Origin of the sequence: Kosakonia sp. AG348, from assembly GCF_003337365.1 — a bacterium.
Classification (GTDB): Bacteria; Pseudomonadota; Gammaproteobacteria; order Enterobacterales; family Enterobacteriaceae; genus Kosakonia.
The window spans coordinates 113,266-343,951 of record NZ_QPJR01000001.1; the positions used below are offsets into that span (position 1 = coordinate 113,266).

Consider the following 230,686-nt stretch of genomic DNA (forward strand, 5'->3'; position numbering starts at 1 on the left):
TGTTCCAGTCAGTATTAAAGTTCTGCAAATTCGGGAATTGGTGCCATGCCGCGGGATTCGAGGAAATCCAGCAGACGACGCGGCGAGACATTCAAAATACGATCTTCCGGGAAACCGACGTCATCCAGCACCTTACGGCACTCACTGAAATCGCCCAGCGTAAACGCGGTGTGAGAATCCGATCCCAGCGCCACCCAGCCGCCGGCATCACGCACGGCGGCAGCCACGGCGCGGCAATTCGCCTCGCTGCCTTTGCGCGAATGGACAAACGATGAATTGTTAATTTCAAGCGCGACGCCATATTTCGCGGCGGCAGCGGCAACGGCCGGAATATCAATGTCAAATTTCGGGTTACCGGGATGGCTAATAATATGGACATTGCCGCTGGCGATAGTCGCAATCATGGCCTGAGTGTGGGTGGCTTTATCCTGCGGCGGAAACACCGGCTCATGGAAACCTGCAATGATCAGATCCAGCGATGTCAACATCGGTCCGGTGCAGTCGATTTCACCCTCGGTGTTTTTAATATTGGCTTCGATACCTCGCAAAATACCCACGCCATCGACCAGCCGCGGCCAGATGCGCATATTCACAAAGTGCCAGTAGTGCGGCGCATCCGCCATATCCGGCCCGTGGTCGGTAATGGCAAAGAGCTTAATCCCTTTGCGTTTTGCCTCGGCAATATAATCGTGAAGCGTACTGTAAGCGTGGGTGCTGGCGACGGTATGCATATGCAGGTCAACGGGATACATGACTCACTCCTGTAGTTATTTCTGCAAAGGATAGCAGTTATCGTTCGCGAGTTTAATGACAAAACCCGGCGATGCCGGGCGTCTGTCAATAACCACGCGCTCTGTCTACCCGCCCGCTCACCGCTTCGCCCCGCTCAATAGCCTGAATAGCCTGCGCAATAAAAGCCACGGCTTCACTGCGGCGTGTCGTCGCCGCCATATGCGGCGTCATCGCCACACGTGGATGCGCCCACAACGGATTATCAGATGGGAGCGGCTCCTGACTAAAGACATCGAGCATGGCGCCTTTCAGCTTGCCGCTCTCCAAAGCAGCAAGCAAATCACGCTCGACAACATGCACACCGCGCGCAAGATTTATTACATAGCTGCTGTCAGCCAGTTGATTGAGCAACGCAGTGTTAATAATGCCAGCCGTTTCCGGGGTGTTCGGCAGCAGATTGATCAACACTCGTGTGCCATGAAGAAAGTCGGGCAACTCCTCGCCACCCGCAAAGCTGGTCACGCCGGGCATGTTTTTACGGCTGCGACTCCAGCTACGCAGCGGGAACCCCCACTGGAGCAGACTTTCGGCCACTTTTGTGCCGAGCACACCCGCGCCGAGGATGCCAATAGTGAAGTCTTCACGTTCGTATTCATCCAGCGGTTGCCATTTCGCCTGCAGTTTTAGCGCCTGGTAATCATCAAAGCGCCTGAACCAGTGCAGCACCTGGCTCACGGCATACTCCTGCATTTGCAGCCCCATGCCGGTATCCTCCAGGCGATACAGTGGAATAGACTCGGGAAGCATCTCAGGATGAGCCTGCAACTGGCTAAGAATCGAGTCAACTCCCGCCCCCAGTGCAAACACGCCTTTTAATTGTCGGCCTTTGAGCATCGCAACCGGTGGATGCCAGACCAGCGCATAATCGGCATGGGCATTATCGCCCGGCGTCCACGCACGGATATTTGCCTGCGGCAGCGCCTGCCGCAATGCGCGGATCCAGTCATTGTTATTGAATGAGGGGTGATAAAAGATAATTTCCATATCAACTCCAGAACCTGATGTGATGTATCCGGTTATTTTCCGGAACAATTATGCTTTTTCGCGAAGGCCGCTCAGCATAACAAATTTCTCTCATACCTCGCGGAGAAAGTGCCGTGCCGAGAAAAAAAGCGATTTCAGAACGTTTAAGAAGCAGGTTGTTTGAAGTTTGTCTAAACGCGCTAATTTATTGAAAAAGAGGATTGACGGCGTTCCGGGTTTTCCCTACATTAGCGCCCGTCCCGGTAACACCGGGAAGACAATGTGGTGAGGTGTCCGAGTGGCTGAAGGAGCACGCCTGGAAAGTGTGTATACGGCAACGTATCGGGGGTTCGAATCCCCCCCTCACCGCCATCATTCGAAGAAGAGCTCGCATGCAAATGCGGGCTTTTTTTCGCCTGTCGCACTCCACCAGGGGGGTGAGAAGCCCCGACCGGGGGTCGACAACTGGCGCAGCCAGTTGGACAGACCATGAACGCCGTGAATGGGCTACCCGTAGGGTGAGCGCAGCGAATCAATCCCCCCCTCACCGCCATCATTCAAAGAAGAGCTCGCATGCAAATGCGGGCTTTTTTTTTCGCATATCGCACTCCCCAGGGGGGATGAGAAGCCCCGACCAGGGGGCGACAACTGGCGCAGCCAGCTGGACAGACTATGAACGCCGTGAATGGGCTGCCCGTAGGGTGAGCGCAGCGAATCAATCCCCCCCTCACCGCCATCATTCAAAGAAGAGCTCGCAGGCAAATGCGGGCTTTTCTTTCGCCTGTCGCACTCCACAAGGGGGGATGAGAAGCCCTGACCGGGGGTCGACAACTGGCGCAGCCAGTTGGACAGACTATGAACGCCGTGAATGGGCTGCCCGTAGGGTGAGCACAGCGAATCAATCCCCCCTCACCGCCATCATTCAAAGAAGAGCTCGCAGGCAGATGCGGGCTTTTTTTTCGCCTGTCGCACTCCACCAGGGGGTGAGAAGCCCCGACCGGGCGCAGCCAGTTGGACAGATGACGAGCCCGCGAGAAACCTGCCCGCACAAAAAAACGGCAACGTTTGGGAACAACCGCTAGTCAAATATCCTCGCCCTTACATTGTCATTCCCTATCCAGTAGCCCTCTTTCGTTAAGCGCATCATATTTCAGGATTTCGGCGGTCATTCGTTGCTGCCATCGGGTGATAAATGCCCGGGTGTGGGGAGCGGCCAGATGCGCGGTCAGCGCATCCTGATCTTTCCAGCGTTCCAATATGAGCACGTTTCCCGCCAGGTGATCCTCTACGGCCACGTCATACGAGAGGTTTCCTGCACGTTTTCGCACGGTTTGAGCAAGCACTTTCATATCGGCCATAAAAAGCGATAAATCAGAGGGGTTGATCTTCACATAGCCACAAATGATGAGCATATCGTCGCCTTTTATCTGCTATTCCCGATCGCCATGGCTGGCCGATCGAGGATCGTTATTATCAAAAGTTTGTCAGCACAATTTTGCCCTGAATCCTTCCCATTGCTGCGCGCTGGTGGGCAGCAGATGCCATTGCGAGCGGATAGGTGCTATCAATCACCACCCGAACCACACCTTCTTCCAGAAGACGGCCTGCTTGCGCTAATTGCGCACCGCTGGAGCGCACTTGCGTGGATGACACCGTCACCGCTTTTTGCGCGGCCTCATGTTGTGCGGAAAAGCCCAAAGGATTAACCAGAAAGAGTGCGCCGCCAGGTCTGATACAACGCAGAAAGCGCGCCATAGTTGCGCCGCCCACCGCATCAAAAACGAGATCAACATTTTTTACTGCGTTCTCGGCTGCGGTTTTGGTGTAGTCGATAAACTCGTCTGCCCCCAGCTCGCGTAAAAGCGCTTCATTGTGGGAGGAAGCCACGGCGATGACCTGCGCACCTTTCCAGCGGGCAAGCTGAACAGCAAGGTGTCCCACGCCGCCGCCGGCACCATTGACCAACACGGTTCGCCCTTTTAATGGAACGGCTTTATGTGGAAAAGACTGGAAAGGATTCGGCGCGTCATGCCCGGTTTCGATAAGAAACTGCCAGGCCGTGAGCAGTGACATCGGGGCGCCGGCAGCCTGAACATGCCCAACTCCCTGCGGTTTCAGCGCCAGTTCTGACGAAGGAACACTGACATATTCTGCATAAGCGCCACTGCCCTCCATCACCTTTTCAGGAAAACGCACCATCGAATAGACCTCATCCCCGATGCTGAACCCGGTAACATATTTACCGACCGCCGCGACAACACCTGAGATGTCCGTTCCCAAAATAAGCGGAAAAGTGGGTTCGGGCCACCATTCACGCGGAAGTGCCCGATACCCGTCACGCAGATACCAGTCTGGCGGGTTAAGGCTGGCCGCTTGCACATGAACCAGAACCTCGTCGTTTCCCACCCGGGGCCGGGGAACGTCTTCATAAAGCAGGTTATCTGGCCCACCAAATGCATGTAGCTGTACAGCTTTCATCATCTCAGTCATTACCGTCTCACGCTAAAAAACACTCAGGTGACAGAGCATACGGCTAATATTCACGATTGATAATGTGGCTGTATTTCGCTTTAATTGTGCCATGAAGGAACAAATCGGTTTTGAAAGACTCACGGGTCTCATCGCATTCGCTCGTGCCGGCGCTCTGGGCAGTTACAGTGCCGCTGCCCGTGCGCTCTCCGTTTCACCTTCCGCCATCAGCAAAAGTATTCAACGGCTGGAGAAGCATCTCGGCGTCACGTTATTCACCCGAACGACACGCTCGCTCGTGTTAACGGCCGAAGGCCGCGAGCTGCATGAACGGGCGTTGCGATTGCTACGTGATGCCGAGGAGATCGAGCAGATAGCAAAACGCGCGCGCGCGGAACCGGCAGGTACATTGCGGATTGCGGCATCGTTACCGGTGGGTATCCACATGATCGCCCCCGTGCTTGCGCAATTTTGCGCGCTTCACCCAAAAGTGACGATTGATTTACGGTTAAGCGACCAGGTGGTAAACATCGTTGATGAGAATATTGATATTGCCATTCGGATTGGCGATCTCGCGGATTCAAACCTGCTGGCGCGTCGCCTCCCGCCGTATCAGATAGGATGCTATGCCTCGCCTGAATATTTAGCCGGTTGCGCTCCACCGCAACATCCTGATGACTTAATCAGCCACCAAACGATTAATCTGCGTTACCAAAATACAGGACAACTTTTTCGCTGGCCGTTCCGTGTCGGTGAGCGGGAGATTGAAATTGTGCCTTCGTCAACGGTGATTGTTGATGCCAGCGAAGCCGTCATAGCCGCAATGACTGCCGGGGCCGGAATAGGTATGGCGTCGAATTTTATGGTGGCATCCCTGGTCAGGGATAAAAAGTTAGTTCCCGTACTCGCAGATTTTACGGTAGCGCGGCGTAATATTTCGGCTGTCTGGCACGAAAGTCGCCGTTCCAATCCGGCGGTACGCGCGTTTCTGGATCACATGCTTAAACATTTTTAAATTAGCTGCCAGCGGTGATAATCAACGCGGCATGAACCGCGCTATCCCACTTTGGTTCGTAGGAAATGCTCAGGACGAAATCCGTGCCAGTCTGGTTTTACGGCCCCAGAGCGCACTAGTTCGCAATGATGAAAAAATGGACAGGATATCGAAAATGAAAGCAGTGGAATTTTTGCTATACACTCTCAAACCCGGCACCGGGAAAGAGTTTCACCGGATCATGACCGAGGAGAGTGCCCCGCTTCATCGTTCAGCAGGTATGGATATCGTTTCTTTCGGTCTTTCAGCCCATGACGATGATGCTTACTATCTAATCAGAGCTTATGACAGCCTCTCCCACCTGGAATCCTCTCAGGAATCTTTTTATAACAGTGAAGCGTGGCGGCTTGGCCCCCGGCAGGCCATTATTGACAGAATAAGCGTCAGCGTTAAATCGGTGCTCACGCTCAGCGACAGTGCAATTGAAAATTTACGATCCAGCTGATTGCGCAACCAGATATGATTATAACGCCGCGCCAGCGGCATTTTTTTCACCAGCCCTTAACGTCGCGCTTCACCACCAGTCTCTTCAACGCCAACTCACTGTCTCAGCGCCTGCAGAATTGTTCAGTGAACGCCCCCCCCCATTCTTAAGCCATCTGGTCAGCGATCAGATCCATCTGAACGGCAGCAATGCGCGAGGAGCAGACATTCTGCCTTCTGAAAAGGTTCACAGTAATGACATTTCTGACAAATTGAGGTCGCGGGTATTTACATGCGATTTCTGCCTACCTGCCCAGATATTCCGTCACCTGCTGCCGTTGAGGTGGCCGTCTTCATGTCCCTACGTTGTTGATATAAGCCTGTAAGCCTGCTGCGAGAATATCGAACACCGTTTTACAGGCCTTACTGTGCCGCAAGTCCTCATGCATCACCAGCCAGGTGTCGAGATGAAACGCAAAGAAATCAGGCATCAACCTCTCTAACGGAACAGGGAAACCGGCCAGTTGAACCTGACACATCCCTATGCCCGCGCCTGCGCGGATAAGGTGCAGTTGCGCGACATCACTGTCAGTGCGCACGGTAAAGCGTTCACGATTTAACTGAGGAAAGTGTTTCAGTGCCTGTAAAATAAAGGGCGTCGTTTTATCAAAGCCCACAAGCGTATGGGTGAACAACTCGTCAATACTTTCCGGTGCGGCGTGGTGTGCCAGATAGGACGGCGAGGCATGCAGACCAATTTCAATACTGCCCAACCGACGCGCAATCAGTTGTTCCTGCACCGGTGTGCTCATGCGTACCGCAATATCCGCTTCCCGGTTCAATAAATCCTGTATTCGGTTAGACAGTACCAGTTCAATGGTAAGTTGAGGATAATCTTCTTTAATTTGTGCAATCAGGGGGGGCAGTACTTCGGTGCCGATAATTTCGCTCGCAGATACGCGAACCACGCCATGTAACCCCGCGGAGTGGGCACTGAAGCTGGCAGCCGAACGCTCAATCATACTGGCTGTGTTTTCCATCGCTTGCGCATGTCCCTGAATCGCTACCGCCGCATCCGTGGCCTGCAGGCCAGTCTGAGAACGTGTAAACAAAACCAGACCAAGGGCGGATTCCAGTGCCGCTACGTGACGCCCCGCTGTGGGCTGGGTGATGGAAAGCATGCGTGCCGCTCCCGACAGGGAACCTTCCTTCATCACTGCCAGGAAGGTTCGATACCATTCCCATGGAATATTTATGTTCATACAAAAATGCATACCTGCTATCTGATGCCATGCAATTACATTTAGCTTGCACAGGCACTACGATGTCAACAGATATCCGGAAGAGGTAAGACAATGAACAGCAATAACAAGGTACTCATACTGGGCGCAACAGGTGGAATCGGTGGTGAAATCGCCCGTAAACTCATCCGCGAAAAATGGGACGTTCATGCGTTGCGCCGCAATGCCCCGCAGAATGAAGATCACGAGAGTATGACGTGGATAAAGGGTGATGCGCTGAATGCTGAGCAGGTTGCGAGTGCCGCGTCAGAGTGTGATGTGATTGTTCATGCTGTTAATCCACCAGGTTATCGAAACTGGGAACAACTGGTTTTGCCCATGCTACAGAACACAATCAATGCCGCAGAGCGAAATGGTGCATTAATCGTTCTCCCGGGCACCGTTTATAACTACGGCCCGGACGCCTTTCCACTCCTGCGCGAAGACTCTCCCCAAAATCCTGTCACCAGAAAAGGGGCAATACGGACGCAAATGGAGAAGGCTTTGTTCGCTTACGCACAGCGTGGCGGAAAGGTGCTGATTCTGCGGGCCGGTGACTTCTTTGGCCCTGACGCAGGCAACAACTGGTTTTCGCAGGGATTGATTAAACCGGGGCACCTCCCGCGGATAATTAAAAACCCAGGCAAAGCCGGGACAGGCCATCAGTGGGCCTACTTGCCGGATGTCGCCGACACTCTGGCTGCGCTGTTGGCACGTCGGGATCAACTCGACCCTTTTGCCTGCTTTCATATGCGGGGACACTGGGACGCCGATGGTACGGCGATGACCGGAGCCATACAGCGTGTCGCGCAGCTTGCGGGGGTTAACGCGAAGGAAAAATCATTTCCCTGGTGGCTCATCACGGCGATGGCACCTTTCAACACCACACTGTATGAAATGCTGGAGATGCGCTATTTATGGGAACAGGCAATACAGATGGACAATGCAAAACTGATCGCTTTCTTAGGCCACGAACCTCATACCCCGCTTATTGAGGCTGTGCGTACCACTTTAATCGGCCAGGGCTGCGTTAATCACACATTGTTCACGCATTCGTGAGTGGATCTAAGTATCGTTTCTGGCACGAAGCGGCAAACCAAGGCATAGCCATGTCTGCTCCGAGCGAGGAGCGGAAGCTCGTCCTCAGTCATACCGCAGAGGATCTCTAAAAGGGAATGGTTGGGATAAACGGGAGGCTTCCCCCTAAGGTATGGAGTCATAATGCGCGTGGCTCAGTGATTGGAAAAAACAAAAAGTTAACCCAGTAGACCTCTAAGTTACCGAAGACAAAAGCAGTAACATGGTTTATAAATCACTCCCGATCGTTATCATCGAAAGGAATCAAATGAAAATTCTTGAGAAGAAAACCAAACATCATTACGTATGGGCTCATTACCTTCAGGATTGGACAGTTGATGGAACCAACATTTGCTACATCACAAAGAAATCTAACATTGCATCTGACAGTATCAGAGGTCTGGGACTTGAAAAAGATTTCTACAAAATGGGTATGTTGAAGGAAAGTGACAAAGAACTCATAGCTCTCTTCACAAACAAATGCAATGAGTCATTAAAAGAACTTCATTGGAATTTTGTGAATATGATTTTCGAAACACAGAAAACGGTCTCTTTATTATCACCTGCTCTAAATGCAAAACTTGGAATAAACTTACAAGATATTATACAGAGCAATGCTTTCGAAAATTATTTGTCCGAGCAAGAATCGAACGCCATAAAAATTTTAAGTGAATTAAAAACAGGAAACTTGCTGCCCTTAGATGACAAAGGTACTTACTATGAGTTTTGTTATTTCTTAGGGCATCAGTTTTCCAGAACACAGAAAATGAAGCAATTATTAATTCTGTCACTAGATAAGATCCCTGGCCAAACACATATCCGGGATCGTCTAAGGGATTTTTACAATAGAAACTGGTGGTTTATGTGTTCATTTATGGCAACAAACCTTTCTTATGACATGTCCTTGAACAGCAGCCGAAAAGTTATTCTGCTTGAGAACAAATCCAGTATTGACTTCATTACATCTGATCAACCAGTAATAAATCTGAATCCAGAAGGAAGTGAAGGTGAATTTGTTGATTATTATTACCCTATATCCCCCAGTAAGGCACTATTAATAAATACCAGTGGGGTTAAATATTTTTCGAGCAATAGTCTACGTTACGACGAAGTACACATGCTCAATACTAAAGTAGCCCGTTCCTCTTGCAAAACTATATTTTCGAGAAACAAAGAAACCGTTAGATTATATAAGAAGGACTTCAATCAACGAAATTATTTAGCTTTTACATTACAGACTGCAGACCGAACAAATTGTAACTGAGAGGGCGTACAATTAAGCATCACCCGCTGGTGATGATGGCGGGCGACAACTTTTGATAACTCACTCCCTTCATTTACTGATTGAGCTGCTTGCGGCTGATTAACATATTGTGATGTAGCAACATCCGCTGCTGGCACAGCGCTGCCGTTGGTCATTACCTGCACAACTGAAATATGACTACTGAATCTGTGGTGATTAACTGTTGAGTAAAAATAGAGTAGCGCGAAGGGATTTTTAGAACGAGGGAAATGCGAAGTGGGCTCTGGCGGAAAGGCTAAGTGACAGGCACAAAAGATAAGAAAGCCGACTCTGCCGAGTCGGCTATTTTGGATGTCAGAGCTTGAAGCTGCCAACCACGTTTTCGAGCTGGACGGTTTGTTCTTCCATGGACTGCGCGGCCGCCGCCACCTCTTCCACCAGCGCCGCATTCTGCTGCGTTGCGCTATCGAGCTGGTTGATGGCGATGTTGATCTGCGCAATTCCACGACTTTGTTCATCGCTGGAAGAGCTGATTTCTGAGATCAGCACGCCCACGCTTTCGACTTTCTCCATCAGGCCGTCCATCGTGGTACCCGCCTGACGAACCAGTCCGCTGCCCTGCTCAATGCTGCTCACCGACTCTTCAATCAGTTTTTTGATCTCCTGAGCTGAGCGGGCACTGCGCTGCGCCAGCGAACGAACTTCACCGGCCACCACAGCGAACCCACGCCCGTGCTCGCCCGCCCTTGCCGCCTCCACTGCTGCGTTAAGCGCGAGAATATTGGTCTGGAAGGCGATGCCGTCAATCACACTGATGATTTCCACCACTTTAGAGGAGGACTCATTGATGCTATTCATTGTGGAGACAACGTTGTTAACCACACTGGCTCCTTGTTTCGCCACCGCCGAAGCCTCTTCCGCCAGCTTGTTCGCCTGTAACGCGTTCTCTGCGTTAAGGCGCACGGTGCTGGTCAGTTCTTCCATGGACGCTGCTGTTTCCACGATCGAGGCCGATTGATCTTCGGTGCGCGAAGAAAGGTTCAGGTTACCGCTGGCAATCTGGCGCGAAGCCGATGAGATCGCCATCGAGCTATTCCCTACCTGCTGCATCAGCTCATTAAGGAACGAAATAAACTTATTGAAGTTGTTGATAATGGCGTTGAATTCCGGGCTCTTACTTTGCGCAAGACGCTGCGTTAAATCCGCGCCGCCGCTGGATAACGCTTCAATATTACGATTGAGCAACGTCACATTATGGAAAATATTGCGCACAATAATCATCATGATAAAGACGATAAGGATGCCGATAATCGCCTGTACGATGGTGAGCTTGGTCATGATGGCGTCAGACATACTCACCAGGTGGCTGCTCGGAATATCAACCGCCATGAACCATGGGCTACCGCTGATGGGCAGAACGAACAGGGAATGCGCGCCATCTTCACCGTCATAGCTCCCGCGCACTTCCGTTGTTTTACCCTGGCCTAACAGGCCTATTAACGGTGCCGCCGCCGGAATACCGAGATCGCGAACGTTTGACAGCGCGGGTTTATCCTGTACGGAAGAGCCGTTACCGACGATTTTGCCGTCCGCTTCTACAATCAGTACGCTGCCGTTTACCGCTTTACCCATCTCAACAGCCAGCTGGTTAAAGAAGCCCAGCGTCACGTCGATGGTCGCCACGCCCCAGGCTTTACCGTCTTTCCAGATCGCCATAGCACAGTTCGTTCGGGGCTGCGGGCTGGCCGCATCCTGATAAGCTTTCGCCCACGCACACTCGCCTTTCGGCGCATTCATGCCGTCTTTATACCAGGGTTGTTCCCAGTATTTTGCCGATTCCGGCTGGTTCCATACGGTGTTGACCTGCAGGTTGCCGCTTGCGTCGCGGGCATAGAAGGTACTGAATTTGTCCCGAGCCGGATCTCGCTGGCCGGGAAGAGGCCAAATCCCACCGCCGAATACGTTTAAATCGCCATATTGGTTAACCAGACGCGGTAATAATGCGTCGATTTGCTCACTTTGCAGACCGACAACCAGTTCAGTGATGGAGCGTTGCTGAGCCTTAACACGGTTCATCTGCTCTTTAATCGCGTTACTTTGTAATTCAACCGTCGCCTGAATATTTTTGGTCTCGGTTTCAATAATCTGCGGGGAAACGAATTGTTTGATAACAATATAGGTAACTATCAATAAGATAACGAAAAAGCTTATAAGTAACAGGCCTATTCGGCCCTGAGTATTTTTCCATGTCATAATAGCAGCACCCGTTCTGGTTGAATTAGGTGTAATAACGACATTTATTTGAAATTCTTTAATTTAAATGGTGCCATGGTTTCATATAAACGCGCATTTCATTGGTCAAAATGAGGTTTTAGAAAAAAACGTTCTGTTGTTCACATTTTTTAATGTCCCCACTTGTTTCTATAAAAGATAATATCAACATCATGCGTTATTTCCCGTAGAGGAAATTATTTTGATGATATCTATATTATTTTCATCAAGATGCGTACATTCTGATGAAACTGAACGGTACGGACAGCAACATGTTCATTCGTACTTTTTTATCAGGCACGGTGGCAAGATACATAGGGCATGAAGCTGAAGGACAGACATGACGGCATATTCAAACTCTGATGCGGCAAAGGACTTACGCTCGGCCTTAGACAAGGCACCCGCTGGCGCTGTCAACGGTGAATGGATCTTTATCACGGAGCAGGCTGGAGTCGCCTCGCAAACTGGAGGCTACAGGTATGCCGACGGAAGTCACATTACTGCAGGTGACCACGCCTTTCAGAGGGTCCGCAACGTTCGGCTGAGTAACTGCCTGTTATTCATGTTTTTCTTCAAGAGATTCAGCAGCGTAAAAGAAATTGAAAAGCGGATGTGAAACACCGGTGGTCTTTTTATCAGCCTCATCCGCTTTCAAAAAATATTCCAGTAAGGTTTTTGGCGTTTTTGCCAGGTTCTCGAACAAATTTACGGGATGCTGCACCACTTTCCCGCCTTCCAGACGAAAGCCATGTTTCAGTCCGGTTGCGGTTACAAAGAACTTACCATTTATACTGCCAAAATCAGGCTCCGGCGTTTTCAACGTCACTTCACTGGCCGCCTCAACAATAAAGTTTTGATTCCCTTTTTGCTGATAAACCGAAAACTGCGCGTCGGAAACCTGCTCCATGCCAGCGGCATTTTTGCCGGACTGATTGACGATGCTTTCAATAAAGTTAAAGTTTGCCAAATGCGTCGGAGAGTATCCCGGGTCCAGTTCATAGCGTAAAAAACCTTCATCCAGCGCGGAGCCAGATAGTTTCCCCCCGTTGAGGATACGTGAGGCTGTTGCCTCATCTTCTGCAATAAATTTGTAAGTCAGTACGTGCCCGCCGGTGTCATACATATTCCCGTCATTAAGGTTTGCCATCACGCCATTAAACATACGGTAATCCCCTAAATCGCGGGCGAGATCGTCCACATAGCGCAGATCCGTTCCCTGTTGCTTTGCCTGCGCATACAACCCGGCCAGCGTATTGCGGTCATTATTTGTCAGAAAATTAACCGAAGACATGCCCATCGTGTCTTTCGTCAGTTGAGTTTGTACAGGCGGGTTGCTGTCCGTATCGCCGAACAGACGGGACATCAGCAGCCCCATACCGCTGAGAGTCGTTTGCCCTGATGCCGCCGGCGTCTTCGCTGACGTCTGTACAGGCTGAGAGAGAGTGGTTTTTGAAATATCCTCAGAGGTGCTTTGCGTCTGTGTGTATTTCGCTGTGGATGTCGTGATAATCATAAAATCCATTTCCCCAAGACCTGAGATGTAAAGTGGATCCCCGGTGAGTCCATACCGCTTTTTTCCGTAGTACCCCACAATCCGGAACACGGCGGAATAGATACGCTGCGCTTATTGATGTGAAATCGTACATCGATATAACTAACGGCATAAGACCGGATAACTTGAGCGTTTTTCCCGCCAGGAACGATGCACCAGGTTGACGCCTGACCGCCATTAACATCCCCATCATCACCAGCCCGGCACCCGCTGAAGAGATCAGCGCCCAGCTATGCGTGATCTCCCAAACCCAGGCGGCAGCCAGTGAACCGCCTGCTCCGCCCAGAAACATGATGCTCATAAAGAGTGTATTAAGACGGTTTCTGGCATCCGGGCGCAAAGCATAAATTGTGTGCTGGTTCGCTATCAGTACACATTGCTCACCCGCATCCAGTAGTAAAATGCCCACCACCAAACCCGCCATGCTGTTCCAGGCCCAGAGAGCACCCCAGGCAAACAGCATGAGTAACACACCCAAAACCACCATCCGGAATGGTCCCTGACGATCGCTGAAACTGCCTGCCAGAGGCGCACACAAAATACCGATTAATCCCAGAGCGGCCAGGGTTCCGGTTACCCCTGCCCCATAACCGTAGCGATGCGCTAACCAGAAAGGGAGCACGGTCCACAGCATGCTGAAAGAGGCAAACAGCATGGCTTGTGTCAGTGTTGCATCTCGCACCGGCGGCTCGCTTTTCCACAGTTCACCTAATGAACGTAACACCGCCGGATAGTGAAACGTGGGTGTCGGCAATGACTGAGAAGGCAAAACGCGCGCGATGAAAAATAGCACCAGCAATGTCATGACCGCGCCGGAAAAAAAGACGCCACGCCAGCCGAAATACTGACCGATAAGGCCTCCGATAGCCCGGCCAGCCAGAATGCCAGCGAGAACACCGCTCATCACGGTGCCTACCGTTTTTCCCCGCGAAGACACTTTCGACAGAGAGGCAGCAAGCGGCACGATTTGTTGGGCAACGGTTGCCGCCATCCCCGTCAGGAAAGAGAAGCACACCAGCACAGTCGCCGTTGGGGCTAACATCATGCCGATCAGCGCGAGGAAGAGCACCTGCGCCTGACGCAGGATAAGCCGCTGGCGCTCAATATAATCACCTAATGAGATCAGCAGGAATAAACCCGCCGCATAACCTAACTGGGTGGCCATGGGGATCAACGAAACAGCAGCCCATTCATGGGGAAAGGTCGCCGCAATGAGGTTCAGGACAGATTGATTAAAATAAATATTCGCGACCACCATGCAGCAAATAATCGCCAGCATCAGAATTCTGGCTGATGAAAGCGCCTGGTTCTCCGTACGCACTGACTACACCTCGCTCTACATTCACGCTTTTTTGCAGCATAAGCAGAGGCGGCGCCCAACGCTTGGCGCGTTTTTTTCAGACATCTGAATTATGTGGCACAAGCGTCTGAGATCGGGATGAGTTAGTAATGGTTCTCATGTTGTTAACGGTGCTGAGTGTGAGGAGTAACAAAATGGATTTAAAACTGACAGGTAAAGTGGCTCTGGTAACCGGAGCGCGAACCGGGATTGGTTTCAGTATTTGTGAGGAGCTGGCTGCAAATGGTGTGCATGTCGTTATGGTTTCCAGACAAGAACCGGAACTTATCCTGGCGGCGAAAAAGATCGCCGATAAGTATGGTGTTTCGGCGCTGCCGGTTGCCGGGGATGTGACCGATCCCGGCCTGCCCTCGCGGGTCGTTGAACAAGCGGAAAAGGGTTTTGGGCACGTTGATCTGCTGGTGAATAATGCCGGAAAAGCACATGCAGGCACGCTGTTAACCACCACCGAAGAGGACTGGCAGTTAATGACCGAAACCAAATTCTCCGCCATGCGACGCTTTTGCAAAGCTGTGTTACCCGGGATGCAAAAACGAAACTGGGGGCGAATTGTCACTATTTCCTCTATTGGCGGCATCTACCCAAACCCGCAACTTACCGTCTCACATGCACTGAGCGCCGCTATCAACAACCTGACCCGAAGCCTTGCTCTGAGCGTGGCGGCGGATGGCATTCTGGTTAACGCGATTGGTGTGGGTGCTGTCGCGACGGATAACTGGGCGCAGAATATGCTGCCGAATGTCCGCCATCGCCGCCCTGAACTGGCTGATAAAACTGACGACTACGTCATGGCATTACTGGGAAAAGAGAAAACGCCGGTAGGCCGCTTTGGGCTGCCTGAAGATATCGCGGCAATTGCCGCCTTCCTGCTCTCCGAAAGGAATCAGTTTGTTACCGGGCAGACCATTGAAGCATCAGGTGGCGCAGACAGATTTATGTGAATATTCCCCCTCAAAAGAAGATGTGAGAGGGGTTAATCTGAACCCGCTGATCAGCATGCCTGGGCCAGCGGAATAAACAGCGCTGACGCCCATTGCCAGGGCAATAATCCCGTGCGCCTTGTGCAGAAGGAGGATTCCTGGCTGCGGGAGAGCCGGTGACAGCAAGAGCGGCTTGCCATCACAGTCGGTGTCATATGCAAGCGTGCCGATGAACTGAACGAAGCGTCACCGGCCGCGCGGAGACTGCGGTTATGTTCGCGGCAGCAGGCCATCCTGTTTATCAGGATACAGGGGGATTAACCTCCCCCTTGTTTAAGGGGCGCGTTGCCTCTATCCATGAACTCACGGACCTGAAACCCGGCGCGTTAAAGCCCGGTGCCTTCAACCAGTACAAACGTTCCGCTGGCAGCCCCTGAACGTAGTGATCTTGCGGCCTGGTATTCCGGACTTTCATAAAAGCGTTTAGCTTCCGCAAAAGAATCGAACTCAAAAACGACATGCCGTTCATGCGACTCTCCTTCAAGATTTTCGTACTGCCCGGACCAGGCAATGATCTTCGGATCGAAATTCTGCATGGCCGCCGCCGCCACTCGGGCATATTCAGCGTAGGCAACGGGGTCTGAAACGGTTACATGGGCGATGAGATAACCTTTATTCATGGGTTTTATCCTTCGTTAGCGGCTGGATATGCCAGCGTAAGTACATAGACAGGTGAGAACGTAAAAGCCTTTTCAGGGGATGATTGATCTTCAATGCATCCAGACAGCGTTGTGCGATTACGCGGTGTGAAAGCAGTCTATTAAGGATTAACATGGCCATAAATAGCGGAAAAAATAACGTACTGTTACCCAAAAGGTGAACAATGAAAAATCTGGAGCCACTGATCATTTTTGCGCGCGTGGCGGAAATGAAGAGTTTTACCCAGGCAGCCGAAAGTCTGGGCATCCAGAAAGGACGCGCTTCACTGGTGATCCGTGAACTCGAGCAGGAAATTGGCGCTACGCTACTGCACCGTACAACGCGGACGGTACAGTTGACTGAAGACGGGCGGGTTTTTTATTCGCGCGCCCGCGACTTTCTCTCGGAGGCTGAGGAACTGAAATCCATGTTCTCTCACGGCGATCAGTCATTAAGGGGGAGGATTCGCGTTGATATGCCAGCGGTACTGGCACAAAGCGTGGTGATCCCTGCTCTGCCACAGCTGCTGGAAGCACATCCTGAACTGGAAATCGAGCTGTCGAGTACTGACCGCCGTGTCGATCTGGTTCAGGAAGGATTTGACTGCGTTGTACGCCTCGGCCCCGTTGTTGATGAAACGCTTATTGCACGGCCATTGGGGCATCTGCGCATGATCAACGCAGCCAGTCCGCGCTATCTTGATCGCTTCGGTGTTCCGCAGACGATTGATGATCTTCTCAGTCAGGGACACAGGATGGTTCACTATATGCGCAACTTTGGTTCGAAACCTGACGGATGGGAATATCCGGCAGGCGATGGTTACCACTCAGTGATGTTACCAGGCACCATAAGAGTCAACAGCGTACCGGCTTATCATGAGGCGGGGCTGGCGGGGTTAGGTTTAATTCAGGGAGGCTATTCCTCACTTTTACCCCACATCAAAAGCGGTGCACTGGTTGAAGTGTTGCCCCAGTTTCGCCCCGCGCCGCTTACTGCGTTTTTTGTTGTCGCGCACCGGCGCAACTTGTCGCAGCGTGTAAGAGCGTTTATGAACTGGACAGAAGAAATGTTAAAACCTTACTTTGACTGATACCGGCATTCATAATTGGTTGTTATTGCACTTCCCCGTCGCAGCCCGGTTAAAACTCGCCGGGCGTTGTCCCCATCACTGAACGGAACGCCGCAGAAAACGCCGCCGGGCATGAGAAACCGAGCTGGTAGGCGATCTGTTTCACAGGGATGTTATCAGCGAGGAGATCTAAGGATGCGTATATTCTGGCTCGCTGTTTCCATGTCCGGAAGCTGAAACCGGTGTCCCGTAAAAACTGGCGAGAAAAAGTCCGTTCCGACATGTTCGCAATGTCAGCCAGGTCAATCAGTGACGCGCTCCAGCGATGACTGAACACCAGCTCTCTTGCGGCACGAAATAAACGCGCATCACGCGGCATAGGAAGTTCCGCGCCCCCGGAGGGGGTCTCGCTGAGGATCTCCAGCAGTAAAAGCGCCATTTTTCGCTTTATCGGCGCGTTATATTCACCCATAAAAAGGCCATTTATGAGTTCTTTCACCAGTGGCGTCGCGCTAATGGTATGAACCTGGCTGTTCCTGCTGAAATTTGTACACGCCGCAATCAGGCTACTGCTGACATAGACCGCCCGTAATTCCGTATCTGACAGAACGCTATAAGAGTGAACCATAAACGGGGGGATCCAGAGGGCGCGCTGCGGGGGAATAACCCACTGTCTGTCAGCGGCTTCAACCAGCATTACCCCTCTGGTAGCAAATAATAGCTGCCCTTCAAGATGGTAATGCGGGGGATCGACCTCTCCACGGCGGTAAGAAATGGCCGTGCCTGACCATCCCGTCGCCTCATCATGTCTTGGCTTTTTATCAATGCTGACTGGCATTTCAGATGAGAACCTCTTGTTTACCATGACCTGGCTGATCTTACCCGCGCGATAGTGTTGGCGGGTAACGTGCGCTTAATTAACTTTATGACCCGTATTACAGGAGCATACATCTGTGCGAGTACATTTCATTGTTCATGAACGTTTCGAAGCGCCCGGCGCTTACGAAACCTGGGCTACGCATCGCGGCCATCAGATCACCTTTTCCCGCGTTTATGCCGGTCAAAAACTTCCCGCAGATGCACGGGACATCGATCTGCTGGTGGTCATGGGCGGCCCCCAGGATCCCTCCGTCAGTGTGGAAGAGTGCGCGCATTTTGACTCTCACGCTGAGCAGGCGCTGATTGCCTCGGCGGTGAATGCAGGTAAAGCCGTCATCGGTGTCTGCCTGGGCGCTCAACTGATTGGCGAAGCATTGGGCGCCCCTTTTGCTCACAGTCCGGAAAAAGAGATTGGCACGTTTCCCATTTTTATGACTGAGAAGGGAGCGATGAACGAGATGTTCTCTCACTTCGGCAATACCCTTAACGTAGGTCACTGGCATAACGATATGCCGGGGCTTACGCCTGAGGCGGTAATTATCGCCTGGAGCGAGGGATGTCCACGCCAGATCGTCGCGTATTCTGATCGGGTTTACGGGTTTCAGTGCCATATGGAACTGACACCGGAGATCGTCGAATTGTTGATTGCTCATTCCGAAAACGATTTACGCCGGGCCGCTGAATATCGTTTCGTTCAGTCAGCAGACGAACTACGGGCGACGGATTACAGCGAAATGAACAGAAACTTATTCATCTTTCTCGACAAACTTGCGTCGCGTTACGCTCAGTCAAACGCATGACGACATTCACCTCAACGGAACCGGCTCCTGATGTTAATGAACATCTGGCGTTATCTTTGCGTTGAGAAAAAGCCCCTGGCTACCACAGTATCCGGGGGCTTAGCGACAAATTTACAGACCCAGTTCCGACAACCCCGGATGATCATCCGGACGACGTCCCAGCGGCCAGTGGAATTTGCGTTCACTCTCTTTGATAGGCATGTCATTGATACAGGCGAAGCGGCGTTTCATCAGGCCATCGGCTTCAAATTCCCAGTTTTCGTTGCCGTAAGAGCGGAACCAGTTGCCTGAGTCATCACGCCATTCGTAAGCGTACCGGACCGCGATACGGTTGCCGTCAAACGCCCATAACTCTTTAATGAGACGATACTCAAGTTCCTTTTTCCATTTACGGGCCAGGAATGCTTTGGCCTCTTCACGATTATTGGCAAACTCGGCGCGGTTACGCCATTTGGTATCCAGTGAGTACGCCAGTGAAACTTTTTCAGCATCGCGGCTGTTCCAGCCATCTTCAGCGAGACGCACTTTTTCAATCGCTGACTCGCGAGTGAAAGGCGGAAGTGGCGGGCGGGTTTGCGTTTCGGACATGGTGAAGCCTCCTGTAAATTCGGATATATGAGTAGAAATCATTTTTTGATACGCAGGCGTTATGAAGAGGCCTGTTCCAGCAAGATTTTCGCCACGTCTTTTGCGCTATCGGCGGCGCTGCAATCGCCCATTACGTACGACATGGTGATAGCGCCCTCCAGCAGAATCAGTAGCTGTCTGGCCAGCGCGACAGGTTGCCCGATATTTAATTGCTCAGTGAGTTCGAGCGTGTAATCCAGCAATTTTTGTTTATGCAGCTTTGCTATCTGGCGAACGGGATCGTCAGGGTTCCCCACTTCTCCGGCTGTGTTGATAAATGCACAACCACGAAAGCCTTCTGATTCAAACCAGCCCCTGAGGACAGTGAACATATTCAAAATGCGTTCCTGAGGGGTATCGCCTTTATCAGATTCGGTTCTGAACCAGTGCATCCAGCGTTCATCACGCTCATTCAACGCGGCGGCTGCCACGTCATCCTTGGTCGCGAAATAGCGATAAATACTTTTCCTTGCTACGCCTGAGGTCTTGACCAGAAGATCCATGCCGGTGGCATGGATACCGTTTTGATAGATCAATTGCTCTGCGGTAGACAGGATTTTTTCTCGGGTATCGGTCGTTTTCTTGTTCATGCGATAAAGGTAGAACGATCGTTCTACCTCGTCAACCCTTTTCTCAGAAAGAACTTTCGAAAAAGAAAAAAGCCGTCCGTGAGTGATAACGAACCACTAGCTGTTTTTAAAGCGCAGATGAGCTGGAGGCGCGCTCTACGGGCACGCAGACGTCGAACGCGTCGGATTGAAAGCCTGGCATAAGTGGGGAGCGGATATTAATCGTGCGTTTTATCATTCCCGGGAATCATCTTCAACGGACTGTTTTCTCTGTTTAACTGGCAGAAATTCCCGCGCTGAATGTCCTACCATTTTACTCAATATTTGCCTCTTTTATTTATGTCATGAATAGCTAATATCACAACGTCTGAACAGACGTGCTGATTCAAATTCGTCGTAATGGCGCTTTATGACATCGGAATAATAAACAGAGAGTGACTCAACAATTTCAAAAGGAGAGATAGGTATGAAGCGTCCCAACTGGTTTCAGGTTTCTGCTGAAGGTGGAAAGGCTATCGGAGCGCTCCATCATTACGCTACTACCGGGACAAATTTACCCGCTGATCTTATTCACTTAATTTTTTTAAGCGTTTCACAGATTAACGGTTGTGCGCACTGCATTGATATACATACTCGCGACCTTATCAAGGCTGGTATGTCCATCGAAAAGATAGTCCTGGTGCCTGTCTGGCGCGAAGCGACCTATTTATTCTCGGAAAAAGAGCAAGCGGCGCTCGCATGGGCAGAAGAAATTACCCGTATCAGTGAAACACACGCTTGCGATAAAGCCTATTCCGCCGCGCTTTCTGTATTCGGTGAAAAAGATCTGGTTGAACTGACCATTGTTATTGCCACTATGAATGCCATTAATCGTATGGGCATCAGTTTTCGCATGAAGCCGCTCGCTAAAGCCTGAAATGCGGTGCCGACGAAGCAAGGTTATACATAATCTTCTGAATTTTATGCTGAAATAATTATCGGGGGATGCACCTCTTTAAAGATAAAACACCCCTCATACTGATTTTTGGGTGTGACGGTTTCACGTTCGAAAGCATGATGCCAGGCAGTGCTGACATCCGGTATTTGTTGCGCTGTAAGCAAAGTGTATGCCGCCGCACCGGATAAAAGTTCGACCGAGAGTGGATCGGTAATTTGAAAATTAAATAGCGTTAAATCATTGTGTAAAGCACTACCGCGTTGGGCAAGCTGAGCAATAGAATGACTTTGCAAGGGAAATGCATCCTCAAAATATTCTCGGACGGATTTTAACTGTAATTCTGCCTTCTCAAGGCTACCGCGCCGTTTTATATGAAGATTGTGAAGCATAATTAACATCCGGTGTTCTGGATACGCTGAAGTGAAGTTGATCAAATTTTCAGCCATGCGGAAGTCACGCCATGCAAAAAAGTGTCTTCCCGATCGGGCCCTGAAATATTCATCCCTTTCTCGTTGTTGAATGGGTTGCCATTCCGGGGGGAAGGCAGTTACAGGTCGACGAGGAATAACGTCAATTCCAAGACAAGGAATTTGCCTTGATATTGCCCATGTCAGTAAATTTAAGGTTTCCTGCGTACGTAATATCCTGGGGAAGTTTTGAAGTCGGCAAATGGCAGATTCATTATATTGATGCGAAAATAACATCCCTTTACTATCCGCTTCAAAAATTAATACAGCCGAATTTTTAAAATAGCGCTCCGCTATATCCTTTCTTAATTGAGCATATTCCGCCACACCATGTATGGATTCGCCCAGAAAAATAAAACGCTTGTCGCGAAAAAGCGGTTGCTCTTTAAGAACATAATCCGTAGTTCTACGCATCAGAATTATGGCCGCAAGTGATAATTACATGCTATTACATTAACGTTATATGGCAACTCCAAACAAGTGATTTGCAGTCACTGAAGCATCTCTACTTTACATAAACGGCCTTTAGTGAACGGTGGCCGTTCTGTTTAGCATCAGCGGGCTCAGCCCCGACTACTAAGATCTTCGCGCGTTGTCCCCTGAAAGTAGATGCTACTGATATGGCAACTGCGCGGTTGAGTCAGCACAAAACGAATCGTTTCCCAGATCGATCGCCCAGTCAGTAAACGTTCCCCCATTGCGGAGTGATTGTCGACAACCGTATCTAAAGCGCTAAGTTCAAAATCCGGTGGGTACAGCCCGGTTACGCGTATATTTTCTTCAGATAACTGCTGTGACAGTTTCGTTGTAAACCCGCTAAGCCCATGCTTACTGGCAAAAAAAGCGGGATGCGCAATTGAATCCGTAAAATGCGGGATCGCGCATGAAGATATAATGGAGACGATATCAGCACTGTCTGAACGTCTTAATCCAGGCAGCAATGCCTGCGTCAGTAAAATCGACCCCGTAAGTCCTGAACTGATGGTAGTGATAATTTCTGTGTCAGGCTGATCGTCTAACGTCCCTGACAACCACTGGGCGGCATTGAGAATTAAAATGTCGATGGGCTTGTCTGAAGTTAATAACGGTGAAGAAAACGAAGAAAGGGACTCAGGCCGGGTTAAATCACAGATATACCCTTTTGCAATGCCGCCTTCGGCAGTAATGATGCTGCAGGTTTTTTGCATATCATCAGCCCGCCGCGCGCAAAAATTCACCTCGACGCCCTCTCGCGCCAGCCACACGCACAGCGCCCGGCCAAATCCCCCGCCGCCACCGGTAATAACCGCTCTCTTACCTCTCAGCATCTTCATGCCTCCTTTTCTTAATGGATATGTGTGATGGAGGTATACATGAGGAGACTGAATGACATCTTTCCGTTAGTGCAATTTTTAATAAATAAACGGCGCGACAAACAGGTGAAGAGTACAAGGGGATTAGCGACTTTCGCCTCTGGCACAAGGCCGCCCACGAAAATATCATCGTACGGCGATTTGCCCGAAGTTGTAATTTGGGTTCAGGTAATCCTGTATTTACAACTTGACGGTATAGCGGACAAAATTATCCAGCACGGCAAGCTTATCATACAGTGCCCGGGCCGGATTGGACTCTCTGGTAACCCAATAGACTTTCGACCATGACTTCGTCCGGGCTTCCTCACATATCGCCTCAATCAGCGCTTTTCCCGCGCCAAGGCCGCGCATAGTTTCATCAACAAAAAGATCTTCAAGGTAACAATGAGGCTGTGTTACCCATGTTCCCTCATGCAACACGCACATCGCAAAACCAACCACGCCCTGTTCGGCTTCCGCAAGCCGGCAGATGACATCAGAGTCTGGAGACAGCACCCGACGCCAGGTCGATGAGGTAACGTCATCGCTCAGCGTACTGCCAGAAAATTGCAAATATCCGTTCCAGAGCCTTAACCATGCATCGTAATCCTTAGCGTTAGCTTCACGTACCTTAAACGACATGTCATATACCTTGATGAGTAAGTGTTAATTCCATAATAACAAAGCTGATTTTGGGCCCTGGCGCTGCTTTCAGGCTTAAAAGTCCCGGATCGCTAATATCCGTTTCTGCCACGAAGCGGGCAGCGCCGGAAGAGATGATATGCGCTCTGAGTGAAAAACGGGAGTTCGCCGTTTATCCCACCGTTGCTGGCGCATGTTAATCATTGAGGAGCATCAGTAATCATTCGGGGTGTTCCGGGCGAGCTTGCCGGCCGCGAACCATCCAGTTGGCGATGGGATAATGTGGATGGAGTGAGCTGGTTGATACGCTTTATGCAGGCGCTTTACCTGACGTATAACATCCGTAACGTATATTTTTGTACGACTGGGCTTTAGTGCCCAATGATGAAATAAGTTTCGGCGATTCTGGCAACCTCCCCCAGCAGGAAGTTTATGATATGCACACAGATAAAAAATTTCGGTTATATCGCCCCCTGAAAGGCATTACGCATACTTTTGGCGACGAGTGGTTTGCGTTGAAAGCAGAAGCGTTCGCTCGTTTTTTCGGTACGCCGATATTTCTGATTGGACAGACTATCGTTGTGATCGTGTGGATTATTCTGAACGTGGCGGGTGTCGTGAAGTTTGATCCCTATCCTTTTATTCTCCTCAATCTTGCGTTCAGCATTCAGGCTGCTTATGCCGCGCCGCTGATCCTGCTGGCGCAAACCCGGCAGGCGGAGCGAGATCAGGCCCATGCGCTGGTGGATGCACAACACCGCGAAGATCTGGACGACGCAATGACGAAACGCCAGATCCTCGCCGAGGAGCAGTCGGCACAACTGCTGGAATTGCTAAAACAAAATACTCAGTTGACCGAAATGACCCGGGAAATGGCCGAGCGTATCGAAACAATCACCTTACAGCTTGCACAGCGTGAGCTTCACAAACAGCAGCAGTAAATATCTCGTAGTGACTGGTGCCACCGTGAGATCTGCTGGCAGACGTCGGGCGTTATGGCAGCGATGCGCTCTCTTCTCCAGTATCACGAAAATGCCCCGCTAAGCCTGCTCCCTGAGCAGGCATGACAGGCCGTATTTAGCGAGGAGCGGATATTCGGCGACTTTTTGTCGTTACGAAAATACTGCATATTGCACAATCCACTTTCATTATTAGGATATTGGAAAATTTACGTACTGTTTCTTCCCGTATGAAGATAGATACACTCACTCTTAATAATTTCGTTCGCTACCAGGAAGATTCCTGGCCTATACACTTGATTAATTTATAGAAAAATCTTAGGCTACCGGAAAAACATTATTCATTATTGGTGACTAAAGGCTAAAAATGAAAAAAACAACTCCAGAATATACAAATGTCGACCTATCTCGTTGGGCAAGGAAGGAGCATTTTGAGGCATTTCAGACCTTTGCTCAGTGTACATTTAGTCAAACTGTACAATTAGATATTACCGCGTTGTTAAAACATATAAAGGCGGTTGGCTGGAAAATTTATCCTACTTTAATTTTCCTCATTGCTAAAATAGTAAACAAGCATACAGAATTTCGTATGGCTATAAAAGACAATGAGCTTGTCATCTGGAATGATATTCACCCATGCTATACGATTTTCCATGATGAAACAGAGACTTTTTCGTCTTTATGGAGTCACTACGATGGTAATATTCATCACTTCCTGGATATTTATTCAGAAGACGTCGCACGCTATGGCAATAACCTCTCCTATCTGCCTAAAGAAGAGTCTCGGGAAAACGTATTTTTTGTATCTGCAAACCCCTGGGTAAGTTTTACCGGCTTTAATATTAATATTGCAAATATGCAGAACTTTTTCGCCCCCATGTTCACGATTGGAAAATATTACCAACAAGGTGAAAAAGTACTGTTACCTCTCGCCGTCCAGGTACATCATGCCGTTTGCGATGGTTTCCATGTATCAAGACTAATCAATGAGTTACAAACCATGTGCGATGACTTATTGCGACATTCAGGGGAACCCGAAGCGTAATGCGCCAGAACACGGGTAAATATCCTTTTACCTGGGGCATACAGCACGACGTCGGCGCTAAAGCTGAAACGGAGAGAGCTTTGGCATGTTTGAATTATCCTTTTGACTCTTTATTATTCCTTGCAAGCGCAAGTAACTCTTCGATATTATTTTTGTCCTCCTGCTTAAAATAAACGTCAAAATCATGCCATTTTATCCTCTTTCCAGGATAAAATGGCATGATTAAGAATATCGAGATAAATCACTTTCTCCTCATCAGGTAACTCGGGGATTTTCTCATGAATGATGGCTATTTTTTACTATCAATCCAGCTAAAATCACATAAACAATCGTTTAATGCATCCCAGTTGAATCCAAAATATCCGGGAAACCACAGCAAATAATAAAAGCTTTTGAGTAATTCCGAACTCAGTCGTATTTCGGGATCGATTCGCGCGCAAAAGACCTGAGAAATATCTAAAGATGGGTATTTTTCATAGAATTTAAAAGACATTAAATTTTATCCTTTACTTCCTGGAGGGAAGGCTTACGGCCCACTATATCCCGGATCTCACTATCTTAACCCATAATCATTAATTTCAGCGATAGAATATGAGTATCCGTTCCTGGAACCGAGATCCTCTATTTAATCGCGTGATGGTTTCCAACGTACGTTTCAGGCACCAGGCAGTCGGCCATGAGCAGGCATCTCCGCTCATCACCAGAAGCGGAGGTTCGCAGTGGTTCCCCTCCTGACGAAGGTATTACGCAATTTGCGGTGTGTTAATCACTGTGGCGCAAGTCATACAATCCGGGGCACTTCACGGTAGTGCTGAGTGAGACGCGAGTGTCGTGCTAGCACGTTTTATCGCCGCCAGCCCAGCGCTTAATATCACTTATCTTTGGCGAGCGGATGCCCGCGCTCAGGAGATTTTTGGTGGTGTAGAGGCTGATCTGCGTGTTGTCGCCATTCCGGCTTTCGATCTCAATTAACGTGTTATTAATCAATAACCCTTGTGAAAGGAGCTTTTGATTGATCTCCCCTTTTTTGCGCTCAACGTCAAACTCGCTTAATACGATAACCGGATTTCCTGAATATGCCTCATATTCGAGGCACTGCCTTGCCATGTGCCTGATGGTTCGATAGGCATCAGAAGCCCCTGCGTGGCTTATGAAACTGCCGTCAAAAGAGGACTGGCTGCTTTTAAGTTCGCTGACGGTTATGGCGCACCCACTGAGTGCGAGGGAGCACAACAGGCCTGCCAGGGCAACGTATTTCACTTTTAACTCCATGGTTCAGGTAGATGCCCTCCGCCGGGTCGGGATCAGCGTTGCGCTTTCGTTCAGGCGGACTTGTGGTGTGGGAAATCAACCGTAACCATCAGTCCGCCTTCTGCAGACGTAGTGAGACTTACGCTGCTGTTGTGTTGCTGCGCAACCGCTTTGACGATGGCAAGCCCCAGCCCACTCCCGCTTTGCATCTGATTAGGATCACGAAAAAACCGGTCAAACACGCGCTCGCGCAATTCAACGGGAATTCCGGGCCCGGCATCTGAAACACGTAACTGCGTGGATTTTTCTAAGGATCGCAACTCCACCTCGACCCGCCCGCCCTCAGGACTGTACTTCACGGCATTTTCAATAAGGTTATCGATAAGCGACATTAACCGTTCGCGGACACCTGTTATCCAGATTTCATCTTCAGCGTAGAATTCAAGCTCAATCCTGCGCTCAGCCGCGAGCGGCGCCAGCCCGGCCATTCGCTCTTGTATAAGTGTCGTCAGCGGCACAGGCTCCATAACCGTGTCAATGCGCGCTTCGCTGTGCATCATCAGCAGCAACTGATTGACGAGACGAGCCGCACGGCTATTGCTGCGAATAATCCCTGCCAGTAACTCTTTTTGACTGTCACTGCTGACATAGGACTGCAAAGCCTCAACATTGATTCGCATTGCAGCCAGCGGGGTACGCAGCTCGTGGGCGGCATCGGCAATGAAAACGCGTTCCCGTTCCGTACTTTCCCGCACCCTGGCAAGAAATCCGTTCACAGCGTCGACCATCTGGCGAAGCTCCCTGTGCTTTGGCACGGCTTTTAAGGGCGAGAGATCGTCCGGCGTGCGTAGGGAAATTTCATTGACCACCCGATTCCACGGGCGCATCGCAATGCGGATGGACAACCACGCGGGAAACAAAAGAAAAGGAATGCATACCAGTAGCGGCATGACGTAGTAGCCACGCGAATTCAGGTAGATAAAGAAGTTCCAGCCTCCGGCAGGGGTGATGAGTGTGACCTCCGTGTCGGAGTTCGCGGACGTCAGGGTACGGCTGGTCCAGGCGCGCCCTTCGCTCTGAACTCGCTCAATTTTCCCATCGCGGGTGTTTGTCACCCCGGTCGGTGCGCCATCAGAGGCATAAATTCTCGCTTTGTTCTTGCGCACGATAAGGCTGATGGAGAGTTCTGGATCTTCACCGCCACCGTAATCTTCCCGCACCGCTTTACTGAGCGCAGCCAGCACATGCGTTCGCTCCTGCGGGCGATCCTCCATACTCTCAACGACAGTAAAAATGGTTTCGTAAGTCTTGCTGCCCGTTAATATCGGCGGGCTACGCAAGTCCTCCCACAAAACGTAAGTCAGAAAAAGACACCAGAGCAGTGTGAGCAGTAGCATTTGAGCTACCATAATACGCCGTACGAACGTTGGGGTTCTCAGATGGCGCCAAAAATTTCGCATCAACCTGCCCCCTTCTCGATCGGAACGGTATCAATGACATACCCAACGCCCCTCACCGTTCGCACATAGCCGTCGCCGATTTTGCGACGCAAATTCCCCATATGCACATCGAGCGCATTACTCATATTTTCTTTTGCGCCAAAGATCCTTTCTTCCAGAAAACTGCGGGTCAGCACGCGATCGCTGCGCAACATCAACGTTTCAAGCAGCGCGTATTCACTTGCCGTCAACTCAACATGCCGTGCATTCACGGTCACGCGTCGCGTCGGCACATGAAGCGATAAGCCGCGAATCTCTATCGCCTCGTTCTCAAAACCGTAACTGCGGCGCGCAAGCGCTCTCACTCTGGCCAACAGCTCGGCGAGAACAAACGGTTTGACAAGATAGTCGTCGGCACCGGCGTCCAGCCCGGAGAGGAGATCGTGCAGTGTGCCGCGCGCCGTCAGGATGATGATGGGGATGCCCTTGAGCTGCTGACGCAAGCGCGCCATCAGGCTCATGCCATCACCGTCGGGTAAGCCGAGGTCGAGTAACACAAGTTCAGGCACGCAGGCATCAAGCTGATGCAGCGCATCCTCTTTTCGGCGAACCCATATGACATCAAATCCTTGATCTGCAAGAGCAATACGCACGCCATTGCCGAGATCCAGGTCGTCTTCGATTAGGAGAATTTTCACAATGGTTACGGTATCAACAGTGAATGAAGAACGTCTGAAGAAAAAAACGGTAGCAGGAAATCTATCAGCTTTGCAGCACCTGTACTTGCTTCATCCTTTCTTCATTTTTGGCTCACGAGAACTTTAGGGGGCGCATGCAAAATGAGCGTTCTGGCGTTTAACACCCGCTTGTATCGTAATCATTTGAATCCACAAGGACTTCTTTAATGAGAAACATCAAACTGCGTCATAAGTTCCCCCTTCCACTTTCGGGGCGCAGCCTGAAAAAAATGTTGCCGGGCGCGGTCCTGGCGTTACTGGCCACCCCGATACTGGCGGCAGAACAGGATCCGGGCAATGCGTTGACCCTGGGAGGCGGCGCGAATGTTACGCCACGCTATTCTGGCGCGGATAAAAGCCGCGTCACAACGGCCCTGGTGCTTGATTACACAATGGCAAATGGTTTCTTCGTCAGCACCACGCGGGGCATCGGCTACGGCAACAACCTCGGCAAGTTCGATTACAACGCGGCGCTGAGCTATCGCGCAGGCCGCAAGGATCGCGATGCGGACAGCGACTCGCTAAGCGACGGCAGCGACTACCTGCGCGGAATGGGCGACGTCAAAGGCTCGGCTCTTGGTGTGCTTGGCGTGGGGTACGGGGTGACCAACTGGCTTAATGTGCAATTGCAGGCCGAGGTGCCGGTTTCGCAGCGAAGCAATGGTGCGGCCCTGCATTTCGGCATCAATAGCCCGCTCTATGTCTCATCGAGCAACTCCGTGACGCTGGCGCTGACCGGCAGTTGGGGAACGGAAAAGTACATGCAGACTTACTACGGGGTCAGTGCATCCCAGTCGGCCGCCTCGGGGTTTACTCAATATGATGCCGGATCGGGAATTTATGCCTGGTCAACGAATCTTACCTGGACCCACAAATTCAACCAGGACTGGAGCGTGGTTGCCGCAGCAGGCGTAACGCAGTTGACGGGTGATGCGCGCAATAGCCCGATTGTGCAACGAAACACATCGCCCACAGGAAGCCTGCTGGTGACATATCGTTTCTGATCGTTGTTCAACGTGCGCTTCCCGCCCGCTTATGGCTCCGCACAGCCAATAAACAGGCATTCGTTCCGCCCCGGTTCAGCGAACGGGGCGGCACTCAATACAGTGAAGATCCAAAAGCATCTGCCCCAGGCCCGGATAAAACCGGTTAGCTGGCGCATCAGCAGAAGAGCAGGCTCACGTTGCGGACGGGGCGGGATCCGCCAGCAAGGCATCGACGATATCCAGCATGACCCGCAGGCGATCCATATGGCGCAGATCATAGTGATACCCCACCCAGATATCTTTGGATGGCGGCGGTTCCGGCATGCGAATGCTCTGCAATCCGGGGATGGCATCGCCAAGAGGCCGTGGCAAAACAGCAATTCCCATTCCCCGCTGGCACATCTGCGCCTGAACGGCACGGCTGGTGCTGGTAAATACACGCCGCGACTGCGGAAATCTGTCGAGCAGCCAGGCAACGTCAGAAAAGTGGGATTGTGCCGTATTCATAAGAATAAGCCCCACAGCAGCCGGGTCGTGCTCCGCGAGATGCGCGATTTCCGGCGTGCCATACAGCGCATAGGGCATACTCATCAGCCGGCGCTGAACAATATCCGGTTCGGTAAAGGGAACGATGCGAAATGCGATGTCGGCATCACGGCGCGACAGGTTAAGTAAGCGGTAGCTGGCGATAATTTCCGGCACAATCGCTGGATGGCGGCGCGTCAGTTCAACCAGCACAGGGGCCAGAACATAATTAGCAAACCACTCGGCTGAGCGAATAACCAGCGGAGTCGCCAGCCAGTTGAGGCGTCGTTACTTCACGCATCCACGCCTGGTACGCGCCGCGCGGCTTCTTTTCCGGGATCAAAAAGCCAATTGTCGCTGCCAGACAAAACACCCTCGCCAGCCTGATACGCGGCGAAGAGATGGAAAACGGCAGCCATCGCACTTTGCTAAAGCTCAGAGGGGAATATCCCCTCTTTGATCGTCTTTACCACTCCCGTTCCCGTTCGCAGTCGTTAGTAAGTGAAGGGTGAGCGATGCTGTGCCTCTTTCAGCATCATTTGGGCATCTTCACCCGCCGCAGTATAGAGCGGCGCACTGGCATCCCGCGCAACTGCAAGAATGGCATTCGCGACATCATCCGCATGCGTCACGGGCGAGTTGCTATCGCCCACACGCTGGATAAACTCCTGCACCATTTGCCCATAGGCGGGATCATCGATGCCTGCAAAATAGGCGCGCGCATTCTCGCCAAACTTCGTTTCCGGGGAGCGCCCCGGTAACACCACGTGAACACGAATACCAAAAGGCCTGGCTTCAATGGCGAGTGACTCGCTCCATGCATTCAGCGCCGCTTTACTGGCGCGATAAAGGCCAATCAGCGGCATCGCCCGGGTCGTTACGGATGAAGAGACGTTAATGATCACCCCTGATTTTTTCTCTCTCATCAGCGGCAGAAACGCCTGGGTTAATGACAGCGTCCCCAGCACATTGGTGTTCATTAACTGCTGCGCGGTGGCAACCGGCGTAAGTTCGACCGGTACAGGTGCGCCAAAACCCGCATTGTTCACCAGAACATCAATCGCGCCCGCCGCTTTAACGACATGGTTAATACTCTGCGCGGAAGTAATATCGAGCGGTAGGATCGTCAGTTTGTCGCTTGCAGGCAAACAGGTCGGGTCAGGCGTTCTCATGGTGGCAATCACTTCCCAGCCCTGCTGTAAAAAAAGTTTTGCTGCGGCAAGACCAAAACCTGAAGAGCAACCGGTAATCAGTACAGTAGACATATGTGATCCTCTTTGATGGCAAGAGCAGCGATCATAGCGGCCACCAGCCGGACAATATATAATCAAACGTCCCGTAAACTTTAGAGATCGTCCAATGTCAGATCCGTTGACCGATATTGTTGCCCTGCTCAACCCCAGGCCATCGCATTCAAAACTCGTTGAAGGGCGCGGTCAGTGGCGTATTGTTCGGGAATCTGGCGGAGAGGCCTTTTACTGCGCCGTGCTGGAAGGCGAATGCCTGATCACTGTTAACGGCAAAGGTCCAACGTTGCTGGTTGCCGGTGATTTTATTCTGATACCCGCCGCGTACGTTTTCGAGAACACCAACGCGAGCGGAGCTGGCTCAACTGACATCACAACACCAACGATTATCAGCGAAGGACATGTGCGGATTGGCGCAACCAGCGGACCCGCCGATCTGATCATGACTGTCGGCCACTGTGAATTCGATACGCCGGATAAGCAACTCATCGTCTCTTTGCTGCCAAATGAGATCCTGATTAAAGGGCAACGGCGTTTCGCCACCTTGCTTGAACTTCTGCTGGATGAAAGCCGGGCCCGGCGACCAGGGCGCGACGGGGTATTAATGCGGCTTTTACAGCTGCTGCTGGTCGAGTCGTTACGCAGTAATGATGATCTGCCGAAAACGGCGGGCATCCTGAAAGGGCTGCAACATGAAAAGATCGCCGTCGCGCTGCATCTGATCCATGAAAAACCGGGCGTTGAGTGGCAAATCGCCCAGCTCGCCCGCCACGCCGCCATGTCCCGCTCAGCTTTTTTTGCCGCTTTCAGTGAGACAGTCGGGATGCCGCCGGGGCAATATCTTCTCTTCTGGCGCATGTCGTTAGCGAAAAAAGCGCTGGTCAGCAGCAAAGATAAAATCGAACAAATTGCCTTTCACGTCGGCTATCAGTCTGCGAGCGCCTTTAACGTGGCATTCACGCACTATGTGGGCGTTCCACCAGGCGTTTTCAGACGCCAGAATGAGATCCCGCAAACGCGTTCCCCGGCGTTAAGCAAGGAGCAGGCTTTTCCTTAAGCCCACGCCCGCGTGCCAGAAGGGTATTTTATTGCGCGGCAAGTGCCGTCACGACGTCGCGGTAAGTATGCAGCGGGCGGCCAAGAAGCGTGACCAGTCGTTCTCTGTCGCCATCCTGCGGAAGCATGCCGTGGCTGACGTAGCGCTCAGCCATCAGACGCATTTCGTAGGCCATCCATTTCGGCATAAATTCCGCCATGCTCGCTTCAAATGCACCCGGATTATCTCCACCGTAGATAATCTCGCGGCCCAGTACCTCGCTCCATACGGCGGCGGCGCTCTCGCCGGTCAGGGTATCGGGGCCGACAAGATTAATCGTCTCGACAGGCAGTTTTTCGCTCGCCCGATCGCGTCGTATCAGTTCAATAGCCGCCACTTCAGCGATATCGCGGGTGTCGACCATCGCCAGACCAATCCCGCCGATCGGCATCGGATAAACACCGTGGTTCATGACCACATCCTTAATCATGGCCTCATTGCCGATAAAGTAGGTAGGCCGCAGGATCGTGGCGCTAAAGTCCATCGCGTTAAGCATGCGCTCGGCCCCATATTTCACGGCGAAGTGCGGCACATTGACGGCAACATCGGCGCCAAAGACGGAGAGATAAACCACACGTTCAACGCCGCACTCGCGGGCAATGTTGAGGGTAATCATCGTCTGGGTATATTCGTCGCTCGTGACCGCATTCAGTAAAAACAGCGTCTTGATGCCGCTGAAGGCGGCGCGCAAGGCGTCGATATCCAGCAAATCGCCTTTCACAACATCTACATTTGCGGCAAAGCCGGCCTTTGCGGGGTCACGGGTCAGCACGCGGAAATCGGCGCCGCGGCGAAGAAGCTGGTTAACAATATGGCGGCCGACGCGGCCGGTAGCTCCGGTGATCAGGATGGTCATGGTATTTACTCCGTGGTGTTTGGTTGGTGTGAACAAACACTATCGCGATCCATTTTCGCTTTGAAGATGCTATTTTTTAGATGGTTCGTTCCATAAATGAGACACTCCATGGATATTAATGCCCTTAAAGATTTTCACCTCATCGCGGCCTCGGGCGGGATCGGCGCGGCCAGTCGCGCCAGCGGAAAACCCAAAGCAACCCTGTCACGCAGGCTGACGGAACTTGAAGAGGCGCTCGGTGTGCGTCTTATTGAACGCGGCGGGCAGAGGCTGCACATCACTGAGGCGGGTGAACGCCTTTTGTCACGCACCGTTGGCGCAATCCGTGACATTGATGAAGCGGTCGAATCCGCGCGGGAAGCGTCGGCAACTCCTGCGGGATGGCTGCGTATTGCGGCCCCGCTGCTCTTTTCGCAACTCGCTCTCGGACAGCTTCTGGCTGAGTTTCGCCGCCGCTATCCTCGCATTTACGTTGAAGTGATTTCTGAAAATCGAATCAGCGACCTGGTGGATGAGCATTTTGATGTCGCGATCCGTATTAATCCGCACAAAAACAGCACGCTGGTTGGCAGACAGTTTGCCAGAGACAGACTGGCGCTGGTGGCGGTTCCCGCGCTTGAGATGCCGCTCAGCGATGCGCAAAGCGCGCCTGCGATCCCGGCAATTGTGATGTCAACTTATTCGGACGGCGAGCTCTGGACCGTTCAGAGCGGAGAGCGTCGTTTCGCGCCGCAACCGGTGATGCGCCTCTCTTCCCTGCTGACCGTGCGCGATGCCGTGCTGGCAGGTGCCGGCGCGGCGATGCTTCCGCAATCCATTGTCAGCCAGCAACTGGAAAAAGGTGAGCTGGTGTGCTGGGGAGAAGCCGATACATTGACTGAACTCTGGGTGCTGCACACCGCCCGTCGCCTTCAGAGCCCCAAAGTTAAGGCTTTTGTGGAGTTTATCTGCGAGCACTATCCCACCGGCTGGTTCTCTGTCTGAACCAGCCGATTCGGGTATTAACCTGAGATAACTGTTTGTTAAGCAACAGATTTAGCACTGCGCTGTGAGGGCATTATTGTTGATTGCCCAACCACGAGCGAATTCTCACGCTGTGCTGTGCTGTGCTGCGCTGGTGTCTGGTGTCTGGTGTCTGGTGTCTGGTGTCTGGTGTCTGGTGTCTGGTGTCTGGTGTCTGGTGTCTGGTGTCTGGTGTCTGGTGTCTGGTGTCTGATGTCTGGTAAGAGAGTGTTATTCTGTGTAGAAAACCACCAACGCTATGCGAGGTTACTTTGCCTTTAAATCTCCATATTCGTCCTGCTCTTGCTGATGAGGCCTCAATGCTGGCTGAACTCCGCGTTGAGGCAATGCGCCCGAGTCTTGAGGCGATCAACAGATTCGATCCCATCAGAGCACGCGAACGCTTCCTTTCGACATTTACGGATAAAGAGACGTTCATCATCTGCTACCAGCATGAGATCGTGGGATTTTACGTGCTGCGGGATTTCCCGACGTACCTCTATCTGGATCACTTCTATATTAAAAATCAATTTCAGGGTAAGGGCGTGGGAAAAGAGGTGGTGCAGCGCATACAGCAAAAAGCCAGACATCCCGGGAAAGCTATCCGACTCATCGCGTTGAAAGCAAGCCCGGCGAATGATTTCTACCGCGCTTTAGGGTTCATGTTTGAGCGAGCTGAAAGCGTTGATAATCACTATATATGGCCATGTATTGACGCTGAATGATGCACGCCTTTTCAGTGAACTGAGGCAAGGTCGTTGAAGTAAAACAGTACCGCTGGCAGCGGGCGGTACTCTCGCTTTAGCGGAGATCGCCGCTAAGTTTACAGGCGGTTTATGACGTCAGCCGATAGTGCGACTGCACCAGACCCGAAGGGAAGCTGCGGCTTGATAGCAGAGTTAACTCTATATCCCCATTCAGGGCTCCGAACAACGGTTTTCCCGAACCGAGCAGGACAGGAACGGTAGTGATAACGATATCGGCGACCAGACCTTCGCGCAGGAACGACTGTATTACCTGCCCGCCATCGATATAGACGCGATGCGCGTTCTGCGCCGCCAGGTCAGTAAGCACCTCCCCTGGCGTGCGGCATGAGAACTGCACTTTGCCCTTCAGCTTCTCGGGCACGGGAGTATCACTTAGCTGTCGGGAGAGCACCAGCACGGGTCGATCATAAGGCCATTCGTCGAAGGTCAGCACCTTCTCATAGCTACCCCGCCCCATAACGATCCAATCTTTGTCCGCGATAAATGCTGCATAGCCATGATCTTCTGTCGGGTCATCGCGCTGCAACAACCAGTCGATGTCGCCATCCTGTCGGGCGATATAACCATCAAGACTGACCGCGATAAAAACATGTGTGGTGACCATCAGGTGCTCCGTATTCAGGTTGCATATATCCCGTAGAGTTTAGGGATGTGAGCGATATTGGCCTGCTCCCTGCGGAAAAACGTAGCATGAGAGCAGCAACGTTCCCATTATGGATTACGGCAAAAAATCGTGTGGTGTTGAGTCCAGGATGGAGCAAAAGCCGTGATCTGCTCCCCATAAAGTAACCTATCGCCATGTTAACAACGCCCGCTCCTGGCACTAAGCAACCGTTCAAGAGGCAGGCATGTCGGCTGTCAGTATTTATCAATGATGCCCTGACTGACGACATAAAAAAGCAATCGCCTGGGGCTATTGACAGCCTGTTTACGCCTGAGTAGGCTCACCGGCACGTCGCGAAAAACGATCCTTTCTGCTGTTGAATTGATCGCGTACACGTCGATTCTGTTTCCTTACAGTTTGACCAGCGTCTTCGAAATCAACCGCGTTGTTGCCATGACATGGCGAAAGCGCTTATCGCTACCCGTCGGTAGCGGCACGATAAACGGAGCGTACCTATGTCAAACTCAAATTCTGACCCGCAGTTATCTGTCCGTTCTCTTCCTGCTTTTTCTGCTCCTGTGTGCGTAGACGGTAGTAACACGATGAAGGCAATCCGTTATCACGCTTTCGGTGGGCCTGATGAATTACGCGTTGATGAAATTCCTGTTCCTCACGCCGGGCCTGGCGAGATTCGTATTGCGGTGCATTATGCCGGGGTGAATCCATCGGACTGGAAACGCAGAGAGGGCCAGTATCAGGCATTCGAAGATGGGGTGTTGCCACTCACGGTGGGCGTGGAGGCCAGCGGCGTTGTTGATGAGATTGGCGATGGCGTTTCCGGCGTTGCCATCGGCGATGCGGTATTCGGTTTTGGTGATGGCACCGTCGCGGAGAAAGCCATCCTCTCGCACAGGGCGGTCAAACCCGCTGCAGTATCTTTTGCGGTGGCAGCAGGCTTGCCCGTAATGACTGATACGGCCAGCCGGGCACTCGATGAAGTGAATATAAAAACGGGGCAGACGCTGCTGGTTAGCGGGGCGGCAGGCGGTGTAGGAACGGCTATCGTCCAGCTTGCCTGCCTGCGCGGCATAACCGTTATTGGTTCAGCAAGTTCCCCTAAACATGGCTATCTCGCCTCATTAGGCGCCATTCCGACCACGTACGGTCCCGGTTTACAGGAACGAATAACACACTTAGCGCCGGGAGGTGTTGATGCGGCCATTGACGTTGCGGGTTCCGGGGTCATACCTGAATTAATTTCAATCGTGGGACATCCCGCTCGCGTGCTTTCCGTCGCGGATTTATCTGCAGAGCAGTATGGCGCGAAATTTTCCCACGGCCCGCCTGTACACCCGGAGCTGATCCTCGCAAATATTGCCCGTCTCTGTGCCGATGGCCTGTTTAAACTTAATATTGCGGGCGTATACCCACTGCAACAGACTGCCGATGCACATCGGGTAAGTGCAGAAGGCCACGTGACCGGCAAACTCGTCATCAAGGTTTGCTGAAGTGCAGCTTGCCGGAGGCAATCGGGTTACCCGTCACGTCTCGCTCTTCAATTCGGGTGCAGCCTCGGTGCCTTCCGCCATGCAATGCACAGTCATCAGGTTGAGGTTATCGGTTGTCAGACATAGACAAATTTTTCGCCAGCCATTGATAACGCAGAGAGCGATTCATCTTCATGCCAGCCGGGTGACAGGCGCCGTGGGCCACAATTTCCGGCCCACGAGCCCTGCGAGTTTCCTCGCCGTTAACGGTGTTCGCTCAGCGCGGCAATATCCTGCGGGGTAGTACGGCAGCATCCGCCAATAATTCTCGCTCCCGCCGCTAACCACTGGGGCAAATATGCCGCTAAGGATCCGCAGCTCCCGCCGTGTGTATGCCACGCCTTGGTGACGGCGTCATAGGTCTCACCAGAGTTCGGATAGACAACCAGAGGCAGCGCACTGAGACTTTGCAGATGTTTGAGGGCGGCGGTGGTTTTGCTCAGCGCAATACAGTTAATCCCCAGCGCAACAATTTGGGGACAACCAGACAGCGCATTTACCACCTGGACCAGCGGTGTGCCATCGCTCAAATGCTTGTCGTCACGTAAGGTGAAAGAGAACCACGCCTGCGCTTGCGGATATTCAGATAACAGGTCTGCCAGCGCGACGATTTCGGCGAAAGAAGGTAACGTTTCACAGGCCAGCAGATCGGCACCGGCATTGAGCAATGCGTCAATGCGCGGGCGATGAAATGCCTGAAACGCCTCGTGGCTGCACGCATAGTCGCCGCGATACTCCGAGCCATCTGCCAGATAAGCACCGTATGGCCCAACAGAGCCCGCCACCAGCAGCGGACCGGCATTGGGGTTTTCTGAGCGATAAATGTCACGCGCCTCTTTTGCCAGTTTCACACTCTGTGCAATCAGCGCTTTCGACTGCGCCTCAGTCAGCCCGCGAGCCGCAAAACCAGCGGGTGTGGCCTGGTAACTGGCGGTAATGGCTATCTGTGCGCCCGCCCGAAAGTAATCCAGATGCACGTCCCGAATACGCTGCGGATTTTCCATTAACACTTTGGCCGACCAGAGATTATCGACAAGGCTGCATCCGCGCGCTTCAAGCTCAGTGGCCAGGGCACCATCCAGCACGGCAAAGGGATGATGTTCAAGCAGCGTGGTCAGGGAGTTACTCTGCGGCATAGTCAGCCTCCTTCAAGGTTGTTTTCCGGGTGAGAAAATAGGCACCGTAGCAAAAGGCGACAAACGGCAGACCACAATAGAGCGCAATGCGCTGATCCGCATCGAACGCCAGCCCGATGCAGGCCAGCAGACACAGCACGAATCCAAGTACCGGCACCAGCGGATACCAGGGTGCCCGGTATTTCAAGGCCGCAGATGACTTGCCCGACTGTAAGTGGCGGCGACGAAAGACAAAGTGGGCCGCGCAGATGCTGAGCCAGACCGCGACAACGGCAAAGCCTGAAATGGCACTGAGCGCAACGAAGACAGTATCAGGGGCAATCACACTCGATAACAGCGCCAGCAGACCACCAAGCATCGAGACAGAAAGTGCTATCAACGGCACGCCATTTTTGTTGACGCGGGCAAAACAGCCCGGCAACGTTTTTTCGTTTGCCAGCGACCATAGCATACGACCCGACGCGTAGAGCCCGGAATTCGCCGCAGAAAGGATAGCGGTCAGGATGACAAAGTTAAAAATATCTGCCGCATACGAAATGCCGATTTTTTCAAAGACCAGCACAAACGGGCTCTTCTCAACCCCGGCCACATTTGCCGGAACCAGCGCGGCAAGGACAAAAACAGTGCCGATAAAAAACAGGATCAAGCGGGCAATCGTCGCGCGGATCGCAACCGGGATAGCCTGGTGCGGATTTTCTGTTTCACCTGCCGCGATACCGATAAGCTCCGTACCGGAAAAAGCAAAATTGACCGCCACCATGGTCATCAGAATGGGCAAACCGCCGTGCGGGAACCAGCCTTCACTGGTGAGGTTAGAAAGCCCCGGCGACGGTGAACCATCCTTCAGGGAAATAAACCCGAAAATCACCCCGCAGCCCAGGATGATGAAGACGAGAATGGTCGCGACTTTAACCAGCGAAAACCAGAACTCCCCTTCGGCAAAGAAACGGGTTGAAATCGCGTTAAGACAAAAAATTACCGCACAAAACAGGGCGCTCCATATCCAGACTGGAACCTGCGGAAACCAGTACTGCATACAAAATCCGGCGGCGGTAAAGCTTGAACCCAGTGCAACTGTCCAGGTAAGCCAGTATAGCCATGCCACGGTATACCCTGTCGCCGGACCGATATAGCGCGCCGCATAGACATGAAAAGCACCGGTTACCGGCATCGCCACGGAAAGCTCGCCAAGGCACTGCATCACCAGCCAAACGACCAGCGCCCCAATCAAATACGCCAGCAGTGTCCCTGCCGCCCCCGTAGTGGAGATGATGTATCCGGTATTAAAAAATAATCCTGTGCCAATGACGCCGCCCAATGACAGCATAATCAAATGGCGGGTTTTCATGGTGCGCTTAAGCTCGCCATTTTCTTGTTGTGTTTGCATACCACCTTCTAAACGTATAGATGTCTAAATGTCCGTGCCGGGGTACTTTATATCGTCATTATCAACAAAAGGCCAGCACCAGGCTGACATCCGGGTTGAGACACGCAGAAGCAAGGGGCGTACAAAGATCGGGAAAGCGGTTTTTTCAGCGCACGACCGGGAGGAAACAAGATAAGAATGTCGGGTATCCGGATGCCCCGCTGCAGGAGTGAAAATATCTGTGGCTGTGGGAATGAGTCCTTTTGAAGGGGTTATACCAGCGGGCTTTCGCAGCGCAACGACGCAAGCGATACAACCCCGCGCCCTCTGGTGTAACCCGACGAGACGCAAATCCATTATTTTCAATTACATGGATTATGGACTCAGGTGAAATCCGATAATTTTTGCCCGGAAACGATCAGCTCGTTGAGCAACATCTGACGGCGCTCCTCCGGCGTATCGCGACTCACCATAAAGCAGATTGCGGCGACCGCTTGCCCGCTTCGGGAACGAATCGGTGCGGCCATACAGCAGGTAAAACTCTCTGATAAGCCTTCCGTCAGACAATATCCCTGCTGTCCGGCACGATGGATATCATCGAGGAAGGCCTGTTTGTCGAGGACTTGCCCGCTCGCCAGACGGTAGTCCTCTTCGGGAATGAGATCGAGAATGGCACTATCCGACCAGTTACTGAGCAGCAGGCGACCGGTGGCAGTCCACGGAATCGGTACCCGCACCCCGACATCTGAGGTGATTTTGAACGGATGGGCATTACTTTCCGACAGCACGACGGTGTACTTATTCCCTTCCAGCATACAGAGCTGCACCGTCTCGCCATGACGGGCAACGATCTCAACCATTAACTGATGTGAGCGGCGGATCAGATCGTTATGGGCCATGTAGTCCGCACCGTAATAGTGCATTTCACGGCCGAAGAACACCGCGCCGTCGGCATCCAGTTCAAGCAACCCGGCCTCACTCAGCAGGTTAACAAGTTCATATACGCTGGAACGCGGCGCGCCAGTGGCGTCGATCAAATCGCGCATCGCCATGGGCTGACGAGCGATATGCAACTGGCGAAAAATGTCGATAACCCGGTCAACACCGCGCGCCCGCGATGGCTTCTCGTCCGGCATAAGCAAATTCTCCTGATGCAGTCGGGCGGTCGCGCCAGACAGTAAAAAAGAAAAGCATCATACACCCAGCGTCGTCGTTAACCCATCCCCGTTAATTAAAATTTCATCGCCAGCATTTATATTTCTTTGTTCTATTTTGGGGCCTCATTTTAGCGCATGACCTGCAGGTTATTTTTTTAAATAACGACAGCGGTAACATTTCCGGCCAGGAATTTCCTTCATTACTTTTTTATTTTGCGATCGCGACAACATCACGAGAAATTAAATTCTCCGCGATATATTGCAAAAGCAAAAAACCTGTGCAAATCTTGCTCTATCCGATATTGCAGATATCAGTCTGATATACCAGACAACAAGTACCCGGCACTAACGGGTATTCTCAGAACCAAAAGGAGCAGCGTTGCATGACGATTAAGCGTTATGGCATTGAAGGCGGCACCGGTACGGGTGGGCAGAAACTGCCGTTCGCACGGGCAGTTGAGGCCGATGGCTGGCTGTATATCTCAGGCCAGACACCGATGCGCGAGGGTGAAGTGGTGGAAGGCGGTATCATCGAACAGACGCAACTGGCGTTCGATAACTGTCTCACCATCATGCGGGAAGCAGGTTATCGCGTGGAAGATGTTGTGCACGTTACGGCGGTATTAACCGACGCGCGCTATTTCAGTTCATTTAATAAAGTATTCAGAGAGATATTTAGTGATAATCCGCCAGCACGTATTTGTAGCGTGCAGGATTTAGTGGTCGACTGCAAAGTGGAAGTGGATATGAAATGTTTCCGCGCTGACCGCAAATAATTAAAACCGTTAAAACAGGCTGCGCTTTTTATTTTTTTCTTCGTCAACACCAGGACCGCCTGTTATTAATTGATGCTTTTGCTTTTTCACCAGAATATCCCGAAATAATCAGCGCTGCCGCTGCGCGGGCGATCGCCTGACTTATCACGGGTGACACGGTATTACGCCGTCTCGTCAAACATTAAAAGAGAGCATAAAAAATGAATGCAACAACATCGCTGAAATTAAGTGCCGCAGCACTGGCCGGCGCGCTGGTATTGCTGGCTGTCTCAGGCTGTACGCCGACCGAAGAGAAAAAAGAAGCGGGTGCAGCGCCGCAGTCTGCACTGCAAACCGTCCTGCAGCGCGGCACACTGCGCGTGGGCGACTGCCTGAGCTTTGCCCCGTTTGGTTTTTACGATAAAGACGGCAACCCGGATGGTTATGACGTCGATCTGGCCAAAGCGCTGGCGAAAGAGATGGGCGTCAAACTGGAGATGGTCAACACCACCAGCGCCAACCGCATTCCTAACCTGCAAACCAATAAAGTCGACGTGGTGTTCTGTAACTTCACCCGCAATCTGGAGCGCGCCAAAGAGATCGGTTTCACCAACCCATACGTCGTGGCGAGCGAAGCCATGCTGGTGCGTAAAAACAGCGGCATTCAGTCCGCGCATGACATGGCCGGAAAAACCATCGCCACGGTGAAAGGTTCCACCAACGGCGACGAAGTGCGCAATCTCGGCATCGACGTGAAAATTCAGGAGTATGACTCATCCCAGGCGGCGATTCTGGCGGTGAAGCAGGGACAGGCTGATGCGATGATCGAAGATAACAACTTCCTCGCCTATCAGGCGAAGCTCGATCCGTCGCTGACCGTGACCAACGAAGCGCTGGTGCCGCTGGAGTACAACGCCTTTGGCGTGAAACAGGGCGATCAGGTGTGGACCAACTATCTGAACGAATTCCTTTTTGAAATCAACGCCTCCGGCGAGAACGCGCAGCTGTATGAGAAATGGTTTGGCAGCAAACCGCGCTACCCGCTGAATCCGCAATACTGATTGTTCGCCCGCGGTGCAGCAGCCGATGCTGCACCGCCTGAAGGAGTCACACCATGAGTTATCAATGGCTAACCTTGTGGCGCTACGCCGACACCTTTCTGGACGCCGCCTGGCTGACGCTACAGGTCACGCTGCTGGCGTTTATCCTGGCGGTGGCTCTTGGGCTGCTGGCTGCGCTGGCAAAATCCTCGCCGCTGGCGCCGGTACGCTGGCTCAGCCACTGCTACGTCGAGTTCATCCGCAATACCCCGGTGCTGTTGCAAATTTTCATTATCTTTTTTGGTCTGCCGTCGTTGGGTATCACCATGAGCGCCTTTACCGCAGGCGTGCTGGCGCTGGGGATTAACGTGGGCGCTTATCTGTCGGAAACCTTCCGCGCCGGCATTCAGTCAGTCGCAAAGGGGCAGCTCGAAGCGGCGTATATCCTCGGGATCCCGCGCCGACAGATCTTCCTCAGCGTGGTGCTGCCGCAGGCGGCGCGCGCGGTGTGGCCTGCCATTATCAATAACCTGATTCAGTTACTGCTCGGCACGTCGCTGCTCTCCGCCATCGCGCTGCCTGAACTGACCGGCACCGCAACGGTGATCAATGCGCGCACCCTGCTCTACATCCAGACCTTCAGTATTGTCGCGCTGGTCTATCTGGTGCTGAGCAATCTGTTCTCATGGCTTGGCAACATGGCAGGACGCCGGATGTTCCATCCGCCGCTGGTGACGCCGGTAAAAAAGCCCGGCTGGCGGTGGGCAAAAAAATGGCTGATTAATCCAGCGAAACGGGAGAATGCCCTATGAGCGAACTTATCATCAACTCGCTGCCAATCCTGCTGAAAGGCCTGGTCATCACGTTACTGCTCTCTGTCGCCGCTATCGTTGGCAGCACGCTGCTCGGGTTACTGGCGGCAGTGTTACGCACCAGCCGTTTGCCGGTCGCCAGGCAGATCGCCGTGCTCTATACCGAACTGTTTCGCGGGACGCCGGTACTGATCACGCTGATGTTTATCTATTTCGGCGTGGCGTACTTCGGCTATGAAATCAATCTGTTCGCCGCCGGGATCCTTGGCCTGAGCATTTATCAGGGCGCTTACATTGCCGAAGTATTCCGCGCCGGGATTGAAGCTGTCCCCAAAGGCCAGTGGGAGGTGTCGTGGATCCTTGGTCTGACAAAACGCCAGACGTTTCTAAGCGTGATCCTGCCGCAGACGCGCGGCATCGTGCTGCCGCCGCTGGTGGGCCAGTATCTTTCGCTGATTAAAGATACCTCGATTGTCAGCATGATCGGCATGTCGGAATTGATGCACCAGGGCCAGGCCATTGTCGATCGCATCGGTCAGCCGGTGGTGATTTACGGCCTGGTGGCCCTGCTCTACTTCGTTGTCTGCTTTCCGCTTTCCCGTTGGGTTCAACATCATCAAACCAGGAGCCAGTTATCATGAGCAAATCCGCCATTACGCTGAGCCGGATCACAAAATCCTTTGGCTCAACCCAGGTACTGAAAGAGATAAGCCTTGATGTGTCGCCCGGCGAAGTGCTGGTGCTGATTGGCGCATCCGGTTCCGGCAAAAGCACTGTATTACGCATCATGAGTGGGCTGGAAACCGCCGATGGCGGGGAAATCTGGGTGAATGAAGTACCGCTGCACGACCGCAAACGCAGCAGCGAAATCTGTGGCCACGTCGGCATGGTGTTTCAGCAGTTCAATCTGTTCCCCCATAAAACCGCGCTCGGTAACGTGACGCTGGCGTTGATTAAAGCGCAGAAACTGTCCGAGGCCGAAGCCAATAAACGCGGTATGGCGGCCCTGAGCCGTGTCGGGCTGGCCGAGCGCGCGCACCATTATCCGGCCCAGCTCTCCGGCGGTCAGCAGCAGCGCGTGGCGATCGCCCGCGCGCTGGCGGTGGAGCCGAAAATTATGTTTTTCGATGAAGCGACGTCCGCGCTCGATCCCGAACTGGTTGGCGAAGTGATGGAGGTGATGCGCAGCCTGGCGCGTGAAGGTATGACCATGGTGGTGGTCACCCACGAAATGGGTTTTGCGCGTAAAACCGCTGACCGCGTGGTGTTTATGGATCAGGGCGTGATCGCCGAGCAGGGTTCGCCGGAGCAGATCTTCGTCAATCCGCAGAATCCGCGCACCCAACAGTTCTTATCGCGTGTGCTTGAGCACTAACAGGAGGCATGATGTCGATTCACTTTCCCCTGCAGGCAGACGGCGCGCTGGATGCGCTGCAACCTGCGCCGCGTTTTAAATCGGTCGCCGGATCCGGTAATCAGCCGCTGGCTAACGGTGTCCAGGTCTTTAACAGCCCGGATGTGTTTTCCCCACTGATGGTGATGAAGCAATCCGCGCTGGAGAATAACCTGTGTCAGCTGGCAGCGTTTTGTCGTGAGCAAGGCGTAATGCTGGCGGCACACGGCAAGACCTCAATGTCTGCGGCAGTCCTGCGCCGCGCCGTTACTGAAGGCGGTGCCTGGGGATTGAGCGCCGCCACCCCTGCGCAGGTTCGCGCCTTGCGCCAGTTCGGCATTCGTAACGTCTTCCTCGCCAATGAACTGGTCGACCCTGCCGGCATTCGCTGGATAGGCGAATGGCAAAATCAGCATCCCGACCATAATTTCCTGTGCTACGTCGATTCGCTACAGGGTGTTCGTCTGCTGGAGCAGCATCTCGGCGACAGCCGCATTGCGGTACTGCTGGAAATGTCGGTCAGCGGCGGGCGCACCGGCTGCCGTTCATCCGCTGAAGCACTGGAGATTGCCGCTGCGATCGCTACCAGCCCTGCCCTGCAACTGGTGGGTGTTGCGGGGTATGAAGGCGCGCTCGGTGCCGGACGTGATGCCGCAGGCGTGCAGCGCGTCAAAGATTACTGCCAGATGCTGATCGACACGGCGGCGCTGCTGGCTGAAAAACAGTTGTTTGCCAGCGAGCAGATTATCCTCAGTGCCGGTGGCGGCGCATGGTTCGACGTGGTGTCGGCGTGTTTTACGGCCGCGAATCTGCCACTGCCCATGACGCCGCTGATTCGATCCGGCGCTTACATGGCGCACGACAGCGGGCTGTACGCGCGCATTGCGCCTTTTGCGCAGCCCGGAGCTACGCATCATTTCACCGCTGCGCTGGAGATCTGGGGACGGGTGTTGTCGCGCCCCGAGCCAGGCCTCGCGTTTGTTGATTTCGGGCGCCGCGATGTGCCGTTCGATCAGGATCTGCCCAATCCGCTGTGGGTGCGCAACGTCGATGGCAGCGCCCCGCGTGCAGCGTCTGGCATGCGTATTAGCGAGGTGAACGATCAACATGCCTATTTGTTGCTGGCGGAAGAGGATGCGTTAAAGCCCGGCGACTGGGTGGGCTGTGGTATTTCGCATCCCTGTACCGCCTTCGATAAATGGCGGTACTTGCCGCTGGTTGACGATGATTACTGCGTCACGGATTCACTGGAAACCGCATTCTGAGCCAAGCATCGGGCGGTAACGGCGCGATAGGTCGCGCTGTTTTTACCTGTGCGACTGCACCGCGCTTATCCGTTCTTTAACTACCACGACATGCAGGCCGGGAAGCGATTATTCCGGCCAGTACGATTCGGCTTTCACTTTTAATAAATGGCGTAAACGCTGCGCTTCCTTTTGCGGTGGGCACCCAAAGAACCGGCTAAATTCTCTGCTAAATTGTGTCGGACTGAGGTAGCCAACCCTGAAAGAGGCTTCGCTGGCCGTGACATTGCGCTTCACCATTAAAAAACGCGCCTGGTGCAGCCTGATGGAAATCAGATACTGTTTGGGTGTTGTGCCGGTGAATGCCCTGAAATGGCGATGAAAAGAGGGAGAGCTCATGCCGGCTTCTCTAGCCAGCGTCTCCACGTCAACAGGCTCCATAAACCGGGTATGCATCGTGCGGATGGCGCCAGCAATTTGCCTGAAATGCCCTTTTCCGGAAAGTGCCGCTCTGATGGAGGCTCCCTGCGTATCGATCAGGACGCGGTAATAAAGTTCTTTCAGAATACCCGGCCCCAGAATTCTGGCCTGCTCCTCATCAGAAAGCGCCAGCAGAAGGCGATATACCGTGTCGGCCAGTTCTTCTCCCAGCGGGCTGGAAAACATGATTCCCGCCTGCTCATTTTCGCTTACCTCGCTTTCGCCCATTTCAATCAGTAATTCGGCAATCGTGGCGACATCAAGCGATACGGACATAGCCAGCAGCGGTTCTTGCTGGCTGGCAGTCGTCTGGCTGTTGAAAGGAAGAGGCGCTGAGACCACCAGATAATGTCCGGGATCGTAGGTAAATTCCCGCCCGCCCATCAAAGCGGTTTTCTTTCCCTGCAGCACAATGACAATGCACGGTTCGTAAAGGACGGGCGTGTGGGGCATCGACTCATTGACCCGCAACAGTTTTATCGCCGTCATACGGGTGCGCGAGTAGCCCTCATCAGGCGCAAGCGCCAGCAAAGCAGGGATCATTTTTCGCGTAAGGCTTGAGGTAAGTCCGGACACTGCACCCCCCGAATATATAAAAAGATAATTTTTTGCGTCTGCATAAGGTTATCGAACCCAATTCTGACAGAAAAAGATAATCTTTGTACAGGAACCTTCATTGTTGCATCGCTCTGCTTTCCCTATTCTTTTCGCAGCAAAAGAAAAGCACAGACGTTATGCATTTCCCTTGTGAATCAACACCCTGCCTTATGACAGGCACTGGCGGGAAAACGTCGCACTGAGACGCCCCGCTGCCGCCTGTCGCGCCTGGCGTAGTTTGAACAGATCCCCCGCTTTTCACACCGTCAGATCGGCAGCGCAATCAGATCAATACCGGCGGCTGAAGGCGATGACATTCAGGCGAGGCAATGCAAAATTTGAGGAATAAAAATGGCAGATTTTTTGGGATTAACGAACAAAGTGGCAATTGTCACGGGTGCCGCAGGTGATATTGGCAGGTCCACCGTAAAACGTCTTGTTAGTCATGACGCGAAGGTGCTGGCTCTCGATATCGACCCGGCAGTTCATGCCCTGGCACAGCGCAATCAGGTGGTGACGCAGATATGCGATGTCAGCCAGGAACAGGAAGTCATCAGCGCCCTCACTCTCGCGCAGGCGGAATTCGGCGGCGTGGACATTCTCATCAACAATGCGGGCAAGACCCTGAATAAACTCGCTACCGAAACATCCGTTGAAGAGTGGGACAGCATTATGGCCATTAATGCCAGAGGGTATTTTCTCCTGAGCCGGGAAAGCCTGAAGGTAATGCAGCCCCGCAGGCAGGGAGCGATTGTCAATGTGGCCTCCGTAGTGAGCATGGTGGGCATGAAAGCCACGTCCGCTTATTCGGCCTCTAAAGGCGCCATCACGCAACTGACGAAAGTGCTGGCGCTGGAAGCCGCTGAGTATGACATCCGGGTTAATGCCGTCGCCCCCGGCGTCGTCGAAACAAATATTCTGTCCGGCATAGTGGAAGACAGTCGGGTGATGCTTGCCAGCTACGGCCACGCGCATCCCCTTGGACGAGTGGCTCAGCCGGAAGAAATTGCGGAAGCCATTATCTGGCTCGCCTCACCGAAAGCGAGTTTCGTGACGGGAACGGTATTAATGGCAGACGGCGGTTATACGGCACAGTAACAAGGAGCCAGTGATGAAAAAGCAGAGCATTTTAATTATCGGAGCAGAGAAAGGGCTGGGTCATGGGCTGACAGCAGCCTATCTGGAACGGGACTGGGACGTTTTCGCCACACACTTACCGGATGCGGATACCTCCGCCCTGCGCGCGCTGGCAGATGTCTGCCCTGGCAATCTGATGACCGGCGAGGTGGATGTCACCAACAGCGCCCATATCGGGCCACTTCTCGACAGGCTCCGCGAACGGCAGTTTGACGTTATTTTTATGGTGGCCGGAATTTTCGGCCCCTTGCATCAGTCCGTGTTGCAGGCATCTGACGCGGAATTCCAGCAAATTATGCTGACCAATGCGTTTGGCCCTGCCCGCCTGGCCCGGCACCTCCTGCCGGTACTTAAGCCTGCGGGAAGCCTGGTTTTCATGACGTCGCATCGGGGGAGTATCGCCAGCAATACCGAACCGGGGATCGGTCTTGAGCTTTACCGGGCCAGTAAAGCGGCGCTGAATATGCTGGCGCGTTGTATATATATGGATATCAGCCAGGGAGAACAGACGGTACTGTCGATTCATCCTGGCTGGGTGGCGACGGCGATGGGCACGCTGGATGGTACGGTGGATGCGGAGATCGATGTAAAAACCAGCGTCAATGGCATGATCAGTGTGATTGAGCAACACCGCAACGCCAGAGGCCACCTGTTCCTCGATTACGAGAACAACAGCTGGCCCTGGTAATAACCGACAAAGCAGCCTGTATCTTTTCCAGGTTTACCCCGGCCCCGGGAATACACATCCGGGGTTAGCCTGTTGGCGTTATTCAGAGAGCCGGGGGCATTTTCAGGCCTCAACCCGCCTGTCGTATTTATTTTCCTCCGCATGCGTTCGATCGTATTCAGCCTGCGCCAGTGCAATGGCCGGACCAAACTCCTGCGCCCAGTTCGCCAGCGCAATAAAAGGCTGCTGCAGTGACTGCGCCAGCGGCGTAATAGTGTATTCCACACTCACCGGATGCGTGGAGAGAACGTGACGATCAATTAAACCGTTTCGCTCCAGACGTTTCAGCGCATCGGCCAGCGCTTTGTGGGTAATTCCGTCCAGCCGTCGGCGAAGTTCATTGAACCGGCAAGGTTCCGTACACAGCACCGTCAGAATTAATATCGACCATTTATTGGTGATATGTTCTAACACCAGTCGGGTATTTCGTTGTTCTATCAGGCAATTATCGTGGTTTTCTGGCATGGCGGTATAGTCACTTATAGTTGGTATAGCGAAAGTGCGTAATTGATATTAAGTATAGAATTTATATCATCTGTTTTCGAGACCTCAACCGGAGAAATCAGATGGGCAAGATAGAGAAAAAAGTCGCTGTGGTGCTTGGTGGTGCAAAAGGGATTGGGCTGGCGATCAGCCAGCGTTTAGCCACCGAGGGGGCTGTTACCTGGTTCACTTCACGCCGGGCAGAAGAGCTTGAGACAGCCAAAAGCAAAATATCAGGGACCGCGATGCCGCTGCAGGCCGATGTCAGTCAGAAGAACGAACTGAGCCGTATCATGCAGACCATTGCTGAAAAATCAGGTCAGATAGATATCCTGATCATCAATGCCGGAATGTCGGAATACGCCCCGCTTGAAGAGGTAAGTGAAGAGCATTTTGACCAGACGTTTGGCCTGAATGTTCGCTCCCCCGTTTTTGCTCTACAGGCAGCACTGCCGTTGTTGAAACCCGGCAGCAGTGTCGTTCTCATCGGTTCAATTGCTGATGTTCTCGGCACACATGGATACGGCGTTTACTCGGCCAGCAAAGCCGCACTGCGCTCTTTTGCCCGCACCTGGACACGCGAACTTGCCGCGCGCGGTATCCGCGTTAACGTTGTTGCACCCGGACCGATAGACACAGACATGATGGCCGCAACCTCTGATGAGGTGCGTAAAGGCTTAACCAGCGCATTACCACTTGGCAGAATGGGCCAGCCTGAAGAGGTAGCCAACGCTGCATTTTTCCTCGCCAGTGACGAGAGTTGCTATATAGCAGGTGCTGAGATTTGCGTTGATGGCGGCATGACGCAGGTTTAAACCTTCATTCGACGGCCATCCCGGGATGGCCGTTCAAAGTAACGGCAAGATCAGATGATATCTGATATCCAGTCTGCAAATGCGCGCACTACTCGAGAAAGAACGCGTTGATGCGGGTACAGCACGTTGACCGGTACGGACAGCGCTCGTAATAGAGAACCACCCGACTCGCCAGGTTTATGGCATGTGCTGACCAGGCTGGTCCCGGCCAGCATCCCTGTAACTCTACGGGTCGCTTTTTGCGCAGTGAGGGTCAGTCTTTTCCTTGTGCAAAACTCAGGGCGAAGGGTTGATGCAGCGCCGGTAATGCAACGGACCTGACAGGCAGCCCTGAGCGAGGAGCGGAAGCTCGAAGTTGCTCTTGCAGCGATAAAGGCATTACTAACAAAGCCGTATGTCTATAAACGGCAAGTCAGGGTATGCAAATGGAGTCTCAGGAACGTTGCGTGCAGTATTCGGGCAGAGTCTGCGACCTGAAAAGTTTGGGAAAGAGCTGAGTTGCCTGCGTTGATGAAAGATCCTAATGTAGAAGAAATTATTACTATTGATCCTGTAAGAATGGGCGAGAAAGCTATTTACGTGAGGGGGAATTATGATTCTTGAAGTCTCTCGGGGTCATATCCAAGTAAAAATTGGAGATAGAACGGCGACCGTTCAAGGTGAGATGTTCTTTCCCGGTAACGATAAAATTGGCTTTGTGTTGTACAAGGGGGCTTTGAGATTTTGGGATGCGCCTAACCAAAGTCAGGTTATGACTGGCGATGATATCGATATGGTTATTGCTGATATTCAGGCCGATTTTTCCAAGGGAGGACATACCTTAGAAATTGAACATTAGTATGGGCAAAAGGTTCTGGAGGGGCAGTTAACATTGGGCTACCGGTTGCGAGAACAACTACATAATAACAGGCACAATCCGGCTTCGATGCGCAGCTTAGTGCAGAACTGCTGGTAGACCCGCCTACTTTCGTCATTTCGGAGGGTATTCAGTTAATCCGCGATGAGACTGTTACCTCTCATACTGAATGCGAGAGATTTAACAGGCAGCCCTGAGCGAGGAACGGAAGCTCGCACAATACAAAAGTGGCAGGGTTGCTTAAGTCGTCAGAGCTGACAGCGAAGTGTTGACCATTTTGCAGGATGTCCGATGAATTTTCCCAATGCGTCGAGAAATCCCGTGCCGCTGTAAGCGGATGACGTAACGCGCGTAGCGCATATATTTCTGCAAATACATATACTTGCGTGAATATTTCCGGAAAGAGGAGTGCCAACGCGCCACTGTTAATGTCATCCCCCGCGACCCGTAATCAGGAACGCAATCTCCAGCCCTTCAATCGCCGCCTGACGAATTATTTCGAAATCATCACAGCCGAACATGAGTAAACTACTGTTTTCTCAGACCTAATGGCCAGTCATGCTCGACCAGCAACACAGATCCGCACCGTGCTGGACTGCCCCTACCCCGCCAGACGATCCTGCTCTGTAGTTAGGCTGACATGCGCTTATTATTTCCTTTATTTTTTAAGTCAGAGATTTATAACGTGTGTAGTATCACCTTCAAAGAAACGAACCACATTCTCAAAGGCTGCTTTGAAATATAATTCATACCCAGCTTTTTCTACATAACCCAGATGGGGTGTACACAGAACGTTCGGCATGTGTAAGAAAGGGTTATCGGTATCATAGACAGGTTCTTGCTCGTAGACATCCAGAGCCGCATATCCGGGACGACCTTGCCGCAAAGCCTCATAAAGCGCACCGTCTGAAACAAGCTCAGCACGACTTGTGTTCACAAATAAAGCATCCCCTTTCATTTTAGAAAGATCACTGAGGGTAATATTTCCTTCAGTTTGCGCCACCAGGCGTTGATGTACTGTGATGATGTCAGAAGTGGAAAAAAACTGCTCTCGGTTTTCCGGCACATGCAATCCAACGGCTCGAGCTTCTTCTTGCGCGCGCTCACTCCCCCATATTTGAACCCGCATCCCGAATGCCTGAGCATAATTTGCAATCTTCTTGCCTATTTTCCCGTATCCCAGTATTCCAATAAGCTGATTATTTACCGCAGAACCCATTTCTGTCTGCCACAACCCTTTTTTCATGGCGTCCACTGACGAAATTAATTTTCTTCTGGAAGCCATAATTAACAGCCATGTTAATTCAGCAGGTGCAACAGGCGAACCAATACCTTCAACTATGGCAACACCGGCCCGGGTACATGCATCAATATCGACATTTCTGGCTAACTTGCCAGTTTGACTGATCAGTTTCAGATTAGGCGTACGTCTTAAAAAAGCGTCGTCAATAACCGTTCGCTCTCTGATTAATATTAATGCTTGTGCAGTAGCAAGCTGGTTTTCAATATGGGGAGTTTTACTCAAATCCCCAACGGAAACACAGGAGTATTTATCATTGCTTTGCAGAAAGTTAAGCGAGGTTGTAGCTAACTGGTAATCATCTGGAATAAGAACTTGGATAGACATTCTTCACCCTGATTCTGGATTAGTTTCACTTGCATCTTATTTCAAACAAGGATGAAGCTATATCCTATTATTTAGCTTTCCCTGTCACTAATAATGATCCATTTGTTGAACGATTTAAGTTTATCAGGAAGATGCCTCTTGTAAAGACCACGTTAAAGGAATGTTATTTTTTTATTTGTTTTACACCAGTATTTAAAATCACGAAACAATACATATCCAATATAAAACTTTATACTTAGAGTGATTATTCCACTGTAAAACCAGATGAGATACGGTTCCACTTAGACCTGAACCTCAAAACCATCAATGGGCGATCATTTTATTTCATTTAAAAGATATTGATATTTCGAACGCTACATCTTTCTGTTTGGATGGTTGAATTTAAAAATCAAAACAGCGAAAGCATCAGAGAGTAATAAACTCTCCAAGTGCACTGCAATCACACCACAACCGTAACGCAGCAGATGTCGCTGCGTTTGTAAGAGGATATTGAACCTGTGAACCGCCGATAGTGCACGAGGCACTCCACTGGCGTCGTCACTTTTCGGACCAGGACATCTGAAACCATGGCAACGCAATTTTTTTAATCAAGGCTTGAACGACGGTATTTCATTGATGGGCAGAAGCCTTAAAACAAGCGATTGAGAAACAAAAGGTCATACAGGTCATGCTGTTACCCTGTATGTGGATTCATAGCCTTACACCGGGTTTTAAGGTCTGCAAAACTCACAGGACGGATGTGAAACGACACCCCAACCAATTCAATGCATTGTCAGAAATTCCGTGAGGTTTAACTCCCGACGAAGGGGGGAAGTGAACTGAAAGGCTACTCTGCGAGAAGCGGACCTTTTTATATTCTTTTAGCCATTCAAATTACCGTTTAAAGCGTCACCCGCGTCACATCTCAGCAGCCCTTTCACTGGTGTGCTGGCGAGTGATTATGTGTTGAGATGCCTGCCTGAACGAGACTGGCTCTCCCGGAACGAAAAATGAGGTTTGGCATTTTTGCCGTTACACCATTATAAGTACACATTCACTATGCCCACTTACTGTATCTGACGAGCAATTTTATGAATGAAAACAACGCCTGGAGCAAGCGCTATACACTCACTGTAAAAAGCCAGCCGAAAGCAATATGGCAGGCCTTTGTCGACACCGATAACTGGAAACGATGGAACCCTGGCGTAAAGTCAATCACTATCGAGGGGCCATTTCATACGGGAACATGGTTCACGATGGAGCTACCTGAAGGAGAGGTTGTCCGTAGTCAGCTTACTGATGTTTCTGAAGAAAAATATTTCATTGACGAGACCTGGGTGGATGAAACACGGGTCAACGTTGAACATCGTATTGAGGCATCCGGCCCCGATGAGAGTATCGTGACGTATGCGATCAGTACTCAGGGTCCCCAGGCTAAGGCTTTCGGAGAAGGGATCAGCTCGGACTTCCCGGAAGTCATGGCGGGATTGGCTACATACCTGGCCGAAACAGGCTCAATGTAATGGCATCTGAATTCCAGTTTTGTCGGCGGGTGGATGATGATCCTGGCGGAATGGCCACAGGGCATAACGGTTTGGTACACGCTGGCATTTATTAAGTCATCAATTTGAGAAAAATTATGAAAAAATCGATAGTTCCTGAACAATTTCAGCATTATTTCGATGACTGGCACTTTTCCCCCGTCATCGACGCTGATGGCACAGTGTATCTCTCAGGCGTTACTGCGGCACGCAAGGACAAACCGATAAGTAAGCATCCTGAAGAACAATTCCACGATGCGTTTTATAAGCTTGGCGTTTATTTAAACGCCGCCGGTTTGGGCTATGAACATATACTTGAGATGACCACTTTCCATATTGATCTTAAAAAACATATAGACGTTTTTTCTAACGTAAAAGATGAGTATATAAAGGCGCCATACCCGGCATGGTCCGCCATTGGCGTATCAGAATTCATTCCAGAAAATGCGCTTGTGGAAATGCGGATTGTGGCTAAAAGGTAATTTCCGCATGTCAAATTTTATGAGGATTGCACCGTGAGTGCTAAATTAATTGAGCCTTTGATGTCGGATTTATATATCCTGGAACCCTTAGATAAATCTCATGCTAACGAAATGTATGCAGGATTATGTTCTGTTGACGATTATAAGTTTATACCGACCAACCCACCGGCAAACCTGGATGAGTTGACAGCGCGTTATGAGAGAATATCTCAGCGTTACTCGCCAGATAAGAGTCAAATCTGGCTAAACTGGGTGATTATACATCGTCAGTCTGGTGCATACCTTGGATATGTCCAGTCGACCATTATGGTTGAAAAAAACTGGGCATATATTGCTTATCATGTGTTTGGCAGGTATCAAAAACGCGGGGTGGCAAAACAGTGTGTGCGTATAGTAATAGATTTTTTATTTAAACATTATCATTTATCTCATGTCGACGCATTGATTGACTCTCGTAACCTGGCCTCAATTGGTTTAGTGGAATCTTTGAAACTAAAGAAAATTAATGAGCTGAAAGATGCGGACTTTTTCAAAGGTTCGACCAGCGATGAATTTCATTATAGAATTTTTAATAATGAATGGACGACAAAAGCGTGAGGTTATAACGATAAACAATGGAAAATACCAAAGACAATAGACCATCAGAAAGAAAAATAATTAAAATTTATAATTTATTGAAATATAGTTATTCGCAATGCCATTTCCCCTATCACACAATCGCCTGTAAACCCCGTTCAAATGAAAAACGTTTTTACCCCTGCTCATCAATCTATCGATATACTTGCGATATCGGTTGAACTCACAGCACGAAGCGGACGTTAGCACCTCTCACTCATGCTGCAATAACATTCACACAGTTGTTATAAAGAAAGTGCTCTGAGAGACAATACATGTAAGGATAATTAATTCAGCAAATCACGGAGTATGACCCCCCATGACAATTGTATTCATCCCTTCTCTTGTGGCATTACTTGTAGCACAGGAAAAAGAAACCGGACGCGAATTGAGCCGGTATGAGGTTGAGTCGATACGGGATAATGCTACCGCTATTAACTTACCAACGGACATTGCCCATGACATGCTTGCAAGCCGGGGCTATTCCGATCTCGATGCAGAAAATATCTGGGTAGAATGGTTAGCCTATAAAAATAGAGCATTGTGAATTGTATTGAAGGATTATGAGCAGAACGTCTCGAATACAGTCATCCATTCACCCTAACTACCTGAATTGGTAGTCCCCCTCTTCATGCGAACCTGAAAACTTGTGGCGTTTCGCGAGCCTGGGTATTCTCACTCAGGGTCCGTGCTGCCTGCCGCTCGCTTCCTGAAAGGAAAAGGTGAAAGCATGTTTGTTCTCAACCTCATTAATTTTAAAACTCTTGATGGTCGGGACGTGGTAATGCGAGCACCACCATTTCCTGACAGCAGGAGAAAATATGTTTTCCATCGAGCAAGCCAAACAAATGGCGGCAAAGTTAAAAGCCTCTCTTGAGTTGCGTGAACATAAGCTTTCTTATTCCACCGCGCTCGAAACGGTTGCACACCAGTTAGGCTTCAGAGACTGGAACACAGCGGCAGCAACGTTGCCCCCGCAGATCCCACAGTCTCAAATCCAATTCAGCAACCCCATCCCCATCCTGCGAATTTTTGATGTCTGCAAAGCACAGGAGTTCTATCTTGAATTTCTGTCGTTCAGCGTTGAGTTTGAACACCGGTTCGAGCCCGACTTACCGCTGTATATGGGCATTACCCGAGAAGGGTTGCAATTACATCTTTCTGAACATCACGGTGACGCCAGCCCGGGCGCAACGATATTTATCCCTTTGAATAATATCGAGCTGTTGAGAAATGAACTCCACGGCAAGCAATATGGATACGGCCGCCCGGAAATCGTGAAGCAAGACTGGGGAGACGTTATGGAAGTCCACGACCCGTTTGGCAACCGGCTGCGCTTCTGTCAACAAAGCTAGTTTGCCCTTCTTGAACAGGGGGATCGTCACCGGCGCTTTCCCCTTATTAAGGCAGTCATGAATGGCACAAACCAGCCTGTCAATAACGCAACCTTGTCTGCCATGCGCGATAAGCAACCAGGCGGTTTTCTGGCAAATCCCCGGCGCCTTCTCTACTACCCGCATTGCAATGTGTCGCCCGCTCTGCGAGCGGTTATAGAAATGTTGAGAATTTAACGGATAAAGTGGATGTATCCCATGGTGGCTAAACGATGTCCGTTTTTACTCCAGCCCTGCCGCAGGAAAGCGGTGAGCAAAAGGCTGATGTCTGGGGTAATGGTGAAAATGACACGACAGGATTAATCATATTTCAGGCCTGGCAACGCGCTTTTAACGCCTTCTGGTTGCGTGTCAATCAGAGAGCTCGCGCTAATTTGCCGTTTTTCCCTTCCCGTAAACAGCCCTATTGGCATTTAAAAACTCAGGAATGTTTAATGAAATCTGAAGCGCTCCTTTCCAGACGTCACCTGAACTTTTTTATATTTACCGCTGCGCTGACTCTCTTCACGACAGGATATACACCTTCAGCTCATTCTGCAGACAGCAAACCTGTGAAGATCGCGGTTTACCGGGGGGAAGCGGGTTGCGAGGGCTGCTCGGAAATGGTTGTAAAATCGCTCGTTAATACCGGCCTGAAACTCTCCATCAGCTATATGGGTGAGAACGAAAAGCTCACGTTGAACCGCCAGAACCTGAAGGGTTTTGATTTGTATATTCAGCCCGGCGGCGGACAGGACATCCCTGCGGCTTACGATGCGATAGGTGATGAGGGCGCTGACGCGATCCGGGATTTTGTCCGTTCCGGTAAGGGGTATCTTGGGATATGTATGGGCGCTTATCTTGCTGACAAAGACTGGATAGGGCTTATCAATGCCCCCCTTGATTCAGAAGCTGGCAGGCCGGGTGCAGAAGCTAATGATGAAGGAGACTACACGCTTTCCGTTAAATGGGGAGGCAAAGAGGAATCGTTTTACTATCAGGATGGCCCCTATCTGAGTAACAGCGCTGAAAGCCCCGGCTATACCCCCATCGCTTATTACCTGAATGGCGACGTTGCAATGGCGGCCTACACCTTTGGAAAAGGTAAGGTTGTGCTTACCGGCCCTCATCCAGAAGCTGATGAAAGCTGGATTGACGCAAGCAAACCCGGTTACATCCCTGCAGCAAGCAAAATGACACGCCTGCTGAAATATCTGGACCCGCAGAAAGATTGAACACCAACGACGGCAATACGCGCATCCTCGCCCCCATCGCCTGGATATCGGGTATTCGTAATCGGGCCTGCGTTGAGTAAAGCGCGATTTCGGGTAACAAGTTACGCAATGTCGTTCTCCGGCTGGCGCAGAAAAAACGTCAAGCCTTAAAGACGTCGTTCTGGATAGCGTCTGACACTCACAGAGACTAATCCGGGAGGGATTAGCAATATTCACTATTTCCACGCAACGGCGCCGCTTTTTCATAACCTCCGTCAATAGTTCAGCGGTTCAGAATGAATACAATCTGGCCGTCATTGTTGGGAAATATTTAAAAAATATACCAAAACTGGCAGTTGATTCTAATTTGTATGACCTTTAAAATTCAGACGCAACTTATTGATTAAATTTGGTTTAGGGAAATAAAAATGAAAAAAAGTAGTGTTGCAGTGATGATGATGGCCGCTCTTTCAGCAGCAGCTTATGCGGATCCTATGCAATATACACCGGATTTATCCCCGGAGAGCGTTACTGTTTCAGCTTCTGCCGGTATGTTGGCCGGAAAATCCCATGAAATGGTTTATGACGAAGTGACAGGGCGTAAGATCAGCCAGCTGGACTGGAAACTTAAAAATGTCGCTATTCTGAAAGGTGACATTTCCTGGAACGCGTACTCTTTTCTGACACTGAATGCACGTGGCTGGACATCTCTGGCATCTGGCTCCGGTCATATGGATGATTACGACTGGCAGAACGCCAGCCAGAGAGACTGGACAGATCACTCCTCACATCCGAGTACGGATGTAAATTATGCCAATGAATACGATCTCAATGTAAAAGGTTGGGTTTTCCAGGACGAAAACTATAAAGCTGGCGTGGTTGCAGGTTATCAGGAAACACGTTTTAGCTGGACGGCGACCGGCGGTTCTTACAGCTATGATAACGGCGCGTATACCGGAAACTTCCCGGCAGGCGAACGTGGTATTGGTTATAGCCAGCGTTTCTCAATGCCGTACATTGGCCTCGCAGGCCAGTACCGTATTAATGACTTTGAATTTAACGCTCTGTTCAAATTCAGTGATTGGGTCAAAGCTCATGACAACGATGAACACTACATGCGTGATCTGACCTTCCGTGAAAAAACGAGCAACTCACGCTATTACGGTGCGTCAATTGATGCCGGCTATTACGTTACGCCGCAAGCCAAAGTCTTTGCTGAATTCACCTATAGCAGCTATGAAGAAGGTAAAGGCGGTACGCAAATTATTGATACCACCAGTGGTCAATCAGCATCCATTGGCGGAGATGCTGCCGGCATTTCCAACAAAAACTATACCATTACCGCTGGTCTGCAATATCGTTTCTAAATCAGCGCTGCGTATTGCGTATATAGTCTTCACAGACACGAAGCCCCTGACGGGGCTTTTTTTATAGCCATATTCTCTGAAAAATATCCTGCAAAAGGATTTCAATTAAGCAGCAGTCCCCCCATTGATGCGCCTCTTAGATCAGATATAAACGCGACATCATGCCCTTGTCATACTCTGCATCCAGTCCCGCATGGATGCCGCAATAAAGGCGGCTTCCCCGGCCTCGAACATCCCTATTTCGCCGGATGCGTGATGAAATCGATCCTGTTCATCAAAAAACAGTGCGTCTTATGATCGTGAGAATTGAGTACGCATCCACAGGGCTTACTCACGAGTAATGCCTGGCGACATCAGTGCCTGCTCGCTTTGCTTTATGGGCCGGTAAGCTTGCGTATTTTGCGGTAAATCTTCGCATTGCTCACACCTTAAGCGAACAGTCATGAAAGCTTAAAATCTTGCTTGACCGTTTCAGTACAACTCCCTATAGTAGCGCCCCGTTGCCCCCAGTACTGGCTGGCAGCGATACAATGTGGTGAGGTGTCCGAGTGGCTGAAGGAGCACGCCTGGAAAGTGTGTATACGGCAACGTATCGGGGGTTCGAATCCCCCCCTCACCGCCATCATTCAAAGAAGAGCTCGCATGCAAATGCGGGCTTTTTTTTCGCATATCGCACTCCACCAGGGGGGATGAGAAGCCCCGACCGGGGGTCGACAACTGGCGCAGCCAGCTGGACAGACCATGAACGCAGCGAATCAATCCCCCCTCACCGCCATCATTCGAAGAAGAGCTCGCATGCAAATGCGGGCTTTTTTTTCGCCTGTCGCACTCCACAAGGGGGGATGAGAAGCCCCGACCGGGGGTCGACAACTGGCGCAGCCAGTTGGACAGACCATGAACGCAGTGAATGGGCTGCCCGCACAAAAACGCCGGGAGCGTTTTTGAACAACGCTTGCGTTGGCTCCAAAGGGCCGAGTAATAGTGAGCGCAGCGAATCAATCTCCCCCACAGCCATATTCTACGTGTCATAAGCAGACATAACCCATGACAAAAGGGGTCACTATCAGCGTGCGAGGCGTGACAACGCTGACGTTAAATATGCTGCTGCCGCCATTGCCTGACATGGTCTACCAGGGCGCGTAGTTTAGGTGCCATATTTCGGCGTTGCGGAAAGTAGAGATAGAAGCCAGGGAAATAAGGAAGATAATCGTCCAGCAATGAGACAAGCTGCCCGCTTTCAACAAACGGTCTGAACGTATCCTCTGTGGCAAACGTAATTCCGCCACCAGCAAGCGCGAGCCGCAGCATCAGGCGCAGATCATTAGTGGTGATCTGCGGTTCAATCGCCAGGCTGAAAGGTTCTCCCGCCTCCTCAAATGCCCAGCGATAAGGGGCGACATCTTTGGCAGGACGCCAGCCGATACACCGGTGATGGATCAATTCACGCGGATGTGCAGGCGCGCTGTTCGTCGCGAGATACGCGGGCGAGGCAACCGCCATTTCACGTTGTTTTTCGGTAAGCGGGACGGCGATCATATCCTTTTCAATCACCTCTCCAAGCCTTACGCCAGCATCATAACCCGCAGCCACAATATCAAACTCCTCATCCGTCACGACAATATCGACCGTCACGGCAGGGTTGGCCGCCGCAAACGAGGCGATCAGCGGGCCGGAAAGAAATACTTCGGCTATCGAGGTCACGGCAATGCGAAGGCATCCGCGCGGCATATTCTCCGACGCGACCTCTTCGAACGCCGATTCAATACTGGATAACGGCAATGACAGGGACTGACGCAGCCGCTCTCCCGCCTCCGTCAGCGTTACTGAGCGCGTCGTACGCATTACCAGCATTGTGCCGAACGCATCTTCAAGTCGTCTTATTCCCTGACTGATTGCCGATCGGGTGACGCCCAGGCGAGCAGCCGCCGCGCTGAAATTACGCTCTTCTGCCACCGCGATAAAAACCGGTACAAGGTTGAGATCAATTTTCATTGTTTAACGCTGCTAACCAGTGAGTCCAGTAACAGCAGGATACTGGAACCAATCGTTAAGTTCTATGATCGCTTCGAACTCAACTGAAGGAGCATGCTATGGAAAAAGTGATAGTTATTACCGGCGCATCCAGCGGGATTGGCGAAGGGATGGCCAGAGAGCTGGGCAACGCAGGCGCGAAGGTGTTATTAGGGGCTCGCAGACTGGAGCGCATCGAAGTTATTGCCGCAGAAATACGCAGTGCGGGCGGTATCGCCGAAGCGCGTGAGCTTGATGTCACCAGCCGCCAGTCGATGGCCAGCTTCGTGCAGGCGGCGCTGGATCAATGGGGCCGCGTCGATGTTCTGATCAACAATGCGGGCGTCATGCCGCTCTCTCCGCTTGCCGCCGGCAAACAGGATGAATGGGAGCGAATTATTGACGTGAATATCAAAGGCGTGCTCTGGGGCATTGGCGCTGTGCTTCCCGTGATGCAAGCGCAGGGCTCCGGTCAGATAATCAATATTGGCTCTATTGGTGCCCTGTCTGTCGTGCCAACCGCCGCCGTCTATTGCGCCTCAAAATTCGCAGTACGCGCGATTTCGGATGGTTTACGCCAGGAAAGCCCAAATATTCGCGTGACCTGTGTCAATCCCGGCGTGGTGGAAAGTGAACTTGCCTCAACCATTACGCATCCGGAAACCAGAGCGGCGATGGATGTGTACCGTTCTGTGGCACTTAAACCAGCGGATATTGCCCGTGCCGTGCGGCAGGTCATTGAAGCCCCTGAGAGCGTGGATACAACAGAAATAACCATCAGACCGACCGCGTCAGCCAACTGATATTCCTGACTGATGACAGGCGTTAATGTCCGTTATCATTTCTGCGCATCGTCGGGGCCAGGGTCATGCAGCCATTGACGGCAGGAGAACCACTTATCTCCCCTGCCGGGTTGCTGGCCCTGATAGTAAAGCCGGTTTATTGCCCGGAGTCAGCAGAACATCCCGCAACATCTTCTGGAAAATATGCTCTGCAGGTGACCTGCATACCTGTACTGGCAGCCCCCTACCCGCCAGGCTACTGGTATCGCAATGGCTTTCTTTTGACGAACAGACGGCCCACTTCCCGCACATAACTGAACGTCGTTTCCCCCAGAACGGCCCCCTTTGTGGCAGAAAAGACGTTATAAACATTAAGGCATAATCGTCTACCGGGAGGATGAGCACAGTAACGCCTGTGAAGTGTCTGGATAATGGGTCAGCATTGATCCGTCGTATGGTTGTGAGGCGCCATAGTGAGCCAGTCCATAATTAAATAGCCGCCAGTGCGCCACGGATCTGAACGATGAATCTGAGTTCAATAACCCGTGCGCGGATACATACGTTGCATCCATCCGGCGTACCGGAAACTCTTTTTTACAGGGTTCGTTAAGCGTTGATTGCTTCAAAAAAATTACCGCATTTGTTATATTGTTGCTCATTGCTTATTCACCTCTGCGGTGCCAAAAAGAACAAGATTCACCGCAACCCAGGATTATAAAATGTTAGATTACCGCTTCCCGACAGCTTTGCAGATGGTTCTCAGCGTAGCGATGGCGGAGCAAGTGGGTGAACGTTCGACGAGTGCGATTCTGGCCTACGGCCTGGAAGCAAATCCGAGCTTTATCCGCAAATTAATGGTGCCGCTCACGCGTGACGGCATTATCGTCTCAACGCTTGGCCGCAACGGGTCTATTCACCTTGGTCGCCCGGCGGAAGAGATCACCCTGCGCGATATCTACCTTTCCGTCATCGAAGATAAAAAATTGTGGGCGTCGCGTCCTGACGTACCGGCACGTTGCGTGGTCAGCGCTAACGCCTGCTGGTACTTCAAGTCTATCGCCGAAGAGGCGGAGCAGGCGTCATTACAGGTATTAGCGCGCCACACCGTGGCAAGCGCGCTGGAAGAGGTGAAAAAAGCCGATACCAGCGGATGGGATCCCGTGCCGGAACTTATTGCCCAGTATAAAAAAACCTCTTAATTATTTACTTATTGCGAAAAAAAACCGCCTTCACAATGAAGGCGGTTTTTTTGTATCTGCAACTATTTACGCAGGCAAAACGTCATTTACCGGTTTACCGCGCGTCACAAATTTACGCAGCGTAACGTAAAACACCGGTGTTAAGAACAGACCAAACAGCGTCACGCCCAGCATACCGGAGAACACCGTGATCCCGGTGACGCCGCGCACTTCTGCACCCGCGCCGTGACCGAGGATCAGCGGAATCGTGCCGGCAATAAAGGCGATGGAGGTCATAACAATCGGGCGTAAACGCAGGCGGCAAGCCTCCAGCGCCGCTTCCATGATCCCTTTCCCCTGAATTTCCAGCTCGCGGGCAAACTCCACGATAAGAATCGCGTTTTTACACGCCAGCCCCATCAGTACCACCAGACCAACCTGCACGAAGACGTTGTTATCGCCACCGGTCAGCCAGACGCCAAACAGCGCGGACAGCATGGTCATAGGGACGATAAGGATCACCGCCAGCGGCAGCGTCCAGCTTTCATACAGTGCGGCCAGCACAAGGAAAGCCAGTAGAACCGCGACCGGGAAGACGATCAGCGCCGTATTGCCCTGCGTGGCCTGCTGGTAGCTCAGATCCGTCCATTCAATATTCATCCCGTTCGGCAGGATCTGCTTAGACATCCCGTCCAGTTGCGTCATCGCCTGCGAGGAAGAGAGAACGCGAGGGTCGGCATCACCAATAAGATCCGCCGCCGGATAACCATTGTAGCGAATCACCGGATCCGGCCCGTAGGTGGTACTGATATTCACCATACTGCCGATCGGCACCATTTCGCCCTGATTATTACGGGTGCGCAAATTCGCAATATCTTCCACGCTGTCGCGGAACGGCCCGTCGGCCTGCGCCATCACGCGCCAGGTACGGCCAAACTGGTTGAAATCGTTAACATAGGACGAGCCCAGATAGGTTTGCAGCGTACCGAACAGATCGGTTAACGACACGCCCTGCGCTTTCGCTTTATCACGATCAACCTGCACATCCAGCTGCGGAACGTTAGCCTGGTAGGTTGAGATGGGGAAATGCATCCCCGGCGTCTGCATAATCGCACCAGACATGGTGTTCACCGCGCTTTGCAGCGCGCCATAGCCAAGACCGGCGCGATCCTGGATGTAGAGCGAATAGCCAGAACCCTGACCCAGCCCTAAAATCGGCGGCGGCAAAATGGAGAAACCAAAGCCCTGCTGGATCTGCGCGATTTTCGCGTTGATTTCAGCGTTAATTTCCGCCGCAGTATGTTTACGCTGATCGAACGGTTTCAGGCCAAAAAAGACCGTCCCGGTATTCGGCGTGTTGGTGAACTGCAACGCGTTAAGCCCAGGAAAAGCGACCGCATAATCCACACCTTCGGTATTCATACCGATTTCGCTCATTTTGCGGATCACCGCATCGGTACGGGCCAGCGAAGAGCCTTCCGGCATCTTCACGCCGCCAATCAAATAGAGCTTATCCTGTGTCGGAATAAACCCGCCGGGTACGGCTTTAAACATGACGCCAGCGGCACAGAGCAGCAGCACATAAACGACAAACACCGCACCACGTCGACCAAGCGTTTTACCAACCAGCCCCTGATAACCGTTCGAGCTACGATGGAAAAAGCGGTTAAACGGACGGAAAAACCAACCGAACAGACGGTCAATGAGCCTCGTCGGGAAGTCTTTCGGTGCGCCATGCGGCTTCAACAGCAAGGCAGCCAGAGCCGGAGAGAGCGTCAGCGAGTTGATGGCGGAGATCACCGTCGAAATCGCGATCGTCACCGCAAACTGTTTATAGAACTGACCGGTTACGCCGGAGAGAAACGCCATCGGCACGAACACCGCGCACAGTACCAGCGCAATCGCGATAATCGGCCCGGACACTTCTCGCATCGCCTGATGCGCCGCCTGCAGGGGCGCAAGCCCTTCTTCGATATTTCGCTCGACGTTTTCCACCACCACGATGGCGTCATCCACAACGATACCGATAGCCAGTACCAGCCCGAACAAGCTCAGGGTGTTAAGCGAAAAGCCGAGCAGGTAGAGAATGCTGAACGTGCCCACGACCGAGACCGGCACCGCGATCAGCGGAATAATCGACGCGCGCCAGGTTTGCAGGAACAGGATCACCACCAGCACAACCAGCACCACCGCTTCCAGCAGCGTTTGCACGACCGCGCGAATGGAATCGCGAACAAACACCGTCGGATCGTAAGGTGCCGCCCATTTCATATCTTCCGGGAAACGCGTGGCCAGCTCGTTCATTTTGGCGCGCACCGCGTTAGACAAATCGATAGCGTTCGCTCCCGGAGACTGGAAGATACCAATCCCGACCGCGTCTTTATTATTAAGCTGAGAACGCAGCGCATAGCTGCCGGAACCCATTTCAATACGCGCCACGTCGCGCAGGCGTACTACCGAACCGTCTTGCGCCGTTTTCAGAACAATATTGCCAAACTCGTCTTCCGTGTGCAGACGCCCCTGGGCGTTAATGGAGATCAGGAAATCGCTCTCTTTCGGCAGCGGCTCCGCGCCAAGTTGCCCGGCGGAAACCTGTACGTTTTGCTCCTGCATCGCCGTCACCACGTCAGAGGCAGTCAACCCGCGAGCCGCCACTTTATTGGGATCCAGCCAGATGCGCATCGCGTATTCGCCCGAACCGAAAATCTGAATCTGGCCGACGCCGGGCAGACGCGCCAGTTCGTCTTTCACTTTTAGCGTGGCGTAGTTACGCATATACAGTGAGTCGTATTTACCGTTGGGCGAAAACAGATGCACCACCAGTGTCAGCGTCGGTGATTGTTTCTGGGTGGTGATGCCCAAACGCCGCACATCTTCCGGCAGACGCGCCTCCGCCTGTGATACGCGGTTTTGCACCTGAACCTGCGCCTGATCGGGATCCGTACCCGGACGGAAAGTGACGGTGGTCACCAGTACGCCGTCGGAGCCTGCGACAGATTTCATGTACATCATGTTTTCAACGCCATTGATCGCTTCTTCCAGCGGCGTCGCCACCGTCTCGGCAATCACTTTCGGATTGGCGCCCGGATACTCCGCGCGCACCTGCACGCTTGGCGGAACAACGTCAGGGTATTCGCTCACCGGCAACAGCGGGATGGCGATCAATCCTGTGACAAAAATCAGGATCGACAGCACCGCGGCGAAAATCGGCCTGTCGATAAAAAAGCGGGAAAAGTCCATGTGTCGGATTCTCAGGTAAGGGATCAGTTGAGGGCGGCGCTGGCGTTCATGGCAACGGTTTTCGCGTTAACCGGCATCCCCGGCATAAACACTTTTTGTAAACCATCGACGATGACTTTATCGCCAGGGTTCAGCCCCTTCTGCACGATGCGTAAACCGGCGGCCAGACGCCCCGGCGTGATATCGCGACGCTGCGCTTTCCCGTCTTTATCAACGATATAAACATATTTGCGATCCTGATCGGTCAGCACCGCTTTGTCGTCGATAAGCGTGGCTTTGAATTCAGCGCTGCCCGGCAGACGTACGCGGGCAAAAAGCCCCGGTGTGAACTGACGCTGCGCGTTATCCAACAGCGCGCGCATACGGATCGTGCCGGTACTCGGCGTTAACTGATTATCCAGAAAATCCACTTTGCCCTGATGCGGGTAGCCATCCTCACCGACAAGGCCAATTTCCACCGGTAGCGCCAGGTGATTACTGGACGCCCCCTGCCCGCTGCGGGCGAGGTTTTGATAGTGGAGGTAGGTCGACTCATCCACGTCAAAGTAGACGTAAACGCTCTTCTGTGAGACCAGCGTGGTGAGGACGCTGGCGCTGTCACCCGCAGTGACCAGATTACCGCTGGTGATCAACGCCCGGCTGGCGCGACCATCGATAGGCGCGGTCACTTTGGTGAAATCCAGGTTCAGTTGCGCGGCATCAACTGCCGCCTGCGCGGCGCGAATGTCGGCCTGCGCCTGAATGGCGGCCGAACGGCGCTGCTCCCACTCCTCACGGGAAACCAGATGGGTATTAACTAATTTATCGGTACGGTTAGCCTCACTTTGCGCCAGGCTGGCCTGCGTTTTGGCTCTCGCCAGCGTCGCCTGCGCCTGTTCCAGCGCGGCGCGATAGGTTCTGTCATCAATGGTGAACAGCACCTGACCCTTTTTCACTTCCTGGCCGTCGGTGTAATTCACTTTATCAATGTAGCCGGAGACGCGGGGGCGGAGCTGAACACTCTCCACCGCTTCAATCCGTCCGTTGAAACTATCCCACTGGCTAATAGATTTCACTACCACGTCAGCGGCGCTGACGGCGGGAGCTTGTGGCACGGCATTTTGCGCGACACCGTTATCACATCCGACGAGCAGTACGGAGAGAAACATCACTCCCAGTGCATTCAGATGATACTTAACCCAAGGTTTCTGCAGGCTCATTATTTTTATTCCGCTAATTGTAGCCGCCGGGCAAGACGCAGCGGGAGACGCTACGCCACTTCCTTTGTCCGGGCTGGCTTCAGGCCATTTGTGCCGTTCATCGCCACAAAACTGTAACAGTTGCCAATACACTATCGCGGGGATTGTAGGGAGGCGCTAAATTTAGTGCAAGAATAATTGATACACTTTATGTGCTGTTTGAAACAGGGGTAAAAGTCGCGTTTCCGGCAAGGATTTAAATGCAACAATAAAACTTGCAATTAATCTAAAAACGGGCCACCTTTAAATGCAACAGACAAAGATGCTTTTTAATAAGCGGCGTGAGGGCAACAAGATGAACACTGGCGCATTTATTCACGATTTACTCGACTGGATCGACAACAACCTGGAAAGCCGTCTGGACATTGAGACCGTCTCCAGGCGGGCAGGCTATTCGAAATGGCACCTCCAGCGGCTCTTCAAAGAGCATACGGGTTATCGTCTCGCCGAGTATATCCGCGCGCAAAAGCTGCAAAAATCGATCGAGCGTTTAACCCACAGCGACGAGCCGATTGTGAACGTGGCGATCGCGCTAGGCTTTGACTCCCAGCAATCCTTTAACCGCAGCTTCAAGCGTCAGTATGGGCAGGCACCCGGCGCATGGCGTCGCAGTGTCGGCTGCCCGCAGGCACAGCAATCACGCCAGCAATCCACATAGTGCGTTGTGGTTTTCGCAAAGGCTTCAGGGTGAAATCGTCGGCCTGATAACAGCAGGCCATCGATATGTGGGGGCAGGTTGCCGCGGGCGGTTTGACGTTTTCTTAAAATAGCCGTCCTGAAAAGACCCGGCACGGCATCATTCTGGTATGAAGAAGCATGACGTGAGCTATTTACAAACCGCATCATCCTTTTTCGATCACATACCAAAGCGGCCATGCTTGTTGTTCCGTAAAAATCTTACCTCCGCCCTCTTCTTCTGAGAATGTAATCTCCCTGACCAAACTACATGCCGTAATTATTCGAATAATTTACGCACCCACCGATACATAAGTTTCGTTTCGTTGATATTTATCCCCCGGCCAAACTTGCCAGTTGATCAGGGATGATGTCGCTAATCTGCCACCCTTCTGCCTGTTAAGCGCTGGCGGGTGAGCAAGTGCCTGCCTGTATCAACCTGATCGGTGAGCCCAGTTCAACAGCGGACATTGAACTGATAAACGTCGTGGCCGTACAGGATCCGCTAAACGCGGCGTATCTGTTCATCGAAGATGGCTGATAGCAAACGGTTTAAAACAACCCTCCTTTGCCGGAGGGCTGTTCCCGTCATCGCTGACTGCGTCAAACGATGTTGCGTAATAAACAATCAGCGTCATCAGCACCAGCAGAGTTCCATCGCATACCTTTTTAGTCTTCTGGCACATTCGTCACCGGGAAAGGGATCCAGTTTTTTGCGCAATCCGTCGAGGCAGCCGATCGTGGTAACGATGCTTTTCCCGGCGGCACCGGTGAAACGCCATCGGGGCCAATGCGGATCTGCGCCGATTCAATTATCCAGCGGGCAGGGTTGCTGAAAGAGACGTCGTTCAGGGCAAATTGCAGAGGATGAGCGGCGTCATAACCGCGTAATATCAACTGGCCGCTTTCACCGGAAATATGATTCAGGGAGATATCGCGATAGACAGGAATGTTGTTACCGCTTGCGTGCGCATCATAGCGCGTATCAAAGTCGAGCGGCCTACGATTCCCGCGCATACAAACATTTTCGTAGCGCACATCGCTGACAATGCCGCCCCGGCTGATATCACTTTTGATACGAAGCCCGGAAGTTGTGCCATCAAGCGTCAAATTATGCACCCGAATGTCACTGACACCGCCGACGGTCTCGCTACCAATCGACATCCCGTGTCCCCAGTAAAAATGGTTATCCACCAGAATCACATGCCGCGTGGCGCCACCCGCGCCCGCTTTAATCGCCACATTATCGTCACCGGTTCTGATGAAGCTGTGGGCGATGAGGATATTCTGCGACGAAATGGGATCAATGCCGTCAGTGTTACGGGCATCCGCCGGGGTATCAATACGCACGCCCCAGAACGTCGCATCGCGGACGTTTTTCAGCGTGACATGGAATCCTGGCGAATTTCGCAGTGTGATGCCGTGAAAAATAATATGGGAGGCATCATCTATTTCAATCAGGCGAGGTACATTCTGTGCCCCGCCCTCCGTCTGCGCGCGGCGAGCCAGTTGCCACCATGATTCATCCTGGCCTTTTATCGGCTTACCGCCCTGCCCATCAATAATCCCTTCGCCGACAATACCTCCACCGTCAGTGCGGCTAAAAAGGATAAAGGGCCGGCAGCCATTCCCTTTATGATCGACAGTTCCACAATGGCCATTTTTGTCGTATACACGTGGGTCACTATTTGCTACCAGCATTGCCCCTTGCGAGATCCAGAGTGTGACGCCAGATTTCATGCTCAGCGGTCCACTGGAAAAACGCCCCGCCAGAAGCTGTAAAACCTCACCCCGGGGGCAGTTATCAATCGCCGACTGAAGTCGTCGGGTATCGTCTGCCGATGAAGACGTCAGCTTTGCACAGACAGGCGCGGGCAGCACAGGTTCTGGCACATCAGCACTCTCCAGGGCCGATAGCGCCGCGCTGAAGCCGGATACCGGGAAAAAAATCAGACTGGCAATTATTCCTTTCACATTACGGCGCAGAAAAAACATAATTATCCCGACATTAGAATTGTTGAAGTATTGTAGAAGTGCTGTGATAAAAGCACAGGGCGAATTCGTTTTTAGTTGAAGTGACGTTTAAGTTCGGCAGCCAAAAAGTGTTAGGATATTTCTCCTTTTTATTTTTGCGATTACCAGCCTGCATTAATTTATAGCCCTCAAAGCGTGAGAGGTTTTGCAAACCGCATTGGCTTTTCATATTGCTTTCCTTTTAATTTCATGGAAAACAGATCTCGCTTTATGTTTACTCATTACCATCCAGCTTTGTAAAAACACGCCCGGATGTTGCCTCAAGGATGTTCACCACACGCTTCAGTTCTTCGAAATCGGAATAAAACTGTTGGCCTAACGGCGTATTTCTCGCAATCTCAATGCAATAATTCAGGGCGTTTAGCGCATGGTGTACATGGTAAAGGCAAAGCGTGGCGTTACTGTCCAGACGGGCTTTGGATAATATGCGGACATCCTGTTCAATACCGGCTCTGATACCATCCAGTTTTAAGTACAATAAGCGCAACGCGTTGGGTTCATCAGGTTCCAGTAACAACACATTAATCAGTCCAATGGATTCTTTAAAATTTTTAACGATTGCGTTAATAAAATCACACCCGTCATGTGCCATGTTCACTCCGTAAAAAGCCATTAATGCCATTAGTGTCACTTGATATAATTAATGTTGTTATCCAGAGGCATGAAAAAGTAAACGGCATTGCCATAAACTAAAAATCACAGCCGGGAACACAAACGGTGACGCGCTAATTTTCATTAGCAGAGTTTATCTTTATAAAATTAAACCTGAATACAATAACATTATTTAATCAATGCTCGCAGCATAACTGTATTAATAGTGTGAGTATCGTTGATATTGCTTTTTACCGGCACAGAGCAACGGGTTCGGTGCGTATTTCAAAGACTGTGACGTTACCTGTCAGACTATCCCTTTATCGGGCGCCTGCTGAGCACGCTGAATAAAGCGCATGGTGTCGAGTAAATTATCCTTCTCAGCGTCAGTAAGATTGGGAGACACCGTTTTCTCCGCCAGTAAAGCCCGGTCAGTATAAGAGAGCGTTCCTGCCCGAAGCCGCTGACTTATGGTCAGTAGCAGAAGCTTGTCCAGTTCATTAATACGCCGTCTGATCCCATCAAGATCCAGGAGGGTAACAAAGGATTCTGGTCGGGGTAACCAGTCTGCCAGATAGCGATACTGTATCGCTTTTCCCGCGTTCATCAGCGCACTGATGAACGGCTCCACGGATTGCGGCTCCAGACCAGCCTCGCGCGCAGTGCTGCGCGCCTGCGATAATACTTTTTGTTCCCGGGCTACATCCTCCACCGGCAAATGGTACTTCACCTTGTAAGCTGCAACTTCTCTCATTAACGCCATACGTTCGGTTAAGAGTGATGAAAGGGCACTGAGACAAATGGGCGCAGATGCTCCTGCAAAAAAGCTACCGGACATACAGAGTGTCGATACGAAAATTTTCATCATCATCCCTCAAAGAAAGGTGCCAACCCTAATTTACCTGTGCAAATATAACCAGTAGTTACTATTTCGTTTCTGGATGTAAGAACTTTGTTATAAGCAGCGTCAACTTTTCGAGCAGCGCATGTCGTTCCAGCGCGTACGGATACAATCTTCTCCTCGAACACCCATTTGCATGGTTCTCCGTAGTTAAAAAATGATTGCGGGATAGACAGCAAGCCAGCACCGCGGCAAAGCGCTAACAGGCACCGTTCACTTTTCATTAATTCAGTTGCGTTATTATTTCATCAAAGCGGATTTGCGTAAGAAAATGTAACGCGCTGATATCAATCTGGATTCATCGACAGAACGCAAATCTTGTACGGATTTGCGATTGCAATAATGGGGAAAAGTACCAGTCAGGTTCGTTTGAACTGCACGTTGCCCATGGCAAATGCGTAATCCCTTACAGGGAAGCAGGCTAACACACTCAGCGAGGTTCTCATCTGCAGGCACGGTTATTGATACGTAATTATTTACAAGTCATAGCCTTGCACTCGCCCTTAAGCGAAGCGCTTACCTGGAAAAGCGGGCTTTTTTGTCTGTCGTACAGGGAATGGAAATGCGGGAACGGGGGAGAGAACGGCCTGTTTGCATCCCGCAAAAAATAAAACCCGGTTTCCCGGGTTTTATCGCTAACTATCAACGCCGTCAGTCGTACGCTTTTAGCGTGCGCTGGCAGAGCGCGGAGCGTACGCAGTCGTCTTTATTAAAGCGTACAACGCCAATCATCTCGTCTTCCTCAAAACGTGCCAGCGCGTCGCTCAAGCCCGATTTCACACCGGACGGCAGGTCACACTGGGTAATATCACCGTTGACAATAACGGTCACGTTCTCCCCGAGGCGCGTTAAAAACATTTTCATTTGCGCAGCCGTGACATTCTGAGCCTCGTCGAGAATGACCACCGCATTTTCAAAGGTACGTCCGCGCATATAGGCGAACGGCGCGATTTCCACCTTACCGATCTCCGGTCGCAGGCAGTATTGCATAAAGGACGCCCCCAGGCGTTTCAACAGCACGTCGTAAACGGGCCGGAAATAGGGAGCGAACTTCTCCGAAATATCACCGGGTAAGAAGCCGAGATCTTCGTCGGCCTGCAGAACCGGTCGGGTTACAATAATCCTGTCCACGTCCTTATGGATCAGGGCTTCCGCCGCTTTCGCCGCGCTGATCCACGTTTTCCCGCAGCCGGCTTCACCGGTTGCAAAGATCAGTTGTTTACTCTCGATAGCATTCAGGTAGTGCGCCTGAGCTTCATTGCGCGCTGCAATTGGGGAAGTATCACGGCTGTCCCGCGCCATGCCAATTGCTTCTACGCCACTCATCTGCACAAGCGAGGTGACCGACTCTTCTTCACGTTGTTTATGGCTGCGTGAATCACGTCTCAGCACGCGTTTCGCTTCACGACGAGCTTTGATCACTGCTTTTTGTCTTCCCATGGATAGCACCTTGAGTTGTTGGTTTACATCACACACGTCGCTATCGACGCGATTATGCGCACAAACGTCTGAGGGTTGGCTTCCTTGTAAGCCATGACTTGCCTTTGAAAATGACGTGCCAACGCGACGAACAGCATCGCCTGTCACATCGTCAACATCAGGAATGAAAAAGAAGGAGGAAAATTCAGGGGTGAAGAAGTCGCTGCCGGAGGTCGCACCGCCGTGCCGGGTTTTGCGTGGTCTTTTTGTCTGTCCGCTACTGGACTTTACCATCCGCGATCTCCAGAAAAACTTCATCACCGCAGGGGATAACGCTCTCACTAATTACATCAAAGCTTAGCATCATTGCAACATTATTTTTACCTAACTATAACGTGCATGACCTCTGCGTCGTTGAACAGAGTCTCGGTTATAAATATTACAGAAAGATAACAGATACTTTCTCATACGAAAAAATGATATCTGGATGGCAGAAAAAGTATGTCAGGATGCAACAGATGACAGATTATCCTGCCCGGTGGCGGGCAGGATAGGATCTTCACGCTTCGAGCAGAGATTGCGCCAGATAGCGATTTGCCGCTTGTACGCCGGGCAATACAAAGAAGTAACCGCCGCCAATCGGACGAATGTACTCTTCCAGCGCCTCGCCGTTCAGACGTTTTTGCACCGTCAGAAAGCCTTTTTCCAGATCGTGCTGATAACAGACGAACAATAGCCCCATATCCAGCTGGCCAGAGTTGGTCACGCCGAGCGAGTAACTATAACCACGCCGCATCATCAGGCTGGATTGGGTCTCTTTCGTTCGCGGGTTCGCCAGGCGAATATGGCTGTCGAGAGCAATGACATCACCGTCTGGATCGCTGGCATAATCCGGAACGTCATGCTCATTCTTCATGCCCAGCGGCGCACCGGAATGCTTATCGCGCCCGAAAATGGTTTGCTGCTCTTTCAACGGGGTACGATCCCAGAACTCCACGTGGAACTGGATAATACGCACCGCCTGGTAACTGCCGCCCACCGCCCACGCCGGTTCGCCCTGCTCTTCCGTCACCCACACCACCTCGTTCATCAGCGCATTATCGCGGCTGTCCGGATTGGCGGTGCCATCTTTAAAGCCCAGCAGGTTAACCGGCGTCTCTTTGCCTTTGCTGCGCGCCGCATGGTCAGAGATAAACCCTTCCCTTTTCCAGCGCACGCTGAGTAAATCTGGCGTGTGTTTGATGATGTCACGCAGTGCGTGAATCACCGTGTCCTGTGTGTTGGCGCAAATCTGGATCAGCAAATCGCCGTGACACAGCGCCGCGTCGAGCGAGTCGTTAGGGAAACGCGTCATCTTTTGCAGCTTTTTCGGCATCTGCTCGCGCAAACCAAAACGGTTGTCGAACAGCGATTCGCCCACGGAAACCGTCATCGTCAGGTTATCCGGCGCGATATAAGCGCCGAGAATACCGGAGTCCATTGGCGGTAAGCGTGGGTTCGTTGTCTCCGGAGCCGGGCCGCCGGAGGTCAGAAACGTGATGCGCTGCGTCAATAAGCGGAACAGCCGTTCGAGATCGGCTTTATCAGCAGCCAGCACATCAAACGCCACCAGCATCATTGACGCCTGTTGCGGCGTCAAAATACCGGCCTGATGCACGCCCAGGAAAGGCTGCTTCTCCATCCGCGCATCCGGCGAAAGCGTCCCCGGTGCGCTCTTCGGTGTTACCGCATGCGCCACCGGGCATCCGCCAGCCAGCGCAAGCGCGCCGCCCAGCGCGCCCATACTTTTTAATAAACGGCGCCGGGAAGGTTCGCTGACGTCGTTGTTATCCTCTTGCTTCATGGTATTAGTCCAGCCCCAGCACGCCGCGCAGCTGCGCCAGATCTTCCGCCAGTGTTGTGATCGGCCCTTTCAGCGCATTGCGATCGGCGTCGGTCAGCTTATCGTAAGTCTCATACCCATCTTTAGTGCGGTATTTCGCAAGGATGGTATCTACTTTCTTGAAGTTGGCATCGACTTTCGCCAGCAGTTCGGCGTTATCTTTCTGCAATTGCGGACGCAGCAAATCAACGATTTTCTGTGCGCCATCGACGTTAGCCTGGAAGTCCCACAAGTCCGTGTGGCTGTAGCGATCTTCTTCACCACTGATTTTGCTTGCGGCCACTTCCTCAATCAGGCCAGCGGCACCGCCAACCACTTTAGAAGGAGGGAACGCCAGCTCATTAATGCGCGTTTGCAAATCAACCACATCGGAGTAGAGCTGATCGGCATATTTGTCCATCTCTTTGGTGCTGTTGTCGCCAAACAGGGCTTTTTCCAGACGGTGGAAACCGGTGAATTTCGGATCGGCGGCTTTATGCTCGTAATCATCTTCACGGGCATCAATGCTGCCATCGAGATCGGAGAAAAGCTCAGCAATCGGTTCAATACGCTCGTAGTGCTGGCGCGTCGGCGCGTACAGCGCTTTCGCTTTTTCAATATCGCCCGCTTTCACCGCCTCGGTGAACGCTTTGGTGCCGGAAACCAGCTGCGCCGTTTCTGCAACCACATACGCTTTATACGCGGTAATGGCTCCGCTCAGGCTCAGCAGCGCGTCACCTTTTGCCGCATCGGCTGTTGCCGCGCCTTTCACCACCAGCTTACCTTTCGGGTTGGTTAACAAACCGCAGGTCATCTCATACTCGCCCGGCTGCAGGTTGGCGGTTAGCTTCTGGCTAAAACCTGGCGCGATATTTTCACGCTCTTCAACCACCATCACGCCTTTGAGGATCTCCCACTCGAGCGCTTTCTGGCTGTGGTTGAGAATAATAAACTGCGTTTTACCCGCGTTCACCGTCAGGTTCATCGGCTCACACTGCTTGTCCGTAACCGTGACTTTCACCTGCGGAATATCCGCGGCATGCACCGCGAAAGCACTGGAGATAAATGCCGCCATCCCGGCCTGTAATGCACTACGACGAAAATGAATTGCCATGCCCTTTCCCTTAATTAGTATGTTGTAACTATAAAGCGATTACGGTGCCGCCCGTGAAGGCTGCGTACCCGCGCGAGGCGGTAAAACAAACATCACCAGCGCCGGGATCAGATAGATAAAGTAGACCACCACTTCGCTGACGCTTGGCGTTTCCTGGTAACCAAAAATCCCTTCCAGCAGCGTGCCGGTGAGGGAATGCGTGGTGAGCACATTACTGAAATCGAAGGCCACATCCTGGAAGTGGTTCCATAATCCCGCTTCGTGAAAAGCGCGGATCGCCCCGGCGGCAAGCCCGGCCGCGACAAAGAGAATAAACAGGCTGGTCCATTTGAAAAACGCGCCAAGATTCAGACGCACGCCGCCCCAGTAAAGCAAGAAACCGAGCACCACCGCCGTAGCCAGCCCCAGCACCGCGCCCAGCGGTGGCCAGACGCCAACATCCTGCTGGAACGCCGCCAGCAGAAAGAACACCGATTCCAGCCCTTCGCGCGCCACGGCGAAAAAGACCATCAGGATCAGCGCCCAGCCGTGGTTATGACTGCGCGCCAGCGCGCTGTCGACCGCCTGTTCCAGTTGCACTTTGACGTTGCGCGACACTTTGCGCATCCAGAACACCATCCAGGTGAGGATCACCACGGCGATCGCCGCGACAATGCCTTCAAACAACTCCTGCTCTTTTTGCGGGAACTCGCCGGTGGTTTCATTAATCGCGATACCCAGCCCAAGGCAGAGTGCGGCGGCAAGAAAAACACCAATCCACATCACGCTTATCCAGCGTCCGCGCTGGGTACGTTTCAGATAACTGGCAATCAGGCTGACGATCAGCGCCGCTTCGAGGCCTTCACGTAACATAATCAAAAATGGAACAAACATGGAGGAAACCCCTAGTGTCATGCGCGGTCAACGGTTGCAAAGAAAAGTAAATTGCATTGATAGTGATTATCATTACGGCGCAAGGAAACTCAAGCGAAAAATGTTGAGAATGATAACTGGATGTAACCGCGTAGCAGGCTAACCATGCGGTTTTTGCGTTATGCGGAAGCGGTTGAAATAAAGCAAAAACATAGCTTACAAATCTTTAACTTTGTATTTACCCCACTTCAGCGCTGTGGCTAAATAAACGCCCCGTTTCGTTTACCTGCAAAATTAAAGACATGACTAACTTTTTCCATTTTTTGCTGGCGCTGATAGTGATCCTCGCGCTGGCCTGGCTGGTGAGTTTCGACCGCCGGCACATTCGTTTTCGCTTCATCCTGCAATTAATTGTTATTGAACTGGCGCTGGCGTGGTTTTTCCTGCACGCGCAAAGCGGGTTAACGCTGATTAAATACGTTTCCGGCTTCTTTGAAGCGCTGCTGAAATTCGCGGGCGAAGGCACCAGCTTTGTCTTCGGCGGGATGAGCGAAAAAGGGCTGGCCTTTATCTTCCTCGGCGTGCTGTGCCCTATCGTCTTTATTTCCGCGCTGATCGGCATTTTGCAGCACTGGCGCATTCTGCCCATCTTTATTCGTTTGATAGGCACATTGCTGTCAAAACTGAACGGCATGGGCAAACTGGAGTCGTTTAACGCCGTCAGCTCGCTGATCCTCGGCCAGTCGGAAAACTTTATTGCTTATAAAGGCATCCTCGCCGATCTCTCCTCGCGCCGCATGTTCACCATGGCAGCAACGGCGATGTCGACGGTGTCGTTGTCGATTGTCGGCGCGTATATGACCATGCTGGATGCAAAATATGTGGTTGCCGCACTGATCCTCAATATGTTCAGCACCTTTATTGTGCTGTCGGTAATTAACCCGACGCGCCCGGAAGCGGAAGCCGAGGTCAAGCTGGAAAAGCTCCACGAATCGCAAAGCTTCTTTGAGATGCTCGGTGAGTACATCCTCGCGGGTTTCAAAGTGGCGATGATTATTCTGGCGATGCTGATTGGCTTTATTGCGCTGATTAGCGCCATTAATGCCCTCTTCTCCGCCTTGTTCGGCATCAGCTTCCAGCAAATCCTAGGCTATGTGTTTTACCCGCTGGCATGGCTGATTGGCATCCCGCTGAGCGATGCGCTGCACGCGGGCAGCATTATGGCGACCAAGCTGGTGGCGAACGAATTTGTGGCGATGATTGAGCTGCAAAAAATCGCCGCGCAGATGACGCCGCGCGGGCTGGGTATTCTTTCCGTGTTCCTGGTATCGTTCGCCAACTTTGCCTCGATCGGTATTGTGGCGGGGGCAATTAAAGGGTTAAACGAGCAACAGGGGAATTCAGTTTCCCGCTTTGGTTTGCGCTTAGTGTACGGCGCAACGCTGGTGAGTTTGCTTTCGGCGGCTTTCGCAGGCGCGGTGTTGTAATTTACTGGCCCACTTCGCGCAAGTGGGCCATAACATCAGAATTGCACACAGACCGGCTGATCGACACGCATCACCGATTCCTGGGCAAAGCGTGATTTGTAGATCTCACGCAGCACATCGATTTTCGCATCACTTTGCGCGTCCACACTGTGGATCAGCATCAGCGCCTTGCTTGGCTCCTTCGACACCTTCCCGTTGCTACCCAGCCACTGTCCCTGCGCATCAAATGTGGTCAACCCATCGCGAAAACGCGGCGTGACATCGTTATCCACATACTGCTGCCACTCCTGCGCGGTAATCGCTTTACCGCCCTGGCGGGTCAAGCCGTAATAGAGCGTGGTTTGCTGCATCTGATTTTCAGCTTTGCAGGTTTGCGCGACCGTCCCCGGTTGTTTTGCCGCCGGCGAAACGCAACCCGCCAGTAAACCTGCCATCACCAGTGCAGTGAACCCTGTCGTTAACTTCATATCGCTATCCTCATTGTTATTTGTTGTGAGATAACAGCGTAATTACAATTATTTATCAATAAAAAAACCCGCCGCAGCGGGTTTTTCATAAGAGATAATTTATTCAGCCTGTAAACGCGATGGCGGCGCAGAGCGGTAGTGCGCATCTGCCTCGGCAAAGCGCTGCTGCATCTGCGCGGACGGCGCTTTGCCCAGCAGGCTAAACACTACAATGCCGATACTGCCGAAAACGAAGCCCGGAATGATTTCATACAGATCCAGCCAGGCGTAGTGTTTCCAGACAATTACCGTTACAGCACCGATGATCATCCCGGCCAGCGCACCGTTACGCGTCATGCGTGACCACATGACCGAGAACAGCACCACCGGACCAAACGCCGCCCCGAAACCCGCCCAGGCGTAGCTCACCAGGCCGAGCACGCGGTTTTCCGGATTCGCCGCCAGCGCAATCGCCACCAGCGCCACCAGCAACACCATCGCGCGCCCTACCCATACCAGCTCGCGCTGGCTCGCGCCTTTACGCAAAAACGCTTTGTAGAAATCTTCGGTAATTGCGCTGGAGCACACCAGCAACTGGCAGCTCAGCGTCGACATCACCGCGGCGAGGATCGCCGACAACAGCACCCCGGCAATCCACGGGTTGAACAGAACCTGCGCCAGTTCGATAAACACGCGCTCGGCATTCTGGTTAACGGCTCCCGCCACAGACGGATGCTCATTAAAATAAGCGATGCCGAAGAAGCCCACAGCGACCGCGCCTGCCAGGCACAGGATCATCCACGTCATACTGATGCGACGCGCATGGACAATGGTGTGATGGGAATCCGCCGCCATAAAACGCGCCAGAATATGCGGCTGGCCGAAATAACCCAGTCCCCAGCCCATCAGCGAGACGATGGCGACAAAATTCAGGCCTTTCAGCATATCGACGTTTTCAATGCTTTTTTGCTTGATCACGTCCAGCGAATCACCAAAACCGCCAACGGAAATAATGACAATCACCGGTGTCAGGATCAGCGCGAAAATCATCAGGCTGGCCTGCACCGTATCGGTCCAGCTGATCGCCAGGAAGCCGCCAATAAAGGTGTAAATGATCGTCGCAGCGGCACCAGCCCACAGGGCGGTTTCGTAACTCATACCGAAGGTGCTTTCAAACAGACGCGCGCCGGCAACAATGCCGGAAGCACAATAGATGGTGAAAAACACCAGAATCACCACCGCCGAGATAATCCGCAGCAGGCGGCTGTTATCTTCAAAACGGCCGGTGAAATAGTCCGGCAAGGTCAGCGCGTTATTGTTCACCTCGGTGTGGACACGCAAACGTCCGGCCACCAGTTTCCAGTTAATCCACGCGCCCAGCGTCAGGCCAATGGCGATCCAGCTTTCAGAGATCCCCGAAATAAAAATCGCGCCCGGCAGCCCCATCAGCAGCCAGCCACTCATATCCGATGCTCCCGCCGACAGCGCAGTAACCAGCGGCCCAAGGCTGCGGCCCCCCAGAATATAGTCATCGAAGTTTTTCGTCGAACGCCAGGCGACGAAACCGATAAGTATCATGCCAAAGATATAAACAAGAAAAGTCACCAGCATTGGTGTGCTCATTGCCATTAAAAAGTCTCCAGGATTCTTCGTCGGCAAAGACTGTTTGCCGCTTTTTTCCAGCGCCGGAACGGGGCGATGGGGCGTTTAGATTATTTGAAGCGCCCGTATCCTGCCGGATGCCTCACTTATTCACAATTGATTTAACACAGCATTTACATCAAATTCATCCCGACTCTGATAGCAATTTCCTATAGGTTGCACTCTGTCACACTTTCAAAGGTTGCACCTTTAAAAAGTGTTATCTGCCGCATAAAACCTGCTTTGCCAGCGAATTGTTCAGCGCCTTTAGCAATAACCAGCCGTTAACATCTTATTCATTTTCTACCTTGCCAGCCAGGTCACATTTAACAAGGTTGCACAAAGTTGCAACATGATGGATATTTCAGCCTGAACCGCAAAACAACGTAAAAAACAGGAGCAAAGCATGGGCACCACCACCATGGGGGTCAAGCTTGATGACGCAACACGCGAAAGGATCAAAGCCGCCGCGGCGACTATCGACCGCACACCGCACTGGCTGATTAAACAAGCCATCTTCAATTTTCTGGAAAAACTGGAAAACAACGAAGGCCTGCCGGAACTGGCGACCGCATCCGCCACCGCGCAGGAAGACGAAAGTGCCGTTGTGGTTGATGACAGCCACCAGCCGTTTCTCGATTTTGCCGAGCAGATCCTGCCGCAGTCAGTTTCCCGCGCCGCGATCACCGGCGCATGGCGCTGGGCGGAAACCGATGCGGTACCGATGTTGCTGGAACAAGCCCGCCTGCCGCAACCGGTGGCGGAAAATGCCCATAAGCTGGCTTATCAGTTAGCGGAAAAACTGCGTAACCAGAAAACCGCCTCCGGCCGCGCTGGCATGGTGCAAAGCCTGTTACAGGAGTTTTCCCTCTCCTCGCAGGAAGGCGTGGCGCTCATGTGTCTGGCCGAAGCGTTACTGCGTATTCCCGACAAAGCCACCCGCGATGCGCTGATCCGCGACAAAATCAGCAACGGTAACTGGCAGTCACACATTGGGCGCAGCCCATCGCTGTTCGTCAATGCCGCCACCTGGGGACTGCTGTTTACTGGCCGTCTGGTCTCCACGCACAACGAAGCCAATCTCTCGCATTCGCTGAATCGTATTATTGGCAAAAGCGGTGAGCCGCTGATCCGCAAAGGCGTGGATATGGCGATGCGCCTGATGGGCGAACAGTTCGTCACCGGCGAAACGATCGCCGAAGCGCTGGCCAACGCGCGCAAGCTGGAAGAGAAAGGTTTCCGTTACTCCTACGACATGCTCGGCGAAGCGGCACTCACCGCAGCCGATGCGCAGGCGTATATGGTGTCGTACCAGCAGGCGATCCACGCTATTGGCAAAGCCTCCAACGGGCGCGGCATTTATGAAGGGCCAGGGATTTCCATTAAGTTATCTGCCCTGCACCCGCGCTACAGCCGTGCGCAATACGACCGTGTGATGGATGAACTCTATCCGCGCCTGAAATCCCTCACCTTGCTGGCACGCCAGTATGACATCGGCATTAATATTGACGCCGAAGAGGCCGATCGTCTGGAAATTTCCCTCGATCTGCTGGAAAAACTCTGTTTCGAGCCGGAACTGGCAGGCTGGAACGGCATCGGTTTTGTTATTCAGGCCTACCAGAAGCGCTGCCCGTTTGTGATTGATTATCTTGTGGATCTGGCGACACGTAGCCGTCGTCGTCTAATGATCCGCCTGGTAAAAGGCGCTTACTGGGACAGCGAAATCAAGCGCGCGCAAATGGAAGGGCTGGAAGGCTACCCGGTTTATACCCGCAAGGTATACACCGATGTTTCATACCTCGCCTGCGCGAAAAAATTACTCGCGGTGCCGAACCTGATCTATCCGCAGTTCGCTACTCACAATGCCCATACGCTGGCAGCTATTTACCAGCTTGCCGGGCAAAACTACTATCCGGGCCAGTACGAATTCCAGTGCCTGCACGGCATGGGCGAACCGTTGTATGAACAAGTCGTAGGGAAAGTGGCCGATGGCAAACTGAACCGCCCGTGCCGCATTTATGCGCCGGTCGGCACCCACGAAACACTGCTGGCGTATCTGGTGCGCCGCCTGCTGGAAAACGGCGCGAATACCTCGTTCGTCAACCGCATCGCCGACAACACGCTGCCGCTGGACGCGCTGGTCGCCGATCCGGTGAGCGAAGTGGAAAAGATCGCCGCCCAGGAAGGCCAGGTCGGTTTACCGCACCCGAAAATCGCCCTGCCCCGCGCACTGTATGGCGAAGGACGAATCAATGCCGCTGGCCTCGATCTGGCGAACGAACACCGTCTGGCCTCGCTCTCCTCCTCGCTGCTCGCCAGCGCGGCGCAGAAATGGTACGCCCGCCCGACGCTGGAACAGGTGGTCATGGACGGCGAACCCGTCTCGGTCATTAACCCTGCTGAACCGAAAGACACCGTTGGCTATGTGGTGGAAGCCAGCGAAGCGCAGGTTAATCAGGCGCTGGAAAACGCCGTTAATCACGCACCAATCTGGTTTGCCACACCGCCGCAGGAGCGCGCCGCCATTCTTCAGCGCGCCGCGGTGCTGATGGAAGACCAAATGCAGTCGTTGATTGGCATTCTGGTGCGTGAAGCGGGTAAAACCTTCAGCAACGCCATTGCCGAAGTGCGCGAAGCGGTCGATTTCCTGCGCTACTACGCAGGCCAGGTCAGTGCGGATTTCGATAATGAAACGCACCGTCCGCTGGGGCCGGTAGTCTGTATCAGCCCGTGGAACTTCCCGCTGGCGATTTTCACCGGCCAGATTGCCGCAGCGTTAGCGGCGGGCAACAGCGTGCTGGCAAAACCTGCCGAACAGACTCCGCTGATTGCCGCTCAGGGCGTGGCTATTCTGCTTGAAGCCGGTGTTCCGGCGGGCGTTTTACAATTATTGCCAGGGCGTGGCGAAACCGTAGGCGCGCAGCTGACCGCCGATCCGCGCGTGCGTGGCGTGATGTTTACCGGCTCCACCGACGTGGCGACGCTGCTGCAACGCAGTATCGCCACGCGTCTTGATGCCCAGGGTCGCCCGACACCGCTTATCGCTGAAACCGGCGGGATGAACGCGATGATTGTCGACTCCTCCGCGCTTACCGAACAGGTGGTTATCGATGTGCTGGCCTCCGCGTTTGATAGCGCAGGCCAGCGCTGTTCAGCCCTGCGCGTGCTCTGCTTACAGGATGACATTGCCGATCACACGCTGACCATGCTCCGCGGCGCGATGGCGGAGTGTCGCATGGGTAACCCAGGCCGCCTGACCACCGATATCGGCCCGGTGATCGATACCGACGCGAAAGCGAATATCGAGAAACATATTCAGGCCATGCAGGCCAAAGGGCGCAAGGTGTACCAGGCTGTGCGTGAAAACAGCGAAGATGCGCGTGAATGGCGCACCGGCACCTTTGTCGCGCCAACGCTGATTGAACTGGAGAGCTTTGACGAGCTGAAAAAAGAGGTCTTCGGCCCGGTGCTGCACGTTGTCCGTTATCACCGTAACCAGTTGGAACAGTTAATCGCGCAGATTAACGCCTCCGGCTATGGCCTGACGCTCGGCGTTCATACCCGTATCGATGAAACCATCGCCCAGGTCACCGGCAATGCCCATGTCGGTAACCTGTATGTGAACCGCAATATGGTGGGCGCTGTGGTAGGTGTGCAGCCATTTGGCGGTGAAGGGTTGTCCGGCACCGGGCCGAAAGCTGGCGGGCCGCTCTATCTTTACCGCCTCTTAGGCAGCCGACCGGAAAACGCGGTGCAGAAAACGCTGGCCCGTCACGACGCGCAGCATCCGCTGGATGCGCAGCTGAAAGCATCACTCTTGCAGCCACTGGAAGCATTACGCGCATGGGCAAAAGATCGTCCGGCGCTGCAACAGCTCTGCGCGCATTATGGCGAGCTGGCGCAAACCGGAACACAACGCCTGCTGCAAGGCCCGACGGGTGAACGCAACAGCTGGACGCTGGTACCGCGCGAGCGGGTGCTCTGCGTGGCGGATAACGAGCAGGACGCGCTGGTGCAACTGGCGGCGGTCATCGCCTGCGGCAGTCAACTGCTGTGGCCGGACGATACGCTGCACCGCGATATGGCGAAACAGTTGCCGGAAAGCGTCAGCAAACGTATCCAATTTGCCAAAGCCGATGCGTTAATGGCGCAGACGTTTGATGCGGTGATTTTCCATGGTGACTCCGACCAACTGGTGGCGCTGTGCGAAAACGTCGCCGCACGAAATGGCGCTATTGTGTCGGTTCAGGGCTTTGCACGCGGTGAAACCAACATCCTGCTCGAACGTCTGTGGGTGGAACGCTCGTTGAGCGTCAACACTGCCGCTGCCGGTGGCAACGCCAGCCTGATGACGATTGGCTGATGTTGTCCTCTCCCTGAAAAACAGTCTGGTAATAACAACAAAAAAGCGCCTTACGGCGCTTTTTTTCTGAGCGTCAATCCAACATCCCCGCCGGGATGTACCGACAGTAACGTCTCTTTTGAATAACCACTTTCGCTCATCAGGCAGGCGCAGGCGGCATCGAAAATCGCCAGCGTCAGCACGATGGAGGTGGTCGCCAGCATATTAAGCGGATCAATTTCGCGCTGCACGCCGGTGGAAATCACCAGCCGCGCGGCCTGGGCGATAGCGGAATCCGGGTTTTCCGTCACGCTAATCAGCGGCACACCCTTTTGTGCAAGCCCCGGCAAAAGCCGCGTTAATTCGTCGGAATTCCCGCCGCGCGACAGCATAATCACCAGATCATGGCGATCGAGAAACCCCAAATCACCGTGCGCGGCATCCGTGGCATTCAGATAGATAGCCGGGCGTTCGACGCACGCCAGCATATGGGCAATCTTGCGTGCCGCAATGCCGGATGTTCCTACGCCGGTGACCGCGATTTTGCCACGACAGCCACGCAGCTCTGCCATTAACCTATCCCACAGCGCATCGTTAAGATGGTGACTTAACGCCGCCATCTCTTCGCTATAGATTTGCCAGGCGCCGCAGGCCTGACGCCAGCTATCGCTCATGCCTCCTCCTGCATCAGTTGGCGGTATTTCATGTGATCCTGGTACATCTCATGGAAGACGGTGTATTTGCGGTCGTAATACTGCTTGATGCGGTTAGTCTGCGGCGTCACCGTCTTGCCAATGCGGCTCATCGCCGACATCGCTTCCGGGAAAGTGTCAAACACGCCCGCCGCCACGGTGCCCATCATTGCCCCGCCGAGCAGCATCGCTTCGCTCTCTTCCGGCAGCAACATCGCGCAACCGGTGGCATTTGCATGCTCCTGAACAAAGATCGGGTTCTTGGTGCCACCGCCGCTCGCCATTACCGTGTCGATGCTGTAACCACTTTGATTCATGGTTTCAATAATATGCCGCGTCCCGAGGGCAATCGCCTGGATGGTCGCCAGATAATGCAACGCCATATCCTCCGGTGTACGCGACAGTTTCAACCCGCTGATCACCCCGGTTAATGTCGGATTCGCACGCGGCGAACGGTTACCGTGGAAGTACGGCAGAATGTGAATATCACGCGTTAAAAACGCGATGTTTTCCGGCTCGCCCGCCATCTTGCGCAGCAGCGCATTCAGCACTTCATAGATGGTTTGCCCTTGCGCTTTTGCCTGGGCGAGCAGCGTTTCGTAGCACGGATGGGACTGGATCATATGGTCGATTAATGCCCCGGTCGCCGACTGCCCGCCCTCATTCAGCCAGTAACCCGGCAGCACTGCCGAGAAGTAAGGCCCCCACACGCCGCCGATAAAGCGTGCCTGCGGTGAAATCGCCATATGGCCGGTAGAGGTGCCGCCAATCAGCGCGATACGCCGATCGAAATCCGCCATTTCCCCCGAAGGCCCACTGGCGCCGAGCGTTCCCAGCGTACCTGCGTGGGCATCGATAATCGACACGCTGACCGCCGTGCCGGGCATCAACCCCATTTCGGTTGCTGCGCGCTGCGTCAGTCCGCGCCCCAGCGGCTCACCCATGGTTTTCACGTAGCGGCCAATTTTCTCCGCGTCATGCTCCAGCAAATCCTCAAGGCCAATCTGGCGGAAATAACTGGTGTCCCACTTATCCTCATGGCCCATATATGTCCACTTGCACACCGTGGAGCAAAGTGAACGGGTATCATCGCCGGTCGCCCGCCAGGTGAGAAAATCCGGCAGGTCGAAGTAATACCCGGCATTGGCCCAGGTGTTCGGCATGTGCTGTTTTAGCCACAGCAGTTTCGGCGTTTGCATCTCCGGCGAGATGATCCCGCCCACGTAATCCAGCACCCGATGGTGCGTGGCGTTGATACGGTTCGCCTGCGAGATGGCACGGTGATCCATCCACACGATAATGTTCTGCTCACTGCGCCCGGAAGGGCTAATGGTCAGCGGGTTGCCCTCTTTGTCGAGCACCACCAGCGAACAGGTCGCGTCAAAGCCGAGGCCTTTAACCTGAATCGGATTAATGTCCGCCTGGTTCACCGCATCGCGTACCGCGTTGCACACCGCCTGCCAGATATTGTCGGAAGATTGCTCCACAAAGTCGGCCTGCGGGCGGTAAATTTCAATCGCCCTGCTCGCCTGGCTGACCATTCTGCCGGTCAAATCAAAGACGCCTGCACGTGCGCTGCCGGTGCCAACATCCACACCAATAAAGTAGCTCGCCATTCTTTTTCTCCCGCTCTCAGGCTTTTCGATTTTGTAATGCGATAAAGAGGATCAGCACCGCGCCCCAGAGCGCCATCGTCAGATAACTGCTGATACCCAACAAATTAAAGCCACTCTCCAGCATCTGCAGTACCACCAGCGCCAGCACCAGCCCCAGCACGCGGCCAAAACCGCCGTCCGGGTTAATGCCGCCCAGCACCGACGCCAGAATGGTCACCAGAAGATAAGACTCACCGTAGCCCGCTTTCGCCGAATTGAACTTCGCCATCATCAAAATGGCGGCCGCCCAGCCCAACAGCGCGGAGATGATATAGACCGAAATCTGTACGCGAACGGTATTCACACCGCTGTAGCGGGTGGCCTGCTCGTTTGAACCAACCAGATAAAGGCTGCGCCCGAGCGTCGTGTGTTCGAGTAACACCCACAGCAGCAACGCAACAAAAATAAACAGCAACAACGCAACCGGGATGCCAAGCAGTGTGGCGTTGCCAAGGAACTGGATAGCCGCCGGAAAACCGGAGATGACCGTGCCATTTGAGAACAGAATATTGAGCCCGGAAATCAGCGTCATGGTGCCAAGGGTTGCCAGAATTGGCGAAACGCCAATCCACGCCACCAGCGCACCGTTCAGCGCGCCAATCGCCACTGCCACCAGCAGACCGGCGAGTAACGCCAGCGCCAGGAATAGCAGGTTATCCGGGTGGCTGACAATCACCGCCGCCATCACCAGCGAACAGGCGTTCGCACTGGCAATGATCGACAGATTAATGCCGCCGGTCAGCATGGTGATGCCCATGCCCAGCGCCAGCATGCCCAGAATCGGCAACTGCGAGCCTATCGACTGGAAGTTAGCGATGCTGAAAAAACGGCTGCCGAGCAGCGCAGAGAAAACCAGCGCCACGACGATGATAATCACGCATTGCAAGCGGATGATGGCATCACCGGGCAGAATTCGGACGATGGATTTCATCTTATAACTCCCTCGCAAGTTTGCGTTTTTCGTTCCACGCGGTGGCGCTAATACTCACCAGAATAATCGCGCCGCTAAACACCGTGTGCCAGTAAGAGGAGACGCCCAGCAGCGTTAAGCCATTCTGCAGGAAGGCCAGCAGCACAACGCCCAGTAGCGTACCGGTCAGCGTACCGCGCCCACCGGACATGCTGGTGCCGCCAAGCACCACCGCCGCCAGTACCGTCAGCTCAAACCCCAGCAGCGAGTTGGGCGCAACAGACTGGGTAATTTGCGCCTGCACTACGGCCGCAACACCGGCGAGAATGCCCATAAAACTGTAGACGTAGAAGTGCAGTTTCAGCAGATTCAACCCAAGGCGTGACGCGGCATCACGGTTGCCGCCCATGGCATAAATCTGGCGGCCCAGCCGGGTGTAGTTCATTAACACGGCAGTCAGAATGATGGTCGCGCCCAGACACAGCAGCGGCAGCGTCAGTCCATAGTCATATCCATCGGCGGCGGTGAACGAGAACCAGTTGATGCCGTTCATAAACCAGTCCGGGAAACCGTACAGCCACGTTCCTTTGGTGGCATACACCAGCAGGCCGTAGTAAACATTCAGCGTGGCAATGGTAATGATGATGGCAGGCACGCGCAGCCAGTAGACCAGGAAGCCGTTGACCAGGCCCAGCAGCAGCCCGACCGCCATCGACAGCCCTAACGCCAGCGCGAAATTACCACCGTGGGCAATCACCCAACTGGCCATGGCGTATTGGGCAATGGCGGTCATCGCCGGAAACGAAATGTCGATGCCGCCGGAAATCAGCACCACAAAAAGCCCGCAGGCCAGAATCCCGAGGATGGCGTAGCTGGTGGCGACATCTGTCAGGTTGCCGAGGGAGAGAAACTCATCGGTCCGCACGCTAAGAAATATCGCCAGCGCGATCACCAACAGCCCTAGCCAGAATTCATGTTGCCCGACAAGGCGGGAAAAGGACGTGTTACGCATTGACCACCCCGGCAATTTCCTGCTCTGTGCAATGGTGCGGATTAAATTCGGCTACCAGTTCTCCCTGACGCATCACCAGCACGCGATGGCTGTTGTAGTAAGCCTCCGGGATTTCGTCACAAATCATCAGCACCGCCATCCCCTGCTCCGCCAGCTGACGGGCAATCTGGTAAATGCCCTCTTTGTTGGCGATGTCTACGCCAACCGTGGGCGAATCCAGGATCAGAATGCGCGGCTGCGTGGCAACCCATTTAGCGATGGCGATACGCTGCGCGTTGCCGCCGGAGAGCGTTTTCACCGGCAACTGTGCATCGGAGACTTTGATATTCAGCTCGCGAATCAGATCGGCCACCAGTTGCCCGGCTTTCGCGTGATCAAGCAACCCGCTGCGCGTGTGCAGCTTGTCGAACACCGTGACGATGGTGTTGTCATAAATCGACTGTTCCATGATCAGCCCCTGCGTCAGCCGGTCTTCCGACACATAACCAATGCCGTGACGAATCGCGTCATGGTTGTTACGCAGTTTCACCGGTGTGCCATTGATGCGGATCTCGCCATCTTCCGGTTTGGTCATACCAAACAGACTCATGCACAGTTCGGTACGCCCGGCGCCTAAAAGCCCGACAATCGAGACGATTTCGCCGCTGCGCAGCGCCAGATTGATATCACGATATTTACCTTTGCGGCTGAGATGGCGCAGCTCCAGCATGGGCAATTGATCCACCGGTGGTTTTTCCGGCAGCGGGCTGTAGTGAAAACGCTGGCCGGTCATCAGATACGCCAGCTCGTGGCTATCCAGTTCGCTTGCCGGCCAGGTACCAATCAATTTCCCGTCGCGCATCACGCTGATACGATCGGCCACTTCCATCACTTCATCCAGACGGTGGCTGACAAACACCACGCAAATACCGGCGGCTTTCAGTTCATTGACCACGCGCAGCAAGCCATTCACTTCCTGGCGGGTAAGCGACGCGGTGGGTTCATCCATAATTACCAGCCGGGCATCGGCGGCAATCGCGCGGCAAATCGCCACCAACTGGCGGTCGGCAATAGAGAGTTTTTCTACTTTTTTATCCGGATCGAGGCGCACGCCAATGCGCGCCATCGCCGCCAGCGCCTGGGTTCGCATCGCGCGACGACGCACCCAGATATCGCCTCCGGGGAGGTAGCGGTGAATGGCGATATTTTCCGCCACGCTAAAATTAGGAAACAGCGACAGATCCTGGTAGATAACCTGAATCCCGTAGTGCGCTGAAAGCTGCGGCGTGAGCTGGTGAAAAAGCTTGCCGTCGAGCGCGATGTTAGCGCCCTTTTCCGGGTGATAAACACCGGAGATAACTTTGATGATGGTGCTCTTTCCGCAGCCGTTTTGCCCCGCCAGACAGTGAACTTCGCCTTTCTCCAGCGTTAAATTCACATTATCCAGCGCCAGCACGCCCGGGAATCGCTTGCTGATATTCTCAAGAGTGATAAATGCGGTGGTGTCGGTCATCGACAATACCTCTGCCAGCGCCCGGGATGGGCGCGAGGTTAAAATCTGCGGCGGAAGAGGCCGGCCTGACGGCCGGCATTCCGGTTCCCTGGTGTGGCCTGAAAGGCTCAGAAACCGAGTGATTGTGCGTTATCTTTGGTCACTTCGAGGATCTTATTAAAACGGATCACTTTCTTATTCATATCAACATCGGCTTTGCCCAACCCATCGATAGTCAGATCGGGCGTCACTTCTTTTCCTTGCAGCAACTGATCGGCGACGGTCACCAGCGCGAAACCGGCGTCACGCGGATCCCACAGCAGCGCTTTTTTGATGTCGCCACGCATCAGATACGGCGCGGCCTGGCCCGGCATCGCGATGCCCACTACTGCCAGTTTGTCTTTTGCTCGTTTCTTCTGTACGGCTTGCCCGGCACCAATCGGCCCCAGCGAACCAAAGCCAATCACCCCTTTCATTTGCGGGTAGGTTTTCATTAAATCGAGGGTGGTGGCATAGGATTTGTCGATGCTCTCGGCAACCGGCAAACGCGAGGTCACTTCGAACATATCCGGGTATTTCTCTTTTTGATATTTGATCGCGTAGTCAGCCCAGGCATTGTGCAGCGGCACCGTCAGCGAGCCGACATAAATGGCGTAACCGCCTTTACCGCCCATATCTTTTGCCAGTTCATCGACGTTGGCCTGCGCATATTTTTCGCTGTCGATGGTTTCGATATCCCACTGACCAATTTGCTGATCCGGCGATTCATGCGTCAGTACCACAATGCCTTTGTCACGGGCTTTTTTCAGCACCGGCTCCAGCACCTTCGCATCGTTCGGCACCACGATGATGGCGTTGACGTTTTTGGCGATCAGATCTTCAATCACTTTCACTTGCTGCGCCGGATCCGGCGTTGATGGCCCGGTCTGGTACGCATTGACGTCCAGTTTTTTCGCCGCTTCGTTGACCCCGGTTTCCATGCGGTTAAACCATGGAATACCGGTAACTTTGGCAACCACCGCGATCTCATATTTTTGTGCCGCAAACGCCTGGCCGGAAACCATGCTGCCAGAAATGAGGGCTGCGCTGAGTAATGCGAGTTTGAATTTCATAGTTGTACCTTTCTTGAGGACAGAGGAAAGTCGCGGAAGGGAGGTTAGCAACGAAGGGAAGAGGCAAAACACTGCTAATTTTAAAAATGTGATATACGCCCAAATAAGTTAAATTGAAGATCTATTATTGTTAATTTTAAGTTAAATATGCACGAAACTTCTCCATTAACAGCGTAAACAGTGTTAAATTCAACCCATAAATAAACACATCATTAACAATACATTTTCATTTCCAGCTTTGTGGCCGATGTTTTTACATGGCAAAACCGCATCTCAGCCGCCAGAAATTTTTAAAATTGAGAACTGAAACGAGCAAGGCAACAACGCCAATAGCAACATTTTCAGCGTAAAACGATACTCACCCGCCAGCAGTGGCGATAACCTTGTATTCCCTGCGGCTTAATGAATAACGGAGTGTCACGATGCGCTATGCGGCTGAACTGGAAGCACTGCTTCGCGCCGATTCACAGCGAATGGCGGTACTGGCAATGGTGCAGGCAACGCACGAAGGGTGCTGGACTGGTGCCGGATTTATACGCGATGCAGTTTGGGATCAATTGCACGGTTTTACGCCGCGACCGCATACCGCAGATGTGGATGTTATCTGGCATGAGCCTGCGGACACGCGCGCTGAACGCGATGCCGGGCTGGAGGCACAGTTGCGTCTGCGCTCGGGTGATGTTGCCTGGTCGGTCAAAAATCAGGCGCGTATGCACACGCGTAATGGCGATGCGCCGTACGCCTCGCTTGACGAAGCCCTGTGGCACTGGCCGGAAACGGCGACAGCCGTCGCGGTACGTTTAGACAAAGAGGATCGCCTCGCGATTATCGCCCCTTTTGGGCTGGCGGATTTATTCTGCTTGCGTCTGCAACCGACACCCCGTTTTCAGCACGAGAAGCGGCACCTTTTCAACCAGCGTGTTGATGAAAAACGCTGGCTGACACGCTATCCAAAACTCCAGCTGTGCGGGTGACTTTCGCGAAGGGCTATGTTAATAAAAGCGCTGGTTCAACGCCTTGCGAAATAAGGGGAAGTGATGAAAACGCGTATGCTGGCGCTGGCGGCGCTGTTACTCAGCAGCCCGGTTCTGGCCGATGAGTGCGATAACGCCTCCACACAATCTCAGCTCAACAGCTGTACCGCTGGTCAATACCAGGCCGCGGATAAGAAACTTAATCAAACCTTCCAGGCCGCGCTTAAACGCGCGACGCCGCCGCAAGCGGCGATGCTGAAAAAAGCGCAGCAGAGCTGGATAACCCTGCGCGACAGCGACTGCGCGTTTGTCAGTTCTGGCGTGGAGGGCGGCAGTGCCCAGCCGATGGTGCAAAACCAGTGCCTGACAGATAAAACCAACGAACGTGAAGCCTGGCTGGCATCGCTGCTGCAATGTGGCGAAGGTGATCTGAGCTGCCCATTACCGCCGGGCCATTAACGCACGCGGATGCCTTCGATGATCATATGCTGAACGTTTTCCACCGCGCGCTGAAAGAAAGCCTCATCCTGCAGGGTCGAGCCGGTGACCGCTTCCACCTGGGTTGCGAAATCGGCGTAATGCTGCGTTGAGGCCCAAATCATAAAGATAAGATGATGCGGGTCGACAGCGGCGAGTTTGCCGCTGGCTACCCAGCCCGCAATAATCGCCGATTTATCGTCAATTAAGGTTTTCAAACTGCCGGTCAGTTCCGCTTTCAGCAGCGGCGCACCCTGGAGCATCTCCTGGCAAAACAGTTTTGATGCCTGGGGATGGTCGCGCGAAACTTCCATCTTTAAACGGATGTATTCGCGAATAGCCGCCAGCGGTGCGAAATCCTCGCGAAACGCTTTCAGCGGCGCTAACCAGATATCGAGGATCTGGCGCAACACGGCGATATAAAGCGCCTCTTTCGACGGGTAGTAATAGAGCAAATTGGTCTTCGATACGCCCGCCAGCTCCGCTACCTGTTCGAGGCGCGCGCCATGAAAACCAAGCCGGGAAAAGAGCTCCAGTGCTGCGGTTAAAATCGCCTGCCGCTTTTCACTCACCGCGCGCTTGCGTTTGCCCGCGCCACTCGCTGCATCCTGTGCCATCACTCACTCCTTCTCCTTCACCATCACAGCTCCTGCTCTGCCTCAGTTGCGGCGGCGGAAGTAGATGTTTTTTTCTTTTTCAGCTTCAGCTCACTCACCAGCACGCCAAGCACAATCAACGCGCCGCCCAAAAGTGCTAACAGCGGTAAGCGCTCGCCAGCAATGCGACCAAAAATTCCGGCCCACACTGGCTCGCCAGTATAAATAACCGTGGCGCGGGTTGGTGACACGCTGCGCTGCGCCCAGTTCATTACCACCTGGATAATGGCGCTAAAAATACCCAATCCCAGCGCGACCAGTAACAAACTTGTTGTCAGTGGCGGTATGGTTTCTCCGGCAGGCACCATGGCGGTAAAAGACACCAGCGATGCGGTGAGCAACTGCACTACCGTCACCCGGCGAACATCGACTTTTCCGGCCCAGGCACTGATCAGAATAATTTCGGCGGCAATCGCCAGCGCGCTGGCAAGAGTAATTATTTCCCCCTCACCGAGCGCCAGCATGTTCCCCTCCGGCCCGGCGAGCAACAGCAAGCCGGTAAACGCCAGCGCAATGCCAACACAGGACATGAATCCCGGCAACCGCCCCAGGCACAGCCACTGTAATAGCGGCACCAGAGGCACATACATGGCGGTAATAAAGGCGGATTTGCTGCTGGAAATAGACTGAAGCCCCCAGGTTTGCAGACTGTAACCCAGCGCGATAGCAACGCCGATGACGACTCCCGCCTTCACTTCAAGCCAGGTTAAACCACGCAGAATATTGACAGAGAGCATACCCACCGCCAGCGCGGCAGTGGCAAAGCGCAGGCCAACGAAGAAAAACGGCCCGCTCATCGTTACGGCGTATTGCACGGCGAGAAACGTACCACCCCAGAACATGGTGATAAGGATCAGCAGCGCTTCCTGAGGCTTTACGGAGAAGGCGTAACGGGAGAGAGACATATCACAACCGGCAACAGGGGAAAAACGCTAGTGTGCGTTGGCTTCGCAGACGGTGCAAGAATAAAAAAACCGCCGGGTCTCCCCGGCGGCGGGCGTGGTTGACAACCGGTCAGAGCTGTCAGCCGCCATTGTTAGCTGCTGTTGCGGCTACCATGGCTATTTTTGCCCCCTTTTTTACCGGCTTCTGAGGCGCGCTGGGGATCGTTTTTGAAATTCCCCCCGCTCTGCTGGCCACCTTTACGGCCTGCTGCTGATGCTCTTTCACGGTCTTCAGCAAAGTTACCTGATCCACCACGATGGTTTGCCATGCTTACCTCCAGATGAGTGAAATATCAGACATCATACTGCGTTCAGTAAAAGAGGATTCTTTCACCGCACGGTGCAAAGGCAGAGCCTTTATCTGCGCCGTGTGGAACTAAGCTTAGTGGAAGGAAAGTATTCAGCCAGTGAATGGTAATATTCTGCAACAGCTTGCGCTGCCAATAACCCTCCCTCCCTAAGCGAAACCGATAACTTCCTCTTAACTCGCCAAAAATCTGTCGCGTTTATATGTGACAAATTGTAAGTGCCAGAGTTTTATTTTTTAAATTGTTATTTATCAAAGAAATGGCGCTCTCATTTGCACTCTGGCTATCACGTCATACGCTTAAAAAGAACGCAGCGATCTGCTGCCGTAAATCATCAAATAAGGAGTGAGGCAAATGGCCAAAGTATTGGTGCTTTATTATTCAATGTATGGACATATTGAAACGATGGCGCATGCCGTTGCCGAAGGTGCGCAAAAAGTGAATGGCGCGGATGTGGTCATCAAACGCGTACCGGAAACCATGCCGGCAGAATTATTTTTGAAATCAGGCGGTAAGACGCAAAACGCGCCAGTCGCCACGCCGCAAGAGTTGGCTGACTACGACGCCATCATTTTTGGTACTCCGACGCGCTTCGGCAATATGTCCGGACAGATGCGAACGTTCCTTGATCAGACTGGTGGGTTGTGGGCCTCGGGCGCGTTGTACGGCAAGCTGGCGAGCGTCTTCAGCTCCACCGGCACCGGCGGCGGCCAGGAACATACAATCTCCTCAACCTGGACTACCCTTGCACATCATGGGATGGTGATTGTGCCGATTGGCTACGCTGCCCAGGAGTTGTTCGATATTACGCAGGTTCGCGGAGGCACACCTTATGGCGCAACAACCATTGCCGGTGCCGACGGTTCCCGACAGCCCAGTGATGAAGAGCTGGCCATTGCCCGTTATCAGGGCGAATACGTTGCGGGCCTGGCAGTAAAACTCAACGGTTAACCTTCCACAGGAGGAGAGAGATGCCAACTCAAGAAGCAAAAGCCCATCGCGTTGGTGAATGGGCCAGTTTACGTAATACGTCGCCGGAAATTGCCGAGGCGATCTTCGAACTCGCCGATTATGACGAAAAGCTGGCAGAGAAAATCTGGGAGGAAGGCAGCGATGAAGTGTTGCTACGCGCCTTTGAAAAAACCGATAAAGATTCTCTTTTCTGGGGCGAACAAACCATAGAACGGCAAAATGTGTAGCATCCGGCTCCCCCGCTATTGCGGGGGAGCACTTCGTTTCGCTTATTTCGCCGCGTCGCGCATTACCGCGTTGAACTTATCAATCGGACAGAACCCTTCTTTATCTACCGGGCAGCCGTTTAAGGCCAGCGTGACACGCTGTGCCGGGGATTTCAGGGTTAATGCTTCGGCTTTGCGCAGCTGATCGCGGCTCTGATAAACATATTCAATCTTCATCAGATCGCGATTACCCGCCGTGTCATGCCAGCGCTGGAAAACGATCTTCCCACCAATCGGCGTACGTTCGTTCTGGTCATGCAGTTGATAAGGTTTGAAATCGAGCGCCGTGAGCAACGAGGCGATGTTGGAGTCATGCCCCACCAGCAGGGTCAGTTTTGGCGCCCGGCCAGCCTCTTCCACCAGCGTTTTGTCGATGTATTTCACCAGCGGTTTTGCCACGTTACGCGCCACTTCCGGCGAGGTGAACAAGGTATCCTGGTAGCTATTTTTCAGCTTCGACAAAATATTCCATTGCTGATCAGTTTTGATTTCGCCCCACGCCACCTGGTCCATTGGGAACCCTTCGTAGTACTGTAAGGTGAACGCATCCACCAGCGAGTTCCCCACTTTCAGTGGCCCGGAAACACCCGGCTCCTGCTGATATTTCGCGCTGAAGGTATCGGTGCTATCTGCCAGTGAGCATTGTTGTTTCTCTTTACAGGCCGGTGACTGCTGATAGCGGGTGATTTTTTCCAGCAGTTTATAGCTCTCTGCCAGCGCATAGTGCTGGCGCTGAGTTTCCATCGCTTTTACCGCCTGCTGGCCAAACGCGGCAGACTCGTCCGTGATCACCGGATTAAAGGTCGGATCCATGGTGCCCATTTTTTCCTGGTGATGTACCGGGACATCACAGCCAGGAAACGCGCCATTGATAAAGAACTGCGCCGTCGCGACAGTGCGTTGCAGACTGTTAGCCCAGGCGTAAACACTTTCTGACGACGGGCACTCTCCCGCCGCAATGAGCTTCTGCTCCGCGAGCCATTCGCGCATATAGTGACCCATATACACTTCCAGCACGCCGCCTTTGGTGGTCAGCTCCCCGCCGGGCACATCCCACTCGGGCCATTTGTTGGGTGTTGATTGTTCCAGCACGCTGCCATTATTCGCCAGCGGTGCACGTAAGTTATGACGACTCATGATCAACACTTGTTGTAACTGATAACCCTGTGGTGCCGTTTGCGCCATCGCGGCGGGGAGTGCCATGGTGGCGGCAATTGCGCTAAGCCAAAAAACCGTTTTCATTATGCTTTCCTTATTTTTCTACCCGAAATTAGATTGTGACACATTCATGACATCTCATTCGTATAAGATCTGCGGAGTGTGCACTGGCGCAAAAAGCGGTGTGAAGCCGCGCGATGTGGTTTTATAATTAAACCGCTAACCGGAGAGCCGCGATGAAACGTACCCGCTTTGAAGAAACTTTCTGCCCTGTTGCTCGTTCACTGAATATCATTGGCGACTGGTGGTCGTTACTCATTGTGCGTGATGCACTAGCAGGCGTGACGCGGTTTGGCGAATTCCAGAAAAACCTGGGTATTGCCAAAAACATGCTGACTGCACGTCTTAAATTGCTGGTGGATGAAGGGATTTTGCGCACGCAACCAGCCTCTGACGGCAGCGCCTGGCAGGAGTATGTGTTGACGGAAAAAGGCCGTTCCCTGCAAACGGTGCTTGTCGCTCTTTCCCAATGGGGACAGGAGTGGTTGTTCGGGCAGGATGAGCCCGCCAGCGTGCTGGTCGATAGCCAAACGCATCGGCCCTTACAAAAACTGGCTCTGCGCGCCGAGGATGGCCGTGAGTTGCAGCCAGAGGACGTGCGGCTGCGAACTGCCAAACTCTGACAATTCAGTCTGTTATTTCAAACAAATATCAAACCGCACTTTTTGCCGCCTCATTTGGTTGCATTATAAAACCAAATATCGGAAGCTCAATTTAGTTTTATGATAAAACCATTTAACAACGAGGTAAGAGAAAATGACAATTGCACTGATTACCGGCGCCTCTTCAGGGATTGGCGCCATCTATGCCGACCGTTTTGCGGCTCGTGGTTACGACTTGCTGCTGGTTGCGCGTCGCGGCGATCGCTTACAAGCACTTGCCGACGATTTGCAGCATCGCCATGGCGTAAAAATCAGCACACTGGTTGCCGATCTCAGCAAGGCTGAAGGAATCGAGCAGGTTGAAACGGTTTTACGTGACGATACGACGATAAGTCTGCTGGTGAACAATGCCGGTGCAGCCAATCTTGCCCCTATCCTCAGCAGCGGTGCCGATCAACATGAAGCCATCAACACGCTGAATACCACGGCGCTAATGCGTCTGACACTGGCAGCGTTGCCGCGTTTTGTGGAAAACAACCAAGGAACCATTATTAATATTGCTTCAGTCGTTGCTTTCCATGCTCGTGCAGGCAGCGCGGTCTACAGCGCGACGAAAGCCTGGGTGCTTAATTTCACCCGTGGTTTGCAGGAGGAGTTTGCTGGAAGTAATGTTCGCATTCAGGCCGTACTGCCAGCCGCGACCGCGACCGAAATTTGGGGGCATTCCGGTATTACACTTGATGCGCTACCCGAAGGCTCGGTAATGACCAGCGAAGATTTGGTCGATGCGGCACTGGCAGGTCTTGACCAGGGAGAACTGGTCACGATTCCGCCAGTCGAGGATTTACAACTGTGGGATAACTGGGAAGCAGCGCGGCTGGCGCTGTTTAGCGCTTCGCGCAAAGGTAAACCTGCCTCACGCTACGCGCGCGATTAACATTTACCGGTCGTTTGTAAATAAAGTGGAGCCACTGGCTGGCTCCACTTTATTACTCAGTAAAAACTCGCGCGGGTGGCGATCGTCATATGCGTCTCCGCATCCCCGGAGTTTTCCGGGGTGACATTGAAGTGACAAAGAACCGGAACTAGCCTTTCGTCGTACTGGCATTCACTTACCGCAGTAAAATTAAACCGGGCATCAAGCGCAGATTCATTGACCATCGTATAATCAAGCGGTTTATTGACGCTATCAGGGTAGTGAATGCTGGTTGAGGAGGCGACGAGATCGCCAGAGTAATATTGCACCTTTTTGATATTGCCATCAGTGTCGTAGAAATGATCGGCAATTTTTAGTGTCCGCAGCATTGTCTCGCCCAGCAGGCCTTGCGCATTGGTTTTATAATCAAGATGCCCCTCACTATCATCACGACTCATTAAATTACATTTTTCATCCAGCCCAAAAGCGACAGGTTTGCCATTAAATGTCCCTTTTAACGCTTTTCCTTCATGGACCAAATTCATATGGCTGTTATCGGACTTACCATCGCGACGTAACGCCTGTACGCAGCCCTCGGCAGATAACGCCACATGGAGCGTATAAACCTCGTTGCCTTTATCATCGGTTCCAGTGGAATCGATGGTTTTGACATGTCCTTTGATCGGGTTGAAATCGAGCAGTGTCGACAGATTTAACAGTACCGGAATATAGGTTTGCTGCGCGCAGGCAACCGTGGTGGTGAGCCCAAGCGAGAGGGCCAACAAATAAGAGCAAATTTTCACTTCTGCCATCCTTTGACATGAAAGTGAAAAGAGTAACAAATGCGGATGATTCAGCAAGACCAGAAAGAGGAAAATCTGAAGGCAAAAAAGCCAGAGTGGCTAAAAAGCGGTTAATATGTCCGCGCATGTTGATGATCGTCAAAAACATTCCTGCTCCAGGTACGGCAGCACAGATTAATTACACCTCGTCACCTTTTCGTAAAAAACGAAAAGAAGCGCTAAACGCGTAAAATAATATACCGCCAATTCATCCGGACAATTCAACCAGGCTCTTTCCATAATTCGACGCGATTGCGACCCTTATTTTTTGCAATATAGAGCGCCTCATCAGCGACCTGAATTAATCGTTCGTAATCAGGGTGACCACTATACATTGCCGCCCCGATAGAAAGAGACAATGCAATATTATCCCCAGAAGGCGAAACAACCGTGATCTTTTCAACACGGCTACGGATGCGCTCAGCAATACGCAAAGTATCAAACTCCGTCGCCTCGGTTAAAATAATGACAAACTCATCGCCACCGTAACGAAAAACATAATCACTGCTGCGCACATTATCATAGAAAGCACTGGAGACTTTGCGTAAAATCTCATCGCCAGTATGATGCCCCCATGTATCGTTAATCTGTTTAAACTTATCAACGTCAATAATTAATACAGACAACGGTGTATTCATTCGCTTGGCATGTGCAATTTCGCGTTTAAATATCGTGGGCAAGAAGCGTCGATTAAGAAGTTTAGTTAGCACATCCATTCCGACTTCATGCCGGGAAACTTCCTCAAACAATTCACGTAACATGGTAATAATCTGCGAAACGGTGTTTCTTATTTGAATTAAAAATTTTATGCGCAGTGTTCGGTTACTTAATGCTCTGGGTGTATTGCGCGTATTGCGGAATACTTCATCCAGATCCTGAATGAGGCGTGAGATATGTCCCACTTCGGCAATACCGCTAAAATAGTGGCGACCTTTATGGTTAAACCACAGGCCAAAGTCTGACTGACTGAAAGTCAGGCTATTACCCAAATCAGCATCCAAAATGATTTTGTAGATAAGATCAATTTCCCAGCTTAGCAACGCAGCAGTCTGACGTTCCTTCTCTTCTTCTGCGTTCTCAAGCAAAGTGAAAATGCGATAATTCTCATCTTCTTTCGCAGAATTGTGTTCAGTAAAGGTAAAAGCTCGTGACATCACTTCCATGGCAAGATCAATGCTGTTAATGGCGTAATGGTAAACTTCAAGTTTCTCTGCTGGACTGTGAGTTGACGAATTGATCACCGGAAAGAGTATTTTTTTAAGAACCCGGAAGCCCATTTCGACGATTTCAACCGAAATACCAATGCGCGCATGTATGGAAGCAACGTGTTGCTGAACGGCGATAACCTTATCGATATCATCAACCTGACAAGTCAACACATCGATAATCCACGTCTCCAGCGCACTTTTAAGACGTCTTTCTACTTGATCATTGGAAAGGAACTCCTCCGCATGAGGGTCAATCAGAACGATACGGTAGAATTCCTGGCTCAGAATATGCGCATGCGTTTTGCCAACTTCTGCAACTAAAAAACGAATACGTTCATCTGTTTTATCAATGAGATGAGTCCACTCGCTTTTAATCAATTTAAGATAATTTTCCATTACTTAAACCCTTACGATAGTTAACGCGCTCTCTGCTTGCCCTCATCAGTGTGCTGAATATCGCAAGCCGGAAACTCACAACAAACGTTGAATGTTCTCCAGTCTTTTTTAAAAAAACGAAATAATATGCCAAGAAAAAAACGTTCTACAAGATAAAAAAATAAATACTACCTGAAATGCATCACTAACAACTCAATCATTTAAAACAACAAAATCAAGTAATGCACCCAAGAAGTATAGACTGCAAATACGCAATTACAATCCACCCTGTAACTAACCTTATCTTATTACAAGGTCTTATTTAAGACTATTTAATTACAGGTTCCACTCCTGACTACCTATAATCCAGGAATTATCTCCCGAATTATTCAATACGATATCGAGCAAACACATGAAGATTTATACGATCAGTGACGATGTTTATTTCCAGAATGGAATTATTTCATTAGCCAAGTCGAAGGGATGGGACATAGTTGCACATGAGTTAGATTCCTCTCTTACTAACCAACTAACACCTGATGACGTCGTAATCCTTCATCTGGATGTAAAGAACAGCACCTATGCGAAAGCAATCTCACCGCTTAATAAAGTCTGTAAATTACTGGTTATTTTAGGTGCAGCGAGAGATATTGTGATTAATGATGCTGATCTGGTCATCAAATCCAGGGATTCGCTTCTTGAAATAAGTCGAGCTATTAGAGCTGTGGCAAAGAAGAAAAAAGAACTTTCGATCAAAGAGAGTGACCTCAGTGATATCGAGAATATTATTCTCAAAGAATCACTAAAAGGCAAAAACATCCACCTGATAGCTAAAACACTCAATATACCGCCAAAAAGAGTTTACGCTTACCGCAACAAGGCGTGCAAAAAATTGGGAGGAAAAAAAATAAGTGACCTACTTCTGATTAGGGATAAACTACTTGAAGAATCATCAACTTTTTTCACCTCACCTACCAGTATAAGAGAACTGGATTACAGCTTTTAAAACATGCAAGCAAAAGATTATCACCGCCTGTAGTGATTTAGATGCTACAGGCGGTTTATTTCTATCACCAGAGATGAGTCTGTTTGTCGATCGTCCCCCAACGGAAGTACATGTCACACGCCATCAGAAAATCCCGATGCCAAAGCGCGTAAACGTGCAAATAGTTAAAGCCAATGCAAGGTAAAAAACAGATCAGAAAATAGATCTCAAACCAGATTTGCCATCCGGACCATGCCAGCAGCATACTAACGAAAATGATCCATACAAACTCTATGAGCAGTAACAGAAGAATTCTCAACCAAAAAGGTTGGTCATAGAATGCAGGCCATGGCAATGAAACTGAAAAGTAAAAATCAATTTCTTTTAAAAACAACCTACCGAGAAAGATATAACGTTTCGACAAGCGTGTAAAAAGCAGATTCATCGTCAAAACAATACAACACGCAATAAACATTGAGACCACTACCCTGGCAGAGAAAACGCCTGCCTGCTGCGAAAAATCCGCCTCATGTTTCAAAGGCGAAATCGTCAGCAAATTTAAAGCGACACCAAGTAAAAGATAGGCAAAAATATAGCGATAAAGGTGTTTATACTTCACCTTTTCAACCGCAGCTGTTGCTACCTGCTTAATATAACTGGTCCTTAAGTTCCGAAACACACCGTAAATAAAAATCGGTGAAATTGCCAGCAAAGGAATCAGTACATAAATTGCTGGATGAACTAAAAAACTGCTCCATATGATTAACCAAAAAACGACAGTAAATAAAATACTGGCAAGAAATGGGTGAGAAAACGATGCTTCTGTTTTGCTAAGTTTACTCCCAGAAAAAAAAGAGAAGTCAATTGCTTTTGTAACGCATTTGTATGCCCAAAAAGCTTTAAGTTCATAAATTGAGTTAAAGAATAAAATACCTATAATACCGCTGAGATAATAAGTGTCATTTTGATTAAACTTATAGCCATTATTCTTCCAATAAAAACCAATCATAATAAAAACGACAACGAAGAGAAACGGCAGTATTTTTTTGTCCTGAATGCGTATAAATTTGAGATAGTCTGGAATCACAATAGCACCATTATATTTAAAATAATCCCCTGCAATGCAATGTCATCTCAGGTTTAAAGTTTACAAAATCCATTAATACTTTCCCAAGATAAGCTTTATTGCTAATTTCGATAAATGAGATCGGTTTTTTATTTTCTAAAAAAAACGACATGGAATCCGCCCATTTAACAGTATGTGTCAAATGTAAAGAGAGGTTTTCTTTGATCTTTACTGGTTCAGTTTCTGCCCTCCCCGTCACATTCATGACGACATCGTGCTGGGGTGGGCAAATTTCAGCGTCAGACAGATATTTGCGCATTAAGGGTACGCCTTCGGCCATCAAACGCGTGTGCCAGGCACCGCTTACGCCAAGCTTCACAGGCTCATGGCCAGCAGCACGGAGCTGACGTGAGAACTCATTAAGAGCAGCTATCGTTCCGCCAACCACTTGCTGCCGGTGGCTATTATCACAACTGATATCGATTGGTAGCTCAGATTCATTAATCATTTGACTGAGAGCGGTATTATCTATGCCTTTTACCGCCAACATATAGCCTTTGTATTTTTTACTAACCTCATCCATCACTTGCGAACGAAGATGGATCAGGCGGAACAAATTTTCCAGTGTTACTGCTCCGGCAGCATAAAGAGCGCTATATTCTCCGACACTATGCCCGCATGAACCTGTAACGCGCATGTCCCCAAGTTTGTCTTTACAAAGGGTGTAGAGCGTTATATTCATCGCGGTTACAGCAATTTGTTGCACCGTAGTCTGTATCAAGCGATTCATTGGTCCTTTTAGACATAATCGCCTAATATCCATACCCGAAATATCACTGGCGCAATCCCAGATAGCACATGTTGTTTGATTTATATTCCATAAATCTGCCCCCATACCGATAACAGGATTACCCTGGCCAGCAAAAAGAAAAACAACAGGCTGTGAAGTCTTATTTAAATCCATAGATAATATCCTTATAAATGATATTCAAACCCCAGATACAAACCAATCGTTCTACCAAAGTGGGAGAATTCAGCATCTCTTGAGCCAAATGCTGAAAACATACCAGCATAACCTTCCACTTTTCCGTCAAAATAATTAAGCGGTGTTGAGTAGTGCACACCTACTAACGAACTGTAATCCATCATATTGGTAATAATATAAGGTTGCAGGCTAGAGCCACCTTTGAATGCTAAACTTGCATACGCATTAATGTAGTGTTTTCCCTGTAGGTTTCCTTTATTTGCAACATTACTAATTTCTGCCCCTATAAGGTATTTATACGCGTCAAACACCTGATCTAATACAGCATACTGATTTTTGGTATTGAGGTAATCGACAAAATTCATTTGCTGGTACCACTCACGTGCAGAATATCCTTCGCTTTGAAAGTAGTATTCCATGCCAAACAAACTAAAGTTATCGGTTGTGTACTGCCCCCCTATCGCCAGCTCAATACCCTGTTTATTTTCGGTGGCATAGAGCGAAGAAGGGAAAGCGTAATTTTGCACCGCAGCAGCCCTTTGCGGTGAAAAATGCCGCCATTGCTGGGATGAGTGCAAGGCAATCTCGGCATTGATAATCCATTGTGGTGTGTAATTAAAGCTGTCAGCTAAAGCAACAGAGCGAGATTCTCCTGACATCACATTAATTGACGGCGTATGATTTTTAAGACGATATTCTGTATAACTTAACAGATAGCGTTCACTGGAATTAGAGCGTTGATCAGCAGACCAATTGCCTGACGACTCATAGCGCTTATTTATTCGTGCTAATCGAGGTGCGACAGTGAAAGCCAGACCGTAATCCCTTGTATCATGAACAAGGCTCGCTCCCCAAAATGATTCAGCATAAACCGATTTCATTGCCGGAGTATAAAGTCGGTCATTTTTGAATCCCGCATAGTAATTAGTCAGCAGAGCCGATGGCGATTTAAGAAAGAAAATACCCGGTTTATCTCTGAGCTTACCGACTTCCAGCCGAATGTTGTCAGAGGCTATAAACGAAAGTTTAACCTGATTCAGTAGCATTCGTGAACGATGGTTATCCTTATCAAACTTACCAGGTGCTCGCCATGGATAATAAGTTAATCCATAAAGTGATAGATCTAAATTGAGCCGTTCCTCAATAAGCGAACAATCACTGCTGAATTTCACACCTGCGCTATTATTAACATTATCTTTTACATAGGCGTTCTTACCTTCAATATTCCATATCGATGGTTTCTTTTTTGTATAAGATCCTTGTAACGATAGTGTGACATCAGCATTTTTTTGTATATCTGAACCAGAAAGACAATTTGCAGAGAGACTAACAGGTAACAATATGAATGACAAAGTCACCAGATTTATGCGGCAACTCACTTAACACCTCGCTGGATATATTCCCGGGTAAAGTTAGATTCCGGTAAAGACTCGAACCTGACATCGCTGTACTCCATAACAGAATAACCTTTACTATGCTTTGCATCTCGCACAACGATTTTCATTGGTCGCATTTCCCCCAGTACCATTTGAAAATTTTGGTACTGGACTGTTTTAAGCAGTCTATCGTCCATCGAATAATAAGATGCCTGATATGGGTGATAATTTTCTTTTTCAACCAGATAGATAATTTTTGCGTATGTCACTGCATCCGATTTACGCAGTAAGACGAGTTCGTAGCAGATCGATTCCCCGCAGGGCCTATCTCCCGTCAGCGTTGCGCTATAGGAATATTCAAAGTTGGTCACGATTACGTCACCATTTGAGATCTGTCCGACCAATCTTTGTTCTCTCGATATAGGTATAGGACGTCGAAGGGTTGGCGTATAAAACCAAAGATCATACCAATCAGATAGCATGATATTACCCTTATCCCTTGGCGGATAAATAAAGCGAGCTAATGAGCGAGCATCAGCCGGCATTCCTTTTTCAGGCTTCATAAATCGCATCGAGATATCAAGGATCTGTTTATTTTCTTCTTTTTCTACACCATCTTTGTACTCAAGCACTGTAACGGTATATCGAAAAGGTTTATTGGGTGAGCGAATTTCGTCAGCTCGCCGAATAATATCCAGCGCACCGACCGCAGCTATCGCACTGGCATTTGCCATCATAAAAAAAACAGACACAATAATGGTTCGAAAACTAGCGGCACCAATCATACTCAGCCTTAAGAAAATTTAAATGCATCTGATATATTTAACCGGGATGCACGCAACGCAGGTAATATTGACGCTAACGAGGAGGTTAGTACAGGTAATACAAACGTTAGCCATATCAACCCGGCGTTATTAGTTTTAATGAAAGCAGTATAACCTTGCGTTTGCCCAGGAGAGGGAGGCATGGCAATACCATGTAGATTAATGATACCTGCTAGAATAAAGCCGATGGCAAGACTACCTATCGCACCGAGGATCCCAATATATATGCCTTCCAGCAGGAATAACCGCGAAACATGAAATGGCTGTAAACCTATAGCCCGTAGCGTGGTGATTTCTCGTGTACGCTCTATAATATTCATCGTCATCGCATTACTAATCATAAATATTACGATAAGGACCACGATGAGCTTAATGAAGAAATAAATACCAGAGAGTAATCCCTCCACTTGCTGATAAAAAATAGAAGTATCTTTCCAACTTTTAACGATCAATGGCAAATGATGTTCATCAATAAAATGCCGCAAATTTTTAATAAAAAGATCTGTATTATCTTTTTTAAGTAAGATTAATACTTTACTTACACCATCTGTACCCATCAATTTTTGTGCTGTCGACAAAGGCATTTTCATCGCAACATCATCATAATCTTTAATTCCTGAGGAAAAGATGCCACGTAATTTCAATGAAAGTGCGCCCTGACCACCATGGGTGTTGACTGTCATTATATCAAGCCAGTCACCGTAAGTCGCATTTAGCGTTGCGGCAAGTCCTTCCCCGAGGGTAACTTCATTGGTTTTCACTCGCGATAAATCACTCCCAGAAATAATTTTATCGAATGAACCGAGCTTTAATGATGGCAATGGTTCCACACCAAACCCTGAAAAAAAACTGGAGGTTTCATTTTCGTATTGTGATACAATGCCGCTAAACTCCAGTTGTCCTGAAATAGTTGAAATATCATCAGATAACCCATGATCGCTGAGGATTTCTTTTTTCAGGTTTGCATAATCTGCAATCAGGCTGCGGCTTTTATTGGATGTCTCAAAATATTTTGGATTATAGATCTGTACGTGTCCGATATTTGTTCGAATTGTCTGCTCCTTCAAAATCCAAAAAGAATAGTCAATAAACCCACCATATAAAAAAATAGACACACCACCCAGCATTATGGCAATGATTGTTGAAAGTGTTCTTTTTTTATGCCGGAACAAATTCAAAAAAGAAAACTTTGCATCCCTGAATTTAAAAAGCAGACAATAAAGGACAAAACAGATTATCACAACAACAGCTATATTCATTAAAGGCATATGCATGGAGATCTATTCACCTTTGAGTAATGGAATAACAACCTGGGTAACTTCATTCATATCCCACTCTGGTTCAGTGTGGAATTTAGTATTCAGGTACTTCGCATCCCCAGAACTTTTCGCCTTTATTTTTTTCATTAGCAATTCAGCCTGCTTAGGCTGATTGCAACTCACCAGGGCTCTATAACGCATATACTCGATATGATTTACAATATCTTTGTCGAAAACATTTTTTCCCCTTAATAACCGCTCGGTATCATCGAGTGTTACCATGCAACGCCCTATGACAGCAGGTAAATACGCGTCGATGCGCGCGCGTAGATATCTAATACGGGGATTTTCTTCATGTGTATCTACTGCTTCATCAAGATAAAAAAAGCCCGTTTTCGCATATTCCGAAGCATGGATGAAATCATTAACAGCCGAAAAATGATTCGCCTGGCGCAACATTCCATAGGAATAAAAAATCAGCGATGTAACGTTCTTCGTTTTTTCAAACTCCTGAAAAAGCGCCTGTGTCGTTTTTGCTAACGCATCGGATTGCTCAGGAAGGCCGTGCTGTATCACTTTATCGACCTCCGGAGCGGTCATCGCATCAGCACTATTCGCTACCACCGTACAGGCCAACCCCACCCAGAGTGGCCAATAATACTTATGCACCTGAGCCATGTACTAACACTCCATCTTTAATTTCAATTACCCTCCCGGCCCTGTCTCTAAGCTGGGTTGAATGCGTGGAAATAACAAATGTGGTACCGGTCTGCTGATTTATTTTCATTAACAAATCTAAAATGGCTTCCCCTGTCGTTAAGTCCAGATTGCCGGTCGGTTCATCGGCGACAACGACTTTGGGATCATGCGCAAGCGCGCGGGCGATCGCAACGCGCTGCTGCTGCCCTCCCGATAATTGACCAGGTTTGCGATCAACTAAATGGCCGAGCCCCACGCTGTCCAGGAAATGTAAAGCGCGCTCTTTTGCTTCTTTCTTATTGAAATGTGCATTCAGAATAAGTGGATAAAAAACGTTATCAAAAACACTGAGTACCGGAATGAGGTTAAAAAACTGGAAAATAAATCCTAAGTACTTGCTTCGTACATACGCCAACTGTTTTTCGGGCATTTCATTAAGAACATGATTAAGAAACATGACAGTCCCCCCGGATGGCGTATCGATGCCAGAAAGGATATTGAGCAACGTGCTTTTCCCACTACCGGAAGGCCCACACAGCGCCACAAACTCACCTTTATTAATTTCAAGGTTAATATTTTTAAGCGCATCAACCTTATTTTCACCAGAACCAAAATGCTTATAAATATCCTGCATAAATATTGCTGGAACTTCTTTTATTGTGTTGCTCATCAATCACAACTCCGCCGAAAAGCAGGTATCAAAATAGCTATACCCGCCGAAATTATCAGCTAATATTGTGCGCATCTTTTTTGAAATACCCTTGTTATTTAGTAGATATTCCCAACTCAGCGCAGGTGTAAGACAACCACTCGCCCCATAAATATCGTTCAGATCGATAAAATCAATGCCAGTTTGCTGCGTTACTCGCATGATATTATCTTTCCTGGCCGAAAAGGTAAGCAAATCACCTTCCGACAGGTCCTTCATCATCTCACGTTGAATGTCATCAAGATTATTGTTAGCAGCATAATTACCGCAACTCACTCTTAGTGCACTTTCGCGCAAACTAAAAATAAAACATCCTGTCCGTTCGACAGAGAGTTGCATGCCATTTTTTTGCTTCGATTTGGCGCCCCCTTTTATACCAAAGATATCTTCATCCGAAAAAACCAATACAGGGATCGCTCTGTATGCTCCGCATATCACGACAAAATCGAAAACCTTCCAGTGTAGATAATCTTGTGCCAGTTGCATCGCCTGTACTAATGCAAATTTCTCCCCACGAACTTTGCAAGTTACGTTTTTGATAGAGAATTTCTTTAATATATTTTTAGGCAACGTATCAATAATCGAGGTATGCAGCGCGCTGGTAATATTTTCAAAAACAGAGGATTCTCCCCATGCATCAATATAGATGAAAGCAGTACGCGACTTAAGCAATAACATACGATCTCTTGGGGTCATCTGTTGTAATGCAACATCAGCAGCTTGCTCCATGGATTCTATATAATCCATATAACGCGGTTTACGTATCATTTCCCGCGCATAAGTTTCTTTATCAGTGCCGAATCGCTTAAACGCCCAGCCACTTGCAGAAGTAGATTTAAGAGCCTGATTATACAGATGCGATTCCCAGGCATTTAACCAGTGAGGAGCATAAAAATAGAACTTATCGTCTGGTTCCAAAAGTGAAAATGACGACAGATATATCTCATTTTTCATATCTACTAATCTCGAACACGGGTATCTGACATGACAACACCGATAATTGACCCATCAACACCAAGCCCCGTCTTCAGCAAATGTTTTTTTTCATGTTTAATGACGCCGATATCCGTCAACAGCTGACTTGCTATCTCTTCAATAATGTCATCGTTACTTACCGGAGTAAGTAATTCGCCTTGGCGAAGGGAATGTTCACCAATAATCAAATCGACGATCCCTGAGCCTGTTGTGGTGTAACCCAGTTGTCCTTTATAAGCGAGAACAGGAACAGGTTGCTTGTCTGAAAGCATTGCGATTGCTTTGGCTTCTGCTTTATCACTGTTTGACGAACCATTGCCATGAGGAATAATTGCGCATAAGTCACCGGGACCAATATTTGCTTCATCTAATATTTTGCTGATTACTTTAATAATATTAGAGCTTAACCAGGCCGAATCATTACTGCGGCTCGCGCTAATTTGCGCATATGCAGATTTGAGCCGTACCCCATCGTTTAATCCTCTGGCCTGCCGATGTTTTTTGCTCTCGAGTAATATGACGCCGAATCCCTCTGAAAATAAAACTGATCTGCTATTTTGACCAAATGGCTGTACTGATTCGCTATCAAGCATTGATTGGTTTTCAAGAAACCAGATATCCTGCGTTTTAATTTTTGAACAATTAATTACGCAAACAAGATCTGCCCCGTCACTATCAATCGCCTGGCAACCAAGATGAACCGCAGTTAATGATGAATTACTTGTGCAATGTAAATTAGGCGGAAGATAGTTTAATCCATATTTATGTGCAATATTATAGGAAAGTTCGTCCTGCGACATATTTTTAGCATGAAGACGACTTATTGATGGTGAACATTTTAGATCCTCAACATCATTATGGTCATAAAAGGATTTATAATCTATGCCATCAACACGTGGCCCTAACCCGGTTAAATATACCCTTACCCTTTCACCTGTAAGCGCGCTTTTGTCAAGATTAGCCCGTGCCAGTGCATCATCGATTAATCGATATAGTAACGCTAATGGGCCATCATCTCTTTGCTCCAGCTTTGCGACGCGCTTATTCGCTTTAAACCCACATTTCAGCGCTACTTCTTCAGAAGCAAACCAATAAGTTTCATGAACACGCTTACCAGCACGAAGATTATTTATTAATTCACTATAACTTTCAGCAAAGGGTAAATGTAGACTGTAGCCTGCAATGATAGCCGCATTATCCATTGCACTATTCCTTAATCACAAATGCATAATAGTTTCCACCTTCTGTTGCCCCAACCAGCAACACATGCTTAAGCGTTAAATTTTGAGGACTCCGTACGAAGTTTATACGTGAGTCGAAGAACGCTTGCGTATAAGGAATGGCCGGCACTGATTGCTTTTTAATACAATCAATGACAACTAAAAGATTGAGCAACCCGGCAGATGAAGCAACGAACCCGAAATAAGCGTTATAGTTAACGACCGGAACCCGTGGATTCTCTTTCTGGAAGACGCTGTAGATAGCGTCGATTTCAATTTGCGAATTTTCTTTACTGCCATTACTGGTGCCGCAAACCAAATCGATATCTGCTGCACTGACACCGGCATCATCAAGTGCGCGCTCAATTGCCAGAGACATTGCTGACGATTTTTCACTCAATAACGATGCATCAAAGTAGCTATTACTGCTGGATTTACCGTAGCCAGCAAGTTCTGCCATCACCTCGGCACCACGCGCAACTGCCGCATCCGGGTCTTCCAGTAATAACATGCACGCACCTTCGCCGGGAATGAATCCCTTTGGCTCCTCGCCATAGATTTGATAATCATTGACATCAGAAGTCATATTGATTTTCTGTGTTAGCGCATCCATATAAAGAGACAGCGAGGGGAAATATTCATCAGCGCCGCCCACTATCACATGAGGTTGCAGGTTTTGCCGGATAATCTCATAACCATAAGTTAATGCGCCGAGCGCCGCATTCTCGCCGGTAGCAAGTGTGGTGGTATAGCCTTTAATGCCTTCAGAAATGCCGCAGAAAGTGGCGATCGAATTCATTAGCGAGCCAGGAAACTCTGAGGTGCTGACTTTCCGCGGATCGGGTTTCAGACTCTGCAAATATTTATAGGTTGTCTCCTGAGGGCCACGAGACATCCCCATGATCATACCGAGCTCTTCGCCATCACGTTTTATTTTACGTTTCGCCATATTCAACGATTCAGACAGCGCAACAAGCGCAAACGTCCCGCCACGCGTTGCCTTTCGGGCATCAAAACGGCGCAAATGTTTACGCGGCTCCAGCCCCATTATCTGAAAGGTTTTAAAATCCGGCTCCTGTTCCGGAAACGTTCCGGTGCTCATGGCAGCTTCATCGCCAAAAATTTCTTCGAGTTGATTTGTGGCAACCAGCACTCTCAGTAATTCCCGCGCTTCTGCCAGGGTGTCATCAGGAAACGTGACACCACCTAACACGGGTACGTGATTTTTTTGCCAGACATTGCGCAAAATATCATTAACCGTGTGACCAATCGCCGTTACAGCTCCTACGCCAGTAATAGCCACACGCTTACTGTCATATTGACTGACCGGCACTGTCCCTGGTTTTGTACTCACCACCATGCAGCAGTTATTTCCACCAAATGCATAGTTATTTTTCATAAAAATATTAATTTCTTTTTCTCGAAACTCATTAGCGACATAGTCCAGGTCGCAATTTGGGCGCGCAATTGAGAAATTGAGAGTCGGTAAAACTTTATTTTCAGGCAGCGTTACCAGACAAGCGATAAGCTCAACAATGCCTGCAGCGCCAATGTTATGGCCGAAATAAGATTTTGTTGAACTGACAAGCAAATGATCGTTATCAGGAAACACTTTCTTCATCGCCAGCGTTTCAATACGGTCATTCGCTTCTGTACCCGTACCGTGAGCATTGACATAATCAATTTGTTCCGGCTTTACACCAGCATTCTCCATGGCTTTAAGCATGACCTGTACCGCGCCACTGGCTCGCGGGTCCGGACCCGTTTCGTGGTAGGCATCGCAGGAGGTTGCGTAAGAGAGAATTTCACCGTAAATTTTGGCTCCGCGTGCGATAGCGTGCTCATAATCCTCCAGTACCATCGCACCAGCACCTTCACCGATAGACATGCCAGACTGACCTGAAAAGGGAGTGCAGGTGCTGGGATGCATCACGTTCAATGCATAAAACCCAGCAAACGTTGGCAGGTAGATAGGTTCTGTACCGACAGCCAGCATGGTCTTACTTTTACCATTTTGGATATAGTCAAAAGCCATACCGATCGCGTTAGGGCTGGCTGTACAGGCCGTTGCCACCAACTCCCCGCCACCTTTGAGACCTAAGAGTGTCGAAACACTTGAGCAGCAGGAAGAAAATCCCCCCGAATAAATAGCCTTGCGGAGCGAGAAATCATCCATTCTCTGCTCAAAAATTGGCAGAAACGCTTCAGTTCCGGCGGAAGAAACGCCGACAATTAATCCTGTCTCATCAAGGCAGGCTTTATTACCAATAAGCCCGGCCTGAGTCAGCGCATCCTTGCCCACTTTGTATGCCCATAATGCAGCGTTATCCAAAGAGTGGATAATATTTTCAGGGAGCTCTGAATAATCTATTTCCTGAAGGACTTCAGCTGCACGGGCATTTTCAAACCACGTTGCAAACCGCTCACTGTTGCCGACACCATTTTTTTTATCAAAGAGCGCCTGTTTAAAATCTTCAATAGTTTCGGCCAGGGATGACAAAATCCCCATACCTGTAATTACAACGCGTTTCCTGTTCGTTTTCACCGTTATCCCCCGGAGTAGAAAATCTTTGTATTCATAATAAATAGCCAAAGTAAAGCGACATATTTATACCTGTCGCCTTACTTTCGCTTTAATTATTAGAATTACACAATTCGCTTTGACTTTGACGGATCAATAAAACTATGTTCAGCCGGATTGATGAGCATACTTAAGTTATATAAAAAAGGTACGCTTTTTGTTCTCGCTGGAATATGTTTTTCTGCCGTTAAAATTTCAAACCCTGGGAGATCCGCTAAAGCATAATCATTGTCAATCAAAGCCAGCGCGATAAAAGATTGTAACGCAGGGGAAAAACCGGATTTTACAATAACGCCAACCTCTTTCCTCTCTACTAAAACTTTATCATCAGAATTGATTCCACTGCACTCTGCAGTCGGGAGCATACCAATGAGTTTACGCTCAGCCAGATTATGGGACTGTGGCTCAATCACTGACTTGCCAATAAAGTTTTCTTTATCGTATTGAATTGCCCACTGCATTTGCAACTCAATCGGGTTTTGGCTATAGCCGGAAAAAAGACTTTCATCCCAGCCGGTATTCTCAAGACGAACAATATCCTGGTATTGGATGCCACCTGTTTTCAATTCGTACTTTTCACCAATTGAAAGGATGGTTTCCCATAATTTTACCAGGGAAGACTCCTGGCCAATGGCCATATACGCAAATTCGCCATGCTTACCACAGCGGAAAATAATCAGGTCATCGGCCTCATTAATGTACTCAAAGTAAGGTAAGCCAATAATGTCGTAGCCATATATTTCTGACATAACTTCCCAGGAGTAAGGCCCTTCCAGCATAATAGCGCCCCAACCGCTATCTGCCATAGACTTAATATCCGGGCGTTCAACAATATCGAGTGCTTCATCGCTCTCTAAAATTGATGTAAGGCGCTCAATTAACTCCGGTGCCGGGATGTTTTCTGAAAGGATATAATAACCGTCCGGGGTACAGAGAACATATATGTCCCCGCGGATGGTACCATCCTCATTTAATACCAACGAATAGATACCTTGCTCATCGCGAATAATTGAGATATCAGCTGAGGCCATATGATTTACCAAAGCCCATGCATCATCTCCCATTACGCTAACGATAGCCATATGTGAATAATCGACAAGCAGTGCATTTTCTCTGACTGCTTTATATTCAATGGCGAGATCATGATATGCTACAGGAACTGTGCGCTTATTATAAATGCCCATCCTGGCATTATTTTCCAAATGCAAGTCATTAAGAGACTTCATAAAACCTCTTCAGGTAAATTGTTCAAAAGGTCAGGCACGTTTTTTTGTAATAACAAATGTTGCCAAATTATTAATGCTACGCATATAAGAAGGATCGTCTCCTTCACTTACTTGTATATCAAAGACCTTATCAAGCAAAACAATAATTTCGGTCGCGTCTACTGAATCCAACTTTAAGCCGTTACCAAATAATGGCGTATCGTCATCAATTTGCGTTTCATCTCGTTGAATATTCAATCGTTGGATGATTTCCGTTTTAATTGTGAAAAGTACATCTTTACGCTCCTGGATATTATCATGCATAGTTGTCATTGCTTATGTTCCATTAATGGTATATTTCGCTTCACGGTAGTTAATTATTGTTCCTTGGCTAATCAATTTTTTACCAACGTTAGCCGTCACAGAATAGTGCATAAACCCAGTTGGATCTGAAAACGCCAACTTGCTTGTAACCTCAATCGTATCGCCTGGATAAGCAATATCTTTAAACTTTAAATTCTGTGCTGCTAATACGCCGCGCACTTGTGAGCGCCTTGCCCTGATAATATCCAACAATTCTTGCTGATGGATCTTCGCATAAATATCTCGTAAGTTTTTCAATTCGATGCCAAACTTTTCAAAATAAATATCGCATACATCAGTAATAAATGAAAAATACTCACTTGCCTGACCAAATATCTCTGCAATAAGAACACCGGGCATGATAGGGTCATCAGGAAAGTGTCCAAGTAAATAGGGTTCGTTATATGTAATATGTTTTACGATCTGCACATACCCATTTTCCCCATATTTATAATCATCTATTCTGTCGACCATTAGTAAGGGCTGTCGCCACCCGCCCATCTCAAGAAAAATTTTAGAAGGAATAGAATATCTGGACATAAATCACCGCATTACCAGACCGCCATCGATCACGATGGTCTGGCCAACAATATAACTGGCAGCAGAAGAACTTAAAAAAACAATTGTATTCGCCACTTCCTGACACTTTCCCAGACGCTTCAAAGGGATTGAGTTCGTTACCTCGCGCACTACAGTACGAGAAACTTTCTTTACCATCCTTGATTCAATCATTCCAGGAGCAACAGCATTCACTCGCACACCCCGAGGAGCTAATTCTGCGGCTAATGTTCTGGTAAAACCGAGCAAAGCGCCTTTTGAAGCACTGTAATTAACCTGGCCTATACTTGGAATTACTGCTGCTATAGAAGAAACATTGATAATCGCTGGAGTTTCAGAACATCGCAGCAGCATTAAAGCTTCCTTCGTTAATCTGAAAGTACTCAGCATATTTGTATCAATAACAGTACAAAAATCCTCAAAAGTCATTGAAGCAAAAAGACTGTCTTTAACAATGCCTGCGTTATTCACTAATACATCAATCTTTGTGACTTTAGTATTCAAATATTGCATTAATATAGCCACCTTTTCAGAATCAGCTATATCACATTGCAATATATTTAATCTTTGCCCTGCGGGGTTAGTTTCTTTTAAATTGTCTAAACGATCCGCATTTGTATTATACAATGCATAAACTTCACACCCTTGTTCCAGAAATTTTTCGCAGATGGCAATGCCGATGTCACCACTGGCTCCTGATATTAAAACTGTTTTGCCTTTTAGATCATTATATTTATACATTTCCATTACACGCAATTGAGTTAACAAGAGATACTGCTACGGCATGAGTGCGACAATGCGATATGCTAAGTGATACATTAATAACACCGTTTTCCTTTATTACCTCACCCAATCTTCCAGTAAATAAAAAAGAGGGGCAGCCAAATTCATCATGATTTATCTCAATATCTTTAAAGCACACTCCATTCCGAAACCCACAACCAAGCGCTTTAACAATTGATTCTTTAGCGGCCCAAAATCCGGTTGCCCTTTCAAAATCCGGTTCATTTGCATTAATTTTCATTATCTCTTTTTTTGTAAATACGCGTTGCAAAAAAAACTTGCCGCCATTGTTAATCGCGTTGGTGATCCGTTCCACTTCAACGATATCAGTACCGATACTTATCCCTAAATTTATCATAAGATTACAGTTGATAAGTTACATTAAAATTAGATATAAATTGATCTTCAACCAGACCAGTCGGGTACATTAAGGGAACTGATAAAGAGATATCATATCCGAGTGATTTAACTGTTCCTTTAACCCCAAGAATTGTTCCAACTATCCTTTTCCCATCAAAAGTATTTTGTGGGTATATTTCATCAGAAATCTGACCATAATCCGCGCCTATATATAACTCAGAGCTGTAATTCCCGAAAAGGAAATGTAATGTATTCTAAATATAGTACCCTTTATTGCCATCTAATCCTGTGCTGGTTTCAAACCCTCTAACGTTCCAACGATTACCTATTGTAAATTGGTCTTGTAATGTTAACGGTGCTGGCGAAAATTGAGCACCCACATTCAATTCATAATAATAGTGTAAATACTCACCGTTGAACCATTTCACATAATTTGTAGTCAGATTAAAAATTTGGCTTTCCGTACTCACGTCCCCTGACACCATATCCGGCGTTTTTTCACCACCCAGCCAAGTCATAAAACGTTGCCAGCTAATGGAGGAGTCTAGTGTCGCATCCTGGAAATTTTTTTTAAAAGTTAGTCCAAGACGCAGATTGCTCATATCTCGTTCTTGCAGTGCTAAATCTACGCCACCTAATTGATAGGTAGATTTACGCCTTAATAATTCTATATTCCCTGTTATTTTTTTATCCATGTTGCGAAAAAGAGTTCGGCTTCCTTTCAAACTAAGGTATTGATTTTTTCCTTCATAGTCTAAATCCCAATAACTCAGCCCAACACGCTGGCGAGACATACTGCTACTGTAGAAAAGTTCATAATCCCAAAAACCTACTGGTAAGCTATAAAAAGCACTGATGCTTTTATATTGACCTGTTGTACTGCTGGTACCAGCCAAATAGAAAAGATCGCCAAGCTTTGCAGAGTTGTACAAATAGCCTGAAATACCAGTAAGTATCTTTCCTGTGCTTCTGTCGCCCCAGTCGTTGTATGTCGTTCTGATATTCCATAATTTTTTACGATTAGTATTGATAACAATATCGCTACGGCCGTAGCGACTGCCAGGCACGATATTAATCTTTACATCAACGCCAGGTACCTTCTGTAAGTTCTCCAGCCCTTGTTCAATATCTCGCAGATTAAGAATATCACCTGATGTAAAAGGCAGGATCCAACTTCTGATATCGTCATTTTCAATGATCACTTTATCGATCCTTCCTGCTAAAATTTTCAGCTGTAATTTTTTTGCCTTTAAATTTTGTACAGGGATATCCACTCGTGTTGTTACATATCCAGCCTTTATATAATAATCCTGCAAATAGGTCGCAATATACTCAATACCTTTCGTCCCCAGACAACTGTTCGAGACCTCATCTTTTATATTTCGAATGGTTTTATTATCCAAAAATTCGCTTTCTAAGATAAGTTCTGATATAGGGTAACAGCCTTTTTCAGAGGGTAATTCAAATTCGATAATGTTTTTGTCTTTAAGCTTAGAGAAAACATCTTTTTTATCAATCTGATTTTCCTGGGCGATGTTATTATCATTTTTTTTCTGATCTTTGGCTAGTCGTTCCAGCTGAGTATCAGCATGTACACGAATACTACACAGCAAAATGAAAGCTAAAAAGTAAAATTTGATTTTCATTACCTCTAGAAAATTAAAACTGCAAGAACGGCTAACACGTATAATTATCTTCATAACAACAGCCAAAACAACTTAATTATTCTTAAAGACCAAAAAAGAACATTCGTTAAAAATAAAATGTTTTTAACGTGGCGACATTATTGACATAATGCATAATCATTAATTATGTTTTGAATTAATTAACCCTTAATATCATCAAGAACATCATTGATGCCTTCGACAACCAGTTTAGTTTCTAATATAACGCTAAAAAACCTCTTCCGTAGCGGCTTTCCCCGTCTGCCTTAAGCACCGCATTATGAATCGCTACTCCATTAGCATCAAACAATCATATATAGTATAAATATATATTCTCACCAGGAAAATGTATTACCCCCATCATCTTAAATGGGACCTTAAATCAACAAAAGTTAATTTAAGATATATAACAACCAACAATCAAAGATGCATCCACCTAAATATCAAGCATTTTTTAATGTAAGCATCAATAGCACCCATTATTAATCGACCTACGCTAAAATTCGCAAGAAGACGGCATTAATTGTTGCAAAAAACATAGCAATACATCTATTGTTGTGCTGAAATTAATAACATAACATTTTAACCTATTACATACATCACTAATAAAGGACTCAGCCTCTGGCTGCTATTGGAATATATATGTACTGGATTATCAACGACAACATAGAATTCAGACCGGGAATGAAAAGACTGTCATCGGTAAATAATCCCGAAATGAACGTTACTCTAACCTCCCCAGCCAGCCGTTGCCTTCTCTTACTGCTTGAAGCATCTCCGGATATTGTGCTGCAACAAGATTTTTTTAAGAAAGTTTGGGAAGAGGAAGGAATGTTAGTTCCAACGAATACGCTCTATCAGAATATATCTATTGTTCGTCGTGGGCTGCGTGCCGTAGGTGAAACAGACAGAAGACTTATTGCAACCATTCCCCGGAAAGGTTTTCAGATAGATGACAGCGTAAAAATCTCCAGACGAAACGATAACGAACCGGCTACACCTTTTGCTATTTCTACTGCCAATTATCAAACAACTCACAACACTCCTGAAGAGCTTGATTATCCAAAGGATGATGTACTGAACGAGCAAGATCTTCATGCTGAGACAGACACTCGTGCAATTAAGAAAAAGAAGTCGTTTGCAACCTCGAATGGAGTTTTTGCTGCTTCAGCCTCATTTATCGCAGGCCTGCTCGTCGTTTACCTGACATGGAACATTAGTAACGATGCTGCTTTTTTTGAAAGTTATACGTTCATTGAAAATGAAGATGGTTGCCATTTTTACACCAAAGATGATAGCCATGACAACAATGAATATTACCTGAAATATAAATCTCTTATTAAAGACTCTGGTTTGAATTGTAAAAATTACCCCTGGGTCTATTTCCCAACTTCACCTACCTCGCCATCTCTCGCTGCTTTAGTCTGCAAGAATAAATTTTCGACAACATCATCACCAGGGTGCATTTCACTTTTAATCAGGGGAGTAAACGGTGACTAAAAAAGCAATATTCTTTCTAAGCCTGTTTTTTATAAGTGTAGGGATTGTAGCGGGATTTTTTTATTACTCATTGCTTATAAAAAACAGAAGTGCTGAAAGTTGCAGTGCTTCCATGATCGTTTTTCATAAAGAAACACAAGCCAACATTACTTTCGATTTTATGTATAATAAAGAGAAAAGAAATGGCATCGTTTCAGTAAGCGGAAGTTACCTTGAAAACTCTCACCCAGAAGGAACCATACGCAGAGATATATCTTTTACCTGGACCGAAAATCACGGTACCTACAATTTTCTGTCATCCGGGATAAACAAAATCGATAGTTTAGAAACCTTACCGGATAAAGTCATCGCTACTGTTTTGCCCGGTTTTTACGTTTATCCTGATAAAAGTATCACCTATTCAATCCATCCCCAGGGATCGCAAGGATTCCTTTTCACCATTGGAAAACGGCCGCTTTTCTTTTGCAGCCGTTAGAAGCGGTTAGTGAGTGTCATCAAATTTGCATGATGGGGACGACCAAACCAGTCCTCCCCTGCTTCTACTTTGAATAAAAACGGCAGAACTGATTGAGCGTCAATGGAATTCACGTATTACTCTTTCCACGAACTTAGAGTAAGTGCTGAATGCAACCAGCGTTGATTTTCTCGAAATAAAAAAGCCCCAGCTTACGAAGTAAGCTGGGGCTTTATATTTGGCGGAAGCGCAGAGATTCGAACTCTGGAACCCTTTCGGGTCGCCGGTTTTCAAGACCGGTGCCTTCAACCGCTCGGCCACACTTCCGGTGTGAGGCGCACTATAAACATCCTCGAGTCTCATGTAAAGCCCGGGAATGTTTGTTTGCCTGAAAAACCATCAAAACCGCGCTGTTAGATTGAAATACCAGCACAATGATCGTTTATTCAGCGCATCTCAGATCAGTGTTGCTTAATGTATAAATCTTTTGTCAGGTATACACCCAGGCTATCGGGCGCAAACCCGCCAACCCAAGGCTTCACCAGATGTGTACGAACATAGTGATAAACCGGGATAGCGGGAACGTCCTCGCCAAGTATGTCTTCTGCTTGCTGGTAATATTTACCGCGTTCGGCAATATCCTTCGCTTTCGCTGCACTCTTCAGTGCTTCGTCATACGCCGGATTGCTATATTTACTCGTGTTTTCACTGTCGCCGGTACGGAAATTATTGAGGAAAGTGGCGGCATCAGCATAGTCTGCAATCCATGCATACCGTACCACATCGAAATTACCCGTATGCATGGTATCAAGCATGGTTTTCCACTCCTGATTTTGTAGCTTTGCATTAACACCAAGATTTTTCTGCCACATTGAACTGGCAGCAATCGCGATCCGCTGATGTGTTTCCATCGTGTTATACAGAAGGCTGAAGCTCAATGGGTGCTCATCATTGAAACCAGCTTCATTGAGAAGTTTTTTCGCTTCAGCGAGTCGTTTTTCCCTCGGCCATGACGCGTAATCTGGTGAAGCTATTTTCACACCACCAATTTCCGGCTGGCTAACTACCCATGCAGGACGCTGCCCCTGTGCCATTACCTTATCCGCGATGACATCTTTATCCAGAGCCATATTGAGTGCGCGACGTACTCGAGGATCGTTAAATGGCGGCTTAGTGGTATTAAACTCGTAATAATAGGTCGCCAGTTGCGGAGCGACATGCACCTGATCGCCTAACGTTTTCTTTAACTGCGCAAACTGGTTCACAGGAATGGTGTATGTGATATCAATCTCGCCAGCTTTATAACGGTTAATGTCCGCCGTTTCGGCATTGATAGGAAGATAAGTGACTTTATTAATCACTGTCGCTTTATTATCCCAGTAACGAGTATTGCGCTGAGCGACAATGCGTTCATTAACGACCCAATCGGTAATCTTATAGGCACCGCTCGTTACTATATGTTCCGGCTTTGTCCATTTATCACCAAATCGATTGATCAACACGCTGTCTACCGGAACCAAAGATGGGTGCGCCAGCATCGGCAGAAAGGATGCCGTGGGTTGCGTCAACGTGACTTCCAGTGTTGAATCATCTAGCGCCTTCACCCCAAGCGTGTCAGGTGTTTTTTTACCTTGAGCGATATCAGCAGCATTAACGATATGCATATTTCCCGGATAGCTGGCATAGGGGGATGCCGTTTTCGGATCGACTAAACGTTGCCAGCTCCAGACCACATCTTTTGCCGTGATCGCCGTACCATCCGACCATGTGATCCCCGGGCGTAAGTGGAAAATCCATACCGTGTTGTCTTTGTTTTCCCATTTTTCCGCCAACCGGGGTTCAATGGTTCCATCAGCCTTAACTGCGACCAACCCGTCGAAAATATCGCTAATAATGTTGAACTCGACGTCACTTTCCACTTTATGTGGATCCAGCGATGCAGGCTCGCTGCCATTGTTACGCACCAACTCCTGTTTTTCAGCAAGCGTTGTTCCTGCCGGTACCGTAGCTGCAAACGCGCCAGAACATGCGCTCAGAATGCCGATAGTTAATAATGAAAGTGCAATGTGGTTACGTGTTTGTGGTTTCATGTCCTTTCGCCTTAGTAATGTACATTGTCACGACGCGATTACACTCTTAGCGCCCCAATAGTTATATAGCAATAGATTTCAGTGACATATAAGACACCAATATGGATCTGTCTCACATTTATCCCTTTATGCTGAGTAGCGCGCATTTCTGCGCACGAAACACTGTGTCAGCACCGCGGCATTATGAGTAAAGATGGGTAAAACAACTTTGTCAGCAAGCGAGACTTTTTTAGACTCTGCAATCAATTACATCTGTCATAAGAGAGTGACTCATGGATCGTATTATTACTTCATCGCGTGACCGTACTTCCCTGCTAAGTACGCACAAAGTCCTGCGTAACACCTATTTCCTTTTAAGCTTAACGCTGGCGTTTTCCGCAATTACGGCGACCGCCAGTACCGTATTAATGTTGCCTTCTCCGGGCTTGATCCTGACGCTGGTTGGGATGTACGGTTTAATGTTCCTGACCTATAAACTGGCGAACAAACCAACCGGTATCCTGGCTGCGTTCGCGTTCACTGGTTTCCTCGGTTATATCCTGGGGCCAATGCTTAATGCTTATCTCTCAGCAGGGATGGGAGATCTTATTGGCCTGGCACTCGGTGGCACCGCATTGGTCTTTTTCTGCTGTTCCGCCTACGTGTTAACGACACGCAAGGATATGTCTTTCCTCGGCGGCATGCTGATGGCGGGCGTGGTGGTGGTGCTGATCGGGATGGTCGCGAATATTTTCTTGCAGCTGCCAGCGTTGCATCTGGCTATCAGCGCCGTATTTATCCTGATTTCCAGTGGCGCTATCCTGTATGAAACCAGCAATATCATCCACGGTGGTGAAACCAACTACATCCGCGCCACTGTCAGTCTGTATGTGTCGCTGTACAACATCTTTGTCAGCCTGTTGAGTATTCTGGGTTTCGCTAACCGCGATTAAACAAGCCTGATTCCCCATTAGCCCCGCTTATGCGGGGCTTTGTTTTTTGCTACACTCCCGCCGTTGTTGACTAACTCTGCTAAAAATTATGTTGATCTTTGAAGGTAAAGAAATCGAAACCGATAGCGAAGGCTATCTAAAAGACACTACGCTGTGGAGCGAAACCTTAGCGTCTATCATCGCTGAGAAAGAGAACATAACGCTCTCTCCTGAGCACTGGGAAGTGGTGCGCTTTGTGCGTGAATTTTACCTGGAATTCAATACCTCTCCCGCTATTCGCATGCTGGTAAAAGCGATGGCGAATAAACTTGGCGAAGAGAAAGGCAATAGTCGCTATTTGTACCGCCTGTTTCCCAAAGGGCCTGCTAAACAGGCGACAAAGATCGCTGGTTTGCCAAAACCGGTGAAGTGCATCTAATAGCGAATGCCGAAGTTTGTCCATTCCCTGCCGGGCTGATGCGGTTCGGCAAGAACTCTGTCAACCCGGGCGCTACGCGGTCCCCCTGCTTTCAGCCATGCAATCAGCTGATTCACTGCATGCTCGTCGCCGCAGGCAACCACTTCGACGCTGCCATCATCAAGATTACGTGCATACCCCGTCACACCGAGCTTCTGTGCTTCGTGCTGCGTGCTATAGCGAAACCCGACGCCCTGTACCATTCCGTGTACCCAGGCGATTGTGCAGACATGTGCCATCTTTCCCCCCTTCTACTCAGGCTCGTTGCATTTGTCCTGTGAACCCGTGACAATAGCGCCCATTTTCTTCAGTTTATAGAATAGCCGAATATGAGTGTACGTTTAGTGTTAGCCAAAGGGCGCGAGAAATCATTGCTGCGCCGTCATCCCTGGATTTTCTCCGGCGCTGTCGCGCGGATGGAAGGCAAAGCCAGCCTCGGTGAAACGGTTGATATTGTCGATCATCAGGGTAAGTGGCTGGCGCGTGGAGCATTATCTCCTGCATCGCAGATTCGTGCTCGCGTCTGGACTTTCGATAAAAATGAAAGCATTGATATCGCGTTTTTCACCCGCCGCCTACAACAAGCACAGCAGTGGCGAGATTGGCTGGCGCAACGCGATGGTTTGGACAGCTATCGCCTGATTGCTGGCGAATCTGACGGCTTACCCGGCGTAACCATCGATCGTTTCGGTGATTTTCTTGTTCTCCAACTTCTTAGCGCAGGTGCGGAATATCAGCGTCCAGCCATTATCTCGGCGCTCCAGTCTCTCTATCCACAATGCGCGATTTACGATCGCAGCGATGTTGCTGTGCGCAAAAAAGAGGGGCTGGAACTCGCGCAAGGACTGGTGGTTGGCGAACTGCCGCCCGCATTGTTGCCGATTAAAGAGCACGGCATGAAGCTGTTTGTTGATATTCAGGGCGGGCATAAAACCGGTTACTACCTCGATCAGCGCGACAGCCGGCTGGCAACACGTCGCTACGTGGCAGACAAGCGCGTATTAAACTGCTTCTCCTATACCGGCGGCTTTGCCGTTTCCGCGCTGATGGGCGGATGCCGCCAGGTCGTCAGTGTAGATACCTCTCAGGAAGCGCTGGATGTCGCGAAACAGAACATTACGCTGAACGAGCTGGATTTAAGCAAAGCAGAATTTGTTCGCGACGATGTATTCAAACTGCTGCGCAAATATCGCGATCAGGGCGAAACTTTCGATGTCATCGTGATGGACCCGCCAAAGTTCGTGGAAAACAAAAGCCAGTTGATGGGCGCCTGTCGCGGTTATAAAGACATCAACATGCTGGCGATCCAGCTCCTGAATCCCGGCGGTGTACTGCTCACTTTCTCCTGTTCCGGTTTGATGACCACAGATTTATTTCAGAAAATTATTGCTGACGCCGCAATAGATGCTGGTCGTGATGTACAATTTATAGAACAGTTCCGTCAGGCCGCCGATCATCCTGTGATCGCTACCTACCCGGAAGGGCTGTATCTGAAAGGGTTTGCCTGCCGCATCATGTAACTTGAAATTTGGAACTGCGCCCGCATATCTGCAGGTATGTAAGGTTCCCGGGAGGTGACAATGATTGCCAGCAAATTCGGTATCGGTCAGCAAGTTCGCCACTCACTGCTGGGGTATCTTGGCGTAGTGGTCGATATCGATCCTGAGTATTCACTGGACGAGCCGTCAGCAGATGAACTGGCGGTGAACGACGAACTCCGCGCGCTGCCCTGGTATCATGTCGTAATGGAAGATGATGATGGCCAACCAGTGCACACATACCTGGCAGAAGCACAGCTGACAAGCGAAATTACGGATGAACATCCGGAGCAGCCATCCATGGATGAACTGGCGCGCACCATTCGCCGACAGCTCCAGGCTCCGCGCCTGCGCAACTAAAAATACCCCGCCAGATGCGGGGTATTTTTTATTTCGCCAGACCGAGCCGCGGGATCTCAATCGCCGGGCAGCGATCCATCACTACATTTAACCCCGCCTCACGCGCCAGCACGGCCGCTTGTTCATTAATCCCCCCTAATTGCATCCAAAGCGTTTTCGCTCCGATGGCAATCGCCTCCTGTGCAACACCCCACGCCGCTTCCGAATTGCGAAAAACATCCACCATGTCGATTTTTTCTGGCACATCGGCAAGTGTTGCATAGCCCTGCTGCCCAAGAAGGGTAGTCCCTGCTACTTTCGGCGAGACGGGAATCACATGATAGCCCTGGTCCAACAAATACTTCATCACGCGATAACTTGGTCGATCGGGTTTATCACTCGCACCAACCAGCGCAATAGTTTGGGTCGACTGTAAAATATCGGCAATATCGGTTTCTTTCATGTTTTCCTCCCGGCGATGTCACCAAAGTGTAAATCAAACAGACCCACCCGACCATTTTCGGATTTTTTTATTCACTTCTCTTGCAGCATCAGACGCTTCCAGTAATCTGTAGCGAAAACCACTGACGGAAGCGGATTATGGAATCAACCACTCGCACCTTACCCGTGCGCAAAAATATTGCACTGGTCGCACACGATCACTGCAAGCAATCATTAATGAAATGGGTAGAACGCCACCAGGCTGTACTGGCCAAACATGAGCTATATGCGACTGGTACAACCGGGAATTTGATTCAGCGAGCAACCGGCCTTGAAGTCAACGCCATGCTGAGTGGCCCAATGGGCGGCGACCAGCAAGTCGGCGCGTTGATTTCAGAAGGCAAAATCGACGTACTGATTTTCTTCTGGGACCCGCTTAATGCTGTCCCGCACGATCCTGACGTAAAAGCCCTCTTACGTCTTGCAACGGTGTGGAATATTCCGGTTGCGACCAATTTATCTACCGCTGACTTTATTATCGAATCGCCGCAGTTCAATAACAGCGTCGACATCCTCATTCCGGACTACCAACGTTACCTCGCTGAGCGTCTGAAATAAGTCCTGGCGGCCGCAGCGGCCGCCTTCGTTTCACGGTTTTCGCGCGACTGGCACATCCAGCGATTTTAACGTGTCGACAAAGCGTGACGGTTCATCTTTATCAAACAATAGCCAGACACGATGGCGTGCGCGCGTCAACGCGACGTACAACAATCGCCGCTCTTCCGCATCAGGGAACTCTTCCGCCTGCGGCAGCAAGGCTTGCTCCATAATGGATTCCCGCGCCGGAGCAGGAAAACCATCCGCGCCCTCTTTCAGCCCCACCACAATCACATAGTCCGCTTGTTGCCCTTTACTGGCGTGGATAGTCGTAAAATCGAGCTGAAGTTTCGGCCAGCGGGTGGCTGCTTTATCCAGAACCGCCGGTTTTCCGTGGTGATAGCGAGCCAGAACCAGGATCCTGTCTTCCGGCGTTGCATATCCGCTGAGTTTATCTAATAGCGCATCCAGCTGATCCTGCGCCATCAGCGTCACTGCGTTTTTATCCCCAGTTTTCAAGCTATTCAATGGTCTTGCAAGCTGCCATGGGTTCTGCTGGATAAAACGATTCGCCACTTCACCAATGCGTGAATTGAAACGATAAGTCGTATCCAGTGCGCAGAGATCGCCTTCACCAAAATAGTCATGGAAAGCGGTGGTTAAGGAAAGTTGCGCGCCGCTGAAACGGTAAATTGCCTGCCAATCATCACCGACAGCAAATAGCGTCGTTTGTGAGTTTTGCTTACGCAACGCAGCCAGCAAAGCCGCGCGCTGCGGTGAAATATCCTGAAATTCATCGACCAGAATATGCTTCCATGGGCTAACAAAACGCCCTTTTTCAAGCACATTAATTGCCTGATGAATCAGCCCGGAAAAATCGACGGCGTTTTCAGACTTTAGCTCTGCTTTCCACGCTTTTAAAATCGGCGCCATCAATTTAATGCGTTTACTGAACAGGTCACGAACTTCATCTGGTGCGCCGGCGATCATCTCAGCCTGTGCACCGCCATGCATACGCATCAGTCCGATCCAACGATCGAGACGCGGAGCGATGCGGCGCTGCAATTTTGCATCTTCCCAAAAATTGCCGTCAGGGACGTCCCATTCCATCTCTTCTTCCAGCCACTGACGCCACCCTTTCGCCTGTGCTTTCTTTTCACTGCACTGCTGGCACCAGGTATCCGTTAGCAAGGACAGCCGAGCCGATGTGTCATTTTCCAGCTCGCTTAAAGCGAGCACTTTTTTGCTTCCCTGGGAGATGATATACAACGCCAGCGCATGAAAAGTGCGCGCGGTAATCTCCTCGGTATGTAGCCTTTGCTGGATACGCTCATCCATCTCCTGAGCGGCTTTGCGACCAAACGCAAGCAGCAGGATTTGATCCGCCGAGGCTTCGCCACGAGCCAGCAACCAGCCTGCTCGGGCCACCAGCACCGAGGTTTTTCCACTCCCCGCGCCAGCAAGCACAAGTAAAGAGTGCTCACCGTTGACCACGGCCCGCGCCTGCGCCGGGTTTAAAGGAGATGTTTCAACGTGCTCAAAAAAAGCGGCGTACTGAGTAACCATCGTTTCAGTATAAGTTTGATTGTGCTGTGTCCGGCGCTTCTCAACGTCCGTCAGCCACGACTGACACTGACGCCAAAGCTCACGGCAATTATCAAACTCCGCTAATCGGCTTGTCGGAATCGGCAACGCGGCAAACGCCTGCTGCAATTGCTGCTGTAACCCCTGAAGCTGCTTACGGGTAAGCCATTTCGTTGGCTCAATACGCCCGGAAATCAGCTCCAGTTGCTCCGATAAAACCCCGGCAGCAACCTCGCTCATTTCCGCGCTCCACCGGTTCCAGCGCTCATTTAAAAGATGGTAAAAACGCTGTGTTTCGTTCCATTCCGTTCCGTGAAGACGAACTACTTTGTTGTCGGCAAGCTGAAATTCCATCTCTCCCCACACCAGCCCTCGCTTGCATTCAATCGCTAACAACTGATTGAAAGGGATAAGGTATTCGTGTCTGTCACCTGCCACTTTAATGCCGGCATTCAGAATGACTGCGCGATCATACGGGTGTTGCGCCAGACGTTTTCCCAGTGAGGTCGCTTTCAGTTCCATGACTTATCGTTCTCAACTTGTGACAATAATTGCCAGTTTACCTGCCAGAGAATTGGCGCTCCAGCCCAAATAATCGTTACAATTACCGGCATTCTCTACCGACCGGTTTGTACTGAGGTTTTATGCGTACCGTTTTGAATATTCTAAATTTTGTGCTTGGTGGTTTCGCCACAACACTCGGATGGCTACTCGCAACAATAATCAGCGCCCTGCTCATTATCACTCTGCCGTTGACGCGCTCTTGCTGGGAAATCACAAAGCTCTCATTTATCCCCTGGGGAAATGAAGCCATTCACATTGATGAACTCGAACCGCAGAGCAAAAACAGCCTGTTAAATGCAGGTGGAACATTATTGAATATTATCTGGCTTATTCTGTTTGGCTGGTGGCTATGCATTATGCATATTACCGCCGGTATCGCTCAGTGCCTTACCATCATCGGCATTCCCGTTGGCGTCGCGAACTTTAAAATCGCTGCGATTGCACTGTGGCCAGTTGGCCGTCGTGTGGTATCTGTAGAAACCGCTCGCGCTGCCCGCGAAGCCAATGCGCACCGTCGTTTTCAATAATCGGATCGCTTGTCATTATGTTAAGTCCTCTGCTTCGCCGTTATACATGGAACAGTGCCTGGCTCTATAACGTCAGAATTTTTATTGCGCTTTGCGGGACTGCTTTGCTGCCCTGGCTACTCGGCGAGGTGAAACTGACCATCCCGCTAACGCTTGGCGTCGTTGCCGCCGCACTTGCCGATCTGGATGACCGCCTGACGGGGCGGCTGAAAAACCTGATAATTACGCTGGTGTGCTTTTTTATTGCGTCTGCATCTGTGGAGTTACTCTTCCCGTGGCCATGGTTGTTTGCGCTTGGTCTTGTGACATCCACCATTGGTTTCATCCTGCTTGGCGGGCTCGGACAGCGTTACGCTACCATTGCTTTTGGTGCGCTGCTTATTGCGGTCTATACCATGCTGGGAATTTCCCTTTTCGAACAATGGTATCAGCAACCACTGCTGCTGTTGGCAGGTGCAATCTGGTTTAACTTGCTGACGCTGGTTGGACATCTGGTTTTCCCCATTCGCGCCCTACAAGACAACCTGGCGCGTTGCTATGAACAACTGGCACATTACCTTGAACTAAAATCACGTCTTTTTGACCCGGATATTGAAGATGATAGCCAGGCGCCGCTCTATGATTTAGCACTGGCGAATGGCCAGTTAGTGAACACGCTCAATCAAACCAAAGCCACGTTGCTCACGCGTTTGCGCGGAGATCGTGGGCAGCGCGGCACACGTCAAACATTGCATTACTATTTTGCAGCGCAAGATATTCACGAACGAGCCAGTTCTTCACATATCCAATATCAAACACTGCGCGAACACTTTCGTTATAGCGACGTGATGTTCCGCTTTCAGCGCTTACTTTCCATGCAGTCACATGCGTGCGCTCAGTTATCACGCGCCATTTTGCTTCGCACTCCGTATCAACACGATTCTCGCTTCGAACGTGCATTTATCCACCTTGACGCGGCGCTTGATCGTCTTCGCGCTAATGGCATCACGCCTCAGGAGCATATGAAAGCACTTGGTTTTCTGCTGGATAACCTGAGGGCTATTGACGCTCAGTTAGCAACTATTGAATCTGGTCAACCACAGCCTTCATTGTCAAATGACACTGAAAATCAGCTTTCGGATGATAGTCTGAGTGGTTTCAATGACATCCGGCAGCGTTTACGTAATAATTTGACGCCAGAATCCGCACTCTTTCGCCACGCAGTACGCATGTCGGTGGTGTTATGTATCGGTTATGCGTTTATCCAAATAACGGGGCTACAGCATGGTTATTGGATCTTACTGACCAGTCTCTTTGTCTGCCAGCCGAACTATAACGCCACTCGCCACAGGCTGACGCTACGCGTAATCGGAACGCTGACTGGCGTTGCGATCGGATTGCCGGTACTTTACTTCGTTCCCTCACACGAAGGGCAACTGATACTCATCGTCATCACCGGCGTACTGTTTTTCGCATTTCGAACAGTGCAATACGCACATGCCACGATGTTCATCACCTTACTGGTGTTACTGTGCTTTAACTTATTGGGCGAAGGATTTGAAGTCGCGCTTCCCCGTATTATTGATACGCTTATAGGTTGTGCTATCGCCTGGGCGGCAGTGAGTTTTATCTGGCCGGACTGGCGTTTTCGACACCTGCCCCGCGTTACTGAACAAGCCTTTGATGCTAACTGCCGCTACCTTGATGCCATTCTTGAACAGTACCATCAGGGACGCGATAACCGGCTTGCTTACCGCATCGCCAGACGTAACGCTTATAACCGTGACGCGGAACTGGCATCGGTCGTTTCAAATATGTCTTCCGAACCCGGAACCTCACCTGAACTTCGCGATGCCGCGTTCCGTTTGTTATGTTTAAATCATACCTTTACCAGTTATATTTCCGCGCTTGGCGCACATCGTGAGCAGCTCACCCAGCCGGAAATCCTACGTTTACTTGATGATGCAGTCTGCTATGTTGACGATGCTCTACATCACCTACCAGCAGACCAAAAACGTGTTCAGGATACCCTTGCCGATCTATCCCAACGCATTAAACACCTGGAGCCGCGCCCGGATAGCAAAGAGCCACTGGTACTGCAACAGATTGGCCTGCTGATCGCTTTATTGCCTGAAGTGTGCCGTCTGAAAAGCCAAATTACTCAGTAAGGACTCGCTCCTTTCTTGATTACGCCGTTAAACCACTCCATCAGTTCCCGGCGTCGCGGCGCCGGTAACGCCGCTTCGTGAAGCCCAACAATTGCGCCCTCGAGTGCAAGAAGCACTTTCGCGCTCAGATGCTTGTTTGATTTTCTCAATCTAAGCCAACAAACTTTTGCCCCGAGCATTCGCAGTGTATGTGCATCCAGTACTCCCGCTTCATGAAGTTGAGCTTCAAGTTGAAAAGTAAGGTTAGGCAGATCGCGTAACCGTTTTCTGGCACTGCGCCGATCTTTATCACGCCGCGCAGCTTCAAGTGACAGAGCCGAAAGTTGCAGAAGTAACGAACGATCGCGCCACACACTCTCGCTAACGAAGTAGTAATTTAACGAAACCTGACGCCCACGTTTGTTGAATACCAGTAAAGGGGCATCTTGCGTAACCGTATATTGCGCACTCTCGTCGCAAGCGCGAAGGTAAAGTTCCCCTTCTGCAACCATCGCGAAAACAGTTTTATCCACTGACAAGCTGTAACCACCAAAATGAGCGCGGTGACAAATTGTGCCGAGAGGCATGAGGTATTCGCGCGACTGATATATCCGTTGATAAGATAGGTCTTCCATGATTTTTGCCTTATAAATCACATAGTAAAAGCCAGATTTAAATTACTGAAACCACTACGCAGGAACATAGGCAACTGTGAGCAAGACGGCAAGCAAATTTTTCATTACGCGGCAGGGACAAAACAAAAATGCGAGATAGTTTCCGAAAATGAGGTTGATCTCTGAGCATGCAACGGTTACTGTATAAACATACAGTAACCCACAGGGCTGGATTGATTATGTACACTTCAGGCTATGCGAATCGTTCGACAACACTCGCTTCAACACTCAACAAATTGAATCACGTTGAGCCTTCCAGCATCACTACCGGGCTGATTAGCGAAATGGTCTATCGTGAGGACCAGCCCTGGATGACGCAGCTTCTTTTACTGCCTTTACTGCAGCAACTCGGGCAACAATCCCGTTGGCAGCTGTGGTTGACACCTCAACAAAAACTCAGCCGTGAGTGGGTGCAATCCGCTGGGTTACCCCTCACCAAGGTGATGCAGGTGAACCAGCTTTCTCCAAGCGTAACACTGGACTCAATGATTCGTGCGTTGCGCACCGGTAACTATAGCGTCGTTATTGGCTGGCATTCTGAAGAGCTGACTGCAGAGGAACATCGCCAATTAGCTATGGCGGCAGAAGAAGGCAATGCGATAGGCTTCGTTATGCGACCTGTACGCCACGATCCTCTGGCTGCGAGACAGCTTTCCGGGATAAAAATTCACTCAAATTTGTATCATTGAGTAAATTTAGGAGTTTTCCTAGGATGTTTTTTACCTGAGAGCAGCGCTTCAAATTTATCGTCCAAATACAGCGCGAAAGCCTGTCGCGCGCGCTTTGTACGGAAATAGCCGTGGTGAAAGATTCATCAGAAGTGTTAAATATTGTGTATACAAAGCCTTTTTTTTCATATGCCTGACGGAGTTCACACTTGTAAGTTTCCAACTACGTTGTAGACTTTACATCGCCAGGGGTGCTCGGCATAAGCCAAAGATATCGGTAAAGATGTCTGCAGAGTTGTCAGTGAGCAATGCCCCCGGTGAAGGATTTAACCGTGGCTTCTCTAAAGAGATTCCCATGGCGATTTTTGGATGATAACGAGGCGCAAAAATGAAAAAGACAGCTATCGCGATTGCAGTGGCACTGGCTGGTTTCGCTACCGTAGCGCAGGCCGCTCCGAAAGATAACACCTGGTATACAGGTGGTAAACTGGGTTGGTCCCAGTATCATGACAAAGGTGCGGTATGGCAGAACGATGGCCCGACCCACGAAAGCCAACTGGGTGCTGGTGCGTTCGGTGGCTACCAGGTTAACCCGTACGTAGGTTTCGAACTGGGCTATGACTGGCTGGGTCGTATGCCGTACAAAGGCGACACCGTTAACGGCGCGTTCAAAGCTCAGGGCGTTCAGCTGACTGCTAAACTGGGTTACCCGGTAACTGACGATCTGGACCTGTACACTCGTCTGGGTGGTATGGTTTGGCGTGCAGACGCTCAGAACAACCAGGGCTTCAAAGATCACGATACCGGTGTTTCCCCGGTCTTCGCTGGTGGTGTTGAGTGGGCAGTTACTCGTGACATCGCTACCCGCCTGGAATACCAGTGGGTTAACAACATCGGTGATGCAAACACCGTTGGTGCTCGTCCGGACAACGGTATGCTGAGCGTAGGTGTTTCCTACCGCTTCGGCCAGCAGGAAGACGCTGCTCCGGTAGTAGCTGCTCCGGCTCCGGCTCCGGCTCCGGAAGTGCAGACCAAACACTTCACTCTGAAGTCTGACGTTCTGTTCAACTTCAACAAAGCGACGCTGAAACCGGAAGGTCAGCAGGCGCTGGATCAGCTGTATGGTCAGCTGAGCAACTTGGATCCTAAAGACGGTTCCGTAGTGGTTCTGGGCTTCACCGACCGTATCGGTTCTGACGCTTACAACCAGAGCCTGTCTGAGAAACGTGCACAGTCCGTAGTTGATTACCTGGTTTCTAAAGGTATCCCGGCTAACAAAATCTCCGCACGTGGCATGGGTAAATCCAACCCGGTTACCGGCAGCACCTGTGACAACGTGAAACCGCGTGCAGCGCTGATCGACTGCCTGGCACCGGATCGTCGCGTAGAGATCGAAGTTAAAGGTAGCAAAGACGTTGTAACTCAGCCGCAGGCTTAAGTTCACGTCTAAAAAAACCCCGCGCATTAGCGGGGTTTTTTATTGCCTGAAATAACAGGCAGGAATAATTCGCACCTATTCTTTCCCAAGTAATGCCTGCAGGTCATGTTTCAGCGTAGACATCTGAGATGCATACTTTTCCTTGTGCTCGGCATCTTCGATCAACTGCACAATCGTTTCAGAAAGCGTTTTCCCCCTGCGTTGCGCTAACCCAGCCAGACGCTGCCAGACCACAAATTCCAGGTCGATCGATTTTTTACGCGTATGCTGATGTTCGGCATTGAAATGCCGCTTGCGGCGGGCGCGAATAGTTTGCTTCATCCGGTTAATCAATGACGGATTGATATGCTGCATAATCCAGTCGTTGACCTGTACGGGTTCATTTTCGAGTGTCAACAATAAATCGACCGCATCTTTAGCGGCACTGGCTTCTATGTAGCGCGTGATTAATTCCCCTTCACGATGCTTTTTTACCAGATACTTCCATTTCCAGCCGCTTTCGAGATTTTCCAGTTGTTGATATTTCATTGCGCTCTCAACGTGACCGTGTAACTCAGTTCAGAATATCAGTTTTTTCCAACTCTGCTGAAAAGAAATCACGGCCTCGTTTAAGCCAATAGTGTTCGCGTCGCGAAAGCGTGTAATCAATGTGTGCTGTTGGAGCGTTTACGGTATAATCGCGCCTTTGACATCAGACTAAAAAAACGACTTTGACCATTACAAAACTTGAATGGAACGACCTGGTTCCTGATACCAGCAGCTATCAGGAAGTATTTGAATCGTCCGAATTAGCCCGCGAAACGGACTTCTCCCTGGCCGATACGCAACCCCGATTACAGTACGCGCTGGAGCAATTGCTCTATCCGCAGGCGACGTCACGCTTTTTGCTGGCTAAAGCGCCAGAAGAAGCCGAATATCTTGCGCTTATCGCCAGCGCCACCGAAATGCTCATCCCTGAAGCCCGCCCATTTTCTGGCGGCCAATATCATGTCAATGGTTCGGCAATTCGCTTCGAACCTTCGGCTGATGCCCAGGCAAATTTTATCGGCAACAAACCCACCGCGATCGCCGATTGGGTAGAAGCAGAACAACTTTTCGGCTGCCTTCGCCAGTTTAATCAGGAAATCACGTTGCAACCCGGCCTCGTCCACCAGGCAAACGGTGGAGTGCTGGTTATTTCCTTACGTACTCTGCTTGCACAGCCACTGCTATGGATGCGCCTGAAAACGATGGTAATGCAGCGCCGTTTTGACTGGGTTTCCTTTGATGAATCGCGCCCTCTGCCTGTCACTGTGCCGTCCATGCCAATGGATCTGAAAGTCATCCTCGTGGGTGAACGTGAATCACTCGCGGATTTCCAGGAAATGGAGCCGGAACTCGCATCGCAGGCCATTTACAGCGAATACGAAGAAACGCTGCAAATTGCGGATGCCGAAACCATGTCCATATGGCGTCAGTGGGTCGAGCAAACCGCTCGCGATGCCCACTTGCCCGCCCCTGCGGCTGATGCATGGACAACACTCATTCGCGAAGCCGTCCGCTACACCGGCGATCAAGAAACGTTACCTCTTTGCCCAATGTGGTTGTCTCGGCAACTGCGAGAAGTGGCAGCGATGTCCACCGATGAAACCTTTAGCGGGGAAGAGTTCCAGACAATGCTTGCGCAGCGAGAGTGGCGTGAAGGCTTCCTGGCGGAGCGCATGCAGGATGAGATCCTGCTTGAGCAAATCCTGATCGAAACCGAAGGAGAACGCATCGGTCAGATCAATGCACTGTCCGTTATCGAGTTTCCGGGACATCCACGTGCCTTTGGTGAACCCTCGCGAATCAGTTGTGTGGTGCATGTTGGCGATGGCGAGTTTAACGATATTGAACGCAAAGCTGAGCTGGGCGGTAATATCCACGCCAAAGGCATGATGATCATGCAAGCGTTCCTGATGGCGGAACTGGAACTGGAACAACAGATCCCCTTCTCCGCCTCACTGACTTTTGAACAATCATACAGCGAAGTCGACGGTGACAGCGCATCAATGGCTGAACTGTGCGCATTAATCAGCGCGCTATCTGAAGTTCCGCTTAATCAGAGCATTGCGATCACAGGCTCGGTGGATCAATTTGGTCGCTCCCAGCCGGTCGGCGGGCTGAATGAAAAAATCGAAGGCTTCTTCGATATTTGTCAGCAGCGCCAGCTCACTGGCAAGCAAGGGGTGATTATTCCCTCGGCAAATGTACGCCATCTCTGCCTGCAGCAGGAACTTCTGGATGCTATCCAGGCGCAGCAATTTTTCATCTGGGCAGTAGATGACATGATGGATGCGCTACCCTTATTAACGGGTTTGCCGTGGGATGCCGAAGGGCAAAACAACCTTAAGCAACTCATCCAGGAACGTATCGCGCAGGCAACACAACAGGATGCGCGCCACCGCTTCCCGTGGCCGCTTCGCTGGTTGAACTGGTTTATCCGAAACTGATCGGACTTGTTCAGCGTACACGTGTTAGCTATCCTGCGTCCGAAATTACAAATAAGGCTTACTGAGAACATGGTAGATAAACGCGAATCCTATACAAAAGAAGATCTTCTTGCCTCTGGTCGTGGCGAATTGTTTGGCGCAAAAGGCCCGCAATTGCCGGCACCGAACATGCTGATGATGGACCGTGTGGTCAAAATGACTGAAACCGGCGGTAACTTCGATAAAGGCTATGTTGAAGCTGAGCTGGATATCAACCCGGATCTGTGGTTCTTTGGCTGCCATTTCATTGGTGATCCGGTGATGCCAGGCTGTCTCGGCCTCGATGCAATGTGGCAACTGGTTGGTTTCTACCTGGGCTGGCTCGGCGGCGAAGGCAAAGGCCGCGCGCTGGGCGTAGGCGAAGTGAAATTCACCGGCCAGGTGCTGCCAACGGCGAAAACCGTGACTTACCGTATTCACTTTAAACGCGTTGTAAACCGTCGTTTGATCATGGGTCTGGCAGATGGCGAAGTGCTGGTTGATGGCCGCGTTATCTATACCGCCGCGGATCTGAAAGTAGGTCTGTTCAAGGATACGTCTAATTTCTGATACCGGGTTACCTACCCCGGTAAAGGCGAAACCTCCGCAATGCGGAGGTTTCTTTTTTAAAGAGACAGAATCAGGCAATGACTGCCCTGTCCTCCATGGCCTCCCGCCAGCCTCCCAGCCACTCGGACCTTTGATTCAGGGTTTGGTAGGGACACATTTCCTTCGGACGCCCGGTAATACCAGCCTGATAACCACGTTGATGTGCCCGTTCCAGGCGATCGCGTTTTTGTCTCTTCATGCCTCGTTTCCCTCATTATTTGATCTGGTGGAAAAGAAAACAGTGGTCACTTAATGCGCAACCACAGGTCACAAATACCTTGAATAGACTTCGTCGTCAATGCGCAAAATTCACGCCAGTGTCATAAATGTGAGCTACACAAAAGTTCATTTGTACAAAAAATGTGAGCCAGCACAACTAATGGTTTGTACTGAAACATAAAAAAACCGCCATAGATTTTGTCTATGGCGGTTTTTACAGACTTTAGATTTACTTATGGCAGACGATTTAGCGCATTCGCAATACTGACAGCCTCTTGCTGCCAGCCCTGAGCCAGCATTTTCACCATTTCATCATAGCCATCCTGCTGCTGTTTCAGCTCAATATGGAAGGGGCGCTTAATCAGTTGTCCCTGGTGTTTAAGTAACCATTCGCCGCTTACTATCACTCGCCCATCATAGCGACCATGAAAACCGGTCACAGTTACGTTTAGCGTATCTTGTTCACTGCCTAGCGGCTGCGATGCGACCACCCAGCCAGGCAGTTGATTGCTCAGATTGGATACCAGCGTGTTACGCAGTTGCTGATCGAGCGGGCTGGCCCACAAATTGTTCGTAGCAATGACGTATTGCACATCGCTGGTCTGGTACACCACGCCATTCCCCGCGAGAAAATCAGGTACCGAAACCTGTTCTACCCATAACTGACGATTCCCCTGGTTTTGCCCGGCCATCGCCTGCGCCTTTACTTGCGACGGCGAAGGCAGCTGATAGTAGCTTTTGTTATCACCGCCGCTACTGCAGGCTGTCAGCAACAGAGCCAGTATCGCTAATGCGCTCTTTTTCATTCTTTTGCCCTCTTCGGCTGCGGATCGGGTTTCCCTTTCGCTTCAAATACCAGCGCGTTGCTCTTATCGTTGAGCGTTTTCAGCACCGGTTGCAGTTCACGCAATACCTGATCGAGGCGCTGCATATCCGCCACCATTTTATTGTAAGCGGCGGAACCCGGCTGGAAGCCCTGCATACTGCGGTTAAGTTCGCGTAGTGTGCTCTGCATATCTGCAGGCAGTTGCTGCATCGACTGGCTGGCGGTCAATTTGTTGAGGTTATCCAGCGTCGTTTGCAGACGTTTGAGCGTTTGCTGGCTTTCAGATAGCGTGCTCGTCGCCTGCTGGATCATCGGGTTCAACGGTAAATTGTTGATTTTATCCAGCGTATCCATTAGCCGTTGCTGGATCTGCGCCAGTCCACCACTCACAGTCGGGATGATGGGATAGCCAGCGAACTCGTGCATGCCACTGATCGCAGGGGCATTATTGTAAAAATCGAGATCAACATACAGCGCGCCGGTAACAATATTACCGGTCTTCAACGAGCCTCGCAGACCACGCTTCAGTAGCGCATTCAGATGTGCGCTCATATCCGGATCTTCACCCAGTTGGTTCGCCAGACGTTCCGGCTCAATACGGATCAGAACCGGAATACGATAATCATCATTCAGCGCCTGGCGCATACCTTCCGTAAAGAACGGCACCTTGCTCACCGTACCAAGGCGGATGCCGCGGAATTCAACCGGCGCGCCGGGTTGCAAGCCACGGATCGAATCTTTAAAGAACATCAGATAATCAACATGTTCGGTGTATAGCGAATCCTGAATGCTGCGCTGATCGTCATACAACTTAAAAGCGCTGTTTTCCGCCACCGGCTGCCCCAAATCCAGGCCTTCCGGCACATCGAAGCTGACACCGCCGCCGAACAGCGTTGTCAGCGACCCCATCTCGACGCGCATCCCGGCGGAGGTGAGATCGACGGCAATCCCGCTGTCTTTCCAGAAACGCACATTGCTGGTCACCAGCCGATCGTTCGGCGCATTAATAAAGAGCTGATAGCTCATGGTCCGTTTTTGCGTATCAAAGGTGCTGGTTTCCACTGAACCCACGCGATAGCCACGGAACAACACCGGATCGCCTGCCGTTAATTGCCCCGCTTTATTACTGTCAAGGATCACCCGGATACCTTTCGCATCCGGCGGCGCCAGCGGCGGCGAATCGAGCAAGTTGTAGCGCTCCGGTGCATTGCCTTTTACACCGGGCTGAAGTTCGATATAGGCACCAGAAAGCAGCGTACCAAGCCCGCTGATACCTTCGCGACCCACCTGCGGTTTCACCACCCAGAATACCGAATCATTATGCAGGAGCTTTTCCATGCCGGAATTGAGCCGCGCTTTGATTTCAACATGGGTAAGATCATCGGTCAGCGTCGTACTCTCCACTACGCCAACGTCCACGCTGCGGCTTTTGATCGTCGTTTTACCGCCGACAATCCCTTCAGCGTTATTGGTGATCAGGGTGACTTCCGGGCCTTGATGGCTGTAATGATAGAAAAGGATCCAGGCCCCAATCAGTGCCGTCACAATCGGGAAAATCCACACCGGTGACCAGTTTCTCACCTTTTGCACCCTGGCTTCCCCACTCTTATTCTCCATGCTTTAACGACTCCTCATGGTGCGTTTGTGGCTCGCGATCCCAGCTCAGACGCGGGTCGAAAGTCATTGCCGCAAACATCGTGATAATAACGACCAGCGCAAACATCAGCGCACCCATCGCAGGATAAATATTCATCAGCCCCCCCATCCGCACCAGCGCAGACAGTACGGCAATAACAAACACGTCGATCATTGACCAGCGCCCAACGAATTCCACTATTTCATAAATAAAATGCATGCGTTCGCAATCGCGCTTTCCGTGCCCTTTCGCATCAATACACAGCCAGGCGATGCCAATCATTTTCAGCGTCGGCACCATAATGCTGGCGATAAAAATCACTAACGCAACCGGATACGAACCCTCGCTCCACAGCAAAATGACCCCGGCCAGAATGGTCGACGGCATGCGGTCGCCCAACAGGTCGGTCACCATGATGGGCAAAATATTGGCGGGTAGATAGAGCATGATGGCGGTCATCAGCAGCGCCAGCGTCCACTGAATACTGTTGCGCCGACGCGCATGGCCATGAGTATGGCAACGTGGGCAAACCGGCTGGTCAATCGCCACTATCGCCGTGCAACATGGGCAGGATCGCAGCCCCTGGCGGATACCTGGTACACCGACATGCAGCGGCTGCGCAACAGCTGGCGCTGGCGCAATGTCGTCCCACAGCCAGTGGCGGTCTACGCACTGAAACGCCCGCAGTTGCAACAGACAGAACAGGCACCAGGGAATGAAACTGCTGCCGATGCCAATATCACCATAAGCCATCAGTTTGACGAAACTGACCAACACCCCGGCGAGGAAAATCTCCGCCATTCCCCAACTTTTAAGCTGGAATAACACGCGGGCAAGGCCAATTTTCAGGCGAAAATCCATCCGCACGCCGTTAACCAACAGCAGGATCGTCACCAGGCAAAACGCCGGCACAAACTGCACGAACAACAGAAAGAAAGTGCCGAGGCTGGCGTAATCTTCCGAGAACATCACACCAGGAATTTCCAGCAGCGTCACCTCACTGGCAACGCCTGCTACTTTCATGTTTACGAAGGGAAAAAGGTTGGAGAGCAATAGCATGAACAGCGCGACGATAGCATACGCAGTGGGACGCTGCCGCGGCGCGTCCCACTCGGTCGCAAGCGTTGTCCCACAACGCGGGCACGCCGCTTTTTGTCCATGTTGCAGCGGCGGTAACGCCACCAGCATGTCACATTGCGAACAGAGAATGTGGCGAGTGGTGTGGTGGTGTTCACACATACAGGCTCCCTTTATGCGCCGTTTTTCAGAGCCTCCAGATACTCCCAGCGTTCAAACGCTTCTTCAAGCGCTTGCTCCGCCGAAGCCATATCGGCTAAGACTTTCTGCGTATGGTCGTGCGGCTGGCTAAAGAAACTGGCATCGGCGACCTGCGCTTGCAAATCCCCTAGTTGTGCTTCCAGTTGTTCCAGCTTTTGCGGTAATTGTTCCAGTTCACGCTGCAGGTTATAGCTTAGTTTGTTACTGTTGCGTTTGACAGTTTCTGCTTTGGCTACCGGCGCTTCCATACTTTTTTTCGCGGCGTCCTGTTTTTGCATCTGCGATGCCGCCTGCTGACCACGGGCATCGTGATAGCCGCCAACATACTGACCAATCTGGCCGTCGCCTTCGAAGATCCAGCATTCGGTCACGGTATTATCAACGAACTGACGATCGTGGCTCACCAGCAGAACCGTACCCTGATAGGCATCGATAAGCTCTTCCAGCAGTTCCAGCGTTTCAACATCCAGATCGTTGGTTGGTTCATCGAGAATTAACAGGTTGCTGGGTTTCAGGAACAAACGCGCCAGCAACAGTCGGTTACGTTCCCCGCCAGAGAGCGCACGTACCGGCGTCATCGCCCGTTTCGGATGGAACAGAAAGTCCTGCAAGTAGCCCAGAATGTGGCGCGGCTTGCCGTTCACCAGCACTTCTTGCTTACCTTCAGCAAGGTTGTCCATCACCGTTTTATCCGGATCCAGTTCGGCGCGGTGCTGATCGAAATAGGCCACTTCCAGTTTGGTACCGACATGGACACGCCCGCTATCGGCTTTGAGTTGATCCAGCATCAATTTGAGCAGCGTAGTCTTACCGCAGCCGTTCGGGCCGATCAGCGCGATTTTGTCGCCGCGCTGCACCTGCGTGGAGAAATTGCGCACCAGCACTTTGCCATCAATGCCGTAATTGACGTCTTCCATCTCGAAAACAATCTTGCCGGAGCGGGAGGCTTCTTCCACCTGCATCTTCGCGCTGCCCATCACTTCACGGCGTTCACTGCGCTCGCGGCGCATGGCTTTTAACGCGCGGACGCGGCCTTCGTTACGAGTACGACGCGCCTTGATGCCCTGGCGGATCCACACCTCTTCCTGCGCCAGCTTGCGATCAAATTCCGCATTTTGCAGCTCTTCCACGCGCAGGGCTTCTTCTTTCTCCAGCAGATACTGATCGTAGTTGCCCGGATAGGAAACCAGCTTGCCGCGATCGAGGTCGACGATACGCGTCGCCATATTGCGAATAAACGAACGATCGTGAGAGATAAAGATGATGGTGCCGCCGAAAGATTTCAGGAACCCTTCCAGCCAGTCGATAGTTTCAATATCCAGGTGGTTGGTTGGTTCGTCGAGCAGCAGCACACGCGGACCGCTCACCAGCGCGCGCCCCAGCGCTGCCTTACGCAACCAGCCGCCGGAAAGAGCGGAGAGCGACATATCCGCCGTCAGCCCCAGCTGTGCCAGCACTTCATTGATACGGTTTTCCAGTTGCCACAAACCGTGGTGATCCAGCATCTCCTGCACACGCGCTAACTCGGCGAGGTTTTTATCGCTCGGATCGCTCATCACCAGGTGGGAAACCTCATGGTAGCGCTTGAGATACTCGGCCTGTTCTTCAATCCCTTCAGCGACAAAATCGTAGACGCTGCCGGTAACATTACGCGGCGGATCCTGTTGCAGGCGTGCCACCACCAAATCTTGCTCATACACAATGCGACCATCATCCAGGTTAACTTCCCGGTTGAGGATCTTCATCAGCGTTGATTTCCCCGCGCCGTTACGCCCAACAAGGCACACGCGTTCGTTTTCTTCGATATGCAGCTCAGCATTATCGAGAAGCGGCGCATCGCTGAATGACAGCCACGCGCCATGCATACTGATTAATGACATTTATTTATCCTTTCAGGCTGCGGTAATCAGCCAGCAGTTGTGGATCTGACGGTTGCGGGCAAAATCCTGCGACTGCGTTTTTTGGGTGATTTCTTGTGCTTTAAGACCCAGTTTCGCCAGCCCGTCGAGATCCATACGGAAACCGCGTTTGTTATTGGAAAACATGATCGTGCCGCCCTTACGCAACAGGCGTTTGAGATCCTGCATCAGCGCCATATGGTCGCGCTGTACATCAAAAGACTCTTCCATACGTTTGGAGTTGGAGAAGGTCGGCGGATCGATAAAGATCAGGTCGAACTGCTCATCAGTATCGCGCAGCCACGCAAGGCAGTCGGCCTGGATCAGGCGATGCGCATGACCGCTCAGGCCATTAAGACGCAGGTTGCGCTCGGCCCACTCCAGATAGGTACGTGACATATCCACCGTTGTCGTCGAACGCGCGCCGCCCAGCCCCGCATGCACACTGGCGCTGCCGGTATAAGAGAATAGATTCAGGAAATCTTTGCCTTTACTCATTTGGCCGAGCATACGGCGCGCGATACGGTGATCGAGGAACAAACCGGTATCAAGATAATCGGTCAGGTTGACCCACAGGCGAGCGTTATATTCGCTCACTTCCATGAAATCACCCTTTTCATTCATTTTCTGATACTGATTGTTGCCCTTCTGCCGTTCACGGGTTTTCAACACCAGCTTGTTTGGCGCAATCCCCAACACATGAATGGTGGCCGCAATGATATCAAACAGACGCTGGCGCGCTTTTTGCGCATCAATCGTTTTCGGTGCGGCATACTCCTGCACCACCACCCAATCGGCATAGCGATCGACCGCGACGTTGTAATCCGGCAGATCGGCATCGTACAGGCGATAACATTCGATACCTTCCTGACGCGCCCATTTTTCCAGCTTTTTAACGTTCTTGCGCAGGCGATTCGCGTAATCTTCCGCCATTGCCGGCGCTTTCGCTTCGCCGGTATTTTCCGCCAGATGGTAATTTTTCTGCACGCAATCCAGCGGGCCGTTTTTCGCTTTGAACTGGCGCTCAGCGCGCAGTTGCAGGCAGTTCAGCAGATCAACCGAGGCGCTAAACAGTGACAGATTCCAGCCGCCAAATTGTGCTTTCAGCAGACGGCCCAACAGGCTGTGCAGCGCGATCAGCGCCGGTTCACTCTCCAGACGCTCACCATACGGCGGGTTACTGATCACCGTACCGTACGGGCCTTTTGGCAGCGGGTTGCTCAGCTCGGCAACATCTTTCACCTCAAAAGTCACCAGCTCGCCAATCCCGGCGCGTCGGGCGTTTTTACGGGCGATATCGATAACGCGCGCGTCGCTGTCTGACCCATAAAAATGGGAGGCATAATTCGCCAACCCCGCACGCGCACGCGCCTGCGCCTCGGCTTTCACCTCTTGCCACAGCGCTTCATCGTGCTGTGCCCAGCCACCAAAACCCCAGTGGCCGCGGTGCAGACCCGGCGCGCGATCGGTCGCCGCCATCGCAGCTTCAATCAGCAGCGTCCCGGAGCCGCACATCGGATCCAGCAGCGGCGTGCCTGCCAGCCAGCCAGAACGCATCACGATCGCGGCGGCCAGGTTTTCTTTGATCGGCGCCATCCCGGTGCGATCGCGGTAGCCGCGCAGGTGCAAACCTTCACCGCTCAGATCAAGGGAGATATTTGCCGTATCCTGGTTCAGCCAGACGTTAATACGCAGGTCCGGCATCTCACGTTCCACATTCGGGCGCGGCAGGTTTTTGCGGGTAAAGCTGTCGACGATCGCATCTTTGACTTTCAGCGCGCCGTACTGGCTGTTACGAATTTCATCGTTCAGGCCGCTAAAATGGACGGCGAAGGTTGCGCCCGGATTAAACATCTCTGTCCAGTTGATCGCCTGCACGCCGAGGTAGAGATCAAGATCGCTGTAAACCTTGCACTCCCCGAGCGGCAGCATAATGCGCGAAGCCAGACGACTCCACATCAGGCTCTGGTACAGGAGCCGCGTGTCCCCTTCAAAATGGACACCACCCTGAACAACCCGGCACTCAACGGCACCGAGTTTTTCCAGTTCAGTTTTTAACAGCTCTTCCAGCCCGCGGGCCGTACTGGCAAACAGAGAAATCATAATGTCACTTACACTCAACGAAAATTGTTGCGCATTATAGCTAATCTGGCGTTCATGTCATAAAGTTGAGGGCTAATTTTCATCAGACAGGGGGAAGACGTGCCAACGCTTTCACGTCTTTTTATTCATCCGGTAAAATCCATGCGTGGTATTGGCCTGACGCATGCACTTGCCGATATCAGCGGCCTCGCTTTTGATCGTGTTTTTATGGTCACGCAACCCGATGGCACTTTTATTACCGCACGACAGTATCCGCAGATGGTGCGCTTTACGCCCTCACCGTTAACCGATGGTTTGCACCTGACCGCACCGGATGGCAGCAGCGCGGTGATTCGCTTTGCTGATTTTGCGCCCGACGCCGCGCCCACGGAAGTATGGGGAAACCACTTTACTGCCCTTATCGCGCCCGACGAGATTAATCGCTGGCTGAGCGGCTTTTTTTCGCGCGAGGTGCAGTTGCGCTGGGTTGGACCTGAATTAACCCGCCGCGTTAAACACCACGACGACGTACCGTTATCTTTCGCCGATGGTTTTCCCTATCTGCTGGCTAACGAAGCCTCGCTGCGTGATGTACAAAACCGTTGCCCGGCCAGCGTGAAAATGGAGCAGTTTCGCCCCAACCTGGTAGTGACGGGCGCGCAGCCGTGGGAAGAGGACAGCTGGAAAGTGGTGCGTATTGGCGAGGTGGTTTTCGATGTCGTGAAACCGTGCAGCCGGTGTGTGTTCACCACCGTCAGCCCGGAGCGCGGGCAAAAACACCCCTCCGGTGAGCCTCTCGCGACCTTACAGCGTTTTCGCACCGCGCAGGACAATGGTACCGTCGATTTTGGCCAAAACCTGATTGCCCGTAATAGCGGTGTGATCCGCGTTGGCGATGAAGTAGCCGTGCTGGCAACGGCGCCCGCGAAAATATACGGCGCAGGCGAAGCCGAAGAGGCTGTTGAACAGGATGCACAACCCGCAGGCACGGTAGAAATCAACTGGCAAGGTCAAACATTTCGCGGCAATAACCAACAAGTGTTGCTTGAACAGCTTGAACATCAGGGGATTCGCGTGCCCTACTCGTGCCGCGCCGGGATTTGCGGTTGCTGCCGGATCCGCGTAGTGGAAGGTGAAGTCAGTGCGCTGAAGAAATCAGCGGTTGCGCCGGATGGTTCAATTCTCTGCTGTAGCTGTGTGCCGAAAACATCGCTGCGACTGGAGGCTTAAACCGCCTGTTCGAACTGAATTGCGTTGGTATGTAACTGTGGTTTGAGGCGATCGTTCATAATTTTAATCGCGTCGCCCAGTTGCATAGTGCGCCCGGCAATTACCACGCCGGGTTGCGCCAGCAGACACAGCGCAGCATTGTCACCCGGTTCAACCACCAGCAGATTCACACACTCCTGCGTATCGCTCAGCCAGACGCAAGCGCCTTCGCCCGTAACAGGCGTCCACAGGGAATCATGCGTCATGAAGTGCCAGCTTTTCGGCATTTGCGGCTTGAGGAAGCGAATCGCTACCAGCGCGTTAAGCACCAGTTCAGCGCGTTGCTCATGGGATAACGGCAAATCGCGGCATTTTTCATCAAAGGAGAAATAGAGCGCAGCATCATCCACGCAAAAACCAGACGGTGAGAAAGCGTCTGGCGTCAGCATCTTACGGGCAAAACGAGAGCGAAATAACATGCCATTGGCTAAATCGAGCATCATGCGATCATGCTCATCATCAAAATACCAGCGCCAATTATCGTCAGGTTTAATTCGCATTTTCCTCTCCCCTTCCCCTAAACATCCTGTCGCTTTTTCATCCTGTTTGCCGCCTCGTTTATTACCTAAATAATAAAAGACTAAAATGTTTAAATTAGCAACAGTGGTGGAATATAAAACAACCAGGGCGGGAAATAAAGCCCTGGTTGTACAGGAAGGGATAAAAGATTAGATATGGGTAACGATTTCTTTAATCAGCGGTGGACCTTTAAAAATAAAGCCCGAATAAATTTGCACCAGTGACGCACCGGCGGCGATTTTCTCGCGAGCCGCTATCACCGAGTCGATGCCGCCCACACCAATAATGGGCAAGCGTCCGTTTAATTCTTGCGACAACCGCCGAATAATTTCCGTGCTTTTTAATTGCAACGGACGACCACTTAACCCACCCGTTTCGTCACAATGTTTCATTCCCTGTACCAGCGATCTTTCAAGCGTAGTATTAGTGGCAATAACACCATCAATATTGTGGCGAACTAAACTATCGGCCACCTGGATCAATTCTTCTTCAGAAAGATCTGGTGCGATCTTTACGGCTACCGGAACATATTTATGATGCACATTTTGCAGATCGTTTTGCTTATTCTTAATTGCCGTAAGCAGATCGTCCAGCGCTTCGCCATATTGTAGCGTGCGCAAACCGGGCGTATTTGGCGAAGAAATATTAATGGCGATATAACCGGCGTAGGCATAGATTTTTTCCATACAAATCAGGTAGTCATCTTTACCCTGCTCAACTGGCGTGTCTTTATTTTTACCAATATTAATGCCCAACACACCGCCGAAGTGTGATTTCTTCACGTTCTCAACCAGGTTATCCACGCCAAGATTATTAAAGCCCATACGGTTGATCAGCCCTTCGGCGTCCACCAGACGGAAGATCCTCGGCTTGTCATTACCCGGCTGCGGGCGTGGCGTCACGGTACCTATTTCGATGGCGCCAAACCCCATCGCGCCCAGCGCATCAATGCACTCACCATTTTTATCCAGCCCGGCCGCTAACCCCAACGGGTTCTTAAAGGTCAGACCCATGCATTTGACCGGCTTCTCCGGTACACGCTGACGTACAAGGGCTTCGAAAGGTGTGCCGGTAATACGGCGTAATTGCTGGAACGTTAATTCATGAGCGCGCTCTGGATCGAGCTGGAAAAGGGCTTTACGAACGAAGGGGTAGTACATGAACTCTCCTGGATTCCCGGTTGCAAACCGGGGGCGTATTATCAGTGATTACCCGACGAAAGGGAATTGACCTGCGGCAAAAAAAGGCGAATCGACGCAATCGTTTTCTCTTACCTCTCTCCTTTATGCAAATTTCAGCATATTTTCATCGAATAAATCATTTAGTGGAATAAATCGACTCTGCCACACTGCCCTTAATTGTTATGAATGTTATCTAAAAGCAAACAATTGGTTATAAGGAGCGATTATGAGAGTTGTCACCCTGGCCGGAAGCCCGCGCTTTCCCTCCCGCTCCAGCGCGTTGCTGGAGTATGCCCGCGAGCGCCTGGATGCGCAGGATATTGAAGTGTGTCACTGGCATTTGCAAAATTTCGCGCCGGAGGATCTCCTCTATGCCCGCTTTGATAGCCCCGCGTTGCAAACATTTATTGGGCAACTCAGCGAGGCCGACGGGTTAATCGTCGCGACACCTATTTATAAAGCGGCTTACTCCGGCGCCCTGAAAACGCTGCTCGATCTGCTGCCCGAACGGGCGCTGGAAGGCAAAGTGGTGTTACCGCTGGCCACTGGCGGCACCGTGGCGCATATGCTGGCGGTGGATTACGCCCTGAAGCCGGTGCTCAGCGCACTGAAAGCGCAAGAGATCCTGCATGGCGTCTTCGCCGATGATAGCCAGGTGCTGGATTACCAGCATAAGCCCAGCCTGACGCCCAATCTGCAAACCCGACTGGATAAGGCGCTGGAAACTTTCTGGCAAGCGCTGCACCGCCGGGATATCCAGGCGCCGGATTTCCACCTGCCGCAAGGAGTCGCGCATGTTTAATCTGTTTAAAAATCGCGCGCAATGGCTGGCGTTAAGCGGTTTACTGACGCTTTCCGCCTGGACGCAGGCCGCCGAACCGGCACCGGAAAGTTTGCGTATTGGTTACCAGAAAGGCAGCGTCAGCATGGTGCTGGCAAAAAGCCATGAACTGCTGGAAAAACGCTACCCGAACACCAAAATCACCTGGACGGAATTCCCGGCAGGCCCGCAAATGCTGGAAGCACTGAATATTGGCAGTATCGATCTCGGCAGCACGGGCGACATTCCGCCAATATTTGCGCAAGCCGCGGGGGCGGATCTTCTGTATGTCGGCGTTGAGCCACCAAAGCCGAAAGCAGAAGTGATCCTTGTTGCACAAAACAGTCCGATTAAAACGGTTGCCGATTTGAAAGGGCATAAAGTCGCTTTCCAGAAAGGTTCCAGTTCACACAATTTACTGCTGCGCGCACTTCAACAGGCCGGGCTGAAATTCAGCGATATTCAGCCGGTGTTTCTGACACCTGCGGATGCGCGCGCCGCGTTCCAGCAAGGTAACGTTGATGCATGGGCCATCTGGGATCCTTACTACTCGGCGGCGCTACTGCAGGGTGGCGTGCGGGTACTGAAAGACGGCACCACGCTGAAACAGACTGGCTCCTTCTATTTAGCTTCGCGTCCCTATGCGGAAAAAAACGGTGCGTTTATTCAGGGCGTTCTGAACACCTTTAGCGAAGCCGATGCGTTAACCATTAGCCAGCGTGACGAAAGCATCGCGCTGTTTGCCAAAACGCTGGGGCTGCCCCAGCCGGTGATTGCCAGCTATTTCGATCACCGTCCACCGACCAAAATCTCACCGGTCGATGACACCACCGCCGCACTGCAACAGCAAACGGCCGATCTCTTTTATGAGAACCGGTTGCTACCGAAAAAAGTCGATATTCGCACCCGTATCTGGCAACCGGCCAAACAAGGAGCCAAATCATGAGGTTAAATCTGTTCTGGTTTTTACCCACCCACGGCGATGGTCACTACTTAGGGACGGACCACGGCTCGCGCCCGGTAGATCATGCTTATTTACAACAAGTCGCTCAGGCGGCGGATCGTTTAGGGTTCAGCGGGGTGCTGATCCCGACCGGACGCTCCTGTGAAGATGCGTGGCTGGTCGCCGCCTCACTTATCCCGGTAACGCAGCGGTTGAAGTTTCTTGTCGCCCTGCGTCCCAGCGTCACGTCGCCGACCGTTGCTGCGCGCCAGGCGGCCACGCTGGACAGGCTCTCAAATGGACGTGCGCTGTTTAACCTGGTAACCGGCAGCGATCCGCAGGAACTGGCCGGAGACGGCGTATTTCTCGATCATACGCAGCGTTATGAAGCCTCAGCGGAGTTTACTCACGTCTGGCGTCGTCTGCTGGAAGGCGACACCGTAGACTTCGAAGGCCAACATATTCATGTACGCGGCGCGAAACTCTTTTTCCCGCCGGTGCAGCAACCGCGACCGCCGCTCTATTTCGGTGGATCGTCCGATGTGGCGCAGGATCTGGCCGCTGAGCAGGTTGACCTTTATCTGACATGGGGCGAGCCGCCAGCGCAGGTAAAAGAAAAAATTGAACAGGTGCGCGCCAAAGCCGCAGCCCACGGGCGTAAAGTGCGCTTCGGTATTCGGCTGCATGTGATTGTCCGGGAAACAAATGCCGAAGCCTGGCAGGCAGCGAATAACCTGATCGCCCATCTGGATGATGCCACGATTGCTAAAGCGCAGGCCGCCTTCTCTCGCCAGGATTCCGTAGGTCAACAGCGGATGGCGGCGCTTCATGGCGGCAAGCGCGATCAACTGGAGATCAGCCCCAACCTGTGGGCGGGAGTTGGGCTGGTACGCGGCGGCGCGGGAACCGCGCTGGTGGGCGATGGCCCGACCGTCGCGGCAAGAATCAATGAATACGCTGAGCTTGGCATCGACAGCTTTATTCTTTCCGGCTATCCACACCTGGAAGAGGCATATCGCGTCGGCGAACTGCTGTTCCCGCACCTGGATGTCGCGGTGCCGCAAATTCCGCAGCCACAACCGTTGCAGTTACAGGGCGAAACGGTGGCGAACGAGTTTATTCCCCGAAAAGTGGCGCAAAGCTGAGGCAATTATGGCGGCAGAAAAGAAATGGCTCCTGCACATTGCCCCCTGGCTGCTGCCGGCGGGGATTGTGGTGGTGTGGCAAATCGCTTCCTCCACCGGCTTGCTCTCCACGCGCATCCTTCCCTCACCGGAAGGCGTGCTGGAAGCATTCTGGACATTAAGCGTGAGCGGTGAATTGTGGCAACACCTGGCGATCAGCTCCTGGCGCGCGGTAATTGGTTTCTCGATTGGCGGCACTATCGGTCTGACACTGGGGTTGATTAGCGGGTTGTCGCGCTGGGGAGAACGTCTGCTGGATACCTCCATCCAGATGTTGCGCAATGTGCCGCATCTGGCGCTGATCCCACTGGTTATCTTGTGGTTTGGTATCGATGAGAGCGCGAAAATTTTTCTTGTCGCGCTCGGCACGTTGTTCCCCATTTATATCAATACCTGGCACGGCATTCGTAATATCGACCGGGGATTGCTGGAGATGGCGCGCAGCTACGGTTTGTCCGGTTTTGCGCTCTTTGTTCATGTGATCCTGCCCGGCGCGCTGCCGTCGATTATGGTCGGGGTACGCTTTGCGCTCGGCCTGATGTGGCTGACACTGATTGTTGCCGAGACAATTTCCGCCAACGCCGGAATTGGCTACCTGGCGATGAACGCCAGAGAGTTTCTGCAAACGGATGTTGTGGTGGTAGCCATTATTCTCTATGCCCTGCTCGGCAAACTGGCCGATGTGAGTGCGCAATTGCTGGAGCGCCTGTGGCTGCGCTGGCATCCCGCTTATCACGTGAAGGAGGCAACAGCATGAATACGGCGCGACTCACTCAGGGGATCCCGTTGTTATTAAACGGCGTGAGTAAACGTTACGGCGATAACACCGTGCTCAGCGGGCTGGATCTGCATATTGCCGCCGGGCAGTTTGTCGCCGTGGTAGGCCGCAGCGGCGGAGGCAAAAGCACATTGCTGCGCCTGCTGGCCGGGCTGGAAACCGCCAATGCCGGAGAGCTGTTAGCGGGCAATACACCGCTGGCGAATATTCAAAACGACACGCGGATGATGTTTCAGGATGCCCGGCTGCTGCCATGGAAGTCTGTGATAGATAATGTTGGTTTAGGGTTGAAAGGCCGCTGGCGGGAAGCCGCACAGGATGCGTTACGCGCGGTCGGGCTGGAACAGCGAGCCAGCGAGTGGCCTGCGGCGTTGTCCGGGGGGCAGAAACAGCGGGTCGCGCTGGCACGGGCGCTGGTACATCAACCGGGGTTGCTGCTGCTCGACGAACCCCTGGGTGCGCTGGATGCGTTAACCCGTCTGGAAATGCAGGCACTGATTATGGAGCTGTGGCAGACACACGGTTTCACGGTGGTACTGGTGACGCATGATGTCAGCGAAGCGGTGGCGATGGCGGATCGCGTCCTGTTAATAGAAGAGGGACAAATCGGGCTGGACCTGGCCATCGATCTACCGCATCCGCGCCGCCTGGGTTCGGTGAGACTGGCAGAACTGGAAGCGGAAGTGTTGAATCGGGTGATGAAACGCAGCGAGTCGGAAACCGTTCCGTTACCAAAAACTCGTCACGCTTAATGTTCTGTAGTAACCGGCACAGGTCGCGCCCGTTAAGGTTTATTGCTTACTAAAAACCACGCTCTGTCGGCGCAGTCGTCAACCGGTTTGAATTCAGCCAGGTGGGCGGGGGTAAATCACGGACTGGTATACGCGGCTTTATAACGGTTTCGGCGCGCCCTTTGCGGGGAAAACAGTGCCGCCTTCGGTGAAGGCGGCATTTTTGTTACGCCAGCGCTTTGCTGACTTTCTCGTACAGATCGCCGGAAAGGTTCGGCAACGCTTTTAACTGCTCCAGCGCCGCACGCATCATCGCCTGACGTTTAGCATCATAGCGTTTCAGGCGGATCAGCGGCTCAATCAGACGCGATGCCACTTGCGGGTTACGGCTGTTCAGCTCGGTTAGCATTTCCGCCAGGAACTGATAGCCGCTCCCATCCAGCGCATGGAACGCTGCCGGGTTGCTGCTGGCGAAAGCGCCAATCAGCGAGCGGATGCGGTTCGGGTTGCTGAGGGTGAACGAGCGGTGTTTCAACAGGCTGCGCACCGTTTGCAGCACATCTTTCGCCGGGCTGGTGGCCTGCAGAATAAACCATTTATCCATCACCAGACCGTCGTGATGCCATTTGTCATCGTATTCCTGCATCAGCGCATCGCGGCACGGCAGTTGCGCGGCAACCGCCGCCGAAAGCGCCGCCAGCGCATCCGTCATGTTATCTGCGTCGTGATACTGCTGGCTCACCAGTTTGTCTGCCAGTTGCGCATCGCCAAACGCCAGGTAACGCAAGCACGTGTTACGCAAAGAGCGTTTGCCGATATCCGCATGTTCAACGCGGTAGCTATCGGGTTTGTGCGCGTTGTACACCGCCAGACACTCATCCGCAAGTTCGGTGGCAAGCGTGCGCGTCAGCGCTTCGCGTACCGCCGCGATGGCCACAGGATCGATGGTTTCAAACAGTTCGGCGATCTCATTTGCCGACGGCAGCGTCAGGATCTCTGCGGCAAGCGCAGGATCAATCGTCTCGTCCAGCAGGATCGCGCGAAACGCATCCGCGACATGCAGTGGCAGCGACAGCGCCTGGCCCTGCTGATGGCGCGCAACGTTCAGTTTAATGTGCGTAGCCAGCAGGCTCTGCGCCGCGTCCCAGCGGGAGAAATCGTTACTGGCGTGGCGCATCAGGAAGGTCAGTTGCTGATCGCTCCATTTATATTCCAGCTTCACCGGCGCAGAGAATTCACGCAGCAGCGACGGCACCGGCTGGAAATAGACGTTATCAAAGATAAAGGTCTGTTCCGCCTGAGTGACGTTCAGGACGTTATGTACCGGGTGCCCGTCTTTCTGCAACGGGATCACTTTACCTTCGTTATCGTAAAGTTCGATATCGAACGGGATATGCAGCGGCAGTTTGTCTTGCTGTTCGGCGGTCGGCGGTGTGCGCTGGCTGATGGTCAACGTGTATTGCTCAGTGTTCGGGTTGTAATCATCGTGCACCGTCACCACTGGCGTACCGGCCTGGCTGTACCAGCGGCGGAAATGCGACAGATCGATGTTTGACGCATCCTCCATGGCCTGCACGAAATCGTCGCAGGTCGCCGCGCTACCGTCATGACGCTCAAAATAGAGCTGCATCCCTTTCTGGAAATTCTCTTCGCCAAGCAGCGTATGCATCATGCGAATAACTTCCGCGCCCTTTTCATACACCGTCAGGGTGTAGAAATTATTCATTTCTATAACTTTATCCGGGCGGATCGGGTGCGCCATCGGGCTGGCGTCTTCGGCGAACTGCAGACCACGCATGGTGCGCACATTATTAATGCGGTTTACCGCACGGGAGCCCAGGTCAGAGCTGAACTCCTGATCGCGGAACACCGTCAAGCCCTCTTTCAGGCTGAGTTGGAACCAGTCGCGGCAGGTTACGCGGTTACCGGTCCAGTTATGGAAGTATTCGTGACCAATGACGCGCTCGATATCAAGGTAATCTTTATCGGTAGCGGTATCGGTGCGGGCAAGCACGTATTTCGAGTTGAATATGTTCAACCCTTTGTTTTCCATGGCACCCATATTGAAGAAGTCGACAGCGACAATCATATAGATGTCGAGATCGTATTCGAGGCCGAAACGCTGTTCGTCCCACTTCATGGAGTTTTTCAGCGAGGTCATCGCCCACGGTGCACGATCGAGGTTGCCGCGATCGACATATAGCTCCAGCGCCACTTCACGCCCGGAACGGGTGGTGAATGTGTCGCGCAGCACGTCGAAATCTCCGGCGACCAGCGCAAACAGATAGCAGGGTTTCGGGAACGGATCCTGCCACTGTACCCAGTGACGACCATTCTCCAGTTCGCCCTGATCAACGCGGTTGCCGTTAGAGAGCAGGAACGGATAGCGGGTTTTATCGGCAATCAGCTTGGTGGTAAAACGCGCCAGCACATCCGGGCGGTCCAGGTACCAGGTAATATGGCGGAAGCCTTCCGCTTCACACTGCGTACACAGCGCTTCACCGGACTGGTACAGCCCTTCAAGCGCGGTATTCGCGGCCGGGCTTATTTCATTCACAATGCGCAAGGTAAAACGCTCTGGCAAACCATCGATCACCAGTTGGGAGCCTTCTTCTTTATAGTTGGTCCAGGGCTCATCATTTACGTGAATGGAAATCAGGGTCAGCTCGCCGCCATCCAGGCGCAGCGGCACAGCAGAGGCGCTATGGCGTGACACTTTGCTCAGCGCAGTGACGACGGTTTTGGCGGCGTCAAGGTCAAAGGTCAAGTCAATATCGCTAATCAGGTAGTCCGGCGCACGGTAGTCGTGACGGTATTTGGCTTGTGGCTGTTGTGTCATAAAAAACCTTTAGCATCTTCTGTTGGTTACGACTCCAGTCTATTCCGGTTGCCGCAAACGCGCCACGCAGAATCTTCATCTTTTCAGAGGGAAAAGCTCTGTCTGCTACATTTTTATAACAGTCGGCACGAAATGCCATCGACCCATTCAATGCCTTATGGTGTGATCAGGGTTCAATAACCAGGTAAACAAGGTATACTCCAGCGACATTCTGCTTTGTTTATTGTACTAAACGCTCCTGTAAGAGGATGCTACTGCGCACCATGACTCAACTCGCTTTCTCAGGTCTGCAAACGCTGCTGGATACCGACGCTTACAAGCTGCACATGCAGCAAGCGGTGTTTCACCACTATTATGACGTGCATGTGTCGGCTGAATTCCGCTGTCGCGGCGATGACCTGCTCGGTATCTACGCAGATGCGATTCGCGAACAGGTCGACGCGATGCAATCGTTGCGTCTGCAAGATGACGAGTATCTGTGGCTGTCCGGCCTCCCCTTCTTTCAGCCTGACTACCTTAACTGGCTCCGTCATTTTCGTTATGACCCGCGCCAGGTCACGATTACTAACGACAACGGCAAGCTGCATATCAGCCTTTCCGGCCCGTGGCGCGAAGTGATCATGTGGGAAGTGCCGCTGCTGGCAGTGATCAGTGAAGTGGTTCACCGCTGCCGTTCGCCACAGACTGGCGTGCAGCAGGCTCTGCTGCATCTGGAAGAGAAACTGGCGGATTTCGCTGCGCGCACCGCGCAGGTAGATATGTCCGGTTTCCGTCTGATGGATTTCGGTACGCGCCGCCGTTTCTCCCGCGATGTGCAACAAGCGATAGTCGAACGGTTGCAACAAGAACCCTGGTTTATTGGCACCAGTAATTATGACCTGGCCCGCCGGCTGTCGCTGACCCCCATGGGCACCCAGGCGCATGAGTGGTTCCAGGCCCACCAACAGATCAGCCCCGATTTGGCCACCAGCCAGCGCGCGGCACTCGCGGCCTGGCTTGAGGAGTATCCAAACCAACTGGGAATTGCGTTAACAGACTGCATTACGATGGATGCGTTTTTACGTGACTTCGGCCCGGAATTCGCAACCCGTTACCAGGGGCTACGCCATGATTCTGGCGATCCGGTGGAATGGGGCGAAAAAGCGATTGCCCACTATGAGAAACTCGGCATCGATCCTCTGTCGAAGACGCTAATATTCTCGGATAATCTCGATCTAAACAAAGCGCTGGATCTCTATTGCTACTTTGCCGATCGCGTCAAGCTGGGCTTTGGTATCGGGACACGCCTGACGTGTGATATTCCCGGCGTAAAACCGCTGAATATTGTTATCAAGCTCGTTGAGTGCAACGGAAAACCGGTAGCAAAATTATCCGACAGCCCCGGGAAAACTATCTGCCATGACAAGGCGTTTGTTCGCGCCTTACGCGAAGCGTTTGACCTGCCGCAGGTCAAAAAAGCCAGTTAATAGCAGGGAGCCTGGGAGCTCCCTTCTTTTTTTGCCAATAATTTATTAATTGTTCCTGCGAATTCTGCTTGTCTGATGGCGTACGCCAGGTAACATAGATATCCCCCCTAATCGGGCGGACAAGTGTTTATTTTTTCCGACTATTAACAGAGAGAATATTATGAGCGTTGTGCCTGTAGCCGACGTATTCCATAGCCGCGTGGCCGTTGACAGTGAAGTCACCGTACGCGGATGGGTACGCACCCGCCGAGATTCTAAAGCTGGTATCTCCTTCCTCGCCGTTTATGACGGCTCCTGCTTTAATCCTGTACAGGCCGTTATTAATAATTCTCTGCCCAATTACCATGACGAAGTGCTGCGTCTGACCACCGGTTGCTCCGTTATCGTCACCGGCAAAGTCGTGGCGTCACCGGGCGAAGGCCAGAGTCTGGAAATTCAGGCGACCTCTGTCGACGTCACCGGCTGGGTTGAAGATCCGGATACCTACCCGATGGCGGCAAAACGCCACAGTATCGAATATCTGCGTGAAGTTGCTCACCTGCGCCCGCGCACTAACCTGATTGGCGCGGTTGCGCGCGTTCGCCACACGCTGGCGCAGGCGCTGCATCGTTTCTTCGACGAACAAGGTTTCTTCTGGGTATCTGCGCCGCTTATTACCGCGTCGGATACCGAAGGCGCAGGCGAAATGTTCCGCGTCTCCACGCTGGATATGGAAAACCTGCCGCGTACCGCGGAAGGCAAAGTCGATTTTGATAAAGATTTCTTTGGTAAAGAAGCTTTCCTGACCGTTTCCGGCCAGTTGAACGCTGAAACCTATGCCTGTGCCCTGTCCAAGGTTTATACCTTCGGCCCGACGTTCCGCGCGGAGAACTCCAACACCAGCCGCCACCTGGCTGAATTCTGGATGCTGGAACCAGAAATCGCTTTCGCCGATCTCGACGATAACGCCCGTCTGGCTGAAGCGATGCTGAAATACGCCTTTAAAGCGGTGCTGGAAGAGCGTCTGGACGACCTGAAGTTCTTTGAAGAGCGTGTGGACAAAGATGCTATTGGCCGTCTGGAGCGTTTCATCGCGGCAGATTTCGCTCAGGTTGATTACACCGATGCGGTCGCCATTCTCGAAAAATGCGGTGAGAAGTTCGAGAACCCGGTGTACTGGGGCGTTGACCTGGCTTCTGAACATGAACGTTACCTGGCCGAGAAACACTTCAAAGCACCGGTGGTGGTGAAAAACTACCCGAAAGATATTAAAGCGTTCTATATGCGTCTTAACGAAGATGGTAAAACCGTGGCGGCGATGGATGTGCTGGCACCGGGTATCGGTGAAATTATCGGCGGTTCGCAGCGTGAAGAGCGTCTTGATGTCCTGGATGCCCGTATGGCAGAAATGGGGCTGAATAAAGAAGATTACTGGTGGTATCGCGATCTGCGCCGTTACGGCACTGTACCGCACTCCGGCTTCGGTCTGGGTTTTGAACGCCTGATTGCTTATGTAACCGGCGTACAGAACGTGCGTGATGTGATCCCTTTCCCGCGAACTCCGCGCTCCGCAACATTCTGATGTTCTCAAGGCCAGCGTTATCGCTGGCCTTGTTCATTTATGTGACGCCCGTCAACTTTTATTAACAGTTCACGAGTGAATCCACCAATCCCCGTCGCGTTTTTTACCCTTCTTTGCACCTTTTTACACCTGAAAAACTTCTGTACGTAAATCCCCCAAACCGTTTATTGCGGAATATGTCAGCCTGTTAATTAGCACTTTTGGTTAAAATACGCACAGCAATCTGGATGGCTAAATACCATTATAAGAAAAAACACGACACGCGCGTTTCGCGGATAAGAAAAGCCTTTAGCTTAATTAAATATAAGTAATTCATATAAATAGCAATGATATCGCTCATTAAACCAGCACCCGATGCTGAACTTTGAGATGGTTCACAAAGTTCCCGAAAATACATAAAATCTTACACAATATTTCTTTTTGTTACTTCTTTAAGACATTTGTAGCACTTTCAGGGTAGCGAAACGTTGTTATGTTTGGAAAGATGCCTTTCAGACACAGAAAGACACCAAACTCTCATCAATAGTTCCGTAAATTTTTTTTGACGGAATTTATTGGCGGCAGTGGCAGGTGTTCAAAAAAACCAATGAGGGTAATAAATAATGATGAAGCGCAATATTCTGGCAGTGGTTATCCCTGCTCTGCTGGCAGCCGGTGCAGCTAACGCTGCAGAAATCTACAACAAAGACGGCAACAAAGTAGACCTGTATGGTAAAGCTGTAGGCCGTCATGTTTGGACGACCACTGGCGAAGGCAGCTCTAACAGCGATGCAACTTACGGTCAGATTGGTTTCAAAGGCGAAACTCAGATCAATAGCGATCTGACTGGTTATGGTCAGTGGGAATATCGTACTAATGCAAGCAAAGCTGAAGGCGAGCAAGGCGCAGGCAATACCCGTTTGGCATTTGCAGGTCTGAAAGTTGCCAACGCTGGTTCTCTGGATTATGGTCGTAACTATGGTGTTGTATATGATGTTGAATCCTATACAGATATGGCACCGTACTTCTCCGGCGAAACCTGGGGTGGCGCTTACACTGATAACTACCTGACCAGCCGTGCCGGTGGTGTTCTGACCTACCGTAACTCTGACTTCTTCGGTCTGGTTGATGGCTTGGCTTTCGCTGTACAATATCAAGGTAAAAACGAATCCAACCACAGCCTGAATGCGCAGAACGGTGATGGTGTCGGTTACTCAGTAGCTTATGATTTTGGTGGTGGTTTCGGCATTTCCGGAGCATATAGCAATTCCAAGCGTACCACCGCACAGGAAGCGGATGGCAACGGCGACCGTGCTGAAGCATGGGCTGTTGGTGCAAAATATGATGCAAATAACATCTACCTCGCCACTGTTTACGCTGAAACGCGTAACATGACCATTGTTAACAGCGCTGCTGGTCAAGCTGCAATTAACAATGCTACTCCGGCAGGACAGACTGCAGCTGATTACTGGGAAGCGGCTAACAAAACCCAGAACTTTGAAGTTGTTGCCCAATACCAATTCGATTTCGGTTTGCGTCCGGCAATTTCTTATGTCCAGAGCAAAGGTAAAAACCTGAACGGTGCGGAAAGCACTGCAGATCTGGCCAAATATGTCCAGGCGGGCGTGACTTACTACTTCAACAAGAACATGAACGTGTTCTTCGATTACCGCTTCAACCTGCTGGATAGCAACGATTACAGCGCTAAAACCTACGGCATCGGTACTGATGACCAGGCAGCTGTTGGTCTGACCTACCAGTTCTAATCAGTCACCCTCGACTGTTATATGCATATCAAACAGGGCCTTTGGCCCTGTTTTTTTATGCCTGTAAGATAAATTACGATGAGTTTTGAAAAGCATCGCGCTTTTTATCGCAAACGGTTGGCAATTCCTGTGTCAGCCGTTAACCTGATAGCGGATCTCCCTTCTGTCATCAAAATGGAACCTCGTCATGTTTGAGAATATAACCGCCGCCCCTGCCGACCCCATTCTGGGTCTGGCCGATCTGTTTCGCGCCGATGAACGCCCCAATAAAATCAACTTAGGCATCGGTGTCTATAAAGATGAAACCGGCAAGACCCCGGTGCTGACCAGCGTTAAAAAAGCCGAGCTTTATCTGCTGGAAAATGAAACCACCAAGAACTATCTCGGTATCGACGGTATTCCTGAGTTTGGCCGTTGCACGCAGGAACTGCTGTTCGGCAAAGGCAGCGCGATTATCAATGACAAACGTGCGCGCACCGCGCAAACGCCTGGCGGTACGGGTGGCCTGCGTGTGGCGGCAGATTTTCTCGCCAAAAACACCTCCGCAAAACGTGTCTGGGTGAGCAACCCGAGCTGGCCGAACCACAAAGGCGTATTTAACTCCGCCGGGCTGGAAGTGTGTGAATACGCTTATTACGACGCACAAAATCATGCGCTGGACTTCGACGGTTTGCTGGCAAGCCTGAACAATGCCCAGGCAGGCGATGTGGTGCTGTTCCACGGTTGCTGCCATAACCCGACCGGTATCGATCCAACGCTGGAACAGTGGGAAACGCTGGCGAAGCTGTCCGTTGAAAAAGGCTGGCTGCCACTGTTCGACTTCGCTTATCAGGGCTTTGCTCGCGGCCTCGAAGAAGATGCTGAAGGATTACGCGCATTTGCTGAGCTGCATAAAGAGCTGCTGGTTGCCAGTTCGTTCTCGAAAAACTTTGGTCTGTACAATGAACGCGTCGGTGCCTGCACATTGGTGAACGCAGACGCGGAAAGCGCCGATCGCGCATTCAGCCAGATGAAAGCTGTTATCCGTGCTAACTACTCTAACCCGCCAGCACACGGCGCTTCCGTGGTTGCAACCATTCTCAGTAACGAGGCTCTGCGTGCCATTTGGGAACAAGAGTTAACAGACATGCGCCAGCGCATTCAGCGTATGCGCCTGCTGTTTGTTAATACCTTGCAGGAGAAAGGGGCTAACCGCGATTTCAGCTTTATCACCAGACAGAACGGTATGTTCTCCTTCAGCGGCCTGAGCAAAGAACAGGTGCTGCGCTTGCGTGAAGAGTTTGGTATCTACGCGGTTGCTTCAGGGCGCATTAACGTCGCGGGCATGACGCCGGATAATATGTCACCGCTGTGCGAAGCTATCGTTGCCGTACTGTAAGTTACAGCAGCAACAAAAAGGGTCGCCGAAGCGACCCTTTTTTATTTACCAGACCGGTAATTCATCTTGCAGGAACGGATTGTGCAACCGCTCATTTCCCAGCGTAGACATCGGACCATGTCCGGGAAGGAAAGTAACATCATCACCGAGCGGCAACAATTTGCGCTTGATGGAATCAATCAATTGCCCATGGTTGCCCTTCGGGAAATCGCTGCGCCCTACGCCACCTTTAAAAATCACATCGCCGGAAATCAGCAAACGAGATTGTGCATCAAAGAACACAATGTGCCCCGGCGTATGACCAGGACAGTGCAATACCTGCAGCGTTATTTTACCCACCGTGACGCTGTCGCCTTCATTTAACCAACGATCGGGCGTCAGCGGCTGGCACTCCTCCAGGCCAAACATCCGGCTTTGTGCCGGCAGGCCTTGCAGCCAGAACTCATCTTCTTTTTCCGGGCCGATAATTGGCACACCATAATGCTGCGCCAGTTCAGCTGCGGCACCAACATGATCAAGGTGACCATGCGTAAGCAGGATCTGCGTCAGTGTCACGCCTGAAGCGTCCACTTCCTGAATGATCCGTTCGGCGTCACCGCCGGGATCGACCACGGCGGCAAGTTGGGTCTGCTCACACCAGATAAGCGAACAATTCTGGGAGAACGCGGTAACCGGAATAATACGATAGTTCATACTGCTCCTGTAGCTCAGCCTGAGTTTTACCAGTGCCTTACCGGCCCGGTATCAATATGCACAAAGTTGCTGCTGGGATAGTATCCTACACCACCCGCGCGCAGAGATAACGCGGCTTTGCGAATATTACTCAGCGAAATCCCTTCAATATGGAAATCCATGGCCTGACCTTTGGTGTGATAGCTCTGTTTCGCCACACCGCGGCTGTGTGCGCGTAGTTCATTGTTGGTATCAACAGAACGGTAACCGGAGATCAGTTGCACTGGCTTGCGTGTTCCCAGCAGCCCTTGCAAACGGAAAAGATGGTCGAACAAACGAGGGTCGATGGTTTTGATTTTATTCGCGCGGTAATCACGGAAAAAATGATTAAGTTTTGCTAATTCATCCTGAATATAGCCCCTGCCATCGAAAAACTCAGCTTTAATAGATTCGCCGGTATTCAGATTATTCAGCGTCAAAATACGCGGGCGCGGCGTGGAAAGGGTGGCAAAAGCCGGTGTTGGTAAGATGGCAGCACCGAGTGCGACCCCACCCAACGCCAGCAGTTTGCGGCGATTAGCGTCAAATTTATCCATGATAATAAATTCTACAGATAAGCAATGTTGAACAAAATTTATGCACTCGTATAGCGCACGAGAGGCACCTTACCGGGCAACAAACGCCACGTCAAGGCTGCCTCATCCCAGTAAATACGGGCTCTGTAGCCTCCAGAGCCCATTTTCTACCAGTTATTACGACAACACGCTGACTGAAACTGCTTCATTTATCTGATTAATTGTTCAGCTTTCGACAAGATTTGTGCACCCGATCGCGCCGTCAGATCATAATTGTAAATATCTGTACGATACTGCGTCCGCCCGTCAGCACCGACAAAGGCGGTCAGGTAATAGAGATTGACCGGGATATCATGACGAATATTGACATAACGCGTATCTCCCTGTTTTAGCGCATCAGAAATCCGCGTATCGTTCCATCCCGCATCCTGCAACAGCATATTAGCGAGCTCAGAGGCTTTATTGACACGCACGCAGCCAGAGCTCAATGCCCGCGCCTCTTTCTGGAACAGATTATGGTTCGGCGTATCATGCAAATAGATAGCGTCCGAGCTCGGCATATTGAACTTATAGCGTCCCAGCGAATTCTGCGCACCAGGAGCCTGCTGGAAACGGAATGGTAAGTTCGCAGGCGTGATGGTCGCCCAGTCAACCATGGACGGGTCGATCGCTTCCTTGCTGTTCCATCCTCGCAATACGGTATAACCGTGGCGCTCAAGATAAGCCGGATCGTTCCATACCTTCGGTAGAATATCCTTACGCGCCAGCGTTGGCGGCACGTTCCACGGCGGGTTAACCACCACGTTATTCAGCGCGCTGCTCATCATCGGCGTTTTGCGGTCCGGGCGGCCCACGATCACCCGTGATGCCAGCACCTGGTTACCGTTGAGGTAATAAACCAGCGAATATTCAGGAATGTTGACCATGATGCCGGTCGAAAGCGTACCCGGCAGCAAACGCAAGCGCTGGATATTCAGCGCCAGTAACCCGGCGCGCTGCGACGGACTTACGTTCAGCCAGTCGCGCGTCCCCTGGCCAATCACGCCATCCGCATGCAACCCTTGCCATGCCTGGAAGCGTTTGACCGCTTCCACCAGTTGGCGGTCATATGCTGCGCGCGTCGGCTGCGCTTTTTTCACGTGCTGAGCCGAAGGGCTAACGGCGACGTTATCACCCGGTAAGGCGATATTTGGTCCTCCCTCCAGCATACCGGTGCGCTGCAGGATCTCACGCAGTGCCGGAATATCATTGCTCCACTGCCCCGGACGCAACGTCACCGTGCTGGTGATTTGCGGCCACGGACGAGCATCGCCCACCAGCGCCAATAGTGACTGGTGCATAGCAGCATACTGCGGGTGATGTGGTGCAAGATGATTGATAAAACCAGGCAGAGATCCATTGTCCAGCGCCAGTTGCCACTGGTTAATGACCGAAATGGCAGGCGTTGTGAGTGCATAAGGTTTGTCGCTATAGAGCCAGCGCTGGCCCTTCGACTGGATACCCGAGACAAAGTGCAAATATCCCAGCATCGCATCAGACAGCACAACATCGCGCGCCATGCCGGAAACCGCGGGATCGGTGAGTAATTCAACCCAGGTAGTAAATTGTGGCTGAAACCCTGCAATCGCTACTTCTGCCAGTTGCTGCTGAAACGCCTGCACCGCCTCGCGGTTATCCCACATCGGTTTTTGCCCGCGCGCGGCGTATAACGCAGCGAGCTGATCCATATAGACCGGCGTCCAGTTGGCTGGCAATTGCGACTGAAGCTGTGCGCGCACATCAGCAACGGAAACGCCAGACGGGAAAGGTTTCACGCCGATCAACATCGCCGTCGCAGGCGACTGTTCCTGCGGCTGCGGCAGCACGGTTGGCTGCTCACCTGGCGTCGCCGAGCTATCCACCGGCACGATTTCAGGCTCATCGGCCTGCACACTAAACAGTGGAGCGAATGCGAATGCCAGGCATAAACTCAGCGCCGACATTCGACGACCATACGACTTCTTAAGCAACATCCCTTGCCCCCTGTTTCTCTTACATTGCTCGTGACAAATTCGTCACCTTTCTCTCAGTATATAAAGACAAAAAAGCATTTGCCTTCCCTAATGTAAAGAAGTTTAAAGATTAAACGCGGGCTGGCAATAGCTTTCGGCAAACAAAAAGGGCGACATTACTGTCGCCCTTTCGCATGCTACTTTCTTACGACGCATTCGCCGTGCCAGGAAGCGTTTCCGGAAGCTGAGCGGCAAAACCGCGCAGGCCGACAACGTGCACATGCTCATGATTTTGCACGACTTTACGCACCAGTTTGTAAGTGGTGCCTTTTTCCGGGCTGATATTTTCCGGTGCCGCGATAATGAGCTGCATTTCCAGACGTTCGCACAGCTCAAACAGTGTTGCGATAGAGCGGGCGTCCAGACGTGCGGCTTCATCAAGGAACAGCAAGCGGCACGGAGAGATGTCTTTACCGCGCAGGCGACGCGCTTCATCTTCCCAACTCTGCACCACCATTACCAGAATCGACATCCCGGTACCAATCGCTTCACCGGTCGACAACGCACCAGATTCCGCGCGCAGCCAGCCGTCGGAACCACGGTTAACTTCTACTTCCATCTCAAGATAGTTGCGGTAGTCCAGCAACTCTTCGCCGATGGTTTGCGGTGTACGCTGACCCATATCGATTTGCGGATTCAGACGCTGATAAAGTTTCGCCAGTGCTTCCGAGAAGGTCAGGCGGCTGCTGTTAAACAGATCCTGATGCTGCTCGTGCTGCTCAGAAAGCACCGTCAACAATGTGGCATGGGTTTCCCGCACATTCACATTCAGACGCACGCTATTCACCTGGCCGAAGGAGACACTTTGCAGCCCCTGGTTCAGCATACGTATACGGTTCTGCTCGCGCTGAATGGTTTTGCGAATAATGTTCGCCACGCTGCGCGAGCTGATCGCCAGCTTCTGTTCACGGGACGTCAGCTCTTCCGTCAGGCGGCTAAGCTCGATCTCCATCTGTTCGATGGCTTCAACCGGATCATCAGTACGAATAATATCCTGGCGGATACGCTCACGCAGATGCTGATACACCGCGACAAAAAACTGGATCTTACGCTCCGGTCGTTTCGGATCCTCGGAAAGACGCAGCACATCGCGTAAATGTTCGTTATCCGCAACTGCCGGACGCAGAGCACCGAGCGCCTTATCCGACATCGAGCGTAATTCATCGGCAGAAAGGTAGGCCAGCTCGCGGCGGTGCAGACGGCGTTCAACACCGCTGTCTTTCACCATGCGCATCACCGCGCACCATCCTGCTTTCGCGGTAACCACCTGTTCACGCATTTCATGGTAATCGCGTTCCAGACGGCGCAATTTACGCGTCAGGTTATCCATCTCCGCTTCGCAGAAGGTGATGGCTTTTTCCAGCTGGTTACGGCGTGCGCGGTTACCGGAGAGCTGTGCATGCAGCTCGTCACGACGGATACGCGCCCGTTCTTCTGCTCCGCTGTCGGCGCGAACGCCAATGTCCTGCAACTCTTTTTGCAGATCGTTGAGCAGCTCTTTTTTGGTATCGAACGAACTCTTCAGCGAAGCCAGTACCTGGTTGTACTGGCTGTATTGCGCGGCATGGCTACGCATCGCTTCACGCGCTTTGGTACGCTCCGCTTCTGCCTGTTCCAGGCGCTGGCGCAGTTTTTCGTTGAGATCGTTATTACCGTTAAACATTTCAGCGGCATCGGAGTAGCTGAAGTGCGCACGGCGCTGTACCACTTCCGCCAGGGCGAACGCTTGTTGGCGGGCATCACGCTGCACCTGCTGCGAGGTGGCATAATCTGCCTTTAACTGCTCAAACTGTTCCGGATCGCTTTGCAGTACGGAAACAACCGGTTCGAGTTTCGCCAGTTGGTTGCCAAACTGCTGAATAAACCGCGCCGCTTCCTGCGCTTCGTCCAGGCGTTCCTGAATTTCATCCACGCGATCGGCAAGGGTATCGTCAGCCAGCAGATTAATACGCGGCAGCAAGCGGTTAAGCTGGGCAACGCCCTCTTTCGCCTGTTCGAACTGCACGCGGTTTTGCTGGTTGTCATTTTCATGGTTACTGATTGCGCGCTCCAGCTCGCCACGGCGGCTGCTGAGGGTGCGAATTTCCGCTTCCGGATCGTCCTCAAAGGCTACCGCCAGGTGGCTACCGATAAAGCGGCTGAATGCCTGATGCAGGCGCTGCGTTTTCTGTACATCAAAAGAGAGGGTGGCAAAACGCTCTGCCAGCGCTTCACGCTCTGCATGCAGGCTTTCGATACGGCTCTCGCGCGCCGCGCGGCCAAACAGCGGCAGCGTCGGGAAGCGTGAATAACGCCACTGGCGATCGGCGATTTTCACCACCACCGCTTTTTCCAGCTCATCAACGCTAAACACGCTGTCATCGAAGGATTGCGGGTCCCCTTCGATCAGATAGAGATCTTCCGGGCAGTCTTCCAGACCTTCCAGCATTTCGGCGACCTGCGACAGATCCGGCACCACAATCGCATGACGCGATGGCCCGTATAGCGCGGAGTAATACGGCGCATCGTCAATGCTGACATCGTCATAGATTTCCGACAGCAGTACACCGCCAAAACGCTCCGCCAGCGCATTGAGACGGCCATCTTCGGCACCGCCAGGTTGGCTTAAACGTTCGATTTCATCATCGACAGCACGTTTACGCGCGCCCACTTCATCGCGTTCAACGATTGCTTCACGCTCACGCTCAAGCAGTTGTTGCAGATACTCTGTCACGTCCTGCCCGGACTCGAACTGCTCACCGCTTTGCTCGCACAGTTGCGTCAGATTGCTCTGCGCCGCCAGCCATATTGGCGCACGTTTGGTCAGCGATTGAATACGAGACTGTAATTGTTCCAGTTCCTGACGCATCGCCATGCGCTGCTCACCAGCGGCGGAAACGTTGTCAGAGAGTGCGGCGATTTGCGCTTCCAGTTCCTGGTGCAGCGCTTCAAGATCGTCTGCGTCATACTGTTTGCCCTGGCGCTTGCAGAACTCAGCCAGCAAACGCTCGGCATCCTGCTGCTCACGCAGACGCTGTTCCAGCTCATTCAGACGCATACGCAGCGGCTGTACCTGCTCGGCCAGATGGCGCTGGTTAACGCCATCCCGCAGCAGCTCACGCGCCACATCCCAGGCTTCGTTACGCGCCAGCGGGCCGTTAATCGCTGCTACCAGTTGGTACGCCTGCTCGAACTGGCTGTGCGCGGTTTGCGCCACGCTTAATTTCTGATCCAGCGACAGCAGTTTTTCCGTCGCTTCCTGCTCTTTCGCCTGGAAAGTTTCCAGCCATTCGTCGGCGCTTTCCGGCGTCAAATCCGGCAGGTTGCATAACTCTCTTGCTCGCTGTAACGCTTGCAGCGCCTGGTTGTACTGAATGGCGCGCGTTTGCTGGACATCCAGCGCTTGCTGGTAATCGGCAAGCTGGCTTTTCAGCTCATCCACTTCAAGCTCGGCGGCTTCTGCGCGGGCTTCGTTCTCTTCCTGACGCTCGGCGGCTTCGGCCACCACTTCATGCTGCTCTTCAAGGCGAACTTGCAGTTCGTCGAGATCCGCTTCGTAGCGCTCGATTTTTTCCTGCTGGCGCAGCGCGGTTTGCACCAGATTCAGATGATCGCTGGCGGCCTGATAGTCGGCCTCCAGATCCCCTTCCGCACCGCTATGCTCGGAGAGTTCGCGCGCCATATCGACATGCTTATACTGCTCTGCCGCCAGTTGCTGGCGCGAGGTAAACAGATCGCGACGAAACTCGAGCGCTTTGTCCAGATGCACCCGCCGTTCGTTGGCGTGGCGCATATAGTCCGCCGCCACATAGTTGGTGGCTTCGCTGATGAGATGCTTAAACAGATCGCGATCCGACTGAGTCACGCGAATCGCTTCCAGCGTCATGCGGTTTTCACGCAGTGCCGCTTCCATATCCTGGAACGCTTTGCGCACGCCGCTGTTTTCCGGCAGCAAATAGTCGCGCAGCGAACGGGTAATGGCGCTGGAGATACCGCCGTACAGCGAAGCCTCAATCAGACGATAGAACTTGCTACGATCCGAGGCCGAACGTAAACGACGCGCGACAATCCCTAAGTCAAACATCAGCGCATGGTAATCGGTGATGGAGTTGAACTGCTTGAACTGCACCCCTTCCATCGTATCCAGCTTGTCTTTCACTTCCTGCAGAGAAAGCACGCGCGCCTGACGCTCATTCAGCGTTTCCGTCAACAGCTGCGTTGGCAGCATCGAGGTAGGCAAGCCCTGAATCGCAAACGGTTTGATATCCACTTTGCGGTCGCGACCGGCGACCTGTTGCAAACGCACCCCCACCAGCACGCGCTGATGGCGGGAGTTGATCACATCCAGCACCGAGTAACAGACACCGGCTTTCAATTTACCGTGCAGGCCTTTATCACGCGAACCCGAGGTCGCGCCCGCTTCGGTGGTGTTACGGAAGTGCAGCAGCGTCAAATCCGGAATCAATGCCGTAACAAAAGCGGCCATTGTGGTCGATTTGCCGGCACCGTTGCCCCCGGAGAGTGTTGTCACCAGCTCATCCAGGTCAAACGTACGGGCAAAAAAGCCGTTCCAGTTAATCAGCGTCAGCGAACGAAATTTACCGCGATCAATCATTACTCTTCCTCCGAGCTATCCGGCTGATTATCTTCAGGCTCATCATTGAGCTGCAGATGGTTTTCGACAGGCATCGCTTCACCGTCGCGGATCATGCGCAGCTGCGCTTCACGCGCATCATCGCCCGAGCGCACATCGGCGCCAAAGCGGAACACGGACTCCGTGATACGGAACTTGCTGCTGTCGTTACCCATAAACCAGATCATGCCGAGACGGCGCAGGCGGTTCAGCGAAGAGCGTACCTTTTCCTGCAGCTTTTGTCGGTCAAGATCGGAACCGGTAGAACGGTTATTCACCAGCTTCAGCAGCTTCGCTTCATCCGCCAGCGACAACAGCTCGTCGTAAAGCTCCTGCTGGGTGAAGATCCCTTCATTTGCCAGACGCTCCGGGCTGAGATAGAGATAGCAAAGAATTTTACCCACCATCATATCCAGCTCGGAAAGCACCGAGCGCGGGATAAGCGTGGTGGAGCGCGGGCGCAGATAGAAAAAACCTTCCGGTGCGCGGATCAGCTCAACGTTGTAGCGCGCGTAAAACTCTTCCAGATACTCCTGGAAATCCATTAAAAAAGCGTGATTGTCCAGCTCGTCGAGGCCGATATGTCGCCCTGAGCGCAATGCACTGTCCAGTGCCGGAAACAGAGAGTTAGCCAACGCCTGTGCCAGTTTAACCGGCATCACTTGTTCAATATTTGTCGATGACATGCGCCTGTACCTTGGCTCCGTAATCATTAATCGGCTGCCACTTCGGCGGCAGTCCGGTGAAATCTGCTTGCGCTACGCCAAGACGTACCGCCTGATCAACCACGATGCGCGCGATGTCGAAATGACGAACACGCGGATATTGCGCCAGATACTCGCGCGCTACCAGGCCGAGATCCAGCGGCACGCCTTTGGTCTTATAAATTGCCAGTTGCTGCTCAATAAGCGCCGCCAGCTGTTCGCGAATTTCGTTAAACTCTTCGTACTCCAGATCCGGCGGCAACTCACCTGTGACTTCTTCATCACGCAGCGCCATCTCTTCATCGCGCATGTCCAGCAGCCTGTCGGCGCTGGCGTAGGTTAACGCCCACGGCGCATCGAAATAGGATTGTACCGACTGACGCAAACGCTGGGCAAAGACGCGGTTCTTATCCATATCGATAGCGGTACGGATAAATTTGTGTACGTGGCGATCGTAACCAATCCACAGATCGATGGCCTGCTGGCCCCAGCTCACAATACGATCCAGCTTACTTTGCAGGTTGAAGACCAGTTGATCGAGGAATTCGAGATCATCGCGCCCGAGGGTCGCATCCTGAATGCTCAACAGGTTGGTCTGCAATTTATCCCCGGCGGCATCGAGCGTATCCTGCAGTTCGCGTAACGTACCGGAGGTTTCAGACAGCAGCAATTCACAACTGGAGATGGCCGCGCGCCAGTCTTTATTCAGCAGTTGTGCAATATCATCTTTGACCTGTTGCTGCTGTTCATCCATCAGGCGCTGCGTCAGATCGATGCTGTCAAAAATCTCCGCGACCGAGTATTTCAGCGGCGCGTAAACATTGCGATGCCAGTGAAATTCGTCTCCGCCTTCCTGTGCCGCGTCTGCGGCGCGTTTTAACTCGCTGGCCACAATGGAAAGCTGCATAGAAAGACGCAGCGTGGAGAACTCGCGCTGGCGAATGTAGTAATCAGTAATGCCAATGCCCAGCGGCGTCAGACGGTAGATGGCATTGCCCTCCACCAGCTCACTGGTAAAGCGATTTAACAAACGCTGGCGCACCAGGTCGTTTATGGCGTTATTCGCGCGCTGAGTAATGGTTTCACTGGTTTGCTCGAACGCATCGCTCACATGGCGAAAGGCATCGACCAGTTCACCTTCGTTCATTTCCCCATCCAGACGCTCACCATTGAGCGTGGCGATGGCCAGCAAAAAAGAGAGCCTGTCGACCGGCAGCGAGATGGAGAAATCATTTTTCCTGGCCCAGGCAACCAGTTCGGGGACTGTCTGGGAAAATTCACTCATCGTTTGTCCTTTCATCGATTTGCGGCTTAAGCGCGGTCACGTGAATATAGCGGCCAAGGCTAATATAGGGTTCCTGGCGGCAATAGCGTGTTTCCAGTTCAAGTAACGCGTCAAAGCAGTCATGCTGCTGGTGTTTTTCGCGCAGATAATCGTGAAACACGCGCACACCCGTTTTGCCCGTTATCTGCCAGCCAATCTGTTCGAGCCAGCCATAAACATCCGCAGGAGCACGCGGAAAATCCGGGGAAAGGGTACGTTTTTTGCGCTTCGGCATACCGACTTTCACATAGTCAAAATTTCCTGCCACCATGTTGTGCATCAGCAAGCCGTCGGCATTGTAAAACATCAATGACAACGCGCCGCCGGGGCGCAACACCGACCACAATATTTGCAATACAGGAACCGGTTCTGCGACCCATTCCAGCACAGCATGGAACAATATCAGATCAACTGGCGATTCCAAATGCTGAGCAACGTCCTGAACGGCGCATTGTATAAAATGCATGTTACCGCTCACACCTTTCTCTTCTGCCGCCGCCTGGGCACGTGTGATCATCGCTTTCGACACATCACAGAGCGTGACGCGATGACCCAACTGCGCCATGCGAATCGCCGTCTGGCCTTCCCCACCGCCAGCATCCAGCACACGCAATGGCTGGTTGCCCATCCGGACCAACAGTGCATCAAGATCCTGCCACAGAATCGCCTGACGCAGCTGACCTTTAGTCGTGCCGTAGATGTTGCGCGAGAACTTCTCGGCAATATCGTCGAAATTGCGATCCTTCATGGGTGCTCCACGCTCCTGGCAAAACCGCTATTTTGTCACAGCCGTGCCGATAATGAACCCATCTGGTGTAAGATCGGCGCAAAAGGCCTGCTATATGGTCAAAAAGGAGACGGATACGGTGCTTTTTACTCTCAAAAAATACATCGGCGGCCTGATGCTGCCTCTGCCTTTTTTGCTTTTGCTGATCGGACTGGGCATTGCGCTGATCTGGTTTAGCCGCTGGCAGAAAACCGGCAAAGTCCTTATCAGCGTCGGGTGGCTGGTTTTATTGCTGTTGAGTATGCAGCCCGTTGCCGATCGCTTTTTAAAACCGATTGAAGACACCTATCCCACCTGGCGCGGTACGCAGCCGATAAAATACATCGTGATTCTCGGTGGTGGTTATACCTGGAACGATGCGTGGGCACCGAGTTCAAACCTGATTAATAACAGCCTGCCGCGTCTGACGGAGGGCATTCGTCTGTGGCAGGCCAACCCTGGTTCGAAAATGATCTTTACCGGTGCGGCGGCGCAAACCAACCCGGTCAGCACGGCGGAAGCTGGCGCACGCGTCGCTGAAAGCCTGGGCGTGCCGCGTAGCGCCATCATAACGCTGGATCAACCGAAAGATACCGAGCGGGAAGCGCTCGCGGTGAAAGAGGCGATTGGCGATGCGCCTTTCCTGCTGGTGACTTCAGCGTCTCATCTGCCACGCGCAATGATTTTCTTCCAGCATGCTGGCCTGCATCCATTGCCCGCGCCGGCAAACCAACTGGCAATTGCCTCACCGCTTAATCCGTGGGAACGCATTATCCCATCCCCGGTGTGGCTGATGCACAGCGACCGGGTGGGTTATGAAACGTTAGGGCGTCTCTGGCAGTGGCTGAAAGGCAGCTCAGACCAGCCAGGGGAGTAGGGATTTCGAGGCAAGATCGAAGTTAGCGCGGTTAAACCGTCCGGTATTCACCAACTGCGCCACTTCATCCCATAACAGGTAGAGCCAGCGCCGCCACAGGAAGGATTCCGCAACCGGCGCGCGCTGGAGATAATGCCAGAGCAATCCTTCTGCCTGCGCACCTTCCACCAGCCGGAACAATTCATATTCGCGCGGCGCCCAGAGCATAATGCCAGGCCCAACCATTGCCAGTAACTGGTCGCTGCGGGCATCCTTCAACATACTGCGCAAGTTAAAGCTGCCATGCACCAGCACACAGTTATCGTTAAAACCATCAAACAGCGCGGGCAGGCACTCGCGAGTACGAAACAGCACGCGCTTATCCTGCATCGTCAACCCGGTATTGTGATACTGGTTGAGCGTGGTCCACAGCACTTCCACGCGCTGGCGATACCAGGAAGGCCAGATATTTTCCTGGGTACTGTCAACGGTGCCAACGCAACCGTGGCTATCCTGGCGGTGCCAGAAAAGTAATGCCTCAACGATTTGATCTTTAAGCTGCTCCCAGCGCTCAGGCGTACGCGCTGGCGCTTCAACCGGTACGCCGCGCAGGCGTTCGATGAGCAGCACATCCGGCCCCGGATGCTCTTCATGCGTCATGACACCATAAACAACTGGCATGCGAACAGCCCCGCCGCGCGCCAGCATTGATATCTTCCAGGCTAACTGTCGCGCAATGCCAGGCGTTGAGAAGCTTCGTGCCAGCAGCGGCATCGGATTACCCTGGCTGTCATACAGCGCCCAGAGTGCGGAATCCGGCTTTTCGCTGACGCACTCCATGCGGCTCAGTTTTTCACCCAACAGATGACTCAGTTCAGCGCGCAGTTGTTCCATAGCAGATTGCCCTCACAAAGATGACTGCTTTTATAATGAGCGCCGATAGCATAGATGTCATCCTGATGAGATCAAAACAGCATAAGAATTTCGCCGGCCAGCGGCAAATCCCCTCCGGCTGGAGGGGATGGAGGGGATGGAGGGATTAACGCAGCTCCTGGCGGACGCGCGCCAGATCTTCCGGGGTATCTACACCGGTTCCCGGCACCACACTGGCAACGGCAACGTGGATTTTCTCGCCGTACCAGAGCACACGCAGTTGCTCCAGCATCTCTATCTGCTCAAGCGGGCTGGTTTGCCAGCTGACATAACGGCGGATAAAACCGGCGCGATAGCCATAAATGCCGATATGGCGCAGGAAGGTATCGCCAATCGTCTCGCGAGATTGTGCAAAACGGTCGCGATCCCAGGGGATCGTGGCGCGGGAGAAGTAGAGCGCGTAACCCTCGGCGTCCATCACCACTTTCACCGCGTTCGGGTTGAACGCCTCTTCCGCGCTGTGAATCGGTACCGCCAGCGTTGCCATTCCAACATCACGCGCGGCGAGATTTTCTGCCACCTGGCGAATAATCGCCGGCGGGATCATGGGTTCATCACCCTGCACATTGACGATGACGGTATCGTCGCTGAAACCGCATTTTTCCACGACTTCGGCAAGGCGTTCAGTGCCGGACTGATGATCGGCGCGGGTCATACAGACTTCACCGCCAACCGCCTGGACCGCATGCATCACCTCTTCGTTGTCCGTCGCCACGATAATACGCTCAGCGCCGGATTCACGGGCGCGCTCCAGCACATGCACCACCATGGGCTTACCGTTAATGTCGACTAAAGGTTTGCCGGGCAAGCGAGTGGAAGCATAACGCGCGGGAATGATAACAACGAAACTCATGGCCGGCTCTCTTCGGCAGTTAATGAACGAGCTTCGGTTTCCAGTAATACCGGAATACCGTCCCGCACCGGATAGGCGAGGCTGTCGATTTTGCAGATTAGTTCTTGTTTATCCTGGGTGTAATTCAGTTTGCCGTTACACACCGGGCAGGCAATAATTTCAAGTAAACGGTGATCCATCTTTCCTCCTGATACACCGATAATTAACGGTTTAAGCTTATCATATTCATTTCTTACGCCGCGTCTATTTCCAGCCCGGCGCGGCATGCGGCAAATAACCCCGCAGGCAGTCGCGAGAACGTGACCCGCGACGCCCCCTGCCAGCGGGCAAAGTCGGTAATCGCGCCTAGCAACCCCTTTTCCAGCGAATGCCCGGGTTTAACGCCATCTTCCAGATACAGGGCAATAATCTCCAGTATGCCCGCTTTACGGTGCATTTTTGCATCCATACGCCCCACCAGTCGGCCACGATGCAACAATGGCAACACAAAATAGCCAAATTGTCGTTTCGGGGCCGGGGTATAGCACTCCAGACGGTAGCTAAAATCGAACAGTTGTTCGGCCCGTTTACGATCCCAGACTACGGGATCAAACGGTGAAAGCACCGCGCTATGAGTAGCGACAAGTTTGCCAGCCTGCGCCTGTTCAAGCAGCGGCAATAAGGAGGCATGCAGCCAGGCCGGACCTATGTTTTCGACATTGACGGGATAAATGGTTCCCGCATCCTGCATCTTCTCCAGCACTAACGGTAATGCTACGTTCCGCAAGCGGTAGTAATCCGCCAGCCACTGGGCGCGAAACAGTCCTAAACTGCGAGCGCTGTTTTCCAGCATCTGGTACTCCGCAGCATCCTGTGAGAGCAGATCGCGAGCATCATCCCAGTGCGGCACAACACGCTGCGTTAAATCATAAACACGCTGGAAATTGCGACGTTCCACCACCATCACTTTTCCGGCCGTAAATAGCCCTTCCAGATGCCGCTTATGCGGCTTCCACTCCCACCAGCCGCTGGCACCTTTACGTGGATGTTCAAAATCTGCCGAACGCACCGGACCATTTTGCGCAATATGTGCAATGAGCTGCTCTATTTCCGCCGCATGTTCCTGCATCCACGCTTCGCGATACTTCCAGCCCATTTTATCTGGCGCCAGCATGCGATGGCGCACCAGCGCAAAATCTTCACGCGGCAGAAAACAGGCTTCATGCGCCCAGTACTCCATCAGGTCACCGTTGCGTAGCGCGTCATCAAGCCAGTGCTGCGGGTAGTGCCCAAGGCGGCTAAAAAGCACCAGATAAGGGCTGCGGGCAACAATATTGATGGTGTCAATTTGCAACAGCGACATGCGCTGAATAGTGGAGAGAATATCGCACGGTTTTGCCCGACGGGAAGGTTTACGTAATAGTCCCTGGGCTGCGAGATGCAGATGACGGGCAGCAGTCAACGAAAGTTGTGGCACGGACATGGAGGTTCCTGTTTATCTAACAGGGCGCAGCCGATGCAACAACCGTCAGCGCGCCAGAGTGAACAATTCCTGTAGTAATTTTTGCGCCTGCTCCCCCTCGAGCTGTGCGTCTACAGGCAAATACCACCAGTTATCCTCAGCAAATGACCGACACTTTACCGCGTCTTTTTCGGTCATCACCAGTGTCTGCCCCGGTTTCACCAGTGGCTTTACCTCATGCAGTGATAACGCCTGATGATCGGCAAGCGCTACCGTCTTTTGCAGCGTTGCACCACACTCGGTGAGAGTAGCAAAGAAACGCGGCGGATGGCCGATTCCTGCCATCGCAACGATATTGGTCAGTGTGTGAACGTCACGGCGTTCGCCGGTACGCAGATTAACAGCCAGTCCAGGGCGCAAACGCATCGGGATCTCTTCCGCTCTGGCTACACCGCCGTTGGTAATGATGGCATCCACACTTTTTAAACGCGACGCCCGCTCACGCATCGGCCCTGCGGGCAACCACCAGCCATTGCCAAAACGCCTGACGCCATCAACAACGACAATTTCCTTATCACGCGCCAGCTTATAATGTTGCAAACCGTCATCCGTAATGATCAGTTGTACCGGGTATTGCGCAAGAATCGCACTGACGGCGTCGCTTCTGACGGGAGAAACCGCAACCGGCGCGCCAGTGCGTTGATAAATCAGTACCGGTTCATCCCCGGCCTGAGCCGTAGTGGTTTCGGGTGTCAGCACGAGCGGGTAATGAGCTGCTTTACCACCGTAGCCACGCGACACCACGCCAACACGTATGCCACGCTGCTGTAGTTGCTCCACCAACCAGATGACAACGGGCGTTTTACCGTTGCCGCCTGCCGTCAGATTGCCAACGACCACAACAGGAACCGGTGCACGCCAGGATTTTTTTAAACCAATGCGATAGGCGAAACGAATGGCACCGCTCACCAGGCCGTAAAGCCATGAGAGCGGTAGCAACAGCAGCCACAGCGGGGATTCACCGGACCAGATGCGTGCAATCATTCGCCAAACTGCATTTTGTGAAGCTGAGCATAGACCCCACGTTGTTCCAGCAGATCCGCATGGGTGCCACGTTCAACGATACGGCCATCTTCCACCACCACAATTTCGTCGGCCTGTTCGATGGTCGACAAACGGTGAGCAATCACCATTGAGGTACGGTTCTTTTGCAGCTCGTTCAGTGCGGCCTGAATGGCTCGTTCAGATTCGGTATCGAGCGCCGAGGTCGCTTCATCAAGAATGAGGATCGGGCTGTCGCGCAGCAGCGCGCGGGCAATCGCGATGCGCTGGCGCTGACCGCCTGAAAGCAGCACGCCGTTTTCCCCAATCACCGTATCCAGCCCTTCATCCATCTTATTGATAAAGTCGTAGGCATAGGCCATTTTCGCTGCTTGCTCAATCTCTTCGCGGCTGTACTGTTCGGTACGTGCGTAAGCGATATTATTGGCAACCGTATCATTAAACAGATGTACGTTTTGCGACACCAGCGCAACCTGGTCACGCAACGACGTGAGCTTATATTCACGTAAGTCGTGACCATCCATCAGGATCTGGCCTTCGTCGACGTCATAAAAACGCGTGATCAGGCTTGCCAGCGTCGATTTACCCGAGCCAGAACGCCCTACCAGTGCGACGGTTTTGCCCGCCGGAATCGTCAGGTTGATATTGCGCAAGGCTGGCGTTTCACGCCCCGGATAGGTGAAGGTCACGTTGCGAAACTCAATATCACCGCGCGCACGTTCAATCACCCGCGTGCCTTCGTCTTTTTCTTGCTCGCTATCCAGAATCGCAAACAGTGTCTGGCATGCCGCCATACCACGCTGGAACTGAGCATTGACGTTGGTCAGGGATTTCAACGGGCGCATAAGCGCGATCATCGAAGAAAAGACAACGGTGATAGTACCCGCACTCAAGGTGGACATTACGCTTGGAAAGCTGGCGGCATACAGCACAAACGCCAGCGCCAGTGACGCAATAAGCTGGATAACAGGATCGGAAATAGACGATGCCGAGACCATTTTCATGCCCTGCAAGCGCATCTTGTTGCTGACTTTATCAAAACGGCTGGTTTCTACTTCCTGGCCGCCAAACATCAGCACTTCTTTATGCCCTTTCAGCATCTGCTCCGCGCTGGTGGTCACCTGCCCCATCGTGTTTTGCATATTTTTACTGATGTTACGAAAGCGTTTGGAAACCACGCGAATCGCTATCGAAACGATCGGCGCCAGCACAATGAGAATCAACGAGAGCTGCCAACTGTACCAGAACATCATGATAAACAAGCCGATGATCGATGCCCCCTCACGCACAACAGTAATCAATGCGCCGGAGGACGAGGAAGCGACCTGTTCAGAATCATAGGTAATACGCGAAAGTAAAGTGCCTGTAGATTGCTTATCAAAAAATGAAACCGGCATGCCCATCATATGGCTGAACAGGCGACGGCGCATGGTCATCACCACCTTTCCGGAAACCCAGGAAATGCAGTAACTGGAGATGTAGCTGGTGATGCCTCGCAGGATCATCAACCCAATAACCACCAGCGGCATCCACAGCAGCACAGAGCGGTCGGTTTTACCAAAACCATCATCCAGTAACGGTTTGAGCAGCGATAACATAAAGGTATCGCTGGCTGCGTTGAGGATTAACGCTATCCCCGACACGATCAGACCCGCTTTGAAAGGCGCAATAGTTGGCCATAATCGGCGGAATGTCTGCCACGTGGAGAGATCTTTGTCGTTATGCATTCAAAAAACCAGCACTTGTTGAAATAGCCGCATATTCTACCCGTTATCACTGGGGACGCCAAACCACTGATGATACCAACGCGGTAAAAGTTGATCTCGTAAGCTATGGATTTCCCAGCCCTGTGGCGTAAACGATACCGTTAACTGCCCTTGATGTGGTGTGTCGTACCAGCGATACCCCTGTTCACGGTAGCGGTCGATCACCTTTATCGAGGGAAATCGCCAGGCGTTGTAACGCGACGCCGACGCCAGTGCTGCTTCGCCGCCAATTCGCTGCACAAACGGCAGCGATGATGAACTATTGCTTCCATGATGAGGCACTTGCACTAGTGTAGACTGCAAATGCGTCCAGTAGTGGCTCAGCATTGCCATCTCACCTGCCGCTTCAATATCGCCTGTGAGCAGGAAGCTGTGTTGACCGTCATCGACTCTGACTACGCAAGAACGGTTGTTTCCTTTCGTCCCGGTACCGCTTAGCGGCCAATGAACGGTAAATATTAATCCCTGCCATTGCCATTGCTGACCACGAAAGCATGGTTGATGTGCAGCCCAACCCAGTGTGCTACGGATCCATAATGCCGGCCAGGTTTCCAGCAAGGAGTCCAGACCCCCGCGATGATCCAGATGTTCATGACTCAAAATAACGCCTTCGGGCTGCAGCGCATGCCAACGCAGCCATGGAATAATCAACTGTTGTCCACTATCGCCGCCCGGCCACGCGACGCCAGTGTCATAAAGTATCGCTTTGCCATTACGTTCAATCACCATTGCCAGGCCCTGCCCGACGTCAAGCATATGCACTGCCCACTCCCCCTGCCGTTCATTGCGCCAGAACGGCAGAGTAAGCAATGTCAGACATACCAGACACAGCGCCGGTACGTTCCGCCATAAATGCAAACGCCAAACGATCAGCGCCAGCCACGGCAACCAGGCCAGCCACTGCCAGCGCATATCCACATTAAGCCAACCGGCAGGTAGCCAGTGCAGAAAAGCAAACAGGAAATCCAGTGTCTTATCTGCAAGGTACCAGCAAGCCAATTCCCCCGTCACAGGACCAATCAAGTGCAGCAACATTCCCAGTAAAATGAGCGGTACGGTAATAAACGTTACCAACGGAATAGCCAATAAATTTGCAGCTAGTGAACTCAGACTTATGCCGTGGAAAATTGATAACTGCACAGGAAGCAGCAATAACGTCATCCCTACTTGTAGATGAAGCAAATTGATACTGTCCTGGACCAGCTTAGTATGTTGTTTTGTTGAGGCTGGTAGCCATTGATACCAAAACAGCAGCGCGGCTACTGCGAAAGCGGACAGCCACAGACTGATTGATAACACAGCGAGGGGATCGGTAAATAAGATAGCGGCAATGCAACAAAGCCATACCTGCCAGGGCGACCACAATCGCCCGGATAGCCGTAACGCGGCCCAGACGCTAAGAGAAATAGCGGTACGCAATGCAGGAGGCTGTAGACCAGTCAGACAGGCGTAGCTTATTGCAAACCCTACGCCAGTAAGCAAGGGTAAACGCCAGCCAATCCAGCCGCCGGGAAAGAAAAATTGCACACCACGAACAACCAGCCAGCCCAACATTGCCGCCAGAGCAATATGTAGCCCTGATATCGCCATTAAATGCGCCGTACCGGTTTGCCGCATGATATCTTTGACACTGGCATCCAACGTTGCGCGTTCGCCCATTCCTAAGGCCACTATCACCTGCCGCCATGGGTACTTAGTCAGCGTTTCGGTTAATGATTGCAGGTAGCGCGAGCGCCATGTGCACTGGGGGTCGCTCAGACGGGCATCCATAAAACGGCCACTCAGCGGACGATGGGAAGTTATTGCATAACGCTGCGAGTCGAAGCCCCCATCATTCAGTTGCCCGTGGACGGCACGTGCTCTAATTGTCATTATCCATCGCTGGCCAGTACAAACTGGCTCCGGCAAATACTGGCCATAGAAGCTTATTCCTGCTGACGGAAACAGGCGTTTACCGTCCAGACGAGTGATTTTGCCCCAGTGCCGGGTCATATGATCCGTATCGGTAATTACCACTTCTGCCTGGTGACTCGCTCCAGGTAGATGCTCGCCAGGCCAGACTGCCTGCATTGCTGACAGCAATCCCCATGCGAATGCAAGTAATGTGACTGCGCAATAACGAAAAAGGCGAGAACGAAAACACGCAAACAGACATCCGATGGCAATCAGAAACCACACATACCCTGGCGTTGGTAGTGAAGGCATCCACTGTAATGGCAAAATGCCAATTATCAGGCATATAGCTAATGCCGGTAACGTCATGCATACCTCCTTGTTGCGTGGAGAGTATGCCCGCTGTCGCCAGGATTTTCTGTTTGGAATAGCTGTTTTGCGGTACAGGCTGTTGGATTTCGACGCTCTTACAGGGCATCTGCAAAATTGTGCGAAGTAGCTTCAGAAATAAAGAGGTCAGAGAAACAAAAAAAGCACCCACAGGTGCCTTTTTCGTCGAAGTGAATTTCAGCGTGTAGCTAAAAATTACTCATAAATATTGGCGCGGTCACGTAATTCTTTACCCGGTTTAAAGTGCGGAACGTATTTTCCTTCCAGATCCACTTTATCGCCTGTTTTCGGGTTACGCCCGGTGCGAGGTGCACGATAGTGCAGAGAAAAACTGCCGAAACCGCGGATCTCAATGCGCTCGCCCTGGGCAAGAGTAGAGGCCATATGCTCCAGCATCTCTTTTACAGCATCTTCCACAGCTTTAGCCGGAATATGCGACTGCTGGCTTGCAAGTCTTTCAATCAATTCTGACTTGGTCATGATTCCTCCGGTTTCCTTCAACGCAAAATTAGCTTTACTAGCTTTAACAAGGGCGGCCGTAGCCGCCCTTTGTCATTGATTACAGGACGAATCCTGTGATCTGTCAAGTAACTCATCATCGTTCACGCTGCAGCCGTGTGACTTACGTCCTGGTACAGCGTAAAGAATTCAGAGCGCTTGATATTACTCGCCTTTCGCTGCTTTGAAAGCTTCAGCCATAGCGTTAGAGAAGTTGCCTTCTTCCTGTTTGTTGTTAACAGAAGCGATTGCATCTTTCTCGTCAGCTTCGTCTTTCGCACGAACAGACAGGCTAACTACGCGGTTTTTACGATCAACACCGGTGAATTTAGCTTCAACATCGTCGCCAACATTCAGAACCAGAGTTGCGTCTTCAACGCGGTCACGGGAAGCTTCAGAAGCGCGCAGGTAACCTTCAACGCCGTCAGCCAGTTCTACGGTCGCGCCTTTAGCGTCAACAGCAGTAACTTTACCGTTTACGATTGCGCCTTTCTTATTCAGTGCAACGTAGTTGTTGAACGGATCTTCGGCGAGCTGTTTAACGCCCAGAGAGATACGCTCACGCTCTGCGTCAACCTGCAGAACAACGGCTGCGATTTCGTCGCCTTTTTTGTATTCACGAACTGCTTCTTCGCCTGCAACGTTCCAGGAGATGTCAGACAGGTGAACCAGGCCATCGATACCGCCGTCCAGGCCGATGAAGATACCAAAGTCAGTGATAGACTTGATTTTACCTTCAACGCGGTCACCCTTGTTGTGGGTTTCTGCGAACTGCTGCCACGGGTTGGATTTGCACTGTTTCAGGCCCAGGGAGATACGACGACGTTCTTCGTCGATATCCAGAACCATAACTTCCACTACGTCGCCGACGTTAACAACTTTGGACGGGTGGATGTTTTTGTTGGTCCAATCCATTTCGGAAACGTGAACCAGGCCTTCAACGCCTTCTTCGATTTCAACGAAGCAGCCGTAGTCGGTCAGGTTGGTCACGCGACCAGTCAGCTTGGTGCCTTCCGGGTAACGTTTAGCGATAGCTACCCACGGATCTTCGCCCAGCTGTTTCAGGCCCAGGGAAACACGAGTACGTTCGCGGTCGAATTTCAGCACTTTAACAGTGATTTCGTCGCCAACGTTTACGATTTCGCTCGGATGCTTAACGCGTTTCCATGCCATATCGGTGATGTGCAGCAGGCCGTCAACGCCACCCAGATCAACGAATGCACCGTAGTCAGTGAGGTTCTTAACGATACCTTTAACTTCCATGCCTTCCTGCAGGTTTTCCAGGAGTTGATCGCGCTCTGCGCTGTTTTCGGATTCGATAACCGCACGACGTGAAACAACAACGTTGTTACGTTTCTGGTCCAGCTTGATTACTTTGAATTCAAGCTCTTTGCCTTCCAGGTGCAGAGTGTCACGGACCGGACGAACGTCTACCAGGGAACCCGGCAGGAACGCGCGAATACCGTTCAGCTCAACAGTGAAGCCGCCCTTGACTTTGCCGTTGATAACACCGGTAACAGTTTCAGCGTCTTCGTAAGCTTTTTCCAGCGTGATCCAAGCTTCGTGACGTTTAGCTTTTTCACGGGACAGCAGGGTTTCACCGAAGCCGTCTTCTACTGCATCCAGGGCAACGTCAACTTCGTCACCAACCTGGATTTCCAGCTCGCCCTGGGCGTTTTTGAACTGCTCTGCCGGAATGGCGGACTCAGATTTCAGACCGGCGTCAACCAGAACTACGTCTTTGTCGATAGCAACAACAACACCACGAACGATAGAACCCGGGCGGGTTTCGATTTCTTTCAGGGACTCTTCAAAGAGTTGAGCAAAAGATTCAGTCATATTGATAATCTTCAGGATTCTTCAATTTAACGTCCACCTGGCTTCATGCCGGATGGGGTTGTTTCACATGCCTGCTCACATTCCATTGCAGCAGGTACTACGAATTCGGTCGCTTATGCGAGAGCCAATTTTTGGCGAGCATATTGTAGCGCTTTCTCAATCACTTGCTCAATACTTAAACTGGTTGAATCCAGTACTAAAGCATCAGCAGCGGGAACCAGCGGTGCAACAGGACGGTTTCGATCGCGATCGTCACGTTCCTTTATCTCGGCCAAAAGGCGTTCAAAGTTAACACTAAAGCCTTTCTCCTGCAACTGTAGCATGCGCCGATGCGCACGCTCTTCAGAAGAAGCGTCAAGAAAAATTTTTACCGGCGCATCAGGAAAAACAACAGTCCCCATATCACGCCCATCGGCGATAAGTCCCGGCGCGTCACGGAATGCGCGCTGGCGACGCAATAACGCTTCACGCACTCGCGGAAACGCTGCAATCTGCGAGGCTGCATTTGCCACGTCCTGAGTACGGATTTCGCTGCTGACATCTTCGCCTTCCAGAATGACTTCCAGATGGCCATTTGTTGACACGAAACGCACATCCAGGTGCGCTGCCAGCGGAACCAAAACATCTTCGGAAGAAACATCGACATGGTGATGCAGCGCAGCAAGCGCCAGAACACGATAAATTGCGCCTGAATCCAACAGATGCCATTGCAACGCTTCCGCCATTGCCTTGCAAAGCGTGCCTTTACCCGCGCCGCTTGGCCCATCAATGGTAATTACCGGGGCAATTGCCGTCATCTTTCTCTCCTTAATCAAGGCATATCGTTACATAACCGCGCGCATTATACGCGCCAATGTCCACAACCGTTACTGTTGCGTGCGAATAACCGAAGAGGATGCAGCTGAGTGTAGAATAATTGCGCGGGAAGCGGGCTGATTTACACCAGCCCGCAAGAAGGGAAGTTATGCCAGCGTACTAATATCGGCTAATTGCTCGAAATAGTCCGGGAAGGTCTTCGCTGTACATTTCGGATCAAGAATGGTAACCGGCGTATCAGACAGCGCCACCAGCGAGAAACACATCGCCATACGGTGGTCGTTATAAGTCGCGATTTCCGCAAGCTGCAGCCTGGCAGGCGGCGTCACGCGAATATAGTCTTCGCCCTCTTCCACTTCGGCCCCGACTTTACGCAACTCTGTCGCCATCGCGAACAAGCGATCGGTCTCTTTTACGCGCCAGTTATAGATATTACGCAGAGTGGTCGTGCCTTTGGCAAACAGCGCTGCCGTCGCGATGGTCATTGCCGCATCGGGAATGTGGTTCATATCCATATCGATGGCGTTCAACTCACCACGGGTGCAGGCAATATAATCATCGCCCCAGACCACGGTCGCGCCCATTTTTTCCAGCACATCAGCAAAGCGAATATCGCCCTGCACGCTGTTACGGCCTATACCGGTCACTTTCACCGTACCGCCTTTGATTGCACCGGCCGCGAGGAAATAAGAAGCAGAAGACGCATCACCCTCGACCAGATAATGGCCCGGGGACTGGTATTGCTGCGCACCGCGCACAACAAAGCGTTGATATTGCTGATTTTCAACCTCAACGCCAAAGGTCTTCATCAGATGCAGTGTGATATCAATATACGGTTTGGATACCAGGTCACCTTTGATAGTGATAACCGTGTCGTTGGGCGCCAGCGGGGCTGCCATCAGCAATGCGGTTAAAAACTGGCTGGAAACGCTGCCATCGACACTCACTTCACCGCCCGTAAAGCCACCGCGCAAATGCAGTGGCGGATAATTTTCCTGCTCAAGATAATCAACCTTTGCCCCGCCCTGACGAAGCGCATCAACCAGATGGCCAATCGGACGCTCTTTCATGCGCGGCTCGCCAGTCAGCACAATATTGTTTTCGCCAAGACACAGCGCGGCGGCCAACGGACGCATGGCAGTTCCTGCGTTACCCAGAAACAGCTCCAGTTTTTCTGCTGAATGCAGCGGGCCACCAACCCCCGTCACTTCACAACGGGTACGATCGGCAGACAACGTGTAATGAACTCCCAGCGCGCTGAGGGCATTGAGCATGTGGCGCACATCATCACTGTCCAGCAAGTTAGTCAGAACAGTCGTGCCACGAGCGAATGCGGCCAGCAACAAGGCGCGGTTGGAGACACTCTTTGAACCAGGCAGATTGATGGTGCCATCTACTCGCGCGATGGGTTGTAACGTCAGGCATTCCATGAAACTTCACTCTCAACTAACAGAATAAAACCCCCGCAGTGAAACTACGGGGGTACGTCAAAACAGTGCGATTAACCGTGGCGGCGTTCGAAATCGACCATGAAATCAGTGAGCGCCTGTACACCAGCTAACGGCATCGCATTATAGATAGAGGCGCGCATCCCGCCGACAACACGGTGACCTTTCAGCGCGTGCAGACCCGCAGCGAACGACTCCTCCAGGAAGACTTTATCGAGCGCGCTATCTGCCAGCTGGAACGGCACATTCATGCGCGAGCGGTTCGCTTTCGCCACATCGTTGCGGTAGAAATCGCTGCTGTCGATCACGCCGTACAACAGATCGGCTTTTTGCTGGTTGATTTTGTCCATTGCTGCCACACCGCCCTGTTTTTTCAGCCACTTAAACACCAGTCCAGAGAGATACCAGGCAAAGGTCGGGGGCGTGTTAAACATCGAGTCGTTTTCGTTCAGCACGGTGTAATCCAGGATCGACGGGCAAGCCTGATGCGCTTTACCCAGCAGATCTTCGCGCACAATCACCAGCGTCAAACCCGCCGGGCCGATATTTTTCTGCGCGCCTGCGTAGATCACGCCAAAACGGCTTACGTCAATCTGACGAGAGAGAATAGTCGAGGAGAAGTCAGCGGCGACAACCACATCACCGAAGTTCGGTGTTTCATCGATCGCAATACCGTCGATCGTTTCGTTCGGACAGTAGTGCAGATAGGCCGCATTATCGCTCAGTTGCCAGTCGCGCATCGGTTTCACCGCGCGCAGACCATCAACAGTGATTTTGGCGTCAATAACGTTCGGTGAGCAGTATTTTTTCGCTTCTTTTACCGCGCTCGCCGCCCAGTAGCCCGCATCAACGTAGTCAGCGGTGGTTTTATCGCCCAGCAAGTTCAGCGGAACAGCCGCGAACTGGCCGCGACCGCCGCCGTGACAGAACAGAACCTTATAGTTAGAGGGAATATTCAGCAGGTCGCGAAAATCCTTTTCTGCTTCTTCCGCCACGTGGATAAACTCTTTACCACGATGGCTAATTTCCATCACCGACGTTCCAAGACCTTGCCAGTCGCACAGCTCTTGTTGCGCTTGTTTGAGCACATCCGCCGGTAATACTGCCGGGCCAGAACTAAAATTAAAGACCTGAGTCATTTCCCCTCACCACGCTATAAAGCAATAAGTTATTCCTGTGACATCGGTTTTATCATTCAGCGCTACGCGCCGCAACGGGTAATGGGTGCCAGCGGCAAGATGTGCGCTAACTCACATAGCAGAAAGTTTTGTTTGCTCACCCCAGACCCGATAAAAACGCTGTTATGTCACGCGAACAGCCCGGCTTGCCTTCGACCATTCCGGATTTGCACAACGCGGGCAAGATTGCTTTTCCCCTTTATGCATGGCGACAATTTTACTGCAGCGGACACAAACATAATCCCCCGCTTCGGGAACCGTCGTGAAACGCTCACTGCAACCTTCAGGCAAAATACATAACCCGGGTTTCACCTCATCGTCCGGGAAGTAATAAACGCTGATTTGACCGTTGGTTTCCATTATTGCCAGACGAATCTGTCCGAGTTGTTCCACGCCATTTAAACGTAGCTCCATAAAGAACTCGAACTCGGTCATGTTCGCCGCATGCACCTTTTCCCAGGCCAGTTCGCCATTCTCAACAATGACAACCGGTTTGCCTTCCAGCAAATCTTCCAGCTTTTCGCTGTGCGACATCAGCCACATCACAAACCGGTAGAGCAACGCTAAAGTGATAAAAACCACCAGCACCGGCAGCATGGGAACATCGTCGTAAAAAGCGACATCCCCGGCCGCCGATCCCAGAGTCAGGATTATCAGCACCTCAAACAGGGACATCTGGCGTACGCCGCGTCGTCCGGTGATTTTGAGAAATAAAAAGACCAAAACAAAGGTATAGACACTACGCAGTGCGACTTCCCCGAGAAACTCAAGAGGGACCTTGTCGAGCGCCATGCGATGCAGATCAAACGCTTTCATTTTTTATGCCTGAACAGTCGTTACTTTTCTTAATCATAGCCATAAGTTTTATTTTCGTCGGTCAGACGTGGAAGATAGCGTCAGTCACGCAAAACCCGTATCATTGCGCGCTTTACGTACGAAAAAAGTGACCGCCATGACTCAAACATTTATTCCCGGCAAAGACGCCGCGCTGGAAGATTCCATCGCTCGCTTCCAGCAAAAGCTCACCGATCTCGGTTTTAACATCGAAGAGGCCTCATGGCTGAATCCGGTGCCAAACGTCTGGTCAGTGCATATTCGCGATAAAGAGTGCGCGCTGTGCTTCACCAACGGCAAAGGTGCGACCAAAAAAGCCGCGCTGGCCTCTGCGCTGGGCGAGTATTTCGAGCGTCTGTCCACCAACTACTTCTTCGCTGATTTCTGGCTGGGTGATGCTATCGCTCAGAGCCCGTTCGTTCATTATCCGAATGAGAAATGGTTCCCGCTGCCGGAAGATGATTCTCTGCCGGAAGGCATTCTGGATGCGCGTCTGCGCGCCTACTACGATCCGCAGAACGAACTGGCTGCCGGGATGCTCGTTGATCTGCAATCCGGCAATGATGAGCGCGGTATCTGTGCCCTGCCGTTTACCCGCCAGTCTGATGAGCAGACGGTTTATATCCCGATGAATATCGTCGGCAACTTATATGTTTCTAACGGCATGTCCGCCGGGAACACGCGCAATGAAGCCCGCGTGCAGGGGCTGTCCGAAGTGTTCGAACGCCATATTAAAAATCGCATTATTGCCGAGAGCATCAGCCTGCCAGAAATTCCGCAGGATGTGCTGGCGCGCTACCCGGGCGTTGTCGAAGCGATTGCCAAACTGGAAGCGGAAGGTTTCCCGATCTTCGCTTACGACGGTTCCCTGGGCGGTAAATACCCGGTTATCTGCGTTGTCCTGTTCAACCCGGCCAATGGCACCTGTTTTGCCTCTTTTGGCGCACATCCTGATTTCGGCGTGGCACTTGAGCGTACTGTTACCGAGCTGCTGCAAGGCCGCGGGTTGAAAGATCTGGATGTCTTCACACCGCCAACCTTTGATGATGAAGAAGTGGCTGAGCATGCCAACCTCGAAACGCATTTTATCGACTCCAGCGGTTTGATCTCCTGGGATCTGTTCAAGCAGGATGCGGATTATCCGTTTGTTGACTGGAGCTTCGCAGGCACGACGGAAGAAGAGTTCGCCACACTCATGGCTATCTTTAAGGCAGAAGATAAAGAAGTCTATATTGCCGATTATGAGCATCTGGGTGTTTACGCCTGCCGTATTCTGGTGCCTGGCATGTCCGATATTTATCCGGCCGAAGATCTGTGGCTGGCGAACAACACCATGGGCAGCCATTTGCGCGAAACAATTCTCTCTTTGCCTGGCAGTGAATGGGAAAAAGAGGAGTACCTCAACCTTATCGCGCAGCTTGATGACGAAGGTCATGATGACTTCACCCGCGTTCGCGAGCTGTTGGGTCTGGCGACCGGTAAAGACAATGGCTGGTACACGCTGCGCATTGGTGAACTAAAAGCGATGCTGGCGCTGGCAGGCGGCGATTTGGATCAGGCATTAGCCTGGACTGAATGGACGATGGAATTCAATGCCTCGATCTTTAGCGCCGAACGGGCCAACTACTACCGCTGCCTGCAGACATTATTATTACTGGCGCAGGAAGAGGAGCGCGAGCCGCTACAATACCTGAATGCATTCGTACGTATGTATGGTGCGCAAGCGGTTGAAGCCGCCAGCGCCGCATTAAGCGGTGAAGCGCCGTTCTACGACCTGCAACCGGCAGACGGTTCCCTGCAGGCATTCCCGGCGCATCAGTCGCTGTTAGCGGCTTACGAAAAATTACAACGAGCCAAACGGGCATTCTGGTCGAAATAACGACAAGTAGCACGACAATATGTAGGCTTAATGAGTGGTCTACGCTATATTACGGGGCAATTTCATTGCCCCGTTTTATTTATTTTTTGGCAATGACAGCCATATGTAATATGAAAGTTAAATATGGGTAAATATAATTATCCACTCCAACTAATATTGTTACTTCTTATGGCAATTACTCCATTTTAATTAACTGTTTTTTGGGAGGGCACATAAAAAAATTCAACTCATTTTGCAATTTTTAAACTTTATTTTTATTTTGATAATCAACAAGTTACTCCGCATTCGTAGAAAAACCACGCTCTTTGCGGTCCTATAAGCCAGGCGAGATATGATCCATATCAAATTCTCTTCTATAATGCTTTGTTAGTATCTCGTCGCCGACTTAATAAAGAGAGAGTTAGTGTGAAAGCTGACAACCCTTTTGATCTTATTCTTCCAGCCGAGATGGCCAAAGTTGCCGAAGAAGCTGGTGTCTATAAAGCGACTAAACATCCGCTTAAGACTTTCTATCTTGCGATTACCGCAGGTGTGTTTATCTCCATTGCTTTCGTTTTCTACATCACCGCCACCACAGGTTCCGGTGCAATGCCGTACGGTATTGCTAAACTGATCGGTGGTGTCTGCTTCTCCCTGGGGCTGATTCTTTGCATCATTTGCGGTGCAGATCTCTTTACTTCAACCGTACTGATTGTCGTGGCTAAAGCCAGTGGACGTATTACCTGGGGGCAACTGGCCCGCAACTGGATTAACGTCTATGTCGGCAACCTGGTGGGTGCGCTACTGTTTGTGTTGTTAATGTGGTTGTCTGGCGAGTATATGGTCGCCAACGGCGGCTGGGGCTTAAACGTGCTACAAACCGCAGACCATAAAGTACACCACACATTTATTGAAGCCGTGGCGCTGGGCATTCTGGCTAACCTGATGGTTTGTATGGCCGTGTGGATGAGTTATTCCGGTCGCAGCCTGATGGATAAAGCCATGATTATGGTTCTGCCGGTGGCGATGTTTGTTGCCAGCGGTTTTGAACACAGTATTGCGAATATGTTTATGATCCCGATGGGTATTGTAATTCGCAACTTTGCAAGCCCGGAGTTCTGGACCGCTGTAGGTTCCAGCCCGGAAAATTTCTCACACCTGACCATTATGAATTTCATCACTGATAACCTGATCCCCGTAACAATCGGGAATATCATCGGTGGAGGATTATTAGTCGGGTTGACATACTGGGTCATTTACCTGCGTGGCAACGATCATCATTAATGGTTGTTCCAGGCAGTAAATAAAAAATCCACTTAAGAAGGTAGGTGTTACATGTCCGAGCTTAATGAAAAATTAGCCACAGCCTGGGAAGGTTTTGCGAAAGGTGACTGGCAGAAAGAAGTCAACGTACGTGACTTTATCCAGAAAAACTACACCCCGTACGAAGGCGATGAGTCCTTCCTGGCTGGCGCTACTGAAGCGACCACCAAACTGTGGGACAAGGTCATGGAAGGCGTTAAACTGGAAAACCGCACCCACGCGCCAGTTGATTTTGACACCTCCATTGCATCAACCATCACTTCTCACGACGCTGGTTACATCAACAAATCGTTAGAGAAAATCGTTGGCCTGCAAACTGAAGCTCCGCTGAAACGCGCAATCATTCCGTTCGGCGGCATCAAAATGGTTGAAGGTTCCTGCAAAGCGTACAACCGCGAACTGGATCCGCAACTTAAAAAAATCTTCACCGAATACCGTAAAACCCATAACCAGGGTGTATTCGATGTTTACACCAAAGACATTCTGAACTGCCGTAAATCCGGTGTCCTGACCGGTCTGCCGGATGCTTACGGCCGCGGTCGTATCATTGGTGACTACCGTCGCGTTGCGCTGTACGGCATCGACTTCCTGATGAAAGACAAATACGCTCAGTTCCAGTCTCTGCAGTCTGATCTGGAAAATGGCGTAAACCTGGAAGCGACTATCCGTCTGCGTGAAGAAATTGCTGAACAGCATCGCGCACTGGGTCAGATCAAAGAGATGGCAGCGAAATACGGTTGCGATATCTCTGGTCCGGCTACCAACGCTCAGGAAGCAATCCAGTGGACCTACTTCGGTTACCTGGCCGCTGTTAAGTCTCAAAACGGCGCTGCAATGTCCTTCGGCCGCGTATCCACCTTCCTGGACGTGTACATCGAACGTGACCTGAAAGCAGGCAAAATCACTGAGCAAGACGCTCAGGAAATGATTGACCACCTGGTCATGAAACTGCGTATGGTTCGCTTCCTGCGTACTCCTGAATATGATGAACTGTTCTCTGGCGACCCGATTTGGGCAACTGAATCTATCGGTGGTATGGGCGTTGATGGCCGTACGCTGGTTTCCAAAAACAGCTTCCGTTTCCTGAACACCCTGTACACCATGGGCCCGTCTCCGGAACCGAACATCACTGTTCTGTGGTCTGAAAAATTGCCGCTGAACTTCAAAAAATTCGCTGCGAAAGTCTCCATCGATACCTCTTCTCTGCAGTATGAGAACGATGATCTGATGCGTCCGGACTTCAACAACGATGACTACGCAATTGCTTGCTGTGTAAGCCCGATGGTTGTGGGTAAACAAATGCAGTTCTTCGGTGCGCGTGCTAACCTGGCGAAAACCATGCTGTATGCCATCAACGGCGGCGTTGATGAAAAACTGAAAATGCAGGTTGGTCCGAAATCTGAACCGATCAAAGGCGACGTGCTGAAATTCGACGAAGTGATGGATCGTATGGATCACTTCATGGATTGGCTGGCTAAACAGTACGTCACCGCGCTGAACATCATCCACTACATGCACGACAAATACAGCTACGAAGCTTCACTGATGGCGCTGCACGATCGTGACGTTATCCGTACCATGGCTTGCGGTATCGCTGGTCTGTCCGTAGCGGCTGACTCCCTGTCTGCTATCAAATACGCGAAAGTTAAACCGATTCGTGACGAAGACGGTCTGGCTATCGACTTCGAAATCGAAGGCGAATATCCGCAGTTTGGTAACAACGACGCTCGCGTTGATGATATGGCGGTTGACCTGGTTGAACGTTTCATGAAGAAAATTCAGAAACTGACAACTTACCGCAACGCTATCCCGACTCAGTCTGTTCTGACCATCACTTCTAACGTTGTGTACGGTAAGAAAACAGGTAACACCCCGGATGGTCGTCGCGCTGGTGCTCCGTTCGGACCGGGTGCTAACCCGATGCACGGCCGTGACCAGAAAGGTGCTGTTGCCTCTCTGACTTCCGTTGCTAAACTGCCGTTTGCTTACGCTAAAGATGGTATCTCTTACACCTTCTCTATCGTGCCGAACGCGCTGGGTAAAGATGACGAAGTCCGTAAAACCAACCTGGCTGGTCTGATGGATGGTTACTTCCATCACGAAGCGTCCATCGAAGGTGGTCAGCATCTGAACGTGAACGTCATGAACCGCGAAATGCTGCTCGACGCGATGGAAAACCCGGAAAAATATCCGCAGCTGACCATCCGTGTTTCTGGTTATGCCGTACGCTTTAACTCCCTGACTAAAGAACAGCAGCAGGACGTTATTACTCGTACTTTCACTCAGACCATGTAATGGTATTGACTGAAACTACGCAGTAAAAAGCGTATAATAAAGGCTCCACGACTGTGGGGCCTTTTTAACACCTGAAGTGTGCTTCGTCAGCCATCTATACTTGCTGGATGTCTGCCAAAACAGACTTAGCGCAGAAGGAATTAAACTGCGCAGACACAGGCCCTGGATGGGCCACATCTGGAGAAAACACCGCAATGTCAGTTATTGGTCGCATCCACTCCTTTGAATCCTGCGGCACGGTCGACGGCCCGGGCATCCGTTTTATCACCTTCTTTCAGGGCTGCCTGATGCGCTGCCTGTATTGCCACAACCGCGATACCTGGGATACACATGGTGGCAAAGAGATCACCGTTGAAGAACTAATGAAAGATGTCGTTACCTATCGGCACTTTATGAACGCCTCCGGCGGTGGCGTCACGGCATCCGGTGGAGAAGCAATCTTGCAGGCAGAATTCGTTCGCGACTGGTTTCGTGCCTGTAAAAAAGAGGGCATCCACACCTGCCTCGATACTAACGGCTTTGTGCGCCGTTACGATCCGGTGATTGATGAATTGCTGGAAGTTACCGACTTGGTGATGCTCGATCTCAAGCAAATGAACGATGAGATCCACCAGAATCTGGTCGGCGTATCCAATCACCGGACCCTTGAATTCGCCCAGTATTTATCGAAGAAAAATATCAACGTCTGGATCCGTTACGTCGTGGTACCCGGCTGGTCTGACGATGACGATTCCGCCCATCGCCTTGGTGAATTTACCCGCGACATGGGCAACGTCGAGAAAATCGAACTCCTGCCCTATCACGAGCTGGGCAAGCATAAATGGGTGGCGATGGGCGAAGAGTATAAGCTGGATGGCATTCACCCGCCGAAGAAAGAGACCATGGAGCGCGTTAAAGGCATCCTGGAGCAGTACGGTCACAAAGTGATGTACTGAGCCATTCCTGAGACAAAAAAGCCACAACACACAGTTGTGGCTTTTTTATTTATCAAGAGTCGTATATCAGGCGTGCGCCACCGGCGTTGGGTGATGTCCTGCTTTGCGCATCAGCATCACCAGATAGATAAACGACACACCCGCAATCATGATAAACAGCAAGCTATCTGAGTAGCTTTGCATCAGCATTGCGGTCAGCGTCGGACCAAGCAGGCTGCCAATGGTGTAACTCAGCAGAAGCGCCTGGTTCATTGCCACCAGCTGGTGATGTTCCACTTTCTCACAGGCCCATGCCATCGCCACCGGGTAAAGGGTAAAGCCTGCGGTCCCGAGCACAAAAAGCGCGGGAGCCATAGCGGCATTGCTCAACATAGCAAAACATCCCACGATCACGACAAACACCTGTACACGCAGCACCAGCAGGCGGCCAAAACGATCTGCCAGCCGACCAATCGGCCACTGCCCTACAATACCGGCGCTGACCATCAGCGCCATCCAGAAACCAATCCCCGAATCGCTGATCCCCTGGTGCGAAAGATAAAGCGGCATCAAGCCGTACAGTGAACCAAGGATGATCCCGGAGATAATACAGCCATTCACGCCCAGGCGAGCATGGCGCAGGCGCAGCATCGGCCATACCGAGGTCGGAGCCTGCTCTTCACTCTGCTGGTTGACAATGCGGGTAAACAGCAGCGGCAGGATCGCCGTTAACACCAGCGCAGTCGTCCACGGCAGTACGCTCATCAGATCTGTCGGCAGCTTACTGACCATCACCTGGCCAAGCACTGTGCCAACATAGTAAACCATCATATAAGCTGCCAACAGGCGCCCACGATTTCGCGATGTACCGCTGCACATCAGGGCGCTTTCCACGACCACCCAAATCATCGCGCAGCCCACACCAGCGACAAAGCGCCAAACCATCCAGCTCCAGAAGCCAATCATTAGCCCCAGGCCAACACAGCCTGCGGCAAAAATCAGCGAAGCAAGATAATAACTGCGGTTAAAACCCAGACGGCGAATTAATCGCCCGGTCAGTAACGTACCCAGCAAATTGCCAGTGAAGTAGGAAGAACCCACCATACCAACCTGCCAGGTCGGTAAGTTTTCGTGGGCGAGCCAGAGCGGCACGAGCGTATTTAACGTCGCGATCGTCAGCGTCAACAGCATTAAGCCACAGAGCAATAGCAGCACTGGCCGGGTATAGATGGACATGGATAAAAACCGTGAGGAAGTTCAGTTTGCGTGCGCATCATGCCACCGGTAAGGACATTGTCAATCCACGGATTTTTGACGCTGACACCTTTTGCACCACGACGATTCGTAAAACTTATCCAGCACTGGGCTTAACAAAAGACAATACGGCTCACTCTATTGAAAACAAAAGAATACTTTTGCAAACAGACAGAATTGTCGGTCGAAAAAATTCATGATGAATGCCGGACTAAAAAGACTGAAACAGGCGCTGAAAAACGCACAGTAAAAATTATTGCCCACCATAGCGGCTGCATTGTTCTCATTCAGGAAGGACATGCCAAAAAACTGAAAAAGAGCTTCGGCTAGTTCTGTGCGGGTTAAATACGAACCTGGTGCTGGCGCCGCACAGAGCGAAGTTTTAACTAAGCAATAAAAAAGCGCCCGCAGGCGCTTTCAGAATTAACATTCATTACAGGCAGATGATTAGCCGATGAACTCAAGGCCGTTCATGTACGGACGCAGTACTTCCGGCACTTCAATTCTCCCATCAGCCTGCTGATAGTTTTCCATTACCGCCACCAGCGTACGGCCAACTGCCAGACCGGAACCATTCAGGGTATGAACCAGACGGGTTTTCTTGTCGGACTTGCTACGGCAGCGCGCCTGCATACGACGAGCCTGGAAATCCCACACGTTAGAGCAGGAAGAGATTTCGCGGTAGGTGTCCTGCGCCGGCACCCACACTTCCAGATCGTAAGTTTTGCACGCGCCGAAGCCCATATCACCCGAGCACAGCAGCACTTTACGATAAGGAAGCCCCAGCAGCTGCAACACTTTTTCAGCGTGGCCAGTCATCTCTTCCAGCGCCGCCATGGAGTCTTCCGGACGAACAATCTGCACCATTTCAACTTTATCGAACTGGTGCATACGGATCAGACCGCGCGTATCACGCCCATAAGATCCCGCTTCTGAGCGGAAACAAGGCGTATGCGCAGTCATTTTGATCGGCAGATCGTCTTCATCAATGATCTCATCACGCACCAGGTTCGTCAGCGGAACTTCCGCTGTCGGGATCAACGCGTAATTACTGCTGTCTGCTTCTTCTTCCAGCGGACGGGTGTGGAACAAATCACCCGCGAATTTAGGTAACTGCCCGGTGCCGTACAGCGTATCCTGGTTGACCAGATACGGAACATAGTTCTCAGCATAGCCGTGCTGTTCGGTGTGCAAATCCAGCATGAACTGTGCGAGCGCACGATGCATACGCGCAATCTGCCCTTTCATCACCACAAAGCGAGATCCAGTAAGTTTCACCGCTGCGGCGAAATCCAGCCCGCTGTGCATTTCACCCAGCGTTACGTGATCGCGAATGTCGAAATCAAATTTGCGTGGCGTACCCCAGCGGCTAACCTCAACGTTGTCGTTTTCGTCGCGGCCGACTGGAACACAATCGTCCGGCAGGTTAGGGATGGTCAGCGCGATGTCGCGGATCTCTGCCAACAGGGTTTCCAGCTCCGCTTTAGCCGCGTCCAGCTCTTCACCCAGCTTGTTCACTTCCAGGCGTAAAGGCTCGATATCTTCCCCGCGTGCTTTCGCCTGGCCAATGGATTTCGATCGCGAGTTGCGTTCCGCCTGCAAGTTTTCAGTGTTAACTTGCAAGACTTTACGACGCTCTTCGAGCGCACGTAATTTATCTACATCCAGCTTAAAGCCCCGGCGTGCCAGTTTTTCAGCGACTGCGTCTGGCTCGGTACGCAGCAGATTGGGATCGAGCATGCTTTTCCTGTGCTTATCGAATTGAAATAAAAGAATACGACCGCTGCCTGCGGTCGATGGTGTAAGTCGTAACCTTACCGCAACGTCCGCACTAGCGATAGCGTTTTATAGGGCTTTTATGATCCTGTTCGGTAAGCCAGGCGAGCTTTTCGCCAATCTTACCTTCAAGGCCTCTTGTCGAGGGGTGATAATAGCGCGTCTGTGCCAGTTCTTGCGGGAAATATTCCTCACCGGCGGCATAGGCATTGGGTTCATCATGCGCGTAGCGATACTCCTGCCCGTAGCCCATCTCTTTCATCAGTTTGGTTGGCGCATTACGCAGATGAACCGGCACGTCATAATCGGGGCGATCGCGCGCATCCGCCAGTGCCGCTTTGAAGGCGGTATAAACCGCGTTACTTTTCGGCGCACAGGCAAGGTAGACAATCGCCTGCGCAATAGCACGTTCGCCTTCTGCAGGACCAACGCGTGTAAAACAATCCCAGGCGGCAATCGCGACCTGCATCGCACGCGGATCGGCGTTACCGACATCTTCAGAGGCAATCGCCAGGCAGCGGCGCGCGACATATAAAGGATCGCCACCGGCGGTGATAATTCGCGCATACCAATAAAGCGCAGCATCCGGCGCACTGCCGCGGACCGATTTGTGCAACGCGGAGATCAAATCGTAAAACCGATCGCCTTTGTTGTCGAAACGGGCGCTGCGTTCACCGGCAATTTCCTTGAGCAGTTCTGGATTTAATACACGCTTGCCGGAACTGTCGAGTTCCGCCATATCCGCCATCATCTCAAGCGTATTTAGCGCCCGGCGCGCATCACCGCCAACCAGCTCGGCAATCGCCCGTCGGGTTTCATCCGGCAGAACAATATCCTGCCCACCGTAACCGCGCACTTTGTCTTCCATCGCCTGCGTTAAAACCTGCTCGATATCCTCAGCGGTCAGCGATTTAAGCAAATAAACGCGCGCACGCGACAGCAATGCAGAATTGAGTTCAAAAGAGGGGTTTTCCGTCGTCGCGCCAATAAAAGTGATAGTGCCATCTTCAATATGCGGCAGAAAAGCATCCTGCTGGCTTTTATTAAAGCGATGAACCTCATCGACAAACAGAATGGTACGGCGCCCGGCATTACGGTTTTGACGCGCACGCTCAATGGCTTCACGGATCTCTTTCACGCCTGAGGTCACCGCAGAGATACGTTCTACATCCGCGCTGGCATAACGCGCGATCACTTCTGCGAGCGTGGTTTTGCCCGTTCCCGGCGGTCCCCACAAAATCATGGAGTGTAAGTGTCCGGCTTCTATCGCGCGCGGGAGCGGCTTACCCGGCGCTAACAAATGTTGCTGACCAATGTACTGCGCTAAATTTTCTGGCCGCATACGCGCGGCCAGAGGTTGAAACGCATTATCGGAGAAGTCGAGCGACATGTTACTCATGCACGCCTCTTACTTGCGTTGATCGTCAACCGTTACGCCCTTCGGCGGGGTAAAGGTAAATTTAGACGCATCAACGGTGCCATTTTGCTGTGATTTCAGCTGATAGCTGCTGCGCTGATCGTCCTGCTCAATGGCGCTAAATTGATGGATAGTGCCATCACGCCCCACGTTGATGGTGAACTGTTTCAGATTGCCGTTGTTGCCTTTCGGCGTCAGCACAAAATCGTCACCTTTTTGCTCAATATTGTACTGTTGCCAGTCGCTTGCCTGATTACGGGCTATCAGCATAAACGGCGTGTTACCCGTGGCGTCTTTCAGCCATGTCGCTGTTGCCTGCTCAACAAATGGGTTATAGAACCACAGCGTTTTACCATCTGACACCAGAACACTTTCATCCGGCTGGGTCATGTGCCAGTTGAACAAGTTTGGACGTTTCACCCACAGGTCGCCCTGACCTTCCTGCACCGCAGCGCCGCTGCCATCAGTCACTTTTTGAGTGAAGGTAGCGTGAAAGCTGCTGACTTTATCGAGACGGCTTTTCAGATCGCTGGAAGCATCAGCCCAGACATTGCTGACCAACAAACTACCCATTAATGCACAAACCAAAGCGACTTTTTTCATTGCTGTTCCTTAAATACGTCACTCCCGACGTGGGAGAATACTTCTGTCACTCTAAGCACCGTGAATCAACAGCAACAGAAGAAAAGACTGAATTTCTATTGCGTTACATATCCTTGCAATCAGTCAAACGGCGGCGGCGCCAGCACTTCACGGTTTCCGTTATGCCCTTGTTCGCTGACGATCCCCTGCGCTTCCATCTGCTCGATGATACGTGCTGCGCGGTTGTAGCCGATACGGAACTGGCGCTGTACGCCGGAGATTGAGGCTTTGCGTTTTTCAGTTACGAAGTTAACAGCCTGATCGAATAACGGATCCAGCTCTTCTCCCCCCTCAAAACCGCCACCTGCACCGCCTTCGCTTTCGCTATCCGAGGTAATGCCATCGACATATTGCGGTCGCCCGCGCGCTTTCCAGTCCTGCACAACGGCGTGCACTTCCTGGTCGCGAACGAATGCACCATGAACACGTACAGGTGCAGAGGTCGAGTTCGGGCCGGAATAGAGCATATCCCCCATTCCCAGCAGCGATTCCGCACCGCCCTGATCGAGGATGGTACGCGAGTCAATTTTGCTCGAAACAGTGAATGCGATACGTGTCGGGATGTTGGCTTTAATCAGACCAGTAATGACATCCACTGACGGACGCTGGGTCGCTAGCACCAAGTGAATGCCCGCAGCACGCGCTTTTTGCGCCAGACGTGCAATTAGCTCTTCCACTTTCTTACCGACGGTCATCATCAAATCGGCAAATTCATCCACCAGCACCACGATATACGGTAGTTTTTCCAGTACCGGATGCTCGACATCCATGCTGTCCCCCGGTTTCCAGTAAGGATCCGGGATCGGGCGGCCCATTCGCGCAGCTTCTGCGATCTTCTCGTTGTAGCCCGCCAGATTACGTACTCCGAGCGCCGACATCAGCTTGTAGCGACGCTCCATTTCGTTGACGCTCCAGCGCAAGGCATTAGCAGCGTCTTTCATGTCGGTGACGACTTCGGTAAGCAGGTGCGGGATCCCCTCATACACTGACAGCTCAAGCATTTTCGGGTCGATCATGATAAAGCGCACCTCTTCCGGCGTCGCTTTATACAGCATGCTGAGGATCATGGCATTCACGCCCACCGATTTACCTGAACCAGTTGTACCCGCAACTAACAGGTGCGGCATCTTCGCCAGGTCGGCTATTACCGGATCGCCCGCGATATCTTTCCCCAGCACTACCGTCAGCGGCGACGGGTTTTCGCGGAATTTCACGCAGTCCAGTACTTCACGCAGGTAAACGGTTTGGCGTTTCTTGTTCGGCAGTTCCAGACCCACATACGGTTTACCCGGAATAACTTCCACTACACGCACTGCAACAGTCGACAACGAACGTGCCAGATCGCGGGAGAGGTTCGAAATACGCGCAGCTTTCACACCTGGTGCAAGATTCAACTCAAAACGTGTGATAACCGGGCCTGGAGAATAGTTGACCACATCAGCTTTAATGCGGAAATCCGCCAGTCGCGCTTCCACCAGACGCGCCATCTGTTCCAGCGCAAACGTGTCTACCGGTTCGACTTCCGCTGGCGGCTGCGTCAGTAAATCCAGCGACGGCAGCGGTGTTGTCGGTTTTTGCATCGGCCGGCTGTCGCCATTACGCATTAGCAACGGATGAATCAGGCTTTCTTGCGGCTGCGGTTGCGCCACAGGTTGGTGAGCTGGCTGCTGATACTGCTGCGGCTGTGCGACAGGTTGATGCACCGGCTGCTGATATTGCTGCGGCTGTGCAACAGCCTGATGAGCTGGCTGCTGGTATTGCTGCTGTGCAACATGTTGATGCACTGGCTGCTGGTATTGCTGCTGCGCAACAGGTTGATGAGCTGGCTGCTGGTATTGCTGCTGCGCAACAGGTTGATGCACCGGCTGCTGGTATTGCTGCTGCGCAACAGGTTGATGAGCTGGCTGCTGGTATTGCTGCGGCTGTGCAACAGCTTGATGAGCTGGCTGCTGATAATGCTGCTGCGGTTGTTGTTGGCGCTGCTCTGCAGGGGACTCCTGCTCCGGCATCACGCCTGGTGTAAACAGCGGTTCGCCTGGGCCATCATCTACCAGCGTCTTCATTGGTGAGAACGCAAAGTCCTCCGGCGTAAACGCCTGAGTCCCGGCAGATTGTTCACCCGCATACCGCTGCTGCTGCGACGCAGCGAACTGACGCGCGAGCTCTGCCTCTTCAGCGTCTTCTTCACTCGGTACAGCATGCTGCGACTGGAATTGCGGCGTCTCATGCTGGAATCCATCACCATATCGATGGTGCTGCGTGGCGGCGAACTGGCGTGCCAGTTCATCCTGCTGCTGCATATCAGCATCGTCTTCAGTAAATTGATCGTGATGATGGCGCATTTCATCTTCTTCGCGCGCGCGCTCTTCGGCCATCCGCTGAGACGGCAACTTGATACCATAAGAAGCCAGTTCACGGCGCGTTGGTACACGGACCCGGTTCGGGCGCGGAAGCTGCGGGCCGATGCCCTCTTTCACCTGCGGACGCGGTGTACCACCTGCCGCAAGGCTGAACACCGGACCTGCCGCAGCGGTTGCCGCGGCTACGCTACTGGCAGCCTGCTGTACTCCGGCTGCAACTGGCGCAACGGTTGCTTCACCAGGCGGTATTGATGGCATAGTCGGCACAACCGGCTTCGAAACCGGTTCAATATTCTCAGGCTCAGGAATCGGCTGATACCACGCCGCCAGTTGCTCACGCTCGCGTGCACGTTTCTCCTCTACTTCTTCGAAGTAATAGAGCGGTGGGCGAGTCTGTTTCACTTCTTCAACGACAGGTTCAGGTTCGATTACGAGTTCTGGTGCCGGGGAGATTTGCGGCTGCGCCTCACCCTGCCATGGCAGCGGATCGTGTACCGGCTGCGTATAAATATCGTCCTCTTGCGGCTGCGCCGTCACTGGAGCTTCTGGCGTCCAGCTATCCTGCGCGACAGGCTGCTGCCAGTGTGGTTCTGCATATTGTGCAGACGGATGCGCCGCTTCCGGTGAAACCGACGGGTTTGATACAGGCTGATAAGATGCAGGAGCGTTATGCTCATCTGCCGTTGGCTGATACGCAGCAGCTTGCTGTACAGGCGGCTGCGCATAGGGCCATTCAATCTCCTGCGGTGCCTGCACCACCGGATCAACCGGCGCGGCATAAGCCTGCGCAGCGACAGTCGTCGCGGCAACAGCGGTGGCTACGGGGGCCGTTATGCTGCGACCATTGAGCAGCGGATCGTATTCCTGTTCTGTTTCAGTTGCGCGATGCCCGGAGAACAACACGTCGTCAGCGTCCGCAGGGATACCGCGAGCGCTATAAGCAATATCGTCTTCATCGTCATCCATCCGCTTACCGGAGAACAACGCCTCATCAGTTTTGCGCCCCATCGGATTCGCAAACTTTTCGGCAACCCGTTTTCGCCGCGCCAGTGCACCACGCAAAATACGGGTACGGCGAGATTCACGCGGAGTGTCGATATCACCTTTATCTTCATCATCCTCTTCATACTCTTCGTCATCGACCCAGGTATCATCACGACGGGTACGATTACTGGCAAAAGTGAGAATGTTGAGGATCACACTGCCAATTTTCTCGGCAATGGTCACCCATGACCACCCGGTGAACAGCGTCAAACCGGCGGCCCAGATACAGAGCAGTGCCAGCGTACCGCCACTGCTACGCAGCAGGGGTTGTAGCGTGGTACTTAGCAAGCTGCCAATGACGCCGCCGGAGGCGAAATACCAAATATCATCCGCATTAATCGCCGCAAGACCACAAGAAGTAAGGATCAGCGCCAGCGCGCCAATCATGCGCAGCGATACAGCAAAATAATCGATGTAGTCTTCACTGGCCCGATGGCGATAAGCAAACCAGCAGCCGCCGATAATAATCACCGGGATGGTATAAGCCATGATGCCAAAAATGAAAAACAGCGTATCGGCAAGCCACGCGCCGGGCACGCCGCCAAGATTATGGATAGGCTCATGCCAGGCCGTTTGCGACCAACTCGGATCGGACGGGTTAAAGCTGAGAAGCGCTGCCATTAACCAAACGGCAGAAAGTGAAACGAGGATCAGCAACGCCTCCAGGAGTCGACGTCCGCTGCTTAACTTGGTCAGTGTGACTTCTTTGTCTTCGGTGTATTCCTGGCTCAAGACAGGCTCTCCAGGTCCTTGATGCTAAAACGGACAACAGCGCCGGGTCTCCCCGGCACTGTTGCTGTATGGATTAACAGGAGTGTAATCAAAAAACAGCGATTTTGCACCTGTTCCGTATTAGCGCGTCTTAATTACCAGACGATTGCTCTGTTTGACTTCTTCCATTACCACATATGTGCGGGTGTCGTTAACGCCCGGCAGACGCAGCAGGGTTTCCCCTAACAGTTTGCGGTAAGCCGACATATCCGGTACTCGCGTCTTCAACAGATAGTCGAAATCGCCTGAAACCAGATGACACTCTTGAATCTCTTCAAGTTTTTGCACGGCAGCATTGAATTGTTCAAACACATCCGGCGCGCCACGATTCAGAGTAATCTCAACAAATACCAGAAGTGATGCATCCAGATAATGCGGGTTCAGCAGCGCCGTATAGCCCTGAATAAACCCTTGTCTTTCCAGCCTGCGCACACGCTCAAGGCATGGCGTTGGGGAAAGCCCCACTCGTTTAGAAAGCTCGACGTTGGAAATACGCCCATCTTTTTGCAATTCGTTCAGAATATTACGATCGATGCGGTCGAGATCTTTGCCAGGGCGCTTCTTGCTATCTACCATTATTATTGTCTCTCTGTATTCCTTCCCTACTCCTGTCTTGACCCTGTGCACTTCACTGTTCAGAGTCTTTGCCCGTCGCGCTACGCGGCGCGTAATGAAAGTTAGCGCGTCACGTAATCCCAGGGGCAGTATTGAGAAGACCGTTGCCTGGGGCAGCTATCGATATCACGAATGGCGTCTGTCCACGCCATACGTAGATTTCGCTAGCCCGGTAAAAATGGCATTTACATGCATGAATTTACGTCACGCGCGAAACACTGCTTTTTTTCTTCCTTTGATGTTTTCGCAAATGCGCAGGGGATTGTCAAAGCAAAACATCTTTTTTTAGTACAACATGCCAGATATTCATCAGGGTCGTTCCTTAATCATCATTTTATCACCTTATAACTGCCGCTTTTTCAGTAGGAATTATTATATTTAGGCGGTAAACAGCCCCTCAGCCATCGGTCCTTTCTATTACACATATCGTTAACAAAATCGCTGCACCCTTTTTTTACGCCGGTAAATTCCCTACAATCCAGCCCAATGTCTGCCAAACAACAATGAGGATCTCATGGGTACGGCCAAACATAGTAAGCTGCTTATCCTTGGTTCAGGCCCTGCCGGTTATACCGCTGCGGTCTATGCTGCGCGTGCAAACCTGCAACCCGTTCTGATTACCGGTATGGAAAAAGGCGGCCAGCTCACCACCACCACTGAAGTGGAAAACTGGCCGGGTGACCCGCACGATCTGACCGGGCCACTGCTGATGGAGCGCATGCATGAACATGCCACCAAATTTGATACCGAAATCATCTTCGATCACATCAACAGCGTGGATTTGCAAAATCGTCCGTTCCGCCTGACTGGCGACAGCGGCGAGTACACCTGCGACGCATTGATTATTGCCACTGGCGCGTCTGCGCGTTACTTGGGCCTGGCATCTGAAGAAGCATTCAAAGGCCGTGGCGTTTCCGCCTGCGCAACGTGTGACGGTTTCTTCTACCGCAACCAGAAAGTCGCGGTGATTGGCGGCGGTAACACCGCAGTGGAAGAAGCGCTGTATCTGGCAAATATTGCCTCTGAAGTGCATCTGATCCATCGCCGTGACACCTTCCGCGCGGAAAAAATCCTCATCAAACGCCTGATGGATAAAGTGGAAAGCGGCAATATTGTGCTGCACACTCACCGTACGCTGGAAGAGGTGACGGGCGATCAGATGGGCGTTAGCGGTCTGCGTCTGCGCGATACGCAGAATGCGGATAATGTCGAATCGCTGGAAGTTGCAGGTCTGTTTGTGGCTATCGGCCACAGCCCGAACACCGCTATCTTTGAAGGTCAACTGGCGCTGGAAAACGGCTACATCAAAGTGCAGTCCGGTATTCATGGTAACGCCACGCAAACCAGCGTTCCTGGCGTCTTTGCTGCGGGTGATGTCATGGATCATATTTACCGTCAGGCGATCACTTCTGCGGGTACAGGCTGTATGGCAGCGCTGGATGCAGAACGTTATCTCGACGGGCTGGCTGAACGTAAATAATCTTTACAACTCAGTAACAAAGGTAAAAAAGGCGACTATAAGTCGCCTTTATTTTTGCTCCGATGTAACATTGCGCCAGCTCAAAATCCGATAACTTCACCTGCAAAGCGCGCAATGAATAAAACCCGTCAACAAGAACTGACCCGCTGGTTAAAACAGCAAAGTATTATTTCCCGTCGCTGGCTGACGCTCTCCCGCCTGCTCGGCGTGGTCAGCGGCGTGCTGATCGTCGCGCAAGCCTGGATTATGGCGCGTATTCTGAACCATATGATTATGGAGAATATCCCGCGCGAAGCCCTGTTACTGCCGTTCACCTTGCTGGTTCTGATTTTTATCCTGCGCAGTTGGGTAGTCTGGCTACGTGAACGTGTCGGTTTCCATGCAGGTGCGCATATTCGCTTCGAAATCCGTCGTCAGGTTCTTGATCGACTGCATCAGGCTGGTCCGGCGTGGATCCAGGGAAAACCCGCAGGAAGTTGGGCCACGCTGATACTTGAGCAAATCGATGATATGCACGATTTCTACGCCCGCTACCTGCCGCAAATGGCGCTGGCGGCGAGCGTTCCGCTGCTGATTGTTATTACCCTGTTCCCGATTAACTGGGCTGCGGCGTTAATATTGCTGGGTACAGCTCCGTTAATTCCGCTCTTTATGGCGATGGTCGGAATGGGCGCGGCGGATGCAAACCGTCGTAACTTCAAAGCGCTGGCGCGCCTGAGCGGCCACTTCCTTGACCGCTTACGTGGAATGGAAACGCTACGCATTTTTGGCCGCGGTGCTGCAGAAACAGAAAATATTCGTCATGCCTCGCAGGATTTTCGCAGCCGCACCATGGAAGTGCTGCGCATGGCCTTCTTATCTTCCGGTGTGCTGGAGTTCTTCACCTCGTTATCGATTGCATTGGTGGCGGTCTACTTCGGTTTTTCCTATCTCGGCGAGCTGAATTTTGGTCACTACGGGGCTGGCGTAACCCTGTTCGCCGGTTTTCTCGCGTTAATTTTGGCACCGGAGTTCTTCCAGCCGCTGCGCGATCTCGGTACCTTTTATCACGCTAAAGCCCAGGCGATTGGCGCAGCGGATAGCCTGAAAACCTTTATGGAAGCGCCACTCGCACATCCGCAGCGAGGTGATATCACGCTGAAAACCGATGAGCCGGTAACACTGACGGCGAGCGATTTGCTGCTGAAATCTCCCGAAGGCGCAGTACTCGCCGGGCCGCTCAATTTTTCCCTGTCCGCGGGTCAGCGCGTCGTCGTGGTAGGAAGAAGCGGATCTGGCAAGAGTTCGCTTATCAATGTACTTTCCGGTTTTCTGCCTTATGAAGGTTCATTGCGCGTTAACGGCATCGAACTGAGTGAGTTAGATCCGGATAGCTGGCGCGAAGCGATAAGTTGGGTTGGGCAAAATCCGCAACTTCCCGCCACCACGTTGCGCGAAAATGTGCTGCTGTCACGCCCCACTGCCAGCGATGCAGAGCTGCAAGCCGTTCTGGATAAAGCCTGGGTCAGCGAGTTTCTGCAACTGCTGCCAGAGGGACTGGAAACACAGCCTGGCGATCAGGCGGTACGCCTCTCTGTTGGTCAGGCGCAGCGTGTGGCCGTTGCCCGTGCGCTGCTCTCTCCCTGCAAACTACTGTTGCTGGATGAACCTTCCGCCAGCCTTGATGCCCACAGTGAGCAACGCGTAATGCAGGCACTTACCGATGCCTCACGCCAGCAAACGACTCTGATGGTGACGCACCAGTTAGAAAACCTGGCTGACTGGGATGCTATCTGGGTAATGCAGGATGGCCAGATTATGGAACAAGGCAGCTACGCCGAACTCGTTGCTGCGAAGGGGATTTTTGCGGATCTCCTTGCCCATCGCCAGGAGGAGATTTAAATGCGCGCCTTACTGCCTTATCTCGCACTATATAAACGCCACAAGTGGATGTTGATGCTCGGGGTTATCCTCGCCGTTATCACTTTGCTTGCCAGCATTAGCCTGTTGACGCTCTCCGGCTGGTTCCTCTCTGCGTGCGCCGTGGTTGGCGTCGCGGGCATCTACAGTTTTAACTATATGCTGCCCGCCGCCGGTGTGCGTGGCGCAGCGATTATTCGTACGGCCGGGCGCTATTTTGAACGGCTGGTCAGCCATGATGCGACGTTTCGCGTACTGGAACATTTGCGCGTTTCGACATTCAGTAAACTGCTCCCCCTCTCCCCTGCCGGACTGGCGCGTTTTCGCCAGGGCGACCTACTGAACCGCGTCGTCGCCGATGTCGACACGCTCGATCATCTTTACCTGCGCGTCATCTCCCCGCTGGTTGGTGCACTGGTGGTGATCATTGTTGTCACCCTGGGTTTAAGCGTACTGGACATACCGCTGGCGCTGATATTAGGCGGTATCATGCTGGCAACCTTGATTATCCTGCCGCCGTTATTTTACCGCGCGGGCAAGCCGACCGGCGAAAGTCTGACTGCCCTGCGCGGGCAGTATCGCCAGCAATTAACCAGCTGGCTGCAAGGCCAGGCGGAGTTAACCATTTTTGGTGCCAGCCAGCGATATCGTGCGCAGTTAGAAAACACCGAACTTAGCTGGCATGACGCCCAGCGCCGTCAATCCGATATAAGTGCAGTCTCGCAGGCCGTGATGCTGCTCATCAGCGGCACGGCAGTGCTGGTTATGCTGTGGTTTGCTTCCGCCGATATTGGCGGTAACACGCAGCCCGGCGCGTTGATTGCGCTGTTTGTATTCTGTGCGCTTGCGGCTTTCGAAGCGCTGGCTCCGGTGACCGGTGCATTCCAGCACCTGGGGCAGGTTATCGCTTCCGCCATACGTATTACGCAGGTAACGGAATGCCAGCCGGAAGTGACGTTCCCGCAAAATAGTGTCATCACGCCAACAGATGTCGCCGTGCAATTCGATGCCCTGACATTTAACTACCCAGGCCAACCACAGCGTGCGCTGGACTCAATTTCTTTATCGATTGCCGCCGGAGAACATGTCGCGATCCTTGGCCGAACCGGGTGCGGCAAATCCACGTTATTGCAATTACTGACACGCGCATGGGATCCGCAGCAAGGAGAGATTCGTCTCAATAACCAGCCGCTGGCAAGCTTTGCGGAAGATGATTTACGCAAACTTATCAGTATGGTGCCACAGCGTGTTCATCTGTTTAGCGCAACGCTGCGTGATAACTTATTGCTGGCCTCACCGCAGGCCAGTGACGATACCCTGAGTGCGATGCTAACCCGCGTCGGACTGGAAAAACTGCTTGAGGATAATGGGCTCAACGCCTGGCTTGGTGAAGGTGGACGCCAGCTCTCCGGTGGTGAACTACGCCGTCTGGCGATTGCGCGCGCATTATTGCATGATGTACCGCTGGTGCTTCTGGACGAACCGACCGAAGGTCTGGATGCTGCTACAGAGAGCCAAATTCTTGAATTACTGGGTGATGTGATGAAAGGCAAAACGCTGCTGATGGTCACACACCGTCTGCGTGGACTGGCGCGTTGCGATCGGATAATTGTGATGGACAACGGGCAAATAATTGAGCAAGGTAATCACGCAGCGTTAATGGCGAAACAGGGTCGGTACTACCAGTTTAAGCAGCGTCTGTAGTGGCTATTCGTCATTTTGCCGTTTCTGTAACGGCAACGTTAAAGTGGAACGGCCAAAATGACGATAGTAAGTAGGGTCCCTTGTCGCGTTGTGGAGCACAGAAGTCATGCGCCTGGTGCAGCTCTCTCGTCATTCTATCGCTTTTCCTTCGCCCGAAGCGGCGTTGCGTGAACCCAATGGACTGCTGGCGCTGGGCGGCGATCTCAGTCCGGCGCGTTTGTTAATGGCCTACCAGCGCGGTATCTTCCCCTGGTTCTCGCCTGGCGACCCAATCCTGTGGTGGTCGCCCGATCCGCGCGCCGTGCTGTGGCCGGAAACCTTTCATGTCAGCCGCAGCATGAAGCGTTTTCATAAAACCTCTCCCTATCGCGTAACGCTGAATCATGCTTTTGGTCAGGTGATTGATGGCTGCTCGCAGGATCGCGATGAGGGCACGTGGATAACGCCTGACGTGGTGATGGCTTATCATCGCCTCCATGAGCTGGGGCATGCGCACTCGATTGAAGTCTGGGAAGGTAACGAGCTGGTGGGTGGGATGTATGGCGTGTCACAAGGGGCGCTGTTCTGCGGTGAATCAATGTTTAGTCGCCGTGTAAATGCCTCCAAAACAGCATTGCTTGTTTTTAGCGGCGAATTTGTACGCATGGGCGGCGAGTTAATTGATTGCCAGGTGCTGAATAGCCATACTGCGTCGCTCGGCGCCATTGAGATCCCGCGGCGGGATTATCTTTTACACCTCGAGAAAATGCGCAAACTTCCGCTCCCTTCCCACTTCTGGGTGCCCCGAACGCTGTTTTCATCGCTCTGACGAATGTTTTCGGCACATTTTTTATCAGGGTGTTATAATGGACGCTCAGAGCAGCTTTTGCCTGTTGCCCCGCCCCACCCGGGAGTTGTTCGTATCAGGGATGCCCTTCGCTTTACTCCACCGCTCCCCTTTACGGTTGCGCTTTTAGCGCGTCCTGGCTGTTGGCGTGAGGGTAACTGGCAAAAGTCGTTTTGCTGCGTTTTATCAGCGCAAATCTTTACTTAACAGACGAACTTCGGCATTATCTTGCCGGTTCAAAAATTATGGTAGTGATACCCCCGAGGATTAGATGGCCAAAGAAGACAATATTGAAATGCAGGGTACCGTTCTTGAAACGTTGCCTAATACGATGTTCCGCGTAGAACTGGAAAACGGTCACGTGGTCACTGCGCATATCTCCGGTAAAATGCGTAAAAACTACATCCGCATTCTGACGGGCGATAAAGTGACTGTGGAACTGACCCCGTACGACCTGAGCAAAGGCCGCATTGTCTTCCGTAGCCGCTAAGATCTTCCATCAGCACAGCTAAGCGCATCAATTTTAAAAAAGGCCGGGTAATTCCCGGCCTTTTGTTTTTCTTACGCCAATCCTTCCTGATTAGACTTTAACCAATGACGACAATTGTCTATACTTAACCCTGACAAATGTCATCACACGGGAGGAAAGATGAGAACCTGGAGCCCGGATCAAAAACCAGCCGAAAATGCACTCTGGCGCTTTGCCGGTTTCCCCGCCAACAGGGGGCTAAAACTCGTTCAGATGTTGAACGAAGGCTTGCCAGTCAGCATTCTCGACAATATTCATGAATGGACAGAAATGTCCCGCTCCGACATCCTGCGCGTCACGGGTATCAATGAACGGAATGTTGCGCGTCGCAAAAGCGCCGGCCGTACACTCACACCGGAAGAAAGTGAGCGTATTGCGCGTTTAGTAAGGGTTGTTGATGCTGCGGTACAGTTTTTCGGTAGCAAAAAGATGGCGTGGGACTGGCTGGAAACCCCCGTTCGCGGCCTTGGCAATGTGGCGCCGATTTCGCTGATTGCCACTGAAAGTGGCGCGCTGGAAGTGACCGACCTGCTCGGCAGGCTGGAACACGGAGTGTTTGCGTGATCTTTTATCGACTGGTAACGCGCCGCTACGCCAGCGAAGCCTGGACAGGCAGCGGTGCAAATCTTTATGGCGGTCGCTGGAATCACAAAGGTCACCCGGCGGTTTACGTCGCCTCATCCGTTTCGCTTGCCGCACTCGAAATGCTGGTGCATATGCACAGTGACGCGGTTATGAACCAGTATGGACTGTTCAGTATTGAGATCCCTGACAAGGAGATTGAATATCTGGATAAGCAATGGCTACCGCCGGACTGGCAGGAAAACCCGGCGCCGCTTTCGACTATGGATTTAGGTACCGCCTGGCTGGAAGCCAACAGCGCCGTCGCGCTGGTGCTGCCGTCATGCGTTGTTCCGCTTGAGAATAATGCAATTCTGAACCCGAATCACCCCGCTTTTAATAAGCTGTTAAAAACAGTAAAAGCGCTTCCTTTCTTTTTTGATCCACGCCTGGCACACCCGTAATTTTTGCGCAACTTACCGGGCGATGTTTTTTCTTGACCAGCCCCCTGCCTTCCGCCGTACTATCTTGCGCATACTTCATCAAAATTAATGGTTGGCGAAAGCATGGAACAGGTTGGACACAATCATCACTCATTACTTCTCACAGAGTGGCAGGTCTTACTGCAGCAAACTCCACCGCAAGTACACGATATTCTGTCTGCCCTGGCCGATGAGGAAATTCGCCATCTGGTTAATGTTTTTTATGACTACATGCTTTCGCACAGTGAAAGTGAGCTGTTTTTAAACACTGAACAGGTGAGTACACGCCTTAGCCATAGTATGTTTCACTGGCTGCGCAGCGTGTTGGGTAGTGCGAAAGAGGACATCGAACAACTTCTGGAAAAACAGCGGGAAATTGGCATCGTTCATGCGCGTATTGGTTTACCGATCGACCTTGTCGCTCGGGGAGCGCGTAAGCTGAAAAATGAACTTTATGATTTATTACAAGCAAAAGCGACGATTCCCCCCATATTACTCAGCCAAACCCTTTGCTTTAGCAGCCTGGCAATGGATACCGCGATAGAAGCCATGACCGTTTCATATTCGCCAGGTTATCAGAATTCAATGCAGGCACAGGAACAGTACCGCCTGTTATCCATTTATGATGATGTGAATGTTGAGCGCGAGCGGCAGATTAGCGCCCTGACCAGCTGGGAAAACCAGTTTATCTACAATATCGCCACCGGATTGCCCGCAGCGGATCTGATTTACCTGTCGGAATCGGATTTCGGCATGTGGTTTTCTCATAAAGGTAAGCATCTGCTGGGCAATCAGAAGATGCTGGCTAACATGGATGCACTCATTAATCAGGCTGACGAGCGCATTACTCGGGCGCTTACGGCAGAACAATCGCTAGAGATGGAGCCACGAATGGCGGTGTTGCAGACAGTACGCCAGCTTACCGGGCAAATCCACCGTCTGCTTGTCGCGATGTTCGATGCGCTGGTAGAGCTGGAAAATGGCAAAGATCCACTGACGCAACTGCTTAACCGCCGCTTTATTCCCACCATTATGCGCCGGGAGATCTCGCTGGCACTGAATGTGCGTAAACCCTTTATTCTGGCGATGCTGGATATTGATCACTTTAAGAGAATCAACGACAGCTTCGGGCACAGCGCGGGCGATATCACGCTCAAAACGGTAGCCGCTGCCATCTATGATCACTTCCGCAGCAGTGATTACGTTTTCCGCTACGGCGGTGAAGAGTTTATGGTGCTGCTGGTCGAATCTGACCTGTTACAGGCGAAGATCATTCTGGAAGCGCTGCGGCAGAAAATCGCCGCGTTGACGATTGAAGTCACACCCGCACAACACTTCTCGGTCACCGTTAGCATTGGCGTCGCCGGGTTTGATTACCACCCGGATTACAAGCGTTTAATTGATAAAGCGGATCGTGCGCTTTATGTTGCTAAAAGCCACGGGCGCAATCGTATCGAAACCAGCGTTATTTGAAGCTGCTTTTGCAGGCATAAAAAAACCGGGCTGATATCGCCCGGTTTTTAGATGTGAAGTACAGAGATTAATGTGCTGCTTCCGGTTTGTGCTTCTGCGCACTCTGGAAGCCGTATTCCAGCTCATTTTTCTCTTTATTCAGCGTTACCGTGACCTGGCCACCATCAACCAGCGAACCGAACAGCAGTTCGTTGGCCAGCGGTTTTTTCAGGTTGTCCTGGATAACACGCGCCATCGGGCGAGCGCCCATTGCGCGGTCGTATCCTTTCTCTGCCAGCCAGTCGCGAGCTTCCTGGCTGACTTCCAGCGATACGCCTTTCTGATCCAACTGCACCTGGAGTTCGACAATAAACTTGTCGACCACCTGATGGATCACCTCAGTCGACAAGTGATCGAACCATATAATGTTGTCCAGACGGTTGCGGAACTCCGGCGTAAAGATCTTTTTGATCTCTTCCATCGCATCGGTGCTGTTATCCTGGTGGATAAGACCAATGGATTTGCGCTCGGTTTCACGCACCCCGGCGTTGGTGGTCATCACCAGCACCACGTTGCGGAAATCAGCTTTGCGCCCGTTGTTATCGGTCAGCGTTCCGTTGTCCATCACCTGCAACAGCAAGTTAAAGACATCCGGATGCGCTTTTTCGATTTCATCAAGCAGCAGCACCGCGTGCGGATGTTTGATCACCGCGTCGGTCAACAGACCACCCTGATCAAAACCTACATAGCCCGGAGGCGCACCAATCAAACGGCTGACAGTATGACGTTCCATATATTCGGACATATCAAAACGCAGCAGCTCAATGCCCAGCGCTTTTGATAGCTGCACTGTCACCTCGGTTTTACCCACGCCGGTTGGGCCAGCAAACAGGAAGGAACCGACCGGTTTATGGTCTTGACCCAGCCCTGCCCGGCTCATTTTGATGGCCTCGGTTAATGCCTCAATGGCTTTATCCTGACCGAACACCAGCATTTTCAGACGATCGCCAAGATTTTTCAGCGTATCGCGGTCGCTCTGAGAAACACTCTTCTCAGGAATACGCGCGATACGGGCCACCACCGATTCGATATCCGCCACGTTAACGGTTTTCTTACGCTTGCTTACCGGCATCAGACGCGCGCGCGCGCCCGCTTCGTCGATAACATCAATCGCTTTATCCGGCAGATGGCGATCATTGATGTATTTCACCGCCAGCTCTACCGCTGCACGCACCGCTTTCGCCGTATAACGTACATCGTGGTGCGCTTCGTATTTCGGTTTCAGGCCATTGATAATCTGCACCGTTTCCTCGACGGACGGCTCAGTGATATCAATTTTCTGGAAGCGACGCGCCAGAGCACGATCTTTTTCAAAGATATTGCTGAATTCCTGATACGTGGTGGACCCCATGACGCGGATTTTACCGCTGGAAAGCAGCGGCTTGATCAGGTTTGCGGCATCCACTTGCCCACCAGACGCAGCGCCTGCACCGATGATGGTATGGATCTCATCGATAAACAGAATGCTGTTATTGTCCTGCTCAAGTTGTTTCAGCAACGCCTTGAAACGTTTTTCGAAATCGCCACGGTATTTAGTACCGGCCAGCAGTGAACCGATATCCAGCGAGTAAATTGTGCAATCTGCCATCACTTCTGGCACGTCGCCCTGCACAATACGCCACGCCAGCCCTTCGGCGATGGCGGTTTTACCTACGCCGGATTCACCCACCAGCAGCGGGTTATTTTTACGACGGCGGCACAGAACCTGAATCGCACGTTCAAGTTCTTTACCACGGCCAATCAGCGGGTCGATTCCTCCCACACGAGCAAGCTGATTAAGGTTGGTGGTGAAGTTTTCCATACGTTCCTCCCCTCCTGCCTGCTCTTCGCTGTTCACCTGCCCGCTACTGCTGCTGCCAGTGGCGTCAGATGATGGGCCTGGCTCGTCTTTACGCGTGCCGTGAGAGATAAAGTTCACCACGTCAAGGCGGCTTACTTCATGTTTGCGCAGCAGATAAGCCGCTTGCGACTCCTGCTCGCTAAAAATGGCAACCAGAACGTTCGCGCCGGACACTTCGCTGCGCCCGGATGACTGAACGTGAAACACCGCGCGCTGAAGAACACGCTGGAAGCTGAGCGTCGGCTGTGTGTCGCGCTCCTCTTCGCTCATGGGTAGAACGGGTGTGGTTTGTTCGATGAAGGCTTCGAGTTCCTGCCGCAGCGCCACCAGGTCCACTGAACACGCTTCCAGCGCTTCGCGGGCAGATGGGTTACTGAGCAGCGCCAGTAACAAGTGCTCGACGGTCATAAACTCATGTCGGTGCTCGCGCGCTCTGGCGAAAGCCATGTTTAAACTGAGTTCCAGTTCTTGATTGAGCATAGGCACCTCCCCCAAGTTTCATGCCTGCATTCAGGCTCTTTCCAGCGTACACAGCAACGGATGCTCGTTCTCCCTGGCGTACTTGTTCACCATTGCGACTTTCGTCTCGGCAACCTCAGCGGTGAAAACACCGCAAATAGCCCTGCCGTGATAGTGAACCGTAAGCATCAGTTGCGTTGCACGTTCTACATCATAAGAAAAGAACTTTTGTAGCACGTCAATAACAAATTCCATCGGCGTGTAATCATCGTTCATTAACATAACTTTATACATGGATGGCGGTTTCAGCGCGTCGCGCAGTTTATCTTCCGCCAATTGGTCGAAATCCAGCCAGCTATTGCTCTTACCCATCGTTAGCGTTTCATCTTAGGTTACAGTTTCCGGCAGCGTTTAATCGGCCGATTACATGAGTCTAGATGTATTTTCAATCTACATCAGATGACAGATAACAATCATCTATCGTTGTCATTCGCGACGGCTGTCACATTCCTTTGTAATAGCGTTAACTGCTTCAAAATTTTGATGCGTCGCCTCCAAGAACCCCTGCCAAATGCTTGACGCGATATACGAATTATCTAAATTGTACAGTCGAGAGTTGGCGAGGTTTTGAACAGCCCGCTTGCTCTACCACCGGTTCATTCCATCTTACTTAAATAAGATTTACGAAGGATGTCGAAGCATGGAAACGGGTACTGTTAAGTGGTTCAACAATGCCAAAGGGTTTGGTTTTATCTGCCCTGAAGGCGGCGGCGAAGATATCTTCGCGCATTACTCCACCATTCAAATGGATGGTTACAGAACGTTAAAGGCCGGGCAGACTGTCCGGTTTGATGTACACCAGGGCCCTAAAGGCAATCACGCCAGCGTCATCGTGCCCGTAGAAGTGGAAGCCATGGCCTGAAGCCTGTTATCACATTGTGTACATGCCGCAGTCAAAATGCCAGCCCAATCGGCTGGCATTTTTATTACTCGCGAGCCAGCGCGTCTACCGGATCCAGCCGCGCGGCATTACGCGCAGGCAACCAGCCGAACAGCACACCGGTAAATGTCGAACATAAAAATGCCGTTAACAGTGCCACCGGTGAAAACCCAATCTCCCAGCCCGGTAAAAAGAGTTGCAAGGTAAAGGCAATCAACATAGATAGCGTGACGCCGAGCGCGCCACCGACAAGGCAAACAAACACCGCCTCAATCAGAAACTGCGACAAGACGTCCCCCGCCCGGGCACCAACCGCCATCCTGATGCCAATCTCACGCGTCCGCTCGGTGACCGACACCAGCATAATATTCATCACACCGATACCGCCAACCAGCAACGAAATGACCGCCACCAGCGTTAAAAACAGCTGAAGAGTACGTGTGGTCTTTTCCGCTGTTTTCAAGACCCCGTCCATATTCCAGACGAAGAAATCTTTCTTACCGTGGCGCAGGCTGAGCAACCGCGTGAGCTGCTGCTCCGCCTGCTCACTGCTGTAGCCCTCATTCACCCGCACCGTAATGGAGTTTAGCCAGGACTGCCCCATAATACGCCCCGAGATGGTGCTGTACGGCAGCCAGACGCGCAGGATTTTGCTGCTGCCAAACATCGATTGCTTCTCCTCCGCCACACCAATCACCGTCGCCGGCATGTTACCCACCAGGATTACCTCGCCGACCACGCTGGCTTTATTGGGGAATAACTGACGGCGGGTGTTGCTGTCGAGCACCACCACTTGCGCCCGACCTTTCAGTTGCTCCTCGTTAAACGAGGCACCTTCGCTGAACGTCATGCCATACACATTAAAATATTGCCCGCTTACGCCATTGGCGCTCGCCGCCACATCAATATTGCCGTAGCGCAAACGCAGATTTTGTGAAACGGCAGGTGTGGCTGATTTAACCCAGGGCTGTTTTTGAATCGCCTGCAGATCGTCATACTTCAGCGCCTGCTGGTATTGCGGCTCGTCATCGCCAAAATCTTTGCCGGGATAGACATCAATCGTATTGGTGCCTATTGAGCGAATATCCGCCAGCACCAGCTGTTTCGCCGCATCACCGACCACCACAATCGAGACCACTGAAGCAATACCGATAATAATGCCGAGCATGGTCAACAAGGTGCGCATTTTATTGGCCGCCATGGCGCGCCAGGCCATGGTCAACGCTTCCTGAAAACGGCTGACAAATTGCCGCCAGCCCCCGGCGTGCGTCATGATCGCGTCATGGTTTGCGGGCGCGGCGGCTTCCGTTTTGGCTGGCGGGTTACTAATTATCTCGCCATCACGAATTTCAATCACCCGCTCTGCCTGCGCGGCCACCTGCGGATCGTGCGTCACGATAATTACCGTATGCCCGCGATCGCGCAACTGATGCAGGATTGCCATTACCTCTTCGCCTGAGTGGCTGTCGAGGGCGCCGGTCGGTTCATCGGCCAGAATCACCTGGCCGCCATTCATCAACGCGCGGGCAATACTCACGCGCTGTTGCTGTCCGCCGGAGAGCTGCGACGGTTGATAATCCGCCCGCTCCCCCAGCCCTAAGCGGGTCAGTAATGCTTTTGCACGCTCCAGTCGCGCTTTACGTTCCGTCCCCGCATACACCGCCGGAACTTCGACGTTCTGCGCTGCGGTCAAATGGGAAAGCAGATGATAACGCTGAAAGATAAAACCGAAATGTTCGCGGCGTAGCTGCGCAAGCTGGTCGCTACTGAGCAACGATACATCCGTTCCCGCCACCCGGTAAGTGCCGCTGGTGGGCTTGTCCAGGCAACCCAGAATATTCATCAGCGTGGATTTACCGGAGCCGGATGCGCCAACAATCGCCACCATTTCGCCAGCATTAATGCGCAGCGTGATGCCTTTTAGCACCTCGACCGGTCCGTCACCGGACGGGTAACTGCGGCGAATATTATTCAGGTCCAGCAATGCGGTCATTGCGCCGCTCCGCTTTTCTCGCCAATCACCACTTCTTCGCCCGCATCCAGGCCTTTCGTCACCACCACTTCCGTATCATTACGTGCGCCCAGCGTCACCTCTCGCTCGCGGGTTTCACCATTACGCAGCACCTTCACTTTATAACGGTTGTCCCCCACCGGATCGCCAAGCGCCGCCAGAGGGATGGTGATCACATTTTTCAGGCCGGTCAGTTGGATATGCACCTGCGCGGTCATATCAAGGCGCAATACACCCTCCGGGTTTGGCACTTCAAAACGCGCATAGTAAAAAATCGCATCGTTGACCTTTTCCGGCGTCGGCAGAATATCTTTCAGCTCGCCTTCATAGCGTGTTCCCGGATCGCCCAGCACGGTGAACCATGCTTTCTGCCCCGGCTTGAGGTGGATGACATCCGCTTCGGAAACCTGCGCTTTCACCAGCATGGTACTCATATCGGCCAGCGTCAGGATGTTCGGCGCTTGTTGCACGGCAATCACCGTCTGGCCCTGCAGCGTGGTGATTTGCGTCACTTCACCGGCCATCGGCGCAAGAATACGTGTGTAATCAAGGTTGGTTTTCGCGGTATCCAGTGTGGCCTGGTTACGTTTGATCTGGGCATCAATGGTGCCAATTTGCGCTTCTTTTACCGCCACATCCGTCGCAGAGGTGTCCAGCTCCTGGCGGGAGATCAAATTGCTTTTCACCAGTTGCAGCTGACGCGCTAGTGTTACCTGGGCCAGCTTCAGTTCAGCCAGCGCCTGACGCCGCTGCGCCCGCAGTTCCATTAATGTCGCATCGACTTCCTTAATTTGGTTTTCCGCCTGCTCGGGGTCGATCACGCCTAAAAGCTGATCTTTCTTTACCTTATCGCCGATATTCACCGACAGTGTTTTTAACTGACCATTTACCTGGGCGCCAACATCAACCTTACGGAGCGCATCCAGCTTCCCGGTCGCCAGCACGCTTTGTTGCAATTCACCCGGCCGCACTATCAGCGTCTGGTACTGAATGACCGGGGCATTAAGTTTGCTCCACAACCAAAATGCCGCCAGTAAAACCACCACTGCCAGCACAATCATTACTGTCCTGCGTTTTCCCTTCAGTTTCATAACAATCCCAAATAATCGGACCTGCGGTTTATCAAATCATTTTTAACTAAACAAAATATCAACGAAACAGAAAATTCTTATTTTCTCCATCTTTCATTTAGCTGCCGTTGAGTTTGATTGTGCTGAAATTGGCTCATTCTTGTTACCTCCGGATTGCACCATGTCCACCATTGCCGATCTTTCCCATTCCGACGAACAACCGCTACCAAAAACCGCCGGGCAGCTCTTTCGTTGTTTAATATCCGGTGAACTGATGCCGGGCCGCGCCTGGCAGAACCCGGCTTATCGCCGTAAATTTTTGCTGCGCTCGTTGACCACGCCAGTCAGCACCATGCGTTATTTGGCTCGCCTGGTCCAGCAACCTCTCCTGGCGCAGATGCTGCACGTTCAGCCTGGTCTGCCGTGCCGGTTACACCGCCCGTGGCTGTCAATCAATATGAACCGCACGCAAACGGCGGAGGCTATTTGCTGGCACTATGAAAACATGATTCGCCTGTTGCCCGCTGCGCTTATCAACAGCTATCTCAGCAAACCCGGCCTCACGCTGGCCGTGCTGACCGGTAAAGATGAGCAGGCCTATACGCTGCGGTTGCGTTCAGATTTCATGCTGGATAAAGAGGGTGAAGCGACACTGGTATTCTGCGATGCGCAAGACACTATACTCGCGGAACTGACTTTTGCATTGTGCCAGTTCGCCGGCAAGACAACGCTCTATATTGGTGGACTGCAGGGCGCGAAAGCGCATGTTCCGCATGAGGCGATTCAGGTAGCGACCAAGGCGTGTCATGGGTTGTTCCCGAAACGTCTGCTGGTGGAAACGGCCATGACGATGGCGCAATTTCTGCAAGTGGAAGCGATCCGCGCTGTCAGTAATGAAACGCATATCTACCGCAACGCGCGTTATCGCAAGAAAAAACAGGGGCTGCTGCATGCCGATTACAACAGTTTCTGGGAATCGCTGGGTGCCGTTGCCGATCAGCACGGCGACTTCGTGCTGCCCCTGGTGATGCCGCGCAAACCGATGGAAGAGATCGCCAGCAAAAAGCGTTCTGAGTATCGCCGCCGCTACGAGCTGCTCGACAGTCTGCAGGCGCAGACTGTCGCTCACTGCCAGAACTAATCTGCCCGCCCGCGTGCCAGCCATAGCACGCGGGAAAACATTTTACGAAACAGGTGCGGCACCGACTCCACGCCGCGCCTGCCCGCTTCCAGTGCCACTTCAATCGCCAGATCCGGTTTTGACGAACGGTGGATCGCTTTGATAATCACCCGCCGCATATTTATCGACACATTTTCCGGTAACTGTGCGACACGGTGATAGACATCGGCGAACCCTTCCCGGTACATAAAATGCTCCATATCCAGCGCCGGCAGTTCCGTCAAATGTTCGCGCGTCTGATCCCTGTCGTTATCGAGCAGGCTACGCACGGTAGCGGCATACTTCTTCCCGGCTTCGTCGCCATCCACCAGCACATGCCACTCAATACCCATGCGGCGCGCAAACTTAATGAGCGGCTTTAAGCCTGACTGGGCAAATTCGATAATTTTCACCCCTTCGGCATCGAAATGATGACCGCACTGGCGCGCCAGTTCATTGATAACCCAGTTCTCCGTCTCCCCTTCCACCAGCAACCAGCAGCGGGCAAAGAGTGAAGAAGGCCGGTTAACGCGAATATGAAACGCAATGCGCCGCCCATCTTCGGCACTTAAACCGCCAGGGCCAAGACGCCAGGCCGCCACACGCGAAGACTCGCGCACCAGGCGACAAACATGTTCAACCGGTGTTAACGACAGCAGCTCACCGGAGTTGGTGGTGGTTATCTTTTGTAGCGGCAGCAAATTCAGCAATTGCCAGGCCACAGAGAGCATGATCGGATGCAGCCGCGTTTCCGGATCTTCCACCAGCAATAGCGGCCGCGCGTCACGGTCGAGATGGACAGAACCTTTCGCCTGCAACAGCGTGGCGAAAAACCCCAGCAGAATAACCCGGTACATCCGCCCGCCGGGTTTATCGATCATGCGGTTAATAATGTCGAGATAGCGCCAGCTACGTTGCTCATCATGAGAGCGGCGCCGCATCAGGCGCTGGTGTGAAGCGCCGCTACCCTGCTCGGCAAAATAGTGCTCAAGCAATTGCACCATCGCTGACAGCCCGTGGCGTATCTGCGCGTCGGTTAAATTTTGCGGGCGGGAGATCAATTCGTGGGAGAGGAAATCAAGCTGACGCGCGGTGTTTTCCAGCAACGGCGTATCCGGCACGCTGCCGTTACGGATGCGGCGCATAAAGCGCGCATCACGCAGCCGCAGTACCGGCATCAGCCGCACCAGATGGCGGGCACTTTCATCAATGTCTTCCAGCGGCAGCAAATCTCCTTGCGCATCGAGAAAACCGCGTAGCGTCATTACGCTGCCATCGTCGGAAAGCTCGCCTTCATGCCGGTAGAACAGGCGGCGATAACCGTCATTCCCGGCAACCCAACAATCTGCCAGCGGGCGGTAACGCCGCGTGCGGTAGCGTCCGGGTTCGGATTCGCGAAAAGTCAGAATAATATGCAGATGATGTTCCCGCCCTTGCAGATCCCCCGGCGGGAACCAAAAATCATCGCGGACAAAATGGTAGAGATCCATTTCCGGTGACAGCAGCAGGGTTAACGCGTCCAACAGGCTCGATTTACCCCAGGCGTTTTCCCCAATTAACACGTTGTTCTGCTCAAGCATCAGCGATAAACGATTAATGCCGCGAAAGCCGACAATATCCACGCGCTCCAGAATCATTCTTCCTCCGGCATCTCTGGGCTTTTCCGTCTATTCTTGAAGGAGTATAGCGGGACGAAAAGCGGCAGAACACGCGCTAAGTGCAATATTTCATTGAAATATATGCAGTGGCTCAATCGTTGTAATATTTAAAAAAACGAACCGCGATATTAAATAGCATATATTTCTTATTTACTGACATAAGCAAAAAACTTAACACCAGTTAAAAGCAACAACTTACGATAAATTATCTATTTTAAATCAATTTACTGGTTTTTATAACTGGTTATTTTATTTTGTAACTCCCTACAATACGCACGCTTTTATTCACGCATCCATTGATGTCTGACACACGGCGCGGGTCTGGGCCCGTTTCTGTTTTTATCGAGGTGGCTATGTTTAGAAAATTAGCGGCGGAATGTTTTGGCACATTCTGGCTGGTATTTGGTGGCTGCGGCAGCGCAGTGCTGGCGGCAACGTTTCCGCAAACCGGCATTGGTTTTGCCGGGGTGGCGCTGGCGTTCGGTTTAACGGTCATGACCATGGCATTTGCCGTCGGGCATATTTCCGGCGGTCATTTTAATCCGGCAGTCACACTCGGCCTGTGGGCTGGCGGTCGTTTTCCGGCAAAAGATGTGGTGGGATATATTCTCGCGCAACTGGTTGGCGGCATTATTGCCGCGGCAGTGCTCTATTTAATTGCCAGCGGTAAAAGTGGTTTCGATGCGGCGGCCAGCGGTTTCGCCTCTAACGGCTACGGAGAACATTCCCCAGGACATTACTCAATGTATTCCGCCATTATTATTGAGATTGTCCTGAGCTGCGGTTTCCTGCTGGTTATTCACGGTGCGACAGATAAAAATGCACCTGTCGGCTTTGCACCTATCGCCATTGGGCTGGCGCTGACATTAATCCATTTGATCAGTATCCCGGTCACCAACACCTCGGTTAACCCGGCGCGCAGCACCGCCGTGGCGATTTTCCAGGGCGGCTGGGCGTTAGAACAGTTATGGATGTTCTGGGTGATGCCGATTATCGGCGGTATCCTCGGTGGCGTTATCTACCGTACGCTGCTGGAAAAACGCACTTAAGATAAAGACCCGGTTTTGTGCCGGGTCTTTTGCATAATCTTTCTTATTTTTTGCAGCTTTACTCATTTTCAACCTTTGGGTAGTGTGTTCCCCGGTGTTTTCACTTTGCAAGGATTCGGGCGCTTCATGCTTTCAGGACTGTTAATTATTCTTCTGCCGTTGGTCATCGGTTATCTGGTTCCCCTGCGTCACACTGCTGCGCTCAAACTTATCAATAAATTACTCAGCTGGATTGTCTATCTGATCCTCTTTTTTATGGGGATAAGCCTCGCTTTTCTCGATAATCTCAGCGCGAACTTACTGGCGATATTGCATTACTCGGCGGTTAGCGTGGTGGTGATCCTGCTGTGTAACGCTGCTGCACTGCTGTGGCTGGAGCGTACGCTGCCCTGGCATCACCAGCACCAGCAAGAAAAATTGCCTTCGCGGATTGCGATGGCGCTGGAATCCCTGCGTCTGTGCGGTGTGGTGGTTATCGGTTTCGCCATTGGTCTTTCCGGGGTGGCGTTTTTACGCTATGCCACGGAAGCCAGCGAATACACACTGATCTTCCTGTTGCTGCTGGTGGGTATTCAGTTGCGTAACAGCGGCATGACGCTGAAACAGATTGTCCTTAACCGCCGGGGAATGATTATTGCCGTGGTGGTTGCTGCCAGCTCGCTGATTGGCGGCGTGATTAATGCGCTGATCCTCGGCCTGCCGCTGAAAACGGGTCTTGCCATGGCTTCGGGATTTGGCTGGTATTCGTTGTCGGGCATTCTGCTTACCGAGTCGTTCGGCCCGGTGATCGGCAGCGCCGCCTTCTTTAACGATCTGGCGCGCGAGTTGATTGCCATCATGCTGATCCCTGGTCTGGTGCGCCGCAGCCGCTCTACCGCGCTTGGGTTATCGGGCGCGACCTCGATGGATTTCACCCTCCCGGTACTCCAGCGCTCCGGTGGCCTGGAACTGGTGCCCGCCGCCATTGTGCACGGTTTTATTCTCAGCTTGCTTGTGCCGCTTTTAATGGCCTTTTTCTCTGCCTGATACTTCATTGGCGGTAGATGCCTGCCGCCAAACTTGCGCTAAATCAATATCCCCTTAAATTGCCGTCAAAATCGCTTTTAAGCCTGCCGACAGCAGCATAATCTTAAACATGCATTTCAAATATAACTTTAACATAAAGGTGTGACCATGTTTTGTGTGCAATGTGAACAAACCATCCGAACTCCGGCGGGCAACGGCTGTGCGTACGCGCAGGGGATGTGCGGTAAAACCGCCGAAACCTCCGACCTGCAGGATCTATTGATTGCCGCGTTACAAGGGCTCTCCGCCTGGGCCAGCAAAGCACGTGAGTACGATCTGATTGACCATGAGATCGATAACTTCGCGCCGCGCGCCTTCTTCTCTACCCTCACCAACGTTAACTTCGATTCCGTGCGTATTGTCGGCTACGCGCGCGAGGCAATCGCCAAACGTGAAGCGCTGAAAGCACGCTGCCTCGCTATTGATCCGAATGCCCACGTCGACAATCCAATGGCCGACCTGCAACTGGTCAGCGACGATCTCGGCGAATTACAGCGCCAGGCGGCAGAGTTCACGCCGAACAAAGACAAAGCGGCGATTGGCGAAAACATCCTTGGTTTACGCCTGCTCTGCCTGTACGGCCTGAAAGGCGCGGCGGCCTATATGGAACACGCCCATGTGCTGGGCCAGTACGACAACGATATCTACGCCCGTTATCACAAAATCATGGCATGGCTGGGTACCTGGCCTTCTGATATGAATGCCCTGCTCGAATGCTCAATGGAAATTGGCCAGATGAACTTCAGCGTGATGAGCATTCTGGATGCCGGTGAAACCAGCACTTACGGTCACCCGACGCCTACTCAGGTCAACGTCAAAGCCGTTGCCGGGAAATGCATCCTGATTTCCGGCCACGACCTGAAAGATCTCTACAACCTGCTGCAACAAACCGAAGGCACGGGCGTAAACGTCTATACCCACGGTGAAATGCTACCGGCGCACGGCTACCCGGAACTGCGCAAATTCAAACATCTGGTCGGTAACTACGGTAGCGGCTGGCAGAACCAGCAGGTGGAATTCGCCCGCTTCCCTGGCCCCATCGTCATGACGTCCAACTGCATTATCGACCCGACCGTTGGTGCTTATGACGACCGTATCTGGACGCGCAGCATCGTCGGCTGGCCGGGTGTTAACCATCTGGAAGGCGACGACTTCGCACCGGTGATCCGCCAGGCGCAGCAGATGTCCGGCTTCCCGTTCAGCGAAATCGAACACCTGATCACCGTCGGTTTTGGTCGCCAGACGCTGCTTGGCGCGGTGGATTCACTGATTGATTTGGTGAGCCGTGAAAAACTGCGTCACGTCTTCCTCGTTGGTGGCTGTGACGGTGCGCGCGGTGAGCGTAACTACTTTACCGACTTCGCCACCCAGGTGCCGGATGACTGCCTGATCCTGACGCTGGCCTGCGGTAAATACCGCTTTAACAAACTCGACTTTGGCAACATTGAAGGTCTGCCGCGCCTGATTGATGCGGGTCAGTGTAACGATGCTTACTCAGCCATCATCCTGGCGGTGACGCTGGCGGAAAAACTGGGCTGCGGTGTTAACGATCTGCCGCTGTCGCTGGTGCTCTCCTGGTTCGAACAAAAAGCGATTGTCATCCTGCTGACTCTGCTCTCGCTGGGTGTGACGAATATTGTCACCGGGCCGACGGCCCCGGGCTTCCTGACGCCGGATCTGCTGGCGGTGCTGAATGAGAAATTCGGCCTGCGCCAGGTCACGACCGTGGAACAGGATATGCAGCAGTTGCTGAGCGCATAAGGAGCTAACGATGACCATGCCAACCCCTCAATGCCCGTGGCGTATGCAGGTTCACCATATCCAGCAGGAAACGCCGGATGTCTGGACACTGTCGCTGTTGTGCCACGATTACTACCCCTATCGCGCCGGGCAATATGCGCTGGTGAGTATCCGCAACAGCGCGGATACGCTGCGGGCCTATACCATTTCGTCCACGCCGGGCGTTAGCGAATACATCACGCTGACCATCCGCCGTATTGATAATGGCGCAGGTTCTCAGTGGCTGACACGGGAAGTAAAACGCGGCGATTATCTGTGGCTTTCCGATGCGCAGGGGGAATTCACCTGCGATAACGAACCGAACGATAAGCTGTTGCTGCTGGCGGCAGGGTGCGGCGTGACGCCGATTATGTCAATGCGTCGCTGGCTGGCGCATTACCGTCCGCATGCTGACGTACAGGTGATCTTCAATGTGCGTTCGCCGGAAGACGTGATTTTTGCCGATGAATGGCGTGATTACCCGGTCACGCTGGTGGCAGAAAATAACGCCACGGCGGGTTTTGCCGCTGGTCGTCTGAGTCGCGAGTTACTGAGCCAGGTGCCGGAACTGGCGGCGCGCACGGTAATGACCTGCGGCCCGGCGCCATATATGGATTGGGTTGAAAGCGAAGTCAAAGCGCTTGGCGTGACGCGTTTCTTTAAAGAGAAATTCTTTACCCCAGTGGCTGAAGCCGCAACCAGCGGGCTGAAATTCAGCAAACTCTCGCCGATGAAAACCTTCTACGCGCCAGTGGGCAGCACGCTGCTGGATGCGCTGGAAAGCAATAAAATGCCGGTCAATGCCGCCTGTCGCGCCGGTGTCTGCGGTTGCTGTAAAACGCAGGTAGTTTCCGGTGAATACACCGTCAGCAGCACCATGACGCTAACGGAACAAGAGATTGCCGACGGCTTCGTACTGGCCTGCTCCTGCCACCCACAAGGCGATTTGGTGCTGGCGTAATCCGCAATAAAAAAGCGCCCCTCATCTGAAGGGCGCTTTTTCCTTAAACCGTTTACTTCCAGGCAGGTGCGACGGAGTAACGACCCGCACCGATAAATGCAATCACCAGCGCCGCAATAAAGTAATACACCATGCTCTCAATCGCCCATGCGCCAGTCGCATCCAGCGATCCGGTTTTACCCACGCCAACCAGCAGCCAGGCCACAACCATGGTGAACGCCAGCACCAGCGCAGCAGGACGCGTCAGTACGCCGAGGATAAGCAGGATCGGGCACAGCACTTCGCCAATCAGCACACCATAAGCGATAAAACCGGGAAGCCCCTTCGCCGCCAGCATCCCCGCAATCCCATCGATACCGCCGATTAATTTGTGCAGCCCGTGGAATAACATCAGCCCGCCGACCATCAAACGCAGCAGCAGACGACCAAAATCTTCATGCGAAAACATCTTATTAACTGAGTTTAACAATGATTTAACCATTTGAAATGATTCCTGTTTTCATCGACCTGTGTCAGACTATTCCGATCTGTAACAAAAATAAACCCCTGTTTTATAAAAGCTCATTCTAAATCCGCTTTGTGACGCATTCATTGTCTAAGCTTGTAAGCAAGATCACAAAAAGGAGCGTCGTAGATGAAACAGACAGTGGCCGCGTATATCGCCAAAACGCTGGAGCAGGCAGGCGTAAAACGCATCTGGGGGGTAACCGGCGATTCCCTTAACGGCTTAAGTGACAGCCTGAACCGTATGGGCACCATCGACTGGATGCCGACCCGTCATGAAGAAGTCGCCGCCTTTGCCGCCGGCGCAGAAGCACAACTCACCGGCGAGCTGGCCGTCTGCGCGGGTTCGTGCGGGCCAGGAAACCTGCATTTGATTAACGGCTTGTTCGACTGCCACCGCAACCATGTCCCGGTACTGGCGATTGCCGCTCATATCCCTTCCAGTGAGATCGGCAGCGGTTATTTCCAGGAAACCCATCCGCAGGAGCTGTTTCGCGAATGCAGCCACTACTGCGAGCTGGTGTCAAACCCGGAACAGATCCCGCAGGTACTGGCGATCGCCATGCGCAAAGCCATTCTCAACAAAGGCGTGTCGGTGGTGGTATTGCCGGGTGATGTCGCGCTGAAACCTGCGCCGGAAAGCGCCAGCAGCCACTGGTATAGCGCCCCACAGCCGGTTGTCACCCCTGCCGAGCAGGAGTTGCACAAACTGGCGCAACTGCTGCGCTATTCCACTAACATTGCGCTAATGTGCGGCAGCGGCTGTGCCGGGGCGCATAAAGAGTTACTGGCATTTGCCGGTAAGCTGAAGGCGCCGATTGTCCACGCCATGCGCGGCAAAGAACATGTGGAGTACGACAACCCCTTTGACGTGGGAATGACGGGCTTAATTGGCTTCTCATCGGGTTTCCATACCATGATGAATGCCGACACACTGGTGCTGCTCGGCACTCAATTCCCTTACCGCGCGTTCTACCCCACTGATGCGAAAATAATCCAGATCGATATCAATCCGGGGAGTATCGGCGCGCACAGCAAGGTAGACATGGCGCTGGTGGGCGATATCAAAGCCACCCTGGCCGCTCTGTTACCACTGCTGGAGGAGAAAACCGACCGCAAATTCCTCGACAAAGCGCTGGAAGACTATCGCCAGGCGCGCAAAGGGCTGGATGATCTGGCAAAACCGAGCGACAAAGCGATCCATCCGCAATATCTGGCGCAGCAAATTAGCCACTTCGCTGACGATGACGCCATTTTCACCTGCGATGTCGGTACGCCAACCGTCTGGGCGGCGCGCTACCTGAAAATGAATGGCAAACGCCGT

207 protein-coding genes, 3 tRNA genes and 3 pseudogenes (1 of these 213 cut by a window edge) are annotated in these 230,686 nt (G+C 51.7%); 94 read left to right on the top strand and 119 right to left on the bottom strand.

The window, feature by feature from the left end; genetic code table 11:
* Positions 1–14 precede the first annotated feature (14 nt).
* Both DFO56_RS00635 and ghrA read right to left on the bottom strand, forming a co-directional pair.
* Positions 15–752 carry a phosphatase gene (locus DFO56_RS00635; protein WP_020457399.1) on the bottom strand — a complete coding sequence of 246 codons (738 nt, stop codon included), beginning with the start codon at positions 750–752 and terminating at the stop codon, positions 15–17.
* An 85-nt stretch (positions 753–837) separates the two neighbouring features.
* Positions 838–1,776 carry a glyoxylate/hydroxypyruvate reductase GhrA gene (gene ghrA, locus DFO56_RS00640; protein WP_045507026.1) on the bottom strand — a complete coding sequence of 313 codons (939 nt, stop codon included), beginning with the start codon at positions 1,774–1,776 and terminating at the stop codon, positions 838–840.
* A gap of 263 nt (positions 1,777–2,039) precedes the next feature.
* On the opposite strand from ghrA, the gene DFO56_RS00645 reads away from it, so the two are divergent.
* Positions 2,040–2,127: transfer RNA gene (locus DFO56_RS00645), tRNA-Ser, on the top strand.
* A 734-nt stretch (positions 2,128–2,861) separates the two neighbouring features.
* On the opposite strand, the gene DFO56_RS00660 is transcribed toward DFO56_RS00645, so the two are convergent.
* Together DFO56_RS00660 and DFO56_RS00665 are read right to left on the bottom strand one after the other, a co-directional pair.
* Positions 2,862–3,167 carry a putative quinol monooxygenase gene (locus DFO56_RS00660; RefSeq protein WP_045507023.1) on the bottom strand — a complete coding sequence of 102 codons (306 nt, stop codon included), beginning with the start codon at positions 3,165–3,167 and terminating at the stop codon, positions 2,862–2,864.
* 61 nt (positions 3,168–3,228) lie between these two features.
* The gene (locus DFO56_RS00665; protein WP_045507020.1) at positions 3,229–4,245 is read right to left on the bottom strand and encodes an NADP-dependent oxidoreductase; all 1,017 of its coding nucleotides are present in this window, start codon (positions 4,243–4,245) and stop codon (positions 3,229–3,231) included.
* A gap of 91 nt (positions 4,246–4,336) precedes the next feature.
* Between DFO56_RS00665 and DFO56_RS00670 the strand changes: the two genes are divergently transcribed.
* Both DFO56_RS00670 and DFO56_RS00675 read left to right on the top strand, forming a co-directional pair.
* Entirely contained in the window at positions 4,337–5,239 is a 903-nt protein-coding gene (locus DFO56_RS00670) for a LysR family transcriptional regulator (protein WP_045507016.1), read from the top strand.
* Between the two features lie 154 nt (positions 5,240–5,393).
* A complete protein-coding gene (locus tag DFO56_RS00675) occupies positions 5,394–5,723 on the top strand; it encodes an NIPSNAP family protein (protein WP_071925278.1) in 330 nt (109 codons plus the stop codon).
* Between the two features lie 331 nt (positions 5,724–6,054).
* On the opposite strand, the gene DFO56_RS00680 is transcribed toward DFO56_RS00675, so the two are convergent.
* Positions 6,055–6,963 carry a LysR family transcriptional regulator gene (locus DFO56_RS00680; RefSeq protein ID WP_045507013.1) on the bottom strand — a complete coding sequence of 303 codons (909 nt, stop codon included), beginning with the start codon at positions 6,961–6,963 and terminating at the stop codon, positions 6,055–6,057.
* A gap of 93 nt (positions 6,964–7,056) precedes the next feature.
* On the opposite strand from DFO56_RS00680, the gene DFO56_RS00685 reads away from it, so the two are divergent.
* Together DFO56_RS00685 and DFO56_RS00690 are read left to right on the top strand one after the other, a co-directional pair.
* Positions 7,057–8,040 (top strand): NAD-dependent epimerase/dehydratase family protein, encoded by a 984-nt coding sequence (locus DFO56_RS00685; protein WP_045507010.1) that lies wholly within the window; start codon positions 7,057–7,059, stop codon positions 8,038–8,040.
* Positions 8,041–8,326: 286 nt separating this feature from the next.
* Positions 8,327–9,322 (top strand): DUF4238 domain-containing protein, encoded by a 996-nt coding sequence (locus DFO56_RS00690; RefSeq protein WP_045507007.1) that lies wholly within the window; start codon positions 8,327–8,329, stop codon positions 9,320–9,322.
* 333 nt (positions 9,323–9,655) lie between these two features.
* Here DFO56_RS00690 and DFO56_RS00695 read toward each other — a convergent pair whose 3' ends face one another.
* The 3 genes from DFO56_RS00695 to DFO56_RS00710 all read right to left on the bottom strand — a co-directional run bounded on the left by DFO56_RS00695 (position 9,656) and on the right by DFO56_RS00710 (position 14,445).
* Positions 9,656–11,554, bottom strand: coding sequence for a methyl-accepting chemotaxis protein (locus DFO56_RS00695; RefSeq protein ID WP_045507004.1), 1,899 nt, complete (start codon positions 11,552–11,554; stop codon positions 9,656–9,658).
* A 574-nt stretch (positions 11,555–12,128) separates the two neighbouring features.
* On the bottom strand, positions 12,129–13,094 hold the full coding sequence (locus DFO56_RS00705) for a hypothetical protein (RefSeq protein ID WP_233500370.1): 966 nt from the start codon (positions 13,092–13,094) through the stop codon (positions 12,129–12,131).
* Positions 13,033–14,445 carry an MFS transporter gene (locus DFO56_RS00710; protein ID WP_233500350.1) on the bottom strand — a complete coding sequence of 471 codons (1,413 nt, stop codon included), beginning with the start codon at positions 14,443–14,445 and terminating at the stop codon, positions 13,033–13,035. The genes DFO56_RS00705 and DFO56_RS00710 overlap by 62 nt, the downstream gene beginning before the upstream one ends.
* 173 nt (positions 14,446–14,618) lie before the next feature.
* Between DFO56_RS00710 and DFO56_RS00715 the strand changes: the two genes are divergently transcribed.
* On the top strand, positions 14,619–15,425 hold the full coding sequence (locus DFO56_RS00715; RefSeq protein WP_045506997.1) for an SDR family NAD(P)-dependent oxidoreductase: 807 nt from the start codon (positions 14,619–14,621) through the stop codon (positions 15,423–15,425).
* 365 nt (positions 15,426–15,790) lie between these two features.
* On the opposite strand, the gene DFO56_RS00720 is transcribed toward DFO56_RS00715, so the two are convergent.
* Positions 15,791–16,084, bottom strand: coding sequence for a DUF1330 domain-containing protein (locus DFO56_RS00720; RefSeq protein WP_045506994.1), 294 nt, complete (start codon positions 16,082–16,084; stop codon positions 15,791–15,793).
* Between the two features lie 203 nt (positions 16,085–16,287).
* On the opposite strand from DFO56_RS00720, the gene DFO56_RS00725 reads away from it, so the two are divergent.
* Positions 16,288–17,193 carry a LysR family transcriptional regulator gene (locus tag DFO56_RS00725; RefSeq protein WP_045506991.1) on the top strand — a complete coding sequence of 302 codons (906 nt, stop codon included), beginning with the start codon at positions 16,288–16,290 and terminating at the stop codon, positions 17,191–17,193.
* Between the two features lie 49 nt (positions 17,194–17,242).
* Here DFO56_RS00725 and DFO56_RS00730 read toward each other — a convergent pair whose 3' ends face one another.
* Complete coding sequence (locus DFO56_RS00730) at positions 17,243–18,010, bottom strand: helix-turn-helix domain-containing protein (protein ID WP_045506989.1); 768 nt, start codon at positions 18,008–18,010, stop codon at positions 17,243–17,245.
* A 115-nt stretch (positions 18,011–18,125) separates the two neighbouring features.
* Between DFO56_RS00730 and DFO56_RS00735 the strand changes: the two genes are divergently transcribed.
* A complete protein-coding gene (locus DFO56_RS00735; RefSeq protein ID WP_045506986.1) occupies positions 18,126–18,851 on the top strand; it encodes a type 1 glutamine amidotransferase in 726 nt (241 codons plus the stop codon).
* 111 nt (positions 18,852–18,962) lie between these two features.
* On the opposite strand, the gene DFO56_RS00740 is transcribed toward DFO56_RS00735, so the two are convergent.
* Both DFO56_RS00740 and DFO56_RS00745 read right to left on the bottom strand, forming a co-directional pair.
* Positions 18,963–19,439 carry a nuclear transport factor 2 family protein gene (locus DFO56_RS00740; RefSeq protein ID WP_017456351.1) on the bottom strand — a complete coding sequence of 159 codons (477 nt, stop codon included), beginning with the start codon at positions 19,437–19,439 and terminating at the stop codon, positions 18,963–18,965.
* 59 nt (positions 19,440–19,498) lie between these two features.
* Entirely contained in the window at positions 19,499–20,068 is a 570-nt protein-coding gene (locus DFO56_RS00745; RefSeq protein ID WP_045506983.1) for a TetR/AcrR family transcriptional regulator, read from the bottom strand.
* A gap of 445 nt (positions 20,069–20,513) precedes the next feature.
* On the opposite strand from DFO56_RS00745, the gene DFO56_RS00750 reads away from it, so the two are divergent.
* Positions 20,514–20,963, top strand: coding sequence for a carboxymuconolactone decarboxylase family protein (locus tag DFO56_RS00750; protein ID WP_045506980.1), 450 nt, complete (start codon positions 20,514–20,516; stop codon positions 20,961–20,963).
* Between the two features lie 44 nt (positions 20,964–21,007).
* Here the strand turns inward: DFO56_RS00750 and DFO56_RS00755 are convergent, their stop codons facing one another.
* The 3 genes from DFO56_RS00755 to DFO56_RS00765 all read right to left on the bottom strand — a co-directional run bounded on the left by DFO56_RS00755 (position 21,008) and on the right by DFO56_RS00765 (position 23,424).
* Positions 21,008–21,865 carry a hypothetical protein gene (locus tag DFO56_RS00755; protein WP_045506977.1) on the bottom strand — a complete coding sequence of 286 codons (858 nt, stop codon included), beginning with the start codon at positions 21,863–21,865 and terminating at the stop codon, positions 21,008–21,010.
* Between the two features lie 149 nt (positions 21,866–22,014).
* Positions 22,015–22,764: an SDR family oxidoreductase gene (locus DFO56_RS00760; protein ID WP_233500351.1), complete on the bottom strand. Its 750-nt coding sequence runs from the start codon at positions 22,762–22,764 to the stop codon at positions 22,015–22,017.
* Between the two features lie 219 nt (positions 22,765–22,983).
* A complete protein-coding gene (locus tag DFO56_RS00765) occupies positions 22,984–23,424 on the bottom strand; it encodes a GNAT family N-acetyltransferase (RefSeq protein ID WP_045506974.1) in 441 nt (146 codons plus the stop codon).
* Between the two features lie 437 nt (positions 23,425–23,861).
* Between DFO56_RS00765 and DFO56_RS00770 the strand changes: the two genes are divergently transcribed.
* On the top strand, positions 23,862–24,365 hold the full coding sequence (locus DFO56_RS00770; protein WP_045506971.1) for a DUF1003 domain-containing protein: 504 nt from the start codon (positions 23,862–23,864) through the stop codon (positions 24,363–24,365).
* Positions 24,366–24,750: 385 nt separating this feature from the next.
* Entirely contained in the window at positions 24,751–25,428 is a 678-nt protein-coding gene (gene catA, locus DFO56_RS00775; protein ID WP_045506969.1) for a type A chloramphenicol O-acetyltransferase, read from the top strand.
* 289 nt (positions 25,429–25,717) lie between these two features.
* Here the strand turns inward: catA and DFO56_RS25105 are convergent, their stop codons facing one another.
* From DFO56_RS25105 to DFO56_RS00795, 4 genes are all read right to left on the bottom strand, one after another.
* A complete protein-coding gene (locus tag DFO56_RS25105) occupies positions 25,718–25,921 on the bottom strand; it encodes a barstar family protein (RefSeq protein ID WP_052679781.1) in 204 nt (67 codons plus the stop codon).
* 341 nt (positions 25,922–26,262) lie between these two features.
* Positions 26,263–26,700: a hypothetical protein gene (locus DFO56_RS00785; RefSeq protein WP_045506966.1), complete on the bottom strand. Its 438-nt coding sequence runs from the start codon at positions 26,698–26,700 to the stop codon at positions 26,263–26,265.
* A gap of 50 nt (positions 26,701–26,750) precedes the next feature.
* The gene (locus tag DFO56_RS00790; RefSeq protein ID WP_045506963.1) at positions 26,751–28,139 is read right to left on the bottom strand and encodes a HAMP domain-containing sensor histidine kinase; all 1,389 of its coding nucleotides are present in this window, start codon (positions 28,137–28,139) and stop codon (positions 26,751–26,753) included.
* On the bottom strand, positions 28,139–28,816 hold the full coding sequence (locus DFO56_RS00795; protein ID WP_045506961.1) for a response regulator transcription factor: 678 nt from the start codon (positions 28,814–28,816) through the stop codon (positions 28,139–28,141). The genes DFO56_RS00790 and DFO56_RS00795 overlap by 1 nt, the downstream gene beginning before the upstream one ends.
* A 206-nt stretch (positions 28,817–29,022) precedes the next feature.
* Here DFO56_RS00795 and DFO56_RS00800 point away from each other — a divergent pair, with 206 nt between their 5' ends.
* Positions 29,023–29,859 carry a MipA/OmpV family protein gene (locus DFO56_RS00800; RefSeq protein ID WP_045506958.1) on the top strand — a complete coding sequence of 279 codons (837 nt, stop codon included), beginning with the start codon at positions 29,023–29,025 and terminating at the stop codon, positions 29,857–29,859.
* A 174-nt stretch (positions 29,860–30,033) separates the two neighbouring features.
* Here DFO56_RS00800 and DFO56_RS00805 read toward each other — a convergent pair.
* The 3 genes and pseudogenes from DFO56_RS00805 to DFO56_RS00810 form a co-directional block, all read right to left on the bottom strand.
* Positions 30,034–30,627, bottom strand: a pseudogene (locus DFO56_RS00805) (LysR substrate-binding domain-containing protein); the annotation flags it as partial.
* The gene (locus DFO56_RS24560; protein WP_147271660.1) at positions 30,596–30,790 is read right to left on the bottom strand and encodes a hypothetical protein; all 195 of its coding nucleotides are present in this window, start codon (positions 30,788–30,790) and stop codon (positions 30,596–30,598) included. The pseudogene DFO56_RS00805 and the gene DFO56_RS24560, both read right to left, overlap by 32 nt.
* A gap of 70 nt (positions 30,791–30,860) precedes the next feature.
* Positions 30,861–31,631 (bottom strand): SDR family oxidoreductase, encoded by a 771-nt coding sequence (locus DFO56_RS00810; RefSeq protein WP_045506955.1) that lies wholly within the window; start codon positions 31,629–31,631, stop codon positions 30,861–30,863.
* 94 nt (positions 31,632–31,725) lie between these two features.
* Between DFO56_RS00810 and DFO56_RS00815 the strand changes: the two genes are divergently transcribed.
* Complete coding sequence (locus tag DFO56_RS00815; protein ID WP_045506952.1) at positions 31,726–32,670, top strand: AraC family transcriptional regulator; 945 nt, start codon at positions 31,726–31,728, stop codon at positions 32,668–32,670.
* A 28-nt stretch (positions 32,671–32,698) separates the two neighbouring features.
* Here DFO56_RS00815 and DFO56_RS00820 read toward each other — a convergent pair whose 3' ends face one another.
* Entirely contained in the window at positions 32,699–33,565 is an 867-nt protein-coding gene (locus DFO56_RS00820; RefSeq protein ID WP_045506949.1) for an SDR family oxidoreductase, read from the bottom strand.
* A gap of 108 nt (positions 33,566–33,673) precedes the next feature.
* Between DFO56_RS00820 and DFO56_RS00825 the strand changes: the two genes are divergently transcribed.
* From DFO56_RS00825 to DFO56_RS00835, 3 genes are all read left to right on the top strand, one after another.
* Complete coding sequence (locus DFO56_RS00825; protein ID WP_045506946.1) at positions 33,674–34,549, top strand: LysR family transcriptional regulator; 876 nt, start codon at positions 33,674–33,676, stop codon at positions 34,547–34,549.
* An 83-nt stretch (positions 34,550–34,632) separates the two neighbouring features.
* Complete coding sequence (locus DFO56_RS00830; protein ID WP_158539523.1) at positions 34,633–34,791, top strand: hypothetical protein; 159 nt, start codon at positions 34,633–34,635, stop codon at positions 34,789–34,791.
* Between the two features lie 96 nt (positions 34,792–34,887).
* A complete protein-coding gene (locus tag DFO56_RS00835) occupies positions 34,888–35,292 on the top strand; it encodes a GNAT family N-acetyltransferase (RefSeq protein ID WP_052679780.1) in 405 nt (134 codons plus the stop codon).
* 109 nt (positions 35,293–35,401) lie between these two features.
* On the opposite strand, the gene DFO56_RS00840 is transcribed toward DFO56_RS00835, so the two are convergent.
* A complete protein-coding gene (locus DFO56_RS00840) occupies positions 35,402–35,938 on the bottom strand; it encodes a dihydrofolate reductase family protein (protein WP_045506940.1) in 537 nt (178 codons plus the stop codon).
* 602 nt (positions 35,939–36,540) lie between these two features.
* Between DFO56_RS00840 and DFO56_RS00845 the strand changes: the two genes are divergently transcribed.
* Positions 36,541–37,446, top strand: a complete 906-nt coding sequence (locus tag DFO56_RS00845) for an NADP-dependent oxidoreductase (RefSeq protein ID WP_045506937.1) — start codon at positions 36,541–36,543, stop codon at positions 37,444–37,446.
* Between the two features lie 242 nt (positions 37,447–37,688).
* On the opposite strand, the gene mmuM is transcribed toward DFO56_RS00845, so the two are convergent.
* The 3 genes from mmuM to DFO56_RS00860 form a co-directional block, all read right to left on the bottom strand.
* Positions 37,689–38,621 carry a homocysteine S-methyltransferase gene (gene mmuM, locus DFO56_RS00850; protein ID WP_045506934.1) on the bottom strand — a complete coding sequence of 311 codons (933 nt, stop codon included), beginning with the start codon at positions 38,619–38,621 and terminating at the stop codon, positions 37,689–37,691.
* Positions 38,608–40,008, bottom strand: coding sequence for an S-methylmethionine permease (gene mmuP, locus DFO56_RS00855; protein WP_045506931.1), 1,401 nt, complete (start codon positions 40,006–40,008; stop codon positions 38,608–38,610). The genes mmuM and mmuP overlap by 14 nt, the downstream gene beginning before the upstream one ends.
* Before the next feature lie 362 nt (positions 40,009–40,370).
* Complete coding sequence (locus DFO56_RS00860) at positions 40,371–41,123, bottom strand: IclR family transcriptional regulator (RefSeq protein ID WP_045506928.1); 753 nt, start codon at positions 41,121–41,123, stop codon at positions 40,371–40,373.
* A 404-nt stretch (positions 41,124–41,527) separates the two neighbouring features.
* On the opposite strand from DFO56_RS00860, the gene DFO56_RS00865 reads away from it, so the two are divergent.
* The 6 genes from DFO56_RS00865 to DFO56_RS00890 all read left to right on the top strand — a co-directional run bounded on the left by DFO56_RS00865 (position 41,528) and on the right by DFO56_RS00890 (position 46,409).
* Entirely contained in the window at positions 41,528–41,920 is a 393-nt protein-coding gene (locus DFO56_RS00865; protein ID WP_007372873.1) for a RidA family protein, read from the top strand.
* A 200-nt stretch (positions 41,921–42,120) separates the two neighbouring features.
* A complete protein-coding gene (locus DFO56_RS00870; protein WP_045506924.1) occupies positions 42,121–42,960 on the top strand; it encodes a transporter substrate-binding domain-containing protein in 840 nt (279 codons plus the stop codon).
* A gap of 53 nt (positions 42,961–43,013) precedes the next feature.
* Positions 43,014–43,751 carry an amino acid ABC transporter permease gene (locus DFO56_RS00875; RefSeq protein WP_045506921.1) on the top strand — a complete coding sequence of 246 codons (738 nt, stop codon included), beginning with the start codon at positions 43,014–43,016 and terminating at the stop codon, positions 43,749–43,751.
* The gene (locus DFO56_RS00880) at positions 43,748–44,392 is read left to right on the top strand and encodes an amino acid ABC transporter permease (protein ID WP_045506919.1); all 645 of its coding nucleotides are present in this window, start codon (positions 43,748–43,750) and stop codon (positions 44,390–44,392) included. Before DFO56_RS00875 ends, DFO56_RS00880 begins: the two co-directional genes overlap by 4 nt.
* Positions 44,389–45,126, top strand: coding sequence for an amino acid ABC transporter ATP-binding protein (locus tag DFO56_RS00885; RefSeq protein ID WP_020457349.1), 738 nt, complete (start codon positions 44,389–44,391; stop codon positions 45,124–45,126). The genes DFO56_RS00880 and DFO56_RS00885 overlap by 4 nt, the downstream gene beginning before the upstream one ends.
* Before the next feature lie 11 nt (positions 45,127–45,137).
* Positions 45,138–46,409: an alanine racemase gene (locus DFO56_RS00890; RefSeq protein WP_045506916.1), complete on the top strand. Its 1,272-nt coding sequence runs from the start codon at positions 45,138–45,140 to the stop codon at positions 46,407–46,409.
* A 108-nt stretch (positions 46,410–46,517) separates the two neighbouring features.
* Here the strand turns inward: DFO56_RS00890 and DFO56_RS00895 are convergent, their stop codons facing one another.
* Positions 46,518–47,399, bottom strand: coding sequence for an AraC family transcriptional regulator (locus DFO56_RS00895; protein WP_233500354.1), 882 nt, complete (start codon positions 47,397–47,399; stop codon positions 46,518–46,520).
* A gap of 417 nt (positions 47,400–47,816) precedes the next feature.
* Here DFO56_RS00895 and DFO56_RS00900 point away from each other — a divergent pair, with 417 nt between their 5' ends.
* A complete protein-coding gene (locus DFO56_RS00900) occupies positions 47,817–48,563 on the top strand; it encodes an SDR family NAD(P)-dependent oxidoreductase (protein ID WP_045506909.1) in 747 nt (248 codons plus the stop codon).
* 13 nt (positions 48,564–48,576) lie between these two features.
* Positions 48,577–49,290 carry an SDR family oxidoreductase gene (locus DFO56_RS00905; protein ID WP_045506906.1) on the top strand — a complete coding sequence of 238 codons (714 nt, stop codon included), beginning with the start codon at positions 48,577–48,579 and terminating at the stop codon, positions 49,288–49,290.
* A gap of 102 nt (positions 49,291–49,392) precedes the next feature.
* Here the strand turns inward: DFO56_RS00905 and DFO56_RS00910 are convergent, their stop codons facing one another.
* Positions 49,393–49,794: a helix-turn-helix domain-containing protein gene (locus DFO56_RS00910; RefSeq protein WP_020457344.1), complete on the bottom strand. Its 402-nt coding sequence runs from the start codon at positions 49,792–49,794 to the stop codon at positions 49,393–49,395.
* A 101-nt stretch (positions 49,795–49,895) separates the two neighbouring features.
* Here DFO56_RS00910 and DFO56_RS00915 point away from each other — a divergent pair, with 101 nt between their 5' ends.
* Together DFO56_RS00915 and DFO56_RS00925 are read left to right on the top strand one after the other, a co-directional pair.
* Entirely contained in the window at positions 49,896–50,627 is a 732-nt protein-coding gene (locus tag DFO56_RS00915; protein WP_045506902.1) for an SDR family NAD(P)-dependent oxidoreductase, read from the top strand.
* 592 nt (positions 50,628–51,219) lie between these two features.
* Entirely contained in the window at positions 51,220–51,465 is a 246-nt protein-coding gene (locus DFO56_RS00925) for an Imm74 family immunity protein (RefSeq protein WP_045506899.1), read from the top strand.
* A 688-nt stretch (positions 51,466–52,153) separates the two neighbouring features.
* On the opposite strand, the gene DFO56_RS00930 is transcribed toward DFO56_RS00925, so the two are convergent.
* Complete coding sequence (locus tag DFO56_RS00930; protein ID WP_045506895.1) at positions 52,154–53,110, bottom strand: D-2-hydroxyacid dehydrogenase family protein; 957 nt, start codon at positions 53,108–53,110, stop codon at positions 52,154–52,156.
* Between the two features lie 1,070 nt (positions 53,111–54,180).
* Between DFO56_RS00930 and DFO56_RS00935 the strand changes: the two genes are divergently transcribed.
* The 8 genes from DFO56_RS00935 to DFO56_RS00970 all read left to right on the top strand — a co-directional run bounded on the left by DFO56_RS00935 (position 54,181) and on the right by DFO56_RS00970 (position 60,303).
* On the top strand, positions 54,181–54,612 hold the full coding sequence (locus tag DFO56_RS00935) for an SRPBCC family protein (protein ID WP_045506892.1): 432 nt from the start codon (positions 54,181–54,183) through the stop codon (positions 54,610–54,612).
* 116 nt (positions 54,613–54,728) lie between these two features.
* A complete protein-coding gene (locus tag DFO56_RS00940) occupies positions 54,729–55,112 on the top strand; it encodes a Rid family hydrolase (protein WP_045506889.1) in 384 nt (127 codons plus the stop codon).
* Between the two features lie 33 nt (positions 55,113–55,145).
* A complete protein-coding gene (locus tag DFO56_RS00945; RefSeq protein ID WP_045506887.1) occupies positions 55,146–55,709 on the top strand; it encodes a GNAT family N-acetyltransferase in 564 nt (187 codons plus the stop codon).
* A 337-nt stretch (positions 55,710–56,046) separates the two neighbouring features.
* A complete protein-coding gene (locus DFO56_RS00950) occupies positions 56,047–56,274 on the top strand; it encodes a hypothetical protein (protein ID WP_045506884.1) in 228 nt (75 codons plus the stop codon).
* A 274-nt stretch (positions 56,275–56,548) separates the two neighbouring features.
* A complete protein-coding gene (locus DFO56_RS00955; RefSeq protein WP_045506881.1) occupies positions 56,549–57,082 on the top strand; it encodes a glyoxalase superfamily protein in 534 nt (177 codons plus the stop codon).
* Positions 57,083–57,555: 473 nt separating this feature from the next.
* A complete protein-coding gene (locus DFO56_RS00960) occupies positions 57,556–58,335 on the top strand; it encodes a BPL-N domain-containing protein (protein WP_052679784.1) in 780 nt (259 codons plus the stop codon).
* Between the two features lie 407 nt (positions 58,336–58,742).
* Positions 58,743–59,681, top strand: coding sequence for an omptin family outer membrane protease (locus tag DFO56_RS00965; RefSeq protein WP_045506878.1), 939 nt, complete (start codon positions 58,743–58,745; stop codon positions 59,679–59,681).
* A 534-nt stretch (positions 59,682–60,215) separates the two neighbouring features.
* Positions 60,216–60,303 (top strand) — tRNA-Ser (locus tag DFO56_RS00970).
* 470 nt (positions 60,304–60,773) lie between these two features.
* On the opposite strand, the gene DFO56_RS00980 is transcribed toward DFO56_RS00970, so the two are convergent.
* Entirely contained in the window at positions 60,774–61,673 is a 900-nt protein-coding gene (locus DFO56_RS00980) for a LysR family transcriptional regulator (protein ID WP_045506875.1), read from the bottom strand.
* A 98-nt stretch (positions 61,674–61,771) separates the two neighbouring features.
* Between DFO56_RS00980 and DFO56_RS00985 the strand changes: the two genes are divergently transcribed.
* Complete coding sequence (locus DFO56_RS00985) at positions 61,772–62,494, top strand: SDR family oxidoreductase (protein ID WP_045506872.1); 723 nt, start codon at positions 61,772–61,774, stop codon at positions 62,492–62,494.
* Between the two features lie 698 nt (positions 62,495–63,192).
* Positions 63,193–63,672: an Rrf2 family transcriptional regulator gene (locus DFO56_RS00990; RefSeq protein ID WP_020457333.1), complete on the top strand. Its 480-nt coding sequence runs from the start codon at positions 63,193–63,195 to the stop codon at positions 63,670–63,672.
* A 66-nt stretch (positions 63,673–63,738) separates the two neighbouring features.
* On the opposite strand, the gene oqxB is transcribed toward DFO56_RS00990, so the two are convergent.
* Both oqxB and DFO56_RS01000 read right to left on the bottom strand, forming a co-directional pair.
* Positions 63,739–66,891 (bottom strand): multidrug efflux RND transporter permease subunit OqxB, encoded by a 3,153-nt coding sequence (gene oqxB, locus DFO56_RS00995; RefSeq protein ID WP_045506870.1) that lies wholly within the window; start codon positions 66,889–66,891, stop codon positions 63,739–63,741.
* A 23-nt stretch (positions 66,892–66,914) separates the two neighbouring features.
* A complete protein-coding gene (locus DFO56_RS01000; RefSeq protein ID WP_045506868.1) occupies positions 66,915–68,090 on the bottom strand; it encodes an efflux RND transporter periplasmic adaptor subunit in 1,176 nt (391 codons plus the stop codon).
* A gap of 334 nt (positions 68,091–68,424) precedes the next feature.
* On the opposite strand from DFO56_RS01000, the gene DFO56_RS01005 reads away from it, so the two are divergent.
* Together DFO56_RS01005 and DFO56_RS24860 are read left to right on the top strand one after the other, a co-directional pair.
* Positions 68,425–68,787, top strand: coding sequence for a helix-turn-helix domain-containing protein (locus DFO56_RS01005; RefSeq protein ID WP_045507249.1), 363 nt, complete (start codon positions 68,425–68,427; stop codon positions 68,785–68,787).
* Positions 68,788–69,216: 429 nt separating this feature from the next.
* Positions 69,217–69,345 (top strand): annotated as a pseudogene (locus DFO56_RS24860) (lactate utilization protein C); the annotation flags it as partial.
* A 128-nt stretch (positions 69,346–69,473) separates the two neighbouring features.
* Here DFO56_RS24860 and DFO56_RS01015 read toward each other — a convergent pair.
* From DFO56_RS01015 to efeU, 8 genes are all read right to left on the bottom strand, one after another.
* Positions 69,474–70,799: a glycoside hydrolase family 28 protein gene (locus tag DFO56_RS01015; protein WP_233500355.1), complete on the bottom strand. Its 1,326-nt coding sequence runs from the start codon at positions 70,797–70,799 to the stop codon at positions 69,474–69,476.
* Between the two features lie 13 nt (positions 70,800–70,812).
* Positions 70,813–71,007: a hypothetical protein gene (locus DFO56_RS01020; protein ID WP_045506866.1), complete on the bottom strand. Its 195-nt coding sequence runs from the start codon at positions 71,005–71,007 to the stop codon at positions 70,813–70,815.
* Positions 71,008–71,052: 45 nt separating this feature from the next.
* On the bottom strand, positions 71,053–71,460 hold the full coding sequence (locus tag DFO56_RS01025; protein WP_233500356.1) for a hypothetical protein: 408 nt from the start codon (positions 71,458–71,460) through the stop codon (positions 71,053–71,055).
* A gap of 276 nt (positions 71,461–71,736) precedes the next feature.
* Positions 71,737–72,300: a chorismate mutase gene (locus DFO56_RS01030; protein ID WP_045506861.1), complete on the bottom strand. Its 564-nt coding sequence runs from the start codon at positions 72,298–72,300 to the stop codon at positions 71,737–71,739.
* Positions 72,301–72,981: 681 nt separating this feature from the next.
* Positions 72,982–73,770 carry a phosphate starvation-inducible protein PhoH gene (gene phoH / locus DFO56_RS01035; RefSeq protein WP_017456289.1) on the bottom strand — a complete coding sequence of 263 codons (789 nt, stop codon included), beginning with the start codon at positions 73,768–73,770 and terminating at the stop codon, positions 72,982–72,984.
* A 538-nt stretch (positions 73,771–74,308) separates the two neighbouring features.
* Positions 74,309–75,592, bottom strand: coding sequence for an iron uptake transporter deferrochelatase/peroxidase subunit (gene efeB / locus DFO56_RS01040; RefSeq protein ID WP_020457324.1), 1,284 nt, complete (start codon positions 75,590–75,592; stop codon positions 74,309–74,311).
* A 4-nt stretch (positions 75,593–75,596) separates the two neighbouring features.
* The gene (efeO, locus tag DFO56_RS01045) at positions 75,597–76,724 is read right to left on the bottom strand and encodes an iron uptake system protein EfeO (protein WP_020457323.1); all 1,128 of its coding nucleotides are present in this window, start codon (positions 76,722–76,724) and stop codon (positions 75,597–75,599) included.
* Positions 76,725–76,763: 39 nt separating this feature from the next.
* Positions 76,764–77,597 (bottom strand): iron uptake transporter permease EfeU, encoded by an 834-nt coding sequence (gene efeU, locus DFO56_RS01050; protein ID WP_020457322.1) that lies wholly within the window; start codon positions 77,595–77,597, stop codon positions 76,764–76,766.
* A gap of 281 nt (positions 77,598–77,878) precedes the next feature.
* Here efeU and DFO56_RS01055 point away from each other — a divergent pair, with 281 nt between their 5' ends.
* The gene (locus DFO56_RS01055) at positions 77,879–79,063 is read left to right on the top strand and encodes a NupC/NupG family nucleoside CNT transporter (RefSeq protein ID WP_045506858.1); all 1,185 of its coding nucleotides are present in this window, start codon (positions 77,879–77,881) and stop codon (positions 79,061–79,063) included.
* Positions 79,064–79,098: 35 nt separating this feature from the next.
* Here DFO56_RS01055 and DFO56_RS01060 read toward each other — a convergent pair whose 3' ends face one another.
* Positions 79,099–79,530, bottom strand: coding sequence for a DUF3574 domain-containing protein (locus tag DFO56_RS01060; protein WP_045506856.1), 432 nt, complete (start codon positions 79,528–79,530; stop codon positions 79,099–79,101).
* A gap of 99 nt (positions 79,531–79,629) precedes the next feature.
* Positions 79,630–81,138: a sodium/proline symporter PutP gene (putP, locus tag DFO56_RS01065; RefSeq protein WP_044489611.1), complete on the bottom strand. Its 1,509-nt coding sequence runs from the start codon at positions 81,136–81,138 to the stop codon at positions 79,630–79,632.
* 418 nt (positions 81,139–81,556) lie between these two features.
* Between putP and putA the strand changes: the two genes are divergently transcribed.
* Positions 81,557–85,513, top strand: a complete 3,957-nt coding sequence (putA, locus tag DFO56_RS01070) for a trifunctional transcriptional regulator/proline dehydrogenase/L-glutamate gamma-semialdehyde dehydrogenase (protein ID WP_045506853.1) — start codon at positions 81,557–81,559, stop codon at positions 85,511–85,513.
* Positions 85,514–85,563: 50 nt separating this feature from the next.
* On the opposite strand, the gene DFO56_RS01075 is transcribed toward putA, so the two are convergent.
* The 6 genes from DFO56_RS01075 to DFO56_RS01100 all read right to left on the bottom strand — a co-directional run bounded on the left by DFO56_RS01075 (position 85,564) and on the right by DFO56_RS01100 (position 92,344).
* Positions 85,564–86,166, bottom strand: coding sequence for an SIS domain-containing protein (locus DFO56_RS01075; RefSeq protein ID WP_045506850.1), 603 nt, complete (start codon positions 86,164–86,166; stop codon positions 85,564–85,566).
* Positions 86,163–87,800: an FGGY-family carbohydrate kinase gene (locus tag DFO56_RS01080; protein WP_017456277.1), complete on the bottom strand. Its 1,638-nt coding sequence runs from the start codon at positions 87,798–87,800 to the stop codon at positions 86,163–86,165. The genes DFO56_RS01075 and DFO56_RS01080 overlap by 4 nt, the downstream gene beginning before the upstream one ends.
* A 16-nt stretch (positions 87,801–87,816) precedes the next feature.
* Positions 87,817–88,770, bottom strand: a complete 954-nt coding sequence (locus DFO56_RS01085) for an ABC transporter permease (RefSeq protein WP_045506847.1) — start codon at positions 88,768–88,770, stop codon at positions 87,817–87,819.
* 1 nt (position 88,771) lies between these two features.
* On the bottom strand, positions 88,772–89,761 hold the full coding sequence (locus DFO56_RS01090) for an ABC transporter permease (RefSeq protein WP_045506845.1): 990 nt from the start codon (positions 89,759–89,761) through the stop codon (positions 88,772–88,774).
* On the bottom strand, positions 89,754–91,253 hold the full coding sequence (locus DFO56_RS01095) for a sugar ABC transporter ATP-binding protein (RefSeq protein ID WP_045506843.1): 1,500 nt from the start codon (positions 91,251–91,253) through the stop codon (positions 89,754–89,756). Before DFO56_RS01095 ends, DFO56_RS01090 begins: the two co-directional genes overlap by 8 nt.
* 107 nt (positions 91,254–91,360) lie before the next feature.
* Positions 91,361–92,344, bottom strand: coding sequence for an autoinducer 2 ABC transporter substrate-binding protein (locus DFO56_RS01100; protein WP_045506841.1), 984 nt, complete (start codon positions 92,342–92,344; stop codon positions 91,361–91,363).
* Between the two features lie 422 nt (positions 92,345–92,766).
* On the opposite strand from DFO56_RS01100, the gene DFO56_RS01105 reads away from it, so the two are divergent.
* Together DFO56_RS01105 and DFO56_RS01110 are read left to right on the top strand one after the other, a co-directional pair.
* Positions 92,767–93,318: a nucleotidyltransferase family protein gene (locus DFO56_RS01105; protein ID WP_045506838.1), complete on the top strand. Its 552-nt coding sequence runs from the start codon at positions 92,767–92,769 to the stop codon at positions 93,316–93,318.
* A gap of 63 nt (positions 93,319–93,381) precedes the next feature.
* Positions 93,382–93,777 (top strand): lysozyme inhibitor LprI family protein, encoded by a 396-nt coding sequence (locus DFO56_RS01110; protein WP_045506835.1) that lies wholly within the window; start codon positions 93,382–93,384, stop codon positions 93,775–93,777.
* Here DFO56_RS01110 and rutR read toward each other — a convergent pair.
* The 3 genes from rutR to DFO56_RS01125 all read right to left on the bottom strand — a co-directional run bounded on the left by rutR (position 93,774) and on the right by DFO56_RS01125 (position 95,664).
* Positions 93,774–94,412, bottom strand: coding sequence for an HTH-type transcriptional regulator RutR (gene rutR, locus DFO56_RS01115; RefSeq protein ID WP_020457310.1), 639 nt, complete (start codon positions 94,410–94,412; stop codon positions 93,774–93,776). The genes DFO56_RS01110 and rutR overlap by 4 nt on opposite strands.
* A 23-nt stretch (positions 94,413–94,435) precedes the next feature.
* Positions 94,436–95,356, bottom strand: coding sequence for a DMT family transporter (locus DFO56_RS01120; protein WP_045506833.1), 921 nt, complete (start codon positions 95,354–95,356; stop codon positions 94,436–94,438).
* A 131-nt stretch (positions 95,357–95,487) separates the two neighbouring features.
* The gene (locus DFO56_RS01125; RefSeq protein WP_020457308.1) at positions 95,488–95,664 is read right to left on the bottom strand and encodes a general stress protein; all 177 of its coding nucleotides are present in this window, start codon (positions 95,662–95,664) and stop codon (positions 95,488–95,490) included.
* A gap of 393 nt (positions 95,665–96,057) precedes the next feature.
* On the opposite strand from DFO56_RS01125, the gene wrbA reads away from it, so the two are divergent.
* Positions 96,058–96,654, top strand: a complete 597-nt coding sequence (gene wrbA / locus DFO56_RS01130; RefSeq protein WP_020457307.1) for an NAD(P)H:quinone oxidoreductase — start codon at positions 96,058–96,060, stop codon at positions 96,652–96,654.
* A 20-nt stretch (positions 96,655–96,674) separates the two neighbouring features.
* Positions 96,675–96,902, top strand: coding sequence for a YccJ family protein (locus DFO56_RS01135; protein ID WP_017456265.1), 228 nt, complete (start codon positions 96,675–96,677; stop codon positions 96,900–96,902).
* A 42-nt stretch (positions 96,903–96,944) separates the two neighbouring features.
* Here the strand turns inward: DFO56_RS01135 and agp are convergent, their stop codons facing one another.
* The gene (gene agp / locus DFO56_RS01140) at positions 96,945–98,183 is read right to left on the bottom strand and encodes a bifunctional glucose-1-phosphatase/inositol phosphatase (protein ID WP_045506831.1); all 1,239 of its coding nucleotides are present in this window, start codon (positions 98,181–98,183) and stop codon (positions 96,945–96,947) included.
* Between the two features lie 152 nt (positions 98,184–98,335).
* On the opposite strand from agp, the gene DFO56_RS01145 reads away from it, so the two are divergent.
* Both DFO56_RS01145 and DFO56_RS01150 read left to right on the top strand, forming a co-directional pair.
* Positions 98,336–98,782: a helix-turn-helix domain-containing protein gene (locus DFO56_RS01145; RefSeq protein ID WP_020457305.1), complete on the top strand. Its 447-nt coding sequence runs from the start codon at positions 98,336–98,338 to the stop codon at positions 98,780–98,782.
* A 133-nt stretch (positions 98,783–98,915) separates the two neighbouring features.
* Positions 98,916–99,698 carry an SDR family oxidoreductase gene (locus DFO56_RS01150; RefSeq protein WP_045506829.1) on the top strand — a complete coding sequence of 261 codons (783 nt, stop codon included), beginning with the start codon at positions 98,916–98,918 and terminating at the stop codon, positions 99,696–99,698.
* Between the two features lie 56 nt (positions 99,699–99,754).
* On the opposite strand, the gene DFO56_RS01155 is transcribed toward DFO56_RS01150, so the two are convergent.
* Positions 99,755–100,489 (bottom strand): YnfC family lipoprotein, encoded by a 735-nt coding sequence (locus DFO56_RS01155; RefSeq protein WP_233500357.1) that lies wholly within the window; start codon positions 100,487–100,489, stop codon positions 99,755–99,757.
* An 8-nt stretch (positions 100,490–100,497) separates the two neighbouring features.
* On the opposite strand from DFO56_RS01155, the gene DFO56_RS24700 reads away from it, so the two are divergent.
* Complete coding sequence (locus tag DFO56_RS24700) at positions 100,498–100,710, top strand: hypothetical protein (RefSeq protein WP_152641194.1); 213 nt, start codon at positions 100,498–100,500, stop codon at positions 100,708–100,710.
* A 30-nt stretch (positions 100,711–100,740) separates the two neighbouring features.
* On the opposite strand, the gene DFO56_RS01160 is transcribed toward DFO56_RS24700, so the two are convergent.
* The gene (locus DFO56_RS01160) at positions 100,741–102,123 is read right to left on the bottom strand and encodes a diguanylate cyclase (protein ID WP_020457302.1); all 1,383 of its coding nucleotides are present in this window, start codon (positions 102,121–102,123) and stop codon (positions 100,741–100,743) included.
* Between the two features lie 391 nt (positions 102,124–102,514).
* Between DFO56_RS01160 and DFO56_RS01165 the strand changes: the two genes are divergently transcribed.
* Positions 102,515–103,108, top strand: coding sequence for a hypothetical protein (locus DFO56_RS01165; protein ID WP_045506820.1), 594 nt, complete (start codon positions 102,515–102,517; stop codon positions 103,106–103,108).
* A 64-nt stretch (positions 103,109–103,172) separates the two neighbouring features.
* On the opposite strand, the gene DFO56_RS01170 is transcribed toward DFO56_RS01165, so the two are convergent.
* From DFO56_RS01170 to DFO56_RS01245, 16 genes are all read right to left on the bottom strand, one after another.
* Complete coding sequence (locus DFO56_RS01170; RefSeq protein ID WP_045506817.1) at positions 103,173–104,174, bottom strand: hypothetical protein; 1,002 nt, start codon at positions 104,172–104,174, stop codon at positions 103,173–103,175.
* Between the two features lie 16 nt (positions 104,175–104,190).
* Positions 104,191–105,117: an ACP S-malonyltransferase gene (locus DFO56_RS01175; RefSeq protein WP_045506814.1), complete on the bottom strand. Its 927-nt coding sequence runs from the start codon at positions 105,115–105,117 to the stop codon at positions 104,191–104,193.
* Between the two features lie 11 nt (positions 105,118–105,128).
* Positions 105,129–106,496 (bottom strand): hypothetical protein, encoded by a 1,368-nt coding sequence (locus DFO56_RS01180; protein WP_233500358.1) that lies wholly within the window; start codon positions 106,494–106,496, stop codon positions 105,129–105,131.
* A gap of 17 nt (positions 106,497–106,513) precedes the next feature.
* A complete protein-coding gene (locus DFO56_RS01185) occupies positions 106,514–107,251 on the bottom strand; it encodes an outer membrane lipoprotein-sorting protein (RefSeq protein ID WP_045507243.1) in 738 nt (245 codons plus the stop codon).
* A gap of 56 nt (positions 107,252–107,307) precedes the next feature.
* The gene (locus DFO56_RS01190) at positions 107,308–108,612 is read right to left on the bottom strand and encodes an ABC transporter permease (RefSeq protein ID WP_045506809.1); all 1,305 of its coding nucleotides are present in this window, start codon (positions 108,610–108,612) and stop codon (positions 107,308–107,310) included.
* Positions 108,613–108,618: 6 nt separating this feature from the next.
* The gene (locus DFO56_RS01195; RefSeq protein ID WP_045506808.1) at positions 108,619–109,275 is read right to left on the bottom strand and encodes a hypothetical protein; all 657 of its coding nucleotides are present in this window, start codon (positions 109,273–109,275) and stop codon (positions 108,619–108,621) included.
* Positions 109,259–109,966: an ABC transporter ATP-binding protein gene (locus DFO56_RS01200; protein ID WP_044489609.1), complete on the bottom strand. Its 708-nt coding sequence runs from the start codon at positions 109,964–109,966 to the stop codon at positions 109,259–109,261. Before DFO56_RS01200 ends, DFO56_RS01195 begins: the two co-directional genes overlap by 17 nt.
* A gap of 3 nt (positions 109,967–109,969) precedes the next feature.
* Positions 109,970–110,959: a hypothetical protein gene (locus tag DFO56_RS01205; protein WP_045506806.1), complete on the bottom strand. Its 990-nt coding sequence runs from the start codon at positions 110,957–110,959 to the stop codon at positions 109,970–109,972.
* A 5-nt stretch (positions 110,960–110,964) separates the two neighbouring features.
* Positions 110,965–112,182, bottom strand: coding sequence for a beta-ketoacyl synthase N-terminal-like domain-containing protein (locus tag DFO56_RS01210; RefSeq protein WP_045506803.1), 1,218 nt, complete (start codon positions 112,180–112,182; stop codon positions 110,965–110,967).
* Between the two features lie 4 nt (positions 112,183–112,186).
* Positions 112,187–114,745, bottom strand: coding sequence for a beta-ketoacyl-[acyl-carrier-protein] synthase family protein (locus DFO56_RS01215; protein ID WP_072051604.1), 2,559 nt, complete (start codon positions 114,743–114,745; stop codon positions 112,187–112,189).
* 101 nt (positions 114,746–114,846) lie between these two features.
* Complete coding sequence (locus DFO56_RS01220; RefSeq protein ID WP_045506793.1) at positions 114,847–116,007, bottom strand: aminomethyltransferase family protein; 1,161 nt, start codon at positions 116,005–116,007, stop codon at positions 114,847–114,849.
* Between the two features lie 30 nt (positions 116,008–116,037).
* Positions 116,038–116,319, bottom strand: coding sequence for an acyl carrier protein (locus tag DFO56_RS01225; protein WP_020457289.1), 282 nt, complete (start codon positions 116,317–116,319; stop codon positions 116,038–116,040).
* Between the two features lie 3 nt (positions 116,320–116,322).
* Positions 116,323–116,889: a 3-hydroxyacyl-ACP dehydratase FabZ family protein gene (locus DFO56_RS01230; protein WP_020457288.1), complete on the bottom strand. Its 567-nt coding sequence runs from the start codon at positions 116,887–116,889 to the stop codon at positions 116,323–116,325.
* 3 nt (positions 116,890–116,892) lie between these two features.
* Entirely contained in the window at positions 116,893–117,648 is a 756-nt protein-coding gene (locus tag DFO56_RS01235; RefSeq protein WP_045506790.1) for an SDR family NAD(P)-dependent oxidoreductase, read from the bottom strand.
* Entirely contained in the window at positions 117,641–118,033 is a 393-nt protein-coding gene (gene acpS / locus DFO56_RS01240; protein ID WP_045507240.1) for a holo-ACP synthase, read from the bottom strand. Before acpS ends, DFO56_RS01235 begins: the two co-directional genes overlap by 8 nt.
* Positions 118,034–118,304: 271 nt before the next feature.
* On the bottom strand, positions 118,305–119,696 hold the full coding sequence (locus DFO56_RS01245; RefSeq protein ID WP_233500359.1) for a ShlB/FhaC/HecB family hemolysin secretion/activation protein: 1,392 nt from the start codon (positions 119,694–119,696) through the stop codon (positions 118,305–118,307).
* Positions 119,697–120,356: 660 nt separating this feature from the next.
* Between DFO56_RS01245 and DFO56_RS01250 the strand changes: the two genes are divergently transcribed.
* Entirely contained in the window at positions 120,357–121,214 is an 858-nt protein-coding gene (locus DFO56_RS01250) for a transcriptional regulator (protein WP_045506788.1), read from the top strand.
* The gene (locus DFO56_RS01255; RefSeq protein WP_045506786.1) at positions 121,207–121,689 is read left to right on the top strand and encodes a hypothetical protein; all 483 of its coding nucleotides are present in this window, start codon (positions 121,207–121,209) and stop codon (positions 121,687–121,689) included. Before DFO56_RS01250 ends, DFO56_RS01255 begins: the two co-directional genes overlap by 8 nt.
* 218 nt (positions 121,690–121,907) lie before the next feature.
* Here the strand turns inward: DFO56_RS01255 and DFO56_RS01260 are convergent.
* Together DFO56_RS01260 and DFO56_RS01265 are read right to left on the bottom strand one after the other, a co-directional pair.
* A tRNA-Ser gene (locus DFO56_RS01260) sits at positions 121,908–121,995 on the bottom strand.
* 134 nt (positions 121,996–122,129) lie between these two features.
* Positions 122,130–123,758 carry an ABC transporter substrate-binding protein gene (locus DFO56_RS01265; RefSeq protein ID WP_045506782.1) on the bottom strand — a complete coding sequence of 543 codons (1,629 nt, stop codon included), beginning with the start codon at positions 123,756–123,758 and terminating at the stop codon, positions 122,130–122,132.
* Between the two features lie 272 nt (positions 123,759–124,030).
* Here DFO56_RS01265 and yccA point away from each other — a divergent pair, with 272 nt between their 5' ends.
* Positions 124,031–124,690, top strand: coding sequence for an FtsH protease modulator YccA (gene yccA / locus DFO56_RS01270; RefSeq protein WP_020457281.1), 660 nt, complete (start codon positions 124,031–124,033; stop codon positions 124,688–124,690).
* Between the two features lie 88 nt (positions 124,691–124,778).
* Positions 124,779–125,108: a sulfurtransferase TusE gene (tusE, locus tag DFO56_RS01275; RefSeq protein ID WP_045506779.1), complete on the top strand. Its 330-nt coding sequence runs from the start codon at positions 124,779–124,781 to the stop codon at positions 125,106–125,108.
* Here tusE and yccX read toward each other — a convergent pair.
* On the bottom strand, positions 125,105–125,386 hold the full coding sequence (yccX, locus tag DFO56_RS01280) for an acylphosphatase (RefSeq protein WP_045506776.1): 282 nt from the start codon (positions 125,384–125,386) through the stop codon (positions 125,105–125,107). The genes tusE and yccX overlap by 4 nt on opposite strands.
* A gap of 90 nt (positions 125,387–125,476) precedes the next feature.
* On the opposite strand from yccX, the gene rlmI reads away from it, so the two are divergent.
* Together rlmI and hspQ are read left to right on the top strand one after the other, a co-directional pair.
* Positions 125,477–126,667, top strand: a complete 1,191-nt coding sequence (gene rlmI / locus DFO56_RS01285; protein ID WP_045506773.1) for a 23S rRNA (cytosine(1962)-C(5))-methyltransferase RlmI — start codon at positions 125,477–125,479, stop codon at positions 126,665–126,667.
* Between the two features lie 60 nt (positions 126,668–126,727).
* Positions 126,728–127,045: a heat shock protein HspQ gene (gene hspQ / locus DFO56_RS01290; protein ID WP_017456235.1), complete on the top strand. Its 318-nt coding sequence runs from the start codon at positions 126,728–126,730 to the stop codon at positions 127,043–127,045.
* 28 nt (positions 127,046–127,073) lie between these two features.
* On the opposite strand, the gene DFO56_RS01295 is transcribed toward hspQ, so the two are convergent.
* Positions 127,074–127,487 carry a CoA-binding protein gene (locus DFO56_RS01295; protein WP_045506771.1) on the bottom strand — a complete coding sequence of 138 codons (414 nt, stop codon included), beginning with the start codon at positions 127,485–127,487 and terminating at the stop codon, positions 127,074–127,076.
* 137 nt (positions 127,488–127,624) lie between these two features.
* On the opposite strand from DFO56_RS01295, the gene mgsA reads away from it, so the two are divergent.
* Positions 127,625–128,083: a methylglyoxal synthase gene (gene mgsA / locus DFO56_RS01300; RefSeq protein ID WP_045506770.1), complete on the top strand. Its 459-nt coding sequence runs from the start codon at positions 127,625–127,627 to the stop codon at positions 128,081–128,083.
* Between the two features lie 30 nt (positions 128,084–128,113).
* Here mgsA and helD read toward each other — a convergent pair whose 3' ends face one another.
* Entirely contained in the window at positions 128,114–130,168 is a 2,055-nt protein-coding gene (gene helD / locus DFO56_RS01305; protein ID WP_045506768.1) for a DNA helicase IV, read from the bottom strand.
* A 122-nt stretch (positions 130,169–130,290) separates the two neighbouring features.
* Here helD and DFO56_RS01310 point away from each other — a divergent pair, with 122 nt between their 5' ends.
* Both DFO56_RS01310 and yccS read left to right on the top strand, forming a co-directional pair.
* Positions 130,291–130,737: a YccF domain-containing protein gene (locus tag DFO56_RS01310; protein WP_020457274.1), complete on the top strand. Its 447-nt coding sequence runs from the start codon at positions 130,291–130,293 to the stop codon at positions 130,735–130,737.
* Positions 130,738–130,754: 17 nt separating this feature from the next.
* A complete protein-coding gene (yccS, locus tag DFO56_RS01315; protein ID WP_045506765.1) occupies positions 130,755–132,884 on the top strand; it encodes a YccS family putative transporter in 2,130 nt (709 codons plus the stop codon).
* On the opposite strand, the gene DFO56_RS01320 is transcribed toward yccS, so the two are convergent.
* Positions 132,878–133,498 carry a TfoX/Sxy family DNA transformation protein gene (locus DFO56_RS01320; protein WP_045506763.1) on the bottom strand — a complete coding sequence of 207 codons (621 nt, stop codon included), beginning with the start codon at positions 133,496–133,498 and terminating at the stop codon, positions 132,878–132,880. The two genes, yccS and DFO56_RS01320, sit on opposite strands and share 7 nt — an antisense overlap.
* A 218-nt stretch (positions 133,499–133,716) precedes the next feature.
* Here DFO56_RS01320 and sulA point away from each other — a divergent pair, with 218 nt between their 5' ends.
* Entirely contained in the window at positions 133,717–134,226 is a 510-nt protein-coding gene (gene sulA, locus DFO56_RS01325) for an SOS-induced cell division inhibitor SulA (RefSeq protein ID WP_020457271.1), read from the top strand.
* A 367-nt stretch (positions 134,227–134,593) separates the two neighbouring features.
* Positions 134,594–135,643, top strand: coding sequence for a porin OmpA (ompA, locus tag DFO56_RS01330; protein ID WP_045506756.1), 1,050 nt, complete (start codon positions 134,594–134,596; stop codon positions 135,641–135,643).
* A gap of 75 nt (positions 135,644–135,718) precedes the next feature.
* On the opposite strand, the gene matP is transcribed toward ompA, so the two are convergent.
* A complete protein-coding gene (matP, locus tag DFO56_RS01335) occupies positions 135,719–136,171 on the bottom strand; it encodes a macrodomain Ter protein MatP (RefSeq protein WP_045506754.1) in 453 nt (150 codons plus the stop codon).
* 182 nt (positions 136,172–136,353) lie between these two features.
* Between matP and DFO56_RS01340 the strand changes: the two genes are divergently transcribed.
* The gene (locus tag DFO56_RS01340) at positions 136,354–138,114 is read left to right on the top strand and encodes a Lon protease family protein (RefSeq protein WP_045506752.1); all 1,761 of its coding nucleotides are present in this window, start codon (positions 136,354–136,356) and stop codon (positions 138,112–138,114) included.
* A gap of 69 nt (positions 138,115–138,183) precedes the next feature.
* On the top strand, positions 138,184–138,702 hold the full coding sequence (gene fabA / locus DFO56_RS01345; protein WP_045506750.1) for a bifunctional 3-hydroxydecanoyl-ACP dehydratase/trans-2-decenoyl-ACP isomerase: 519 nt from the start codon (positions 138,184–138,186) through the stop codon (positions 138,700–138,702).
* Between the two features lie 70 nt (positions 138,703–138,772).
* Here the strand turns inward: fabA and rmf are convergent, their stop codons facing one another.
* From rmf to rlmKL, 6 genes are all read right to left on the bottom strand, one after another.
* The gene (gene rmf, locus DFO56_RS01350) at positions 138,773–138,940 is read right to left on the bottom strand and encodes a ribosome modulation factor (RefSeq protein WP_017456222.1); all 168 of its coding nucleotides are present in this window, start codon (positions 138,938–138,940) and stop codon (positions 138,773–138,775) included.
* A 253-nt stretch (positions 138,941–139,193) separates the two neighbouring features.
* Positions 139,194–139,766, bottom strand: coding sequence for a membrane integrity-associated transporter subunit PqiC (gene pqiC / locus DFO56_RS01355; protein WP_045506745.1), 573 nt, complete (start codon positions 139,764–139,766; stop codon positions 139,194–139,196).
* Positions 139,763–141,403, bottom strand: coding sequence for an intermembrane transport protein PqiB (gene pqiB, locus DFO56_RS01360; protein WP_020457266.1), 1,641 nt, complete (start codon positions 141,401–141,403; stop codon positions 139,763–139,765). The genes pqiC and pqiB overlap by 4 nt, the downstream gene beginning before the upstream one ends.
* Positions 141,393–142,661 (bottom strand): membrane integrity-associated transporter subunit PqiA, encoded by a 1,269-nt coding sequence (gene pqiA, locus DFO56_RS01365; RefSeq protein WP_045506742.1) that lies wholly within the window; start codon positions 142,659–142,661, stop codon positions 141,393–141,395. Before pqiA ends, pqiB begins: the two co-directional genes overlap by 11 nt.
* 11 nt (positions 142,662–142,672) lie before the next feature.
* Entirely contained in the window at positions 142,673–144,580 is a 1,908-nt protein-coding gene (locus DFO56_RS01370; protein ID WP_045506740.1) for an ABC transporter ATP-binding protein, read from the bottom strand.
* 12 nt (positions 144,581–144,592) lie between these two features.
* Positions 144,593–146,701, bottom strand: coding sequence for a bifunctional 23S rRNA (guanine(2069)-N(7))-methyltransferase RlmK/23S rRNA (guanine(2445)-N(2))-methyltransferase RlmL (gene rlmKL, locus DFO56_RS01375; RefSeq protein ID WP_045506737.1), 2,109 nt, complete (start codon positions 146,699–146,701; stop codon positions 144,593–144,595).
* 99 nt (positions 146,702–146,800) lie between these two features.
* Between rlmKL and DFO56_RS01380 the strand changes: the two genes are divergently transcribed.
* Entirely contained in the window at positions 146,801–147,910 is a 1,110-nt protein-coding gene (locus DFO56_RS01380; protein ID WP_072051603.1) for a YcbX family protein, read from the top strand.
* On the opposite strand, the gene zapC is transcribed toward DFO56_RS01380, so the two are convergent.
* Both zapC and pyrD read right to left on the bottom strand, forming a co-directional pair.
* Complete coding sequence (gene zapC, locus DFO56_RS01385) at positions 147,907–148,449, bottom strand: cell division protein ZapC (RefSeq protein ID WP_020457261.1); 543 nt, start codon at positions 148,447–148,449, stop codon at positions 147,907–147,909. The genes DFO56_RS01380 and zapC overlap by 4 nt on opposite strands.
* A gap of 168 nt (positions 148,450–148,617) precedes the next feature.
* Positions 148,618–149,628, bottom strand: coding sequence for a quinone-dependent dihydroorotate dehydrogenase (gene pyrD, locus DFO56_RS01390; protein WP_045506731.1), 1,011 nt, complete (start codon positions 149,626–149,628; stop codon positions 148,618–148,620).
* Positions 149,629–149,875: 247 nt separating this feature from the next.
* On the opposite strand from pyrD, the gene ssuE reads away from it, so the two are divergent.
* Genes ssuE through ssuB form a run of 5 tightly spaced genes read left to right on the top strand, consistent with a single transcriptional unit; the run spans position 149,876 to position 154,126 of the window.
* Entirely contained in the window at positions 149,876–150,451 is a 576-nt protein-coding gene (gene ssuE / locus DFO56_RS01395; RefSeq protein WP_045506728.1) for an NADPH-dependent FMN reductase, read from the top strand.
* Complete coding sequence (locus DFO56_RS01400) at positions 150,444–151,415, top strand: sulfonate ABC transporter substrate-binding protein (protein WP_020457258.1); 972 nt, start codon at positions 150,444–150,446, stop codon at positions 151,413–151,415. Before ssuE ends, DFO56_RS01400 begins: the two co-directional genes overlap by 8 nt.
* A complete protein-coding gene (ssuD, locus tag DFO56_RS01405; RefSeq protein WP_045506725.1) occupies positions 151,412–152,557 on the top strand; it encodes an FMNH2-dependent alkanesulfonate monooxygenase in 1,146 nt (381 codons plus the stop codon). The genes DFO56_RS01400 and ssuD overlap by 4 nt, the downstream gene beginning before the upstream one ends.
* Positions 152,558–152,564: 7 nt before the next feature.
* The gene (gene ssuC, locus DFO56_RS01410; RefSeq protein ID WP_045506722.1) at positions 152,565–153,353 is read left to right on the top strand and encodes an aliphatic sulfonate ABC transporter permease SsuC; all 789 of its coding nucleotides are present in this window, start codon (positions 152,565–152,567) and stop codon (positions 153,351–153,353) included.
* The gene (gene ssuB, locus DFO56_RS01415; RefSeq protein WP_045506719.1) at positions 153,350–154,126 is read left to right on the top strand and encodes an aliphatic sulfonates ABC transporter ATP-binding protein; all 777 of its coding nucleotides are present in this window, start codon (positions 153,350–153,352) and stop codon (positions 154,124–154,126) included. The genes ssuC and ssuB overlap by 4 nt, the downstream gene beginning before the upstream one ends.
* A gap of 205 nt (positions 154,127–154,331) precedes the next feature.
* On the opposite strand, the gene pepN is transcribed toward ssuB, so the two are convergent.
* Positions 154,332–156,944 carry an aminopeptidase N gene (pepN, locus tag DFO56_RS01420; RefSeq protein ID WP_045506714.1) on the bottom strand — a complete coding sequence of 871 codons (2,613 nt, stop codon included), beginning with the start codon at positions 156,942–156,944 and terminating at the stop codon, positions 154,332–154,334.
* A gap of 263 nt (positions 156,945–157,207) precedes the next feature.
* Here pepN and pncB point away from each other — a divergent pair, with 263 nt between their 5' ends.
* The 4 genes from pncB (at position 157,208) to DFO56_RS01445 (ending at position 163,094) form a co-directional block, all read left to right on the top strand.
* Complete coding sequence (pncB, locus tag DFO56_RS01430; protein WP_045506711.1) at positions 157,208–158,410, top strand: nicotinate phosphoribosyltransferase; 1,203 nt, start codon at positions 157,208–157,210, stop codon at positions 158,408–158,410.
* A 160-nt stretch (positions 158,411–158,570) separates the two neighbouring features.
* Complete coding sequence (asnS, locus tag DFO56_RS01435; protein ID WP_045506708.1) at positions 158,571–159,971, top strand: asparagine--tRNA ligase; 1,401 nt, start codon at positions 158,571–158,573, stop codon at positions 159,969–159,971.
* A gap of 602 nt (positions 159,972–160,573) precedes the next feature.
* Complete coding sequence (locus DFO56_RS01440; protein ID WP_045506705.1) at positions 160,574–161,716, top strand: porin; 1,143 nt, start codon at positions 160,574–160,576, stop codon at positions 161,714–161,716.
* Between the two features lie 187 nt (positions 161,717–161,903).
* Complete coding sequence (locus tag DFO56_RS01445; RefSeq protein ID WP_045506702.1) at positions 161,904–163,094, top strand: amino acid aminotransferase; 1,191 nt, start codon at positions 161,904–161,906, stop codon at positions 163,092–163,094.
* A 45-nt stretch (positions 163,095–163,139) separates the two neighbouring features.
* Here the strand turns inward: DFO56_RS01445 and DFO56_RS01450 are convergent, their stop codons facing one another.
* The 7 genes from DFO56_RS01450 to cmoM form a co-directional block, all read right to left on the bottom strand.
* A complete protein-coding gene (locus DFO56_RS01450) occupies positions 163,140–163,787 on the bottom strand; it encodes an MBL fold metallo-hydrolase (RefSeq protein ID WP_045506700.1) in 648 nt (215 codons plus the stop codon).
* Between the two features lie 26 nt (positions 163,788–163,813).
* Complete coding sequence (locus tag DFO56_RS01455) at positions 163,814–164,362, bottom strand: YcbK family protein (protein ID WP_020457248.1); 549 nt, start codon at positions 164,360–164,362, stop codon at positions 163,814–163,816.
* Between the two features lie 188 nt (positions 164,363–164,550).
* Positions 164,551–166,353, bottom strand: a complete 1,803-nt coding sequence (gene ldtD / locus DFO56_RS01465) for a L,D-transpeptidase (RefSeq protein ID WP_045506697.1) — start codon at positions 166,351–166,353, stop codon at positions 164,551–164,553.
* Between the two features lie 184 nt (positions 166,354–166,537).
* Complete coding sequence (gene mukB / locus DFO56_RS01470; RefSeq protein WP_045506694.1) at positions 166,538–170,986, bottom strand: chromosome partition protein MukB; 4,449 nt, start codon at positions 170,984–170,986, stop codon at positions 166,538–166,540.
* Entirely contained in the window at positions 170,986–171,690 is a 705-nt protein-coding gene (gene mukE / locus DFO56_RS01475) for a chromosome partition protein MukE (RefSeq protein WP_045506691.1), read from the bottom strand. Before mukE ends, mukB begins: the two co-directional genes overlap by 1 nt.
* A complete protein-coding gene (gene mukF / locus DFO56_RS01480; protein WP_020457245.1) occupies positions 171,671–172,993 on the bottom strand; it encodes a chromosome partition protein MukF in 1,323 nt (440 codons plus the stop codon). The genes mukE and mukF overlap by 20 nt, the downstream gene beginning before the upstream one ends.
* A complete protein-coding gene (gene cmoM / locus DFO56_RS01485; protein ID WP_045506689.1) occupies positions 172,986–173,780 on the bottom strand; it encodes a tRNA uridine 5-oxyacetic acid(34) methyltransferase CmoM in 795 nt (264 codons plus the stop codon). Before cmoM ends, mukF begins: the two co-directional genes overlap by 8 nt.
* A gap of 118 nt (positions 173,781–173,898) precedes the next feature.
* On the opposite strand from cmoM, the gene elyC reads away from it, so the two are divergent.
* Positions 173,899–174,675 (top strand): envelope biogenesis factor ElyC, encoded by a 777-nt coding sequence (gene elyC, locus DFO56_RS01490; RefSeq protein WP_045507238.1) that lies wholly within the window; start codon positions 173,899–173,901, stop codon positions 174,673–174,675.
* Here elyC and DFO56_RS01495 read toward each other — a convergent pair.
* The 13 genes from DFO56_RS01495 to DFO56_RS01555 form a co-directional block, all read right to left on the bottom strand.
* Positions 174,655–175,548, bottom strand: coding sequence for a YcbJ family phosphotransferase (locus DFO56_RS01495; protein ID WP_045506688.1), 894 nt, complete (start codon positions 175,546–175,548; stop codon positions 174,655–174,657). The two genes, elyC and DFO56_RS01495, sit on opposite strands and share 21 nt — an antisense overlap.
* A 145-nt stretch (positions 175,549–175,693) precedes the next feature.
* Positions 175,694–176,440 (bottom strand): 3-deoxy-manno-octulosonate cytidylyltransferase, encoded by a 747-nt coding sequence (kdsB, locus tag DFO56_RS01500; RefSeq protein WP_017456194.1) that lies wholly within the window; start codon positions 176,438–176,440, stop codon positions 175,694–175,696.
* A complete protein-coding gene (gene ycaR, locus DFO56_RS01505) occupies positions 176,437–176,619 on the bottom strand; it encodes a protein YcaR (RefSeq protein WP_020457241.1) in 183 nt (60 codons plus the stop codon). The genes kdsB and ycaR overlap by 4 nt, the downstream gene beginning before the upstream one ends.
* Before the next feature lie 53 nt (positions 176,620–176,672).
* On the bottom strand, positions 176,673–177,902 hold the full coding sequence (locus DFO56_RS01510; RefSeq protein WP_045506685.1) for a winged helix-turn-helix domain-containing protein: 1,230 nt from the start codon (positions 177,900–177,902) through the stop codon (positions 176,673–176,675).
* Positions 177,903–177,947: 45 nt separating this feature from the next.
* Positions 177,948–178,925 (bottom strand): tetraacyldisaccharide 4'-kinase, encoded by a 978-nt coding sequence (gene lpxK / locus DFO56_RS01515; RefSeq protein ID WP_045506682.1) that lies wholly within the window; start codon positions 178,923–178,925, stop codon positions 177,948–177,950.
* On the bottom strand, positions 178,922–180,670 hold the full coding sequence (gene msbA, locus DFO56_RS01520) for a lipid A ABC transporter ATP-binding protein/permease MsbA (protein ID WP_045506679.1): 1,749 nt from the start codon (positions 180,668–180,670) through the stop codon (positions 178,922–178,924). Before msbA ends, lpxK begins: the two co-directional genes overlap by 4 nt.
* A 36-nt stretch (positions 180,671–180,706) precedes the next feature.
* Positions 180,707–182,971: a ComEC family protein gene (locus DFO56_RS01525; protein ID WP_045506676.1), complete on the bottom strand. Its 2,265-nt coding sequence runs from the start codon at positions 182,969–182,971 to the stop codon at positions 180,707–180,709.
* A gap of 216 nt (positions 182,972–183,187) precedes the next feature.
* On the bottom strand, positions 183,188–183,472 hold the full coding sequence (gene ihfB, locus DFO56_RS01530) for an integration host factor subunit beta (protein ID WP_007374142.1): 285 nt from the start codon (positions 183,470–183,472) through the stop codon (positions 183,188–183,190).
* Between the two features lie 183 nt (positions 183,473–183,655).
* On the bottom strand, positions 183,656–185,329 hold the full coding sequence (gene rpsA, locus DFO56_RS01535) for a 30S ribosomal protein S1 (protein ID WP_017456188.1): 1,674 nt from the start codon (positions 185,327–185,329) through the stop codon (positions 183,656–183,658).
* A gap of 113 nt (positions 185,330–185,442) precedes the next feature.
* On the bottom strand, positions 185,443–186,126 hold the full coding sequence (gene cmk, locus DFO56_RS01540) for a (d)CMP kinase (RefSeq protein ID WP_017456187.1): 684 nt from the start codon (positions 186,124–186,126) through the stop codon (positions 185,443–185,445).
* Positions 186,127–186,291: 165 nt separating this feature from the next.
* Positions 186,292–187,575 (bottom strand): 3-phosphoshikimate 1-carboxyvinyltransferase, encoded by a 1,284-nt coding sequence (gene aroA / locus DFO56_RS01545; protein WP_045506674.1) that lies wholly within the window; start codon positions 187,573–187,575, stop codon positions 186,292–186,294.
* A gap of 71 nt (positions 187,576–187,646) precedes the next feature.
* Positions 187,647–188,732, bottom strand: coding sequence for a 3-phosphoserine/phosphohydroxythreonine transaminase (serC, locus tag DFO56_RS01550; RefSeq protein ID WP_045506671.1), 1,086 nt, complete (start codon positions 188,730–188,732; stop codon positions 187,647–187,649).
* 162 nt (positions 188,733–188,894) lie between these two features.
* Positions 188,895–189,587: a DUF421 domain-containing protein gene (locus DFO56_RS01555; RefSeq protein WP_020457234.1), complete on the bottom strand. Its 693-nt coding sequence runs from the start codon at positions 189,585–189,587 to the stop codon at positions 188,895–188,897.
* 136 nt (positions 189,588–189,723) lie between these two features.
* On the opposite strand from DFO56_RS01555, the gene ycaO reads away from it, so the two are divergent.
* From ycaO to pflA, 4 genes are all read left to right on the top strand, one after another.
* Positions 189,724–191,484 carry a 30S ribosomal protein S12 methylthiotransferase accessory factor YcaO gene (gene ycaO / locus DFO56_RS01560; RefSeq protein WP_045507236.1) on the top strand — a complete coding sequence of 587 codons (1,761 nt, stop codon included), beginning with the start codon at positions 189,724–189,726 and terminating at the stop codon, positions 191,482–191,484.
* A gap of 405 nt (positions 191,485–191,889) precedes the next feature.
* Entirely contained in the window at positions 191,890–192,747 is an 858-nt protein-coding gene (gene focA, locus DFO56_RS01565) for a formate transporter FocA (protein WP_020457232.1), read from the top strand.
* 51 nt (positions 192,748–192,798) lie between these two features.
* Entirely contained in the window at positions 192,799–195,081 is a 2,283-nt protein-coding gene (pflB, locus tag DFO56_RS01570) for a formate C-acetyltransferase (protein WP_020457231.1), read from the top strand.
* Between the two features lie 194 nt (positions 195,082–195,275).
* Positions 195,276–196,016: a pyruvate formate lyase 1-activating protein gene (gene pflA / locus DFO56_RS01575; RefSeq protein ID WP_020457230.1), complete on the top strand. Its 741-nt coding sequence runs from the start codon at positions 195,276–195,278 to the stop codon at positions 196,014–196,016.
* 66 nt (positions 196,017–196,082) lie between these two features.
* Here the strand turns inward: pflA and DFO56_RS01580 are convergent, their stop codons facing one another.
* Entirely contained in the window at positions 196,083–197,231 is a 1,149-nt protein-coding gene (locus DFO56_RS01580; RefSeq protein WP_045506668.1) for an MFS transporter, read from the bottom strand.
* 159 nt (positions 197,232–197,390) lie between these two features.
* Here DFO56_RS01580 and DFO56_RS24705 point away from each other — a divergent pair, with 159 nt between their 5' ends.
* The gene (locus tag DFO56_RS24705) at positions 197,391–197,579 is read left to right on the top strand and encodes a hypothetical protein (protein WP_045506665.1); all 189 of its coding nucleotides are present in this window, start codon (positions 197,391–197,393) and stop codon (positions 197,577–197,579) included.
* Between the two features lie 117 nt (positions 197,580–197,696).
* Here DFO56_RS24705 and serS read toward each other — a convergent pair whose 3' ends face one another.
* The 5 genes from serS to lrp all read right to left on the bottom strand — a co-directional run bounded on the left by serS (position 197,697) and on the right by lrp (position 205,835).
* Positions 197,697–198,989: a serine--tRNA ligase gene (serS, locus tag DFO56_RS01590; RefSeq protein ID WP_017456177.1), complete on the bottom strand. Its 1,293-nt coding sequence runs from the start codon at positions 198,987–198,989 to the stop codon at positions 197,697–197,699.
* Positions 198,990–199,080: 91 nt separating this feature from the next.
* Positions 199,081–200,424, bottom strand: coding sequence for a replication-associated recombination protein RarA (gene rarA, locus DFO56_RS01595; RefSeq protein WP_045506662.1), 1,344 nt, complete (start codon positions 200,422–200,424; stop codon positions 199,081–199,083).
* Between the two features lie 9 nt (positions 200,425–200,433).
* Complete coding sequence (gene lolA, locus DFO56_RS01600) at positions 200,434–201,045, bottom strand: outer membrane lipoprotein chaperone LolA (RefSeq protein ID WP_045506659.1); 612 nt, start codon at positions 201,043–201,045, stop codon at positions 200,434–200,436.
* A 119-nt stretch (positions 201,046–201,164) separates the two neighbouring features.
* Positions 201,165–205,220 (bottom strand): DNA translocase FtsK 4TM domain-containing protein, encoded by a 4,056-nt coding sequence (locus DFO56_RS01605; protein WP_045506656.1) that lies wholly within the window; start codon positions 205,218–205,220, stop codon positions 201,165–201,167.
* Between the two features lie 120 nt (positions 205,221–205,340).
* Positions 205,341–205,835 carry a leucine-responsive transcriptional regulator Lrp gene (gene lrp / locus DFO56_RS01610; RefSeq protein ID WP_000228469.1) on the bottom strand — a complete coding sequence of 165 codons (495 nt, stop codon included), beginning with the start codon at positions 205,833–205,835 and terminating at the stop codon, positions 205,341–205,343.
* 553 nt (positions 205,836–206,388) lie between these two features.
* Here lrp and trxB point away from each other — a divergent pair.
* The 9 genes and pseudogenes from trxB (at position 206,389) to DFO56_RS01655 (ending at position 214,828) form a co-directional block, all read left to right on the top strand.
* Entirely contained in the window at positions 206,389–207,354 is a 966-nt protein-coding gene (gene trxB / locus DFO56_RS01620) for a thioredoxin-disulfide reductase (RefSeq protein ID WP_020457224.1), read from the top strand.
* A gap of 114 nt (positions 207,355–207,468) precedes the next feature.
* Positions 207,469–209,235 carry a cysteine/glutathione ABC transporter permease/ATP-binding protein CydD gene (cydD, locus tag DFO56_RS01625; protein ID WP_045506654.1) on the top strand — a complete coding sequence of 589 codons (1,767 nt, stop codon included), beginning with the start codon at positions 207,469–207,471 and terminating at the stop codon, positions 209,233–209,235.
* A complete protein-coding gene (gene cydC, locus DFO56_RS01630; RefSeq protein WP_045506653.1) occupies positions 209,236–210,957 on the top strand; it encodes a cysteine/glutathione ABC transporter ATP-binding protein/permease CydC in 1,722 nt (573 codons plus the stop codon). It begins immediately after the preceding gene.
* A gap of 106 nt (positions 210,958–211,063) precedes the next feature.
* Entirely contained in the window at positions 211,064–211,765 is a 702-nt protein-coding gene (aat, locus tag DFO56_RS01635; protein WP_020457221.1) for a leucyl/phenylalanyl-tRNA--protein transferase, read from the top strand.
* A gap of 189 nt (positions 211,766–211,954) precedes the next feature.
* A pseudogene (locus DFO56_RS25110) lies at positions 211,955–212,127 on the top strand (hypothetical protein); the annotation flags it as partial.
* The gene (gene infA / locus DFO56_RS01640) at positions 212,055–212,273 is read left to right on the top strand and encodes a translation initiation factor IF-1 (RefSeq protein WP_001040187.1); all 219 of its coding nucleotides are present in this window, start codon (positions 212,055–212,057) and stop codon (positions 212,271–212,273) included. The pseudogene DFO56_RS25110 and the gene infA, both read left to right, overlap by 73 nt.
* 159 nt (positions 212,274–212,432) lie before the next feature.
* The gene (locus DFO56_RS01645; RefSeq protein ID WP_020457220.1) at positions 212,433–212,876 is read left to right on the top strand and encodes an antitoxin Xre-like helix-turn-helix domain-containing protein; all 444 of its coding nucleotides are present in this window, start codon (positions 212,433–212,435) and stop codon (positions 212,874–212,876) included.
* The gene (locus DFO56_RS01650; RefSeq protein WP_020457219.1) at positions 212,873–213,337 is read left to right on the top strand and encodes an RES family NAD+ phosphorylase; all 465 of its coding nucleotides are present in this window, start codon (positions 212,873–212,875) and stop codon (positions 213,335–213,337) included. The genes DFO56_RS01645 and DFO56_RS01650 overlap by 4 nt, the downstream gene beginning before the upstream one ends.
* Positions 213,338–213,439: 102 nt before the next feature.
* Entirely contained in the window at positions 213,440–214,828 is a 1,389-nt protein-coding gene (locus DFO56_RS01655) for a diguanylate cyclase (RefSeq protein ID WP_045507234.1), read from the top strand.
* Positions 214,829–214,895: 67 nt separating this feature from the next.
* On the opposite strand, the gene clpA is transcribed toward DFO56_RS01655, so the two are convergent.
* Together clpA and clpS are read right to left on the bottom strand one after the other, a co-directional pair.
* Entirely contained in the window at positions 214,896–217,187 is a 2,292-nt protein-coding gene (gene clpA / locus DFO56_RS01660; protein WP_017456165.1) for an ATP-dependent Clp protease ATP-binding subunit ClpA, read from the bottom strand.
* A gap of 30 nt (positions 217,188–217,217) precedes the next feature.
* Positions 217,218–217,538: an ATP-dependent Clp protease adapter ClpS gene (gene clpS, locus DFO56_RS01665; RefSeq protein ID WP_017456164.1), complete on the bottom strand. Its 321-nt coding sequence runs from the start codon at positions 217,536–217,538 to the stop codon at positions 217,218–217,220.
* A 328-nt stretch (positions 217,539–217,866) separates the two neighbouring features.
* Between clpS and cspD the strand changes: the two genes are divergently transcribed.
* The gene (gene cspD, locus DFO56_RS01670; RefSeq protein WP_007374119.1) at positions 217,867–218,088 is read left to right on the top strand and encodes a cold shock-like protein CspD; all 222 of its coding nucleotides are present in this window, start codon (positions 217,867–217,869) and stop codon (positions 218,086–218,088) included.
* A gap of 64 nt (positions 218,089–218,152) precedes the next feature.
* Here the strand turns inward: cspD and macB are convergent, their stop codons facing one another.
* Both macB and macA read right to left on the bottom strand, forming a co-directional pair.
* Entirely contained in the window at positions 218,153–220,099 is a 1,947-nt protein-coding gene (macB, locus tag DFO56_RS01675; protein WP_020457216.1) for a macrolide ABC transporter ATP-binding protein/permease MacB, read from the bottom strand.
* On the bottom strand, positions 220,096–221,208 hold the full coding sequence (gene macA, locus DFO56_RS01680) for a macrolide transporter subunit MacA (RefSeq protein ID WP_045506647.1): 1,113 nt from the start codon (positions 221,206–221,208) through the stop codon (positions 220,096–220,098). Before macA ends, macB begins: the two co-directional genes overlap by 4 nt.
* A 160-nt stretch (positions 221,209–221,368) precedes the next feature.
* Between macA and DFO56_RS01685 the strand changes: the two genes are divergently transcribed.
* Positions 221,369–222,328, top strand: coding sequence for a VirK/YbjX family protein (locus DFO56_RS01685; protein WP_045506644.1), 960 nt, complete (start codon positions 221,369–221,371; stop codon positions 222,326–222,328).
* Here the strand turns inward: DFO56_RS01685 and DFO56_RS01690 are convergent.
* A complete protein-coding gene (locus DFO56_RS01690) occupies positions 222,325–223,983 on the bottom strand; it encodes an ATP-dependent endonuclease (protein WP_045506641.1) in 1,659 nt (552 codons plus the stop codon). The two genes, DFO56_RS01685 and DFO56_RS01690, sit on opposite strands and share 4 nt — an antisense overlap.
* A gap of 374 nt (positions 223,984–224,357) precedes the next feature.
* Between DFO56_RS01690 and aqpZ the strand changes: the two genes are divergently transcribed.
* The 4 genes from aqpZ (at position 224,358) to hcr (ending at position 228,858) form a co-directional block, all read left to right on the top strand.
* Positions 224,358–225,053, top strand: coding sequence for an aquaporin Z (gene aqpZ / locus DFO56_RS01695; RefSeq protein WP_045506639.1), 696 nt, complete (start codon positions 224,358–224,360; stop codon positions 225,051–225,053).
* Between the two features lie 126 nt (positions 225,054–225,179).
* On the top strand, positions 225,180–226,079 hold the full coding sequence (locus DFO56_RS01700) for a lysine exporter LysO family protein (protein ID WP_017456157.1): 900 nt from the start codon (positions 225,180–225,182) through the stop codon (positions 226,077–226,079).
* Positions 226,080–226,226: 147 nt separating this feature from the next.
* On the top strand, positions 226,227–227,879 hold the full coding sequence (gene hcp, locus DFO56_RS01705; protein ID WP_045506637.1) for a hydroxylamine reductase: 1,653 nt from the start codon (positions 226,227–226,229) through the stop codon (positions 227,877–227,879).
* Between the two features lie 10 nt (positions 227,880–227,889).
* Complete coding sequence (gene hcr / locus DFO56_RS01710; protein ID WP_020457210.1) at positions 227,890–228,858, top strand: NADH oxidoreductase; 969 nt, start codon at positions 227,890–227,892, stop codon at positions 228,856–228,858.
* A gap of 52 nt (positions 228,859–228,910) precedes the next feature.
* Here the strand turns inward: hcr and DFO56_RS01715 are convergent, their stop codons facing one another.
* Positions 228,911–229,339, bottom strand: a complete 429-nt coding sequence (locus DFO56_RS01715; RefSeq protein ID WP_020457209.1) for a DoxX family protein — start codon at positions 229,337–229,339, stop codon at positions 228,911–228,913.
* Positions 229,340–229,492: 153 nt separating this feature from the next.
* Here DFO56_RS01715 and poxB point away from each other — a divergent pair, with 153 nt between their 5' ends.
* On the top strand, positions 229,493–230,686 hold the 5' portion of the coding sequence (gene poxB / locus DFO56_RS01720; RefSeq protein ID WP_020457208.1) for a ubiquinone-dependent pyruvate dehydrogenase. Its footprint extends 525 nt past the window's final position; the window shows 1,194 of its 1,719 coding nt (coding positions 1–1,194); the start codon lies at positions 229,493–229,495; its stop codon lies beyond the right edge, outside the window.

What these genes read in the sequence shown, in the direction of transcription:
- DFO56_RS00635 (WP_020457399.1), bottom strand. Translation starts at nt 752, where the DNA reads ATGTATCCCGTTGACCTGCATATGCATACCGTCGCCAGCACCCACGCT.
- ghrA (WP_045507026.1), bottom strand. Translation starts at nt 1,776, where the DNA reads ATGGAAATTATCTTTTATCACCCCTCATTCAATAACAATGACTGGATC.
- DFO56_RS00660 (WP_045507023.1), bottom strand. Translation starts at nt 3,167, where the DNA reads ATGCTCATCATTTGTGGCTATGTGAAGATCAACCCCTCTGATTTATCG.
- DFO56_RS00665 (WP_045507020.1), bottom strand. Translation starts at nt 4,245, where the DNA reads ATGACTGAGATGATGAAAGCTGTACAGCTACATGCATTTGGTGGGCCA.
- DFO56_RS00670 (WP_045507016.1), top strand. Translation starts at nt 4,337, where the DNA reads ATGAAGGAACAAATCGGTTTTGAAAGACTCACGGGTCTCATCGCATTC.
- DFO56_RS00675 (WP_071925278.1), top strand. Translation starts at nt 5,394, where the DNA reads ATGAAAGCAGTGGAATTTTTGCTATACACTCTCAAACCCGGCACCGGG.
- DFO56_RS00680 (WP_045507013.1), bottom strand. Translation starts at nt 6,963, where the DNA reads ATGAACATAAATATTCCATGGGAATGGTATCGAACCTTCCTGGCAGTG.
- DFO56_RS00685 (WP_045507010.1), top strand. Translation starts at nt 7,057, where the DNA reads ATGAACAGCAATAACAAGGTACTCATACTGGGCGCAACAGGTGGAATC.
- DFO56_RS00690 (WP_045507007.1), top strand. Translation starts at nt 8,327, where the DNA reads ATGAAAATTCTTGAGAAGAAAACCAAACATCATTACGTATGGGCTCAT.
- DFO56_RS00695 (WP_045507004.1), bottom strand. Translation starts at nt 11,554, where the DNA reads ATGACATGGAAAAATACTCAGGGCCGAATAGGCCTGTTACTTATAAGC.
- DFO56_RS00705 (WP_233500370.1), bottom strand. Translation starts at nt 13,094, where the DNA reads ATGGATTTTATGATTATCACGACATCCACAGCGAAATACACACAGACG.
- DFO56_RS00715 (WP_045506997.1), top strand. Translation starts at nt 14,619, where the DNA reads ATGGATTTAAAACTGACAGGTAAAGTGGCTCTGGTAACCGGAGCGCGA.
- DFO56_RS00720 (WP_045506994.1), bottom strand. Translation starts at nt 16,084, where the DNA reads ATGAATAAAGGTTATCTCATCGCCCATGTAACCGTTTCAGACCCCGTT.
- DFO56_RS00725 (WP_045506991.1), top strand. Translation starts at nt 16,288, where the DNA reads ATGAAAAATCTGGAGCCACTGATCATTTTTGCGCGCGTGGCGGAAATG.
- DFO56_RS00730 (WP_045506989.1), bottom strand. Translation starts at nt 18,010, where the DNA reads ATGCCAGTCAGCATTGATAAAAAGCCAAGACATGATGAGGCGACGGGA.
- DFO56_RS00740 (WP_017456351.1), bottom strand. Translation starts at nt 19,439, where the DNA reads ATGTCCGAAACGCAAACCCGCCCGCCACTTCCGCCTTTCACTCGCGAG.
- DFO56_RS00745 (WP_045506983.1), bottom strand. Translation starts at nt 20,068, where the DNA reads ATGAACAAGAAAACGACCGATACCCGAGAAAAAATCCTGTCTACCGCA.
- DFO56_RS00750 (WP_045506980.1), top strand. Translation starts at nt 20,514, where the DNA reads ATGAAGCGTCCCAACTGGTTTCAGGTTTCTGCTGAAGGTGGAAAGGCT.
- DFO56_RS00755 (WP_045506977.1), bottom strand. Translation starts at nt 21,865, where the DNA reads ATGCGTAGAACTACGGATTATGTTCTTAAAGAGCAACCGCTTTTTCGC.
- DFO56_RS00760 (WP_233500351.1), bottom strand. Translation starts at nt 22,764, where the DNA reads ATGAAGATGCTGAGAGGTAAGAGAGCGGTTATTACCGGTGGCGGCGGG.
- DFO56_RS00765 (WP_045506974.1), bottom strand. Translation starts at nt 23,424, where the DNA reads ATGTCGTTTAAGGTACGTGAAGCTAACGCTAAGGATTACGATGCATGG.
- DFO56_RS00770 (WP_045506971.1), top strand. Translation starts at nt 23,862, where the DNA reads ATGCACACAGATAAAAAATTTCGGTTATATCGCCCCCTGAAAGGCATT.
- catA (WP_045506969.1), top strand. Translation starts at nt 24,751, where the DNA reads ATGAAAAAAACAACTCCAGAATATACAAATGTCGACCTATCTCGTTGG.
- DFO56_RS25105 (WP_052679781.1), bottom strand. Translation starts at nt 25,921, where the DNA reads ATGTCTTTTAAATTCTATGAAAAATACCCATCTTTAGATATTTCTCAG.
- DFO56_RS00785 (WP_045506966.1), bottom strand. Translation starts at nt 26,700, where the DNA reads ATGGAGTTAAAAGTGAAATACGTTGCCCTGGCAGGCCTGTTGTGCTCC.
- DFO56_RS00790 (WP_045506963.1), bottom strand. Translation starts at nt 28,139, where the DNA reads ATGCGAAATTTTTGGCGCCATCTGAGAACCCCAACGTTCGTACGGCGT.
- DFO56_RS00800 (WP_045506958.1), top strand. Translation starts at nt 29,023, where the DNA reads ATGAGAAACATCAAACTGCGTCATAAGTTCCCCCTTCCACTTTCGGGG.
- DFO56_RS00810 (WP_045506955.1), bottom strand. Translation starts at nt 31,631, where the DNA reads ATGTCTACTGTACTGATTACCGGTTGCTCTTCAGGTTTTGGTCTTGCC.
- DFO56_RS00815 (WP_045506952.1), top strand. Translation starts at nt 31,726, where the DNA reads ATGTCAGATCCGTTGACCGATATTGTTGCCCTGCTCAACCCCAGGCCA.
- DFO56_RS00820 (WP_045506949.1), bottom strand. Translation starts at nt 33,565, where the DNA reads ATGACCATCCTGATCACCGGAGCTACCGGCCGCGTCGGCCGCCATATT.
- DFO56_RS00825 (WP_045506946.1), top strand. Translation starts at nt 33,674, where the DNA reads ATGGATATTAATGCCCTTAAAGATTTTCACCTCATCGCGGCCTCGGGC.
- DFO56_RS00835 (WP_052679780.1), top strand. Translation starts at nt 34,888, where the DNA reads ATGCTGGCTGAACTCCGCGTTGAGGCAATGCGCCCGAGTCTTGAGGCG.
- DFO56_RS00840 (WP_045506940.1), bottom strand. Translation starts at nt 35,938, where the DNA reads ATGGTCACCACACATGTTTTTATCGCGGTCAGTCTTGATGGTTATATC.
- DFO56_RS00845 (WP_045506937.1), top strand. Translation starts at nt 36,541, where the DNA reads ATGAAGGCAATCCGTTATCACGCTTTCGGTGGGCCTGATGAATTACGC.
- mmuM (WP_045506934.1), bottom strand. Translation starts at nt 38,621, where the DNA reads ATGCCGCAGAGTAACTCCCTGACCACGCTGCTTGAACATCATCCCTTT.
- mmuP (WP_045506931.1), bottom strand. Translation starts at nt 40,008, where the DNA reads ATGCAAACACAACAAGAAAATGGCGAGCTTAAGCGCACCATGAAAACC.
- DFO56_RS00860 (WP_045506928.1), bottom strand. Translation starts at nt 41,123, where the DNA reads ATGCCGGACGAGAAGCCATCGCGGGCGCGCGGTGTTGACCGGGTTATC.
- DFO56_RS00865 (WP_007372873.1), top strand. Translation starts at nt 41,528, where the DNA reads ATGACGATTAAGCGTTATGGCATTGAAGGCGGCACCGGTACGGGTGGG.
- DFO56_RS00870 (WP_045506924.1), top strand. Translation starts at nt 42,121, where the DNA reads ATGAATGCAACAACATCGCTGAAATTAAGTGCCGCAGCACTGGCCGGC.
- DFO56_RS00875 (WP_045506921.1), top strand. Translation starts at nt 43,014, where the DNA reads ATGAGTTATCAATGGCTAACCTTGTGGCGCTACGCCGACACCTTTCTG.
- DFO56_RS00880 (WP_045506919.1), top strand. Translation starts at nt 43,748, where the DNA reads ATGAGCGAACTTATCATCAACTCGCTGCCAATCCTGCTGAAAGGCCTG.
- DFO56_RS00885 (WP_020457349.1), top strand. Translation starts at nt 44,389, where the DNA reads ATGAGCAAATCCGCCATTACGCTGAGCCGGATCACAAAATCCTTTGGC.
- DFO56_RS00890 (WP_045506916.1), top strand. Translation starts at nt 45,138, where the DNA reads ATGTCGATTCACTTTCCCCTGCAGGCAGACGGCGCGCTGGATGCGCTG.
- DFO56_RS00900 (WP_045506909.1), top strand. Translation starts at nt 47,817, where the DNA reads ATGGCAGATTTTTTGGGATTAACGAACAAAGTGGCAATTGTCACGGGT.
- DFO56_RS00905 (WP_045506906.1), top strand. Translation starts at nt 48,577, where the DNA reads ATGAAAAAGCAGAGCATTTTAATTATCGGAGCAGAGAAAGGGCTGGGT.
- DFO56_RS00910 (WP_020457344.1), bottom strand. Translation starts at nt 49,794, where the DNA reads ATGCCAGAAAACCACGATAATTGCCTGATAGAACAACGAAATACCCGA.
- DFO56_RS00915 (WP_045506902.1), top strand. Translation starts at nt 49,896, where the DNA reads ATGGGCAAGATAGAGAAAAAAGTCGCTGTGGTGCTTGGTGGTGCAAAA.
- DFO56_RS00925 (WP_045506899.1), top strand. Translation starts at nt 51,220, where the DNA reads ATGATTCTTGAAGTCTCTCGGGGTCATATCCAAGTAAAAATTGGAGAT.
- DFO56_RS00930 (WP_045506895.1), bottom strand. Translation starts at nt 53,110, where the DNA reads ATGTCTATCCAAGTTCTTATTCCAGATGATTACCAGTTAGCTACAACC.
- DFO56_RS00935 (WP_045506892.1), top strand. Translation starts at nt 54,181, where the DNA reads ATGAATGAAAACAACGCCTGGAGCAAGCGCTATACACTCACTGTAAAA.
- DFO56_RS00940 (WP_045506889.1), top strand. Translation starts at nt 54,729, where the DNA reads ATGAAAAAATCGATAGTTCCTGAACAATTTCAGCATTATTTCGATGAC.
- DFO56_RS00950 (WP_045506884.1), top strand. Translation starts at nt 56,047, where the DNA reads ATGACAATTGTATTCATCCCTTCTCTTGTGGCATTACTTGTAGCACAG.
- DFO56_RS00955 (WP_045506881.1), top strand. Translation starts at nt 56,549, where the DNA reads ATGTTTTCCATCGAGCAAGCCAAACAAATGGCGGCAAAGTTAAAAGCC.
- DFO56_RS00960 (WP_052679784.1), top strand. Translation starts at nt 57,556, where the DNA reads ATGAAATCTGAAGCGCTCCTTTCCAGACGTCACCTGAACTTTTTTATA.
- DFO56_RS00965 (WP_045506878.1), top strand. Translation starts at nt 58,743, where the DNA reads ATGAAAAAAAGTAGTGTTGCAGTGATGATGATGGCCGCTCTTTCAGCA.
- DFO56_RS00980 (WP_045506875.1), bottom strand. Translation starts at nt 61,673, where the DNA reads ATGAAAATTGATCTCAACCTTGTACCGGTTTTTATCGCGGTGGCAGAA.
- DFO56_RS00985 (WP_045506872.1), top strand. Translation starts at nt 61,772, where the DNA reads ATGGAAAAAGTGATAGTTATTACCGGCGCATCCAGCGGGATTGGCGAA.
- DFO56_RS00990 (WP_020457333.1), top strand. Translation starts at nt 63,193, where the DNA reads ATGTTAGATTACCGCTTCCCGACAGCTTTGCAGATGGTTCTCAGCGTA.
- oqxB (WP_045506870.1), bottom strand. Translation starts at nt 66,891, where the DNA reads ATGGACTTTTCCCGCTTTTTTATCGACAGGCCGATTTTCGCCGCGGTG.
- DFO56_RS01000 (WP_045506868.1), bottom strand. Translation starts at nt 68,090, where the DNA reads ATGAGCCTGCAGAAACCTTGGGTTAAGTATCATCTGAATGCACTGGGA.
- DFO56_RS01005 (WP_045507249.1), top strand. Translation starts at nt 68,425, where the DNA reads ATGAACACTGGCGCATTTATTCACGATTTACTCGACTGGATCGACAAC.
- DFO56_RS01015 (WP_233500355.1), bottom strand. Translation starts at nt 70,799, where the DNA reads ATGTTTTTTCTGCGCCGTAATGTGAAAGGAATAATTGCCAGTCTGATT.
- DFO56_RS01020 (WP_045506866.1), bottom strand. Translation starts at nt 71,007, where the DNA reads ATGAAAAGCCAATGCGGTTTGCAAAACCTCTCACGCTTTGAGGGCTAT.
- DFO56_RS01025 (WP_233500356.1), bottom strand. Translation starts at nt 71,460, where the DNA reads ATGGCATTAATGGCTTTTTACGGAGTGAACATGGCACATGACGGGTGT.
- DFO56_RS01030 (WP_045506861.1), bottom strand. Translation starts at nt 72,300, where the DNA reads ATGATGATGAAAATTTTCGTATCGACACTCTGTATGTCCGGTAGCTTT.
- phoH (WP_017456289.1), bottom strand. Translation starts at nt 73,770, where the DNA reads ATGGGAAGACAAAAAGCAGTGATCAAAGCTCGTCGTGAAGCGAAACGC.
- efeB (WP_020457324.1), bottom strand. Translation starts at nt 75,592, where the DNA reads ATGAAGCAAGAGGATAACAACGACGTCAGCGAACCTTCCCGGCGCCGT.
- efeO (WP_020457323.1), bottom strand. Translation starts at nt 76,724, where the DNA reads ATGGCAATTCATTTTCGTCGTAGTGCATTACAGGCCGGGATGGCGGCA.
- efeU (WP_020457322.1), bottom strand. Translation starts at nt 77,597, where the DNA reads ATGTTTGTTCCATTTTTGATTATGTTACGTGAAGGCCTCGAAGCGGCG.
- DFO56_RS01055 (WP_045506858.1), top strand. Translation starts at nt 77,879, where the DNA reads ATGACTAACTTTTTCCATTTTTTGCTGGCGCTGATAGTGATCCTCGCG.
- DFO56_RS01060 (WP_045506856.1), bottom strand. Translation starts at nt 79,530, where the DNA reads ATGAAGTTAACGACAGGGTTCACTGCACTGGTGATGGCAGGTTTACTG.
- putP (WP_044489611.1), bottom strand. Translation starts at nt 81,138, where the DNA reads ATGGCAATGAGCACACCAATGCTGGTGACTTTTCTTGTTTATATCTTT.
- putA (WP_045506853.1), top strand. Translation starts at nt 81,557, where the DNA reads ATGGGCACCACCACCATGGGGGTCAAGCTTGATGACGCAACACGCGAA.
- DFO56_RS01075 (WP_045506850.1), bottom strand. Translation starts at nt 86,166, where the DNA reads ATGAGCGATAGCTGGCGTCAGGCCTGCGGCGCCTGGCAAATCTATAGC.
- DFO56_RS01080 (WP_017456277.1), bottom strand. Translation starts at nt 87,800, where the DNA reads ATGGCGAGCTACTTTATTGGTGTGGATGTTGGCACCGGCAGCGCACGT.
- DFO56_RS01085 (WP_045506847.1), bottom strand. Translation starts at nt 88,770, where the DNA reads ATGAAATCCATCGTCCGAATTCTGCCCGGTGATGCCATCATCCGCTTG.
- DFO56_RS01090 (WP_045506845.1), bottom strand. Translation starts at nt 89,761, where the DNA reads ATGCGTAACACGTCCTTTTCCCGCCTTGTCGGGCAACATGAATTCTGG.
- DFO56_RS01095 (WP_045506843.1), bottom strand. Translation starts at nt 91,253, where the DNA reads ATGACCGACACCACCGCATTTATCACTCTTGAGAATATCAGCAAGCGA.
- DFO56_RS01100 (WP_045506841.1), bottom strand. Translation starts at nt 92,344, where the DNA reads ATGAAATTCAAACTCGCATTACTCAGCGCAGCCCTCATTTCTGGCAGC.
- DFO56_RS01105 (WP_045506838.1), top strand. Translation starts at nt 92,767, where the DNA reads ATGCGCTATGCGGCTGAACTGGAAGCACTGCTTCGCGCCGATTCACAG.
- DFO56_RS01110 (WP_045506835.1), top strand. Translation starts at nt 93,382, where the DNA reads ATGAAAACGCGTATGCTGGCGCTGGCGGCGCTGTTACTCAGCAGCCCG.
- rutR (WP_020457310.1), bottom strand. Translation starts at nt 94,412, where the DNA reads ATGGCACAGGATGCAGCGAGTGGCGCGGGCAAACGCAAGCGCGCGGTG.
- DFO56_RS01120 (WP_045506833.1), bottom strand. Translation starts at nt 95,356, where the DNA reads ATGTCTCTCTCCCGTTACGCCTTCTCCGTAAAGCCTCAGGAAGCGCTG.
- DFO56_RS01125 (WP_020457308.1), bottom strand. Translation starts at nt 95,664, where the DNA reads ATGGCAAACCATCGTGGTGGATCAGGTAACTTTGCTGAAGACCGTGAA.
- wrbA (WP_020457307.1), top strand. Translation starts at nt 96,058, where the DNA reads ATGGCCAAAGTATTGGTGCTTTATTATTCAATGTATGGACATATTGAA.
- DFO56_RS01135 (WP_017456265.1), top strand. Translation starts at nt 96,675, where the DNA reads ATGCCAACTCAAGAAGCAAAAGCCCATCGCGTTGGTGAATGGGCCAGT.
- agp (WP_045506831.1), bottom strand. Translation starts at nt 98,183, where the DNA reads ATGAAAACGGTTTTTTGGCTTAGCGCAATTGCCGCCACCATGGCACTC.
- DFO56_RS01145 (WP_020457305.1), top strand. Translation starts at nt 98,336, where the DNA reads ATGAAACGTACCCGCTTTGAAGAAACTTTCTGCCCTGTTGCTCGTTCA.
- DFO56_RS01150 (WP_045506829.1), top strand. Translation starts at nt 98,916, where the DNA reads ATGACAATTGCACTGATTACCGGCGCCTCTTCAGGGATTGGCGCCATC.
- DFO56_RS01155 (WP_233500357.1), bottom strand. Translation starts at nt 100,489, where the DNA reads ATGGCAGAAGTGAAAATTTGCTCTTATTTGTTGGCCCTCTCGCTTGGG.
- DFO56_RS24700 (WP_152641194.1), top strand. Translation starts at nt 100,498, where the DNA reads ATGAAAGTGAAAAGAGTAACAAATGCGGATGATTCAGCAAGACCAGAA.
- DFO56_RS01160 (WP_020457302.1), bottom strand. Translation starts at nt 102,123, where the DNA reads ATGGAAAATTATCTTAAATTGATTAAAAGCGAGTGGACTCATCTCATT.
- DFO56_RS01165 (WP_045506820.1), top strand. Translation starts at nt 102,515, where the DNA reads ATGAAGATTTATACGATCAGTGACGATGTTTATTTCCAGAATGGAATT.
- DFO56_RS01175 (WP_045506814.1), bottom strand. Translation starts at nt 105,117, where the DNA reads ATGGATTTAAATAAGACTTCACAGCCTGTTGTTTTTCTTTTTGCTGGC.
- DFO56_RS01185 (WP_045507243.1), bottom strand. Translation starts at nt 107,251, where the DNA reads ATGATGGCAAATGCCAGTGCGATAGCTGCGGTCGGTGCGCTGGATATT.
- DFO56_RS01190 (WP_045506809.1), bottom strand. Translation starts at nt 108,612, where the DNA reads ATGCATATGCCTTTAATGAATATAGCTGTTGTTGTGATAATCTGTTTT.
- DFO56_RS01195 (WP_045506808.1), bottom strand. Translation starts at nt 109,275, where the DNA reads ATGGCTCAGGTGCATAAGTATTATTGGCCACTCTGGGTGGGGTTGGCC.
- DFO56_RS01200 (WP_044489609.1), bottom strand. Translation starts at nt 109,966, where the DNA reads ATGAGCAACACAATAAAAGAAGTTCCAGCAATATTTATGCAGGATATT.
- DFO56_RS01205 (WP_045506806.1), bottom strand. Translation starts at nt 110,959, where the DNA reads ATGAAAAATGAGATATATCTGTCGTCATTTTCACTTTTGGAACCAGAC.
- DFO56_RS01210 (WP_045506803.1), bottom strand. Translation starts at nt 112,182, where the DNA reads ATGGATAATGCGGCTATCATTGCAGGCTACAGTCTACATTTACCCTTT.
- DFO56_RS01220 (WP_045506793.1), bottom strand. Translation starts at nt 116,007, where the DNA reads ATGAAGTCTCTTAATGACTTGCATTTGGAAAATAATGCCAGGATGGGC.
- DFO56_RS01225 (WP_020457289.1), bottom strand. Translation starts at nt 116,319, where the DNA reads ATGACAACTATGCATGATAATATCCAGGAGCGTAAAGATGTACTTTTC.
- DFO56_RS01230 (WP_020457288.1), bottom strand. Translation starts at nt 116,889, where the DNA reads ATGTCCAGATATTCTATTCCTTCTAAAATTTTTCTTGAGATGGGCGGG.
- DFO56_RS01235 (WP_045506790.1), bottom strand. Translation starts at nt 117,648, where the DNA reads ATGTATAAATATAATGATCTAAAAGGCAAAACAGTTTTAATATCAGGA.
- DFO56_RS01245 (WP_233500359.1), bottom strand. Translation starts at nt 119,696, where the DNA reads ATGAAAATCAAATTTTACTTTTTAGCTTTCATTTTGCTGTGTAGTATT.
- DFO56_RS01250 (WP_045506788.1), top strand. Translation starts at nt 120,357, where the DNA reads ATGTACTGGATTATCAACGACAACATAGAATTCAGACCGGGAATGAAA.
- DFO56_RS01265 (WP_045506782.1), bottom strand. Translation starts at nt 123,758, where the DNA reads ATGAAACCACAAACACGTAACCACATTGCACTTTCATTATTAACTATC.
- yccA (WP_020457281.1), top strand. Translation starts at nt 124,031, where the DNA reads ATGGATCGTATTATTACTTCATCGCGTGACCGTACTTCCCTGCTAAGT.
- tusE (WP_045506779.1), top strand. Translation starts at nt 124,779, where the DNA reads ATGTTGATCTTTGAAGGTAAAGAAATCGAAACCGATAGCGAAGGCTAT.
- yccX (WP_045506776.1), bottom strand. Translation starts at nt 125,386, where the DNA reads ATGGCACATGTCTGCACAATCGCCTGGGTACACGGAATGGTACAGGGC.
- rlmI (WP_045506773.1), top strand. Translation starts at nt 125,477, where the DNA reads ATGAGTGTACGTTTAGTGTTAGCCAAAGGGCGCGAGAAATCATTGCTG.
- hspQ (WP_017456235.1), top strand. Translation starts at nt 126,728, where the DNA reads ATGATTGCCAGCAAATTCGGTATCGGTCAGCAAGTTCGCCACTCACTG.
- DFO56_RS01295 (WP_045506771.1), bottom strand. Translation starts at nt 127,487, where the DNA reads ATGAAAGAAACCGATATTGCCGATATTTTACAGTCGACCCAAACTATT.
- mgsA (WP_045506770.1), top strand. Translation starts at nt 127,625, where the DNA reads ATGGAATCAACCACTCGCACCTTACCCGTGCGCAAAAATATTGCACTG.
- helD (WP_045506768.1), bottom strand. Translation starts at nt 130,168, where the DNA reads ATGGAACTGAAAGCGACCTCACTGGGAAAACGTCTGGCGCAACACCCG.
- DFO56_RS01310 (WP_020457274.1), top strand. Translation starts at nt 130,291, where the DNA reads ATGCGTACCGTTTTGAATATTCTAAATTTTGTGCTTGGTGGTTTCGCC.
- yccS (WP_045506765.1), top strand. Translation starts at nt 130,755, where the DNA reads ATGTTAAGTCCTCTGCTTCGCCGTTATACATGGAACAGTGCCTGGCTC.
- DFO56_RS01320 (WP_045506763.1), bottom strand. Translation starts at nt 133,498, where the DNA reads ATGGAAGACCTATCTTATCAACGGATATATCAGTCGCGCGAATACCTC.
- sulA (WP_020457271.1), top strand. Translation starts at nt 133,717, where the DNA reads ATGTACACTTCAGGCTATGCGAATCGTTCGACAACACTCGCTTCAACA.
- ompA (WP_045506756.1), top strand. Translation starts at nt 134,594, where the DNA reads ATGAAAAAGACAGCTATCGCGATTGCAGTGGCACTGGCTGGTTTCGCT.
- matP (WP_045506754.1), bottom strand. Translation starts at nt 136,171, where the DNA reads ATGAAATATCAACAACTGGAAAATCTCGAAAGCGGCTGGAAATGGAAG.
- fabA (WP_045506750.1), top strand. Translation starts at nt 138,184, where the DNA reads ATGGTAGATAAACGCGAATCCTATACAAAAGAAGATCTTCTTGCCTCT.
- rmf (WP_017456222.1), bottom strand. Translation starts at nt 138,940, where the DNA reads ATGAAGAGACAAAAACGCGATCGCCTGGAACGGGCACATCAACGTGGT.
- pqiC (WP_045506745.1), bottom strand. Translation starts at nt 139,766, where the DNA reads ATGAAAAAGAGCGCATTAGCGATACTGGCTCTGTTGCTGACAGCCTGC.
- pqiB (WP_020457266.1), bottom strand. Translation starts at nt 141,403, where the DNA reads ATGGAGAATAAGAGTGGGGAAGCCAGGGTGCAAAAGGTGAGAAACTGG.
- pqiA (WP_045506742.1), bottom strand. Translation starts at nt 142,661, where the DNA reads ATGTGTGAACACCACCACACCACTCGCCACATTCTCTGTTCGCAATGT.
- DFO56_RS01370 (WP_045506740.1), bottom strand. Translation starts at nt 144,580, where the DNA reads ATGTCATTAATCAGTATGCATGGCGCGTGGCTGTCATTCAGCGATGCG.
- rlmKL (WP_045506737.1), bottom strand. Translation starts at nt 146,701, where the DNA reads ATGATTTCTCTGTTTGCCAGTACGGCCCGCGGGCTGGAAGAGCTGTTA.
- zapC (WP_020457261.1), bottom strand. Translation starts at nt 148,449, where the DNA reads ATGCGAATTAAACCTGACGATAATTGGCGCTGGTATTTTGATGATGAG.
- pyrD (WP_045506731.1), bottom strand. Translation starts at nt 149,628, where the DNA reads ATGTACTACCCCTTCGTTCGTAAAGCCCTTTTCCAGCTCGATCCAGAG.
- ssuE (WP_045506728.1), top strand. Translation starts at nt 149,876, where the DNA reads ATGAGAGTTGTCACCCTGGCCGGAAGCCCGCGCTTTCCCTCCCGCTCC.
- DFO56_RS01400 (WP_020457258.1), top strand. Translation starts at nt 150,444, where the DNA reads ATGTTTAATCTGTTTAAAAATCGCGCGCAATGGCTGGCGTTAAGCGGT.
- ssuD (WP_045506725.1), top strand. Translation starts at nt 151,412, where the DNA reads ATGAGGTTAAATCTGTTCTGGTTTTTACCCACCCACGGCGATGGTCAC.
- ssuC (WP_045506722.1), top strand. Translation starts at nt 152,565, where the DNA reads ATGGCGGCAGAAAAGAAATGGCTCCTGCACATTGCCCCCTGGCTGCTG.
- ssuB (WP_045506719.1), top strand. Translation starts at nt 153,350, where the DNA reads ATGAATACGGCGCGACTCACTCAGGGGATCCCGTTGTTATTAAACGGC.
- pepN (WP_045506714.1), bottom strand. Translation starts at nt 156,944, where the DNA reads ATGACACAACAGCCACAAGCCAAATACCGTCACGACTACCGTGCGCCG.
- pncB (WP_045506711.1), top strand. Translation starts at nt 157,208, where the DNA reads ATGACTCAACTCGCTTTCTCAGGTCTGCAAACGCTGCTGGATACCGAC.
- asnS (WP_045506708.1), top strand. Translation starts at nt 158,571, where the DNA reads ATGAGCGTTGTGCCTGTAGCCGACGTATTCCATAGCCGCGTGGCCGTT.
- DFO56_RS01440 (WP_045506705.1), top strand. Translation starts at nt 160,574, where the DNA reads ATGATGAAGCGCAATATTCTGGCAGTGGTTATCCCTGCTCTGCTGGCA.
- DFO56_RS01445 (WP_045506702.1), top strand. Translation starts at nt 161,904, where the DNA reads ATGTTTGAGAATATAACCGCCGCCCCTGCCGACCCCATTCTGGGTCTG.
- DFO56_RS01450 (WP_045506700.1), bottom strand. Translation starts at nt 163,787, where the DNA reads ATGAACTATCGTATTATTCCGGTTACCGCGTTCTCCCAGAATTGTTCG.
- DFO56_RS01455 (WP_020457248.1), bottom strand. Translation starts at nt 164,362, where the DNA reads ATGGATAAATTTGACGCTAATCGCCGCAAACTGCTGGCGTTGGGTGGG.
- ldtD (WP_045506697.1), bottom strand. Translation starts at nt 166,353, where the DNA reads ATGTTGCTTAAGAAGTCGTATGGTCGTCGAATGTCGGCGCTGAGTTTA.
- mukB (WP_045506694.1), bottom strand. Translation starts at nt 170,986, where the DNA reads ATGATTGATCGCGGTAAATTTCGTTCGCTGACGCTGATTAACTGGAAC.
- mukE (WP_045506691.1), bottom strand. Translation starts at nt 171,690, where the DNA reads ATGTCATCGACAAATATTGAACAAGTGATGCCGGTTAAACTGGCACAG.
- mukF (WP_020457245.1), bottom strand. Translation starts at nt 172,993, where the DNA reads ATGAGTGAATTTTCCCAGACAGTCCCCGAACTGGTTGCCTGGGCCAGG.
- cmoM (WP_045506689.1), bottom strand. Translation starts at nt 173,780, where the DNA reads ATGAAGGATCGCAATTTCGACGATATTGCCGAGAAGTTCTCGCGCAAC.
- DFO56_RS01495 (WP_045506688.1), bottom strand. Translation starts at nt 175,548, where the DNA reads ATGGAACAACTGCGCGCTGAACTGAGTCATCTGTTGGGTGAAAAACTG.
- kdsB (WP_017456194.1), bottom strand. Translation starts at nt 176,440, where the DNA reads ATGAGTTTCGTTGTTATCATTCCCGCGCGTTATGCTTCCACTCGCTTG.
- ycaR (WP_020457241.1), bottom strand. Translation starts at nt 176,619, where the DNA reads ATGGATCACCGTTTACTTGAAATTATTGCCTGCCCGGTGTGTAACGGC.
- DFO56_RS01510 (WP_045506685.1), bottom strand. Translation starts at nt 177,902, where the DNA reads ATGTCCGTGCCACAACTTTCGTTGACTGCTGCCCGTCATCTGCATCTC.
- lpxK (WP_045506682.1), bottom strand. Translation starts at nt 178,925, where the DNA reads ATGATTGCACGCATCTGGTCCGGTGAATCCCCGCTGTGGCTGCTGTTG.
- msbA (WP_045506679.1), bottom strand. Translation starts at nt 180,670, where the DNA reads ATGCATAACGACAAAGATCTCTCCACGTGGCAGACATTCCGCCGATTA.
- DFO56_RS01525 (WP_045506676.1), bottom strand. Translation starts at nt 182,971, where the DNA reads ATGACGTTACCGGCATTAGCTATATGCCTGATAATTGGCATTTTGCCA.
- ihfB (WP_007374142.1), bottom strand. Translation starts at nt 183,472, where the DNA reads ATGACCAAGTCAGAATTGATTGAAAGACTTGCAAGCCAGCAGTCGCAT.
- rpsA (WP_017456188.1), bottom strand. Translation starts at nt 185,329, where the DNA reads ATGACTGAATCTTTTGCTCAACTCTTTGAAGAGTCCCTGAAAGAAATC.
- cmk (WP_017456187.1), bottom strand. Translation starts at nt 186,126, where the DNA reads ATGACGGCAATTGCCCCGGTAATTACCATTGATGGGCCAAGCGGCGCG.
- aroA (WP_045506674.1), bottom strand. Translation starts at nt 187,575, where the DNA reads ATGGAATGCCTGACGTTACAACCCATCGCGCGAGTAGATGGCACCATC.
- serC (WP_045506671.1), bottom strand. Translation starts at nt 188,732, where the DNA reads ATGACTCAGGTCTTTAATTTTAGTTCTGGCCCGGCAGTATTACCGGCG.
- DFO56_RS01555 (WP_020457234.1), bottom strand. Translation starts at nt 189,587, where the DNA reads ATGAAAGCGTTTGATCTGCATCGCATGGCGCTCGACAAGGTCCCTCTT.
- ycaO (WP_045507236.1), top strand. Translation starts at nt 189,724, where the DNA reads ATGACTCAAACATTTATTCCCGGCAAAGACGCCGCGCTGGAAGATTCC.
- pflB (WP_020457231.1), top strand. Translation starts at nt 192,799, where the DNA reads ATGTCCGAGCTTAATGAAAAATTAGCCACAGCCTGGGAAGGTTTTGCG.
- pflA (WP_020457230.1), top strand. Translation starts at nt 195,276, where the DNA reads ATGTCAGTTATTGGTCGCATCCACTCCTTTGAATCCTGCGGCACGGTC.
- DFO56_RS01580 (WP_045506668.1), bottom strand. Translation starts at nt 197,231, where the DNA reads ATGTCCATCTATACCCGGCCAGTGCTGCTATTGCTCTGTGGCTTAATG.
- serS (WP_017456177.1), bottom strand. Translation starts at nt 198,989, where the DNA reads ATGCTCGATCCCAATCTGCTGCGTACCGAGCCAGACGCAGTCGCTGAA.
- rarA (WP_045506662.1), bottom strand. Translation starts at nt 200,424, where the DNA reads ATGAGTAACATGTCGCTCGACTTCTCCGATAATGCGTTTCAACCTCTG.
- lolA (WP_045506659.1), bottom strand. Translation starts at nt 201,045, where the DNA reads ATGAAAAAAGTCGCTTTGGTTTGTGCATTAATGGGTAGTTTGTTGGTC.
- lrp (WP_000228469.1), bottom strand. Translation starts at nt 205,835, where the DNA reads ATGGTAGATAGCAAGAAGCGCCCTGGCAAAGATCTCGACCGCATCGAT.
- trxB (WP_020457224.1), top strand. Translation starts at nt 206,389, where the DNA reads ATGGGTACGGCCAAACATAGTAAGCTGCTTATCCTTGGTTCAGGCCCT.
- cydD (WP_045506654.1), top strand. Translation starts at nt 207,469, where the DNA reads ATGAATAAAACCCGTCAACAAGAACTGACCCGCTGGTTAAAACAGCAA.
- cydC (WP_045506653.1), top strand. Translation starts at nt 209,236, where the DNA reads ATGCGCGCCTTACTGCCTTATCTCGCACTATATAAACGCCACAAGTGG.
- aat (WP_020457221.1), top strand. Translation starts at nt 211,064, where the DNA reads ATGCGCCTGGTGCAGCTCTCTCGTCATTCTATCGCTTTTCCTTCGCCC.
- infA (WP_001040187.1), top strand. Translation starts at nt 212,055, where the DNA reads ATGGCCAAAGAAGACAATATTGAAATGCAGGGTACCGTTCTTGAAACG.
- DFO56_RS01645 (WP_020457220.1), top strand. Translation starts at nt 212,433, where the DNA reads ATGAGAACCTGGAGCCCGGATCAAAAACCAGCCGAAAATGCACTCTGG.
- DFO56_RS01655 (WP_045507234.1), top strand. Translation starts at nt 213,440, where the DNA reads ATGGAACAGGTTGGACACAATCATCACTCATTACTTCTCACAGAGTGG.
- clpA (WP_017456165.1), bottom strand. Translation starts at nt 217,187, where the DNA reads ATGCTCAATCAAGAACTGGAACTCAGTTTAAACATGGCTTTCGCCAGA.
- clpS (WP_017456164.1), bottom strand. Translation starts at nt 217,538, where the DNA reads ATGGGTAAGAGCAATAGCTGGCTGGATTTCGACCAATTGGCGGAAGAT.
- cspD (WP_007374119.1), top strand. Translation starts at nt 217,867, where the DNA reads ATGGAAACGGGTACTGTTAAGTGGTTCAACAATGCCAAAGGGTTTGGT.
- macB (WP_020457216.1), bottom strand. Translation starts at nt 220,099, where the DNA reads ATGACCGCATTGCTGGACCTGAATAATATTCGCCGCAGTTACCCGTCC.
- macA (WP_045506647.1), bottom strand. Translation starts at nt 221,208, where the DNA reads ATGAAACTGAAGGGAAAACGCAGGACAGTAATGATTGTGCTGGCAGTG.
- DFO56_RS01685 (WP_045506644.1), top strand. Translation starts at nt 221,369, where the DNA reads ATGTCCACCATTGCCGATCTTTCCCATTCCGACGAACAACCGCTACCA.
- DFO56_RS01690 (WP_045506641.1), bottom strand. Translation starts at nt 223,983, where the DNA reads ATGATTCTGGAGCGCGTGGATATTGTCGGCTTTCGCGGCATTAATCGT.
- aqpZ (WP_045506639.1), top strand. Translation starts at nt 224,358, where the DNA reads ATGTTTAGAAAATTAGCGGCGGAATGTTTTGGCACATTCTGGCTGGTA.
- DFO56_RS01700 (WP_017456157.1), top strand. Translation starts at nt 225,180, where the DNA reads ATGCTTTCAGGACTGTTAATTATTCTTCTGCCGTTGGTCATCGGTTAT.
- hcp (WP_045506637.1), top strand. Translation starts at nt 226,227, where the DNA reads ATGTTTTGTGTGCAATGTGAACAAACCATCCGAACTCCGGCGGGCAAC.
- hcr (WP_020457210.1), top strand. Translation starts at nt 227,890, where the DNA reads ATGACCATGCCAACCCCTCAATGCCCGTGGCGTATGCAGGTTCACCAT.
- DFO56_RS01715 (WP_020457209.1), bottom strand. Translation starts at nt 229,339, where the DNA reads ATGGTTAAATCATTGTTAAACTCAGTTAATAAGATGTTTTCGCATGAA.